A 230,686-nucleotide genomic window follows, 5' to 3' on the forward strand; every position below is an offset into this window, starting at 1 on the left:
CTGCTCCTATTACTGATATAGTGGCAAAGATTACGAGGGATGAAGATACTAAATCGACGATTTACAGCTTAAAAATTCCGTTTAATACTGTTCTTAATAATCCTGCATCGGAGCTCGCGAACGGAAGAATCGGAATAGCGATCATGCTTAATGAATCTGACGGCTCGCGTGAATCTGATGGCAGTAGATCCACTTTTGAAGTTGAAAGTGGGCAATTAAAGAATTCAAGTTTATTCACAGATCTATATCTGTTAAGCCCGGGCAAATACAATGAAATACTTGAAGCATCGGCAAGGGCTGCCGTTTCAAAGGCTCTGGAGTCTGGATCAGCTGCCGATATCGCTATAGCTCGCAACTTTGTCATTATTATGGCAGACGGCGAAGTTAAGACGGATCTTCTTAACCAAATCAAGCCTATCGAACAGGATAGCGTAATTAGCCCAACTGCTGCTGAATTCGATTTGAACCCTAACAAGCAGCAAGCAGCTACGATAAAGCTGGAGCTTAAAGGGAATGCACTGACAGCCATAAAGAACGGGAGTGTACTGCTGCAGGCTGGAACAGACTATGTTGTGAATGGCGATCAGATAACGATTACGAAGGCCTACTTGTCGAAATTACAAAAAGGTACTGCGAAGCTAACGTTTGAGTTTAGTGCAGGCCAGCCGCAGGTGCTGAGCATTACAGTAGTTGATACAACGCCTAGCAGCGGTGGTTACATCGGCGGTTACATCGGAGGAAGCACCGGTGGTAACACTGGCGGAAATAACGGAGGCAACGCTGGTGGAAATCAAGAGAACCAGATTGAATTGAAGGATATTGCTGGCCACTGGGCAGAAGCTGCAATTCTTAAGGCAGTTGCAAAAGGTTTTGTTGTTGGTTATAAGGATCACACCTTCAAGCCAAATGCGGCGGTAACCCGTGCGGAATTTGCAGTGATGTTAACCCGCGCATTGACTGTACAAGGTGATGAAAAGCAGCATGACTTTAAGGATGAAGCTGACGTTGCCTCATGGGCAAAAGAAGCACTTGAGAAGGCAGTAGGAGCGGGAATTTTAAGCGGCTATACGGATGGGACGCTGCGTCCAAATGGCAGTTTGACGCGCGCTGAGCTTGCGGTAATGATTGCACGTGCTTTGAAGCTGGAAGATCAAAAGGACAAAGCAGCAATCTTTACTGACCATGCTAAACTGCCAGCGTGGGCAAAGGGTGCAATTGGCGCATTATCTGCAAAAGGGATTATGCAGGGCAAGGAAGGCGGTAAGTTCGACTTCAATGCAGTGGCAACCAGAGCGGAAGTAATGACAATTCTGCTCCGTGTTCTCGAGCTGGAAGAGAAATAAGAAGGACTCTATCGGGCAGCAGATTGTAGCCAGCGGGTCGTAGAATTTTAATCAGTGAGGATGTCAGCGGCGATTAGCCAAGGCTGGCATCCTTTTTATTTGCTTTTCGTAAGCCATATGGCACGCAATTTGAAAAATAGTTGATATTTGGGAATATTACTCAAATATATTAGTTTTATGTGTTATAGTGATGTGAAAAGAAATGATGGGGGAAATAAGAATGAAAAGGTTTTTTACAATATTTTTAGTTATTGTTATGACAATAGTGTTTTCTGCTTGTTCAAACAACACAGGTACACCGAAATTACTCAGTAAGGAAGGTGTTGCGCCCTACGAGCTGTCGGAAAGCGATACATATCTTCTGAAGTCGTTAGGACTTGAAAAGGATGCAAAAATCATATCTTTCAAAGCACCTAAAACAGCAAAAAGCCTTAAAGTAAATGTTTATGTTTTGAATGATAACAACACTTGGAAGGTTATGGGAGGCGGACAGGTGTCACTAGGGAAAGAAGCCACCGCAAATAATAGATTAGAAGGTACGTTTACAATGATGCTTAAAGACAACTATGCAATAGATTTCAACATCAATACCAAGGGAAGGGCTTCATATAAAACCGATAAATTGGATGTTAATTATGAAATCGTATCATCTTCACAAGGTTTTCTAACAGATTTTCAAAGGATTGAAATCAATAAAGAAATACCTGTTGCTATTATGATTTATGACAGTGGTACGAGAATGAAAACCTATGCTATGGAAGATTTCTTTTCACCTTCAAAATTTGAAGAAATGGACTTAGTTCAAGCAGTCACACTGACTTTTACTGATGGAGCCAATTAGAATATACTAACCAACAGCTTCGCCAAATGAGCATAATCTGAATCTGTGTCCACGGAATAATAATAGTTGATAATAAATGGAGGCCCTTGTCAATTTGGCAGGGGTCTTTAAAATCTGCCTCACGTAAGAGAACGGCATCTAAATTTACAGCTAAAAACAACATCCGAATAATAGAGTGCATGTGCTGCAATATGCTGAAAATTAAAGATACTAGTATATAAGGTATCTTTTAGTATTTCACTCCGCTCCCCCCAAATGGGGGATATATTATTTGTAGATTTAGTGATAGCATGAAAAATCATGTCTTTTGGCTCTTTCGCTGTTATGCCGTCGAAGTTTGTCATTTTGCTGTCATTGAAGTTTGTTATGCTTGTCTTTGTTATGAATATGAAAATTTGAAGGAGGAAGTAGAGTGCGTATTGTATGTAAAAAAGGAATTTCAATAATCTTAGTGATGTTGATAGTACTAGGTGGATTGAATGGGTTGTTTATTGGAGGTGGCAAAGCGTTTGCTGATCCAGTAACTTTCGCTCGAGGAGATGGTTCATCAAGTAATCCTTATCAGATTGCAACCGCAGCTGAGCTTAATAAGGTCAGGGAATATTTAGGAAGAAGTGATTATTTCAAGCTGACAGCAGATATTGATTTAAGTACCTACACAAACTGGGTGCCAATAGGTAATTCTGATTCGAAATTTGCAGGAAAAATGGACGGCAATGGTTTTAAAATCACGGGGCTAACGATTAATGGTGTTAACGATTTAGGGCTATTCGGTTATACTGATTCGTCTAGTTTGATTACTAATATTAGACTTGAAGGTATTGCTGTAGTAGGTAACAATACCGATGGTCAGAATGCAGGTGGCTTGGTTGGTCACAATACTGGAAATATCAGTAACAGCTATGTCGCGACAGGAAGTGTGAGTAGTTATAATTATGTAGGCGGCTTGGTTGGTTTTAATGAAGGAGGAACAATCAGTAACAGCTACGCCTCAGTAAGTGTGACTGGTGTTTATAATATAGGCGGCTTGTGTGGTGTTAATATGAATGCATCAATCAACAACAGCTACGCCACAGGAAGCGTGCGTGGAACTACTGCAGCCGGCTTGCTTTATTATAACTACCCTGGCTCCCATGTAAACAGCAGCTACTTTGACAACCAATCAACAGGACAAATGGGTGGAGGTCTTGGAGGTGGCGGGTTAGGCAAAACAACGGAAGAGATGAAAACCAAAGCAACATTTATAGGTTGGGATTTTACTGGAACTTGGTATATGCTTCCGGGACAATACCCTCAATTATGGAGCAGCATTACTTTGTCAAAAGGAACCACAGTTGGAACAACCAAATTGATCGACGTTGCAAATGGTATGGAGTATTCGCTTGACGGTAACAATTATACACCGATCACGGGTACTTCTGTCGAAATTGCTGTGAATGTGGGCGATACGATCTTCGTCCGTATTGCTCCAAACGTAAAAACATTGACAGCCAATCAAACGAATATCAGAGGGATTACCCCGCCTGTTTTAACAGCGGACACGACAAATAACTATACTGTGAATAACATTGATATTACGTTCGCGAGTAATTTGGCATGGTCAGGAGCTATCACGGCGGTGAAGGACGGAAATACCCTGTTGGTTTTAAATGCGGATTACATCGTCGGAGATGGGCTGATCACGATAAATGCCAATGTGCTGGCAAGAGGCAATCATACGATTACGGTAAAAGCAACCGGTTATGAAGATTCCGTAATCGACCAGACGGTATTGTTATTGCCATCGCCTATCAATGCATTAGCATTGGATAGATTGGTAGAAGCCCCTGCAAAGAGTGCAGTACCTAGCATAACAGCGATTAATGAACCCCAATACACAGGAACAATCGCATGGTTTGAATCCGACGGCATAACACCAGCACCGGCAAACTTTGCAGCATCAACCGTATACAAAGCAAAAGTAACGCTAATAGCTAAAGCTGACTATACCTTAACAGGCGTTACAACAGACAGCTTTACGTATACTGGAGCAACAACAGTAGCGAACATAGCTGACTCAGGAGTAGTCACAATTACATTCCCAGCGACAGCAGCAGCAACAGTAGTCCATGCATTGGTATTAGATAGCTTGGTAGTGGTCCCTGTCAACGGTGCAGTACCTAGCACAACAGCGATTAATGAAACCCAATACACAGGAACAATCGCATGGTTTGAATCCGACGGTACAACATCAGCACCAGCAAAATTTGCAGCATCAACCGTATACAAAGCAAAAGTAACGTTAACAGCTAAAGCTGGTTATACCTTAACAGGCGTTACAGCAGATAGCTTTACGTATACTGGAGCAACAACGGTAACCAACACAGCTGATCTTGGAGAAGTTACAATTACATTCCCAGCGACAGCAGCAACAGTAGTCAATGCATTGGCATTGGATAGCATGGTTGTAGCCCCTGCAAAGAATGCAGCAACTAGCACAACAGCGATTGATGAAACTCAATACACGGGAACAATTACATGGTTTGAATCCGACGGCACAACATCAGCACCGGCAAAATTTGCAACATCAACCGTATACAAAGCAAAAGTAACGCTAATAGCCAAAGCTGGCTATACCTTAACAGGTGTTACAGCAGACAGCTTTACGTATACTGGTGCAACGACAGTAGCCAACACAGTTGACTCTGGAGAAGTCACAATTACATTCCCAGCGACAGCAGCAGCAACAGTAGTCAATGCATTGGCATTGGATAGCTTGGTAGTAGCTCCAGTAAATGGCGCAGCAACTAGCACAACAGCGATAGATGAACCCCAATACACAGGAACAATCGCATGGTTTGAGTCCAATGGCACAACATCAGCACCGGCAAAATTTGCAGCATCAACCGTATACAAAGCAAAAGTAACGCTAACAGCCAAAGCTGGTTATACCTTAACAGGCGTTACAACAGACAGCTTTACGTATACTGGAGCAACAACAGTAGCGAACACAGCTGATTCAGGAATAGTCACAATTACATTCTCAGCGACAGCAGCGACAGTAGTCCAAGCATTGGCATTGGATAGCTTGGTAGAAGCCCCTGCAAAGAGGGCAGCACCTAGCACAACAGCGATTGATACCACACAATATACAGGAACAATTGCATGGTTTGAGTCCGATGGCACAACATCAGCACCGGCAAAATTTGCAGCATCAACCGTATACAAAGCAAAAGTAACGCTAATAGCCAAAGCTGGCTATACCTTAACAGGTGTTACAGCAGACAGCTTTACGTACACTGGTGCAACAACGGTAACCAACACAGCTGACTCAGGAGTAGTCATAATTACATTCCCAGCGACAGCAGCAGTTACACCAACACCAACACCAACACCAACACCAACACCAACACCAACACCAACACCAACACCAACACCAACACCAACACCAACACCAGCACGAACACCAGCACCAGCACCAACACCAACACCAACACCAACACCAGCACCAACACCAGCACCAGCACCAAAACCGTTCTATAACGAAAAGGTTAATATCGATGTAATCAAGGCGCTAGTAGAAAAAGCAAATGCTGCACCAGCAGTAACATTTAAGGATGTATCTGCAAGTGCTCCAAATGCTAAAGCGATCGAGTTAGCAGCTAAGCTTGGGATCATTAAGGGAAATGAGGAAGGCTCGTTCCATGGCAATGCTACGATAACTAGGGCAGAATTTGCGACTATGTTAGTAAGAGCGCTTGGATTAACAGCTGAAAGTGATTCCAATTTTAAGGACACCAAGGGTCATTGGGCGGCAGATGCAATTGCAACGTTACAAGCTAGTGGTATTATCAACGGTTACGTGAATGGAACATTCAAACCGAATCAGACCATCACAAGAGCGGAAATAGTGGCTATGCTATCCAAAGCAATGAACATTACGCTAGTAAAAAATGATAAGTTCAAGGATGTTTCGGGTAATTGGGCAGAAGCTGAGATCAATACGTTACACGATATGGGAATCATAAAGGGTGCAAAGGATGGTTCATTCAAACCGAATGCGAATGCTACGAGATCCGAGTCGTTAATTATGATTTTACGGATATTGAACGAAAGTCTTGGCCATTCGCTAGACATAGAATAGAAGTTTAAAGTTACTTGAAAACGGCAGGTACTGGTAAAATAGTATCTGCCGTTTTTTGTGGCTTCTTTTTATAGGTGCTCACAACTTGATTCAATCATGTTAAATCAGAAATTCGTTTATACTTGGAAATTATATGTAATTATTAAGTGTATTAAATCTGTTTGGGCTCAGTTTAGGGAGAGTGTAATACCCCAAGGTGGTAGAGCGCATCGATGGCATCGATTAGGTCATATAGTGAACATAGTGTTTGTATAAACGAATATTGGGGATCTATTAGACCGAAGATGAAGTAGAAAAGCCGCATGTAACAGGCATACTGTTCATGTGGCTCTTCATCGTATGAAATTTAAGCTAGAAGAAGTATGGGGATTTAAGCTCAAATTCGCGAAAACTTTAATGGTCAGTTAGACTCGAAGTGCAATGCAGCGAAAAATGAACTCAGGCCGTCTAATAAGGTGGAGGTGATAATTCAGTGAAGCCGGCCGGCTCGAATAACAAGGAAAATTTCGCGAAAGATCCCTCTCAAGCTCTAGAGCAGCTGATGGAAAGCTTTGGCTCGACGGTCATGAAGACCGCTTATTTTTATACAGGAGATCGGCATCTTGCCGAGGATATTAGCCAGGAGGTATTCCTGCGCGCTTATCGTAACTGGAACTCGTTTCGGGGAGATAGCGCGGTCAAAACCTGGTTGACGACGATCGCCATCAACGTTTGTAGAGACAAGATGGGCGTGCGGATGTTTGCTGAACAGCCGACCGATCCCAGCCAGATGGAGCGGGGACGGACAATCAACGTGGAAGAAGAAGTGCTTAGAAGATTGCAGAAAAGTGTGATTTTGCGGCATTTGCTGCGTATACCTCTGCCGTATCAGGAGGCTTTGTATCTATATTACTATCTGGACCTGAACACACGGGAAATCGCGGAAGCGACTTCGTCGCCCGAGGGTACCGTGAGAAACAGGTTGCACCGAGCGCGCGAGGCGTTGGCTCGGGAAATGCGTAAGGAGGAGACAATTAATGAAGGACATGGAGAGTAAACTGAGTCAACATTTACGAAAGGAGTCGGATGATATGTTGTTTTCCGGAATGGAAATGAGCGATAGCGTTAAACAGAAAATTAGGAAGCAAGCAGCCGCGGAGCAGAAAAACCGCCGATTCGTTCTTCCGAAAGCCTGGCTTGCAGGAGCGGCTGCGGTAGTCGCGGCGGTCGTCATCGTGACGGGATTGCCGATGCTGAAAGAGCCCGCCGCGGTTCCGGCGCCAACGAATAATTCGACGGGAACCGTGCTACCCGGAAACGGAGGAGCCACAGGTTCGGAGCTGTCCCAATTGATCACGACACCGTTCGGAACGGCAGAGGCAGCGCAAACGGCTTTCGGTACCGGTGTGCTTGTTCCTCAAGTCGCCCCGGAAGGCTTCAAATTGGCTGAGGTTGTCGGCGTAGGAATGAAGGACCAACCGCTCAGAGATTTGAACTTCACATACGGCTCGGGTGATAAGACGGTGACGTTCAGCGCGAGCCACATGCCGGCGACATTCCCGACGGACCTGTTCACATCGACGAAAGTGGGCGGAGCGGATGGCTTTATTTTCGAGCAAGAAGGGTTCACGGAGCTGTTCTGGGTAGTTGACGGAATTCAGTATGGCGTGTCCGGCCCGATCTCTGGCATTGAGGCCATGAAGGTCGCCGAATCGGTCGAGTCTTAACAAGTTGATGCGTGAATTTCGTTAATAGAATGATACAGCCCACCCGTTGAGGTGGGTTTTTTCGTTAACTTATTAAACGACAGCTCAAGCTGGAAATTTTCGTTTTGCGTTTAATCGCGCAGCATCGCATGCTATAATAGTTCAAGTCATCAGAGAAGAGGGAAAAATGCATAGAGAGACATCCGAAAAAAAGCTATTCTATTTGGATGGCATTAGGGGACTTGCGGCATTAGCCGTCGTTATTGCGCACTATATTCAAGTATTTTATCCAGCTGCGTTAAATGGAAGACCGCAACAAGCACATTCTGAATGGGATATTTGGTACGGGCATTCTCCTATTAATTTATTTTATAATGGACAATTTGCCGTTTGCTTGTTTTTTGTGCTGAGTGGTTATGTGCTAAGTGTCAAAATGTTTGAAAAAGAGATTGATAGTGAAAACTTTCAAAAATTGTTGCGTTCCAGCGCCATACGAAGGTACATTCGTCTTGCTGTGCCGGCAGCAGTATCCGTATTGTTGGCGTATCTAGCCATAATTACGAATGCCTTTCATCTCCATGAAATATGGGGAACAACTTGGACGGATATGAAAAAGGACTACTACGCTTTAGATACAAATGTATATACCGTTATCAAGGCAGCTATTTTTGATCCGTTTTTCCGCTTTAACGCACATCCTTACAATCCAGTCCTTTGGACAATGGGCTATGAGCTATTAGGTTCTTTTTTAATTTTCGGTTTTATTGCTTTATTCGGACGAGTGAATAAAAGATGGATTGTGTATGTAGTCTTATCCATTGCGTTTATTCAAACCTATTTTGTCGCTTTTTTGTGGGGAATGCTGCTTGCCGACTTGCTCAAGCACAAATGGGTTCAAAGTAAAATAACGGCAGTACTTGTGCTTTTAATGGGGATTTACTTAGGTTCGGCGCCTTATACTGCATTAATGGGGACTATGTACGAACCGATAGAAGTCTGGACAAAAAATATTAATGAATGGTTTCAATTTAACATTGATCCACGATTGCTTGCACGAAATTTAGGCTCTGCTATGATATTGTTTGCTTTGCTTCGTTTAAGAGTGCTGCAGCATGTGTTTGGATGGAAACCGTTTGCTTATTTAGGGCAGATTTCATTTTCCATTTACCTCATTCATTTCACTTTCCTAAATACGTTCTCCGCGTTTCTGTTTAGTAAAGTGATTCATCATTTTAGCTATAATCTTGCCTATGCCATTACGTTTATGGTTTCCATGGTGCCCTTATTTATTTTGTCGCATTATTACATGAAATATATCGATCAAGGTGCTTTAAAACTAGCTCGTAAAGTTGAAAAAAAGATGACTGCATAACCCCAAAAGCTCAGAGTTGAAACTAACAGCTCTGAGCTTTTTTGTGCAAATTACCTACTTTTGTTTGGAAATAGCATTATTTTTATGAAAATGTTCTAAGCGGTCTAAAGAACGCACGAATGTCATCGACTATCAGCTCTGGTTCTTCCATAGCGGTAAAATGTCCGCCACGAGGCATTAAAGTCCAACGCGTAACGTTAAGGTTGCGTTCAACCCATTCTCGGGGAGGTAATACGATATCTGCTGGAAATATAGCAATACCTGTAGGCACTTCGATGCGGCCTAATGGTGGTAAAGAATGCGAGTTTTCATAATATATATTTGCTGAAGAACCGATGGTGTTGGTAACCCAATAGATCATAATATGAGTCAGTAACTCATCCTCGCTAAATTTTCGACTGAGATCACCATTACAATCACTCCATGAACGAAATTTCTCAATAATCCAACTGGCGAGGCCTACCGGCGAATCGGAAAGTCCATAAGCTAGTGTCTGAGGCTTTGTGGATTGTAGGGACATATAGCCGCCCTCTTGAGAGATCCATTTTGCAGCATTTCTTTTATACTGTCGCTCTTCTTCAGAACTGACTTCAGCATCATTTGAATTCAAAAGATCTCTAATAATACCGACATCCGTTAGATGGATTCCAACCAAAAGCTCGGGATGGTTAGCCGCTAGATATCTTGTGACACCTGAGCCAACATCCCCACCTGCAGCAGCGAATTTTTTGTATCCTAATTCTGTTGTCAAGAGTTTAGCCCATATCTCGGAGACACGAAAGTTGTTGACGCCAGAAAGGGTAGGACGACTAGAGAATCCAAATCCGGGCAATGAAGGGACAATGACGTCAAAAGAGTCCTCAGGATCACCGCCGTAGCTGACTGGATCAGTGAGAAGAGGAATAATCTTTTCGTAACGAAGGTAACTGTCAGGCCATCCGTGGGTAAGGATGATGGGCAATGGGTTAGGTCCTTTGCCTCGTTCATGTACGAAGTGCACATCTATTCCATCAATGCTGCAAGAGAACTGGGCGAAGCTATTCAACCTAGATTCTTGTGCGCGCCAATCATAATGGTCTCTCCAGTACGAAACGAGCGACTGTAAAAAATTTAATTCTGTTCCTCGATCCCAATCCGAGCTCTCTAACTGTGTGGGCCACCGGATATGTTGTAGTTTATATTTGAGATCATCAAGGAGCTCATCGGAGGCATGAATGTGAAAACGTTCTACGACCATATAAAATCCTCCATATTTGTCGTTTGCACGATTATTATATCCTTTGAAAGGGTATGGTACACTGTTATAAATGAAGCAATAAACTATACTATTTGATAGGTGACTACTATGCCGCAAGTAGATCGATACAAGCAGCGTACCGTAAATGTTGAATTTTCCGCGGTTGAGGATTGTAGTGCACTTCCTTATTCTGGTCGGTTTTCGCTGATTTTTATTAAATCAGGAAGTATTAAAGGGACATTAAACGAACGTCCTATATCTATTAGCGCTCCTGGTGTTTTTTGTCTGGCTGAAGATGACGAATTGCAAGTCAATGAGAAGGATAAGTTAGCAGCACAATCCTTTAGCTTTCATCCTGAATTTCTTAATACTACAACTCTTGCAGAAACACAGGACTACTTCCCAACGACTCCTAGCATACAAACAGGTCGTTCTCTTTTTCAAAGAGAGCATCAGAATACCGCCATTCCTCGCATAACCGAAAAAGCATATCCGCTTTTGTTCGAGTGGTTTTTTGTTCTGGGTACAGAAGTACTGGCGCAAAGTGATGAGCTCTGGGTGTGCAGAATAAAAAAGTATCTCATTCAGATACTGGGTTTGTTAGAGGATTTAAATCGAGTTAGCGCACACTCGCCTGTTGATGTAGTGCTAGACTATATTCATACAAATTATTTCAAGAAGATTTCGTTGGAGGACTTGACGAATCGCGCTCATGTGAACCGTGTGACGCTTAATAAATTGTTTCAGGAGAGATGCGGATATACTGCGATCGGCTACTTGCTCTCACATCGTTTTAAGATTGCTTGCGAGCTATTGACGCATACAGGTATGAGTCTTAATGATATTGCCGGTGCAACGGGATTTGAGTATGATACCTACTTTATCAAGCAATTTACAGTCAAGAAAGGTATGTCTCCGACATCTTACCGGACGACCTCTCGTAGGTTCGCGACCTATCAATAATTTTAAGACATCTGTAAACGGGGCAAGGGATTACGTTGATGTGATGAAAGCACCAAAAAAGAGTTCGTTATTTTTGAAAAGTCCCCGCGGAGCTCAAGGTTGGGTGCTGCGCAGAACGTCCGAAATTTAATAGATGGATGTTCGAATCCACTCCCCATCAAGCAATGAGTTTCGCATTTGTGGTAATTTCAATTGTTCGACGGCACTTTTTAGAAAGCTATCATTAATAAACTGATCCGAATTATTCGTCATTAGGAACGGGATGGGATGGTAATTATTTGCTATTTCCCGCAGGGTTTGAATATCTCGTTCATATATTGCGGCATCCCAACGGATCGTAGACAGTACGCGTACGACTACTTCTAAGGGGAAATCTGTAACCGATGCAATTAATTTGCCTGCATACAGAGGCTGATTCCGAATTAATTGATGGGCTTTCAGATGTGCACGCAAATAGGCATGTACAATGTTTTCATTTCTTCTAGTCCAGCTTTCTTCTGCAACAACTCCTGAAAGATAGTCCTCATGCTCTCCCTCCATAGGAAGGGCTTTTCCTGTCTGATTGTATTTAATCAGTGTCGGGAAGGGCTCGCATACGACCCCCGCATCGATTTGTCGATACGCAATATCTATTAGCGTCTCATTTAGATTTTGATCAATGATTTTCAAATGGTCGATCTGTGATCCTAAAGACTTATACAGGCGATACCAAGGACTGGAGTGTTTGAGCACAGCGATGGAGTGGGAAGTAAGCTTAGAAAAATCATAATGGGAGGCATGGTTTCCGACCATAAGGGAAATGCCTTGATTATTCCTGCTTTTCCCATCAAAGGCGAGTAATTTTGCTTTGAAGTTTGGAAGAAATAAATTGATTTTATACAGGTTTGTTAAAGGATAATCTCCTATGGATGCGATCTGAATGTTGCCGCCAATCAATTCCTCAATAAGCTTTGGGCCACTGGACGCTTCAAACCAGCTGACGCTGGTCGGGATTGCGGAATTGGCGAGTTCTGCTTCTAACCACTTCAATTCCTTAATAATAAGGGAGCTCCACAAATGAGCATTATACTTTTGATAACCGATAGTTACTGTATGAGATAAATTCGTTGTTTGCTGTTGTCTATGCAAGGTTATGGAGTGATTTTGAACCCAGAAAGACAGTTGATCGCGATCGATGAAGACATCTTTCCCAATTTTTATGAAGGGAAGTCCTTTGTCTTTGCGCCATCTATTGATGGTCGCGCGGCTTATTTGCAAGAAGTCGACAGCTTCTTGCAAAGTAAGTAAGTTCAAATGTCTATTCATGCAAGTTCCTCCCGATACTACAATTTCAATATTTTTACTTTTTTTAATAAAAAAGGACGTTCGGCTCATTGAATGTCACTCGTATAGCAATACGTCTCATTGTGTTGATTAATCAAACTGGCTTTGCTACTGTATTAATTATAGTAATTCCATAGGAATAATTAGTCAATCGATTAGGAGACGGAACCATATGAAGAATGAAGCATTCATGTTGGATGCCGATGTGCTTGTTTTGGGGGGAGGTCCTGCGGGGACATGGGCTGCCTATACAGCTGCTACGATGGGCGCCCGTGTCATATTGGCAGATAAAGGTTATTGCGGAAGCAGTGGAGCAACGGCTCCCGCAGGCACTACTCTATTGGGCACTTTCAATGATAGCATTCGAAGAGAGCAAGAGATTAACGCATGCTTAGAAAAGGGAGACGGTCTGGCGGATCGAAGCTGGATTGAAAAGCTTCATGATAATAATGATGCTGGAACCGCAAAATTAGTAGAGTTGGGCTACCCCTTCCCGAAAGACCAGAACGGTTTACCAATACGCAGAAGCTTGCAAGGTCCCGAATATATGCGCCTGATGCGCAAATCAATTTCCAAAATAGGCGTAAAGATTCTCGATCGTAGCCCTGCGCTAAAGCTTCTGACCGAGAATGAAGCCGTAACTGGAGCGATGGGGGTAAACACGCAGACAGGAAAGGAATGGACGGTACATGCAGGGGCGGTCATTATTGCAACAGGTGGCTGTGCATTTTTGAGCAGAGCGCTAGGCTGCAATGTTCTCACGGGCGATGGAAATCTAATGGCGGCTGAGGTTGGCGCTGAACTATCAGGGATGGAATATTCCAATGAGTATGGGATGGCAGCTGGCTTTTCTTCCGTTACCAAGAACTACTTGTTTAATTGGGCCAAATACTACCGCTCGGATGATTCCGAGATTGAGAACCCTAATAAAAGAATTTTAGCCAGGGTGATGATGAATGAACCGGTTCGCGCCCGTCTTGAGAATGGCGCCGATCAGATAGAATCTGAGATGCGCAGGACGCAGCCCAACTTTTTCGTACCTTTCGATAGACAAGGAATTAATCCCTTTAAGGACAAGTTTCCTATCGCATTGCGTTTGGAAGCCACGGTGAGAGGAACCGGAGGAATCAATTTAACGGATCAGTCATGTGCGACTTCTGTTAAAGGGCTGTTTGCAGCTGGAGACGCCGCGACACGCGAACTGGTCTCTGGCGGAACGACAGGCGGCGGGAGAATCAATGCTTCTTGGGCTATTGCTTCGGGATGTTTGTCGGGCGAAGGAGCTGCCCGCTATGCCTTGTCGCACCGGAAGGGAGTGCGAACCGGATTCAAGCTCAGAAATGCACATAGTGCCGCCAAGTTTCTGGGGCATGACGGAACGAAGGAAGTCATTCGTCTAGTGCAAAATGAAGTGACGCCTTTTAGTAAAAATCTGTTCAGAACTGGGGACGGACTTACAAATTCATTACGGACGCTTGATGAGCTTTGGAATCATACAGGCAATGGACTTATTTCGCATGAGGACGTGAGAGAAGTGGTCCGTGCGCGAGAAACGGCTGCCATGGTTGCAACTGCACGCATGATGTATGCGAGTGCATTAGAACGCAAAGAATCCCGCGGCATGCATATCCGTGACGACTATCCCGAGCAGGACCCTACTATGCAATATCGTTTAATACTCAAGGGGGTTCATCAATTCAGCTTTCGGCCACAACATTGATACTTTTAAAGGGGGCTGCCGGATGATTCAAATTATTAGCCAAGAACGCTGTGTAGGTTGTGATTGGTGCATCAAAGTATGTCCTACAGATGTTTTTGACAAAAAGGACGGCTTTCCAGTTATTGCACGGGTATCTGATTGTCAAACTTGTTATATGTGTGAGCTCTATTGTCCAACGAATGCCATGTATGTATCGCCATTAATCGATGAAGAAGAGGAAATCGATGAGCAAGCATTAATAGAAAACAGTATAATCGGCAGTTATCGCAAGGAAATAGGTTGGGGCAAGGGACTTCAATCAACGGCTTCACGTGATCAATTTCACTTGCTTAATTTAATTAACTCTAATGATTGTAAACTATAGACTAAATTCAGGAGGAATCACGTATATGCTAGATTCACACGTTAACCACAAAAAGCAAATCAACAAATGGACAGTATCCACCTTGTTAGTCGCTTTATCTATGCTGCTTCTGTTGGCGGGATGCGGGTCGGATCGAAAGGATACTACCGATTCTCAAGGCAAGGCTAGAAAAAAGGTTGTTATTGGCTATTTGGCAATGTCCGACCCGCAAGCAGCGGCAGCGCAGCTAGGCTTTTTCCACAAGCACATGGATGCCGACATTACGTTCCAGCGCTTTGATTCCGGACCAGCCTCGCTGGCTGCATTAGCGGCGGGCTCTATTCAATTCATGACGGAGCTAGGCAATCCGCCCACGGCAAATGCAATTTCTAAAGGAATTCCGATCGAAGTCATCTGGTTATTAGAACAATATACGACAGGTGTCGGGCTAGTGGTAAAGGAAAATTCCTCTATACATTCGCTCGCTGATCTTAAAGGCAAAAAACTTGCCGTTGTAAAAGGCTCCACCGGAGATCTTGTTCTTTCGACGGCACTACAATCGGCAGGTATTAACGCCTCCAGTATAGACATTATTAATATGAGTCCTCCCAATATGGTATCCGCTTGGAAATCAGGAAATATTGAAGCTGCCATCACTTGGGACCCTGCAAAGTCAGAAATGCTTAACGATGGCGGCAGAGTCATCTTGTATGCTAAGGATCAAGAAGCGCCTGTGGTCAATCTTGTAGTCGTTAACAAAAAGTGGGCGGCTTCCCATAAGCATTTGGTTGAAGGGTTTGTTAAAGCGGAAGTAGAGGGCATCGAATTTTTTGAAAAATCGCCGGATGAAGCCCATGCTGCGATAGCGCAATGGAATTCAATCGCCGTTGATGATGTCAAAGAGCGACTGAAAGGAATTAATTACGTTTCATTAAAGGATCAGTTAACACCTATTGGCATGGGGGATGACGATGCTGCACAATCCATTGTGCAAAAGGCGTTAGAGATGGCTCTTCAGGATGGATACAAGCAAGGACAAATCGAAACAATCCCTGATAATATCGATGCATTTATTAATCGATCTTATGTGAAATCTATTTTAGATCTTAAGCCTTAGTACTAGAGAGGTAACAATATGATTCGAATCGAGCACGTTTCAAAGACATATGACGGATCGGATGATACCGTTGCTCTAATTGATATACATGCTGAAATCAATAGAGGAGAGTTTGTAACGATCGTAGGTCCAAGCGGGTGCGGAAAAACCACCTTGCTTAACTTGTTGGCTGGTTTCGAGACACCCTCTGAGGGAAAGATTTATGTAGAAGATACCCTCATTACCGGTCCTAGTCCGGAACGCGCCATGGTATTTCAGCAGCCCACGCTTCTACCGTGGATGAATGTGCTGGATAATATCACTTATGGGCTGCGTCTGAAGCACGGCAAAAGAAACATTGATCAACAGCTAGTCCGCGAATTAATAGGTATTATGGGGCTGACTGGATTTGAGAAACATAAGGTTTTTCATCTCTCGGGAGGTATGCAACAGCGCGTAGCCATCGCTCGCGCATTGCTCGTATCTCCATCCGTGCTTCTGATGGATGAGCCATTTGGTGCTTTGGATGCAATGACGCGACAGGAAATGCAGCAATTTTTACTGCGTACATGGTCGCAATTTAAGCCTAATGTTATTTTTATTACCCATGACATTGAAGAAGCGATTTTACTAGGTACGAGGATCTGGGTCATATCGCCAAGGCCAGGCAAGATCGTTAAACAATTTGTGTTGGAAAAAGAGCAAAAAGCTACGTTTCATGTATCTCTTGAATTTTTGGAGTTAAAAAAGGAAATTATCAATTTGCTGCATCCTAACAAGGAAATGGAAGATTAACTGAATTAAGCAGCAAAGGCAGGTGCAGATTAGCGATGGAGCAGCAGTCACTGCGAATGAAAATCTCCTCTTTCATCAAGTATCATCTCTATTTTCGTATAGATGCAAATAGCATAGCAAAGAACCAAGCAGGCCGCTCTTGGAAAATGAAGCTGGCGGTGTTCCTGTTTATCATTATGGCTTGGTCGTTCATCACGATTGGAGGAAACATATCGCCTGTCATTCTTCCGTCTCCCGCCAAAGTGGCGCATACCTTTTGGAATCTATTAACGGTAGGCTATCAAAATAACACATTGGGTCAGCATGTGCTCATCAGCGTAATGCGTATTTTAGTTGGGTTCCTTGCTGCTGCAGTAACTGGTATTCTACTTGGATTTGCAATGAGTGCGAACCGTTTTCTCATGAATATCTTTGATCCGATAATTCAATTATTAACCCCAATCCCTCCGCTGATTTATATTCCATTGCTTCAGGTATGGTTCGGGATTGGCGAACTGCCGAAAATACTATTGATCTATATCTGTACTCTTCCATTTGTAGTGATTGGCTCCATATCAGGCGTACAGAGCTCGAAAGAATCGATGATTCGCATGTCGCAAAGTTTCGGTGCCAACCCTATACAGATCTTTCGTTATGTTGTGGTGCCGTCTGCTCTACCAGAAATAATAACAAGCCTTAGGCTTTCGCTCGGTCGATCTTGGACCTGCGTGGTCGCTGCGGAAATGATAGCCGCTTCATCCGGTTTGGGATGGATTGGAAACATGGCTGGTCTGCAGCTTCAAACCGATGTCGTTTTTGTCGCTGTTCTTTGCATCGCCATGCTAGGATTGATAATGGACACATTCCTTCGATGGCTGCAAAGGCGTTGGGTTTATTGGGAGGGGAAATAACTCCGATTTAACTTCTTGAGTTTACTTCCGTCTAAATATCTTCATCTCAAATTTCATCAATCCTTTGTCAAACCGCTTTCTCTTGCCAGTACGATCGCTTGTGACCGCCCGGCTACTTGTAGCTTGCTGAATATGATAGAAACGTGATTTCTTACGGTCTTGGGACTAAGCACGAGGCGCTCGGCAATTGCTGGATTCGTATATCCCTGGGCAATCAGAGTTAGAATTTCACGCTCGCGAGCTGTCAACTCAGGAAATGGGCGGGCAGGGCTTTCAGGCAGACGTCGCCCCGGACGCTCGAAATAGCCGAACAAGCGGTTCGCAATGGCAGGGCTGAAAATGGCTTCCCCCTTGCTAGCTGACACAATTGCGCGAATGGCCTCGTCTCCTTCCGCACCTTTGAGCAGATAGCCGCGCGCCCCCGCGCGCATAGCTGCAAAGATCGACTCATCGTCGTCGAACATCGTAAGCACCAATATACCTATTTTCGGTGTTGAAGCTAATATGCGGCTCGTCGCCTCAATTCCATTCAGCCCAGGCATGTTTAAGTCCATCAAAATAACGTCTGGCAAGCAGCGTGCCGCCATGGAGACTGCTTCCTCACCCGTGGTGGCTTCTCCGACTACCTCAACCGTTGACGCTTCCGCCAGCAACAGAGCGCGCAAACCATATCGAAACACCGGATGATCGTCAGCGATAAGGACACGTATACGATTCACTACACGATCTCTCCTCTCTTAACTCGCTCGATATCTTCACTCTTTACGTACAAAAAAGGCAATTTGGCGTACACCCTCGTTCCTGAATGCGGCAAATTCCCGATGATGCATATACCGCCCAATTCTTCTGCTCGTTCATGCATCGAACGGAAGCCGACACCCGCGCGTGTCGCCGGCGGCAATCCTTGTCCATTGTCGATTAATTCGACAATCAGAGCGTCATGTACACGTAATTTAACTGAAGCCGCAGTGGCATGAGCATGACGGACTATATTGGTCAACGCTTCCTGAACAATCCGGTAACAAGCAATTTCTATCGCCGCTGGCAGCGGTGGGAGTGAATCCGGTGCGTCAAGCTCCATGTCGATACCGCTTGTTTGATATTGTGCAATCTGCTCCTGCAAGGCAGCCAACAGTCCCAAATCATCAAGTGCAGGTGGACGAAGCGCATAAACCAAACGGCGAATATCGGAAATTGCTTCTTGGGTATGAGCTATCGCATCGGTTAAAAGAGTCTCTGCAACGTCCGGTTTATCCCGTAACTGTTTCTTGATCGCTGATAACGTAAACGTTTGGCTTGAAAGCATGGGACCCAGACCGTCGTGCAAGTCTCGGCGAAGACGGCGCCGCTCCTCCTCGCGTGTAGTTACGAGCCGCTCACGTGAACGCTGTAAATCGTCCGTCAGACGTCGTAGGTCATCGGTTAACCGGGCAGAATGGACCGCGATGCCGATCTGCGGAACCAAGTCGCGAACCAAACGAAGATCAGCCGATGATAGTTCTTCTCCCCGCTGGCGTGGTGAAAGAATAAGCTCGCCAACCTGTTCCCCCTGGTGAACCAAGGGAATTCGCAAATCAGATTCGCTGTCCTTGAAGGCACCATAAGATACGGCCCTCCGGATAGGATCTACAGCAACTGCTTTTTGAGTTCGATTCCAAACGATGGCCACATGCGGGAGTCTAAGTGCATACGCCACACTTTCGACTATTTTGGGAAGGAGGGCATCGGCGGGGAGCGACTCTTCAAGCTTTTTCCCAAGGTTAGAAAGCGCGCGGTACGGATCGACACGGTCGCCGAACATCAACCGATTCACAGCCTGTTGTAATCGTGTACGCATCGGTTGCATGATCACTGCGATCAAGGCAGTAGCCAGCGCGGAAAATATTAGATTGTTATGCACTTGTAGAAGGGAGCTGGCGCCAAAAACAACAAGAACGTACAAACAGAGGATGCAAGCCGAAAATACCACATAGACCAAAGTCCGATTGATAACGACATCGATATCCCATAGCCGGTAACGCAGCAAGGCAATACCGATGCCGACTGGTAAAGGAAGATAAACGAGCATCGTCGTAAGCGGGCCTTCAAGCTGATAGAGCGACTCCGGTTGATGGAGAGTGGTAAAGATTGTGGGGAGGAGGTTCATGATAACCATCAAAAGCACAGATGTTCCGAATCCGAATGCCAGCCATTTAATTTGCTGTTTCTGCTGAGGAGAAGCGACGGCAAAAAAACGATAAACTTGCGTGGAAGCCACGCTTCCGTAAACCAGTAGCACCTCCAAGCTACTTAGCAATGGGGGCCAATTTTCGATGTTATAAGGATACGGCAATAAAATGAAGAAACCCAATTGCATCACAAAAAGAAACAGTAGCATCCAAGACCAGCGTGGAACGAAGCGCCCATCCGGGAATGTGCAGAAAAACAGACCGAGCGCAGGCCATTTTAGAATGATAAACAACATGCTAATCAACATGATCGCGAAAGGCGGGTCCTGCATGATATGAATTTCATTCATACCAAATGAGCCGAAGGTGATCAATACCAGTGAAACAAACAGGCTCATACGTTCCGCCGGTTTTCGCCAGAAGATTAACAATCCCGTCCCAATCATACAAAGAGAAGCAATCATATCGCAAAACAGAGCATAAATCGCATACCCTTGGAGCGAGATCCCGTACTTTACGAGTGCGGGCAATTGTGAATCTTGTATTTGAAACCTGTTACAGCTTATACCGGTTACGTCTGAACAAGAAGTAAAAAGCGAGGCGGCAAACTTCGGGTAATTGAATATCAGAATATAGAGGTCAAAGAGAACCGCAAGCAGCCAAAGGAAACGTAATACATTTGAAGCTCTTCTCGTTATCCCTTGTGCTGATTCAGTCACATCTGTTCGCCTCCTATAATAGCGATTCAAACATTATTTTACCATATATATCCACAAAATTGACGACCAAAGCTTTTATTTGGATATGGGCACACCTGTATGGATTCCGTGTTGACCCGAAACCAGGTTTGAGCCAATCGCAATGAGCGCAACTGCTAAAGAAACGACGGAAAGCAGGTCAAGAACAGCAAAACTAGTATCGTTGGTAACGAACATTTCTGACGTATGAAGGAGAGGTGAAATAGCAAACATCACACCGATATAGGCGGGGAATACTTTGGCTCGAATTATGGCGATACCAAACAGGATGGCACCGATTATGCAGAGGAAGAAGCTGCCGAACGGGTAGATAAAAAAGTTTGAATCAATAATTTTATCGATAAGGTGTGGCGCCCCTTCATCTACCATAGGAAAAACCGAAGTAAAGGATGCGGTAACCGCTATGTTCAAAAATACACCAAATACATAGAGCAATAAGCCAATCAACCCCGTCTTTCCAAACTGTGCGGACTGACGTAAATAAATAGCAGGAAGACCAATCAAAATGAATGAAAATGCAATGAAGCTTAGCACAAAATACATCACAAACACTGAGCTTTGCAGATTAATATGTTGCGTGGTAACCTCTGAAATATTGATCTTCAAGCTAATGAAAAACGGAATGATACCTGTAATAAGAAGAAGCACGGACCCAAGCCATAAAAATATGCCGCTCAAACGATTCAGACTTGCAGTAGACATTCGTTTTTCCTCCTTCGTTTATCCTCGCGATTTAGCGCATGATGCGCTATGGCACAAGTATACAAGTAGGAAAATCTGTTGTGATGTGACTGGTGTCCTTTTTATCCCTGACGAAATATCTCAAATAAATGTGTGATGCCGGGACATTGTGTCCCGACATCCGAGCTAGACCGGCAGTATTTACCGTATATCGTGGTGCACCTTATGCTGCAGAGAATGAGAAAAATTAGGAATCGGAATGGAGTGGGTTAAAAACGGAGGACATAGCTGTGCAAAATAGTCGCTGCCCTCAAAGAGAGCGGATGGAGTAGTCGGGCAGCAACATATGATTAAGAAGGCAAAGAATCAAAATATTTTATAAGTTTATCGAGTGACTGATTCATCCCCATAATTGCGAATTTACGCATCTGACTCTCCGACCACCCAAATTCCGTAATCTTCAACTCCGTTTGATTACCCTTGGCAATAAACTCAATAATGAATTCGATGTTCTTCGGGAAATCGGTGAGGCCTAGTTGAGACGGGTCAATCTCGTTGCCGTCCTCGTCAGATAGATACTGGTTGAATTCAAGCCGTTCCATCGGCACGATTTTTTTGTAGACGCCGGCCGAGAACGACTCTAGGCCACCTTGTTCTGCCGGTGCAAGCATGCTGAACACAAATTTCCCACCTTCACGAAAATCGATTTTACACCGAGGAGATGTATAATACGAAGGGCCCCACCATTGCATGACCAGAGAAGGGTCTGTCCATGCTTTCCACACCAATTCCACCGGGTAGTTAAATTCACGCGTAATGACAATGTCTTGCATATTAGATTTTGAACTCATTTAAATTCTCCTTTTTGTTGTGATCTTTTTTGATTTTTTCCATTTCAGCTTGCAATACAGCATCTAAGGCATCCAGGCGGCTGCTCCAACGAAGCCTCATGCTCTTCGACCATTCCTCAAATTCAATCATTGCATGGGTATTAATCCGATAGATGCGTTGCTGTGCCTTCTTCTCCACATGTACCAAATCTTAATAAAGTAAATGCTTAAATAATGTCTGCAATAATATACTATAGCGCCTTTTATCTAAGATGTAGAATATGAGAACAACCAGAAAGAGGGGTTCTCATGGATATTACATCTTTTTTGCTTTACTGTATTATTGCTACGTTTACACCTGGGCCTACGAATATTGTCATATTATCTACCGTACATAATCATGGTACGAATAGGGCGATAACCTATACGTATGGAGCAACCATTGGTTTTGGTTTATTACTTGCTACGTCTGCTATACTGAATACAATTCTCATTACGTTTATACCGAAAATAACTTTTTTCATGCAGATCATCGGAAGCGGCTTTATGCTCTACCTCGCTTATCTGATTTCCAGAATAGATACATCTAACCCAGTCGCAAGCCAATCGGGCTCTTTTTTATCAGGAATACTTATGCAGTTTCTTAATCCGAAGGTAGTGCTTTTTACATTGACTGTAATTCCAACTTTTATTATGCCCAACTATAGCTCAAGCGCTGCTATGACAATAAGCGTCATGGTTATCACGATAATCGGTTTTTCTGCATTTATGACATGGGTGCTTTTCGGTTCGATTTTCAAGAAGTTTTTACAGAAGCATTTCAAGATTGTAAATGTATTAATGGCGATATCTCTCGTGTATGCTTCGATCATGATTTGGCTTTAGGCAAGCTTATCAAGAGGTGAATAGAATGAACAAATTTATATATAAAAAGTCTGCTAGCATAACAGCGTTGTCGGCAAGTATGACGGATTTCAGCTATAAAAAGCATGCTCATCAGGAGTATGCCATCGGTGTGACGTTACGTGGAATTCAAGAGTACAACTTAGATGGTAGCTTACAATTATCGCATCAGAATGGTATCATGCTTTTTAATCCGGAGCAGGCCCATGATGGAATGGCACACGATAGATCAGGCTTGGATTACGTCATGCTATATTTTGAGCCCCAATTACTTTTGGAGGTAATAGAAAAAAAAGATATTGTACGGTTTTCAACTCCGATTGTATACGATGCTCGGCTTGAGCAAAGAATATTACGTCTTTCCGATGCCATCCTAAGGGGAAAAGACGATGATTTGTGTACCGAATTATTCTTATCCCTGACAGATAGCCTCGTTCAATCAGAGCTTTCGACTGACGATAAGAAAGAAAGCGCGATGATCCGCAAGGCTAAGGATATGCTCCGGTCTAACCTGGAACATGTTCTTAAGCTTGATGAGATTAGTAGCGAGCTTCAGTTATCCAAGTTTCAGTTTATCCGATTGTTTAAGGCACATACTGGAATTTCACCCTACCAATACTTTCTTAATAGTAAAATCGAACGCGCCAAGCAGTTAATTGAACAAAGTAGAGATATATATTTTGCAGTAGCTGCATGTGGTTTTGTGGATTTAACTCATCTAAATAAACACTTCAAATACGTGTATGGAACTACAGCGTTTGAATATTTGTCACTAATAAAATGAGGATTTGATAAATTCCCATCCTGTCAAACCGGTTGTTACAATAAACTTCTTTTAACTTCAATGTTTACTGATATAATCAATACTAATGTGTTTTTTTTGGATGGGAATAAATGCCTCATTATGGGAAATGAGGCATTGTGAGCAAAGCCATTAGTATTTTATATTAAGGAGCTTGAAGGAATGAAGCAACGTCTTGACTATCTAGATAATTTAAGAACTGCATTAACAATACTGCTCATATGTTTTCACACGGCAATAGCTTATGGAGCGGCAGGATCTTGGATTTTAGTGGATGTTGACACAAACGAGATAAATATTACTAGTATAGTGCTTACTATTTTTACAGCAGTATGCCAAGCCTTTTTTATGGGGCTATTTTTCTTCATCTCTGCCTATTTCATTCCTGCCTCGTTCGATCGTAAAGGGGGCAAACAGTTTATTAGAGATAGACTCATTCGTCTTGGTATTCCATTGCTTGTCTATTATTTTTTTATCGGCCCGATGACAGTTTGGTTCGCTCAATTCCATGGTAAAGAAACAATTGTTGAGTTTTATAGAAGCTATGTTTGGAGCTTTAAATACACGTTTTTTGGTCCTGCTTGGTTTCTGGAGGCGTCCATATATTTTGCGCTATTATATGCTTTGTATCGTATCGTTTTTAGAAAATCTATCGGGAATGCCATTCGAATTAGATTCCCGAGTAGCAGGATTATTTTGTTTGCTACTATTGCTCTTGGCCTCGTAGCTTTTGTAATTCGTCTCGTTTATCCAACGGGTAAGGGACCTCTAGAATTACAGCTCGGCTATTTTCCCTCGTACATATTTTTGTTTGTGATAGGGATTATTGCCTACCGCAATGGTTGGTTAGATCAGATTCCTGAAAAACTGAGGAGAACATGGAAATGGATTGGCATTGGTGCCATTCCCGTACTTCCGATCGCATTGATTGCCACAGGAGGGCTTGAAGGGGATCTTAAGTTTGAAGGGGGGCTCAACATGCAAGCGTTGTCCTATGCAATGTGGGAGCCATTTGTTTGTATGGGGATTGTTATTACGCTACTTACGTGGTTTAAGAGACAATATAATAAAGCAGGCAAGTTCCTTAAATGGTTGTCCAACAATGCTTATACTGTCTATCTTATCCACCCTCCAATTATTGTAGGGTGGACGATGGCTTTTCAGACAGTCGCATTACCGCCTTTTGTTAAATGGATTCTTGTATCGGTTCTAAGTATTGTAGCTTGTTTTGGAATGGGAAGTGTTATTCGCTTTATTCCAGGGATTAAACGTATTTTATGATTGAGCGAGATATCAAGGTTCAATCATTCACCCCCAGATCAAAGTTAAATCCATGGCATTTAAAGATTATTTTTCATAATCATAGCGGTAATCGGCTTAGAGACTAGAGTTGTTATTTGATCACACATATATTCCGCAGAATATTTAAAGTCCCCGCGTATCCAATATTTTATAACGCCCGCTATCGCATGTGATTGAAGCTGATCATAATCTCATAATCGGTATTTAGAGCGTTTGAATGCTCGACTTGTATTTCTTTCGTAAAAAGATCCCAGTGCATTTGCTCTAAGCGGTCAAATAGATTTGGCGAGGTATGCACCATGTTCAGAGCCTTAAAGAGGCGCTTATGTAGCTCAATATGCTTACATAGCAATATAGTAGATGGCACGACAGAGCTTAATTCAACTCGATTTACATTTTTATAGGGAGAGGTTAGAGCTAGTTTAATCCCTTCAATAGCATCATTAAATAGAGCATCTAGTAGCTCCGTTTTATCCTTGAAATGTGTGTAAAAGGTTCCTCTATTCAAATCTGCCCTAGCAGATATTTCGCTAACTGTTATTTTATCGGATGTCCCATTTTCTATAATAAGGTCAACTAATGCCTGTTTAAGAAGACTAATCGACTGTAATTGATGTTTTTGGTGTCGTGTACCACTCAACGATGTCACCTCATTTTGTTTAAAATAAAGCTAATATTGAACATATGAAATCATTTTGTTGAAGCATCAACATATTTGATTTCTTTGTTGATTGAATGAGCAATTTATTAAAACTAATATAGATGTGTAATGTTGAAACCAATAACATCTGTTATTAATCAATGTGTGAAGGAAGGTTTTAATATGAAAATTAGATCAGCTGTAGTTAATGAAATTAATGATCCCTATGTTCTTGAAGATCTAACAATTAGTGAAATGCGTGAAGATGAAATTTTAGTTAAGATTGTTGCCTCTGGTATGTGTCACTCAGATGATTTCGTCCGCAGCAAGCAAACGATGTATAAATTCCCTATTGTTCTTGGACATGAAGGTTCAGGAATCGTAGAGAAAATAGGCTCCGCTGTGCACGGCTTCGAGCCTGGCGATCATGTTGTTCTTTCATTTGAATATTGTGGACATTGCGATAGCTGTTTAACAGGTGTTCCAGCGTCATGTGATGATTGGGGAACATTAAATGAAAGAGGACGTCGAGCTGATGAAACGTATTATTTCCATCGTGAGGACGGTTCTCCTGTTTCCAACTATTTTAGTCAATCATCATTTAGCACATACACACTAGCACGCGAGCGTAATCTTACAAAGGTAACAAAAGATGTAGACCTACGGTTAGTTGGACCACTTGGCTGTGGATTTATGACAGGTAGCGGTACTGTACTCAATGGCTTGAAGCCTGCTCCTGGCTCAAGTATCGCTGTATTTGGAACGGGTGCGGTTGGTCTTGCGGCTATGATGGCAGCAAAAATTTCTGGATGTACAAAAATTATCGGAATCGATATTCATGATAATCGTTTGGAAACAGCAAAAGAACTAGGCGCAACGCATGTTATTAATAGTAAGACGGCTGACGTTCATGAAGAAATCAAAAAGCTTACAAATGGTAAAGGCGTGAATTACACTGTTGATACCACTGGTGTTCCACCAGTAATTCGTACAGCGATTGAAGTATTAGCAAAGGGTGGCGTTGCTGCACCTGTTGGTGGCACAATTAAGCCTATCGAGCTTAATACTTTTATGGATTTGGCTGCACAAAACAAAGCCATTCAAGGTGTTCTAATGGGAAACAGTATTCCACAGCTGTCTATTCCACAGCTAATTGAGTTTTTTGAAGCAGGTAACTTTGCCTTTGATAAGCTAGTTAATTTCTACAAGTTCGAAGACATTAACCAAGCTGCGGCCGATTCTTTATCAGGTAAAGTGGTTAAGCCTGTATTAATTATGGATGAGGACTATGTTCCGGGTCAATGAGAACAAGTAAACAATAATTCGATCAAGGCTTCTGCGATTTCCGGCAGAAGCCTTTTTTCATATTCACGCGCTAAGCAAGTTTGCCAGCACAACTTAAGAAGAAGCTTATGGTATTAGAACATCTAGTGTCAAAGTTAGAAAAGGGGCGGAAGTATAACGAGAAAGAAATTAATGATTTCATAAAGGACTTCCATGAAGATTTTGCAACGATTAGAAGGGAATTTATTATGCACCAATTCATGTTTAGGGAAAACCAAATATACGAATTAAACCCACAGGAGATGTGGGCAAGGTGATGCTCATACCCCGATCTCTATGATAAAACTCAGTAAAAATGGAAAGAACCCGAGAGATGGCACTTCAATGAGTCCATCTTTCGGGTTGCAGTTCACCTGATTCCTCTAAGGGCAAATCTTATCCTTTTTATGCTTCGGCAAGTGCAGAGATGATTTCCTCCGTTGTGCGAGTCCGCCCGATTCGAGGGAAAATAAAATTTTTAACGTGATCATGCTCCGCTTGGGAAAATCCCGTCATCGCATCAATCGCCAAAATGAGCTGATACCCGTGCATGAACGCTTCGCGCGCAGTTGTATCCACGCCTAACCCGGTAGAAATGCCGCATAAGACGATGGTATCGATCCCCCGGCGGCGAAGCTGCAGGTCCAGTTCCGTTCCGTAAAATGCTCCCCATTGCTTCTTAGTGATGATATGGTCAGTCTCGGCGACCTGCATTTCCGGAACTATTTGATCCCATCCCTCTGTCAGATTCAGTGGAGGTACAGTCGAATCGAGCTTAGGCTTCGGGATATCTTTTAAATCCTTGCTCGATACTCGGACCAGCGCGACCATGGAGCCGTGCTTGCGGAAAACATCGGCCAAGGAGGCTGCGTTGGACACAACCAGCTCGGCGGAATAAGGGGCGTATTGATTGCCAAGCCACTTCTGTAAATCTATGACGACTAGCGCTGTTTTTTGCGGATCCAGCAATTTTTCCAATTCATTTCCCTCCTTGTCTATGATCTTGACCATTAGTTAAATATATTATACTCAAATACTTAGATTCTCCCCTTCGCCTAGCTGTAAACGTATATTCTTATCTAGAGAAAGCAGCTGTAGCAGACAATCCTCTGCTATGGCTGTTTTTTTATATGGCTTCGATCTTGGTTCATATAATTGTTCTCTTTACATTAGTACTACATGTGGAAAATGTTGTGAAAATAATGTGTTGCTATATTTAATAATGTGACTATTCTTTTACAAGCATCTAGAGGAGTGTGAAGGTTTGTGAGTTTTTATCAACCATTTTTTAAGAGAGTTTTGAGCGGAATATTGGCAATGGCGGTTCTAATCTCGTTCATTCCAGCATCCCTATCATCCTCGTCTACCGTTAATGCCGCTCCTATGGATCCTCCGAGTCCTTACGGTGCCATCATGGTGCAAGATTTCGAAAATGTCAGCTTGGATGATTTATATCTGGACAAGGCACGACTTTATAGCGCCGATATGGCGCTTGAAACAAACCCCAAATACGTTCGTAACGGGTCAACATCCTTACGAATTGATTATGATTTCATTGGAATTACAGATAATCCCTCTCAATTTGCTGTGGGGCCGGCTACTCAATTGCCCTTGACAGGTAGAGTACCTAAGAAAATCGGCATGTGGGTATACGCCAATAATGAAGGACATGGTGTAACCAGTAAGTTTTACATTCCAAGTGGCAGTTCTAGAACGTATGATATAAGGAATGAAGTTGTAGGAATTGACTGGAGTGGCTGGAAATATGTAGAGGCTGAAATCGGGTCTGATATGAGTGTCCCGGGTACTCTTGCATTTTACTTCCAGGTGAAGCAACGGCAAATGAGTAAAAAGAATAAAGGCTCGCTTTGGATTGACGACGTCAGGCTCATTTATGATGATCTGGTTGGAGAAGATACGACCGTGCCTGTGATCACTCCGATTTCACCGACACCAAATCAGACGTTGAACGCACCGCTTTCCAATATCACTTTGTCTGCGAAAGACAATGACAATGGATCGGGTATTGATCCAAACTCGGTTCAAATGACCGTGAATGGACAGTCTGTTACATCGGCTACCTACGCCTACAATCCAGAAAATAAAATAATAACATATGTTCCAAATGAGCCGCTTAGTGGTGGCTATTATGAAGTACATGCAAAAATTAGAGATAATTCCGGTAATCCCGCAGCAGCAGATTATTCTTTCAACATAGAGCATGGGGCACGCTTTACTATGGAGGGACCAGAAGAATTACTTGGCAATGATATTTACCAGCTGCAGCTCGGATCGAAGGATGTAGGCTTGGCCAAGAGCGTGCATGCCAAGCTCAAGTTCGACCCAGCGACTTTGCAAGCGAAGGTAATAAACGGGCGTTCCGACCTGAGCAACGTGCATACCACTATCGATAATGAAGGTGGTTATGTTGAGTTTAACGCAGATGGTTTGCAAGCAGGTAATGCGAATCCTTTGGCAAGTATTGATTTCGAATTCACAAGAACGGCCAGGATGGAACGCGGTGAGTTGTTTAAGCAAGTATGGATGGTGGAGGGCAGCTTTGGTTATACGGATGGGACTACGGTACAATCCATTGCTGCTCCGAAAAACTATAAGATCGGGTTCCCCTACAAATTGGTAATCAAGGGAAGGGGCTTGCAAACTCAGAGCCTAGTCACTGTTACGAATCACGCTGGAGCGCCGGTTGCAGGGGCGGAGATCGAGTTCAACGATGAAAACGGTCCTCAGGCATATGTGACCGTGACAGCTGCGAAATCTAAGATCTATAAGAACGCTGACAGCACGTCCTCCTTGGTACTGGCTGTAAATAAAGATGAGCAATTTTTCGCAACGAAAGGAAACACTTCCGGATTTGTAAATGTGTTTACACCTGACGGATCCAAGAAAGGTTATATACCTTTAGCTGATGTTCAGCAAGATGATCTTAAACAAGGCGTGGGCTTTACGGATTCCAAAGGAGAGATTCGTACGTCGCTCTTGACCCTTGCATTAGGAACTTGGAGGGTACAAGCAGTTATTAACGGTGGAACCAGCGAGAGTATGAACATGGAAATTGTTATTCAGTTTGGTGATGAAAACCCGCAATATGTACAAACCTTTGTTACCGAAGATATGAGTACAAAGATGAGTGTAGGATGGCAGACAGCACCTAGAGTTAAAAAAGCTTTTATTCAGTACATGAAGGAAAGTGATGGCTCCTTAAGTAATAAAGGCATTTGGACACCAACGCTTGAGAATTCAATCGAGCAGGTAGCGGAATACGAAGTACAGGTCATTCAGATGTTTGATAAAGATTCAAAGAATAATAAAGGTCCAGTGGGTGAAATGAAGTTCCATAAGGCGCTCGTTTCTGGACTCGAACCAGGTACGAAATATCATTATAGGGTTGGCTACGAAGGATATTGGAGTGAATGGAATGCCTACAAGACAGTGGAACCCGCACTGAATAACCCCGTTTCTTTCGTATACGTAACGGATTCGCATACCAAAGGCGATAATGGGCTTGAAGCTTATCAAAAGCTACTCAAAAACGCCTTCACAAAGTATCCGGATACCCAGTTCATTATGCATGGCGGCGACATTGTTGACGACGGAAAATATTTAGAAGAATGGAACCAGTACTGGAAAGCTTCGTCGTTCTACTCCTCCTCAATTCCTTCCGCTTACACGATGGGTAACCATGATGTTAAAGGCGAAGGCAAAGAGATTTTCGTTACGGGACTTGATCTTCCGAAAAACGGACCGGATTTCCAGAAGGGATATGTCTATTCCTTTGATTCAGGCGAAGTACATTTTATCGTAATGAATTCCGAATCTGACGCAGTAACGATGAGCAAGCAAGCGGAATGGATGCGCGAGGATATTAAGAAGAGTAACAAGAAATGGAAAATCGTTATGTTCCATAAGCCTCCTTACCATACGGAGGCGGGACGCAGCGATCTAATTGAAGATTCACGGACCTATTTCGCTCCTATACTAGAGGAATTGCAAGTAGACTTGGTGCTGGTAGGCCACGACCACGTTTACTCGCGCACGTATCCGATGAAACAAGGTAAGCCATTGTTAAATGGAGAACGTGGAACTGTCTATCTGGACGGAGGTGCATCTGGCTGGAAGTTCTACAATGGAACAAAGTATAATTATCTTGATTTCATGTTCGACGACGACGTTCCGGTATATACTTCCATTCAAGTTAGCCATGATAAGATCTCGATTCAAGGCCTTACATTAGACGGACAATTATTTGACGACTACTCGATCGAGAAAAAGGATGCAGCACCGCCATCACCTTCAACAGGTTCACCAACGCCAACGCCTGCACCAACACCAAAGCCGACACCTGCACCAACGCCAGCGCCTAAATCATTTTACAATGAAAAGGTTAATATGGATGCAGTCAAGGCACTAGTAGAAAAAGCAAATTCTGCGCCTGCAGTATCATTCAAAGATGTACCTGCTAATGCCCCGAATTCTAAAGCAATCACTTTAGGGACTAAGCTCGGAATTATTACTGGGTATGCAGATGGTTCATTCCATGGCAATGCTACGATAACGAGAGCAGAATTTGCGGCTATGCTAGTAAAGGCACTTGGTTTAAAGGCAGAAGGTAATACTAGCTTTAAGGACACCAAAAATCACTGGGCAGCAGAAGCAATTGCTATATTGAAAGCAAGCGGTATTAGCAATGGTTACTTGGACGGAACATTCAAACCGAATCAGACGATATCCAGAGCGGAAATAGTGGCTATGCTTTCAAAAGTAATGAACACTATTTTAGTAAAAGACAATAAGTTCAAGGATGCTTCGGGTCACTGGGCAGAGGCTGAGATTGATACGTTATCCGAAATGGGTATCGTAAAAGGTTCTGCGAATGGTTCATTTAAGCCAAATGCTAATGCTACGAGATCCGAGTCATTACTCATGATCTTGCGTATGCTAAATGTAAGTCTTGGTCATTCACTGGACATAGAATAGTAGATTAAGGCAAATTGGAAGCGGTAGGTACTGGTAAAACAGTACCTGCCGTTTTCTATATGTTTTCTGGTTTACATCTTCTAATTTGAGCTTGGTGAACCAACCGACTCTTCCACCTGTCCTGATTCTCGGCGTCTCCGACTCATGATAACCAGGGACAATGCAATTGCCGTGAGGATAATTCCAAGTATTCGAAATCCTTCGAAGCTGAAGGTACCTCCCATTACGATACCAATTAACAAGGAAGAGAGAATGGTTCCCAAATATCTTGATGTATTAAATATTCCGGAAGCCACGCCTATCATTTCTTTGGGAGAGCTTTGGAACAAGGCAGCTTGCATGCCGACATTGTTCAACCCGTTGCTAATACCGAATGCAGCTAAAGCCAAGCATACACTGATTACCGGCGAAGTTTGATTCAATGTTACTATCCATACTGACCCAAGTGTCATCAGTATTCCAGATAACAGTAATGCGGGGCGAGGTCCTGATTTATCTATCCATCGGCCTGCTATTGGTGAAGTAACAAGCGAGCACAAGCCTAGGCTTAGTATGAGAATTCCTGTGTCGAATTCGCTAACATGACGTACCATTTGCAAGTAGGATGGAAGACCGAAAAAGAGCGAGTAAAAAAGTACGTTAACGAGCATGAATTCAATATTGATCCAAGTCATTGCAGGATATTTGGCGAATGTGCGTAATGGAATAAAGGGTGACTTTGCTCTGAGCTCATGTCGTATGAAAGCCCCCAACGCAACGAGGCCTATCAACCCGACAATAACATTAGTTAATGAGAAATGCCCAGATGATTTTACTGATAGTAATCCAACAAGCAAGGCAACCAGTCCGACTGTGAATAGCAGGATCCCTGACGCATCAATTAAATCAGACCATTTGCGAAAGGACATTCCCAGTGCAACGGATCTTGATGGTTCATCCTTAGGGATATTCCTCCAAGACAATACAAAGCTCACCACAACGAATGGAATATTGACCAAAAAGATAGCAGGCCAGCCCCACCAGTGAATGATGACCCCGCCAATAAAGGGCCCAATAGCTGCCGCTCCGGATAGGAATATGGACAAAACAGACAGCGCGGTCCCTTGTTTCTCCGTTATATGAATTCGCACAATTGCCATTCCAACCGCAACCATCATACTTGTTCCGATGGATTGTACAATGCGGAACACGATGAGCCACCCGAAGCTTGGAGATAGTGGAGCTAACAATGATGCGACGAAGGCTACAACAAGTCCAGTAAGGAATATTTTCCTGCGACCGAATAAATCACTGGCCTTTCCCATGACAGGTTGAGCGATAGCACTCGCAATATAGAAAGAGAAAATAATCCAGGAAACAACTGTAAAGTCAAGCTGAAACACATTTTGTAGCCGTGGAATTGCAACTGCAACCATTGAAGAATTTAATGGGTTCAGAAGTATCCCAAGGCCAACGGAAATCATTAACCACCTGCTGCGAGCACTCATTTTTGGTCCCCCTAAAGTGTATTAAAGTCATCGTAATTGAAATCGATTATTCATTCCAACGCATTTGATGTTATAATCTCATTGACTCAAGGGAATGAATGAGGTGCGAAATGGAACTTCTTCAACTGCAATATTTTCTATCGGTAGCTCGTTTGGAGCATGTGACTGAAGCTGCACGAAACCTTCACGTTACTCAATCGTCACTAAGCAAAACGATTCAACGCTTGGAGGAGGATCTAGGTGTCCCTTTATTCGATCGGATAGGGAGAAATCTGCGATTGAATGAGTTCGGTTGCAGATTTCTTCGCCGTGCGGAAAGGGCATTGTTTGAATTGGAACAGGGAAAGCAAGAAATTAACGATTTGTCCAGCCCGGAGCAGGGTACACTCGAATTGGCGGTGACTACCGCAAGTAGGTTACCCAATATCCTTCGAGAGTTTCGGAAAAAACAGCCCAATATTCAATTTCATGTACAAATGCTGACCACACAAGAAATGGTCACGCTTCTTTATAGAGGAGAGGTCGATTATTGCTTGTCCTCGCCACCGGTACAAGGGGATGACATTGAATGCCAAATCGTATTCGTTGATCCAATCCTTGTAGCTGTTCCAAAAGACCATCGGCTTGCAGACCGAAGCAGTGTATCCTTAACAGAGCTAAAGGATGAATGGTTTGTCGGCGTAAAGAAAGGCTACGGTACTCGCGATCTAGTGGACTCTATATGCAAATCGGCTGGATTTGCACCTAAATATGTGTATGAGGGAGATGAACCTGCAAGGCTAAGCTCTCTGGTTGAAGCAGAAATTGGCATAGCCTTCATACCAAGCACGGCAAGGAATTCGCGGGAAAATATCAAATATCTCCAAGTAGAGAATCACGAATTGGTACGGGAGATCGCGTTATTATGGCACAGAAGTAGGTACATTTCGCGTGCTGCTCTGGAATTCCGTGAGGTTGTCATACAATATTTCGAGTCAATATCCCAAAAGACCACTCAAACATGCTGTACAACTAATTCTGAATCTATCTGCGGCCCCAAACAGGCGTAACCAGTATGAATAATTGTAAAAGAGCCAAAAAAACCTTCAGCAAATACTGAAGTTTTTTTTGGCGCTCTCTAAGTATTGACAAACGAGATGGACACGAGAAATCCTAACTGGAATTATGCTGGGATAAAACATCGCCACGAAAAGGTGATGTTTTTCTTTGGGTGGGTGTCGTTGGGAATGACATAAAGTTTTTTCATCTGATATCAAAATGATTTAAGAGCGGTTTGTTATATTTTCAATGCAGTAAGATTGGGTCATAATTTAGTTGGCAGTCCGTGACTGGTTATTTAACAATCCCTAAAGAATTGAATACAAAGCTACTCTAAAATAAAACTGTTCAAGTCCACGAATAAATCGTGAACTTTTTGTGGATAGTCTATGGAGATGAACTTTTTAGGTTTGCTCGTGGACGAAGTAAATGGGGAATTTCCTTTTTTATCCTCACGGAGGAGCATGTCGTCTGAATCTGCCTCTAAGAGTCCTCCGCAAATAAGCTTAGTTAGACATTAGATTTAAATACCCAAGCTGAATAAATAACTAGATGAACAGTACCTCTCTAGATGACTCGCCAAATGGATAAGTATTGCAGATTAAAATAATTCTTAATTTAGTATCAACATACATTATTACAAGTAATTTATATTTAATGATACAATATAGGAAATAAAATACATACATCTATAGTCAAAAGGTGGCATGAAATGAGTAGCATATTATATTCTCCTGATGAGATTCCATTACACTATTATTATTTTGGTTGGAAAAAGGCTAGAAGTTTTGTCAAGCAGCAGGGGTTCTATGACCCTATTGAAATAAAAGAATTTGAACTTGAACTAGAAAAGAATTTATCGGACATTCAAGAAGAAGTTAGTTCTTTGTTCTACGGAATAACACCACCCATTATCTATGGGTTTCCAAAAGGGGCTAATGGTGACGAATTAAAGCTCCGACCTATGGCAAAGATATCATTTCGCGATCAAGTGGTATGGGCTACTATTGTATTGACAATTGGTGAATATTTTGACACAAATGATTACAGTTTAATGGCAGATGATTACGTTACAGATAATTTTGACTTGAAATGGATGGTCGATTGGAGCTGTAATAATCGTTTACGACGAAAATATTATCCATCTCTTGAAGAAAATACATACGTTTTTCAAAGATTTATGATTAACTACACACATAACGAGCTTTATGAAAGTTTTCAAAGAAGTCTTCGTTTGCAAAGAAAGAAACAGGAAGAATATTTTGAACGAGTACTAAAGGAATCTCCAATTGCATTTTATGGACAAGCTGATATTACAAAATTTTATCCTAGTCTAAAAATGAATGTAGTTGAGGATGTATTAAAGGAACGCTTAAATGAATTGAGTAATCTAGGTGTCATAAACAATGAAAAGTGTAATAAATGGTTGAAATTATTTGGTAGTTTATGTAAAATACGTTCTGATTTAAGTTGTTTACTAGATGAAGAGATTAAAAGTATTGGAATTGATGAAATTAGAAAAAATTCAACTTATGAAACGTTACCGACAGGTTTAATTGCTTCAGGATTCCTGGCAAACTGTGTGTTAACAAAATGGTTAGATCATCCGATGGATAATTATTTAAAAGAGAAAACAGATGAAGGTTTCACCACATTTTTGACACGCTATACTGACGATATAATGATCATATCTAACAACGAATCAGTTATCTTTGAAGGCATGAAAAAAATTAAAGATTTGCTAGATTCTATTGGGTTAAAACTATCAGAAGATAAAACGAAGCCAAAATTGAAAGAAGATTTAGTAAAGAGTTTGCTAGGTGAAATGGAGAGTTTGACCATAATACAAGCTAATGAATTGGTCGGACAATTCTTTAAGGAAGATACTCAATGCCCAAAAATAGGGAGGTATGATGCCCTTCCAAGTTCTACTGCATTAATTGATAAACTTTCACAACTTGGTGAACAACAAGTTCGTGCAATGCGAGGTGATGAACTTGAAAAATATCTCTCAGAGTTGATGGATCTTGTGAATACCGAATTTGCAGATGCTGAAATCCGAGGAGATACAAAGTCATCATTTGCTGCTTGGCGGATTCGAAAAGCTGCTAAGGATGCTCAGGATCGCGGGTTGAGTGTGAGTCAAAACATTACAGAGACATTAAAGAGATCATTCATGAAGTATCCATTCAAAATGTCTCTTGTTAACTGTTATATACTTCACCTAATGGAGTTACCATTTGATGATACTACTGAAAAATATATTATAGAAATGTTTAAATCGGCAAAGAAAACGGATAAAGTTGAGTTACCAGGATTTTATGGTGGTTATATACGCACACATATTTTATTTGCTATTTCAGACATTTGGATGAATTTGACTGAAGAGAATCGCATTAGAATGAGAACGATTATATTTGAACAGGTTTCCAATTGGTATGAGGACAATGAAGTTCCAACATGGCATGAACAATACGCAATTTATTGGCTTTTTACAAATAGTGAGATTCAAACTGACTTAAATTTATTTAAGATAAACAAAATGCAAAGTGTTAATCGTGCATATAATTTGTTTAAACTCATGAATCAAGATACAGAGTGTGGTAAAGATTCTGTTCTAGTAGCTATTATGAGTCAAATATGGAAGCGTAACCGGTTGAGAGGACAAAATGATGCCTATTTATCCGGTGAAGAAAATTGGATCAAATGGGTTTGGAGAAATTTATCTAATACCCAAAAAGCTTGGAAGTGGAAGTTGAATGGTCACGAACGTGTCTGGATTGAGATTTCGGAAGGACGAGAAAGTGAGATTACTATATTTGGTTACCGTAGATTGTTAGAAATATCAGAACTGCAAATTAGTTGTTTTTTTGAAGATAATGAACTACATCAAGACGATGAGGAATCAGTAAGAATTGTACCTATCTTCAATGGTGTTATTGAAATTCTTAACCAAGCTATCACTCTATGGGCTAGTCAATCAGATCTGAAGTTCTCAGATCGTTTTCTAAAAGCGCTACGCTCTATTCCTGAAGATTATCGCATTCGAAAGTATTTAACTAGCCGCATAGCAAATTTAAAAGAAATTGAAAGAGAATTAATACTTGAAAACGGTATTATTGGAAAAAATCCAACATTTGCAAAAAAAGAAAACTCTTCTTATATACCTCTCCAAGATTGGTTAGAGATAATTAATATTGTCCCTCAACGGGTAGAGACAAAAAAAATGCAGATTGAGCTACTGCCACTTACCGAAGCTGAAATAACTTCTATGCTCATTCAAATTGGAAAATCATTTTTAATAAATATAAAAGAAAAAAAGGATGATAAAAGCAATTTTGATATTTTTTCCTTTAATATGCCGGAGTTATTGACAAAAGTGAGTTTGAACCGTATTGCAATTAAGATTGAGGACTGGAAAAATTGGCGGCATGAAAACGGAGAATTTAAATTTGAATTCACTGAAAATTATGTTATCTATTCAGAGTATTATCTAAGTGCATGGGCTTATACAAAAACATTTTTTATAGACGATGAATACCTTCTCAATTATGCTTTATCAATGTTAATGTTGAGACTAATTTCAAATAGAAAATTCAGATCACGTTTAACTGGAATTTCTAGATTAAGAGGTTGGAATAAAATATCTGATGTAGTAGCTCAAGCTGAATTTCCTTCAACTGCACTAGCTGAAATAATCACTGGCTCGATGAATTATCAAAACCCCTTTTACAATAATCTTAATTCAAAAAAGGGGGTCGAACTTCCACTACTTCCACTAGAAAAAGAACCAATTATGAAAGTGACAGAGTATCTTACACGTTTAGAAGAGCATCTTGCTGTTTTAAAGAAGAGATTTTTCATTGGTGAGACTGGTTTGCGAGAAATTCGTTTTATTGATATAGATAAGTTAGTAAAGGAGTAGTGGTATGGAGGAAGAGCTAATTGAAAAAATTACTGTGACAATAGGGCAATCAATGCACGAACGTCATTTGATGAAAAATCTTGATAATTTGAATGGATTTAAATTTAAAAAACCAGAGTTACAACTAGATCTTCTTGATACTATTTTGCAGATTTCGGATCAAGATGGAGCTCACTTTGTAATGTTGCCTGAATTCTTTCTTCCACGTAGATATTTATTCAGTCATATCAAGGAAAGAGCAGTTCGTTATGGGAGAATAATAATGGGAGGTCTAGAATACGGAGTAGACAAACATCTTTCTCCAACGGGAACTCAGCGATTACGTAATGAAGCGTTTGTCGTCATACCGGATAATCTTTATCAAAATAACAAGAGTTTAGGTGGAAATGCGACAGTAATTACCGTTCCCAAGCTGAATCCTGCTCCAGAGGAAGAAAAAAATCTTGAAGATCATGGATATGATTTTGTTAATGGAAATCGTATATATATGTTTAAGAGTAATAAATTGGGTAATTTCGCGGTACTCATCTGCTATGATTTTCTAAACCTACCTGTACAAGCTATTTTACAAAGCCAAATACAAACACTTTTTGTTCTTACTTATAATAAGGATGTTAGTGGTTTCATTTCAATAGCAGATACAATGCAACGAATGCTTCTTTGTAACGTAATAATCTGCAACACAGGCTATTATGGTGGGTCTGCTGCTTTTACACCGTTACGTGATCGCAATAAACGACAAGTATTGCAAATTAGTGGAAATGAAATACAAGCAGCAGTTTCTGTACATTTACCAATAAATGAGGTTTGGAAAGTTCAAACAACTGGTGAAAATGAATTTGGAAATTCAAAATACATGCACCGTCCTCCTGATTTCGGACGATTGGTAAGAACGTCTATCTGATAAATTAGGTAGTGAAACTGAGCAATGTGGGAGACAGCACACTAGTAGCGTTGAGCTCAGAGATTCGATCCCCCTTGGCTCTACCAAATCATAAACTCAAACAACTTCATAGGAAGTGGTTATCAAATTGTAGAGGAACCCAAGTCTTTCTCAAAGACATCGGGTTTCTCTTTTGTTTTACAGCGAACTCGACGATATTATACCTACTAGTGAACCATTTACAAGGTTATTACAATATATAGGTGAATGGCCATTCGGAGAGGAGTAGCTACTTGGATATCGAAGAGTTGAGTGATCTTGTAAAGCAGCATGGTAAAGCGATATACGGATTCTGCTATAGGCTTGCGGGCAATAAGGCGGATACGGATGATCTCTATCAGGAAACCTTCCTTAAAGCGATGGAAGTTCGTCATAAGATGGATATGAATCAAAATCCAAAGGCGTTTCTCATTTCTATTGCTATCCAGTTGCGCAAAAACAAACGCCGGAAATTTGCCTGGAGGCAGAGGATTGCGCCCACAGTAGTGCTTAATGAGGCTGCAGACAAGATCTGCTGTACGAATGAAGAAATAACGCCTGAGGAAGCTGTGTTATCCAATGAGCTACATAGCATGATTCGAGCTGCTACAGACAAGTTGAATGATAAGCTAAAAATTCCACTATTAATGTACTATACCGCAGAAATGTCTATCGATGAGGTTTCGGTAGCACTGAGGATTCCACCGGGCACAGTCAAAAGCAGGCTTTTCAAGGCACGAAAGGCTATGAAAGAGATATTGGAGGTTGAATCCCCATGAATGATTCCGAAAAGTGGGACCGGATACTCAAACAAGCCCTCGCTTCGGCCGTGGAACCCGAGGAGGAGTTGAATCAAAGTATTATTAATCGTTTTAAGGAGAGAACTCGAATGAAACGTGGTCATAGGAAGCGGATTTCCGTAGGGTTGTTGGTTGTCGTATTCACAATTGTCATGTCCATAACGGCTTACGCGGCGACGCAGCTTTTCAGCTCCAAGGAGATTGCTGAGCATCTAGGAGATCGTAGTCTGGCCGAGGCCTTTGAAAGCAAAGACGCCATCGAAATTAATCAAACGATCGCTTCAGGCGATTATAACATTACATTACACGGTATCGTCTCCGGGTCAGGGCTGAGCGAATTCAGCAGTTCTGCTCAGGATGTTTATCCCGACAGAACATATGCTGTTGTATCCATCTCCAGGCAGGATAGCAGCCCAATGCCGGATACAAGTAGCCCAGAATACGGTAAGGAGTCGTTCTTAATTTCGCCTCTCATTAAAGGTCAGAAGCCGTGGCAGGTAAACATCATGTCTATGAATGGCGGTTACCAGGAGATTGTACGTGACGGAATTATGTATAGATTGATTGAATGCGATGGAGTGGAGATGTTTGCCGATAGAGGAGTATATATGGCTGTCAGCAGCGACGCATTCTATAACAACCAATCGTTTGTTTATGACGAAGACACAGGTGTAATAAGCCCTAAAGTGGATGCTAAAGGAATATCGGTTGTATTCGATCTTCCGCTGGACAAATCCAAAGCAGACCCAGCCAAGGCCGACGCTTATTTGCAGGAGCTGTTGAAGGAACCGTCAGTCGACACTGCAAATGAGGGGGGCGCTCTTGAGGCTGAGGAAGCGGAATTGGCAAACAAATTTGCACAATTAAAGAAAAGAATACCCGACGGAAAGGTCATCCCCGAATCTGTTAAAGAAGTGACCTATGATGATAAAGGTCTAATTAATTATGAGTATAATGATCGGATCGTTAAGATATCCCCTGATATGTTGTTTGCGGAAGGTCAAACGGGTTTATCCGATGCCGTTAACATCAGTGGGGGCGAAGGGAATTACATGGCACTTCAATTTTACAGGGATGAACATGATGTTATTACAGGCAAAGTAATTGATTTGAATTAGGATACTCCGGCAAGAGCAAATCTGCTTTTGCCGGAGGTTCATAACGAAAGCTTTCAATAAACCTTCTTCAAAAGCTCAACAACTTCTTCTATGGTGAGACCGAAGGATTTGTAATAGGAAATGTCGGTAACCATTTTACTTAAGATCATCTCATTACGTTTTTGGAGCATGTCCTCGCGGGAAAGCTCGGCAACAAAGCACCCTTTACCCGTTATTGTATAAATCAAACCACTTCGTTCCAGCTCTTCCCATGCTTTTTTTACAGTGATGATACTTATACGAAGTTCCTTGGCTGCTTGTCGTATTGGTGGTAAACAATAACCATTTTCTAATTCACCCTTGAAAATTTGAGCGCTGATTTGTTCAAAAAGCTGCTGATAGATTGGTTTTTCAGATGTGTTTGAAATAGCTATGTTCATTATATTTCCACATTCTTAAATCGCTTAATGGCAATATGATAAGCGGTAATGGTGAATGCTGCGAATATTGCGATTCCTGCGATCAGAATTGATATTTGACTTACCATATTATCAGCACCAGTTCCTTTGAAAAGTTCAAACACAAAAGAATTACTTATTCCCATCCATTCTGCGCCACCGGCAAACAGCATAGCACCTGTAATCGCTGCAATCGTTGGGGCACCATACTTATATGCTGTCTTGTAATACATGGATATAAAAATAATGTTGAAGATAGCAACCATGACAAAACAGAGACCCCAAAAACCTATGGTCGGTCCAAAGAATAAGTACTTCAAATTCGGATACAAGAGAGTACTAATCATGCCATAGATGACTGCGGTAACAATATGCAATAATTCTAAAATCACAATAACTGCCACTCTGGCTTTTATAATGTCTTTTCTAGTTACGGGCATCATAATTGAGAAAATTAAATCATTCTGGGTTTTATAACCTCCAAACATATTCGGTACAGTAATGCTGAAAAAATATAAGAATACGATAAAGTATAACCATCCTGGAATGAGCATTAAGGCTCCTGTCAGAAAGGGCAGTACATAAAAAAATGGACTTACTCCCAGCTTTAATTCTTTCAGCAGTAAGTTATACATACATTTCCTCCTTTTTCGAGAAATAGATCATGATCTCTTCAAGATTGGGCAGGGTCGCCTTAATATCTGAAGCTGGATCAAAGTCTTTAGAATGGATTAATCCTGTAAATCCAAATGAATTAACCTTGAAAGAAATTAATTGGTTTTTCACCAGGCTAAGTTGACTTTCTGTACCACTTAGCAATCGATACGTGTTGATAAATTCTTCCTTTTCAGAGCTATTGATAATTTGTCCGTTGTTGATAAACGTAATATAATCTGCGCATTTTTCTAAGTCGGATGTAATATGAGTTGAAAAGAGAATGCTAATTTCGCCTTCTACAACTAGCTCCTGAAAAATATCTATTAGATCGTCTCTGGCAACGGGGTCAAGTCCACTTGTTGGTTCATCAAGGATAAGAAGTTTTGCTCCATGGGATAAAGCGAGGGCCAGGTTGTATTTAACTTTCATCCCGGTTGACAATTCAATTACTTTTTTATTTTCATCCAATTTAAATCTTCTCAGATAATTGTAATAGGTCTCTTCATTCCAATTGTTGTAGAACCTCTTGACTACATTGGTTAATGTTTTGATTTTGCTTCGAGTATAAAAATTGATGTCACCAAATGCATAACCAATTTCTTGTTTCAATTCAATTTCGTTTTCGATAAAGTTCTTTCCCAAAATACTTATCTCACCGCTACTAACATGAGTCAAGTTCATTATTGATTTTATTGTAGTTGTTTTTCCTGCCCCATTAGTACCGATGAAGCCCATAATGTAACCTTGCTCTAGTTGAAAAGTAACATCTTTTAATTCGAAATTTTTATACTTTTTATTTAGATTTTTTATTTCTAATGCCAGCATATAGCAACTCCTTTTCGAATTGTGTCTATTGTATATGCACAATATACCAGCAGGGAATTATGATGTCAATGATTTGATTTTGGGCTCCGTCTTAGAGTAACTAAGATGAAAAACATCTCTAATGAGAGACTAAGCCAGATCCAACAACCCGATAACGATGTAAAACATTCTATATGGGGATATAATGGGTAGGTCCAACATGAAAAGGGCAGCAATAGCGATGATAATCATCTTACTTTCGTATTTCAAGCCGGGACTTGAAGCCAATAACGTTGAAAAACATTGTACTTCATTTGTGAGATAGTGGGTGGTTTGGATCATTGCCTCAATGGCGAGCGAGACCATGGGAGGTTTTGAGCTTTTCCTCAGCTATTTCTAATGCGTTAGCCTGTCTGAATGCTAACCTGATTGGTTTCTAAGGTTAGTATTTTTTTGTTTCTCTGGAGTATATTGCCTTACACAAAGGTTCTCGTGCTAATCGATGTATGTTTATAAACATTACGTGCACGATATTATGATGAGCAATCGCAGCACTTATATGTTATATTATATAACTTATAAGTAACATTAATATAACTCATTATTTAAGAGGTAAAAATGTAAACGAAACCAATCGAGAAAAATATGTTCAAAAATCTCCGGAAACAAATTTTAACCAATAAAAACAAAAGTAAACCATTTTAACGTTATGTAATTTAACATAATATTGGTTTAGGCAACTAAGCCAAACTCATATGGGGAGGAAATAAAGAGATGAAGAAAACAGTAACGATTGCCCTTGTTTTATCCATGTGTATGATTGTGTTAGCCGCATGCGGCGGTAAGGGGAATAATTCTAACGCCTCACCATCGGCGTCTCCATCGGTTGAGTCTGGCGCAAGTGAAACCGCTTCCGCAGGTGCTGAAAATCCAGAATTGAAAGGTACGATCACTTGGGCTACCCATCGTACTGAGCTAGTTGACACGGATCTGAAAAGATACGTAGAGAAGTTTGAAGCGAAATATCCAGGAACTAAAGTGAAGATTGAGGGTCTGAAGGATTACGAGCAAACGATTCGTGTGCGGATGGCAGGTAACGAATTGCCTGACGTGCTGTCTCTAGTTGAGACAACTAAGGCGGATTTGCCTACATTTTACGAGCCGCTAGATGATTTGGGTCTAAACGACAATATCTACTTCAAGGACTACAACACTTATGAAGGCAAGCTTTACGGAATTACGCAACAAACGGCGATCAATGGCCTTGTATACAACAAGAAAGCTTTCGAGAAAGCCGGAGTTACAGCACCTCCGAAAACATTGGACGAGCTATTCTCCATTTCTGAGAAGCTTAAGACAGCAGGAATCGTCCCAATGGCAACTTCCTTCAAGGATGGATGGACACTGCAATACTGGACTGATCCGGCTGAGTTTATCTACGGAAGCACGAGCTTACGCAACGATAAGATCAACACAGACACACCGTTCACAGTAGACGGACCTTATGGACAAGGCTTAGGTATTCTTAAACAGCTTTATGATAAGGGCTACTTGGAGAAGGACATCTATTCCGCGAACTGGGATCAGACTCAGAAGGATATCGCAAATGGCAAAACAGCTATGATGTACATCGGTAACTGGTTCTTCTCTAACCTTATTGCAGCGGGATTGCCGTCTGAGGATATCGGATTCGCTCCGCTCCCTTATGACAACAGTGGAACTGTTAAAGGCATGATGCGTAATGACTGGGCTTATGCTGTCAGCGCTAAGAGCAAGAACAAGCCGCTAGCCAAAGCGTTCGTTAAATTTATGCTGGAAGAGTCCGGCGACGAAGCGGATCACATGATTATTTCTCCACTTAAAGATAAGAAGCAGGATCTTCCGCAGCTGACAGAGTTCATGAGCTACAATCCTACGATGTTAGAAGCTCAATCTGTAGATACGAAAGTGACAACTGCAGAGAACAAAATGCAATTCAACCTGTTTAAGTTCATTCAAGAATCAACAGTAGGAAACCTTCAGGATGTTTTCGATGGCTACAATAAGAAGTGGAAAACAGCTAAAGCAGCGGGCAAATAAAGCTACAATTATATATCAAAAGATTTGCTAAGACCGACAAAGTGGATGGCTGGTCACCCCGGACCATCCATTTTGTCGTCCTTATTTTTATCGGCAGGAGAGGAGAGAGACGATGGTCAACAATCTAACCTACGTTCAGCAGAAGCGCATTCTGATCATTTTGTTTCTGTTTGTTCCGTTACTATTACTTTGCCTGTTTTCTCTATACCCGGCAGTCTATCTTGTCTATTTGAGCTTAATGAATTGGGATGGATATAGCCCGGTCAAAACCTGGGCAGGTTTTGCTAACTACAAAGATGTGTTCGCCAACAAGGAGATATGGCAAGCCTTTTCCCACAATTTCGTCTATTTAGGCTGGGGTCTTCTACAGAACATGCTTGGTTTATTATTCGCGCTAATGCTCAACTCCCGACTACGTGGTCGTAACGCATATCGGGTATTTCTGTTTATGCCTTATATTATGAACGGCGTTGCCGTGGCTTATATGTTTAATTATGTGTTCAATTCGGAATATGGCTCGCTGAATACGTTGCTGCATAGTGTAGGACTCGATTCACTGGCGATTAGCTGGTTTGGATCTCCGAAAATCGTCAACCATGTTCTAGGCTTCATCACTCTCTGGAAGTTCCTAGGGCTTAATATGGTCATTTATTTAGCGGCTCTGCAATCGGTACCTGCTGACATAATTGAAGCAGCCCGAATTGATGGTGCTTCTCGGACACAAACCGTTTTCCGTGTCGTTCTGCCTAATATGGTCAGAGTCATTGAACTAAATTTGTTCCTAACGATTATCGGTACGCTAGAAATCTTCGATCTGCCGTTCTTGTTAACTAAAGGCGGACCTCTGGGGGCAAGTGATACTTTCCTTACGAAGACGGTCGAAATGGCGTTCAAATTCAATAACTTCGGAATGGCTTCCGCGATGAGCCTTACCTTGATTGCCGCCGTTATTGTTATTCTAAGCGTGCAGAGAATGGTTACTCGGAGGTGGTCAGATTGAATACGATGCGATTCCAACCGTTATCTTTCCTTAAGCATATTATGATGTGGATCGCCGTCGCTGTGATCGTTTTTCCACCCTATGTTCTAGTAATGAACGCATTCAAGGACAAGAAGGAATTTACGCAGACGAGCGTCTTTAAGCTGCCAGCCAGCTTCCTGAATTTTGATAACTTCATAGATGTACTGCAACGGGCTCATCTGGACAAGGCTTATAAGAATACGATAACGATTATCGTAATTGCAGTAATCGGTAATATTTTGCTCGGAACAATGGTTGCCTTCGTTCTCGGTCGCTTCGATTTTAAATTGAAAAAGGCTGTAATGGGAGCATATATCGCTGTATCCTTTGTTCCGACGATTACAACTCAAGTTGCAACATTTACAGTCATTAATAATCTGCATCTCTACAACACAATATGGGCGTCAATCGTCTTGCACTTCGGGACGAATGTTCTGCAGATTTTCATCTACTTGCAATTCATCCGTAATATTCCGAGGGAATTGGACGAGGCTGCAATGATGGAAGGCGCATCTTTGTTCAGAATTTACCGTACGATTATTTTCCCATTGCTGGCACCAGCAACGGCAACTATCGCGATTATTAAGACGATCGATATTTACAATGATATGTTCATTCCCTACTTGTACATGCCGTCCCGAAGCTTGGTTGTCGTCTCTACGAGCCTGATGAACTTCTCGTCGGAACGCAGTACGGAATGGGAATTAATGTCGGCGGCTATTCTAATGATTATGGTCCCAATCGTCGTTCTATATTTGTTCTTCCAGAAGTACGTGTTTGCCGGAATCGTTAGTGGTGCAGTAAAATAGCTGTACTTGCAATCTCGGACAACTAGGGGGGGACGGACATGGGGAAAGGGACTAAAGGAAGCGTATTCCGAAGGGCGGCTGAGAGGTCATGGATCATCTTCGCCAATCTGAATATGCAGCAGAAGCTACTTATTGTATTCCTTTCTCTTGTCTGCCTTCCTGTTGTAATGGTTAGCTATGCTTCGTCTTATTATTATACGCGGTCCATTAAGGACAACACGATTGCTTACGCGACTGAGACAACCTCCAAGATGCTGTTGAAGCTAGACGATTATGTCACGGATCTCTACAATATGTCAGCGATGCCGCTCTACAATAAAGAGTTTCTCGGAATGCTGGCAGACCCCAATATCGAATTGCAAAAAAGTAAATCGATTGATATGTATATCGAGAATTTAAACAAAATTAAGCCGGAAACGATGTCGGTATATGTTTTTGATAATTATGGCAGAGTCTATTACAACATTAAATCCTTGTCTAAACGTAATAACCTAGATGAAGTAAAGGGTGTTTGGGAGCAGATTGCTCAGCTAGGCAGCGGTCGACCGCAGCTTGTCAGCACGAAAGAAATATCGACGTACAAAGACTCTTATTACGCTTTCTCCGTGATCAGGCAGCTTAAGCAGACCTCTGATATGAGCCCTATCGGCTATATCGTCTTCGATACGAACATTACTGCGATTAATCGGCAGATTCAGGATTTCGATGAGGTGACCAAGGGGAAAACGATCCTCGTTGATGAGAGTAATATGGTCGTTTTTGATAGTGAAGGTAAGCTAACAACTGCTAATTGGGCGAACAATGAATCCCTTCTGTTAGCCAAGGCAGATAGAGGCTCCTTTCCGATTGAAGTGGAAGGTAAATCATACATTTGTACGTATGCGAAGTCCTCTCTGACCAATTGGAAAATGTTCGTCTATATTCCCATAGAAGAGGCGACGCGTCAGGCGGCAGTAACGCGCAACATAACCCTACTAACAACGGGTGTTTTTGTAACCATCGCTTTACTATTTGCTATCGCCATTTCGTACGCGCTTACTCGGCCGCTTATCAAGATCAAGATGCTCATGCAGGAAGTGCAAACGGGCAATCTGGATGTCAGCTTTAACCAAAGATATCGAGATGAGGTCGGGATGCTTGGAAGGCATTTTAATGTGATGGTCACTCGGGTTAAAGAACTGCTAGATGAGGTTAAATGGACGCAAAATCGTAAGAAGGAAGCCGAGTACGCGGCGCTTCAGAGTCAGATCAATCCGCATTTTATATACAACACGCTGGAAACGATACGCATGAAAGCGGAGATGAATGACGATGAGGAAGTCGCCGATATGACGTTTACTTTAGGAAAGTTGCTTCGATATGGAGTCAATCATGAGGAGCAACGCGTAACCGTCGGCCAAGAGCTTGAGCATCTGAACAATTACATGCTGCTGCAGAATACTCGATTTTCGAATAAATTTCAGATGACTATCGACATTCCTCCTAAGGACTACGACATTCCTTGTATTAAGCTGATGTTTCAACCTATCGTCGAGAACGCTATTCATTACGCCTTCAAGAACAAGCTTGGAGAAGGAACGATCCGTATCTCGATCCTCCATGAGGGAGAGGATATTGTTTTTACCGTTGCGGATAACGGAATTGGAATGGATGCTCAGAGACTCAAGGCGATTAAAGAGCATATGGCGGGAACGCGTGAGCTTCCTCCGGGGAAGGGCATTGGGCTTCGAAATGTGAATGATCGCATCAAGCTCCAGTATGGAGAATTGTACGGTCTGCATGTAGAGAGTAGTGAGAGTAAGGGCACCCGAGTTACGATCAGGCTGCCTGACAAGCGATTGCGGGAGGAGGGTTAGCTATGCTTAAGGTGATGGTTGTTGATGACGAGGAACATATCCGTCAAGGCATCGTGAAGATTCTAACCCGATACCCGGGAGAGCTGGAAATAGCGGGTCAGCATGCGAATGGTCTTGAGGCGCTGCTGCAAATATCGAGCATGGATGCCGGGGATCTGGATCTTATTCTAACGGATATCGAGATGCCAATGATGAACGGGCTTGATTTTATTGCTCAGGCTAAAAGCAAGCTGCCCGATCTCTGTATCATTATGCTAAGCGGTTACAATGACTTCGAATACGCCCGCCGGGCGATGAGAGCGGGAGCAACGGATTACTTACTGAAGCCGATGGATAAGGTTGAAGTATTCCGGCTGCTCGCACAATGCGAGGAGAAGAAGCTTGCCGCACTCCAGCATGACCGGACGCAAGAGGCTACTTCGACGGTTGAAGTGCCGGCGGCAGAGAAAACGACAGTAGAACGAATTCGCAAGCTACTAGTGAAAGAGTATTGCAGGGAAATAGATTTGAAATTTATTTCTGGTGAAATCGGTCTGAATGCGAGCTATATAAGCAAGGTATTTAGCCGGGAGACGGGTGAAACAATTACAGATTGCTTGAACGGGATTCGGATAGCGAAGGCCAAGCAGTTTCTGCGTGATCATCCGGGGCTGAAGGTTTACGAGATTGCCCACAGCGTCGGTTACGGCGATAAAATTTATTTTCAGAAGCTATTTAAGAGAATGGTAGGCGTCACTCCACTTGAGTATCGTGCGGGTGCGCTGGATAGTTAGGGGAGAGAACAATGGCTTCTTTTGAAATCGAAGGAAACGGGTTTGTATATGACGGCAAGCCTTTGCGTATTATTAGCGGTGCGATGCATTATTTTCGGATTGTGCCTGAATATTGGGAGGATCGTCTAAGAAAGCTGAGGGCTTGCGGCTTTAACACGGTGGAAACCTACGTTGCGTGGAATTTACACGAGCCAAAGGAAGGACAGTTTTGTTTTGAAGGGATTGCTGATATCGAACGGTTCATCCGATTGGCTGAGGAGTTAGGGTTGTTCGTCATTGTTCGCCCGAGCCCTTATATATGTGCCGAATGGGAATTTGGAGGTTTGCCATCATGGCTGCTTGCAGATTCGGACATGAGATTACGTTGTAGCCATCAGCCTTTCCTGGATAAGGTTGACGCCTACTATGATGTTCTGCTACCGAAGCTTAAGCCGCTATTGTGCACATCTGGCGGTCCAATTATAGCCATGCAGGTAGAGAACGAATATGGAAGCTACGGAAATGACAAGCACTATTTGGAGTACTTGAGACAAGGAATGTTAGACAGAGGAATGGATGTCCTGCTGTTCACCTCTGATGGCCCGGAGGATTATATGCTCCAAGGAGGTACGCTTCCAAGTACGCTGGCTACGCTTAATTTTGGCTCCAAGCCGGAGCAAGCCTTCGAGAAGCTACTCGCAGTTCAACCTGACAAGCCACTATTCTGTATGGAGTACTGGAACGGTTGGTTTGATCATTGGGGTGATCAGCATCATGTCCGTGGATACGATGATGTAAAGGATGTATTGGACCGAATACTGCGTATGGGCGCTTCAGTTAACTTCTATATGTTCCATGGGGGAACGAACTTTGGCTTCTACAACGGGGCTAATCATATCGATTTCTATGAGCCGACGGTAACGAGCTACGATTACAACGCGCTATTGTCCGAAGCGGGAGATATTACCGACAAGTACATGGCGATTAGGGAAGTTATCGCGTTATACGCTGATGTACCTAACGAGCCTTTGCCACCACCTTCGGTGAAAAAAGCTTACGGAGACGTGCAGCTGACGGAACGTGCCCTGTTGTTTTTTTCCTTCGATGATTTGAGCGTGTCCATTCAAAGCGTCTTTCCGGAAACGATGGAGCGGCTTGGACAGGACTACGGTTTCATCTGGTATGAGACGGAGCTGTCTGGTCCTCAAACGAACTGCGAGATCATGCTTCAGGATGTTCATGACCGCGCGCTTATTTATGTCGATGGAATTTATCGCGGAGTAGTCGAGCGTTGGCGCGAGGGAGATGCGATTACGGTCGATGTTCCTCCTTCAGGAGCTAAGCTGGGCATTCTTGTTGAAAATATGGGTCGGATTAATTACGGCGCTCGGATGAGGGACGTTAAAGGGATAACCGAGGGTGTAAAGGCAGGAGCTCGCCAATATAATCAATTTCTATTTAACTGGACGATTCGTTGCTTACCCTTGGACGATCTTTCGGGTATTCGATATGAGCCGATAATGGCAGACACGGACGCAAATAAAAATGCAAATGCCTCTAAGCTAGACGCTGCTCCAGCATTTTATAGAGGGACTTTTCAAGTGAATGGAGCTGCGGATACTTTCCTGAAGCTTGATGGCTGGGTTAAGGGTGTGGTTTACGTAAATGGATTTAACCTGGGACGTTATTGGGAGAAGGGACCGCAACGGACACTTTATGTACCCGGCCCGCTGCTGCGCGAAGGTCTTAATGAGATTGTGGTCTTTGAATTGGAAGGGACGAATAAGCCTGTCGTCGTCCTGCAGGATTATCCAGAATTAGGTTAACCGTCTGAGATAAGCTGCTCAGTCTGATAGCTATCGAACTACAGATTTGACATAATGAAGGGGACATGCCAGGTGAGTGAACGACAAAGACAGCATTCGCTTGTGACACATGATGAGCACGACGATAGGCATTACGGTGCCGTTCATGTTCCTGTATATGATAGTAGTCTCTTTACGTTCCCTTCCGTTGCAAAGATGGATCGAGCGGATATAGAAGGCAGCTACATTTATTCGCGCGGTAATAACCCTACTGTCAACGAGTTGGAGCGCAAGCTAGCCTTATTAGAAGGTGGGGAACGAGCGAGATGCTTCGCTACAGGCATGGGGGCCATATCGGCGGCAGTTCTTTCGGTCGTGCGTGCGGGGGACCACATCGTTTGCGTGAACCAGGTTTACAGGCCTGCTAGGAAGCTGATGGGAAACTATATGCGACGGTTCGGGGTTGAAGCCGACTTCGTGGACGGTTCGGATCTATCAGCCATTGAGGCAGCTATTGGCATGAAGACGAAGCTGCTCTATTTGGAAAGTCCTTCAAGCCTGCTGTTCGAGCTGCAAAACCTTAAGGCTTGTGTGGAGCTCGCTCGTAGGCACGGTATTCGAACCATTATCGACAATACGTGGGCAACCCCATGCTATCAGAATCCGTTAAAATATGGCGTCGATATTGTCGTCCATTCGCTTACCAAGTATATAGGTGGTCATAGTGATGCGATGGGTGGGGTTGTCATTGGAAGCGAGCAATTGATTGGTGAGCTAGATCGCAACGAGCTGATTTTGCTTGGGTCGGTTATGCAACCACAGATTGCAGCTTTGATCGTGAGGGGGCTAAGAACTTTGCCGCTGAGGATGGAGCGGCATCAGAGTGGGGCTATCGCTGTAGCGACGTATTTGGAGACTTTGCCATTCATAGCTCGAGTTCGTTACCCAGGCCTTTCTTCTCATCCTCAGCATCAATTGGCAGAGGAACAAATGTCCGGTTACGGCGGCTTGCTCTCTTTCGAGGCGGGCTTGGATAGAGAAAAGCTTATTAAGTTTATTGATCGGCTGACTTATTTCAGAATCGGCTTTAGCTGGGGAGGATATGAGAGCCTCGTATCCTTACAAGAAAGAATCGTCGATCCTCCTGCGAGTAATGTTCCTATAGTGAGGTTATATATCGGGTTAGAAGAGCCTGAGGATCTAATTAGAGATTTGAAGGCTGCCTTTCAAAGCACCGGATTTAATGATGAAAGGGAGCGAAGCGAATGACTTATGAACATGGTTTGTTCGAATTCCAATGCTTGAGCTCGCTAGCGAAGGTGTTTCCGGATGAAAAGCTGCAGGAGCCACGCTGCAGGGAAGGATCTGCATTGCTGGGAGAGGTTTATTCTTTTCAAATTGCTTATCGCTGTGTGAAGCAGACAAGACCGTTCTCATTAGAGGTCAGGGTAGCTTCGCCTGAGCTTAACGGGCTTATAACAGTTCGTAGAGTTGGTTTGGTACCATCGGAGCTTCCTGGATATGCAGATGCGGACGAGCATGTGCTTCGAATGAGTCCGGGGTTATATCCGGATCCCTTGTATCCGCTAGAGCCGAACAATAGGTTCAAGCTGTTTCCGAATCAATGGCGTTCGCTTTGGGTTGAAATTTCATTGGATACTCAGGTTAAACCGGGAGTGCATACCGTAGAGATACAATTCGTCGCCGAAGAAGGCGAGGTTGTGGGACGCGATAGCTTTAGCTTGAATGTTATTCCTGTTGTCTTGCCCGAGCAGGAGCTTATTCACACGGAATGGTTCCATGCCGATTGCCTTGCGACTCATTACCAGACGGAGGTTTTCAGCGAGCTGCACTGGCAATTAATTGAGGCCTATGTAGCGACGGCTTCCCGTCATGGAGTGAACATGCTGTTGACTCCATTATTTACTCCGCCTCTCGATACTAAGATCGGGGGAGAGCGTCCGACTGTGCAACTGGTCGATGTGAGTCGAGTGAACGGAATCTATTCGTTCGGGTTCGAACGACTGAAGAGATGGATTGACATGTGCGACAGGAATGGCATTTATTATATTGAGTTTTCCCACTTGTTTACGCAATGGGGAGCCAAGCACGCTCCGAAAATTGTGGTGCTCGAAGAAGGTGTTAAAGCTCCTTTATTTGGCTGGCACACGGATGCTACGGGTGAAGAATATGGACAGTTTTTGGATGCGTTCTTACCCGCATTGATTGAGTTTATTCATTCCCACGGACTGGATAAGCGCTGCTTCTTTCATGTATCAGATGAGCCCCATGAGGAGCATCTGGAATCATACAGATCGGCAAGCGAGAAAGTACGAAAGCATACGAAGGGCTTTCCAGTAATTGATGCCTTGTCGAATTACGAATTTTACGAGAAGGGGATGGTTAGCCACCCCATACCCTCCAACGATCACGTCGAGGTTTTCCTGAATGCTGGAGTTTCTGAATTGTGGACTTATTATTGCTGTGCGCAATACAAGGATGTAGCTAACCGCTTCTTCCATATGCCTTCCGCTAGAAACCGGATACTAGGCACCCAATTGTATAAGTTCGATATGAAGGGCTTTCTTCACTGGGGTTATAATTTCTGGAATTCGCAATATTCTATCAGACCGATTAATCCTTATGAGGTGACTGATGCAGACGGGGCTTTCCCTTCAGGGGATGCGTTCCTGGTGTACCCAGGAGAGAGTGGGCCAATCGAATCGATCCGGCTTAAAGTGCTGTTCGAAGCCTTGCAGGATTTGCGTGCGTTAAAGCTACTTGAAGGGCTAATTGGTAGAGAAGAAACGCTGCGAATTCTAGAAGAGGGACTGGGTGAAGCATTAACCTTCCGGACTTATCCTCGGCAGGCGCAATGGCTGCTTTCCAAGCGCGAGCAAATTAACAAGGCGATCTATGAAAAAACGAGCGAGAGTTGGGAGTTAGGCTAGCAAGTCGGAAGGTGCTTTTGAGATCTCAATTAATAGATTAGTGCCACAAAAAAGTTATTCTTCTATCCAATGGAGGATAACTTTTTTGTGCGATCGTACAACCCCAACCAATCGTGCCACATCCAGAGCTCGTTGTTCGAAATAATTGTACAACAGGCACCAACCGTGCCACATCCAGACCTCGTTTCTCGAAATATTCGTACAACACGAACCAACCGTGCCTCATTCAGACCCCGTTGTTCGAAATAATCGTACAACCCCAACCAACCATGCCACTTCCAGATTGCGTTGCTCGAAATATTCGAACAAAACGAACCAACCGTGCCTCATTAAGACCCCGTTGTTCGAAATAATCGTACAACAGGCACCAATCGAGCCTCATTCCGACCTCGTTTCTCGAAAAATTCGAACAACACGAACCAATCGAGCCTCATCCAGACCTCGTTGTTCGAAATAATCGTACAACAGGCACCAACCATGCCTCATTTAGACCCTGTTGCTCGAAATATTCGAACAACCCCAACCAATCGTGCCACATCCAGAACCTGTTGTTCGAAATAATCGTACAACAGGCACCAACCGTGCCACATCCAGACCTCGTTTCTCGAAATATTCGAACAAAACGAACCAATCGAGCCTCATTCAGACCCCGTTGTTCGAAATAATCGTACAACAGGCACCAATCGAGCCTCATTCCGACCTCGTTTCTCGAAAAATTCGAACAACACGAACCAATCGAGCCTCATCCAGACCTCGTTGTTCGAAATAATCGTACAACAGGCACCAACCATGCCTTATTTAGACCCTGTTGCTCGAAATATTCTAACAACCCCAACCAATCGTGCCACATCCAGAACCTGTTGTTCGAAATAATCGTACAACAGGCACCAACCGTGCCACATCCAGACCCCGTTGTTCGAAATATTCGAACAACCCCAACCAACCATGCCACATCCAGATTGCGTTGCTCGAAATATTCGAACAACACGAACCAACCGTGCCTCATTAAGACCCCGTTGTTCGAACTAATCGTACAACCCCGACCAATCGAACCCCAACCAATCGTGCCTGATCCAAACAAGGTATTTGGACTGAGCCAGACCTTCTACTCATAGTACCGGAAGCATTAGTAGAATCATGAACCATAATCCTATATTAATCTTGCAGAATCCTCTCACCCAAGTTAACATCAACTTGATTGGAAGGGTTTTTGGTGATTACTGGAAGAGAGAAGCTAGAAAGAGGGATAACTGATGACAAACTCTCAAAGCAAAATGGAGTATTTACGTCGCATTCATAAAGTGCAGGATTACATAGAAGCAAATGTGTACGATTCTCTTTCATTAGATGAGCTTGCTACCATTGCAGGTTTCTCAAAGTATCATTTTCATCGGATTTTTAAGGGTGTCGTGAATGAATCTTTGTTGCAGTATGTAAATCGTGTGAAGCTGGAGAAAGCTTTGAATTTCCTTATTTATAGATCAGACATGACAGTTACGGACATAGCGTATCAATTTGGCTTTGCGGATACGGCCATTTTTTCCCGAGCTTTCAAAAATTATTATCAAGTAAGCCCCAGCTATTATAGAAATCAATACCGCAAGAATTGCAAAGACTTGACTAAAAATTCTCCCTATCATGAAGATATGATGAAAACAACACGAAGGGATAACGAAAACAAAGTACAAGGGAAGGTTGCCATTAAAACAATTGATGAAATGCACGTTGCCTATGTGAGACACCTGGGTACGTATGAAGATCTAAAGATTGTTTTTGGATCTCTTATGCAACAGCTGTTTCATTATTTAAACGAACGAAATCTCATTGATCCCAGAACAATAAAAGTGTTAACGATTTATCATGATAATCCAGAAATTACAGAGGATCACCATAGAAGGACCAGCCTCTGTATAACGATTCCAAGTAACGCTGTTGAGGTCGTAGACAATGGGGAAAGTGATATAGGAATTATGGTGATACCTTCTGGGAGGTATGCTGTAGGTCACTTTGAAATTTTCCCCAATGAGTATAGTGCAGCTTGGGATTACTTGTGTGGTGAATGGCTGCCCCAAAGTGGTTATCTTCCTCGCGACACCTCAAGCTTTGAAGTGTACCTTACCGAACCAAACTCAGATCCACGAAAAAAGCAATTGGTTGATATCTACTTACCGATAGGACCTCTTGCATAGCAAATATAGTAAGGGGCGATTTAATGAAAAACATAACCATAAAAGGCGCGCGGGTGCATAATCTCAAAAATATAGACATCTCCATCCCTAAAAACAAGCTGGTAGTCGCAACAGGTGTCAGCGGGTCGGGCAAATCCAGCCTTATGTTCGATATTATTTTCGAGGAAGGTCGCAAACAATATCTGCAGTCTTTAGGTATACTTGCAGGTCTTGATGATGAAGACAAATTCGATAGTATACAAGGCCTGAGCCCTGCCATAGCCGTGCAGCAAAATATTATACGCCAAAGCAACGCACGTTCAACCGTCGGCTCAAGGACCAATATCATTAATATGCTGGCACTCCTCTATGCCGGAGAGGGTGAAATCAGTTGTTCCTCTTGCGGAGAACCTGTGAGTGACAGTCTTTCTTGCTTAACATGCGGGAATATTGAGGAACGGCTGCCACCCAGTTATTTTTCCAATAACTCTCCGAATGGTATGTGTATCAAGTGTTCCGGGCGTGGTGCGTATTTTGAAGTTAATATGGAAAGCTTTGTGACGGATAGCCGTACGACCTTTGAGCAGGTTCTTGATGGAGTGGGGCTGACCCCTGGTTATAAACGGTTATTTCAAAGAAGGTTCAATGAATATTTAGCGATGCCTTACTTACAATTACCCGAAGAAGTGAAGGAAGAAATCATCTATGGACATTATTCAAACGGCAATTCTGATAAGCTCAGCGCTTGTTTAACAAAAATTTTTCAGGGTCGCCGTCAAAGAGGAGAAGATTTAAATGGTGTGTATGCCAATGTTCTATGTTCCGAATGCCACGGGTTTAGGACTGGAGAAGAAGCACGAAGAGTGCTGTTAAATGGCAAGCATATTGGCGAGCTTGGATTAATGACAATCTCAGAAATGCATAAATTCCTTGAAGATATACTCCAGCAAAATTCGCTCACTCCATTTGGTAAGAACCTGCTTCAAGATATATGTCGTAAAACGAATAGCTTGATTAGAGCACGGCTCGGCCACCTTTCCCTGTACAGAGAAATGCCAACCTTGAGTGGTGGAGAAATACAGCGGCTATTCCTTCAGTCCCATTTGGATTCGAAAATGGATTCGCTGATTTATGTTCTCGACGAACCAACAGCAGGACTTCATGAGTCTGAAAAAGCTGAGCTTCTAAAATCTATTCGGGAGCTAACGGACTTGGGCAACACGGTTATTGTTGTAGAGCATGATAAGAATGCAATTAGAATGGCGGAGCATATCATTGATATAGGGCCCAAAGCTGGTATAGAAGGTGGGCAGGTTGTTTATCAGGGTGATTTAGAAGGATTGCTCAAGTGCAAAGAATCTATAACAGGTCAGTATCTTTCGGGCAAAACGACCATGCCTACTAGAGCTATTCATCAGAGTGTTGCATTGGTACGATGTCTGACAATCAGACATGCCAAAACCAACAACCTCAAGGATGTGACAGTTGAATTCCCTTTACAAGCTATGGTCGGGATAGCGGGACTGTCGGGAAGCGGGAAAAGCTCGCTGATTGCAGATACAATGCTTCCTCTTCTGAAAAGCCATTTTCGTGACACGTCGGCAGACAACGAAGAAAACGAAATGGACGGCGAAGAAGAAGTAACGGTGGCGCCAACTGTTGCGGACAGGCTGGAGGGTATGGAACATATTTGTGGATACGCAGAAATATCACAGGCTCAGATTGGTAGGAACTCGAACTCCAACCCGGCAACCTATATCGGTATTTGGGATAAAATACGTAGCCTGTTTGCCAATCAACAGGAAGCCAACGAGCAAAAATTATCGGCAGGTCATTTCTCATTCAACTCAAAAGGCGCGTGTTCGGTATGTGGTGGCAGCGGTAATGAGACAATCCGACTGGGCGGCAATCTTAAAATAGAAAAAACATGCGCAGAATGCCAGGGGAAAAGGTTTAATGATGTAGCCTTATCGGTCAAATACAACGGTAAAAATATTTATGAAGTTCTTGAAATGAGCGTGTCGGAAGCCGTTACTTTCTTTGAAGATAACAAGGGGATTGTTGGGATTTTGAAAGTGTTGGAGCGAATTGGCATGGGCTACATTAAAATTGGTCAGTCTACCCCAACATTAAGCGGCGGCGAAGCACAAAGGATAAAACTCGCAAAAGAGATTGGCCGAAGACGGAAAGGTAATATCCTTTATATACTTGATGAGCCTACTACTGGTCTTAGTCTGTATGATACCGCAATGCTCATCGAACTGTTAGACGAGCTTATAGCCAATGGTAATTCGGTAATCGTTATTGAGCATAACACGACTGTTCTTACTTCCTGCGACTGGATTATTGAGCTTGGGCCGGGCGGCGGCCCAGACGGAGGGTATATCATTGCGGAGGGATCGCCCGGAGCACTGAAAGAAAATCCAAAGTCAATAACCGGGAGGTATCTATAATGCGAAGAGATTACTGGCCAGCAACAGAGTGGCGGACGCAGGACCCAGCAGCTTTAGGAATGGACACGGAAAAGCTTTCAGAGCTTGAATCTATACTAAAAGCCCAATATAGCAATCTAACTGGTATTGTTGTCGTGCATAAGGGGTATATTGCCTATGAAAAATACGATAGCAGCTGCGACCCGAATGACACTTACCATGTCGCTTCAGTGACGAAAAGTATCATATCTGCCCTTATTGGCATTGCTATAGATACAGGATATATCAAAAGTGTTGACGAAAAAGTCATGGATTTCTTCCCCGAATATGATTCCGGAGCTATCGATATACAGAAGCGGGCGATAACCCTACGACATCTTCTCACTATGACGGCGCCGTTTCCCTTTACATGGAAACCAGGGGGTGGAGTACAGGAGCCGCTGGACAGACTGCGGAGGCAGAAGGATTGGATTAAGTATACCCTTGACCTGTTGGGCCAGAAAGGGAGACCCGGCACATTCCAATATTGCACTGCGGGGACGCACCTGCTTTCGGCTATTATTACACGTACCACTGGTAAAAGTGCCCGAGAGTTTGCGAATGAGCGTTTATTTGGACCTGTTGGCATGAAAGTGATTCCTGATTTCATTATGAAATCGTTCGGTCTCGAGGATGTGTTTGGGAAAAATCTAAAGGGATGGATACAGGACCCAAACGGCAATTCCACAGGAGGATGGGGGCTTACGCTAACTCCCAGAGATATGGCACGTTTTGGATTTCTTTATTTGAATGGCGGTATTTGGGACGATAAACAAATTATTTCTAAAGCGTGGATTGATGAGTCGACAGCGATGAACGCCAACAAATACGGTTATTTGTGGTGGTTAGATGAAGAGGACGGGATTTTTGCATACTTTGCCATGGGTGATGGCGGCAACGCTATTTGTTGGATTCCGGATAAAGACCTGGTGGTAGCAATCGCGTCCAAAATCGTGAGCAAGCCTCGTGATATTTGGCCACTAATCAAAAAGATAATAATCCCCTCTGTAATAAATTGAATCTTGATACTTTTTCGTGTTGGCTACGTTATTGTTTATGGAAAGGGGAGGGGAGCTCTCGTGAATGGGCAGTTTATGACAATGTATGAGGAGTATTTTGACGATGTATACCGATTTGTACTGTATAAAACGGGGAATAGGTGGGATACGGACGACCTCGTCAGTGAAATTTTTCGTAAAGCATTTCAGCATTTTAATCAAAACCGAGTCGAGCTGGAACGTATGAAGCCATGGCTTTTTACTATAGCCCGCAATACAGTTATTGATCATTATCGCAAAAGAAAAGAATGGGCATATGGACACGATCCAGAGGTGTTCGGTTATACGCATACCACTGAGCTTCTGGAAACGATAGATCTACAAAATGATTGTTTGAAGCAATCCTTGCTATCGCTTACTACGGAAGAAAGAGAAATGATTAACCTCAAGTATATCGCTGAAATGAAATATTCGGAAATCAGCGGCATAGTTGGCAAAGCGGAAATGTGGATGAAAACGAAAGTTCATCGTATTAAGCAAAAGATGGCATTGTTAATAAACAAATGTATGGAGGCGCAGAAATGAACGACATACAATGGGAAAGTCTCATGAAGGACCTAAAAACAAAGCTTCCTGTCAATGAGGAATTAAAGGATAATCTGCGTCAATCTTTTGTGAACAAGCGCTCTAAACAACAACACCATTACCGTAAGAGCTTAATAAGCATTGCAGCGCTTATACTCTGTCTTGTTCTATTGAGTACATTATGGCCAAACGATAAAGCTGTTCCTAAGGCTCAAGCAGCATCACTGCACTTTTTTAATTCATTTTCGCTGATGGAGCAGCTAGGGAAAGAGAATAGCTCAGGTATGGCGGAGTATAAAGGGACCATCTATCTTCCAATGAAGAACAGAGGACTATATGCCTACGACAAGAAAGGTTTATACAAATTAGAAGCAGGTAATATCAATTTTGTTCGTGTATCTCCAAGTGGTGACGAGCTGGTTTATGTTAAGGATGGAAGCCTGTATATATATGAAATTAGCAGCAAGACAAGTCGGACTCTTCTCAAGTCGGCAGCTTCTCAGGAAATGCTCGAGACTCCTTCATGGTCAGAAGACGGCTCCCGGATTCTCTATGTAATTAAGAAGACTTCTGATGGTGTTAGCAGTAAAACAGAGGACGGCAGTGATAACAGCACTGGACAAATTTCAGAGATTAATGTTAAGAAGGGCACCATTAAGGAAATGACAACGGGTTCTTACCCTTCCTATATAAGTGGTCACAATGCGATAATTTTTGAAAATAATAATAAAATTATAAGAAGAAGTTTAGTGGATGGGAAAGAAAGTGTACTCGATTCAGGCCAATATCCTTCGGTCTCCAATGACGGTGCATATATTGCCTATATCAAAATGCAGGGCGAACCGGCGCTTCAAGATATTTGGGTTGCAGATTCAGACTTCAAGACGAGTAAACAAGTCAGTCATAACATGCTAGTCGATGCTTGGGATTCCGATACAGGTGAGCCTATTGAAGGTAAACAGCAGCCTCGATATACCTTTGAAGAGCCAGTGTGGAGCAGCGATAGTCGTCAGCTATTTGTCTATAAAGTGTTTCACACGAATGTAGTGTGGAAAAAACTTATGCAATTCGAGGTTTCAGAAACGATTGCACCTCCCGAAGCGATTGTAGCTGGCTCGATTCAAGCGCTTATTTATAGGGATGAAGATTATGCTCACAGCTTCTTCAGCTATGATCCGGGATATCTTAAAGGTACGAGTCCTCGTCAGGTTGGATACAAGATTATAAAGAGTGGACAGCAGAATGGAAAAGAGTTTGTTGATGCTGATACTTACTTATCCTACGCCAATCCTTTTTATCAAATCGTTACTACCCGTTACTGGGTTTCAAAAGGTGAATCAGGATATCTTATTGACGGGATGGAGGAACTAAACAATCAGGTCGTATCAGCTTCAAGTGAAAGTGTGAATATGAGTACTAATGATGAAGCTCCTCAGCCGATTTTTGCGCTCAAAGATATCCCACAGGAAACAAATTGGGTTAACGATAAAATTTTCAACATTGTATATCAAGAGTCAAAAGGAACCGTGTTTTTCACATTAAATCGGCAAAAGGGTAATCAGATGCGATTGGTGCTGTTGAAATATGAGGTTGGCAGCAAGCAGTTTTCAGAAATAGCTACGCTCGGCGAAGTTGAAGATTCAGGCTTAATGATAATGGATTCGGAACAAAAATACGTTGCTGTTGAAGTGCAGATTAAGGGAAAAGAAGATACCATTGTGTATGATCTTGATCGCCATAAGATGAGCATGCTTTCCGAAGAAATATTAGGTGAAAAGGCTATGGCCGTTCACACTCGATTCTGGAATGATGGAAAATTAACATTTTATGCGGAAATGGAAGGCAGGGATGGCTTCTTTCAATTTAATCCAGAATCTAAGAAATAAAGTATTGTTTTTATTCTAGAACAGCAAAATGACCGCCTTTTAGACAAAGGCGGTCATTTGCGTTAGTTGATATTCAGTTATTACAAACAAATGATAATGGCATTACCTTCCGGATCAGCAGCAAAGAAATGATGCTCATGTTGAATATCCATTAGGATCCGTGCCTTCTTGTCCTGCATGAAACGATAAGCTTCATTAATATTGGAGGCATTCAACATAAAAGAAGGAAACTTACCCCAATCGCGATGATTTCTATTATCGTCAAGCAAAACGCCAGTCCCATTGTCCATATCAAACCAATAAATCGGTCCTCCATCTTGGCGCTCGGGCTTTATGGAGTGTCCAAGCAGGCGGGCGTACCATTCCGTTGCTCTTTTTAAGTCGATTACAGGTACTACAATACATTGAATGCGGTTTGTAATAGGGTGATTCGCAGCGTTGGGTACGATAGGGCTCGGATTTACCCAATCCGATTCAATGATCATGAGTACATTTCCTTCCGGGTCAAATATGTTGAAGTAGGTTAATCCCTCATGAACCTTTTGTATATCTAGTACGATCGGGATGTCGTTCTGCTTGACCCAGGCGTAGGTTTTATCGATGTCGAGCGTCTTTAACATAAATTGCGGGTGTTGTAGCTCGTCCTGCATAAATCGATGATCATCCAGCATCAAGTTGACACCATTATTCATATCAAACTCGTAATAAGGCTTTTCCGAAGCGATCTCTTTAACTGTAACCCCTAGAATCTCCCCATACCAAGCGGCCATTGCGGACAAGTCTTGTACGTGTAGCATGGTGCCGCTTACCGACCGAACTCCCGATCCTTGAATTGCCGATGCTTTCATATGAATCTCTCCTTCAAATCTTGTGAGTTTCATTTATAAGACGTTCGTGACAGCCAAGATCTATCAAGAGTATATAGATATTTTTGAAAAAATTTGTTCTAACCGTTCAATTCCTTTTTCCTCTGCATCTTTTGCTTGTCTTAATTGAAGAATGGATTGTTCATGGATATCGATTTGCAAGCCGGGCATTCCGTATGGAAATGATGGGTACAGTCGCGTGAAAGCTTGATAAGTCTCATTATAGTCATTGATCGCATCCTGCCATAAGATAGCGGTGCCCGGATCGCTACGAATAGTCGGATGCTCTTTCCATTTGTTCAGAAAGAATATGGCATGCTGTCGGGCTTCAGTCAATAGAGCAACATTATAAGCATGTCCTACTGGCAGCACCCGGTTCTCTTCGAAGGCTTTGATCCAAGCTGCATAAGCGGCAATCCCTGTAACATAGCCTGGAACCGTAGCTTCCTTGCCTCGAGCGTGACGGATGATCGTATTGAGTGCATGAGCGATTGAAGGTTGTGTAGACATTCCCACTGCTTCAATTACTCCGACGAATAACTCCGGATTATCCAACGTACGTCCCAGCTTGTCATAAGGCACCTCTAATGAATGCTGCACAGCGTTTCGATAAGTAAAATGTCCCGATGCATCGTTATAGCCATAGATGATCCCAAACTCAGCTTTGATTAAATTCCATACGATAGCTGGCATCCCTTTATTGATAGATTCACGTATCATGTCCAGAGCTTGTATTAAAGTGTCAGGGGTTAACACTCGTTCAGGACGACCGATCCATTTCGCACGGTGTCCGTACGTTATCGCAATTCTTTCCATGACCGAACCCCAGTCGTAGATTAAGCTGCTGCTCAAGCCACAATCGGTTGTCATTTGGATACGAAAAGCTTGTCCAGTGAATCCCATTATGTCGCTTAAGGTATGGTTGTTATTGTTCGTGTAATTAAGCACCTCATGAAGGATATGACCTAGAGAAGTGTACGCGGATTGATATTGGGGGATAGGTAACAGATGAAAGGAAGCAAGACCCATAGCCTTGTACTGCTCAATATTTTTTATCGTTTCCCGTTTAAAACGTTCCTCTTGCAGCTTCATTTTGGATCTTGAAATGATGTTATATACGTTGCCTGTTGTGATAGAAAAGGCGTCTGCAAGTTCCTCGGGAGAATGCTGATGAAAGAAGTAGGCCTCGACAATACTACGGTTTCTTTCAGACAACGATTCTATCATTGCAGAAATGGATTCCATCCATTCGTTTGTTAGCGATATGATTTCCGGAGTGTTCGTTATTACGGTGGAAACCTCTTCAGTATGCTGTGCGAATAAGGAATTTCTCTTGTTTTTACGCAGAGTGTCAACAGCTTTATTACGTACGATTTGTCGCAGCCAAGGGATAAATCGCTCAGGCTGTGCGAGAGATTCCAGCTGCAAATACGAATTTATTAAAGCATCTTGCACGATATCCTCTGCCCAGTATGCATCATGAATGATGGAGTATGCCCAATTTACGGCTTTAGCCCGATGCTTGATGACGAGCTCGTTGAATGCATCCCGATCCCCACTTTTAGAGCGTTCTACAAGCTCCAGGTCATCCGTCTGAAAATCCAAGAGAAATCTTCCTCTCATAGTAGGATTCGTATAGGCAGCACATACTAGCAATTAGTAACGCTCAGCAGTCATATTTAGCCATGAGCTCGGTAAGGTTTATTTTAATACATTCCAGTAGTTCTGGTGGATGTGTGACTGTCGCTTCATTACCTAAGCCAATGAAAAACTTAGCGAAGAACAGAATGTCACGCTTCGAAATGCTCCCTTCAAGCCAACCGGTTCCATCCTGACGAATATGAAGCTTGGGTACTGGCCAAGGCTCAGCCTCACACAATTGGACACCCTCTTTCGTTAGTTCCGCATAAAGTGTGACATCCTCTTGCCCCGTGGGGCTATCCGATCCTCTATTTTCAAGGTGAATATGTCGAAGATCCATTGGTTTTAAGGCTGAATGAACGACAGAATGGATTCTGTCACATCGGAACACACGAACCTCATCGCTCTGGAAGCAATAGGCGGGACAGTACCATAAACCGTTCCTTGTATATATTCCAATGGGTTGTATTTCCCGATTTGATCGCTTTTCTCGAGATTCATACTCTATGAGTAACACTTTTTGCTGAATGGCTGCATCTAGCAGGATAGATAAATACGGAGAATTGATTTGCCTAATAGGAGTTACAAAATCGACACGGTTTTTCATTTGGTCAATCCGATCCTGGATGTCCTGTGGCATATAATAATAAAATTTGCTCAATGCCGAAGAAGATTCCGTTTCAAAAGGAAGGGAAGAATAGTGACGAAGGGCATGAACCGCAAAAAAGATAGCGATGGCTTCTTCCTCGGAGAAGGCTATAGGAGGCAGAATCCTTTCCTTTAATACCCGGTAACCACCATGAGGTCCCACTTCAGAGTATAGGGGCACACCTAATTCACTCAATTCCTGTAAATCCCTTAAAATCGTCCTCGACGATACGCTAAACTCACGGGCAAGCTCTTTTACCGTAAACTTACGTTTTCGGTTCACTGTCATCATTAAATCCATAAGTCTTTTTGCTTTGGACATGGCGATACTCCTTTTACTAACTACGACAATCATTGTCACTATTATCTGTTATGGTTGATATGAAAGCAAGTTGAAGATGATCTAGAACACAAGGAGGAAATGGCATGCTTCATTCACAAGATAATCAATTTGTGACAAGAAAATACTTCAGGTCCGGCAATATGAAACTCTCTTACCTTGACTTTGGTGGGGAGAGCTCACAAGTGTTACTCCTATTACACGGACATATGAATGATGCACGAACCTTTTCACAATTAGCGTTAAAATGGAAAGAAGATTGGCGAGTGATTGGTCTAGATCAGCGTGGTCATGGTTGGAGTGAACACTCTTCTGAAGCAGATTACTCAAGAGAAAGCTACTTGGAAGATATCCTTAACCTTATTCGCACTGAGCTGGGCGGACAAGCTGTAACGATACTGGGTCATTCTTTAGGCGGAATAAACGCATATCAGTTTGCTTCCCGTCACCCTGAATTTGTAAAGGCAGTTATTGTGGAAGACATCGGCGTAGAAATTCATTCTGACCTCTCTTTTGCGGAGAAGCTTCCCAACCGTTCTGATTCATTAGAAGAGCTGAGAGCATCACTTGAACGTATAGGAATTAAAGCCATCGATTATTTTGCGGAAAGTGTGTTTGAGGATGAAAAGGGCTGGGGGTTTCGTTCTGATCTCAAAGGGATGAAAATTTCTGCACAAAACATAAGTGGGATTTGGTGGGAAGATTGGCTAACCTCGTCATGTCCTATTCTTCTTATTCAGGGTAAAAAAAGCTTCGTATTAGACTCAAGCCAAGCTGAGCTCATGGCATCACGAAGACCAAATACAAAGCTTGTAGCTTTTGAACAATGTGGTCATGGTGTCCATTCCGATGACCCGAGTGGCTATTATCAGGTTGTAACGAATTTTCTTGATGAGCTGCAATTGAGATGAGTAAGGGGGTCAAATGAAAATGCACTGTGAGCAGCACTCCACACATGTGGAGTGCTTAATATTGATGGTACTGAAAGAATATTTGAGATGTGACAGTTTCGCTCAAGTGCTGTTTGAACCCTTTTTGTATGTATCTCTCATTTGATCAGTTCTCCTTATTATTCACTTGTTTAATTACCTAAGCAACCTCCTATAGGTCCTTTCTAGTAAACAGATTTACAGTTAAGTAATAGGAAGCAATGAAAAACAGTAAGATACCGATCGGGATAAGAAATAGCGTTTGGTCACTACTAAAGCCTTGGTCGTTCATCATATTCATAAAAATAGCTGTAGGTTGCGCCAGAGCAATTAGGATTATTAAAAATATGACATTTATAATGCCGGTTCCTTTTTTACTAAGTGTGTAAAAAAGCGGCATATAGATGGAAGTTAGAATAAGCAATATTCCTACTGGAACTAGTATGTCCATGACCGAATAGTCTGGCTTGTTTAGCTGTGGGACTGCTAATTTAACGAGCGAGTGAATCCCATAAGAAGCAAGAACTCCAAAAAGTGTATAAATGATGGCTGTTACGTATTTGGCTTGAACAATATTCTTGCGGCTAATCGGCAGCGTAACCAGAAAATTATGATTATTTTTTTTGATATCTATCATTGTACCGAGACTTAGTGTAGCAAAGGCTGTATAGATACCCACAAGTTGAATAGACGAATCTATTTTCATAAAAGCGATGCTGAATACAGCAAGATAAAGGAAAACCACTCCTAGTGAGCTTTTTAGAGCGATGAAGTCTTTACGAAGCAAGTTAAGCATGAATTCGTCCTCCCTTGGCGGTGAAATATATAATGTCTTCTAAGGATGGTTTGTCGAAAACAGCATAATTTCCAAACAACTGTAAGGCATCCTGCCTATTATCTACTAAGCCCTCAAAACCGACAGCAGTCTCACGAATCCCGATAAATTTACTTCGAATATCCGAATCAAGCAGTTGTAAGTCACCTTTGACGATTGCGTATCTCTCCAATACTTCATCTTTTGATTCATTAAATACGAGTTTTCCACGATTGATGAAAGTAATGTAGTCGGCAATACGATCCAAATCTGTTGTAATATGGGTCGAGAAAATAATGGAATTTCTCTCGTCCTGCATCATATCCGCAAGTAGATCGAGCAATTCCCTTCGAAATACAGGATCAAGTCCAGAGGTAGGCTCATCCATGATTAAGATTTCTGCCTCATGCGATAAGGCAATTGCAAGAGAAAACTTGATTTTCATCCCCTTGGATAATTCTTCGATCTTCTTCTTAGGGGACAACTCGAATTGTTCAAGATAGCGGTTAAACTTCTTTTCGTTCCACTTCTTATAGAACGGTGCGATCATCTTCTCCGTGTCACGAATCTTAAGATGTTCATAATAGTAGCATTCATCCGACACAATTCCGATGCGTTGTTTAATGTCAACTTCTTGTTTAGGCATATCGCAGCCTAGTATTTTCACGCTCCCTGAGTCTGGACGGACCATGCCGAGCATCATCTTGATCAAGGTACTTTTACCAACACCGTTCGGACCAATGAGTCCGGTAATGTAGCCTTGTTTTACATCCAAAGATATATTATCGACTGTAAATTGGGAGTATGTTTTCGTTAGATTACGTAATTCGATTACATTCATGTGTTCTGTTCCTCCTCGAAAAATAGTGTTATATGATCAATTAGATCTTGTTGATTCATGCTTAATTCCTTGCTTTCTCGAATGATTTCTATCATTTTCTCTTCTAATAGTTTCATGCGCTGCTCCCGTATAAAGTCTTTATTTGCTCCAGATACGAAACAACCCTTACCTACAACAGAGTCGATTAGTTTCTCTTTCTCCAATTCTTCATATACACGCTTAGTTGTAATTACACTAACTTGTAAATCCTTGGCAAGCTGCCTGATGGAAGGAAGGATTTCACCTGCTTTCAATTCACCGCTCAAGATGCACTGTCTAATCTGGTTTATAATCTGCATGTATATCGGATCGCTCGATGCGTTGGATATAATAATTTTCATGTTCCATCACCTCGCCCCCGTCAATAGAGTGTCTATCGTATATATATAATATACACACTATTACTTTGTTCGTCAATTTTATAATTTTTTTATTGTTTGAAAAGACGATACATGTGGAGTGCATAATACTTATGGTACGAAATTGAAAGAATAAGAAGTGAACATATATGTTAGTTAAACAATCTATACATCAAGGTACTTCAAGAACTAACATTGATATAGTAATAAAAAAACGGAGGAATAGTGGCCCAAAGCAAAGGAATATCTGATTGGTATCTCACCTATAAAACAAGAGTATGTAAGGTTGAAAGGGATTATGGATTTGAAAAGGTCTAGATTAATCGGTATTCGTCAACATATGTCTAATGTCACAAAACGCCCCCTTATCTCGTTTTATTAGCAAAACAAAATAAGGAGTGGTTGCAATGAAAGAATTGATATGTATCATCGTTGGCGGAGGATATGCGGGCATTAATACGGTTAATGCGATTCGAAAAACGTTTAAGGGTGATGCAAGCCAGCGTCCGCTTCGACTTATTCTAATCGACAAGAATCCCTATCACTTTCGCAAAGTTTTGCTTTTTAAGCCTGCGGCTGGAAACGAAGATATAATTGTCCCACTGACAAGGTTGTTTCCCGAGGGGGTTGAAATCGTTCAGGCTACCGTAACCAAAATCGAATCAGAGAAGAGAAGGCTGCTTTATCAGGATGCCGAAGGAAATGAGAATTCGATGAAATATGACATTCTCGTTTTGACGGTAGGCAGCGTCGTACGGCAACCCGACCTTGATCAGGGGGGAGTGGCATTGGCGAGCTTGGATGCCGCGTGGAAGATCAGAGAGGCGTGGCGCACGAATATGCAAAAAGCCGTTAAGGAAACAAACGCGAAAGAGCGTCAGAGATTAATGACCATTGCCGTTGCGGGAGCAGGCATAAGCGGCATCGAGACATCTGCCGAACTGGCTCATTTCGTTCGAGAAGATGCACAGCAATTGGGACTTGACCCGAGTGCTGTAAGGATAAAATTATTTAACGCGAATAATAGGCTGTTCCCGGATGGCCCGGCCAAGGTAGGGCTTAAACTGGAACGTTCACTTGAAGCTTGCGGAGTAACCGTCTTACAAGGGAGCAGAGTATTACAGGAGAAAGAGGGAACGCTTACCTTATCTAGCGGAGAAACGATGTCCGTCGGTCTATGTGTTTGGACGCTGGGGCTGTTACCCAATCCAATGCTGAGAAACATCGGGTTACCGGTCACTCCGGAAGGATACGTGATCGTAGATGCAAGTTATCGTGTTCAGGGTGCTCAGGGTGTATACAGTATCGGCGACTGCGCCCGAATCGTAGACCCTGCTAGCGGACGGGCGGACGGGAAGACGTGTAAGGAAGCGACTGCTCAAGCGGCAAGGCTTGGAAAGATTTTGTCGGCGGATATTGAAGGGCGCTCTGCCCCTTCGCATAAGGGGTTTATAGACTTTTTCTGCTTTGGCTTAGGTCCGGGGCATGGAATGGCATGGACACGTATATGGGGGGTAGATATTATTTTTACGGGAAAGCTGGGTTGGCGACTGAGAAAATTCACATGGGATTCGGCAAGCCTGTTAAAATAATGTAAATAGAGGATTAGAGGATAAGGATGGAAGTGTAAGATGCAAGAGTTATATGAGCAATATAAAGGGCTGCTGTTTACGCTTGCCTACCAGCTGACCGGGTCGGCCTCCGATGCGGAGGATGTTGTCCAGGACGTATTCCTGAAGATAAATGACGTAGATCTGGCGCGTTTGGTTGAACCGAAAGCATATTTGTGCAAAATGGTGACTAATCGCTGTCGGGATTTATTCAAATCGGCTCGTAAACGGCGTGAACTGTATTTCGGACAATGGCTTCCTGAGCCCATTCTTACTCCCAATGATGAAACGTTTGAAGCGGTTGTTCGTGACGAGCTGTTGTCTTATGCTATGCTCGTGTTGCTTGAAAGGTTATCCCATACGGAACGGGCGGTGTTCGTGCTACGTGAAGCGCTCGGCTTTGAATATTCAGATATTGCTGAGCTTGTTGACAAAAGTGAAGCAAATTGCCGCAAACTGTTCAGTCGTGCGAGAGGAAAGATGGGGATAACCCTCGATGAGCAGGTTCACTCAGAAGCGGCGAGCGAAGAGTGGGTCCGTCGATTCCTGAAGGCTCTCGAACTGGGAAACGTGGACACGGTTGTATCCATACTCGCCGAAGATGTCGTGTTGGTCTCTGATGGAGGGGGCAAAGCGTTCGCCGCCGTCCATCCTATTGAATCGCGCGATCTCGTCGCACGGTTCCTTCTAGGTCTAATACGTAAGGCCCCTCATTACGAAGGTGGTATGCATGTCGAGATGACGGATATAAATGGTCAAACAGGGCTTATTGTCCGTTCAGGCGAGCACATCGAAGTTGTTGTACTGATACACGTTGAGAAAAATGCGATTTGCAATCTGTACTTTGTTAGGAATCCGGATAAGCTGAGGCTCTTATTGAAATGAAAAAGAGAATTCGAAAAAGATATACCAAAATAGACCGCCTTATATATGGCGGTTCTTTTGGGTTAGATATAAGGAGTTATCGAGAAACGAAAGCTTTAGCAAAAAACATGTCGTGAAACATACGCTTGACATAGCAAATATGTCCTATTTTGAAAATATCGCGTTCGAGTGATTTGTGCATTATCTTTTATGACCAAAGCCGAGTGAAATGATTTAGCGTATAACTGCTTGTCCAAGCGTCGTCTGAATTCCAATGGGAACTAAGAAAATGTACGCTTCCGTTTTTTACAGCAGGCAGAGTGCTCCAACCAGGCAAGCTTTGCAAAGCCTTTTTGGCAGACCGCATGTTATTAGATGGTCGGACTAAAATAAATAATCGATCCCCTAAAGCGTATTGATCGATAATATTCGGATCAATGTGGATATAATAGTCTCCGTGATTTGGCCGAATGTGCTGTATGCGCTCATCCCTTTTAAAGCCCATCGGATGATAAATAATTCGTAGTAATCCTCTATTGCGATGCATTAGATACAGCTCTCTATTAGAGTCATAGAAGAGGACAACCGCTGTTTCCTTTTCGGACTTTCTAGTCTGAAGCTCTCTCCATATCAGCTCGCATCTTATGTCATATTCTTCTATCCATTTCTTGGTTGTATCGTATACGCCAAGAATTTCACCGAGCTTTCTTAGCCGATTATGCATCGAAGCATACTCATTCAAGCCAACGGTTGGTGCAATTTCACTGACCTGAGGGGATTGCTCACAGGCATAACGACTCAGTAGCACGAGATCCGGGTTAAGTTCACGTACTTTCTCCAAATTGACTGGAAAACCAATATCCTGTGTTCGCTCCAACTGATGGATGACAGGTTCATAGTTGTAGAACCGCAAGCTTGCTCCGATAGGAGCAATCCCCAATGCAAGCAAGTCGCCTAACGTGCTTGCATCGTCATACACGATACGTTTGGCTGACGAAGGGACGAGCTGGGTTATTCCACGCCAGTCCTTAACCTGCTGCTGATGATTTTGTATGCGTGTATATTGCCCAGGAGACATGCCCATTAATTGCTTGAATCGACGGTTAAAATATTGCTCGTCATCATAACCGACTTTTTGGGCAACCTCCCATATCCGTTCATTCGTACTGCTTAAAAGTCTCTTTGCTTCTTCCATTCGCAAATGAGTAATATAGCTGCTTGGGTTGCAGCCAGTCAATTGTTTGAAGCTACGTAGATATTGCCATCGTGGAAGCTGTGCCCTATCAGCTAACTGCTGTACACTGACATTCATGGAATAGCTATTGTGCAAAAAATGCAGGGTTTCTTCTACTGCATGGTTTGGGTCAAAGCATACTTGCTGTTCCTCAAGTGTTCGTTGTTCTACTAAAAGAGTAAGCAGGTATAAAAAATGCTGCTGCTTATGCAACTGAAGCAACACATCCTGCTCATCTGGCTTATGAGCAATGCTTTCTGTGCATTTAATAAGATTTGACAGCGGTAAATAAGTTTTTCCTGTAATTGACTTTATGAGCTGATCAGTTGCCCCCAAACTTTTCTGCTGCTCTATCGAAATAAAGGTTAACAAATAAAGCCTGCTGGATATATGCACCTTCAAGCTACAGAGGTGATTCGGTAGAAGAAGTGTACAAGTTCCAGCCTCAGCTATACTATTATGCTGCTGGAATTGCATGCTCAGCCTTCCTTGAATGACAATAAGCAAACGATAATTGTCTGAACTACTCAGCTCAAGCGAATCCTCACCGCTGTAGGTTTGGGTAAGCACATCGGTTAACACAAGCGAGAACATGTTGCCACCTGCCATGTAATTGTGATTTTATTACTATAGTGAAAGAGGCTTCAACTTCTAATAGCCACCTCCAAGAAAATGAAAGTGGCTTACAATAGTGTTGTAATTTTTTATTTATTTGAACATTTCAGTTTCTAATATTTTGGGGAAAGTCTCAATCAGCTTTCGAGTAGTAACTACGTCACTATCATTGTATTCAAGAGGAATATAATGGACTTTTCCATTTTTGACAGGCTCCAGGTTTTGAAACAAACTGCTTTCCCGTAACTGCTTAAAGCCTTCCTTGGCTTCAACGTTGTTGTCGTAAAGAATAAACAGGTTGTCTGCAATCAAGGAACTATGCATCTCTTCCTCAGTTATTTGAATATACGGAAGGCTGGTTGTCGGATTTAGTGAAGCTACTTTCTCAGACATTTTGTAGCCAAGAGGGTGATTAATAAGATCGAACAAAGCAAAATTTTTCATAAGATACATTTCTTTGTTCCAGTAGTACACGACGACAGCGGCAGTCTCATTATCTGCAATTTTTCCCTGCTCTCGCAACGATTTAAACATCTTCTCCGTTTTTTCCTCAAGATCATTAATGATGCTTTGGGCCTCTTTTTCCTTGCCGACCACTTTACTAATCGCCGTAAGGCGATCCTTGAGGGGCAAGTACTCATCAAAGTTAGCGACATGTGCGATTTTGCTCAACATATTGTATTCGTCAGCTTGCGTCTCATAACCCAGAATTATCAAATCAGGGGATAAGCTCAGAACCGTTTCAAGGTTGGTGGGCATTCCGATATCTGGCGCCTGCTTGCTTAAATGATCATGGATTGGCTTTAAGATTGAGGACTTTTGAAAATAGCGATGAGGATAACCTACTGGTTCAAAGCCTAATTCCTGCAAATCAATGATAGCCCCTGAGCCTGCAGCAACAACAACTCTTTGTGGATTTGCAGGGATTGTAACCTCGCGACCTGTAAAATCAGTGTACTTTTTCGTCACTGTTTCAGTTTCATTGGCAGAGTTTGAACCTTTCTCAGTAGATGCTATTGTATTGCTCTGTGCCTGAGACCCACAAGCACAAAGCAGGACGATGCATAGTAATAAAACAAAGGACGATAAATAGTTTTTCATTCCTAGCCTCCTATTTCAAATGTTAAAATTGATAACGATATTCATTATCAATTGATAGTTTGAGAATAGCACATATCAAAATTAGCAACAATGGATTTTTGATAGGATTTTTGTACAGGCGTACCCTCGTCGCACATGGGTTCTTGTAAACACCATACATAAATAATAGTATAGGATTTAGGCGGTACATTCGAGCTTGTACATCTTGAACATAAGAACGGCAAGGAAATAAATATTGTATTACATAAAGCCACTAATAATGGGGAATATAAATATGTAGTATCTGAAAATGGTGTAGACCGCCCATTAATCCAAGGTGCAAAAAACTATTTTAATAAAACGGACGAGTACATTACGATCACGAGAGAAAAGGTTTTACATGATAAAATTAAACAAGCTCTAAAGGCGAAATAAACCCAATGTATATTCGGGAGTCATTAAAGAGAGTGAGAGTGCAAATGATTATTAAAGTAGCAAGTGAATCAGACTACGCTGATTTAAGACATATCTATCTAGAATCTCGCCGTAAAAGTTTTCATTGGGCCAATAAAGAAGAGATGGCTTTAGAAGACTTTGATAAGCATACTGTAGATGAGCATATCCTTTTAGCAGAGGAAGATTCTCGTATCCTTGGATTTGCTTCTGTATATTTGCCTGAGGATTTTATTCATCATTTATTCGTTCATCCTGATTTCGCAGGTAAGGGTGTTGGTGGTCAATTGCTTAAAGCCTCCATAGAAAAAATGAATAAGCCAATTAAATTGAAATGTGTATCCGAAAATCATAAAGCAATGAAGTTTTACGAGAATAATGGTTGGAAGAAAGTTGTTGAAGAAGGTAAGTCAGAGGAAAGATATTGGGTTATGGTATATGAATAAGGAAGGCACTGGGGCTTCATCATGAGGCTCCAGCTCGTCTTGTAGTCATTGCAAAAGCAAGAGACTATATCAATATTTAGAATTCCATATACATAGAGTCAGACTGTCGAGAAGCCTCGACGGTCTTTCTTATGCTCTGTTATTATAACGCGACACCGCGTTATCTTGGTGTTATGGGTGTTTTAATCAGGAGCGGAATCGAAGACCATCAAGGAAAAAATACGCCATTTCAGTCGTTTGGCTAGACTGTAGTTTTGTTCTTTGCTAGGCTTCGGACTGGGATGAAAACGGGACTTGAGCTTGTTCTGATCATGGTGGAGCAATTGCTATACTTCTAAATGGAAATACATACTTCGAAAAAGGAGCTCCATCATCATGAAGACAAACTTTAGCAACACACCTGTCACAAGCTCAGACGGGGAGAAGGAGCGTATTCGTTTCGCTAGGCGGGGACTTTTCGTTTTCTTCGCAATGCTCATTCCTCTTTCTATACTCGGGTACGTGCTGGCATTGAAATCCGAAATCTTTGTTCTACTCCTAATGTGGGCACCTGGCCTGTCCTCCATCTTCAGCCGCCTGCTGCTGCGTGAAGGCAAAGCGGATTTATCCCTGAAGGTGGGGGGAAGGCAAACACTGAAGAAATTGCCTTTTATATTGCTGTTTCCTGTATTCATTGGCCTTATTGCCTACGGAACTGCCTGGGTTACGGGGCTTGTACAATACGTCACACCGGATTCGTTCATTAAGGGATCACCTGCGGTTGTATTTATGGGACTTTTACTCATGCAAATGGTTGTCGGCACAATTGTAGGTCTGATCGGCGGTATTGGTGAGGAACTCGGATGGCGAGGCTATATGCTTACTCGGCTTATCGATGCCCGTGTTCCTTACCCGATTCTAACTAGCGGGGTCATCTGGGGGGTATGGCATCTTCCCGTAATGATTGCCGGGGCTTATTATTCAGGTCCTTACCCTGTTCTCTCTATTATTTTATTTATGATTTCGATTACCTCCTTCGGCTTCATTATAGGGCGTCTACGGCTAACAACTGGCAGTGTATGGCCAGCGGTTTTCTTGCATGCGTCATGGAATGCAATCATTCAGGACGTTTTCGATGCATCCTCCGGTGGTAAGAATGTGCTGCTGTGGACGGGAGAGTCCGGAATTATAGTAGCTCTTACCTTACTGGCTGCGGCATGGTTTTTTTCGAAGAGCAGGGCAGGATAATACAACTTTTCTGTTGACGACATCTTAATTAAGTAGTATTATTCTTCCAATTTATCTTGTTTGAAAGGAGAGTACAGATGTCAAATATTCAGGCAATCGTACTGGACTTGGACGGAACATTGCTCAGTAGTGATAAATCGATCTCTCCTAGAAATTATCAGGCTGTTAAAAGATGTTTTGATTCTGGAATGCATATTATTATTGCCACGGCGCGGCCACCTAGAGCGGCTAATCAATTTTTGAAGAAGTTCCCTTTTGTAGACTACATGGTTTACTACAACGGTGCTTTAGTTACATGCAAATCTACACAAACTGAGCGACACATTAGTATCCCTATGGAGATTAGTCAACGGATTAACAAATTCATCGAGTTACGAGTACCCCAGTCGATAATTTCATATGAGGTTAATGATTTATGGTATACGTGTAGACCAGTTCCCGACTCCCAATGCGCTCAATTAGGTATTCGCTCGAATGACCCGAAACCCCAGGTTGTTGATAAAGATTATATTAGTTCACTGTCCCCGATCAAAATATTGGTTCTAGGTTGCACCACATGGAGGGATATTTGCGAGCAATTCGGTGACCATGTGAACGTCATCGCAACTGATGAAGGAGTATTGGTCCAAATCATGCATAAACTAGCCTCAAAGGAAAAAGCCGTACAATGGGTGTTAAGCGAAATCGGAGTGAAATCAGAAAATGTAATGGTATTCGGGGATGATTTTAACGATTTAGGCCTATTCCATATATCCGGATTTTCGGTCGCAATGGACAATGCGATAATTGAACTAAAGAACTGTGCAGCCCACATAACCGATTCTAATGATAATGATGGTGTCGCTGTTGCAATTGAGAAATTTGTGGTGTAATCATTTTGCAGATATTGATTCAACTAACGGATTAAGATCGTTCAATATTTTGTGAAAATTAGTTACTCCACACATTCTATCACTTGGTTTGCCGCTACTGCCATTGCTTTGGCATTCGGGGCTGTACATTTATCACGACGAATAAACAGTCAATGACCGCTCTCGGAGTGTTGAAAAAGCTCTCGCATCCCGATCAAAACTATAAGCTGCCGAAAGCCATAAGCGGAGATGGAGGCGAAAAAATGTGTTGACACAAAAATGATTAGGCGCCATACTATGTACATGGCGAACAATAAAAACGTAATAACGGATAGTCATGCTGTCCCTTCACTTGTCCAAACGAAGCGTCAAATTGAACGCTACGGGTTGAACGTCGATGCGCAAGCCGTACTCGTCGCGTCTAGGCTAATGACCGCCGGAGCCAAGCTTGAACATGCCGCGGAGATTCATTTTTCCAGATTCGGCTTGTCAACAGGCCGGTATCGTTTATTGGCGGATCTTGAAGATCATCAGGGTGAAGAGCTGCCCTCGCAATTGGCGGAGCATCTTGGCGTAACGCGTGCTACCGTGACGGGGCTTATCGACAATCTCGAACGGGACGGTTACGTATCGCGCCGAGCCAGTTCGGCGGACGGCCGTCAGAAATCAGTCATCTTAACGGAAAATGGAGCGAGCAAGCTTCGCGACATGGCTTCGGAGCACTTCGAGAGACTGGAAGCGATGGTCCGATTGCTTACGGTCGAGGAGCGCAGTGTGTTTCTCGATCTGCTAGGCCGGGTGACGCAAGGTATGTCGGCATTGACTGACGATCCGGGCGCATCTAAGGCAAAAGGAAGCATACAGAAAGGGTAAAAAGGGCTAGTCATGCTAGCCCTTATTTACCGCCATATAGTTAGGTGGCTAATTATATGGCGATATAAACAGTTACAGAACATTATCGAAAAAAGGGGTGACAACATGAGTAATGTGAAGCATTCGCACAAAAAGGATTCTGCTTATGTCCTTGCATCAGAGGGTTCCGAAGAGAAAGGTTTTGTACTATGGCGCGAAGTGCTGATGGCCTATGTTTCGCCCGCCGTCATGGCAGGCATCGGGGGACTGATCACGGGCGACAGGAGCCTTCAGATTGCCGCATTGACCACAATTGGGGGAACGTCCGCGTTGATCGCATGGCTGTTAGGGCTTTGGCTGCGCAAACGGGGGAGGAGCAAACGATGGGTTGTCGGGCAACCTCGTTTGCTAGTCGTTGTCATGTTCGCGATAATCTGCGCTTCGCTCGGCTTTTTCGCCGCATGGTTGACGAACAGAGTGCCGGATATGGTTGGTTTGAGCGACTATTCGATTTGGTTTGATCGCGTCTGGATCGATTTTCCGTTATCCGGCACGATCGCAAGTACGATCATGACATGGCGTTGGCACAAGGCATTCAAAAAAATCACGCATTAAACGGAGGAGATAGAAGATGATAGCGATTATTGGAGCAACAGGTACGATAGGGAGCGAACTTTTGAAACGTGTGGTCGATCTTGGGGTGCCCGCTCGGGCGCTAAGCAGGGAACCGGAGAAGCTGCGCAACCGGCTCGGAGATGTAAGTAAGGCCACGATCGAGGTGGCAGCTGCCGATGCTGCAGATCCAGAATCTCTGCGCCGCGCGTTTGCCGGAGCGAAGCAGCTCTTCTTGGCGATGTCCAACAGCCCAAGACAGGTAGAAATAGAAACGTCAATCATTCGCTTCGCCGCCGAAGCCGGCATCGAGCATGTCGTCAAAATATCCAGTCCAGCCTTCGAGGAACGTTCGCCCGTGGCAGTCGCCGGCTGGCATCGCGATATCGAATCGGTCTTGGACGAGTCCGGTATGACTCGAACCGTATTGCGTCCCTATGCGTTCATGCAAAACTTGCTGCACCATGTACCGACGATTACATCTCAAGGTGCTTTCTTCGGCGTCATGGGTGATGCGCCTTGCAATTTCATCGATTGCCGGGATATCGCGGACGTTGCCGCAGAGGTTCTGACCAACCGGGAGGCGGCCGGACGTATTTATACGCTTACCGGATCGGAGATCAACAGTTATCCGCAGATCGCGGATAAGCTATCCACTTTGCTAGGCAAAACGATTCGCTATATAAACGTGGAGCCTCAAGCGATGCTTCGCAATCTGATAGAGCAAGGGCGCATGCCCCCATGGCTCGCAAACCATGTAGTGGAAATTCAGACGATGTCTACGGTGGTGCCGGAAAGGCCGACGAACGACGTCACGCGTTTGCTCGGCAGACAGCCCCGAACGCTGGATGGGTTTCTGCAAGAGAATGCAGAAATATTTCGGTAGCATCTGTAATTACCGTGTTCTCCAAACCAAACCGTCTGAATCGGCTGACGCAGCCTTCAGGCGGTTTTTGCGATTAAAGCTATTCCGGTTCTCTAGGCCAACCAGATGAAGCCATATCGGTCATGCACTTAAGGAACGTGGAATTACCCAGAGAATGTCTCGTAAAGGTAATTGTTGCGATAATTCTGTGATGGAGAATTTCTTTGGTTGAAATGCTTGCAGAATCCTTCCACGAAGCTAGAGTTGGTATGTCACTTAACTCGAAAGACGATTGATGATGAAACCTTCAAACTTAGCATCTCAGGAACAGGAAACCGTGGAGTTTATGAAGCAGTTCCAAGAGGGTTTGTAAATTAAACAACGTCTATCTAACTCAGCGTGTTTTAGTTTTCTTCTTCAAGAGAAGGAATAAGAAATTTATGGTCGATAGGTGATGACATCACGATTAGAATCGTGTAGGTCCCGTATTTATCACATTGATTTCCGAACTCCTCGAGGGCACGTGTGGAGTCGGTTATTACTTTTAATAAATAGTTATGTTCTCCACTGATACGGTTACATTCTACGACCTCGGCAGAAGAACGGCAGAAATCAAGGAATGCATGACAATCCCTTGAATGAAACAGCATGTAGGCAGCAGCATGTTTTCCAATTTTTTCAGGGGAAATTATGGTGCGATACTCGCTGATGATCCCTTTTTCCTCCATACGCCTAACTCTTTCTGTTACTGCGGGTTGTGATAAACCGACACATTTTCCTAGTTCCGTCATTGAAATTCTCGCTTGGCTTTGAAGGTGGAAAAGGATTTGCTTATCAACGTGGTCCATTAAAATCGACTCCTTTAAATTTAAGGTATTCTCTATAAACAAGCTTGTAATTAATCGTTACAAGGCTAATTTAACTTGGGTGCCTTATGTAAACAAGTTAACTTATTTTATATAATATACTTACAATAGTAAAGTGTTGGATGCTTTAACTATTTCGAAAGGATGAAGAATGTTGAGTATGTTGTATTCAAACAAAATTAATCCAGATTGTTTACCAGGTCGCATTGATCAAGTAATCGATCGAACGCTTGCCGACAAGCGATTGGTCGGTGCTGTCATTAAAGTGGCAATAGATGGGGTTATGGTTTATAGCCGTGCTGCTGGTCTTGCCGACCGCGAGATGAACCGGACCATGCGTGAAGATGCCTTATTCCGGCTTGCCTCGGTTACCAAACCTATCGTTTCAACTGCAGCCCTAGTGCTGGTTGCGCAAGGTCGCCTACAGCTGGACGATCGCGTTGATCGTTGGCTTCCTGAGTTTAGGCCACGTTTGCAGAACGGTGAGTTCGCTACGTTGACGATTCGTCATTTGATGACGCACACCGCGGGTCTGACTTACCGCTTCTTTCAAGAAGAGAATGGTTCCTATCAGCAAGTCGGGGTATCGGATGGCATGGATCAGTCTAGTATCACGTTAGAAGAGAACCTGCGTCGTATAGCCTCTGTTCCGCTCCTTTATACGCCAGGCACCGAGTGGAAATATTCCATCGCGACAGATGTGCTAGGAGCAGTAATTGCAAAGGTTACAGAAACACCTCTCAGCGAGGCCATACATTCGCTGGTGACAAAGCCGCTTGGCATGAGTGACACGGGTTTTATTGCAATCGACCCCGAACGCCTGGCCAATGCCTATGCGAATGATGCAGCTGAACCAAGGCTTATACAAGATCACGATAGCCTTGCTTTTATGGAAGGCACAGCGGGCTTCCGCCTAGCACCTGGCCGGGCTCTTGACACTACTGCCTATCACTCAGGGGGAGCCGGCATGGTCGGTAGCGCCGGGGACTTTTTGCAGCTACTGGAAACATTACGCAAGGGCGGAGCGCCCCTGCTGCCGGAGTCTATGGTTCGCGAAATGACTTCCAACCAGATAGGTGATCTGCCAATGGCTTTTTGGCCAGGGCGAGGCTTCGGCCTAGGCATTACGTTGCTTAAGGATCCTGTCGCAGCAGACACTCCGGAATCACCGGGTACATGGCGCATGGGTGGCACCTATGGTCATTCGTGGTTCGTCGATCCAATGCAGCGGCTCAGCGTCGTGGCGTTCACTAATACTGCACTTGAAGGCATGTCGGGTCAGTTTACTGTTGACCTGTGTGAAGCCGTTTATGACAGGGTGAAAAAATAGAGAACGAACACAAGAGTCTTGGTCCGGTATGAACGGCCAAGGCTCTCTGTGTAGTAGAGACTAAAGAAGTAATTATTTTATTGCAAATTAGGCGATTAATCGCTTAGAAGTAGATCATATTATCAACAATTTATTAAGAGAGGTGCTTCGAAATGAGCCAAAACACAGCTTCTGCCACACAGAGTGCCTCCAGCACTCCCTCTTCTGAACGTCTCCCATGGGCTGGATTACTCTCTCTTGCTATGACGGGGTTTATCTGTATTCTTACTGAAACGATTCCGGCCGGCTTGTTGTTCCAAATAGGTGATGGGCTTGGAGTCTCGGAGGCTCTTGCGGGTCAACTTGTCACCTTGTACGCCCTTGGTTCACTGTTGGCCGCGATCCCCTTAACGACCGCGACGCGCGGATGGCGGAGGCGACCACTGCTACTAATGTGCATCCTTGGTTTTCTCGTATTCAACACCGTCACTACTCTTTCTTCCAATTATACTCTGACCCTGGCAGCTCGGTTCTTCGCGGGCGTATCGGCTGGTGTCTTATGGGGTATGTTAGCAGGGTATGCCCGACGCATGGTGCCGGAGTCACTAAAGGGACGAGCTATGGCGGTGGCAATGGTCGGTACGCCTCTTGCTCTGGCACTTGGTGTCCCAGCTGGAACATTCCTCGGTACCCTTGTGGGCTGGCGCTCTGTCTTCGGAATCATGTCGCTTCTGGCTCTGATGCTGGTCATCTGGGTGGTTTGGAAGCTACCGGACTATCCAGGAGAGGCTGCAGACAAGCGGCTCTCTCTCCAAAAGGTCTTCGTCATTCCGGGGGTGCGGCCGATACTGTTCGTCGTTCTGGCTTGGGTGCTAGCACATAACATCTTGTATACCTATATTGCACCGTATCTTGCCCAGGCTGGGCTTACCCAGCGCGTGGACTTGGTACTGCTTATATTCGGCATTACAGCGCTTGTTGGAATCTGGGTTATCGGTGTTTTGATCGACCGCAAACTGCGGCCATTGGTTCTGATCAGCCTTACTGCTTTCGCCTTGGCGTCCGTCGCACTAGGCATAAGTAGCAGCCAGCCCGTTGTGATCTACCTAGTGGTTGCTGTGTGGGGGTTGACGTTCGGGGGCGCGGCGACTTTGCTACAGACAGCAGTTGCTGATGCTGCTGGCGAGAGTGCAGATGTTGCCCAGTCGATGCTGGTGACAGCATGGAACCTAGCCATTGGGGGCGGCGGTTTGTTGGGTGGTATTCTTATTGAAACACTAGGTGTCGGTTCTTTCCCGTGGGCATTATCTATTCTATTGATCCTTGCGCTACTAGTAGCATGGCGCGCTAGAGAACACGGATTTCCTTCAAAGTTGAAATCGAGATAGACGATGGAACTATTGTTGCAGAATCCTCTTATGACCGCTATTAGCGCCCAACGGGACCTTTTCAGGAATACTTATCTATCATTTCAGTTAAATATTTCCGAAAGTCTTCAATATATGTTTTGGGTTCTACGACATGTAGATTTGTGCCGAAGCTTGCTAGAAATTGAAATCCCGTACTGCCTTGAGGAACATAAATAGTTGCTAATAAAAATTCAGCACTATAGTTTTCAATACTTTTTCGACCGTACCTTTCAATAAACTGATCTTTTATACTAGGAGAAATCAATGCCTTAATAGCGACTAGTTGTGGTTGATAACTTGCTTCGGGTTCTTGTTCTAATAAATATTCTCTAGGGATAAATGTTTTCTCATCCATATTAAGCTTATCGATCCGAGATAATTTAAACGTTCTATTACTCATCCGATGTAAACAGAATCCTTTCAAGTACCAACTCATTTCGCTAAAATGAAGCTGATAGGGCTCGACAATTCTATTCGACGTGGTGCCATTTTTATCTATATAATCAAATGAAACTAACCTTCTCTTTAAGATTGATTCTTGGCACGTCTTCAAGGTTTGATTAACCTCAGACCGACCTTCCCAATTATAAAATGACAGTTGAATTGAACTTTTCAGAGATAATGGGCTGACCATCGCTTCTATTTTTTTTATAGTAATTTCGACTTCTTCGCTAATGAGAATTTGTTCCAATCCGCCGAGCGCAGTTAATATATTCTCTAAGTCAGAGCTGCTTAAAAGACGTTTATCAACCTTGTATTCATCCATAATACCGTAGCCACCATTAACTCCATGGATAGAATAGATCGGGATGCTTGATAAGCTCAGTGTTTCCATATCGCGAAGAATCGTTCTTTTGGAAACATTAAATAATTGCGCGAATTCGTTAGTTGAAACGATATTTTTTTTCAGCAATATCATTATTATAGAAATAAGTCTCTCAACCTTGTCCATATTTCCTCCTCTTTTTTCTCCACATCATCTAAGAATGGTGACATACAGTTGTCACCTTTTGTAGATTATACTACATTTATCACAAGAAGGAGGTAATACATTATGTCAGCTATTGCATACTTAAATTTTGATGGAATTGCAGAACAAGTAATTGAATTTTATTCGGAGGCTTTTAGTGCAAGTGAAGTGAAAAAAGTTAAATTTAGCGATATCCCACAAGATCCAAACTATCCTCTGCCAGACAATGAGTTAAATATGATTATGGAGTCTTCGATAGAATTCGCAGGCGGGAAAATAATGCTGTCGGATATTTTGCCTTCAATGAAGGTGGTAACAGGTGAACTGGTGATAGGCAACAATGTACTGATTAGTCTAGTCATTGATGATAAACAACAACTGGGAGAATACTTTAATCATTTATCAGTTGGTGGCCATGTTATTATGCCGTTATCCAATACTCCTTGGTCTTCGTGCTTTGGATTGCTGGTTGATAAGTTTGGGATTTCATGGAAATTTAATAGTGATGCAGATAAGTTTCTTGACCAAGTCATTTCCAACAAATAGTAACTAATGATTAAAAAATGGTCTTGCAATTGAAGACCATTTTTTAATGCCTATTTTTTCTTGAATTTAGAAAGGATAATGTATCTTGTCTATGGAAATTGAAAACCTGATTCCGGCAAACTCGAGAGAAGATGTGAGGATTTGGCTACAGGAAAATGGAAAGATAAAAAAGTCTTGCTGGGTCTTGGTTAGTATGACACCTACTCCTAATATGTTGTTATATTTGGACGCGGTCGAGGAAGCTTTGTGCTTTGGATGGATCGATGGAGTCAAGAAGAAAGCTTCTGAAACGGAGCTGGCTCAGAGGCTATCTCCTAGAAGTAAACAAAGTTCATGGACTGAATTAAATAAAGAACGTGTCCGCCGCCTTGAAAAGTTAGGGTTGATGAGAGACGAAGGAAGAAGAGTTCTTCCTGACATGGATCACAATTCTTTTAGAATAGATGAAGATATAGAGCAAAGGTTAAAAGATGAAAAGCAAGTATACGATAATTTTATGGCATTTCCAGACCTTTATAAAAGAGTTCGGATCGACACGATACAATGCAATAAGAATCAGCCAGAATTGTTTAAGAGCAGATTAGACAAATTCATAACAAATACTAGAGAAAACAAAATGTACGGTCAATGGAATGATAATGGACGTCTACTTGATTATTAAGATGCTCTGCAAATGGACAAACCATTTGCATTGCAAGTTTAATCACCATTTGATAAAGTGTCCATAGACTGATGGAATGTATCGTTTTTCTGTGTAAATAATAACTCATGACAATAAATATAGGAAGTTTTAAGATGGAGGATGATTGTGGTGACCATTAGGATTTATTCAGTTGATAAACAAGCCTCAGGACAATTCAATGAAGGTAATATTACGGAACAAAAACCAATCGGTTTTCCTGGCGAAGGGTCAGCCGTTGATCGCGTTGGAACGTTGTTTTACTGGGCATGGTTTCAAACCAAGGAAGAAGGCAGTCTACCACTGCACCCGCATCGTGGATTTGAGATCTTGTCTTATCTGTTGGCAGGCTCCGTTCAACATCGGGATACGCTTGGGAATGAGCGGTCGATCGGAGCGGGTGGCTTGCAAATCATGCAAACAGGCACAGGGGTTCAGCATGCCGAAAAGTTTGGGAAAGATACCTCTGGGTTTCAAATCTGGTTCGAACCCTTTATGGGGGAGGCGTACTATGTAACTCCAACTTATGCGGATTATGAAGACGGAGACTTTCCAGTAGAAATCAGAAACCAGGCAAAAATTAAAACGATTTTAGGTACAGGCTCCCCGGTTCAAATAGTAGCTGACGCCCAAATGTGGGATTTGATACTTCCTGCGGGTCAGTCGTTTGAGCAAGTTATTCCTGAAGGATATTCGATTGCGGGGCTTATTGTTGAGGGTGAGTCTACTTGGCAATCCGGAATCGATACGCATCAAGTAAGTGTCAACGAGTTCGCTGTCTGCGAAGCAGAACAGGCGCAAAGCCTACATATACAATCCAATGAACAGGCAGATTCCCGGATCATCCTTATTCAAGTCCCTAGCATTCTACCGTATCCATCCTATAAAGAAGTCAAAATTCGATTACAGTCGAATTCGTAAGTTTATCATGTGTCTGAGACAAGGGGCAGAATGGTGCCCTTTCGGACATGAAAAGCTGCAGTTTACTCTCTGTACTACACAAGAGACGAATTGCAGCTTTTTTATGTAAAATACCAATATACAGATGACACAAAGATTCTATATCCAAATGGCTTGACAGAGTTGCTTATTGACAATCATTTTTCATAAAGGCTGTTTTCGTATTAAATGTTGTTTTCATGTAATAAACTATAATGCTGCAACTTTAGAAGGATTTGAGTAGTATAATTAGTATGATATAAACAATGCTTTCTAAATTAAATATAAAGGAGGTAATATTTTATGAAAAAAATAACTACAATGTTGGGTATATTGATACTATTAGCTATACTTACGGCGTGTAATATCAAGAACAACGATTATACGGACCCTAACGGAAACGAATATAAATACAAATTAGAATTAACAGGCACTTTACCTAATGCTTCAAAAGAATCAAAATATATCATATTAGCAAATGATAATACATTAACCTTCGAAAAAGTCGCAAAGAGTATTTATAGTAGCAATAGCAAAGACCAGGATGGAATTGATTTTTATATATTATCAAGTGAATAATATATCCCCGCATCCTTAATTTATATGAATCGAATAAATCTCACTTTAACTAAGACCTCGTATCATACGGGGTTTTTTTATACACTTTTTAACAATTGAACAGTTAAAAAATTTGATTTTTGACAAGCTGAAATAAGCATTTGTTCAACCCGATTTTCAAATGATAAATTTTTGCCAATATCAAGCCATCGGAACCAATAGAGGTAGTTATCGAGATATTTTGTCGCAACACCTTGAAACCGTTCCATCCAAGTTTTCAAACGATTATGAAAATTGTTAACGTGCTGAATATGATAAATCCCGTTCTTAACACGCTGTTTTTGTCGCTCATTAACTGTTTCATGTTGTAATCCTTTTATCTTGGCAAACTTTTTGTAATTCGTTGCTGTATCTGTACATAACAAAGCAGACGGGTGAATATACTTACCAATCGCACCGTCAATTTCTTCGGCTTTCACACGTCCAGTTCCAGCCTTTCGAGCAATGATATTTCCGTTACGGTCTTGTGCCACGACAACGGCAATTTTAAGATTAGAAATCCCTCTTTTTACGTCTTTCTCTCCACGCTTCTTAGATTTTCTATGAGTAATTTCACGCTTCCCTTTTAAAGACTCACGGAAGAAGGTTTCGTCACTTTCAACGATGCCTTGCAATTGATTAAAACCAAGACTACCTAATGCGTTCAAAATTTTATGCCTCCAGTAGAAGGTGGTGGAGATGTGTAATTGTAGTTTTTCAGCAATTTTCGGCAGAGTAAAACCTTCGACCATCAATTCAATGTATTTCATCCATTTTTCAGGATAACGAGAACCCGAAAATGGCGTGTTGGTCATATCATTGAACGACTTTCCACAATCATGACATAGGTAGCGTTGTCTTGAACGATACTTACCGTTCCTCTTTACAGACGTACTCCCACAATGAAGACAACCTAAACCAGATGCAAATCGTGATTCACGAATGGTTTTAAGTAATTTCGTAATTTTATCTGGTTCATCTGGAAATAAATCTTGTTTCATAGCTTCAAACAATGCTAATTGCTCTGGTTTTGTAAGTTCGCTGAAATCTTCATATACATCTTTCCATATCTATAAACGCCTCCTAAAATCCTATTATATCAACCTATTAATAGTGTGTTCAAGAAAGCCACAATCTATACGAAAACAGCCTTCATAAAAGAAAGGAGTTCCTTATGATTTGGATTAATCCACCTTACACTAGTGAAGGTGGAGAGTGAGCATTTTAATCTCGTTGGTTGCGAAAATAATGTGATGGAATTATCTTTGATTAGATAACATAAACACGAAGAGAGGGGTACAAAAGGATGGGAAATACAGAATACAAATTGCAATTCGAGGAATTGTGTAATACTTTGCAACTTGGTGAGCTAACCTGTGTACCTAAAGCTATAACGGGTGGGCTTTTACATAAAATGTATGTTGTCCAAACTACGAAAGGGAAATATGCAATAAAAGCATTAAATCCCCAAATAATGCTCAGACCCACGGCGATGCAGAATTTTATTAACTCTGAACGAATTGCCGATATTGCAAGAAATAATGTTCCTGCTCTTTCAGCTAAAGAAGTTAATGGCACTTTCATGCACAAAATAGCCAATCAATTCTATCTTATATTTGATTGGATTGATAGTAAAAGTCTAATATCCAATGAAATAGATGTAGTTCATTGTGAGAGAATGGGTGCTATTCTTGCGGAGATACATATGACAGATTTTTCAGAGTTAGGCATAGATAAGGGTTATTCAAATAATACATTGTTAACTGATTGGAATTACTATTTGCAAAAAGGGCAACAAAATAATTCCGTTTGGCTAAGTCTACTTCGTGAATATCTTGATAAACTTTATGAGTGGAATAGAATGGCGAACGAATCAACGAAACTACTGGAATCTGATATGGTTATAAGTCATAGAGATTTAGAACCGAAAAATGTAATGTGGGAACAAGGTAGCCCTATTCTAATTGATTGGGAATCAGCAGGATATATAAATCCTATGCAAGACTTGACAGAAACAGCCATTTACTGGTCTGCTAATGAAAACGGAAGTATTGACAAGGAAAGGTTCTTAGCTTTCATAGTGGGATATAAAACAAAATACGGAATACCTCAGGCAAATTGGGGAATGGTGTTAGTAAATGGGTTATTAGGTAAATTGGATTGGCTTGAATATAGCTTAAAACGTTCTTTGTGGATTGAATGTACTGACGAAGAGGAGCAGCAGGTAGGGACTTCTCAGGTGACAGGGACAATAAACTCTATTATATGTTATGCGGATATGATTTCAGAATTAGAAAAATGGTTAGATGAGGTCGAGAACATCCAATAGAAGAGAAGTTCTATCCAAAGAAACCACTCCATTGTCAGGAGTGGCTTTGTCTATATATACTGATGAATTTTTTGTGGTCAAACTGTACTTTGTGCTTAGATACATTACGGTGAACCGTATCATCACTAGTGATAAAGCAGAAAATTGAATTGAAGGTACCCGAGCGGACTCAACGCTCGGGTTTTTTATTTCTGGAAAGCGTCGATCCTTCTTCAGCTTGACAATAAATAAAAACCGCTATATATTTAACTTATTAGTTAAATAACCAAATGGTTAAATAACGATTTGGTTAAATTAATGATTGTGTTCTTGATTGTTAAGCTATCGTTTAATGGGAAGTTGGTGGGATGAAGGAGACGATTTGGAGAAAATGAATGAGACGTGTCACAAAAGTTTATGGCTTTATTTTTAACGATTATTCCCTAAAAAAACTTGAAGGTAGGTAATTTAATTATGGCAGTCGTATTATATATCACAGCAAATCCGAATGATCATGAATCATCATATAGCATGGCAGTAGGAAAAGAATTCGTGCAGGCTTACCGATCCGCAAATCCGAATGATGAAGTTAACCATCTTGATTTATATAAAATGGATATTCCTGAAATTGATGCCGATGTTTTTAGCGGTTGGGGCAAGCTTGGGGCGGGCACTGCTTTTAATGAATTGACCGATGCAGAAAAAACGAAAGTAGGTCGTCTGGTTGGACTGGTTGACCAATTCGTTGCTGCAGATAAGTATATATTTGTAAATCCGATATGGAATTATTCATTTCCGCCTGTTATGAAAGCATATATTGACTCTATTTGCGTTGCAGGTAAAACTTTCAAATATGTTGAGGGTATAGGTCGGGTTGGCTTGCTGAGAGATAAAAAGGCGGTTCACATTCAAGCAAGTGGAAGTGTATTATCACCTGGCTCAGCTCTTGCTGACTTTGAAATGGGGCATCGCCACTTGAATGCCATTATGGATTTTTTTGAGGTTCCTAGCTTTGAGAGCATCTTCGTTGAAGGTATGGCTGTAAATCCAGATCATGCTTCAGAAATTAAAGAAAATGCAGTTCAACAAGCGCGCGAAATTGCTCGGAGCTTCTAAATGCTGCACACAAGAGCCAACGAGATCGAGGTATCTAATTCTGATCCGTTTGGCTCTTTTTTCGCGCATCGAGCTGTCAATCTAATTGGAAATTGAGGGTAGATCTGCTTGACATTAGATAAAAATCTGCATAAACTTAAACGTATGGTTAAATATAACGATGAGATATTAAATGATGTATTCCAAGTGCTTTCTGATCCGACGAGAAGAGAAATCATAAGACGTTTAGCCGTTGGAGAGATGACAGTCATGAATTTGGCTAAGCCTTTTGAGATGTCACTGCCAGCCGTTTCTAAACACCTGAGGGTGTTGGAAAAGGCTGGTTTAGTTTCAGTTCGAAAGGAAGGAACGTATCGATATTATTATCTAAATCCAAATGTAGTGGAAAATGCTCACGAGTGGTTAACGGACTTGAGGAAGTTTTGGACTGCGCAAGTGTTTAACCTTGAGCATTTTTTGGATAATCAATCTAAAGAAGACTAACGGAGGCACTATTAATGATAGCAATGCAGGATGGGAAGTTTTTCCTTGAGCTTCATCACATATACAACGCGAGCAAGGAAAGAGTGTTCTTAGCTTGGACGAAGGAAGAACAGTTAAAGCAATGGTGGGGTCTGGTAGGCTTTACGACGACAATCGGACAAATGGAAGTTTCAGTTGGAGGGAAATACCTTTTTCATATGAAAGCTCCGAATGGCAAGATTCATACTCTAGAAGGCCGATATGTTGAGATTGTTCCGTATGATAAGCTATCGTTTACTTGGAAGTGGGTAAATGAAGGAGACGATTCGGAGGAAACGCTTGTCACGCTTGACTTTGTCGGTAAGGACAATAAGACGGAGCTTGTGATTACGCATACGGAGTTCTCTACGATGAAAGAAGCGAAAAAACACAATAATAGTTGGACAAATTCTCTAGAAGGCGGCTTGTGCAACTATTTTAATTGACGGTAGAGATGCCGTTTTTTTGTTTTTAAATGGTGTATGTCTTCCTTCATTTTATTGAATACCAATTAAGGAGCCGTCAATTGAAAAGAAAATACATAAAGATAACAAAAATAAGCATTGTTATTATTGTTTTTCTTCTTGTAATCGGATTGGTTTTTCCAACATGGACACCTCGAATTAAAGGAGAAAATAGCATAAGTTCTTTAAAACAGATCGAGATTAATGGCACTGATCATGAAGTTATGATTAGGGGAGTGGACCGACGCAATCCGATAGTAATCTTTGTGCATGGCGGTCCTGGCTGTTCTGAAATTCCTTATGTGCGGAAATATCAAGATTTGCTTGAAAAAAACTTTACAATCGTACATTATGATCAACGCGGAAGCGGGAAATCTTATCACTTTTTTGAGGATTACTCTACATTATCGGCAGACTTGCTCGTAGATGATTTGTTGGCATTAACAGATTATGTTGAAAAGGAATTTGGACAAGAAAAAGTGCTGCTGATAGGCCATTCTTTTGGCACATACATTGGGATGAAGGCTGTCGCAAAGTCACCTGAAAAATTTGTTGCTTATGTTGGAATCGGGCAGGTTGGCGATAATAGGAAAAGCGAATTGGATAGCTTGAATTATTCTATTGAACAAGCAAAATTAGCCGGTAATCTAAAGGATGTAGAAAGATTAGAACAGTTTCGAGGTCCAATAGAAAAAGGGGAGCAGCTTACTCCAAGAAGTATGGTTCGAAAATATGGCGGAGCAGCTAGATTAATTGATGATAATAGGGATTATTACACAGGGTTTCTCTTTAATCCGGAGTATAATTTGCTTGACGTCATTCGCTATTTAAAAGGAGTTTCATTATCGCAAGGAATTTTGTTGGAGGAAGAGTCGAAACATGATATTACAAGCATTGTCGATAAAGTAGATATACCCGTTTATTTTGTAATGGGACAATATGATTATATGACATCTGTAAACGCGGCAAAAGAATACTTTGAAGTACTGGAAGCGCCGAAGAAGGAATTTGTTATTTTCGAAAAATCCGCTCATTATCCTCAGTTTGAGGAGAAAGAGTTATTTGCTGAATGGTTGAACAAAACATGGAGTCAGCTTAAATTCTGAGGAGTAGTCAGATCAACAGGTTAAAGAGGAGCACCCGAGTGGTGCTTTTTTCTTATGACATAAATAATTTCACAACTGTATTGACAACTGCGACAACTTGTCGTACTTTAAACGTACGACAAGTTGTCGCAGTAATGATCAGAGGGGCGCGCCCAATGAAAAATTTAGGAAGATTATCTGAAACAGAAATGGAAGTTATGGAGGTGATATGGGAAGTAGCAGCACCCGTAACGGTTGCGCAGCTTCTGGACATTTTTGAAAGCAAAGGTTGGAAAACGTCAACGTTATCGACCATACTGCAACGGCTTATTGAAAAAGGGTTTTTGACAAAATCAATGAGCGGCAAGGTGAATTTTTACGATCCTACTTTGACATTGCGTGAGTACAAGAAGCACGAAACACAAACATTTCTAAGCCGCTTATACAATGGGAAAGCAAAAAATCTGATTGCTTCTCTGGTTGATGATGCTGAACTCAGTCATGATGACATAGCGGAGTTAAAAGAGTGGTTTGCAAGTAAGGAAGGTAAAAAGTGATGGCATTATTACTGTCTCTCATCATTGCGTCATTCGTTGGGAAGATCATTTGGATTGTGCAAAACAGTATAAAGCCTGTCACGCAAAAAGTGTTTTCACAGACGTGGCATTATTATACTGGCTTTATTCCGGTATTTTTTCTTCTTGGCGGTTCAGAGATCATTAACAGGCTTATTCCGTTTATACGTTCTGTCTTACCTGACACAGGCACAAGTCCGAAATCAGGAACGATTGCTGAACAATATGTACAAGTCCCTACAATGGAACAAACGGCAACTAGCAGCGCATCGTTTATGAATCAACTATTTGACTATCTGTTGCGGATTGAAAACATAAAAGAAATTGTTTTATCCGCCATTGTCATTTGGGCTGTTGGAACCACTGTTTTTCTTGCTGTGAATGTCAGAAAATATCGGGCATTTAAACGTTCGATCTTACAAGAAAGCCGAATATGTGATACAGTGCTATGCCCTGTAAAGGTAATCGTAAGTGCTAATGCAACAACGCCAATGGTTATGGGTTTGTGGAAGCCAATGGTTGTACTGCCTGACACCCAATTTCGGGAAAAAGAGCTTACCATGATACTATCCCACGAACTCATTCATTTAAAGCGCGGCGATTTGTTTGTGAAGCTGTTGGTGCTTATTGCAAATGCAATTCACTGGTTTAATCCGGCAGCTTATTCACTCAATAAACAGATAAATACGCTTTGTGAACTGTCTTGCGATGAAAAAGTCGTTCAGGAAATGGATATGGAAAACCGAAGATTTTACGGTGAAACGCTTTTATCCATGCTGGAGTATGGGGTTATGCAGAGAAATGTGGCTTGTACGAGCAGTTTATGCAATCCCAAAAAATATATGAAAAGGAGACTCTTAAACCTTATGAATGTAAAGAAAACAAAAAAGTCTATTATTATGCTGTCTCTTGTTGCAACAATTGCAATGGTTGGAAGTGGCGGACTTGTTACATATGCTGCCGGTTCGGTTGTGCCCTCTAAGGCAACTCCTTCCAAGGCAACTCCATCTAAGCAAATGGAAGGCCGCAATGTTTACGTCCAATCTCCTGACGGAACAGTCGAACACTTTGATAAGGATGGGAATCGGATGCTGGCTCCTCACATGAAAAAAAATATTCACCCACCAGTCGACGAGAAGACGCAAAAAAAGATCGATGAGTTGAATAAGAAAATTGATTCGTATATCCAAAGAGGGCTCCCTGCACCACAAAAATATCTAGATGCTATTAATGAGCTTTATGGAATAAAACCTTTTGGTGACAAATAAGGATTAACGATTTAGATGCAATTGGAGCTGATAGAATTGATAAAAACAAAGTTGAAATACATTACGCTCAGTTTACTTTTACTTCTATTGATCGGAAATACGGCGTATGCCGCTGAGAGAGCCTTCTTTTGGTCGGATGTTGAACCTATCCCTTCCTGTTACACAAGCCGAGACGGGGACTCTACAGAAATGGGCGTGGTGATAGACGGCAAGAAAGTAAAGCTAGATATTCCCACATGTAAGGAAGCGATGAAAAACCGTGTCTTAGTCCTTGTGAATGGGAAATATCTGCAAACAGTATTTGGAAGCGGAGCAGAGCCATTTATTGAGAATAGTCGGACTATGATTCCGTTAAGAGCACTTGGGGACGGATTCGGGTTTGAAGTGAGCTGGGAACAAAGCGAACAAAAAATCACACTGAAAAAAGACGACAAAAGTATCATTTTGCATATTGGAAAATCGGAGATGTTGGTTGACGACAAAAAGGTGAATTTGGAAGATGCTGTTCCTAGGATTAAAAATAGTGTGACCTTCTTACCCGTCAGACAGCTTGCCGAAATACTTGGTGTTAAAGTTGACTGGAATGGAAAAACAAGAACCGCAACGTTTACGGATAAAGATGATATAGAATAGATTTTACGAAGGCTCTTGCGGTTAATGCCTGACCAATCATAAATCTACAAGCTGGATAGGACTCTTGCTAAAGCAGGGGTCCTATCTTTTTAATTATACAGGACTCTATCGACAAATACATTCTACTCTAGTAGAATGTGAATATGTGATTCTACAGCAGTAGAATAAATATGAACGAGGTGTTTTAATTTGGTTATGAAGCTATTCGACAGCGAGCTTAATATTATGGAAATCTTGTGGAGAGATGGCGATACCGCCGCAAAGAGGATTGCAGAAATTACAAAAGAAAAAATAGGTTGGAGCAAGACAACGACCTATACCATCATCAAGAGATGCCTTGATAAAGGGGCGATCGAGCGACGGGAACCTAATTTCGTTTGCCATGCGCTTGTTACACGAGAGCAGGCGCAAGAACACGAAACAACAGAATTAATAAATAAAATGTATGATGGCGCCCCCGACAGACTGATTGCTTCATTGTTGGGACAGAAACGACTGTCGACTGAAGAAATCAGCCGCTTGAAACGTCTTATCGATAGCATGGAATGAGGTGAGGGAATGTCGTTACTTCAAATGAGTATCTCGGCTTCTGTCTATATTCTTGCAGTTATTTTCTTACGTTCCTTGCTTATTCACAAGCTGCCCAAAATGACCTTTACGTTTCTTTGGGGTGTTGCATTAATTCAATTGCTTGTACCTGTTTCAATTCAATCGCAATTTAGTATTTTTACGGCAGCGGAACATTTAAGCAGAATATTTACAGCGCCAAAATTGATTTCCACGCCAGAAATTTCAACATTTATTAATGGAACTACGGTAATCATGCCACCAATTACAGAACATTTGACCGCGCCGATTGTGCCATTGAAGACGGCTTCACAAATATCGCCTATTGTATGGGTTTCGTTAGTTGGGTTTACGTTATGTGCTTTATTTTTTATCATTCCGCATTTAAGGTATCGCAAAATCTATAAAATGGCTGTGCCTATTAGAAACGATTTTATAAGAAAATGGCAGCATTCAAATTTGTTATGGCGAGATGTTCAAATTAGGCAACTAGATCATATTTCAACTCCGCTTACATACGGTATTTTTCAGCCTGTTGTACTCTTGCCGAAAAATTTAGATTATGACGATGAGAAACAACTTGCGCTTATCCTGACCCACGAATTTACACACATCAAGCGATTCGACACATTAAAAAAATGGATTCTTGCCGCTAGCGTATGCGTCCATTGGTTCAACCCTTTAGTATGGGTCATGTATATCCTTGCCAACCGTGATATCGAGCTATTCTGTGATGAAACGGTCGTACGGAAATTTGGAGAAAACACGAGACCTACTTACGCTAGAGCACTTGTACGTTTGGAAGAAAAGAAAATCGGCTTGTCGCCGATGATTAGTAGCTTTTCCAAAAACTCAACCGAAGAAAGGATTATATCGATTATGAAAACCAAGAAAATCACAATCGCCACGATGCTGCTCGCTATTGGGCTTGTAGCCGGTGTCGTTATCATCTTCGCGACTTCTGCATTGGACAAAACGGAAGCTGTTACGGATGTCGACAATCCTACAGCCGAACCTTCAGCCGAAGTAATGCCCGCATTATATCAAGGTGCCATCACTACAGAAATAGTGCCCGCATTATCTAAAGGTTCGACCACTACAAATTTAATGCCGCACGATTTAACATTCAACAAGAAATATGATGTACCGAAGTTGATAGATAGCCTTATGGCTTCAAAGTATCGTGCATTTTATATGGACAACGAAATAAATCTTCGTGTCATGATGGATAACACAATACAGATAAGCAAAGATAATGGCGCGGTTTGGAAAAAATATGATACAGATGAAGTCGATGCAAAAGATTTTGCAAAATGGCTGCTGATAAATGATCCGATTCCGGGCTATTCAATGAAGGAAGTTCAGAGTCGTTTGGCAAACGGGGCAGAAGTAAAACATTTATTGTTTGAAAATGTAAAGGAGATGTATTTCATAATCGACAGGAACGGCGTACAGATTGAGCTTGTACAGCCTGAAAAAATATCTTCTGTTCTGATCGACGGTCAAAGAATGATGATTACTTCCGCTATATCAGCCCAGATGCTGAAATCATTTTATGATTTGTTAGTGTCGAACAATATACTTTCGGAAACTCATGCAGAACAAGATTATTCGGAAAGACTTAAGTATCTTGAAAAAAATTTACCTAACTTTATCGTGACGAAATAAAGGTCAAGAATCATGTAAATTTGGTTGTTATCGTAGGTTCTGAAGACGGTTTTTTTGAGCGGATTATTACCACTCAACAAAAAGGGGGCGTCCATTAGTCAGTTTTCACTGACTTTCTGGACAGCCCCTTGATTCCATTACGCAATAATACATAAGAGACTAGAAGTAATAAGACAGCCTAGGCATCCGTATCATGCGAGGATAGATTAATCCCGGATTTCTACGATAATTTCAATTTCAACTGGAGTGTTGAATGGCAATTCATTAGTTCCGATAGCTGAACGGGCATGCTTGCCGTTTTCTCCAAATACCTCAACGAGGAAGTCCGATGCTCCGTTTATTACATACGGCTGGTCAGAAAATCCTGGAGCGCTGTTGACTAGCCCGAGCATTTTGACGATTTTCACAACACGATCCAAATCGCCTAGGTAATTTTTTAGTTCGGCTAAGCAATTGATAATGGTTTGCTTGGCTGCGGCTTGGCCTTGCTCAATCGTGATTTCTTGTCCAAGCTTGCCTTCATACATCAATACGCCATTAATACGGCAGTCCTGCCCCGATAGATAGAGCAAGTTTCCAGTGCGGTTGCAAGGAAGGTAGGTAAACTTAGGAGCTGGGGCTGCGGGTAATTGTATTCCTAATTGTTCTAAGCGTTTTTCGATCTGCGACATTTGTGTTTCCTCCGTTTATCTTCTCTGATTTATTCAAGCATTCCTCGGCCAAGCACTTTTACTTTCTCAATTCGTTCGCCATCGACCCAATACACATCATTATGCAAATTTACAGTACTGCAAATATGGTTGGGAATGATCTGAATTTGATCGCCCACTTTCCAAGGCTGATCCCCGTTTACTCGAATGACACCGTGCTCTTCCGACAATCTCTCCAGTACAGCATCCGGAGCACCAACAATATGGCCAAAGCCTTGCAAGTTAAGAGGCTGGGTATTGGGCTGCACATCGGTTGCGAACGTTTTGCTTCCTCCGTCGATAACAACGTAATCGGGGGAAGGTCTGCTTACTACGGTCGCTAGGATGGTGCCTGCGCACTGATCCAAGGTGGTAGCATCTAGCTTCGCCTGCATCCGATCTTGGAACACATACGTCCCTGGGCGAATTTCCGTCACTCCTTCGACTTCCGCAGCGTATTCGGCTGTTGGTGTTGAACCTACGCTAACATCTGAGATCGGTATCCCTTGCGCTCTTATTTGTCCAGCTAGATCAGCCATTAAGGTTCCCTCTTCAATGCCAGCTGCGCGTAAATCTAGGGAGGGAGCGTTGTTCATCCATGCACCGCGAAAGGTGAAAATTCCTGAAAGATTGAGATGGTTAAGCGCATGGATTCGGGCAGCCAGTTCAAGGGCATTCTTATAAAGAACACCCGTTCTTTGCAGTCCTGTATCAATTTCTAGACGTACCTCTATAACCGTGTTCGCTTTGGACGCCATTTGAGATAAATGCACGGCTCCTTCAATGCTGTCTACACCAACGATGAGGCGGTTAACCTTGCTTGCCAAAGTGAGGACTCTTTCAATCTTGGTTGCTGTAACAATGGGATAAGCAATGAAAATATCATCAATTCCGTTGGCAGCCATGATTTCCGCCTCGGAAACCTTCGCAACAGTAATGCCAACCGCGCCAGCTTGCAGCTGTTTAAGGGCAACTGAGGGTGATTTATGCGTTTTGGCATGAGGGCGCAGCTTCTTATGGTGGAGGTGGGCGATGGTGGCCATTCTACTAATATTGGCTTCCATCTTGTTGACATCGATCAATAAGGCAGGTGTTTCAATCATCATGCTTCTCCTCCTTGATCAACGCTTTTCAACTCGTCCATATAGCTGTAAAGCGAGAATTTAGAAATGTTCAAGTAGGCGCAAACCTTCTCACCCGATTTTTTTATGAGGAAGGCTCCTTTTTCATCCAGAAGGGAAATGAATTTCAGCTTATCTTCCTTAGACATTAAAGCAACGGGTTTGCCGATGGTTTCTTGTATTTGCTGGATTAAGGTATCTAGCAAATCGTTAACATTGCTGACGAACGTTTCCTTCACGTCATCTTCGGTCCCAAAGCTGATTAAGGATTGCAAGGATTGCTCTGCCATCTTCAGATCGGTAATGTCAAAATTCATGCACAGAGAACCAATAGGAGTGCCGCTTGCATCATGAATGTATAGTGACGTGGACCGGAGAACCCTGCCATCCTTCGTCTGGGTCATGTAGTTGAAGCGGTTTCCATCCTTGACGGTTCCCTTGAGCAGCTCGAGTCCGAGGTTAGTTCCTGGATCACCAGGCTTTCGGCCCGTAACGTGTCCGTTCTCGATAGCCACGATTGTACTCTCGTAAGGACGTGTCAAATCATGAAGCACAACCTCACAGTTTTCTCCGAACTGAGCGGCAATGCCCTTCACGAGAGATTGCAGAAAAACCATCTCTTGCTGGATTGACTCCATACCATCTTCCCTTCGCAATAGCATTCTGAATCAATCGTATCGTATCATAAGCCATAGTGAAAATAAAACAAAAAGTTTTTTTGGCTAACAAAAAGTATGGTATTATTGACCTTTAATTGAATCTGAACCAAGGAGGAACGAAGGTGAGGCATTGGTTAGCGCGGTCATTAAAAAGAAAACTTTCCTTCCTGCTGCTTACTTCAATTCTGGTGCCGTTATTATCACTAGGATTTTTTGTTTATGAGACTGCCGCAATGCTTACGGAGGAAAAATCCAAGCAGACCGGGATGAACCTGTTACGGCAGATTGATACCAATTTAGAATTTGTTTTGCAAGATGTCGAGGGGATGTCGGTATTTCTCATCGGGCAAAAAGATATTCAATCGTATTTGGACAAAGATGGGATTTACGGAAACAAACAGACGGAGATTATCGGATTCCTAACTAACCTACTTTTTTCTAAAGAGTATATATCGGACATTACGATTTACCCGCAGAATGGATTATCGTTGTTATCGACCTCGACCATTTTACATTCAGGCTACTATGACAAAAATGGGCAGAATCGGCATCAGTTTCCCGCGAAGAGCACGAAAGCATGGACGTCCCTATACGAGAACAAAACAACATTGGGTCTCAAAAAGGTCATTTCCTTCATTAGACCGATTCGTGATACTAACACGTTCCAGGAAAAGGGGACGTTAATGATTTCTATCGATGAGGAGGCCATCTCCAAGTACCTGAAACGCTCCAACATTGAGAGCAGCGGGTTCGTGGTGTTGCTTGATAACGAGAACCGAGTCATCTCTGGAAGCCAGCGAACATGGCTAAATCGTTACATTACGGAATTCTATCCGGGCATTGAATTTAACGATGGGGAAAGCGGCTTTGGAAATTATGGGGCCGGAACAGATAAGCAAACGGTCCTCTACTACACAGTACCGAAGGTCGGCTGGAAGCTCGTCGGATTCATTCCTTTTCGCGAATATACTGCACAGAACCGCTATGTGCTATTAGTTACGGCCGCTGCTGTCGGTGTTGCGATTGTGCTAATCGCTGCACTAATTCTTTTCTTCGTGCAGCGTGTGACGCGTCCATTGCTATCCTTAACGAATTACTTACGGCAAGTGAACCCGGACGAGCCTTTTCCAACCTATACCGTGACATCGTACGATGAGGTCGGACAATTGATGCACAGCTACAATAAGTTGAGTGATCGGATTGAACGACTAACCGAGCAGGTAAAAATCAATGAGTCGCGGAAAAAAGAAGTGGATATTCTGGCGCTTCAGTCGCAAATAAATCCTCATTTTCTATATAACACTTTATCCTCGATCCATTGGATGTCCCTAATGAACAAGGACCAGAAGACAGCGGAGATGGTCAGCTCACTAGGTGATTTTCTACGATTCAGCTTGAATCAAGGACTGGACTATACTCCGGTGAAGCAGGAGGTCGATCATGCTCGTAATTATGTCCGCATTCAGTCGATTCGTTACCCGGATAAGTTCGATGTCCATTTTCTCATCGATCCCGCCATGCTAGATCATAAGATGCTCAAGCTCCTGCTCCAGCCACTTATCGAGAATGCGTTGATCCATGGTCTTCAGAAGCAAGAGGGGAAAGGCAAAATGTATGTTCATGCCGGTATTCAAGGAGATCGGTTGATCTTTGCCGTTCAGGATGAGGGCATTGGAATGGATCAGGACACTTTGAGGAAAATTGAGGCTGGTTTGAATGATACGGTAGAACCCCATTCTGGGGAACGTGGAAGCTATGGGTTGAGTAACGTTCATCAGCGGCTGCTTCTGCATTATGACAGCGAATCCGGTTTACACATTCAGAGCATTGCTGGGAAGGGAACGAAGGTAACCTTCTCCATTCCGATCAGGGAGGAACATTCATGAAGGTAATGATCGTAGACGATGAGGTTATTATTCGCACGGGTCTCAGTACAGTTATCGACTGGCAAGAGCAAGGGTTTACGTTGCTGGAACCAGCCGCTTCCGCTGAGGAGGCATGGGCAAGAATTCCATTGGAAAAGCCTGATATTATCATTACAGACATCCAAATGACGGGTATGAATGGACTTGAATTGGCGAGCAAGGTATATGAGCATTATTCGGGTACAGAAATTATCATTCTTACGGGTTACGATGATTTTCATTATGCGCAGCAGGCTGTTCGTGAAGGTGTGAGCGATTATTTACTTAAAATCAGCGGTCCCGAGGAAATTATGAAAGCAGTTATGTATGCGAAGCAGAGGAAGCTGAAGAAGCTTGAAACGACGCAGCAGGATCAAATTCTAAAAATCGCCTACCGCAACCGCATGTTCGAAAGGCTTGTTATGGAAGGCATAGAGAACGAGCAGATGTTAGCCGCACTAAAGCAAGTGTTTCCGAGCTTGTTCCCGGCTGCTGGAACACAATCGCTTCAAGTTTTAATCTTAGTTTCAAGTGGATGGGAACGGCGAGCGGGAAACGATGGTCTGTTACATTTTGCTACGGATAATATGCTCAAAGAGTTAATTCAATGTGAAACGTTAATTCGTCAGGATCATATTCTCGCCATAGTCAGGCATGAGGCTGATTATGCGGATACTTATAAGCTGGAATCCACCTTGGCCGTTATTCGGAATAAGCTGAAATGCTCTGTATTCACGGCAGTGGGCTCATTGGTGAAATCTGCTCTTGAAATAAAGTCTTCGTTCACAGAAGCTGGAGTGGCATTCTCTTACAGAACCTTGATTGGGAAAAATACGACTATTTTTTACGATGAGATTAAAAGTCGTAGAGGAGGAAGAAACGTCTGCTCGCAAGAAGAGGAGTCGGCTTTGACTTCCATTCTAAAGAGTGGCAATCCCAATGATCTAAGGCACTGGTGTCATCGCATAGTGAAAGAGCAAGCACAGGACGGCCAAGCTACTCCCGACTCGCTGTACGCCTTTACAAACTCGATTGTCGTTGCAGCCCATCGATGGCTGGAACGTGTGCTTGCTTCCCCGGTGAATGCTCCCATTCGATTAGAAATTCTTTTTTCTAATATGACGGTTGGACATGCGGAGCCCGAAGAAGTTTTGTTCGGGAGCTTGAATCATCTTCTGGATGTGTACACGCTGTCGAACTCTAAAACGAAAGGCTCTTATGTAAGGCACGCGATTGCGTTTATTAAAGAGCATCTGGACAAGAACATCACGTTACAGCAAGTGGCTAAGTCTGTTCACGTGAATCCGAATCACCTTAGCGAAGTATTCAAGCGGGAAACGGGACTGAATTATTTGGAATTCGTAACGCGCCAGAGAATGGAGCGAGCGGAGGAAATATTAAACGAATCCAATGCGAAGATTAGTGAGGTAGCCAATCGAGTGGGGTACGAGGATATTAAATATTTTAGCCGCTTATTCAAGAAACATACAGGTAGAACTCCTTCGGAATATCGCAATAAAGACTGAGTAATGTCTACCCTGAGGCAGAAGTTTGTCTCCTTATCAGAGAATAGACCACCCTCTATACTTAGAACAACTCGTCATAAGTACGAGCGTATGGGAAAAAACCAGGGAGGGTATAAAGATGAAAAAATGGTTAGCAAGTAGTCTTATGGTCGTCATGATTGTGATGTTGTTGGCAGCCTGTGGAGGAAACTCAGAAAAATCATCCAATGGAAACACAGAGAACGGCAATGCGAAGGTCAAGCTTTCGTTATGGCACAAATTTTCCGGAGACGACGCCCGCGCCAAAGCCATGCGGGGAATTATCGAGCAATTCAAGCAAGATAATCCGAATATCGACCTAGAGGTTCAACCTATTCCCCCTGATGGTTACGCGACGCGGATTAAAACAGCTGCGGCCGCTAATGAGCTTCCGAACATATTCATTCTTCCTCCAGGTACGATGACGAAAGAGCTAGTTAACGGCAAGCTAATCCAACCGATAGATGACTTGCTGAGTGCGAATGAAGAGTGGGAAAAGGGATTTCTTGAAGGTTCATTTACTGACTTCACGGTCAATGGAGGCATCTACAGCGCTCCACTTGGTATCTCTCCAACCTCATTCCTTTTCTATAATAAATCAATTTTTGATAAATACAGCTTAACGGTGCCTAAAACTTGGGACGAATTATTAAATGCGATAAAGATCTTCAACGACAATAAGATCACTCCTATTGCATTAGGGAACAAAGCAGCATGGCCGGCACAATCCAGCATGTTCAGCTCGCTTGCAGATCGGGTTACAGGTACAGAGTGGTTGTTGAATGCGGCTGCACAAAAGGATGCTAAATTCACGGACCCTCAATTCGTACAAGCTTTGACCTATGTTCAGGATTTAGGCAATGCTGGTGCATTTCAGAAAGGCTTCAATAGCATAGATGTCACGCAAATGGAGCAAATGTTCGCTCAAGGGCAAGCTGCAATGATGATTGACGGAAGCTGGGCGTTGCCGTACTTGGCGGAAACAGCTACCAAAGAGGTACTGGATTCGATGGAAGTGACTGTTCTTCCAACCGTTCCAGGCGGCGAGGGATCTGCTGAAGCGCTTGCGGGTGTCGTCGGTGACGGCCTTGCAGTAAACATTAATGCGTCAGGAGCTGTTAAAGAAGCTGCCTATAAGCTTATTCTAGCTTTGAGTGGTCCTGAGGCTCAGAAAACAACGCTTAACGCAAGTCAGCTAGTCAGCTATAACATCAATCCAGACGAGAGCAAAGTATCCTCACTGTTCATTAAAGCTCATCAACTGTTGAAAGAGGTCAAGCTGACACCTGTCTACGATATTGCACTGACTTCTTCAGCAGCGGATGTCGTTAATAATGGCTTGCAGGAAGTTCTGCTTGGTGGAAAACCAGCAGATATAGCCAAGAAAATTCAAGATGCTCAAGCTAGAGCCTTGCTCAATCAATAGAAAATAGATGAGATTCTCGATATCAGCTCTTTCTTCTACAAAAGAGCTGATATCGTTACTTATTCGGATAGGAGGAATGCAACGTGCTATCATTTGGGGCTCGTACAAGAGGCTTTGTCGTTGCAGCGCTTCTCCCCGCAACGCTGTTGTATTTGGTTTTCGTCATTGTTCCTCTACTATGGTCTGCGTATTATGGCTTTTATGATTGGAAGGGCATGGGCGCAGCGAAGTATATCGGCTTTGATAATTATTTGGAAGTGTTTAAGGATCCATTGTTTTGGCGTGCTTTCAAGAACAATATGATTATCGTCGCTGCCTCTATCTTAGGTCAGGTACCTATTGCGCTTGGACTGGCACTCGTTCTACGCAAAGCGACTTGGTTTCGAAGATTCGTTCGAACAGCCGTATTTATGCCGATGGTGCTTTCTTCCGTCGTTGTTGGGATGATCTGGGGGTACGTCTATCATCCGCAGATTGGTATTTTGAACTCCCTGCTAGAAACATTAGGTTTGAATTCTTGGGAGAGAGAATGGCTATCGGATCCGTCGATTGCGATGTATTCCTTGTCTGTCCCTATCATATGGAACTATATCGGACCTTTCTTGATTATGTTTATTGCTGCATTACAGAACATTCCTGAAGAAATCAATGAGGCGGCCAAGATGGATGGAGTGCGTCCGTTTCGCAAATTATTCACGATTACCTTCCCGATGATTTGGGATACGTTCAAGGTCATTATCGTGTTATGCATATCCGGAAGCTTGAAGGAATTCGATTTTATCTACGTCATGACAGGCGGAGGCCCTGCGCATTCCACTGAATTGATGGCCACTTACATGTATAACAACACGTTCTCTGTTTATCGTTTCGGTTATGGTAGTGCGGTTTCAACGATGATAATTGTGCTGAGCTTAGCGCTCGTTCTAGTTAGCCAAATTCTGATGAAGAAGAAAAATCCATAAGGGAGAGTGAGTTCATGAATGTTGCGGCGAATGGTCTATCGACAACCTCTCCTAAAGGAAAATCCTTTATAGTGAAATCTAAGAACGGCATTGTAACAGCTGTATTAGCCGTCTATGCCGTAGTTACTTTATATCCGCTTATCTGGCTTATGCTTAGCGCCTTTAAGACGAATGCTGATTTTGCGCATCCGTTTGCTATACCGAAGGTGTGGCATTGGGAAAATCTGCAAAAGGCTTGGACGGTCTCTCATATGGGGACGGCAATGGTGAATTCCATTATCGTGACAACGGTAGCCTTGGCGCTCACCCTCGTTCTAGGTGCATTAGCAGCTTATGTGTTATCCCGGTTCCAATTCAAATTCAAGGTTCTGATCATGGGCTTCTTTTTGCTGGGTATGCTCATACCGATTCACAGCACGCTGGTTCCTTTGTTTATTCTCATGAATAAAATTCACATGCTGAACACGTATCCGGCGTTGATTTTACCTTATGTTGCTTTCCAACTACCGATTGCTATCTTTATCGCGACGGCTTATATGAGTACCTTTCCGAAGGACATTGAGGAAGCGGCCTTCGTCGATGGGATGGGTTACTGGGGGATTTTCTGGAAAATCATATTGCCATTGGCCTCTCCGGCACTAGCGACAGTTGCGATCCTATCTGTGCTTCGCTTCTGGAATGAATTCTCCTTTGCGCTTGTCTTCATTAGTAAGGCTTCGTTGAAGACAGTTCCGCTTAGCCTATCCGTGTTCGCGAACGGGTATGGCACGGATTATAAGCTGACCATGGCCGCTATGGCGATATCCGTCATTCCTACCATTGCGGTATATCTTTTATTTTCAGAGAAAATTATGAAGGGCATGACGGCTGGAGCGGTCAAAGGCTGATTCGCTGTAAGCTTGCCTATGGAGGGAACACTAATGACTCAATTAAAGGTAGGAATGATTGGAGCGGGCTCAATCTCGGATGCTCACTTAGATGCTTATTCCAAAAATAAAGAAGTCACACTCTATGCGATCTTCGATTATAACCGACAACGCGCGGAAGAGAAGGCTGCCAAATATAAGATTTCCCATGTTTATTCCGATTTGGGTGAGTTTCTAGCTGATCCAGATGTAGAGGCCGTTAGCATATGTACTTGGAACAACTCTCATGCTGATATTAGCATAGCTGCCTTGGATGCAGGTAAGCATGTGCTATGTGAAAAGCCGTTAAGCCAAACGTTAGATCAGGCTTTAAAGGTGGAAGAAGCTGTTCATCGCAGCGGGAAAATGCTCCAGGTTGGATTTGTCCGACGGTACGCATCGAATACGGAAATCCTTCGAAAGTTTATCGATAATGGTGAACTCGGAAGCATTTATTATGCAAAGGCGTCGTATTTGCGCCGTTTAGGTAACCCAGGAGGATGGTTTGCGGACAAAGAAAGATCCGGTGGAGGTCCACTCATTGATCTGGGTGTTCATGTCATTGATTTATGCTGGTATTTAATGGGTAAGCCAAAGGTTAAATCGGTTTCCGGCAACACTTATCGTAAGCTGGGGAATCGCTCCAATATTCAAAACTTATCTTTCTATAAAGCCGCCGATTACGATCCATCTAAGAATGACGTTGAGGATATGGCCAATGCGCTCATCCGATTCGAGAACGGGGCTTCTCTTATGGTGGATGCCAGCTTTACGCTTCATGGAAATGACGAAACATCTGTTAAGCTGTACGGCGACAAGGGCGGCGCGGAAATCGAGCCGGCATTCGCTATCATTACGGAAAAGCACAATACGATTCTGAACATCGCTCCACAGGTCGACAACTCTTCATTCGATTTCGAGCAAAGCTTCCAGAATGAGATCAATCATTTTGTCAGCAGCTGTTTGGGCAGAACGGAAACCTTGAGTCCGGTGCAGGATGGCGTGGAAATTATGAAAATACTAAGTGCAATCTACGAATCCAGCGAAAAAGGAATCGAGATCACCTTTAACTAAATCGGAGGTAACGCCTATGAAAATTTGTTTAAGTGCCTGGAGCTGCCATCAGCTTTATAACCGAGGAGCTTGGAGCAATGTGGACTTTATCGATTTCGTGGGACGGGATACGAAAGCCCAAGGAGTCGAATTGCTGACGAAATATTTGAGCTCCGATACCGATTTGATATCTATTGAGGAAGCTTTAAGTCGTAATAACTTGAGTGTAGCTTGTATCGGGGCAAGCAATAATTTTGTGTTGCCGAACGAAGGAGAGCGCCTGGAGCAAGTAGAGGAAATTGCGAAAGCCGTTCATCTGGCCAAGCATTTCGGAGCTGCCGTCGTTCGCGTGTTTGCGGGTGACGAGTTAGAGGGGATTTCTTATGAGCAAGGTAGGCAATGGATTGTTGAGGGCTTGAAGAGTGCAGCGGCAATGGCTGAGACTCAAGGAATTAAGCTTTGCTTGGAAAACCACGGCACCTTCGCCGGCAAAGCCTCTCAAGTGAAGGAGATCATCACGAGTGTTAATTCCCCAGCTTTGCGAAGCACGTTCGATACGGGGAACTTTCTGCTGGTAGAGGAAAATCCAAGTGATGCGATAGACCAGTTACAAAAATTAGCTGATCATGTTCATTTCAAGGATTTTGTTAAAGTCGAGGAGCAGCAAGAAGGGACCGTATATTGCTCGCTTGCTGGCGATTATTATATCGGTAAAATCGCAGGCGAGGGTAGCGTTGATCTGCTCTACATTCTAGGTCGTCTCAAGGATGCAGCCTATGAAGGCTGGTTAACGGTGGAGTACGAAGGCGATGACGATGAGCAGACGGCTTCCATACAATCGATTGCGAACTTGAATAAGATTCTTCAGACTTTATAATCTCTATCATCTTAATATCGAAGGAGATTAGCGATATGCCGGATATGCTAGTTAAATTATATGAGCTTCCAGAACCGGATTCTCACAAGGAAAAGCTGGACGGTTTAGACATCCGCAGAGCGCTTGCGCCAGAAAAACATCTCATTGTAGAGTTTGTCAGAAAACACTTCAATCCCCGTTGGGCGGATGAATGTGAAGTGGCGATATCAAGGCTCCCGGCAACCTGTTATATAGTAGTGGATAATGGAAAAATGGTTGGCTTTGCCTGCTATGATGCGATTTGCAAAAACTTCTTTGGGCCTACTGGTGTTGATGAGAATTATAGGGGCAAAGGAATTGGCAAAGCCTTATTATTTGCATGCTTGCGTGCGATGGCTGCCGATGGATATGGTTATGCCATTATTGGCGGCGCTGGACCTGTGGATTTTTATGCGAGCACGGTGGGAGCTGTCGAGATTCCAGGCTCGGCTCCTGGAATCTATCGAGGAATGCTGAAAGAAAGCTCATTGGATGCGGTAGGAGGCACAAAATGAAATTATTAAATAAAATCGGAGTTATGTCAGATAGCTTCAGGGCTGGCGTCCGAGGAGGAATTGTACAAGCGCGCAACAATGGTGCCGACGGTGTACAAATCTACGCGGTAGATGGAGAGATGGACCCGGCTAATCTGTCCACTTCAGCTAGGAAAGAACTGAAAGACTTTATCGCCTCGAATGGGTTGGAAATATCCGCCTTATGCGGTGACTTGGGCGGGCATGGGTTTCAGGATGCTACGGTGAACAGGGAAAAGATCGACAAATCGAAACGGATTCTTGATCTTGCCGTAGAGCTGGGCACGAATATTGTTACAACCCATATCGGTATTGTTCCGCATGACCACAGCGGCCAAGTCTTTTCTGAGATGCAGAAGGCATGTGAGGAGCTTGGAGTATATGCGACAAGCATGAATGCCTATTTTGCGATTGAAACGGGTCCTGAGCCGGCTGCGCATCTGAGAAGCTTTCTTGATACCTTAAGCACCAAAGGAGTTTCGGTTAACTATGACCCGGCTAACTTCGTTATGGTAACCGGAGATGATCCGGTGCAGGGCGTGTATACGTTGCGTGATTATATCGTTCATACGCATGTGAAGGATGGAATTCGTTACAAGGAAATCGATCCACGCGAAGTATATGGCGCTCTTGGTTTCGAGCCGATGGATCATGGCAAAATCGCGGAAATGGTCACTAAAGGGGAAATCTTTAAGGAAGTGCCATTAGGCGAAGGTAAGGTTGATTTTCCTGCCTATTTCAAGGCTCTGCAGGAAATTGGATATGAAGGTTACTTGACGATAGAGCGTGAAGTGGGCGTTCAGCCTGAAGAAGATATTCGCAAAGCTGTGGCGTTTATTAAGCAGTACAAATGATATATCGTTATGAGGTAGCTCGTTATATCGGGGTAAAATAAACCGCCAGATCAATCTGGCGGTTCTTGTAGTTATAAGATTAATTAACAAGTACCTCTGTGGACGCAAGGATATGCTCCACATACTTACGGGCCTCCAAATTCAATTGCTCATCTGAAGCTTCCATTGAATCATACGTAACGAAAGCAGGTAGGTAGACAGCGTTCGACGCGTGTATTTGGAGGTTCCACCCAAAGTTGAATACTACATCTCCGAGCACGGAAAAACACTCAGTAAGGTTCTTGATGATATGTGTGGATGGGGATTCGAGCACATCGAGTACAAGAAGAACGCGAAGGAACAAGATAGGATATCAAATCCGTAACCTATTTAACCTGTGAAATAGACCTTGGTAGCGTTGCCCGTCGAAGTCACCCGAATCCGATAAGCCTTAGCCAAATTGCTTTCAAACTAGCGAGCAAGCAGCAGCTTCATCTGCACGTCCATTTGGCTGTTCATGGAGATGGGGTCGCTGACAGCAAAAAGCTCGGGGTCTATGGAATAGATACGATTATTTTGAACTGCCTTTAACTGCTTCCAGATAAAAGTTTTCTCCAGCGCTCTGAATCGAACCGGATCAATAATGCTCACGAATAATCGGTCGCCTGCGTATAGCGAAAGCTGCTCCTCCGTAATCAGGCGATAAGCCTCACGGTTAAGCATCTCTTGCTCAATAATGGGAGGGGCGCTCATGCGCAGGCCATCATATAAATTATAAGCTCCACGGCACCAGAAGTTGCCGAACACATAAATGGAATCGGTGCGTATTTCGATAACAGAAACCGTTTCTTCCTTAGATATGAATCCCCGTAATTCTGTTCTGTGACGCTCAGCTTTGTTTTCATATTGCAAAATAAGCTGCTGCGCAATCCTCTGTTTGTTAAAAGCTTCTCCGAGCATTGCCAGTAACGTCATTGGTTTATGGTCGTTTTGTGAGAAAATCATCGTAGATGCAACGGTTGACAGCTCTTCACATTCCTGTTCGTTCGATACCAGTATATATTCAGGATGCAACTCGGCGATCTCTTCCAGCTGATAAGGAATGTTGTTCACCCGGTGAATATCCAGACTAAGGTTTCGCAAGTAGGGTCTATTGGTTAAATTCTTTGCAGCTGCTATGGGCCGGATGCCAAGTGCGAGTAAATGCCCGAGGCAGGTTAATGCACAAATATGAGCTGGTTTGCTCTCATAGTTGCGGACAAATTGTCCGGGCGTTAGGCCCTCCGTCTGCTTAAAACGGCGGTTGAAATAAAATTCATCTCGATAGCCGACCTTAACAGCGATCTCTTGCAGGCGCTCTCCTTTTAATAGAAGCTGTTTTGCAGATTCCATCCGCAAGGCCGTAATATACTCCAAAGCATGCTTGCCAGTAATTTGCTTAAACCAGTGGGTGAATCTGCGTTTGCTGATTTGTGCTTGTGCAGCAAGCTCCTCTACGGATATCTCTTCCGTAAAATGCTCTTTGAGCTGTTCAATAATGGCTAGCACAGATTGACGTGTTGTCTCGACAGCAGGTTGATTTTCCACGCTCTCTATTATGATTCGCATCAGCTTTTGAAATCTCGCGTGATTGTCCATTTGCCGTGCAGTAGATTTATCATTCTGGTATTTGCTAATTTCCCTGACAATGCGCAGCGGAGCTTTTGATGAGGAAATACGGCATTCTCCGGCTTGCAAGTAAGCTGCGACAGGTCTAGCAGTGTTGCCTAGGATGGAAAAGTGGAGCAGCCAAAACGAGCCGCCCTGACCGTGAAAAAGGCTCATATCGATAATCGATCCAGGATTAAACATCCAGCAGCTTCCGGCCTTGAGCGTATATTCATCATCGTCCCACCGTAGCGCACCCTCACCTTCCTCCATGACTAATAAGGTATAGGAGGTCAGCGGATGCGGGAGAATTCCACTTGATGGGGAAGTAACGACATGCTGTAGATGGTGTAATTCGAAATAAAGGGTATGTACCGGCATTGTGACCTCCAAACCGTTCCTGTCCAAGCGAAAACCTCCAAATATAGATGAGAATTATTATCAATTAGAGAAATCATACAGCAAAGTTACCTAGATTTCAATTGATTCCTACTATATTAATAAGCAGCCCAAAAGTATAAAATAACATCCCATTCTATCCTTGTCGGGGTTAAGGGCAAAAGCTATACTGGCTATAGTTGATAATGATAATGATTATCAATAAAAAATAGAGATGGGCGGAGACAACAAATGGCAATTCAAGGCAAGAATATACGGAAAGGCATAGCTGTGCTTTGTATCGCAATGGCACTAAGTGCATGTAGCAGTAACAACGGGAGTAACGAAGCAAAACCGACAAATACAGCACCAGCAACAGCACCAGCAGAAACAGCTACAGCAAGCCAAGGAAGCGAACAAGGAAATGTATCAGCAACCAAGTTTGTGACGGATGCTTACGATAAACAGGTGGAGATTCCAGTTTCGCCTAAACGTATTGTTTATACGGATAACACGGTCGGGGATATTTTACTATTTGGCGTAAAACCTATTGGATTGATTCAGGACGGGCTTGAATATGCCGTGTACAGAGATGAAGTGAAAGACGTTGCCGATGTGGGTTGGCCGCCGAACATTGAGAAGCTGATTGAGCTGGAGCCTGATCTGATTATCACTTCGATGACGGATGCGCAGCAGCTTGATGTTATGGGGAAAATTGCGCCGGTTATTCAGACGAATGAGTGGGACCCAATGCCTGTGCGCGTTAAGAGAATTGGCGATTGGTTAGGCTTTGAGAATAAGGCAGATGAATTTCTAGCGAAGCATGAGGCAGACATTAATAAAATGTGGGATTCACTGCTGCAGAATGGAACCATTAAGAGTGGTGAGACGGCTTCCGTCTTTCAATATATGCTAACTCAGAAGAGACTTAGCGTGTATACGACCAGCTATTTGCCAACGTTTGTCTATCATGATAAAGGATTTAAGCCGACGGCAGGTATCCAGAAGCTGATTGATGATCCTGAGAACTACGGATACTCGAACATATCGACCGAATTGCTTCCTAATATAGCAGGAGACCGGATCTTTATTGTTTATTTTGACGGTCCTGAGCTTGATGCAGTTAAGCAAATGATCAAAGAGCCGATCTGGAAATATTTACCGGCCGTGAAAGCGGGTAAAGTTTATTTTGTAAACGGTGGCCTGGGAATTACGACAGATCCGCTCGCGAGAGAAGAGCTAATTAAGCAGCTTCCAGTTATTTTGGGTGAGAAGTCATGAGTCATTCTTTAGAATTATTCGATGTTACGATTTTGGCGGCGGCCCTACAGGATTGTACACGGCCTTTTACAGTGGTATGAGAGAATTAAAAACTAAGCTCATAGAATCTCAAGAAGAATTGGGCGGGCGCATACTGACCTATCCGGAGAAAATGATTTGGGATGTTGGAGGGATCACCCCTATACGCGGGGAAAAGCTGATCGAGCAGTTGGTTCAGCAAGCCAAAATCTTTGAGCCGACGATTGTGCTCGGTCAACGTATTCAGAAATGTGAGCGGCAGGAGGATGGAAATTTTCTGTTGACTACAGATGATGGCGAGCAGCATCTTACACGGACGGTTATTCTGGCAATCGGTTATGGCGCTCGCAAGCCGGCAAAGCTGGAGATCGAGGGAGCAGATCGGTTCGAAGTGACCAATCTGCATTATACGGTACAGCAGCTGGACGGCTTTCGCGGCAAGCGGGTATTGATCTCTGGCGGCGGTGATGCCGCGGTGGATTGGGCTGTTGAGCTGGAACCGATTGCGGAAAGTGTGACAATAGTCCATCGACGCGGCGAATTCGGAGGACATGAACGGACAGTAAGCCAAATGAGACAGTCTTCCGTGAAGATTCTTACCCCGTACAAGGTAGAAGCACTTCATAGCCAGGATGGCACAGCTATTGACACTGTCACTCATACTGTTACAGGTGAGCAGAAGAAGCTTGAGGTCGACGCCGTGGTCGTCAGTCACGGGATGAGGTGCGATTACGGTTCGATCCGCTATTGGGGACTTAATATGAATGAGTGGAACATGCAGGTAGACGACCAAATGATTACCAACATTCCGGGTATTTATGCGGCGGGTGATTTCGTTACCTATCCTAGTAAGGTGGAGCTGATTGCGGGTACCTTCACCAGTGGTATTTTAGCGTTAAACAGTGCAAAGAAGTACATGGAGCCGGAAGCCCCTTACATGGCCTACGTCTCGTCCCATAACGACCGTTTCAAAGAGAAGAACCGCGCTCTGGGCGTTGTGGAAGAAGAGGAAGAGGCAGAGGCAGAGGAATAAAATAGCTGTAACATTTACACGCAAACTGGGCTGCCCGAATGGGGCGGTCCTTTTTGTTCTGTTAATATCCTTCAGGCTCAAGAAGAAGAATAAATGTACAAATCGGTAATTCAACAGTAAAAACGTAAGAACTCAAATAAGTCCATTGTATATGAACGATTCTTACCTTATGATAATCAACGTGTGATAATGATAATTAATATCAACAGAGAGAGGGTAAGATGAAAGTGATGAAAAAAGGCTTGTTATTGTTGTGTGTCACGCTTTTAACGTCCGTGATCTTGACGGCGTGTGGAGGGGTTAATGAAAATGAGGAGTCAAACCAGATAAAAGAATCGCCTGCTGCGGAGACTGGTAAGGTCCGTACGTTTGAGCATATATTGGGGAAAATTGAAGTGCCAGAGCGTCCACAGCGGGTGATCGGCTTGTTTGTGGAGGATGAGATGAGTGCGTTAGGTGTCAAACCGATTATGCAATATTCATCCGGGAGTTACTACCAGACTTACCTGGAGCCTTATCTGAAGGATGTGCCAAAGCTGGATACAGCTGCGATGAATTTCGAAGCTATTATGGCGGCTAAGCCTGATCTTATTATTCTAGGGTTTCAAGGTTGGGCTGATGAGGGCTCTTACGAGAAATTATCCAAAATCGCGCCTACATATGTATTCACCGGCAGTGAAATCCAAACTCCAGAAAATTGGCGGAAAAATTTACGTACGGTTGCGGATTTGCTTGGGAAATCCGATGTTGCGGAGGAGATCATCAAGAAGCGTGAAGAGGAAACGAAAAATGCCAAGCAGTTATTGGCGGATTCGTCCGGACGTGGAACGGCTGCGCTGTTAAGAATACATGCGAGCAAGGAGCTTCGTCTATACGGCGGACCTGGAGGACAGGTTGGTACAGCATTGTATGGAGATTTCGGGCTGGAGCCGTCAGGGATCGTACGTAAACTCGCATGGGGCGAGGATATGGATATTCAAACGATATCGATGGAAGTCATCCCTCAGATTGATGCCGATTATTTATTCCTGGCCGTTGACGAAGGTCGAAGAGAACAGGCTAAGGAATTGATGGAGAGCCCAATATGGAAGAACGTTCCGGCAGTTAAAAAAGGACATGTCTATGAAGTGCGAGGAGATGTATGGATTACGAACGGACCGATTGCATATGAGAAGAAGCTGGAGGACGTTGTCAACGCGATGACGAAGCAGTAGAAAGGATGAGACGGATGGAAGTAGGCTATAAGGGCATCGCAACGACAGTTCGCGAGCGCAGAACGATTAATGATTTTAATGGTCAACCCGTATCGAAAGAAGTGCTGATCGAGCTGTTAAACGATGCGGTATGGGCTCCCTTTCATTCCAAAACAGAACCTTGGCGCTTTATCTTGTTCCATGGAGACGGGCGACGTCAGTTTTCGGATGCGGTTCTGCGCACCTATTCCCAGGAAAAAAGAGAGCAATATGCGGATAGAGTGTCCGATACTTATTGTAATGTCGTTCCTGTGCATTTGCTCGTATTGATTCGTGAGGAACTTAGGCAGAAGGAATGGGAAGAGGCGTTCGCTGCAGCTAGTGCACTTATTCAGAACTTGCAGCTGCTTGCTTGGGAGCGGAAGATTGGTGTCGTCTGGAAGACAAATGATTACAATGAGAACTCTGAGTTTCGCGAAGGTACGGGGGTTAAGCCCGGAGAGAAGGTAGTGGGTACGCTGCATATGGGGTATTTTGACCCCAAAAAGGTTCGCAGAGCGAAGCCACGAACTCCAGCCGAGACGCTCATCACATGGGTGGACAGCTAATTAATGAAGGAAGTTCCTCAACTAAGGTTGACGAGCTTCCTTTTTTTCATTTAAACTAACTTTACTGATAATGTTTCTCAATCAAGGAGGCTCTCATGACGAAGCTGAAAACAAACGGGCTCCCCTTTCGTTCTATTTTTTTCGCACTAGACAAAATTCAGAGTAAAACACACAAGAGCAGAGAGCATCTACTGGAACAAGCTTCTTCCATATATACAATTCTTGCGGTGACAGCTGGGCAAGGTTTTTTTAATATAGCTGGGATAGATTTTCGGGTAGCAAGGGGGCAGTGTTACCTGCTTCCGCCTGAAGTGAAGATGGAAGTGACCAATGATGGGGAAGAGGATTTGAACTATTATCGGTTGAGCTTTGAAATCATCTCCAAGGAACAGCTAGGGCAGGATAGTCAATTTCTTGAACAAGGCGAGCTGAAGGTCGAACCTTTTGACCGTTATGCGGATATTTTCAAGAAGATCTGTGATAACCAACGCCATAAAAGTGATAAGGAGCAGTTCAGAAATCAATATCGTTTTCAGAAGCTCATGTATTGGATCATCGAACAGAATTTACCTTTTGATCAACCTAAGGATTCAAGAAAAACAGTGGAGGAAACACTCTCCTATCTGCAGGAACATTATCATGAAGACGTGACTACAGAGCAGCTGGCAGCGCAAGCACATCTCGGAACTAAGCAGTACGCGCATCTGTTCAAGAAAATGACTGGCAAAACTCCGATCGACTATGTAACGGAGATGCGGATTCGTAAAGCCAAAGAATTGCTCATTATCTCCAGTGGTCATCAATTACGAGATATCGCCGAGCAGGTTGGATATAGTGATCCGTATTATTTTAATCGCAGATTTAAGCAGGTAGTTGGCATTCCTCCTCGGCAGTTTATCAGAAAACGGCAGTTCAGAATTATCTCCACAGAATATGCGTGCTCGATGCTGGCACTGGGGTTGAAGCCTATCGGAGCTCCTGCTTATCAGCTTGGCTTCTACGCCAAGAACCACTCGGGAGGAATAGATAATATCGGCGATAAAGGCACTTTTTACTTTGACAAAATGAAATCGCTCAAACCTGATTTATTTGTATTAGGGGATGAAATAGAGCCGGAGGTATCTGCTCAATTGCTGCGAATTGCCCCTGTTGTGCATATTCCCTGGATGGGGCTGGATGCTACGGGACATTTGCGAGCAGTTGCTGATCTGCTAGGCATGACGAAAGAAGCCGAGGCATGGATTCAGATGTACGAAACGAAAAGGGATGAGACCAAATTTCAATTGAAGTCCTTTATCAATATCCATGAGACGGTTGGCATACTTGTAGTGGAAGGTCAGGACTTGTATGTGTTGGGTGATAGGAATGCGGGAGAGATTGTTTATCGCACTTTGGGAATGACGCCTCCACAGATGGTTCGTCGCCAGCTTGAAGCCCACCCTAACCAATATGGCAGGAAGGTGTCACTGGATAAACTTCCGGATTACGAGGCGGATCGATTGCTGATTATCGTATACGGTAATGAAGCGCAGACAACATTCAATGGTATTCAACACGATGAAATTTGGAGAAATCTCCGTGCTGTTCGGAACAACAACGTGCAGGTCATCGATGCTGAAAAATGGATCTACTATGACGTTTTGTCGCTGCAAGGCCAGCTTGATGAAGCGGTGAGCTTGTTCTCGAATAATGGGAGGTAGAGTTACGGTAGACGAGTGAACGCCCATTGTCGCTGGCTAATGAACCGTATTGTGCTTATTACTAGGAAAATGGTCTCTTTTTGAGTTTAACAAACTCCAATGGTGTTATTGTGTGATTTATGGGTGGAATGGAGCTATTTTTGTGTAAATAGAGTGCACGGAGTTTGTTACAAATCTAAACCAGCACATTTTGACGATATAAGAGTTACTGAGTTCGTAAGCCGAATGTGCGATAGCGCTGATTACCACTAACCACAGTCAAAAGTTGGACATCAACTAACTTGTGAAGGATCCGTCTCGCATGTTGGTTTGTAACTCTCAGATGGCTCCCCAATTCAAAAGGTGAAAATGGTCGAAATTGTCGCCTTGCATAACGGATAGTTTCTGCTTCGAGCCAGGTTAATTCACTAGGCACATCTGTAGCGATGAACTTTCCTATAAAGGAGAGAACAAGCTGTTGGCAACGTTTGGGCTCATCTGTAATGGAAAGATAGGCAATGGGCAGAAAAACCCAATCGTCTAGTGCTAATAAACATTGCCGCCAGCATAAATCTTTGAAGCGTTTTACGTCGAGGTCTCTTGCGTGAGGTCCGTAGCCTTGAATTTCGATTCCACCCTTAACATCTCCGCTAGGCATATAAGCTAGATCCAGATAGCGATATCCATTGCTGGAATCACGTACTTCCCATTCAGCATAAAGATGGTTGAAGTTTTTTACTACAGGGAACCAAACGGTGCGTAAAAATTCAATAGTGCCATGGCCGAGTCCGTTCTCCAGTAATTCTCGTCTTCTATGATTTTGTTCTTGAGCAATAGCTAATTCCATCCATTCATCGTAGGCTTGGTCAAATCTGGACATAGCAATCTTCATCCTTTCTTTATGGGGAGTAGTTACGAAAAAAGCCGCTTCGACACAAAGCACCAATAAGGTGCAGAATGTGCCGAAGCGGCGTGTGCTTCACGACCGTCGTTATAATGTTAGTATAGCAATTATTGGAATGATTTCAACGACTTTTTTGTTTTTCAATTGAAACAGTGGGAGAAAGCAAGGGGTCTGATCTTACGCTGTCTGATGAAGATGGGCAAATCATTATTAAATTGTAATAAGTGGACTAGACTGTTCAAACGGCCGAATGATATGATTATAGCGGGTGAAGCAAACTATGAATAATGAGACAACAAACGTAGAAAACAATCAAGATAATGAATCTGCTGAGAAATGGGCAGAGCTAGTTAAGGCAGTGCATCATAATGGCCTCGTTGCTTTGAAAACGTACTTTGACGATGTCGATGCTCAGGTGTTGAATCAAGAATTTTACGGTCCAGTTTTTGTTTTTCAAGTGAAAGATGAATCAAATGATGAATATGCGTGTGGTTTTTTTCTCCGCGAGTTGGTCACGAATTTCCAATCGGGAAGTGACCCGGCCCAGTGGATGGCTTCATTTTTCATCGAGATGATGAAAGCTCCAGGGGGAAGAGCGCTCCCTAAACCACCTGCTAGTGAAGATGAAGCAAAGGCGATCATCGACAAATTGCTGGTTCCGCAATGTATTGCGGCAGTTCAAGAAGAATTTGCACCAGAGCAGGTGCATGCGGGACTTGATTGGAACGAAGAGCACGGCCCAGTCTTCGAAGCTGGTTTTCCAGTAATACGAGACGGCAACAACGTTTGCGCTTTTCCTCTTCATCTATTGTATACGCATTTGCTACTAAATCGGGATCCTGCTGACTTGCTTATTCAAGGCTTGTACAAAATCCGTGAAGAACATGGCATGGATTGAGTTGAGACCTAACGAACACAAAAACACGCCCATAGCTGGCGTGTTTTTGTGTTTAAGCGCTACTTTGGTGGATAAAACGTGTCTGGGGTTCGTAAAAACAAAAAACGTATGATTTTGAGTATATAAGAGTTACGGGGTTAGCGTTAACGAATGTTAGATATGGAGCTTTTTATACCTTCATGTCTAACTTTTAATTCCGTGGAATCTCCCAAAACACCAGTGATAATTACTGTAATAGCAAGAGTAATGACAGAAATTATTTTCATGTGTAAATCTCACCTCCTTCCGAAGTTATACTCGAAAACTGGAAATAAGTTGCAATACGACAAAAACCCCCGATTCTGAGTTGGGGAACCTAACGCGGTGTCTTGTTAAATTAAATGAACATAAAAAAATAGCTGTCGAGAATTTCTCGACAGCCTGAAGGGGGCTGGTACCAGGCTGATACCCCTTCTTTTCTATATAAAGGAAACCTTATTTAATAGAAGCTTCATAAATATCTAGTATGGATTTGGACAGCAAAGTGTTGAATTCATCGTCTGTTTGATCGGCGGTTAATCCCTGAGAAAGGGCGCGCGAGAAGCTGGCGATCAATCCATGGTTATGTGCGAGCTTTTCATTAGCTTCTGCTTGAGAGTAGCCGCCCGATAAAGCAACAATCCGAACAACATGAGGATCATTCAACAGATCGCTGTAGAAATTGTTTGTTGTCGGGATGGAGAGCTTGAGCATGACTTTGACATCTTGTCCAAGCGCGGACAAATGCTGGGCAATCTCATCCTTCAATATTTTCTCCGATTGTTCCTTGTCTGCGCTGTTGATATCCACTTCCGGTTCGATAATCGGAACAAGTCCCAACTGAGCAATTTGGTTACCGATGGCGAACTGCTGCTCAACGACTTGTTTGATCCCCGCAGGATTGGCTTCTTTAATAAGGGAGCGCATTTTAGTCCCGAAAATATTACGTTCAACTGCTCGCTTCAGAAGGTCGTTTAATCCCGGAATGGGCTTCATGAGCTGAACACCATTTTCAAGATCGGCTAGCCCTTGATCGACTTTTAGAAAAGGTACAACGTTCTTCTTCTCCCAAAGATAATCAGCGGTAAATTGCCCATCAATGAGACGATCCATGGTGTTCTCAAATAAGATAGCACCCAAGATGTGCTCAGAGTCAAACCCCGGGCTTTTGATAATACGTGTCCTCATTTCGTGCACTAACCCATACATCTCATCTTCGTTGGAATAGCTGTCTTCTTTAATGCCATACTGCAGTAGAGCCTTAGGAGTACTACCCCCGCTTTGGTCCAAGGCGGCTATAAAGCCCTTTCCCGTGTGGATTCGATCCAATTGCTTTGTGTTCATGGATGTTTCTCCTTCCTTTTGTGGACTGAATGGCAATTTAATTATAGCACTTCTTATGTTAAGGTTCATTTAGGGAAAATTAAGAGATGATTAACAATTAATTAATTATTGTTCTCTAAAATATAAACTATACTCAAAGTAGCAACGGTTCAAAAATTAATTGGACGTACATCTGCTGTATTACAGAAAAGAAAGGATGTAATTATGTATCAAGGAAAGCTACGAAAAATTACCATAATACTGTTAGCATTATATACCGTTTTGACCTTCTATTTTTTGTTTATAGGTTTCAACAGATCTGCTTTTCTTCAAGATTCTAGCCTACGATATAGTCTAATACCTGAAGGGATTCCTTTACACTATCCAAGGGGAGGGAACTTTCAGCTTTGGTTTTTTGAGCTGGGCAACTTTGTAGCATTTATACCTTTTGGAATTGTCATCCCACTTCTGTTTCGTTGTAATTTCCTTCGATTTATAACCTTATTTATTCTGTCTATTACGATTCTTGAAATCTTACAAATGCTTTCTCGTTTAGGATCCTTTGATATTGACGATATCATAATTAATACATTAGGAGCGGCAGTAGGATTTTGGGCACAGCGTCTAGTGCACCGTGATCGAGATAAATTTAAAGGGATCTTTCGAATCACCTTAACAGCTGTTGTACTTTCGATTGGAGTCACTGCAATTGTTGGTGGCATCAATAATTATTTAGAAAAGGGAGGCGGCGAAGTCGTAGCCCTAAATGAACTTACATTAAAAGATGGGTCTGTACTGTGGGATGAAGCCCTGTTAAGTTTTACTTCAGGCCAGAAAAAGGTTGAGCCTCAAATCAATGTTTACAGTAGAAAAAATACAAGAACTAACGAGTTTACGTATCTACTAAATGGAAAATATACAAGAATGGCAGGCTATGCTACTATACCTGATGATGTAATCAACACTGCAAGCACTGGGAGAAGTGACATCATTTTTATTGCAGATGGCACAGAAATTTATTCATTGAGTTTATCAGCAACTAGAGGATCGAATCAGCTTACCTTTCAAATCCCTTTAAACGGAGCAAATGAACTGACTATTAAATTAACTAATGATGACCCAAATCCGACTACAAATGCTGTGATGTGGGACATTACACTTACTGAAGTAAACAAAGGACAAATGATAATAAATCGTATTAAAGAAAAATTAAGATCGTTATTCTAATTGACATTGATCGATCGTTCGATTATATTTTGTGTATGAAAAATAAATCCGAAAGCAAAGTGAACCTTATTTATCAGGCTACGATCGAACTTCTCAATGAAGGCGGTCTTTCTGAGATATCCATCTCAAAAATTGCTAAAAGGGCGAATATCTCCTCTTCGATCATTTATTTTTATTTTGAAAGCAAAGAGGATATGCTGATCAAATTGTATTTTATGCTCAAGGATCAAATGCACCAGCTCATGTTTCAAGGTATAACAGAGAGTACACCCGTAAAAGTGGGGTTTGAGAATATTCTGCGAAATTATTCAAGCTATATCTCAAATCATAAGGACAGCTTTTTGTTAATGGAACAGTTTATCGGTTCACCCTTTATACGTAAAAACTGTAAGGACCAAAATGGTGGTGTGTTTAAGCCAATGTATCCCTTGTTTAAGAGGGGAATTAAAGAAGGTTTTTTCAAGGATTTGGAAACGAATCTATTGGTCACATACTCCTGTATACCTTTTGTCGAAATGGGAAAAGAGTATTTAAATGGGGCGTATGAGTTCAGTTCAATAAATATTGAGAAAATGATTCAAATGAGCTGGGATGCCATTAAAGCATAATCAGCTCATTTTTTATAATATATTTTGATCGATCGTTCGATATATTTTTTTAAAATATTTTGATCGATCGTTCGATAAAATTAAGGAGGAACAATTCTTACATGAAGAACTACAAATGGATTATTTACTTGCTTGCATTAGGTGCTACCGTGGTCGGAACGGCCGAATCAATTATTACAGGTATTCTGGACATGGTTGCCAATGATATCAATGTCTCTATTGGCTTGGCTGGACAATTGGTTGCCATGTATTCTATAGCCTACGCGGTAGGAACGCCAATTCTGATCGCGCTCACTTCAAAAACAGATCGGAAAAAGCTGCTGTTCTTATCACTTCTTATCTTCATCATCGGTAATGCCATCTCTGTCCTGAGCCCTAACTTTATTATATTGATGATATCCCGTGCTATTTTGGGTGTGAGCGCGGGGGTATTCGCGGTAGTGGCTTTAGGGATTGCCGCACAAATTGCTCCTCCAGAGAAAAGAGGAAGTGCGATTGGCACGATCTTAATGGGTACGAGTCTTGCGCTCGTCGTCGGCCTTCCTCTAGGAACCTTAATCGGTGAGTATATGGGGTGGCGTTGGATCTTCGCAATTCTTGGAATTATCACCATCATTCCTATTATTGCGATTGTAAAAGCGGTACCTAAAATGTCTGGACGAGAAACGATTCCTTTATCCAAGCAATTGGCTATTCTCAAAGATTTCAAAGTAATCAGCGGTTTATTAGCTTCCTTGTTCTTTATCACCGGTTACTCGGTTGTTTCCACATACATTGCGCCATTACTACGCGAAAATGCTGGTCTCAATACCAATACGATTAGTCTCGTCTTGCTTGGCATGGGTTTAATGGCTGTTGTTGGAGCACGTGTTGGAGGCTACGGCGCTGATAAATGGGGAATTGCCCCTACACTGATTGTCAGTCTGTTGATTCATGTTATTGCCTTGTTCTTCCTCCCGTTAGCTGCGGTAACTTTTGTAGGTGCCATGTTTATTTTAGCACTCTGGATGCTAGGAGCTTGGACAACTGCTCCTGCACAACAGTTCTATCTAGTAACTATGGCTCCTAAATCAACTGAAATTATACTGAGCTTGAACTCATCCGCCTTTCATCTTGGTGTTGCCCTAGGTGCAGCTTTGGGCGGAGTGGTTGTAGAGCGGTTAACCTTGTCGTCGATCGGCTGGGTTGGTGGATTAGTCGTTATACTTGCTACTTTATTTGCAGTGATTTCTATTTTAATGGGAAAGAGAAAAGAGAATTAAGATCAAGAGGGTTGGAAGTATCTAATCGTGTTATTTGGATGCTTTTGGAATTTTGAAGAATGCGGAACCCACATTAAAGCATTGATTGTTAATCATATTCGACAAAAGTATTCAAAAAACGACATTGATAACCGATTAAGTAAGAACAGAACACTCTCGAGAAGTGTTCTGTTCTTTATTACGATCATAGAAGGAGATGTCAAATGAAAAACATCAAAGTGAAGCTAGCCGTATTTTTGTTTATTCTGCTAGGTTCAACCTCATTTCAATTCATCCAAGCAGCTCCTACAGTTGTTGAGAAGTTTGAGGTCGTAGATTATTGGTATCCTGATGTGCGAATGTACCCTATCATTGTTTTAGCTGAATATAATAATGGAGTTTATGAAACAAGGCCGAACGGAGCAGGTTTACCTGATGGTATTTTAGCTTATTGCTTTGATAGGGCTAGAAAATATCCACTTACGAAATATCTTTCCGGTTATCGTACCGGTGAAGAGTTCTTTTCTCCACTTAAAGAAATTAACAACTACTCCATTAATGGAAGGGCGATTAATGGGGATATGATAAGAGCGATCCTGCTCAATGGTTTTCCCACGAAAAGTGTTGCAGACATACAGTTGGCCACTGGTATTACTGGTTTGGACGACAAGATGTCACTTTGGGCTACGCAATTTGCCATTTGGCATTACACTAATGGAGCGACTTTGGCTAACTGGCGTATTCAGCATTATCCGCCAACACCAGCGGGAGAGGATTTGTTTAATTACTACATCAGTTTAAATCCTATAGGGTCAACGTATACAGAAACGGATGTAGATGTATTTGATCAGCAATTATCAATTGATGCGAATGACAACCTTGTTGTATCAGTATCCTATAGAGCAACAGAAAAGAACTATGATGGAACTGTCATTTTACCATTAGTCCAGCTTGATAGTCCTACAGCGGCTAGATATCCAAATGCGACTGTAGTTGATTCAACATACAATAATGTAAGTCTTGACAGTAGGACGATCACGATTACAATCGCTAACGGCGATTATGATGATACGGCTTCGGATGTAGATATTGGACTCCAATATAAGCTGCGTCAATCTGTCAAAGATGTGTTCTTCGCTTCGTCAGCGACATATGTTGCTGACATTCAAGATTTAGGTGCGGTCGCAGTCAATGTATTGGATGTGCAAAGAAACGTACAATTGAAATTTAATATTCCCGTGACGCCGCCGCCAACACCAACGCCAACGCCGACACCAACGCCGACACCAACACCAACACCGACACCGACACCAACACCGACGCCGACGCCGACGCCATCAGAAGAACCAGAACTGGTAGAAGAGCCAACACCAACGCCAACACCAACAGAAGAACCAGAACTCGTAGAAGAGCCAACGCCAACATCAACAGACGAACCAGAACTGGTAGAAGAGCCAACGCCAGCACCACTTGAACTGAAAATCGAACAGAAAGGAATAAACGTGCTTCCTAAAACAGGTGAGGCTAGTAAAGCTTTATTTTATGTTGCAGGAGCGGTATTTATTGTCGCAGCTTTGTGGCTATTAAGAAGAAGAGATAGAGTGGGTAGAGGTTGAATAAATGATGCGCTTTGAAAAAATGGCCGAAAGCTACTCGAAAGAGGGCTGACAATCCAGAGGCACTCATTCTGGATGATCCGCTCTCCTATGACGAAACCGATTATTACGAGGACGGCTTCTCTCTCAAGGGTCATCACGACCTTGCTCTTCTGCTGGCAAGTATCAAAGACAAGGCGATGGTGCTATACAGCAAGGGAGAATGGCGTTCATCCGGCATGATATGTTGAAAGAGTCTGCTCTATCGGACTTGCCTCAATTGTCGGAAAATGCGCTTGATCAGGATTCTTTGGTGGAGAAGGCGTTCAAAAAAGGGAATGAAAAATAGAATGCCCGGGCTTCGAGATTTCTCGAAGTTAAATCAAGTACATCCATCGCACCCGAACTCGCTCGCCTATCTGCAGTTGTACTCTCCCTTACCGACTATAAGCTGTCGTTTGGGCGTATGACCTACCCACACCAGCTGATGCGGGTGCTTCTTGTGCAGGTTTACCGAGCTTTTAAGATTAATAGGGGGGAACAATATCATAAGTGACGGCGGAAAATTTGGGTGTGAGCAAGATGGAGGAAAGTTTAGAAGTACGTGATATGAAGAAATTTACAGCCTCTGGGACCTTCAGTTTCAGGGGTTTTAGTTCATTTTACTAGAGAAAAGACCACTATCTTCCAATTTATGGTATGCTGGGATTGGTAATTGGTTTCAGATACAAGACTATAGTATTGGTACTCATGAAGTCCGGGAATAGAACGTTAACTGCAATTCGGCAAGGGGGAAATTTCATGGATGATCTCATTAACAAAATCATTGAGGATATCAATAAAACGGGATATCCAACTGAAATGAAAGTAGTAAATATCTTCCAAAAAAGAAAGTGGAGTTGTAGTGAAAATCAATATTTCATTGACCAAGATGAACATAAGGGACGGGAAATTGATTTAAAGGTTCATACTAATAAATATTACGAGGAATCAGGCCCAATATGTTGTTGGTCTATGTTATCTGTAGAAATAAAAAAATCTGAAAAACCATGGGTTATATTTACTACCAACAGACGGAGGACTGATACTGGTGGATATGGATTACTAAATCATCGCAATAATATTAACAGCTCCATCTTGAGTTACAACAAAATAATGAATAAATATCCTGGTAAATCTACTAAGATAGGTTGAAATGAATATGTAGCTTTAGCAAAGGATGGCCATCCCCAAATATACAATGCTATTCTTTCAGCAGTTAAGTCAGCCATTGAAGAGCATAGATTAGCTGAAGATCATAAAGAAGCTTATAACAATAGTTCATTTGATATTGCCTTCTATACACCTGTTGTTATTTTGAGTGGAAAGCTATTTGAAGCTTACTTAAATTCTGACAACGAAATTGAAATCAATCCTTCTAATCATATTGTATATAATTTAAATTATGCTTCTCCAAGCTATAATAGAAAATCTTACTTAGTTGACATTGTTACAGTCGAAGGTCTGGAAGAGTATATAAATTCTCATGAAAGATGGCTCCAATATATGAATAATAAGATTAGGAATTCAGTAACTCAAGAAGGCTGAATAGCAGATAATACCGTATTCACGCTGTGGAGCTGACGCTCCTTGTCCCGGTTTCAACTTCAGATATGAGGATGCCATAGTTCATGCGGCTGGTGCTGGCGGAGCAGGTTTATCGGGCGATTAGTTTAATCGGAGTAATAGTGCCATAGGTGACTGTGAAATTAGGATGTTGAGGGAGGGAGGGTGAAGAGGTACCTAGATATATTTAACCCCTTAGAGATGTATTCTAAGGGGTTATTGCACAATAGGCTTGATATTGTTTTTTTATATCCGTGGTATAATATGGTATAAAAAAAGGCTATATGTTCGTAAACTTGCGTATAGCTGCCCCAGTCGGAGGTATAAAGGATCTCGGATACATTATAATGCGGGAACGTTATAGAAGATAGATGAAGATGTCTCGAATTTAGTGTAGGAGGGGTATTAGTGGGGAATAGAATGGATGAGGCATTTCAAACTTGGAAAAAAAGAGTAAGAAATGATCGCATAAATGCGATATGTAAGCCTTGTTGGGAGTTAAACTACTGTCCTTACGGGTCGCTTGTCGAAAGCTTTCCTATAACTGAAAACGAGGAATATCGTTGTAGAGTTTTTGGACATGTATGCCCAGTGTTTATCGTTGCTGAACCATTTACAGAAACCAAAAAAATTCGGAATATTACGAGAAATATACCCCAACCAGTTAAATTCAAAGTCTTCAGGAGGGATAATCAAGTTTGTCAAGAGTGTGGAAAAAATGTGGGGTTTGAAGAAATAAACTTTGATCACATAATTCCTTGGTCTAAGGGTGGTTCGTCTGATGAACGCAATATTCGATTACTTTGCGAAACATGTAATAAAAAGCGAGGAAGTGATTATGAAGAAGAATATCTAACACCAGTATTCCAAGAAATATTCTACGAGCCAACCCCAATAGATCTTTCAATGCTCGAAGATTTATTAAGGTTAGTAGCGTTATGGTTCTATATGCATAACAAAATGGGGTTCCCTCCGAAGGAAACGGAGTACTGTAAGATAATTCAAACCGATGATATTGAAACTGATAAGTTTATGTTTTTTCTGGTTTCACAAGTTGTGGAATTACTAACAAGTCAAGAATCGTTTATAAATGTAAAAAAGAAAATGAAGGCTCTCCAGTTTCGATGGGGATTCAAAGATGGACAAAACCATATAATTATTGAAACGTGCAAGAAATTTAAAATTGATATGAAATACTATGTTGATTCGGAAATGCTTGTGCTAAGAAGATTAGGATTTATTCTAAAAAAAGATCTTCAAGACTTAAATACATATTACGAATTGGATGTAAAAATAGATCAATTCCTTGAAGAAAATCAGATACTTTTATAGGTTATGAAGCTTGTTTCTCCTCATTCTGTGAATGCTTCGTTCATTGACAATATCGCTATGATCGGAGAGGGGAATTTCCTCATTGATAATACAACATTAGGTGGGGATAACATTGAGTGATGTTGCTAAAAACCAGCATTATATACCACAGAGTGTATTAAATTGGAGGAATTTATCATTATGTGTCGAAAAGTTCCTTATAGAAACAAGCAATTAAGATACAAATTCTTGTTGGAATGGGCAACAAGTGCGAAGTGGATTCTGATCTTTTAGTATCCTATAGCCCAACACAGAAACTATAAATGAAAGTGGAGGCGCACTATGGATTTAAGCACGTGGCTAAGTATTATCGGAATTATTATCACTTGTGTAGGATTGTTTGTGACAGTTAACAAGACGAAAACAATACACAAAAATAGTCACAACAGCAATATCACCGACAGCTTTAATACAACAAAAAACGTTGATAAACGAAAAACCACATACGAGCTTCACGAACACCATGAGCATCATCATCACACCACGAATCACCCTTCGACCGCTAACAGCGAGAATTATGAAATGGGGAAGGCTATAGCATTAGGTTTCGGTGCGCTCGCTGTGTTTGGGGTAGCAATATTCTTTTACATCAAATATAAATCGATGATTATTGAGATTGCCACTGGAGTAATGATTGTGGGCGTACTAACTGCGGTTCTTGTCGCTTATTTCAAAGAATCGATCTCCAATGGATATAAATATTATTTGCTGATCTTTTGGCTGTTTGTCTTTGGGATGGTTATTTTAATCAACCATCCGATTTACTCACCTGATAAGTTGGATATTGCAGTAAACAAATTTACAAGTATTGAAGTTAAGGATGCTCCCAAGACATTATGGCAATTACATAAGGACAATCAATCAGCGGCACTCTTTTTAACATTTCAAATCGTCGGGCTGGTCATGATGATATGCTACCAGTTGTTTTACTTCTTTCTAATCTTTAAGATCATTGCAAACAAACGAATTCAGTCGATAAACTCATTGATTAAAACGGACATAGTCTTTGTACTAATCATCATGCTTTTTATAAGTGGCGAGCTAAATCGGTTAATTCAACTGCTACCTGCTGCAACAAATTGAAGAGGAAATCCGGCGGCTATACTACGACTACGTTAAAACCAAGAACCTAATTTGAGGAGGAGTTCCAATGGCTAAACGAGATTCGAAACCAAAGATAAATAAACTCGAGGATAAATACGTCATATCCCCTTCCCAATACGAAGAAGGCCGAACGGAGCTTACGGATGATCAACGTGTAAAAGTTGATCAATTATCCCAATTGATTACTGGTTACTACGATAATTTTTTCACCCTGGCCGGTTCCTATACACCAAGAAGTTATTTAGACATCATTCGTTCTCAACTTGATCTTAGGGTAAAAGACAATATGATGGAACCACACGAACGACTGGAAGCACTCAGAATACTGGAAGAGTTGAGACGAGCGTTAGGCATTGAATAGTTGTTCAAAGACAAGAACATCCTTAATGATATTCAACTAATGGAGAATGATAGTTTAACCAAGTTCGTTCGGGCCACCGATTTTCTTCGGCGGCTTTCGTGCATTATTATGGGTTTGATAATGCCCCCTTGGAAGGTTGGGCAATACGCACCGCGGCAGCTATTTTCACAATTTTCGCCGATAGCCCCGTTAAGCTGAGCCTTATCACAAATAGGGCGAAATGGTAAGGTTAGTGGCTTAAGGTATTTAAAGCACTATTAAAGATAATATAGGTGTGGATAGCCTCAAGAATGTTCCTCAGTAGTTACCTTCTTTGTGAGAACGTATAAATTAGCTCTAACGAATAGTTAGTTTAATAAGGTACCTGATATGCACCCTCTTGTTATAGTTTTAGATCGAATGCTGAATGATGAGATATATCATAAATAAGATAGACTATAAATAAAATTGGACGTGAGATTATGTCGGTTGTAATTGGAATAGCAGAGAAAATAATTTCACAAGGATATTTTCCCAAAGAAATACCAAAAGAATTTACTTCTCTTGATATAGGTGGGCATGTTAACACGTTTGACTTATCAAAAGAAAAACTAACAAAAAAGGGGCTTAATAAATGGAGTAAGTTAATAGACTTTTCATACCCTAAAACTGATAATTTTCGAAGAACAATCTCAGTTGCACATCCGCTACATTATATATTATTAGCTAGGCTGCTGGAAGAAAATTGGGACAAACTAAATGATCATTTTAATAAATCACAGTATTCATTGACTACTCCCAGTGTATATGATAGTGAACCTATAAAACCAAAATTTAAAATGGAAGAAAAAATTAATAGAAGACTAACTAATCTTGTGACAAGAAAATATATCTTGAAGGCTGATATCACAAGATACTACCCAAGTATTTATACTCATTCGATTCCGTGGGCATTACATACTAAAGAAGTAGCTAAATCAAATACAAAAGATGATAATTTAATTGGCAATAAAATAGATACATTAGTTAGAAATATGCAGGATGGACAAACTATCGGCATACCTATTGGTCCTGTAACCTCATTGATAATTCAAGAGATAGTTGGTACCGCTATTGATAATGAATTTATGAGGGAAATCGGTGACAGTTTAAGAGGTTTTAGATATACGGATGATATGGAATACTATTTTAGTTCTTCTGAAGAAGCAGAGAAAGCACTTAATGTGTTACATAAAGTTTTACAAAGGTATGAATTAGTTTTGAATAAGGAGAAGACGGTAATTATAAAAATTCCCCAGGGGCTAGAACCAGAATGGCTATATTATTTCAGAAAATTTAAATTTAGATATACAAAAGATAACAAGCAAATTGCTACAGTTGTTCAGAGAGATGACTTGAAAGAATATTTTGGGAAAGCATTTAAGTTTAAGATTGAAACTAGTGAAAAAGGAATATTAAATTATGCAATAAAAAATCTCAGGAAAATTATAATTAATAGGGAAAATTGGGATTTATTTGAATCTTTAGTTTTGCAATCAATTCTTGTAGATTCATCAATAATTCCAACCGTTTTTGAAATTATTGAAGGTTATAAGTATAGAGGATACCCTATTAATATGGATAAACTCACAGACTTTATAAATGCACTTATTAAAGATAATATAGAACTAAAAAATGAGTTTGAGGTGTCATGGGCTCTTAGCTTCGCTAGTAAACTTAATATACGTATTGTTGAAGATGCAAGTAATCTCTTGTTGAAAAATGATAATGCACTGATAAATATACTTGTGATGATTTTACATTCTAAGGAGCTTTTAGATGGGTCTTTAGATTTTTCGTTCTATGAGAGTCTATTAACTCAGGAGAGTCTTTATGAGAGTAGTTGGCTCTTTACATATGAGTGTTGCATCCAAGGTTGGATAGGTAGAGATAAGAATACAGATTTTATAAAAGATGATAAATTTTTCGAGCAACTCTCAAGGTATAATATTTCTTTTATTAATCCAAATTATTCAATAGTTTTGGAGTATCTAAAGAAATCCATGATTTCAATATGTATGGACCAATATAAATCAAAAGTTACAGTTTTATCTGCAAAAGAGATTTTATTAGAGGTTATCGAAGAGTATGCGTTCTCATTTGACAACGGATTATTTGAAGAAATATTGAATCTATTAGAGTTAAATATAAAGGAAGAGATAGAAGAGAATCAAGAAGCAGAGGAAGAGATAGAAGAGAATCAAGAAGCAGAGGAAGAGATAGAAGAGAATCAAGAAGCAGAGGAAGAGATAGAAGAGAATCAAGAAGCAGAGGAAGAGATAGAAGAGAATCAAGAAGCGGATGAAGAGATAGAAGAGGATCAAGAAGCAGGGGAAGGGGTAGAAGAGAGTTGGATATCAAACTTCCTGACAACAAATATTAATAAGACACTTAGAATTAGAACATTCAAAAGTGAGCGAGATTATTAGAAGAATTATGTACTCTGGGACGTCAGAGCAGCCATTCACAAAAAAATCAAACAGGGTAAGCAGACTTGGTTGCTATCAAGAGAGGACATTTTTATTAGGGGCTACGACTTGTATTTCTTGACAAATTTTTTAAGTTTGCAAAAGGAGCAAGCAAGGATAAATTCATTTGTGGGGTCGATACTATGGCAATTCCAGCACATGAAATTGATGAGTATTTACGTGTACTAGCCCGCAAGATCAACGCTCAGTTTTCAAATATGAAAGATGCATCTGCCCTCTTCGACGATTACTACGAGGGTATTGAAAGCGAGAATCTCAAGCAAATATTCCCTCTGTTTCATGCCATATTTAATAACTCATTTGCTTTCATAAATCAAAAGCTTTCACCTGGATACGGTGGACATTTCAATGCGGATCCTAGCAGAGAACTGATTGATGTTATTGAGGCTTGTCAGAAGCTTCAAGCAAATTTGAAAAAGTCATTAGCTGCCTTTGAATTGGATCAAAACTACATGGACTTGATAGTTAGATGCAGCTCTTTCTTGAGTAAGAGTGGAGGCAGTACTATCCCTGCGGATTTTCCGATGATTGAACTGATTGAGCATCGAGCTATATTTAATATTATGAACGTCGTGGAGGTGAAGAGTTCACCAGGTAAAGAAGCGTTTCAAACGAGGTTAACTGGTGGTGGATCTTACGCCCAGGTATTCAAATATAAAGACCCCCATTATAATCGGTGGTTTGCTTTGAAACGTGCAAAAGCTGATTTATCTACAAAGGAATTACAACGCTTTAAGAACGAGTACGAGATCACGCGCAAGCTGAATTCGCCCTATATTATTGAAGCCTATAATTACAATAACGAAAAAAATGAATATACCCTCGAGTATGCTAACGGAGGGACGTTGGCTGATTATATACGTGACAATAACACTAAGTTGGTTATGAAAGATAGACTTAAGCTTATAGGCCAACTTTTTAGTGCTTTTATTTATATCCACGAAAAGGAAATATTGCATCGGGACATTAGTTACCATAATATTTTGATTCACCACTTCGATAAAACGTGGATTGTTCTTAAAATTTCTGATTTCGGTCTTGTAAAAATTCCTGAAAGCTCTTTAACGAGTATGGATTCGAGCGTAAAGGGCTCTCTTAACGACCCAGACTTGACAAAAGTGGGATTTGCAAACTACGAAGTTCGACATGAGATTTACGCGCTTGCTCAGGTTGTAAATTTTATACTTTGTGGTAGAAAACATGGGAATGGAATCTATAGTAAGAATCAGAATGTGAAAAAATTCCTGTTGAAGGGTTTAGCCGCAGACATTGATGAACGTTTTGTTTCTGTACAAGAAATGGCACGTGCCTTTCAATACGTGAAAAACGGAATTTTAATGGACCGGGGGGAAGATAGTGAGGAACGGCCTACTACTGGGACCACTGTAACTGTTTCCCCATTTCTAAAAAGTAAAGGCGCAATCGTAGAGTGGAACGCATCTATGCAAGATAAAAATGCTGAGCTGCCTTTAGTTCTTAGTGGTCAGAAGGCAATGCTATATATGGGACGAAATAACCCTAATGGAATGAAGTTTTTAGTTGTTTTTGATGGAGAAGAGGCTGCTGTTTCGTTACCAATAAATGAGACATCAGATTACGGTCTGTTAGAAGATGTAGAGATCGGAAAAATAAGCATTCAAGCTATGACAACCGATTTAAATGGAGATGGAAATTCGGAAATCGTCATCGTTGCATCGGACGGAATAATCAAAGGGGGTGTTTGGGTTTTTTCTTATACGAAAATTAGAAACAAAGAGAAAGTAAACCCTTTCCGACAAGAATTATTTGAACAAACTCAAGGAAAGGTATCGATTGTAAATAATAAAATTACGATACCTTACGGCAGTCAGGGATTATATAATGAATACCTGTATACCGCAAATGGTGTATATATTCGTCATAATTAGACGGGGGGTAACTTCATATTTAGGTGCCTTTTGATTTCGCTCTACAGATGTTACGGAGAACCGTATCACAAATAGTGGTAAAGCGGAGAGTAGAAGTTTCGGTTAGTCTTCAATTATGCAGCACAATAGTAAGGACTGTGTAGTCTCAAACCAAGGGAGCGATTAGATATACTTGATCGCTCCTTTGGTTTTACTCGGAGCCCTATCTGGTGATCAACTTGAACTCTCATAAATATCCAATATGTTGAAACATCACGAAAACTTGCATATCTTTATCAGAGAGGCACCGATTTAGCAGGGGACTTCAATCATTTTGTCGAAATACCGTAGGTAAAGCAAATTTATAAAGTTTACTAAAGTTTGCGAAAAAGATGTTAGACCAAAAATTGTAGATAAATGAAAAGACAACGATGATTGGAGGTAATATTATGATACTCAATGAGGATATATCAAGTCTTTCATTATATAAAGATGTGGTTGAAATAGCTGAACAAAAGGGGATTGAAATAATATTCTCAACTTTAGAAGAAGAAAAATCTTCAAGTGAATTAGGTGTTTCAAGTTTTAATCCTGAAAAAAAGATTATACAAATTGAAATTCGACCTTCTGTAATCAATAGAGTAGAAGTATTTATTCATGAATTGCTTCATGCGAAATCATATTTGTTGGGAAATCCGTATATTCAAAGCTATAGTATGATACAGATTAATCCTTACTTTCACAATATTATTGGATCGATCAACAATAGCTTCCATCATCATATTATGGTTTATCCAGAAATGAAACGTTTGGGTTACAATCAAGATGATATAGATAAGCAATTCATAGATAATATTCTAGAGAACTGTGACAAGGTATTTGAAGGTACTGAGAAATTAGCTCATGCCGTAAATCTATTAGAATTATATTTGAGAAGCCCCGAATCAATCTTAAACGTAGAACATAAAATTAAAAAAACTCAATCAGATGAGTATCAGCTATTTATCGATTTGAAAAATAGTATTTTGCCTATAACCTCTCCATTAGAAATGAGAGCGGCGTATGCAAAAGTGCTCAAAAAACTTAATGAGTTTGTATATCAAATCGCTAATGAATCTTTGTACCTAAATATTATTATTTTAGTGAGTCCCATTTTTCCTGATTCATATTTGGAGAAGTCAGCAGCATTTTCACTATATACATTAAAGCTCAAAGGGTATCCTCATGTATTTGTGCTTGATAAGGACCATAATCAATGTTGTTACTTTTTAAGCAATAATGGTAAGGATTTGGATAAAAACTATGTAAATAACATTCTAAAAGAAAGTAAATTAAGCGACCTCATTAAAATGTTAAGTTAGTTAATTAGTGTGGATATATTCAATGAAGCGAAGTCCTTCTTCTAACATAATATTTACGCTTCGGGTATTTGCACCCGGTTCGGCATAGGGGGTTGGGGGAAGTTGAACCTTATCATAAGTGACGGCGATAAAAATGGTAACAAGAAGTGATTAGAGGTCTGAGGAGTGATAGAGGTAATCCATTTTGATTATGTTTCAAGAAGAAGGTACTTGCTAGGCAGAACTTCTTTCAGGTTTAGATCAACGAAAGCAAGCACCAAATCATGGATTAAGCCATATATGATGCTGATCACGGATGAGAATGGAACCGATTTCCCAAGCGGGTACTATACTGCTAGATACAGAAGGACATGCGAGAAGTGGAAGAAGCACCAATCCCATTCGGGGCTCAACTTGCATTAGATTGCTGAGCCCCATCTAAGATAGAACGCTTTTGGATAGATATTTTATTTTGAAAGCTGAATTATTGAGCCGATCAGTTCATTCAATTCGGATTGTAATTGCAAATGGAGTTTCTCAACGACCGAATAATCTGTGGCCGCAACATAGTAGGCCTTGATTTGAGAATCGATGGATTCGGCTTCCGCCAGATGGGAGGTGGCCTCTTTCATTTTTGCGGAATAGCGTGCTTTGATACCGGCTATTTCGGCAGCATGAGCTTCATCTGTTCCAGGAGCTATAGCCCGTGCATACATATCTAGGATCTCATCCCCGTCCCGATCTGGAAAGTATTCATGTGGGGCGGTACTGTCGAAGATAGCTGTTCCAAGCTTCGGGAATATCAACATATCAAGACTGTTCGGATCAAACCCGCAATGAAACACTTGAACTTCGATCCCGTTCTTTTCGGCAGCGGCGGCAAGCTTTTTCAGCAGAGTCGATTTGCCAGATCCCGCCCTTCCTTTGATGAAAATCCGTCTTTCCAGCTGAACGGTTAAGCTTTGAATAAAATCGAATGCTCCCTTGGGAGTTGCAGCTCCGAAAAACAAGTGACGCGGAGCGGTTGGCGTATCGCTTTCGTGATCGGGGTATAATTCTTGAATCAGCTCCTGCGCAATTTGGTCGGCCTTCGAGAAATCCATGTTCTCGATATAATATTTTTCCCACTCGTCATGAATTTTCAATGCAGTTGCGAAAGTCTCATACGTTTTTGAATAGGCGCTCTCGAGCTTACCTCTAAGATCTTCTATCGTTATGAAATGTTCCGGTAAAAGAAGACTGTTATCAAACGCTTCCTTGAAATCGATATAGACGATTTCACCGGCCCCGCTATCCGAAATCCCCTTGCAGACTCGCCCGTCGACAATACCAACCTTCAATTCCGTTAAAATGATGCCATCCAGTTCATCGGGACGGAGAGGGGAGTGGAAGTATTGCACATGAAAGCCTTTATCCAGCAGGCTATCCGCCAAGCTTTGAATGACCGTCGATTTCCCTGTACCTTGGGGCCCCGTAAGGACCAATATCTTGTTCAACCCTTCAAATGCGGATTTAAACAAGAAATGAGCTCCGTGCGCAGTGTTGCCGTGAGCAAAATAGTGAGATGATTTTAATGCCAACCCGATACACCCCTTTGTGCCTATTCCGATTTCAACAGAATAAGTCTGATTGGTATAGATGCCTATTTATTTGTATATTCCGCATTGTAAAAAGTGGTGTTCGTCCTCTCCCATGTTTTTTTCTATTTGTTGGCGGGGCTTAATTGGCGACTCAAAATCAAAAAACTCCTAGTAGGAGTTTTTTTGATAAGCAAAGTTAATGTATGAATGACTAATGTAAATTTAGAAACGCCCCCCGGCAGCGAAGCCTTTTGGAGAGATACGTTCAATTTCTTCAAAATCCGCTGGAGTAAGTTGAACCTGCAGAGCGCCAAGATTCTCCTTCACCCGGTCTATTCGCTTTGTACCAGGGATTGGCACAATGAAGTCTCCTTGGGCGAGAAGCCACGCCAATGCAAGTTGAGCAGATGTACACATTTTTTTTGAAGCCATCTCTTCAATCAGCGCTGCGACCTCCACATTTTTAATGAAGTTATCGCCTTGAAAGCGTTCATAATGCCGCCTATAATCATCCTCTGCCAAATCCTCGAACTTTTTAATTTGTCCAGTCAGGAATCCCCGTCCTAGCGGGCTATAAGGTACAAAACCAATTCCCAATTCTTTGAGAACCGGAAGTACTTCATCTTCCACTTCTCTACTCCATAAAGAATACTCCGTTTCCACTGCAGTTATGGGATGAATGGTGTGCGCACGACGGATGATATCAGCAGGTGCTTCGGATAGACCGATATAACGTATTTTCCCATCTTTGACCAAGTCGGCCATCGTTCCAATGGTTTCTTCAATAGGGGTGTTCGGATCATAGCGGTGTTGATAATAGAGATCAATGTAATCTAATCCGAGATGGTATAAGCTAGCATCCACGGATTTTTTGATATACGCCCGATCACCTTTGGGCCCCTGGGTATGCGTTACTCCAAATTTCGTGGCAATCACCGCTTTATCCCGTCTATACTTAAGTGCCCGCCCTACCAGCTCTTCGTTTTCTCCAAACCGCTGCTGCGAAAATTCACCATAAATATCCGCAGTGTCAAACATAGTGACGCCGATATCCAGCGCCTCATGAATCACGCGAACCGATTCCTCGTTATTCGGCATCATCATGGTTCCAAGACCTAATGCTGAAACCTCTAATCCCTCACGTCCAAGCGTCCTTTTTTGTATAGGTTCTGACCTCATCTATTTTATCTCCTAGAATTAATATTTTGTTAATCAAATGAAATCTGTAGATGTACCAAGAGTTTCCCATTCAGTCAAATCTTTTTGAACATTTACGATTTTATTGTTAGCTACATCATAGGCATCCTGTCCAAGGAAAAGATGTAAGGGTGGATGCTCTGATTCTGTTACTTTGATCAATAGATCCATTGCTTTTTCTGGATCACCTGGTTGGTTCTTATCAAAATCTTTCAGAAAAGCTTCCTGTCCATCCCGCATGGTTTTATAATCGTCAATTAGGTTTGTAGTAGTTCCACTAATTGAGCCCTCGGATAGGAAATTTGTGCGAAAATACCCTGGTTTAATGGCAGTTACATGGATTCCGAATGGCTGAAGCTCTTGAGACAGTGCCTCACTAATCCCATCTACGGCAAATTTAGTTGCTCCATAAATACCGCCTCCCGCAAAACCATAAAAACCACCTACGGAAGAGAAGTTAATAATATGCCCAGACTTTTGCTTTCGTAATTGAGGGAGTGCTTGCCGCAAAACGTTAAGTGTACCAAACACATTAATCTCAAAGTTTTTACGGACTAATTCATCCGATACCTCCTCAATAAATCCAATTTGACCATAACCGGCATTATTGACGACGACATCAAGCCCGCCAAAATGTTCAATTGTTGCAGAAATAGCTTTTTGGACGTCTTTCTCATCTGATAAGTCGAGGTTTATAGCAAGAAATCGATCATGGCTTCCGACTGCTTTTTCCAAGTCAGCTTTGGTTCTTGAGGTTGCAGCTACTTTATATCCTTGCTCTAATAGCTTTCTGACTAGTGTCAATCCCATTCCCTTGGAAGCACCGGTTACAAACCAAATCTTATTACTGCTCATAGTTCTTCACCTCCCTTTCCTGATCCTTGTTTTGGATTCTTTATAATCATATCTGTTAAAGTATTGTCTAAGTCAAATAGGCCATTATTGTTAAATAAACAGATAAAAAGTGTACAATATGTTAGAGTAACTATAACTATTAAGGAGTGTGATAAATAAATGGCCTATACCGTTAAGGATATTTCAACAAGAACAGGGATAACAGCTCATACACTACGTTTCTATGAAAAACAGGGAGTCCTGCCTTATGCAGAACGAACTGAACAAGGAATCCGAATGTATGACGAGTCAAGTATTGAGTGGATAGAAACAATTTTAGCGCTGCGTTCGACTGGAATACCTTTAGCCGAACTAAAACTATACGTAGATTTATATAAAGAAGGGGATAGTACTCTACAAAGGCGAAAAGAGATAATGAACAATCACAAAGTAAAAGTCGAGGAACAAATGCTTCAGTTAATTAAAACCTTAGGAAGAATCAACTACAAAATGGCATTGTATGACGTACAATTGGAACAATTAGAAAGGTCGTCTTGCACTTTGTGATGTTAAGAAAAAAATTGTATCTATGTAGTGAGGGTCGAACTCATATATGAGCGTTTGGAAGAAAAACTAAAAACGACCTCCGCTCTAAAATGGTTTCCTGGCCATGGTGCAGAAGAAAGCTGGAAACCCCATAGACTGGACTAGGAGGGTTTTCAAATGCGCAAAAAGTGGAAAAGTAGGGTTTTGATCGACAATCCCGTTGTGCTGAATCGAGATCAGATCGAGCAGGATTTGAACAACGGTAACCAAGTGATTATCCAGTTCTCTCATCCAGACTTTTATGGCTCCTCCATTTTGGAGGAAGTGGATGAGCTTTGCACTCGTTTGGATGAAAATTTCGGAGTTCGTTTCTACGGGCACTACTCTCTCTCGTTCGATGGGCATACGCTTTTGCGGATTCCTCATGTCAAAACGCTGCATCTCAACAGTCTTACCCAGGCACATCATATAGAAGCATTGGCCACGCTGAAAAATTTGCACAGTTTGCACCTAGGCATATACGAGCTGGAGAATTCAAATATTTTAGGAATAGACTCGCTGTACTCTTTAAGAGATTTAACTATTTTCTCGGAAAAAAAGGTCCTTAACCTGCAAAATTTTAAAGAGTTCTCTCATCTGCAACACTTGCATGTCGGGGGTAAGGTAAAAAATATGGATGCTATAGGTGATCTGGAGGACTTGAATTATCTCTCGCTGCATTCGATTAGTAAATTACCGCTAACTTTTATTAATCGACTGAAGAGGTTGAAGCATCTTCGCATTCTGCTAGGAGGTCGGGAACATCTTCAAGAAATCGAAGAGAATGAAATCGACCATCTGGAGATTTGTAGAGTTCGAGGTTTTCATGACCTGACCAATATTACGAGCTTCCGAGCGCTAACGAGTCTTGTGATCGAGGATCAAATCCAACTGAATGAAATCGGTATTGATCGGGAAATGAAAACTCTGGAGGAGCTAACCATTTCGAATTGCAAAGGCTTAACTCGTTTGACTGGATTGGAGCAATTGCCTTCGCTGCGCAAGCTTCGCATATATAAAACGGCAATCGATTATGATTCCTTTATCCATCAAGTACTTCCAAGTTCATTATCTATAGTCGAATTTGCGACTGCCAATAGTAAAGTAGACCAAGAAATTCAAAATTCATTATTACAGTTAGGTTTTCAAAAATGGAGCAGCTCCTATTAAGTCACATTAGTAGAGGAGCAAATATACAAAGGAGATTAACTTATGAAGGATGCGTTAATGGAGAGATTAAAGATATTCCTTCATCGGGAGGATAATAGTACATTAGTAGGCATTCCGGCGAGCGAAGAGGAAATTGCTAAGGCACAGCAACAGCTGAATGTAAACTTTCATGAGTATTACTTACATTTTATAAGGACGTTTGGCGGAGCATATGCAGGTCTTGCGGTATATGCATTCTCTAATGGCTCTAGTCTCGGAAATGAAACGGTTGTTGATTTGACGTTGGGGTTCCGAGAGCAATTCAAGGAACTTCCCTTCGCAGAGGTTTTACGGACCAGTTATGTCATTTCTATGGATGGGTCCGGCGATCCGATTATCATCAATCAGTCAGGGAAGGTTTTCATCTGTTATCACGATACCGGGGAAATCAAGTTAGTAGCCGATTCATTCGAGGTGCTGATCGAGGATAATTTTTATGAATGGTGATTAGTTTAACCCGGTAGACCATCTACTCGCGGCGGTTCTGGTAATAAGCTAGTAAGGCTGGGGGCAAAGCGCCGCGGCAGACTTTTCGCCGGTAGACACGTTAAGCTGAATCTTACCATAAGTGAAGGCGAAAAATTTTGTTATTAGAAGTTTGGGAGAGTTGTTGGGTGTGAATATAGTGATATGACCTCTAAGACCTTTGGTTTTAGGGGTTATTCGTACTAGAGCTAGTCGATATTTTCACCAATAATTTTCCATAAAATGATATTATAGATGAAGGTGTTTTTTGGGATCATGAATAATACCAAGTCTAGAAAGTTTCAGAGGTTCGTAAATAATACGTTATGTGTAATTCCCTAAGTACTTTAATGACGTCAAATAAGTGGGTGTATGATGAATAGACATATCATCTATAAAGAAATAGAAAGCATCGCAAAGAATCATAATATTAGATTTGATGAGCAATATCTACGTTGTGGTCGAGGTTTAGACTGCGGTGAACTTTGTGTTGATTACTCAGTTCTTGAAGGCTATATCTTATTTTCTTATGACAGGGCTTCAAGAACATATTATTACTCAAGTAAAGATAAAGAAGAATTTTTGTACATTGTATTTGAACGTCTTTGTATTCATAACGGTTTTGAGTATGAGTTAAAGAACAGAAAGAGCTTAAATATTTTCTCCTATGAATTAAATGATGATACAAGAAAAGTAGCATTTGAATACTCATTAAAACAATTGAGAGAAATTTCAGTTGGTTGGATGGAAAGAACATTTTCTGAATACGAACGATTACTGAATATAAGGAGAACAAATAAGAATGTATATTTTGATAAACAAGAAATGATATTTAAGTCAAAATGAACGGTTACCATTATTTTACTCAATTTAGGGGCTGAGATGATGGACGAGAATAGGAAAGATGCGTTAGTAACACTGTGTATGTTAAAACTTCGTTTCCAGAATAAATTGCAAGTAAGCTTAAAGAACATACAAGATAAAATAAAAGGGTTAATTAATGAGGAAATAGATGAGCAATCTATTGTAGCTTCTGTTCAACGATTACGTGATAGGGGTCATGTTAGAGACAATGGTGAAAATTTACTATTGGGGTCAGGGATCGTGCATCATTATATAGAGGTTCTTCAATATGATGATGGAGTTAATATCGATGAAACCTTAGACATATTAGAGAATCGTATTCGCCATCATACAGAGCATAGGAGATACGACTTGTAAAACAGATATTTCAATCAGCGATTTATTTATAAAGATAAAGTGGAATCCAACTCCCTAACCGCATCGCTGCCGGCCCTTCGGACCTTAAGGGGGTTGTACGTCGTGAATACATGAACGTTATGCGAAAGATTAATATTCAGTATCAAAGTATAAGGGGACTATTATATGCAAATCAAACAGATAATTGTTTTAATTTTTTTGTTTTTTGTGGTAGCGTGCAGTAGTAAAAATACTCCTGACAACCAACCGTTAACACCCACCGGTGTAAATAACACAATAAATTCTGAACAGACTGCTATATCAGACGTAATTAAAAGCATGTTTGTAGAAGATAGTTATCCAGCTGAAATAATGACGATAGGGTTGCCTGGTAATATAAACGAAAGAGCTAATCAAATAACGTTAAAAATGCAAGATAGTATTAAAAACAATGAAGAATGGTATTTGACCACGCTGCAGAGTTTAAAAAAAGGCGCAGAATTTTCATATGATTCAAGGCTCGGAATAACAGAAGAAGAATATTCTTTCATTCTGAATCTGAATGACCATATGAAGTTAATTAAAATCGGGGAAACTACCATAGACATTCAATCAGAAAATAAGAATCTTAATTTTATGATTTCCAATTCTAGCGTGCTGAAAAATTTTGCTATTAATTTAGCCAAGAACTCTATTAACGCTGATCTAGGAGAATTTTCGTATAGTGGGAAAATAGTAGCTTCAGATCACCAAAAAATAACTGGAAGATGGAATGGTTATAGTTGGAGGTTAGAAGAAGGATATTCAAAAGCATTTCAAATATCCTTGGGGCAATTTAAGAATAATAATAAGAGAATCATTTACATAAAATTATTAGAGTTTGGTAAAGAATCTAAAGAAGAATTCTTGATATTTTAAATTCTAATCCTTCGCACAACACCTAAATTCAGGCTTCGGGACAAGCTAAGTTCCCTAACATCTCTAACTTATATTTATATTCTTGGGCTTGGTTGTGGCATCTGGAGCAAGAAAGAAGTAATTGATTGGTGTGACAAGGTAATTGAGTTAAAGCAAAAAAAGAACACAAAAAGAGCGCCCATTAAAAAGCCCATGAAAACAGGTTTTTTAACTGGCGCTCATCATCGAAATGATTCGCTTTTATCGTGGCTTGTATAAACCTAGGAAGCACCAGGCTCCCATTGTCGGTTTGTTTCATGGCCCCGGCCAAAGAAGTATAGAATTGTAAAATTTACAATCTCAGATTCATAGAATGATGTCAATGAGAATTATTGGGCAAAATTCCTATAGAGAAATGTCACGATTTGTCCACGTGTACAAGTCATATTTGGGGAAAATGTATTGCTGTCCGTGCCGCTGGTGATCCCTTTGCTAACTGCCCAGGTCACAGCTTGAGCATACTCCGCACTACTGGGTACATCGGCAAATTCGCTTGTCCCAGCGTCGGGCTTACCCGTAAGCTTCCATAAGTAGGTCACAGTCATGCTTCGGGTAGAGGGAGCATTTGCCCTAAACGTGGAACCAGAGACAAGACCCTTTTCATAGGCCCACAATGCAGCCTTATAATAGTAATTACTTTCCCTAACATCAGAAAAAGGATTGCTGATTGTAGGCTCAGGAGAGTTCTGGGCTTTCCAGAGCATCGTCAGTATTTCCCCCGTAGTGCTTACCTGGTTCGGGGAAAATGTGGTTGCGCTGGTGCCGGTGGTAATGCCTTCTTTGATTGCCCATATTATGGAGGTGGTATAGTAAGCGTTGGCGGCAACGTCATAAAAAGCGGTGGGAGGTTTCAACCTTGCCGTCAACTTGGAAAGCTTCACAGGGATGGTCTGCATGGAAAAGTTATATATATCCACACCGTTGCCTGTCACTGTTCCCAAGTTGCCGTAGCTGCTACGACCACCCAACCAGACGGAGCCATCCGTTTTGACGATAATGGTATGGAGGCTGCCACTGCTAATGGATGCCACGCCATCCATCAATTTGATAGGAATGGTCTGCACTGGAAAATCCCCATAACCCTGATTTCTTGTCCGGTCTCCGGTGTAACCGTTGCCTAACTGTCCGCTTTGATTGTCTCCGAACAACCACAGGGAGCCGTCTGTCTTGACGGCGGCGGTGTGACTTCCGCCCAAGCTAACGGTGGCCACATTGTCCATTACCTTAATAGGGACTGAGGATTCCTTTATCTCTAAGGAGCCGTTACCTAACTCCCCTACTCTGTTATCTCCCCACGTCCACAGAGTGCCATCTGTCTTAACTACGGCGGTGTGAATTGAGCCTAAGCTAACAGTGGTCACATTGTCCATCACCTTAATAGGGACTGAGGAATCCTTTAAGGAGCCGTTACCCAACTGTCCTTGTCCGTTACGTCCCCACATCCACAGAGTGCCATCGGTCTTGATGGCGGCAACGTGGCGGAATCCGCTGAGACTAACGGAAGCCACATTGTCCATCACCTTGATTGGAACTGCAGAATCTCCAGGTTTCCCCTTGCCTAACTGTCCGTAGTCATTAGCTCCCCACATCCAGAGGGAACCATCCGTTTTGATAGCGGCAGTATAGCCAGAAGTGAGAGAACTTCCTCCGAGACTAACAGCAGCGACTTTGTCCATCACCTTAACAGGGACTAAAGAATCCTTTTTGGAGCCGTTACCCAGCTGCCCGTTGTAGTTCTCCCCCCACATCCAGAGGGAGCCATCAGTCTTGATCGCAGCAGTGTTTTTCCCACCAGAACTGACAGAAACCACATTATCTAACACTTTTATCGGAACGGTTTGATAGACGAAATCACCTTTTGTTTGAGCGTTACCGCGACCCCCGTTGCCCAATTGTCCAAAAGTGTTAGCTCCCCACATCCAAAGGGAACCGTTCGCATCGATTACGCCGCTATGATCACTACCTGCGCTCACGGCGGTCGGGCTGTTCACCGTACCTGTGCCGCTCGCCATTACCGGAACGGTTAAGCCAAGGCATAATACCAAGACCAGTGTAAGGGAAAGCCATTTTCTCTTCATGTCGTTCTCTCCTAATCATTCTCTAAGTTTTATAATCTACCATCATTTAGCGGCATTCTATCACGCTGAGGAGTAAAGAACAAGAACATTATGTGAGTTATTACCTAACATCCATGTGCGCCGCCTTTCGGTACAATTTTTATCATGGGAAGGGTCGTTTATATGGAAACGATCGCTCAGTGAGAATATGTCCATGGGAGCAGTGGATTTGATATTTAAGTGGTCAGATCAGATATCACAGTCCGGTAACAGAGCAGATTGGATGTTAGCTTATAATAATAAGCTATGTTTGCAGCGATAAACAGGAATTTATTCCGATGTTATCCTGCGTTGCTTTCCGCAACGAATGGTTATAAGCTATCGTGAGGGTAAGAAAGGAGGCAAAAACATGTTTGGTGAAAATCTTAAAAATCTTCGCAAGCAAAAAGGACTTTCTCAAGAAGAATTGGCAGAACGGTTGCATATCGTGCGGCAGACGGTATCCAAATGGGAAAAGGGTCTGTCAGTGCCTGATGCATACCTTCTTATACGAATCGCCGAAATTTTTGAAACATCCGTAAGCATACTTCTTGGCGATAGAGTAGAGGCCTCTGGCGACAAGAATATCGTAGCAGAAAAGTTGGAACAGCTTAATGCACTTTTAGCTGAGAAAAATAGACGGAGCCGCCGCATTTGGAAAACAATTGTGATTATTTTAGTTTCCCTTGCAGTGATAGTAGTATTATTGCTTATATTAAGTATCGCAGTTTTCCAAAATTATGGGGATGTACCTACCTTAACCACTAAACAAAAAGCATATATTAATGAGACTTTGCGACCTTGAAAGAATAAATTTTAATGGGTAGAGTATTCATGAAAAATGTTAACCCTGATATTTTAAGAGTGGGGCGCGAATTCCGGTAGTAGAGGTCACATTAGATTAATTTCTGATGTGATTTTTTGTGTAGAAAACAATTCTTAATTGTTTGTTGCATATAATTAGACTTTTTGAATTGTTAGAATGTTTTCATCAGCATCGTTCATTTACATAACTAGAGCAGGTTTAAATCGCGACCTCGGCTTTTCAAATCATGACCGTAAGGAAAATTTGCGACGGGCAGCAGAAGTGGCAGCTATGTTCTTAGAGGTTGGTTTTGTAGTTATGCTTCCAATGATTTCACCTTTAAGAGCAGCTAGAGATGAAGTAAGGATTCGTTTTGATTCAACGGATTTAGCAGAAATCTATGTAAGGTGTTCCATAGACGTCTGTGAAAGGCTTGATCCTAAAGGGCTTTATCATATAGCTAGGAATGGAGGATTACTTAATTTCACAGGAGTCGATGCAATTTATGAAGAACCAATAAAACCGGAGTTGACTTTAGACACAGAACATACATCTGTAGAGTTATGCACGCAAGAACTTGTTGAATTCATCACCAGAAAGTTCGAGATAAATTCAGAAGGAGAGGAAGCATTATGACACAACCCTTACAAAGCTTCACGATATGGTTCTCACAGCAGACAGGAAGCACGTTACTCCATTATGCATTGGGCTCGACAGGGGTAGCAGGTAATCCGAGTGAGTGGCTACATTTTGAATACAAAAACCCCGCCACATTGAAACGAGAGGATCTTGAACAGATATGGAAAAATGGAACTACGCCTAATGGTGTATTCGGGTTGAAAATTGGTTTTGAAGAGAAATGGATTGATGCATTTCGCACTTTGTTTGAGCTCCCGCAGAATGCTTCACGTGCTGAGGTGTGGAGTACAGCCTTTCCGAATTGCTCCAAACATGTCTATATTACGCGCAGAAACAAGGTTAGATTGGCTGTGTCGTGGTGGCGTGCGATCGTATCTGGAGAATGGCATCGAAATTATGGGGAAAAGCCCTTCCGCTTTAGAAATCACAATAGCTCACTTTCTCAAATACGTACACTCTTTAGGAGCAACCTTTCGATTTCTCCTAAAGAGTGTACGTATTTTATTACATTTCTTTATAGTACTTGATTCGGTAGTAAGTGCAGTATCCAATGATAAACAAATAGGCAAATACCAAAAGCGATACAACTGTTAAATCGATATCCATCAAGGCAACTGTTATATTTAAGGCTCCAAACACAAAAACCATCAAGTCAAAGGCTTTCGCTTTTGCCCGGTTTGCGTTTGCTAAATTACGCTCATCTTTATGGACAATCTCTAGCTTCTTTGCAACGGCGGGATTATTCTTCGTAGCAAGTCGGACGATTATTTCTCCCATACCGTGACCGAAAATACCGCACCCAAGCCCAACGCATATATAAAGCAACGCTCGCAGTATACCTTGTGGATCTTCGATTGTCTTGATGAAGTACACACCACTTGCCAGTAGTCCTGCGCCTATAACGGTAAAAAAATAAGACGAAATCGGTTTTTTCATATCTGATCCTCCTCGTAAATAAATATTTCTTCAATACTCATACCGAAATAGCGAGCAATCTTGAACGCTAAAAGGATCGATGGGTTATATCGTCCGTTTTCCAGCGAACCGATCGTTTGCCTAGTCACTTCAAGAGCCGTTGCTAATTCCTCTTGCTTAATTCCGCGTAGCTTGCGGATTTCTTCTAAACGGTTATTCAATGCGTTCACCGCCTTGGTGGAAAGTTAGCTTTACATGAAAAATATATCGTTCACCGCAAGGAATGTCAAGCGTGCTTTCCATTTTATGATGCTTTAACTTGCCATTATAGATAGCCTGGAGAACCTTACAATTAGAACCGCGAAAAAAATTGAGTGAAAAAGTTCATCTCGCTATATATTCGCCCTGTTGCTATCTCTTGTGATGGAAGATAATTAACATAAACATATGGTCTATAGCTTCGGCGGGAAAGGATATTGCAACAGTGACTATTATCTAAAAGCGTAAGTCTAAAAGAGAGCATGAATGAGGGATTCTTTTGCAAAAGGTGATAATTCCAGAAGAGGTTTCTATAAGTTTGAGGAAAGATATGGAGCGAATATGGGATATAAGACAACCGTACTGGTATCCATTATTTGATTGCAGTAGAGAAGACCTAATTGCTTTTAATTCCGAATATATCGAAAGTGAAGAGAAGTTGAAAGAGATTATTACGTTGCTTAAGCACCATGGAGTTGAGCAGGTGATTGAATTTCTAGAAACAGGTGGGACGTATAATTTACAGGTTTCAAATTTGTATCCTTATTATTACTACAATGGCGATTTCACAGGCAGTGAGGGGTTTTGGACTTCGCAGAATATGGATTGGATTATTTATGCTTCTCATGAAGGAACAATAACGTTTGGTGGCGAGTGGTTAATTAATAAGATAAAGCCATTGTGGTCTGACTGGAAAAGCAATCTTGAGTGGGATACAAAGAATCAATAAGGGGACTGTTTAGGATGACAATGCAGAATGTATTGTAGCAAGTCGTAAAAGAAACCATTGCTCCCTTGTTTAAGGGGCCAAAATGGAGGTGCTCTCGTACTATGACGATCCAATCCGAACATACATTGGCTACACCAGCGGACGGTAGCATCAAGGAATTGCTTGCTGTAGAAACGGGTCGTTTGGCAGATCTGATTAGTGGACTAGCTCCATATGATGGTAGCTTTAGACAGTGCATCCCTGGTTTGTCCGTGGGTCGTTATTCTCAAGTAAATAAGGACGATGTGAAATCTTTCGACTTGCCCTCAATGTTAATTGTTGCACAAGGGGCGAAGTCATTGACAGTAGGGCAAGAGGTCTATCAATTCAGTCAATCGCAGATACTTATGCTTCCTGTAGCTCTGCCGATTGCGTTGAAGGTCACACAAGCTAGTCACTCCGAGCCTTATCTAAGTGTGAAACTTGTTCTTGACCCGCATAAAATTGCTGAATTAGCTCTCAAGGTATATCCACAGGGTGTGCCTGCCGTTACGAAATGGAGCGCGGGTTATATTCTTAACGCCGATATAGGAATGATTAACGCTGCATCAAGACTTGTAAAATGCTTGAACAATACCAGCGATGCTGAATTGCTCGGTCCCCTAGTAATGGATGAGTTTTTGATACGCGTCCTGCGCAGCCCTATTGGATCTCGGATCGCTGAACTTGGCTTTACAGGCTCGGAAACGCATCTAGTTTCGAAAGCTGTTGATTGGCTTCGCAATCATTTCTCCATTCAAATAAAGGTTGCGGAATTGGCTGAAATGGTACATATGAGTGAGTCTACTTTTCGTGTGCACTTTAAGTCCATTACTTCAATGAGTCCATTACAATACCAGAAAGCACTTCGCCTACATGAAGCGAGACGACTAATGATATCCGAATCAATAGACGCTACAACAGCTTGCAATCTAGTAGGCTATGCTAGCCCCTCGCAATTTAATCGAGATTACAGCCGATTTTTTGGAAGTCCGCCAAAAAGAGATGTTGTAGCATTACGTCAACAAGTGACTACTGATTCGGATCTTCCGTTGGAATAGGCAATAAGTGAAGCGGAACGGGCAATCATCGGGATAAGATGAGTATTAAAATAAACTTAGCCTTGTAACTACGATTTCCGATTATGCGTTAATCATTTCGTAGGCTCAAGTAAATTTAATATTCAGGGGTGGAGCTCTTCATGCGTGTTTTTGTAACTGGAGCAACAGGTTTTATCGGTTCTGCCGTTGTAAGTGAATTGTTAAGAGCAGGGCACGAAGTCATTGGTCTGGCTCGCTCGGATGAAGCTGCTAGTACTCTCCTTAAAGACGGGGCATCTGTACATCGTGGTTCTTTGGATGATCTCGAAAGCCTTAGAAGAGGCGCAGAAGTGTCGGATGGTGTCATTCATACTGCCTTCAACCACGACTTTTCTAACATGGCAGCTGCGGGACTCACGGACCGACGTGCAGTTCAGACTCTCGGTGCAGCACTTGCTGGTTCAGGCCGCCCTTTAGTTGTCACTTCCGTGATTGGTCATCTTACACCTAGTCGAATTGGCAGAGAGGAAGATGCTCCTGATGTCAACACTGCAGGTAAGCACCGCATCGCTTCTGAAGAGGAGGCTCTTTCCTTGGCATCTAAAGGAGTGCGAGTATCCGTGCTGAGGCTACCACCTTCGGTACACGGCGATGGTGACCGTGGCGGTTTTGTGCCGGCATTGATTAATGTCGCTCGGCGAACAGGTGCCTCAGCATATGTAGCTGAAGGTTCAAACCGCTGGTCCGCTGTACACCGACTAGATGCTGCACGACTATTCCAATTGGCACTTGAAGCTGCTCCTGCAGGCTCCAATCTCCATGCAATAGGAGAGGAAGGTGTGTCCATTCACGAGATTGCAGAAGTTATCGGTCGCCGCCTCGATTTACCTGTGATCAGCAAGTTGAATGAAGCTGCTCCTGATCATTTTGGTTGGCTGGCGCATTTTGCTTCGCAAAACATTCAGGCTTCGAGTAAGCTGACTCAAGAACTTCTCGGGTGGAAGCCTGAGCATGCAAATCTTCTGCGTGATCTGGCGGGGGATTATTATTTTAGCTAACAAAGCGTTTCGGCACACTGACGATATTGCGTGGAGGATTAATGTTAGCCATACGTCAACTTGCCGTTACTGACAGCGTGGAGAATCATGACATAAATAATGGCAATTTTGGATTATGCTTGAAGATTTATCTTCTTGGATTTATACTTTTACATGAAGCGAAAAAACACAGTCTGGTTGGTAGTCCAGGCGCATGAGCTTTTGCAAGATAGCTATGTCAGTAACCTTCCCCCCTCGGGATGTCCATCGTTTCGTTTTATGAAGAGGGGGAGTCAGTATGAAGTTAACAGTATTTCATGATGGTCAGTATTGGGTTGGAGTCGTTGAAGAGCAGGATCAAGGGAAATTAAAAGCTGCAAGATTTATTTTTGGCACAGAACCGAATCATGAAGAAGTTCTAGAATTTATAAGATGTGAAATGTTAGAACTTCTAAGTGGACTCACTCAAGAGGTGGAGATCAAGCATTCAGGCAATAGGAAGGTTAGTCCGAAACGACTGGCCAGGCAAGCAGCATTTGAATTGAGTGCGAAAGGAATTTCTTCTCACGCACAGGACGCCCTTAAGCTGGAGTATGAAAAACACAAGTTACAGAAGCGTGCATATTCAAAGCAACAAGTAGAAGAAAAAAAGTCCTATATTAGGCAACTAAAGATTAATAAGTTAAAAGAAAAGCGTCGAGGGCATTAACACTCCAATTAAATCGCTTGGTCATGACTTAAGGGCATCCATTGAAATGGGTGCCCTTAAACTTGCCATTAAAGGCAGCGAAGAGAAACGTATTGACAAGGAGTGGTACTAGACCTCGACTCGACTGTGGGAACACAGTAAAGTTTGAAATTTATATTTGAACAGGAGGAAATTCAATCGTGCTGTTTCGAAAAGCAATTACAACCGATATACCGCAGTTAATTAAATTTCGTAAGATATTGCTATGTCATGAGGACAACAATAGTATGGATGCAACATTTAGAAACTACTTTGACTCCTCATTATCAGACAAGTCACTCGTTGTATGGGTAGCTGATGATGATGGAGTAGTTGTATCAACAGTATGTTTTTGCATATGTCGATTTGCACCACGATTTGAAAATCCTTCTGGATTGGTTGCATACATGACTAATGTTTACACAATCCCAAATTACCGTCGTAAAGGTATAGTATCCAAACTTATTAGTAAAGCAATAGACGATTTGAAGACACAGGGAATTAGAAAAATCCTGCTACATTCGCCTGATATGGCTAAACCGATGTATGAAAGATTTGGTTTTATTGAAGGAAAGAACTATTTGTCAAAAAGTATTTGATGCTAGAACGGAAGCCTGAGCATACAGATCTTTTGCGTGATCTGGAGGAGAATTGGACAGCATTCCACCAACGGAAGGAATCGAATTACGGAAGTTGATGAAAGGGACCCCCAATCCCAATAGCTATTTTATCTTAGTTGATCCCTCAGTCATAGAAATTATATCAATTATTGAAGAGGGGCAAAAACAAGGCATCGTTCGTGAAATGAATAAGGTGTTATTATGCCAGCTCCTTTATGGAATGATAACGACTGTGATAAAGGGCTATCTGGCAGAAGAATATCCCCTTGATGAATATGAAATCCAACAAACCATTGATGCCTGCTGGAAATCAATTAAGGTTTAAGGTAGTCGCTTGACATGGAGTGAACTCCATCGGATAAGGTGTAGAAGAATTGAATTAGCGGTGAGGTCAGCCGCACAGTTGGAAAGGAGCTAGAGATGGAGTCTGTCTACAGTATCGCAGACATTGCCCAGGAGACAGGGCTAACATATGATACGATACGTTATTATGAAAAAATCGGTCTGATGCCGCCTTCTAAACGTACAGAGAATGGCCAGCGTCAGTACGATAAAACGGATCTGGAACGGTTCGTATTTATAACGCGTCTTCGGCGAACCAATATGCCGATAAAATCGATTGAACGCTATATGCATCTGGCGATGAATCAGCAGTATGAAAACTGTTATCATGTGCTGTTTGAGCACAAGCAACAGATTGCCCAGCAACTGATAGAATTACAGTCCACGTTGGAGATTATGAATTTCAAGCTGCAGCATTATCAGGAACTGATGAGACTGTCAGAACTCGGAGGAGAAAACTTTATGAACCAATTTTCTTATTATACGGCTACACCTCAAGCACCGCTTCCGTCTGGATTCGGAGCAGCGTCTACTGCGAAAGAAGCACTTGGAGGCCGTGATCTGAGTGGGAAAATAGCTATTGTAACTGGAGGCTATTCCGGTATCGGATTGGAGACGACCCGTGTGCTGGCGGAAGCTGGTGCTACAGTAATCGTTCCTGCAAGAACACCCGAGAAAGCCAGGGAAGCACTCGCGCATATTCCGCGCACAGAGCTAGAAGAGCTTGATCTGATTAACCCTGAATCCATTGATGCCTTCGCGCATCGTTTTCTGGATTCTGGACGTCCCTTAGATATCCTCATCAACAATGCAGGAATTATGGGACCCAAGGTGACTCACGATGCGAGAGGGTATGAAACCCAGTTTGCAACTAATCACTTAGGTCACTTTCAATTGACGTCTCGCTTATGGCCAGCGCTAAAGCAATCGGGAAACGCCCGGGTGGTCTCATTGTCTTCTATCGGGATCCATATAGCAGGTATCGACTTCGAAGATCTGAACTTCAAACAACGGCCGTATGACAAATACTTGGCCTACGGTCAATCCAAGACTGCGAACTCGCTGTTCGCTGTTGCGCTGGACCGCCGTGGACAGCCGCATGGTATCCGTGCATTTGCCGTTCATCCCGGCTCTATTATGACGGATTTAGCAAGGGATATGTCGGAAGAAGAACTTACTGCGACTAATAGCCAATATTCCTTCATAACTACAGAGCAGGGGGCTGCGACCAGTGTATGGTGTGCTACCAACCTGCAGCTTGAAGGCAAAGGCGGAGTCTACTGTGAGAGTGTGGATATCTCAACCCTTGTTCCAGACGATGCTCCCTTCGGGCCTGGAGTGCTTCAGCGGGCGATTGATCCCGGCTTGGCAGAGCGGCTGTGGCTACTAAGCCAGGAAATGACCGGCGTGACGCTTAGCGTCTGAGGCTTAAAAATCTAACAAGGATTAGGAATAAAGCAGGTCGGAAGGAGAAATCCACTGGCCTGCTTTATTTTGCATGGCTGCGGAACGGTTGTGATACTATAGATGGAACTATGGTGCGATTCTAAAGGAGATAACAATGAACAACGGGAAAATATTGATTATTGAGGGCCGATAAAACATTTTAATTGACAAGAAATTTGTTTTAATGCTATTTAATACGGAAATTGTTCTCTCTTTTTTAACTATTATTGAGAATGATTATCTTTATCATATTAATGGCTCGTTCCGGGAGGAGATGTGAACAGTAAGGTTTAGGTTTGACAGCTACATATTGATTTATTACTTCAAAGAATGACGAAAAGGAAAGTGACACTAATGAAGAAGAGAAGTTCTATATTATTAAAAAGTGTTTTGTCAGCTACTGTGATGGCGTCCGCGCTGTTCGTTGGATATGGAGAGAGGGCTTTCGCTGCTCCTGTGTTTAGCCAATGGGGAGAAGATGGCGAAGAGGATGGACAACTTAGCTTTCCTCAAGGGATGGCAATTGATCAAGCAGGAAATCTTTATGTAGCGGATACAATGAACAGCCGTGTGCAGAAATTCTCATCAGATGGACAGTTTCTACAAAAATGGGACATTGATGGAATGGTCTACGGAATGCCACGGGCCATTGCAGTTGATCATAGTGGGCTTGTCTATGTGAATAGTGGCCAAGGCAATATTCGGGTATTTAATTCGGACGGCACTGAGCTGAGGCGTTGGATTGATAGTAAATTTCTGAATTCTGGCGTATTGGGAATGGCAGTTGACCAAGAGGGTAACGTGTATGTATCGAATGCCGGATTACATCAGATACGAAAATATGATCCGACGGGACAAGTTTTGCTCACATGGGGTGCGCGTGGAACCGATCAAGGGAAGTTCAATGCGCCATCTGGCATCGCGATTAATCGCGATGGTACCATTTTTGTCGCTGATCCGGGCAACTTCCGCATCCAGCAATTCGATGCCATGGGCAGCTATCTTGGACAATGGGGAGAGGGAGAAAGCGACGAAGCGGGGAAATTTAGTTTTCCACAAGCGCTCACCTTTGATCAGTATGGAAATCTTCATGTAATGGAGACGAAAATTTTCGAATTCAAGTACTTGATCCTCATGGGAAATCAATTAGGATGTGGGGGAGGGAAGGCTCTGGTTCTGGAGAATTTGAGGTTACATTCGGTGTGGCCACCGATAATTTCGGAAATATCTTTGTAGATGATTCCATGCTGCGCCGTGTACAAAAATTCTCACTCACCTTAGCCAGCCCGCAAATCGTGACAACTTCAAATCAGGCGACCGTTACATGGACTGAAGTGGAGGGGGCAACCGACCTAGAGCTTGAATGGTCTATAGACGGAAAAAGCTGGAGTAAGAAACCCTTGACCGCCAATGAAACTCACACAACCATTTATCCACTAATAGAAAGTACAACCTATCAGTTCCGCTTGAGCGGTAATTTTGGTCCAGGCCAAAGAATGGCTTCGGATCTAGTGGAAGCCAAAACCGCAAATATACCATTGCCTTCTTACTATCCTGATACGGTTGCTTCTTCAGAACCATTAAAGTCAACAAATGGTCTAATAACGCTTCCCGCTGGCAAAACGGGTGAGGTTAGTCTTGAAGATAAAATTGGGATCTCAATTCCGGCTCATGCATCAGATAAAGAACTGAAATTAACGATAGAGAAAGTTCTAAATCCGCAAAAATTTGTTAATAATCATGAAGTTCTGAGTAGCTCGATATTTGAAATTGTGAAAAGCTTCCCGGAAAACCTAAGTAAACCGGTGAAGATCACGCTACTGTTTGATTCGACCATTTTGAAGAACGATCAATCGGTTGGTGTCTTCTATTATGACGATGAGAAGAAAGAATGGATAGGTGTCTCCGAGGGTAAGATTAACGGCAACCATATTAGTGTGGAAGTTAATCATTTTGGAAAATTCTCGGTATTCGTTGTAGATCAAGCTACAGGGAAGCCTATAACGAACAACGTAACGGAAACGATTAGTAGTGATACCGCCGGGCACTGGGCAGAGGCGAGCATCAAGCAAGCAATAAGTAGCGGAATCGTTAAGGGTTATCCTGATGGTACATTTAAGCCGAATCATACCGTGACACGTGCAGAATTTGCTGAAATGCTGATGAATACGCTCAAGCCGCAAGGAGAAGGAGTGACACCGACCTTCACAGATACTGCAGAGATTGGAGCATGGGCGAATAAGGCGATTGCACAAGCGGTACAAGCTGGCATCATTAAAGGCAATCCTAACGGTGCATTCCGTCCGAATGTAGAGATTACACGTGCGGAGATGGCCGAAATGATAGCTCGTGCTATGAGCTTGTCTATCGACGCAAATGCGATAACTGATTTTGCAGACGACAAAGATATTCCTACGTGGGCGAAAGCCAGTGTTGCTAAAGTGAAGAGTGCAGGTATTTTACAAGGTAGAGGCTCGAACAAATTCGCTGCACAAGACCATGCAACGAGGGCTGAAGCCATAACGGTTTTGCTAAAAATACTGGTTCAAGAGAGCAAGTAAAGTAAAAAACAAGCTTAGGCGGACCTAATGGTCTTTCTAAGTTTGTTTTGCATTTGGTCAAAGGTTGCGGGTCAGTCAGTTCCAAATTGGAACTTATCACTTCCTTACTTGGAAAGAGACGAGGTAGATAGCGTATTGCTATTTAATGGCGCCCCAAGAGGCAAAGATGATTTTCTTAATCATAACCAATTAAGCTAAGGAGCGCGAATTTTACAACCCCCAAATTCATACTCATCCCCTTCAAGTCTTAAAAACGGATATTGAACTTAATAGCAGGATTTGGTAGCGTTATATGAAAGAGAATTCATATATAGGCTGAATTAGGCGGGGGAGTATGAACAAGGTTCTTATCATTGGAATTGTGGCAAGTGGTAAAACAACATTGGCAAAGCGATTGTCGAAAAAAATTAATGTTCCTTGGTATGAGCTGGACTCCATTGTTCATCATCAATCGGCTACGGGACGAAATAAACGTACAGAAGATGAACAGGTTGAAGCTATTATGGATATTGATAAAGACGGAAATTGGATATTCGAAGGAACGGATCGTGAATCTTATCAATGTTTATATGAAATGGCAGATACAATTATATTTCTTGATACACCGCTATGGAAGCGTAAAATCAGAATATTCGTTCGGTTCCTCAAGCAAAAACTTGGCGTCGAAAGTTGTCAGTATAAACCTGATATTACTATGTTAAAAATGATGTATAAATGGACACTTGATTTTGAAAGCAATAGAGACAAATTTGAAGCAAAGCTGCAATTATATCAAAATAAAGTTATCAGATTATACGATAATAGAGACTTGAGCTTAATAGTTAAATAAATATCCCAATATTGAGTTGTGACACCAGGAAACTCTTCCATTAATGCACCTGTTCAATCATTTGAAGTAATCTAGACAACGCACTAGAGAAAACCGAGTTCCGGCGATGCACAAACCATACCTGCAAATCTCGGTACCCTTCAGGTAGGCGGTGGGAAGCGATGACTCCCGCCTCTTTCGCCTTGGCAATTGACGATTGTGGCAGCATAGACACACCAAGTCCAGCGGATACCCCACTTAGAATTACTTCTAACGTTCCAAACTCCATAATTTGATAAGAACTCATCCCACTCTCGCGTAGGAAGCTCTCAGCTTTTGCCCGATGCGTACATCCAACGTCGAAGAACAACATCGGCTTCATAAGCAATTCTCGCAAGTCACTCTTACCCGGTTGCGATATCAGTACCAACTCCTCGTCGAAAACAGCAACATGCTCAATATCAGGCTGGTCAATGGGTCCATATACAAAGGCTCCATCAATTTCGTAATCAAGCACCTTTTGTAAGAGTCCATGCGTTTCGCCAGTTACGAGCGATAGATTGACGTCGGGATAACGTAAGTGATACTCGGATAGAAGAGGAGTCAGATGAATAACTGCTGTCGTTTCGATGGAACCTATGCGGAGAAGACCCGCAGGGTGTTCCGAGTATTGTGTGGATTTCACAGCCTCGTCCATCAGAGTCAGTATTTTATCCGCATACTCTAGTAAGTTCTCACCAGCCGGCGTTAAAGTCATCCCCCGATTGGATCGACGAAAAAGAGGGAGCTTCAACTCAGCTTCAAGGTACTGAATCCGGTTCGTTACATTGGACTGGACATAGTTTAAGACTTGTGCGGCCTTCGTTATAGTGCCCTCGCGAGCAACGGCTTGGAATATTTTCAAATCTCCACTTTCCATCTCAATTTCACCTGCTTGGTATGATTCTTTATGATAGTCGCCTTCAGTTTTGATCATTTTACTGGATTATATCCTCTATGTACAATTCAATATAGATTCACAAATAACGGATTAAAGGAGTAATCAAGATGAAAGCAATTGTACATGCTGGGCAAAGTGGCCTGAATGGCTTGAAATATAATGATATTATGGACAAACAGCCGGGGTTAGGCGAAGTGAAAGTAAGGTTAGAGGCAGCAGGACTCAACCATAGGGATTTGTTCATCATGGCAGCTAGAACAGAGCAGGATGTTCCTCTCATTATTGGTTCTGATGGCGCGGGCAGGATTGAAGCAGTAGGTGAAGGTGTGTCCAACCATACAGTAGGTGCCGAGGTCATCATTAATCCGTGTATCGGATGGGAATCCGCAGAAAATGTTCCGAACGTTCCAGACATTGTGGGCGGTCCTTCAGAAGGTACTTTCGCCGAGTCTATCATCATTCCTGCGCAAAATGCCATCAGCAAACCAGCTTACTTGACTTGGGAAGAAGCGGGCGTGTTACCTCTGTCCGCCTTGACGGCCTATCGAGCTCTGTTCACGAGAGGCCGCTTACAGAAAGGTGAACATGTCCTTATTCCTGGCATTGGCGGTGGTGTTGCGACTTATGCCATGATGATGGCTTTAGCGGTAGGTGCACGTGTCAGTGTCACATCACGTAGTGAAACTAAGATGCAAGCTGCGCTCGCACACGGGGCTAACCATGCATTTGACAGTAAAAATAGTGATTGGTGGAGGGGAAGTTTGAACGGAGACACAGTGGATCTCATCCTCGACAGCATCGGACCTGCTACGTTCCCACATTACTTCGACATTATTAAACCGAATGGCCGTATTGTCATGTTTGGAGCAAGCTCGGGAGATCGTATGGAGATCCCGATGCGGTCCATATTTTTCCCCCAAATCAGTATCATCGGAACCTCTATGGGAAGCAGCGAAGAGTTTGCTGATATGCTTCAATTTATGGAGCGCCATTCGCTTCGTCCCATCATTGATCGAGTATATTCTTTACCAGATACAGCTGAGGCATTTCACAGAATGCAGCTGGGTGAGCAGTTCGGTAATATTGGAATAAAAATAAATTGAGCTGGACGGCGATGGGAACGATCCCATCTATAGAGAGATTGAGAAGGAGTGTGGCATTAGCTGCAAGCTTTCACATCACCCATCTCCGTATGGGTCAATCGTTTGAATCGTGCCGTCGGCATTGTATTTCAGCTCAGTAAATTTCAAGCAACGTTTGTTGTCGCTGCCGCCCGACAAGGAGCTATCGTGGTAGAACAAATACCATTTGTCCTGGAATTCGACAATCGAATGGTGAGTCGTCCAGCCTATCACCGGCGTCATAATCGTTCCTTGGAAGGTGAACGGTCCGTAAGGATTGTCGCCAATGGCGTAGACGAGCTTGTGTGTGCTGCCGGTCGAATAAGAGAGATAGTATTTGCCATTGTGCTTGTGCATCCACGGACCTTCAAAATACCGTCTATCCTCGTCCCCGGCCAAGAGCGTTCGACCGGATGGGTCGACAATTGAAATTTCGCGCGGCGTTTCCTTGAATGTCAGCATGTCGTCGCTCAGCTCGGCCACTCGCGGACCCAAAGCAGGTGCATCGGGAGCCGGCCCTGCAGCATCCGTGACAAACTCACCAGTTTGCCACTTTTCGAGCTGCCCACCCCATAATCCACCGAAATACATATAGGCCTGATCTCCTTCTACGAGAACGGCAGGGTCGATGCTGAAGCTGCCTTGAATGTAGCTCGGTTCAGGTATGAACGGACCGACCGGCGACGAGCTGGTCGCTACGCCGATACGGAAGATATGATCGTAATCGCGCGCCGGGAAGAAAAGGTAGTAGGTATTGTTCTTGTAAGCTACATCCGGAGCCCACAATTGCTGCTTCGCCCATGGAATATCGCGCAAATGAAGCACCTCGCCATGGTCGATGCAAGGGGAGCTCTCGTCTTCCATCGACAGAACATGGTAATCCTCCATGTCGTATTGATCGCCGTTGTCATTCGACACTTGCTCATGATCAAGGTCGTGTGACGGATAAATGTACAGCTTGCCCTCGAATACGTGGGCAGAAGGATCGGCGGTATATATATGGCTTACAAGTGGTTTATTGTGTTTATCCGATTTCATCAAAGTCATAGCATCCCCTAGGAAAAGAATCGTGTTCACACCTAGTCTAGCAGACTCCCCATGGGGTTCGTCAGCCCTAATATGGTTGTGTATAATACCAAAATATTTGGTTGCTGACTCCGCGACAATAGATTGACACTCCAATTTGAATTTTGTACACGGGGGCTTTAATGGACAACCTTCACAACTCGCACTTCGGTAATGGCGATACTCAATTGTATAGCCACTTTCAGTTTTTTCTTTACTGCTTCGATATAATACTAACTTTTGTTCACCTTTGCAGGTCCAAGTATCTTCATCTGCATTGTAATCCCATTTCTCTATAATTTTTTAAAACGCATTATTATAGCAGGAGGAATCTCATACCAATCGAACTTGTCATTTTCTGCTCCGTCTAGAGTGAAGCAAGGTTCTTCTAACCCGTCAAGGACAAAGTTTGAAGTTAAAAATATATTTATATAATACGATAAAGGTCGATGAAATATTAAATGCGGAACAGGTTGACCTTTTATGCCAATAACTTCAGTAGGTTCTGGAGTTAAATATTTGGCAATCTGAATACTATTCCTAGCAACAATCTCACCGTTAATATCTTCTGTTTCATGTATTTTTCTCATACTAGGTGTTTGGAAGCAGGGGTGAGGGATAGAAAAGACAAAAGTCCCCTTTTCCTTTAATAATTCATTGAGTGCTTTAGCTAAAATGGTTATGTCGGCAATATCCATTAATGCCATATTGGATACAGCGCTATCATACTTTTCTTTTCCAAGGTTAATTAAGGACTCATAGTGTGTGGCATCAATTACATGATAATCAATACAATTTAGATAATCTGTAGACCTTAATTTAGCTCGTTCAATCATTTTTGGACTGTAGTCAAAAGCAACAACATTTGCACCTAACTCAGCCAATCTTCTAGAAAAATTACCATTACCGCATGCAATATCTAATATCGTTTTTCCTTCGGTTACTGCTAGAAGTCTTTCTGTCTGCGGTTTAATAATTTCCCGGTGAAAACGATTACTTTTTTCTCCCATATAATCATCCCAGTATTCCGCAATTTCATCCCATCTTGTCTGTGATTCCACGGTTAAACCTTTCCATTCACTCAAATGGATTTCCCCTTCCATGACAAGTATTTATCAATTCTAGATCTAATTGTAAATGAAGAAGGTACAGAAAAGCTAACGTTGGAGGCTGTTGCCCAAAAGGCGGGAATCAGTAAGGGGGGATTGCTTTATCATTTCCCTACTAAAGATGCTTTGATTCTAGGTGTGATTGAGCAGCTATCCCATCATTTTGTTGAAGGGTTTAATAAGAGGGCAAATGAAGATCATCACTCCAAAGGAAAGTGGACGAGATCCTATATCGAAACATCTTATTTCGATGAGAGCGATGTGAACGATCTTTATACGGCGCTTTCAACTGCTCATTTTACTAATCCTGATATGCTGCAACAGCTGCGGCTTGTTTACTCTGAGATTCAGAATAAAATCGAGAATGATGAAATAGACCCTGTTCGTGCAACGCTTGTTCGATTAGCAATAGATGGTCTTTGGTTTGCTGAAATGTTTGGTCTTGCTCCGCCAAGTGCAGACCTCAAACAAAAGGTGATTGAAGAATTAAAGGCAAGCATACTGGAGGCAAAATAATGGCATATTTATTTTTGGCAATTTCCATCATTGGAGAGCTGTTCGGTACATCGATGCTGAAGGCTTCACAAGGATTTACTAAACTATATCCTTCAATATTCACGCTTGTTGCATTTGTAACCTCGCTCTTTTTTCTCTCAATTGCTCTCAAAACACTTCCCTTAAACATGACCTACGCCATCTGGTCAGGGATAGGGGCTGTAGCTACGGCCCTTATTTCTGTATTGATTTGGAAAGAAAAAATAAACATAGGAAGCATCATCGGCATAGCATTGATTGTTATTGGAGTAGTGGTCTTAAACTTATTCGGTGCTGGACACGGCGAAGAAGGCGACGCAAAGGGTGCATCAGATCAACAAGCTCAATTGTTCTTGAGTAAATGAATAATGGTATTCACCAATACTGCAATGGAAGGCATGTCGGGCCAGAGAAAGAATACAAGAGCCTTGGTCCGGTATTATCGGCCAAGGCTCTCTGTACAGCAAGATATCAAAGGAAATATAGAGGACTTTTTGTAGCTGCATTTGCTCATCAACTTTGATGTTGGACACTAACACTCACTTCTAATTAATAAGAAGAGAATCAAAATCAATTTCTTCCGTGAGAAAGCCTTCTTGCTTGGACAATTGTGCAAAGCTTTGCAGAGAGGCGCGATCAACCTTTGGATTCCAGAGAATTCGAGCAAAAGCCTTTTCGATAGAGGCTACAGATAAGGATTGACCCGTTAGCTTTTCTAATTCTCTGGATATAATCTCATAGGTTTGAGGTTGGCCCTCTTGCAGACTAAGTAGAGAATCGTGGTGGGACTTTAAAAACTTCTCGATTAAAAGGGGGTGGTTTTTAGAGAAATCCTCATTAACCGCGATAACGGTATTCGGATAGCCTCCATTGCTGTAAATGTCCCTCCAATCTACCAAAACTTCAGCAGCTTGTGAGTTCTCTAATGCAGTAACCCAAGGCTCGGGAACTAAAGCTGCATCAATCAGGTTTTTATTAAACAAATGAATCAGATCAGATGATTTAGCTTGGATAATTCGAATATGGCCACCGCGAAATATATCTTTAAGATGATAGCGTCTTAACAACTGACGGAGTAAAATGTGCTGTCCATTTCCATATTGAGGGATGGCAATAGTCTTCCCTTGCAGCTGCTCAATATTTTTTATTTTCGAAGCATGTTTAACAACAAGCGATACTCCACCTTGACTAACACCGGCAATAATCTGGATCTTATGCTTCTTCGTATGAGCTTCATATACAGGGCCTGGACCCGTATAACCAACATCAATCTGGTTATTAATTAATGCATTTACTAAGGCTGGACCTGCTGTGAAAGTACGAATTTCGAATTTCCCATCAAATTGCTGTTCAAATAACTGATTATGAATAGCTAATAATGCAGGGGAGTGAGACAAATTATGCATAAAACCAATTCGAATCTGTTGAGTACGCTCTTTTTTTATGGAGGGATTGTCAATCCATTTTAGTAAGGTCGCTTTTATATCGCTGGAAACGTTTTGAAGGTCTTGCGAAGCACCAGCAACGGATAGCACAGAGGAAGCCTGATTTTCCGACAAATGAGCTAGCTCATAAGCGGAAGCTGAAGATTCTTGCGCTAAAGAAGAAACCCGATGAATATTTTGAATTAGATTTTCCTTTCCTTCATTCGCTTTTACCAATAATTCGTTCACTGAAACACTGTATTCTGTTACCGTTGTTAATCCTTTGTTAATGTTTTCGAAGTTTTCCTGTGTTTCGCTTACAATTTGGGAAACAATGCCGGAGGAGATTCTTGTTTCTTTAACAATCTCGCTGCAGCCCTTAATCTGCTGTTGGATATAATTAAGTAGTTTATCGATTTGTTTGCCATTCGCTGCACTTTCTTCGGCAAGTCTCCTTACTTCCTTAGCCACTACTGCAAATCCTTTTCCATGTTCACCGGCATGAGCAGCCTCAATTGAAGCGTTAAGAGCAAGCAATTGAATGTTTTTAGAAACAGCAAAAATGAGTTCAAGAGCGTTCGAGATATCAACTGACTTTTGATTTAGATCCTGCATAGTTGTGTTTAGTTTTATTGCAATAGAGGCATTTTTATCCGCTTCCTCAGTAAGCTTCTGAATGGTCTTTTGTCCAGCATTGGAAGCTTGCAACGTATCCGATACCAACGTTTCCATTTGTTTTATTCTACTATGAGATTCATCCAAAATATCGCCAAGATCGCCAGAATCGATTAAGCTTTTTTCGGCTTCTGAAGATTGAAGCGTTGCTGAATTGACAATTTGATGAATAGATTGCGATACATTTTCAACATTTTCAATAGCGTTTATTACAAAATTCGTTAAAGAATCAGTAGAGTCCGTGAGAGAACGGCTAGTGTTGAATAAAAGCTGGAGTTCGGTTGCTTTATCATCCTGCTTTGGCTGAGGAATATTACTCTCGGATTTCGATTTTCGAAAAAAAGTAAAAGGTTTAGTGCCAGCGCTCATTTTCTCCACCACCTGTTCTCAAAATACTAATCTCTCTAAAGTTAAACCGAGTAAATTCATTGGAATAGTTTAGAATAAATTATCATAGGTTTAGAAGGAATGTCAATATTTATATAATCTTGATCAAGCCCTTTCTTAACCGAGAGGGTATTTTGTTTTCCAAGAAATAAATAACCCCCGAAAACCCACGTCAGCCCGTCAGTTTACTCTTCATTGACATCTTCCAGAGGTATGGCATTAACATTGCGATGATAAACCATTCTTATAATGAACTTGTCTTGACAGTCCTTAAATACAGACAGACAAGGAGATTACCGAAATGAGCAATTGGAGGAATGGCATCACTTCATTATTTTCCAGCTGGAAGCTGCTTTTGTTTATTCTGATCTCGCTCCTTATGCTGTTCCTGATCTCTTTTCAGGGTTACATCATCAGCAAGCAATCCACAAAGAAAATAGAAGATCAATATTATCGCACCATTGTGGAGAACATGGATTCGATTTCAGTGAACTTATCGAATTATTTGAACTACATGGATGACTTTGCCCGTGCCCTGTCTAACAATCCGGATTTAATCCAAATACTCCAGACGAAGGATGAGGGGGACCGCAGAAATAAGGTAGAAGAGCAATTGCAAAGCTTCTCAGAATATTATCATTTAAGGCTGCCCGTCAATATTCAGGTATTCGACAGCGGGGAAAATGTCTTTGCGTATCCTGCCATTAACGATGCAGAAGGTAGCAGGCTGGTAAACACCATATCGGGTTTCCCGTGGTTCTCGCATCGAATTGCTTTGGACAATAATTTTCTCCATTGGAACGTGACATCGGATTTTCATGATTCTTCTTCGTCGAATGTTCTGTACGTTAGCAAAAATATTATTTGGAACAATGAATCCTTGGGCTTGCTTGTCATTGAACTGAACGGTGCCCAGATCGAGCGTATGCTTACTCGTGTCCAAATCAATCGAGCAAATCCTATTTTCATCTTTTCCGGAGACATGCAAACGTTGTTTCATAACGAGGAAATCCCGCAGATAATCGATAAGAGCGACGATTCCATTCGAAGTGTCTATAAGAAGGTGAAAGATCAGAATCGAGACGAGGGGGAGGCCGACATTCGGTTGGCAGTAGGTGACTATCGCCTTGTGTACAAGCGAATTGCTGCTACACCGTGGACGATGGTGTCGTTAATTCCGCCCTACTTGCTGCACGCGGACAGCGTAAGCATCTGGCGAATGACCGCGGTTATGGCCGGCATTTCCTTTTTGTTTATTATTGTTTTTTTCGCTATCCTCCATGCAAAAGTGACGACACCTGTTCAGCGGCTATCTCGGATTATAAGTGAATCGGGGAATGGAGCGATGTCGTCTGACAGCTATTCTTACCAAGGTTTTAAGGAAATCGAGACCTTGAACGTTGGGATTCATCAATTTCTCGGCAAAATTCAAGAGCAGGTGCAGACGATTAAGCATGGAGAGAGCGAGAAGAGGCAGTTAGAGCTCCGTGTTCTGCAGGAGCAGATGAGACCGCATTTTTGGCATAATTCTTTGAACTCACTACGGTTTCTAGCTGTGCTGCACGGAGATCCGACGATGGCTGAAGCGATTCTTTCCCTTACTCGAATGCTGGATTACACTTTGCGGAATACGCATGTTCTGTACAGTACCTTGGAAGATGAAAAAGATTACGCGATGAGCTTCATTAAATTTCAGGAGATTCGGTCCATGCAGAAGATTCGCGTCGAGCTAGACATGGACAAGTATTCACTTTCGGCGCATGTCCCCAAGTTTACAATCCAGCCTTTGGTGGAAAATGCTATCGTACACGGATTCGCATCACCAAGCGAGCGTGAGTCGCTCATACAGATCAAGTCTCGGATAATAGGATCGGATTTGGTCATCACGATTACGGATAATGGGAAAGGAATTGACCCATCTGAGGTTCCGAAGCTATTTGAAATCGGGCCGCGCAGAAGTCGGAGCACGCCCGGAGGCCTCAGCCTAGTTAATCTTCGGCAGCGATTTCGGCTGGAATACGGCGAGCCATACGGTGTTGAGATTGACGGCTGCTTAGGGGAATTCACTAAAGTAACGGTTACCATACCTTATAGTACGACTGAACAACAAGGGGAAGAGGGGATCATTTCATGAAGGTCATGATTGTGGAAGATGAAATTCTAGTTCGGCTCGGTTTGAGAAAAGCAATTCCTTGGTCTTCACTGGCTATGGAGCTGATCTGTGAGGCCCAAGACGGTGAGGAAGCGTACGAGTTGTTTAAGGAGCATCAGCCGGATATCGTGCTGGTGGATATTGAAATGCCGAAGATTGACGGTCTGAAGTTCATCCGTTTCGCCAAAGCCAACAAATCCGATTCAAGGTTTGTTCTATTGACGTGCCATCAGGATCTGAAATACATGCGCGAAGCGATTCAACTTCAGGTCAGTGACTTCTTGCTGAAGTCGACGCTAGACATGGAGGAGCTGTGCTCGATTCTGCGAAGCCTATCTCTGGATATGTTTCGTGAACGGGAAACGGCGGAAAGAGCGAAATCGTTAAGTACATCGTTAGTTGAAGTGGCTAAGATGGACATAACAGAACGTACAGAATCGGATTACTATAGCGATGACATAGATGGCAGGCCGCAGATCGATGTGATCTCAGAAATGCTGCAGAAGAGGAAGAAGGAAGTGTTCGATTGTATCGAATCGCTTCGTTTTGCGGAAGCGGCTCGTCAAATTACGAATATGCACGCGGAACTTAAGCGTCCGCCCAACATACATCCCCATATTGTCAAAAACATGCTGACGGAATTTCTATTTCGCGCCTGGTCTGCTTGCGAAGAACTGGAAGCTGGACGGCAGGCTGCCGACCATCGGCTCGTTGACCGACTTTACGCGACCCGCAAGCTGGAAGATACAATCGAGCTTCTAAACAAGGAGCTGGAGAGGCTCGAAAGTCAATTCACGCTCACAAATTCTCCGGAAGATAAAACGAAGATCATCTTGCTTATCAAGCAATATATCAAAACTCATATGCAGCAAGAGATTTCTTTGCAAGAAATTGCGAATGCCTTTTATCTCAACAGCAATTATTTGAGCCGGCTATTTAAGGAAGTCAGCCATATGGGCTTCACCGAGTACGTGCTCCATGAAAAGACGGAGCTGGCTATCGTCATGATGAAGAATGGCAAGACGTTGACCGAAATTTCTGAGAAGTTGGGTTATTTGAACCTCAGCTCCTTCACCCGAATGTTTAAGAAGGTTCGCGGTGCTTCCCCGTCTCGATATCTTCAATGATAAATGTCGGCGCATGAACGGATAACTTTTTCCTCACTTTTTAACACAGCGATAATAAAAACCAAGATCGGGATTCATACACCGCTTGTCTGCTCCCAGTAAGATAAACAAGTGGTAAGTTGCTGTAATACCCAGCGAATCTTCCTCCCTCTATCATTAAAGGTAGTTAAGCCATTCTTTTTTCTCGGAAGCGGGAGGGAATGAATAGGCCACTTTAGCCGGTATTACAAAATGCTAAAGGAAGAAAAAAATCGAATAGTGAAAGGGAGAGAAACGATTCATGAATTGGAAACTTAAGGGGATTTCATTGCTGCTTCTAAGCAGTATGGCTGTATTGTCTGCTTGCGGAGATGGCAACAACGGGGGTAACAGCAAAAGTTCAGCCGGAATCTCCTCGCCCGAGGCATCTCCTTCTGCAGGAGAGAGTGGTCAGCAGAAGAAGGTCAAGCTTGTTTTCTGGAACACTTCATACCCGACGATCGATCAGAATAACAAAACGAAGAAAAAAGAAGAGTTCTACATTTATAAGGCGATCAAGCGGTACGAGGAAGCTCATCCAGGAGTAACGGTTGATATTCAAGATGTTCCAGACGGGACGAACGCGATAACTAAGTTTCAAACAGCGGGAATCGCAGGTAATGGGCCTGATGTAACGAACCTGTGGTCAGGCAACTACACGATGGACCTGAAAGCTTTTATCCAGCCGCTTAATTCTTACTTGCAGAAGTCGGATATCGACTCTATGACCGGCTGGAATGCGGTCACTGAGAATTTCGCAGACGAAGGAACGATTTACGGCATTCCTGACGGAAGCGACGGCACAATTGGCATTCTGTATAACAAGAAAATGTTTGCAGATGCTGGTGTTGATCCTGAGCAGAACTATCCGAAGAACGCGAACGAATTTCTAGAAATGCTCAAGAAGCTGAAGGCAAGCGGCGTCACGCCGGTTGGAACAGGCGAGGATGGAGATTTCGTATACTTCCTGGACTATTGGTTCGCGCAGATGGTCGGTACTCCCGGCATCAATGACATCGTGAATGGCAAAATGGACTTCCATAACGACAAACTAGTCGAGGTTATGAAAAGCTATTTGCAGCTTTATACGGATGGAAACGTTAAGACGGATCAGCATGAGACACAATTTTTTAACGGTAAAGTGGCGATGATTTTTGGCGGCTTTAACCTCGTCAATGATGCACGTAAGGCGCTAGGGGACAACCTAGGCATGTTTAAAATTCCTAACTACAGCGAAGACGCTCTCGTTAAGAACGGTGGAATCGGAGGAACAGGTGCCGACTTCGTCGTCTCCAAGTCGTCCGAGCATCCGGAGGAAGCGGTCAAGTTCATTCTTTTCCTACTGAGTAAAGAAGAGCAAGTTGAGAGATTTAAGGACGGATACGGCAAGCTGCTTAACATCCAGAACGTAGATGCCACCGAATTTACTCAAGACCCACTTATCATTCGTCAACAGCAGTGGGCGAGCGAGGATTCTACGATTTTCTGGCCGGACAACATCTATCCTTCAGAGTTATCCGATTATATTAGCTCATTGAATGCTCTAGTTATCAAAAGCCAGCTCGACACTTCTGATTTCCTATCTAAGCTAGATCAGAAGCGGAATGAAATTCTCGCGCAAAAGTAAGGTTTAAGGATCTTCATAGGCGAAGTCGCTATGAAGATCCTATCTTTTCCGATTAAGTGAGGCTGACCGACATGAACATTCGTACAAGGGAATCTCTGGCAGGGTATTTATCGCTGCTGCCGACGTTTCTCGCACTGGCCGCAATCGTATTTTATCCGATGGTTAACACCTTCATCCACAGCTTCACGAAATGGAACGGTGCTACCTCTGAGTGGATTGGCCTAAGAAATTATAGCTTTATTTTTAACAACGGTGAGCTTTGGACTCTACTTCGCAATAACATCATATTCGTATTGTCGATTCCGGGCATTCTTCTCTTGTCCATGATCGTCTCCGTCCTGTTGTTTGAAGAAGTTCGCGGATGGAAATTCTTCCGGTCGCTTTACTATATTCCAACGATTCTTTCTTCCGTCGTGGTTGGAATGCTGATGAAAATGATGTTCGCCCAGTCCGGTGTCGTCAATCAGTTTCTCCATGCGATCGGATTATCTGACGGTACATTGGAATGGCTCGCTCGCGTTCCCACCGCTTTCCTCGTGTTGATCTTCTGCTTTTATTGGCAAACCCTTGGACAGGGCGTACTTATTTTCTTGTCCGGCTTATCGTCTATTTCGAATGAAATCTTTGAATCGGCTAACATAGATGGAGCAGGATGGTGGCAACGTCTTATGCGCATCACCCTACCTTCGCTTGTACCAACCATTATTTATTTTACCGTTACGAATGCGATCTACTGCTTTATAGGTTTGTTTCCCCTCGTTTACTCGGTCACTCAAGGAGGACCTGGGAGGGAGACGACGCCCATCGATTATATGATTTATATTAAGGCGTTCCAATCGCCGGGTCAGCTCGGTTATTCCAGCGCTTTATCCATTGTTCTGTTCGTTATCGTGCTGCTCGTGTCCTGGGCACAAATCCGATTAGCCAACCGTTTCGAAGAGTAGGGGGCTGCAAGCTATGACCAATCGAAGATCTTGGCCAGCTGGCCTCTTCATTTATATCGTTCTGATTACTATTGCGATCATCGACTTTTATCCCGTCGTCTACATGGCTATTAATAGCTCCCGGACCGCCGTCGATTTCTTCAAAAATCCTGGAGGCCTTCCTCTGGAGTGGAATTTCGATAATTTCAAGGCACTTTATTACCGCTTTGACGTCCTTCGCTTGTTCGGGAATACGTTTTTTAGCGCCGCCGCCGCTTTCGTGCTTACGATGCTGTTAGCTATTCCGGCTTCCTTTGCTTTCGCGAAGCTCCGATTTAAGTTTCGTCAAGGGTTGTACATGACGATTATCGCGACGATGACCATTCCTAGCATTACTTTCGCTGTTCCGAATTTCCTGCTCATGTCTCGCATTGGGCTCGTGGATCATCTGGAATCCGTTATCTTGATTTGGGGAATTACGAGCGTTCCTTCTAATATCTTTCTATTAGCTGCACTTATGCGCGGCATTCCTAACGAGATACTAGAAGCAGGCAAGATAGATGGAATGAGGTATTTCCAGACGCTGACGCGTTTTGTTATTCCTTTATCGGCTCCCGGCATTATAACGCTGGCGATCTTTAACACGACCGGCTGGTGGAACGATTTGTTTACCCCGCTCATTTTCCTACAGTCTGATGATTTGAAAACAATGACGGTGGCTGTAGCAACGATTCTGAAAAGGTTCGACACGGACTACCCACTGCTGCTGGCGGGGCTGTTCATGACGTCGATTCCACCCATTGCGATTTATATTGCATTACAGAAGTATATCAAAAAAGGACTTGTTATCGGGTCCGTCAAATAAATGAAGAGGTGTAAAAAATGACTGATCATCCTATACGATTGGCGATCGTCGGAGGCAACCGGGGCGGTCGGTTCAAAAAGACTTTGTCTACTCTGTCCAAGCTTGTTCGCTTAGTCGCGATTTGCGACCTTCGCCAAGAGGTTATCGTGCAGTGGCAAACTGATTTTCCAGGGCTCGTCGGTTATTCGGACTACGATCAAATGCTGAACGATCAGGGAATAGATGCAGTTCTTCTAGCTAGTCCAATGCTGATGCACGCCCGTCAATCTATTCAGGCTTTGAACGCTGGCAAACATGTGCTGAGTGAGGTTATCGCCTCCCATACGATAGAAGAAGCATGGGAATTAGTGGAGACCGTGGAGAAAACCGGGCTGACCTATATGCTCGCTGAAAATTACTGTTATGAGCGTGAGAGTCTGACGGTGCAAAATATGGCCGATAAGGGACTATTCGGTGAGCTTGTTTATTTGGAAGGGGGATACATTCACGATCTACGCCACGCGGTTCATACCCCTGATGGTTCATTGACATGGAGGGGAGAACTGCATCGCGACTATGATGGGATAAACTACCCTACCCATTCTATCGGTCCAATTGCCAAGTGGCTCGGACTTGGTCGGAGCGGCGGAGATCGTCTAGCGGAGCTGTCCGCTTTTTCATCGAATTCCCGTTCACTTCGTCATTACTTTGAGAATAAATTTGGTCCCGGGCATCCTGCTGCTCAAGAGAGTTATTGGAGGCAGGGAGATTCGGCTGTTGCGAATATCGTCACAGAGAACGGGGTGCTCATTACATTGCGCGTGGATTGGACATCCGTCCGGCCACACAATATGCATCACTATTCCGTTCAAGGAACGGAAGGAGCCTATCTGTCCCGGCGTTATGATGGAGAGGATGATCTAATTTGGATTCAGGACCAATCGCCGTTAATAGCTCCGCCCTGGGGAGGAGAACTGGAAGGGAGATGGGAACCGTTCGATTCGTATCGGGCCAAGTACGACTCCACTTCTTGGATACAGTTAGACAAGGATGCGGGCGGGGCTGAGCACGGAGGCTCGAATCACCTCGTGCTGGAAGAGTTTGCTTTGGCTATATTGGGTAATCGGAGACCTGCAATTGACGTTTATGACGCGGTCGAGTGGAGCAGTATTTTTCCATTGTCGGTTGAGTCTCGTGCTAGCGGAGGTGCTTCAGTTGCGTTTCCTAATTTTCGAAAAAATGATAGGGGGAATGAGAGATGATGGAAGAGAGGCAATTGCCCCAGCTGATCATGCGCAGAACTCTGGAAAATCTCCCGGAGGTTCAGCTGCCGGAAGGTTACGTATTAAGAAGCTTTCAGCCGGGGGATGAGAAGCATTGGGAACGTATCGTTGAGAAGGCGTTCAGAAGGATCCGAAGCTTCCAGGAGGAAATTCGTTCCCACTTTTACTTTCAGCCGGATCGGGTGCTCTTCGTGTGTGCAGGAGAGCTGCCGGTGGCCACGGCCTGTGCTTGGCAAGAGCCCGCGTGGGAGGACGACAGTGGGTATTTGCACATGGTTGGGGTGGACCCCGAGCACTCCGGACGAGGACTTGGCTACCAGATCAGCTTAGCCGCCTTGCGGCAGATGATAGTAGACGGCAGATTTCATGCATTGCTGGAGACTGATGATTTTCGCCTTCCGGCCGTTCGGACGTATGTGAAATTAGGCTTTACCCCCGATGCTCCGACGGAAAGCCTTCGCTCCAGGTGGGGCATTGTTTATCGCAAGCTGAATCTGCCTTGCGGGGTAGAGGTTAAGCAAGCGACGCGCCCAGGCAGCGCTACTACTGCAAACGAGGATGCAGTTGTCATCAATGCAGAGGCAGATATTTACGGCGTGATCGATGGAGTGTCGGCGATGCTTCCTTATCGCGATGATGAAGGCCGAACGGGGGGCTTTATCGCATCTCGTTTGCTTGCGGAAGAGCTTGGAAGCGGTGAGTCGGGTTTGGATTTACGGGCAGCTGTTCTAAGGGCGAACGCAACGCTAATGGATCGTATGTTGGCGGCGGGAGTAGACGTGGCTGGAAAATGGAAGAGATGGGGAGCCGTGTTCGCGGTTGTGAAACTGAGTCGAAATCGTGTTGAATACGTGCAGAGCGGAGATTGCATGCTGTTGGCCCGTTACAAGGATGGGAGTGTAAGGGTTCTTACCCGCAATCAGGTAGCGGAATTTGATCTGAAGGCGCTAAATGCGAAGCGGCAGCTGTCTGTAAAGGGAAATCTGACAGAAGAGGTTATCGCAAGCCGCCTTAAAGCGCTGTTCAAGTGCAACAGGGACAAGGCAAATGCGCCGGACGGCTACTCAGTTATGAACGGAGACCCTGCTCTGGAATATACAATGGAATACGGCAGCCTTTCCTCAGCCAATCTGCAGCGAATTTACGCGGTAACGGACGGTCTATTTCATTTTATTGAGAACGACGAAGATCCGCTTAAGTGGCAGAAGCTAGCTACCCGGTTGGACGAGCAGGGAATTGAGTCGTATATGGACGAGTTGGTCAAGGAAGAAGAGCTCGATTCGTCATGCGAACGTTATCCGAGACATAAGAAATCCGACGACAAGTCAGCGGTGATTATTGACCTGCTGTGGGCTGGTCTTTGATTGGATAAGAATGGGTAGAGTGCAGAGACGTAACTTCTCTAATATATAAGTGGTAGATATTCATGAAACTCGTATCACGAAATGTCACCAAATCAGCAACGAGCCCCTCACTGCGTAAAAAGCAGTAAGAGGCTCGTTGAATATGACTCTTCGTCATTATCTCAACCCCACTTCGGTCGCATTAGTGAACCATCAGTTTCTTGTTTGGCCAACTAACCCGATTTTGCCGCAGTAGAGATCCCTCCTCAGTTCCTTGTTCCGCCAACACTAACCCGAACCGGGGCATTAACTATAATAAGTATGTCTAATGCTCCGTCAGTCGCCCGAATCGGTATATATACTAGATTGACACTCCAATTTGAATAAGGTACGTTGAACCTAAGACCTACTAAAGCGAGGAATGGGGAAATGTGAGAAAGTGGGCGGATCGGCTCGTCAATCTACGAGAGATCAACACCTTGAGAAATCAAATTTTCGTCGGCTTTACGCTAACGATGATCCTCGTGCTTACCTTTGCGGGTGTATTTGTCTATGGTGAAGTATCCGTGCTCCTTAAGCAAAGCGCGGAAAAGCATATTCAACAGACAGCGATTCAGGCCAACGGCAGGTTGGACGCTCTGCTGAAGCAAATCGATTCGTTAACGACCCAGGTAGCAACAGATTCCTACGTGCAGAAGCTGCTTTTGAAAGAAGTACAAGGGATATCGTCCAACTTTAACGAGCGCCAGTCGCTACTGCAACTCGCCAACAATTATATGGCATACTCCTCCGGAATAAGCTCGCTTGAGCTATACACAATTGATAATAGACGGTTGTTCCCACTTGATGATTCTAGTATAAATCGTATATCCGGAGATGCGCTTGCTGCAGCTGATGACAAAAAAGGACGTATTGCCTGGATCGGAATTGATCCGCGTTCGCCGGATTTGGTGCTTGCCATCCGCCGCATCAATTTGCTGAACAATTCTTACTTGCCTGGCGGCTACCTGGTCGTCCATTTAAACCGTGAATATTTCGATATGTATGAGCTGGAGGCAAAGGACGACCCTTCCAAAAGCGGGGAATTCATGCTATTGAGCGATAGCGACGGCAACCCGATTATATCGAATATGGACAAAGAGGCGGCGAAGTCGGTGCTCTCGCAATCAGGAAGCACCGTTACTATCGGGCAGGAGCGGATGCTCGCCGTCAGACAGCATTCTGAGGTGGCAGGTTGGAAGCTCGTGCTGCTAATGCCGGTTGAAGCAGCGACAGAAGGGATTTCTGTGTTACGAACGGCCATTTACGTATCCATCGGCATCGCCGCCGTTGCTTTTCTGCTATTAACGCTGATGCTGTCTACGATGATAACCCGACCCATTCAGCGGCTGATGAGAAGCATGCGCCGCGCCAGGTTTGGCGGGCTTAGGCTTATTCCTGCCGGTCGCAACCGTTTTCGAACACTGGAGATCAACGAGCTGAATAACACTTACAACCAGATGGTTACTCATATGAACGAGCTGATTCAAGTCGTCTATGAGAAGGAAATTACGCAGAGCCGCACTGAGCTCAAGGCGCTGCAAGCACAGATCAATCCTCATTTTCTGTTCAACACGCTGGAGGCCTTCTATTGGTCGTTGGAGGAAAAAGAGGAAAGCGAGCTTGCCCAAACGATCGTCGCCATGTCTGGACTGTTCCGATATGTCATTGGCAGCGCGTCGGGCAACGACGAGTGGGTAACTATTCGCGATGAGCTTGAGCACGCGCAGCGATATTTGCAAATTATGAAAATGCGTCTGGTCGATCGGCTGCATTGGCAAATCGATGCAGATGAAGAGCTATTGCAGGTGCCTATTCCTAAACTGATCATTCAGCCGCTAGTGGAGAACGCAATTTTGCATGGTGTGGAGAGTCGCATTAGTCCGGGTTCGGTTACGATCCGCGTATCTTCAACGAAGCTAGGCTTTGCGACCATTGCCGTCATTGACGACGGGCTCGGCATGGACGGAGATACGCTGGCCAAGCTGATACAAAGAATTGAGGGTGTAACCTCGCAAGACTCCAAGAAGGGAGCGGGGGTTGCCATGTCCAATGTTCAACGGCGCCTCAAGCTATATTATCCAAACACGGCAGAACGCGGCAGCGGTTTGCAAATTGAAAGCAAGGCCGATGTCGGTACGGTTGTACGCTTTGATATAACGATCCCACCAGAAGGAGACGAACTGTCTTGAAAACGATATTGATCGTTGACGATGAACCGCGCACTCGCCTCGGAATACAGAAGACGCTCGTCGCCTGGTCAGCAGGCAGACATCGAATCGAGAGTGCTGCGAGCGGGGTTGAGGCTCTCGAATGGTTGAAAGCGAATACAATTCATATCATCATCACGGATGTACGAATGCCGGAAATCGATGGTTTGCAGATGTTAGAGATGCTGGCGATGCGCGGGCAACTGCCCGTTGTCATTGTCATCTCCGGCTATGCTGAATTCGAATATGCGAAGAAATCGTTGCAGCTCGGGGCGTTCGAATATCTTCTTAAGCCTCTGGATAAATCGATATTAATTGATGCAGTGCAAAAAGCACTAAAGCTCGACAGCAGCAGGGAGCGCCTTGATGCAATGGAGAAGCTTGTCGATCCGAAGCTGCTTGAAGCTGGCCGCGATGAAGCGCGGTACGGCACCGTAATCAAGGAAGCTATTAGCTATGTCAATAACCATCTGCAGGAAACGATCAGCATGAAGCAGGTGGCGGAGCTGATGCACATGAACGCGAGCTATTTTAGCGTGCTGTTCAAGGAGCAGACAGGTGTTACTTTTAGTGACTATTTGACACGCAGAAGATTGCAAAGAGCGAAGGAGCTGCTTGTCACTACCAGAATGCCGATCTGGGAAATCGCCGAGAAGGTCGGTTATCAAACGGCTAAATATTTTATTAAGGTATTTAAAGACAATGAGGGCGTAAGCCCTAGCCAGTATCGACATCAGGTTATGGACACCGAGCAATCTATCCAATAAAAGTGGAATTTCCCCCAATGAATAGTCCCTTATGCGCTTAATTTACTGCCCCTATAATTATGGTAGCGGTTACAAATTAACCGTAACCGTATAAAGGGGAGGATAAAAATATGAATCGTTTTTTAACAGCGTCCACTGCAATTCTCTTGTTGACCTCAGTTCTTGCCGCATGCGGCGGAAACACAAACTCATCCAGCAACGCAGGTGCAAGTACAAGTCCATCGAGTAGCAGCTCCGAGCCTTCGGCGAGCAACAAACCCAAGGAGAAAGTCACCATCAATCTATGGAGCTTCACGGATGAAATCCCGAACATGACGACCAAGTATATTGCAACACATCCTGATGCGAATGTGGAGTTCAAAACCACAGTCGTCGCAACCACAGATGGCGCTTATCAGCCTGCACTTGACCAGGCGCTTTCTGCTGGTGGCAAGGATGCCCCGGATATTTATGCTGCCGAAGCGGCTTTTGTACTCAAGTACACACAAGGTGACGCATCCAGCTTTGCTGCCAATTATGCCGATCTGGGTCTCGACAACACAATGGTGCAGGATGCTGGTATTGCTCAGTATTCGATCGACATAGGTAGTAAGGGTGGCGAACTGAAAGCTCTCGCTTACCAAGCGACTGGAGGCGCCTTTATCTATCGTCGCTCGATTGCCAAAGACGTTTTTGGAACTGACGATCCTGCAACCGTCAAGAACGAGGTCGGTCCTGGTTGGGATAAGTTTTTCGGTGCGGCTGCCAAGCTGAAGGCCAAAGGCTACGGTATCGTTTCTGGCGACGGCGACATCTGGCACGCTATTGAGAACAGCTCCGATAAGGGCTGGATTGTCGATGGCAAGCTTCACATTGATCCCAAGCGTGAACAGTTTCTTGATCTTTCCAAGAAGCTGAAGGACAACGGTTACCACAACGATACAAAAGATTGGGAAGAGGGTTGGTTTGCGGATATGTCGGGCACTGGTTCTCAACCGATCTTCGGGTTCTTCGGTCCAGCCTGGCTTATTAACTACGTCATGAACGGTCAAGTTAAAGACACGAACGGTGACTGGGCTGTTACGGAACCGCCAACTGGATTTTTCTGGGGTGGCACTTGGCTGATAGGGAACAAAGACGTTGTCAAGAACGATGCCAAGAGAGCAGCCGTTGCCGATTTCATCAAGTGGGTAACGCTTGATACTTCCGAAACGGGTCTCCAGTATTATTGGGCTAACGGCACAATGAAGGATGGAGAGAAGGGCACGAAGGACACCGTTGCATCCTCTGTCGTAATGTCAAAGTCCAATGGCGAAGTCGAATTACTAGGCGGACAGAATATGTTCGACGTATTCGTTCCAGCGAATGCTAACGCAACAGGCAAAAATCTTTCTCAATTTGACGAAACGATTAACAGCTTATGGCGCGGGCAAGTACGTGAGTACACCGCAGGCACCAAAAACCGTGACAAGGCGATCGCGGACTTCAAGCAACAAGTCAAGGATCAACTCCAAATCGATAGCGAATAATACGACGCCAAAGGGGTGGGTAAGCTTTCCTGCCCCTTTGTATTACTGGATGGGGTGATGGCCATGCGCCGCAAGGGCGTCAATTATTCTAAATACGGCTATATATTCAGCTTGCCTTTTCTGCTTGCGTTCTTGGTTTTCTCTTTATATCCAACCTTGTATACTGCTTTTATTGGTTTTACTGATCTGAAAGGATTAATCCCGAAGCCGATTCATATTTTGGATAATCCGCTGCAAAATTTCAAAGATCTCATCTATCACAACGTCTCTTTCAAGAAGTCGCTTATCAATACAGCGATTATATGGATTATGAACTTCATACCCCAGATCTTACTGTCGCTTTTACTCGCTGTCTGGTTCACAAACCAGCGTCTGAAAATACGGGGACAAGGCGCGTTCAAGATCATGCTCTATATGCCGAACATCATCACGGCGGGTACAATCGCTGTGCTATTTAGCTCTTTATTTTCCTATCCGATGGGTCCTGTGAATAGTTTACTTGAGATGCTGGGTATCAGTGATTCTCCGATCTTTTTCCTACAGGACAAGTGGACCGCGAGAGGTATCGTATCGTTCATCCAGTTCTGGATGTGGTATGGAAGCACGATGATTATTCTTATCGCAGGCATTATGGGCATTAGTCCCACAATTTTCGAGGCTGCGGCCATAGACGGTGCTAACGGGTTCCAAACATTTTTCCGCATTACGCTTCCAAGCCTGAGAACGATCCTGCTCTACACTCTAATTATCTCGACGGTTGGCGGCTTGCAAATGTTCGATATCCCGCAGTTATTTTTGGCAGGTGGACCGGATGATGCCACGCTTACAACATCCGTATTCATATACGGACAGGCGTTCAAGGGTAGTTATTTGTACAATAGCGCTGCAGCTGCGAGCATGATCATTTTTGCGATTGCGGCAGCACTTTCGGCACTCATGTTCTTCCTTTTGCGCGACCGCGACGCGGGAAGGCTCAAGAAAGCACAGAAAATGCTTATTAAAGCTGCTCAAGCGGAGACAAGGAGTATGTGATTCATGGCAAAGGTTCAGAAAAGCGCAGAAGTCTCCCTTAATATCAATAAGACGATAATCTATGTTGTCTGCATCTTTCTGTCGCTGCTTAGTATCATGCCGTTCTGGATTATGATCGTCAACGCTACGCGCTCGACACCTGAAATTCAAAGTGGTCTTTCTCTATTACCGTCGATACACGCAATGGGTAACTTGGATGTGCTGCTGAGCAAGAGCTTCGATCCGATTAAGGGATTCATCAATTCCTTCATTATTGCAGGCGGCTCTACAATTCTAGCAGTCTATTTCTCGTCTCTTACCGCCTATGGGCTTGTCGCATACAACTGGAAATTGCGTCAGTCTTTCTTTACGGTTATCATGTGCGTCATGTTGATTCCGTCACAGGCAAGTGCTATCGGATTCTATAAGTTCATGTATCAGTTGCATTGGACGAATAACTTCCTACCGTTGATTCTTCCTGCAATTGCGGCTCCGTCTATCGTGTTCTTCATGCGCCAATATATGCTTGGAACGCTTTCGATTGAAATGGTTGAGGCATCACGAGTCGACGGAGCGGGTGAATTCTATGCCTTCAACCGTATTGTTATGCCGATCATGATTCCGGCAATTGCGACACAAGCAATCTTTGCTTTTGTGGCCAGCTGGAACAACCTGTTCATGCCGTTGATCCTGCTTACACAGAAGGATAAATACACATTGCCAATCATGGTGAGCTTACTTAAAGGTGATATTTACAGGACTGAGTATGGCTCGATTTATATGGGGCTGTCCCTAACTGTGTTGCCGCTCTTTGTGATATACTTCCTGTTATCGAGGTATATTGTTGCAGGCGTGGCGCTTGGTAGCGTGAAAGATTAAGTCGCCATTCTATCCAATACACATTTTGCTAGATTGGCATGATGGTTGATGGAGGATATGAACGTGCACATAAAAATTAGAGCGTTATTGGCACTAGTGACTAGCTTAGCTCTTATTGTTTCAGGCTGCGGAAGCAGTTCAAACGGCAATAAACATAGTTCAGACATCGTATTGAGTGATAAGGTGACGATCAACATGATGCATCTGTGGCCGGTAGCAGGTGCATCAGGTCAACACCAACTTGTGAACAAAATTATTGACGAATATCAAGCTGAAAATCCTAACGTCATCATTAAGCAAGAAGTGCTTGATAATGAACGATACAAAGCTAAGATTAAAGTGCTCTCCGCTGTCAACGAGCTGCCGGATGTTGGCTTGACATGGGCAGCCGGATATCTACAGCCATTCGTGGAAGGCAAGCTGTTCACGTCACTCGATGAGCTGTTGCATAGCGAGCTGCAAGACTCGTTCGTTGCGGGAACTACAGAAGCATATACCGTTGAAGGCAAAACCTACGCGCTACCGCTCGAATTCAACATCGCTCCGGTTTACTACAACAAGAAAATTTTTGAGCGATACGGTTTGCAGGTTCCCACGAATTACGATGATTTTTTGCATGTTGTGAAAACGCTTGCAGATAATGGTGTAGTACCCATTGTGCTTGGCAACAAGGATCGCTGGACGGGTTCTCTCTGGTACATGTATATAGCTGACCGTATCGCCGGTACGGAGACGCTTGCGAATGCGATTAAAGGCTCAGCTTCCTTCACCGATCCGGGTCTTGTTGAAGCTGCGAAACGAGTTCAAGATCTTGTCGATATGAATGCCTTCAACAAAGGCTTCAACGGTCTGTCGAATGATGAAGTTAAAGCGGAATTTATGGACAGCGAGGCTGCCATGTATTTGATGGGGACGTGGGAGCTTCCTAACTACACGACAAACCAGGTTATTCCACAACCATTCCGCGATAGCATTGGGTTCTTCAAATTCCCGACCGTTGATGGCGGCAAGAGCAATATTGACAGCTGGGTAGGTGGTCCGGGTGTTGGCTTGTTCGTCGCTGAGAATTCCCCGGTAAAATCAGAAGCGAAAAAATTCGTGAAGTATTTCGTGAAGCGTTGGGGCGAAGAATCTGTAACTGGGGCCGGTGTTATCCCAGCTACGAAGGTGAACACGTCGAAGATCCAGCTTCCGCAACTGTACATTGATCTACTGAACGAAGTGAATAAGGCTACGAACATTACGCTGTTTGCCGACGTGCAAATGACATCGGGCGCTGCTGAAGTTCATCTCAACCAAATCCAGGCGCTGTTCGGCAAAGAAATTACACCCGATAAATTCGCCAAAGCACATGATGCGGCAATCAAGACGGGCAAATAAGCAAGGGAAAATTGTTTATTACTGTACTAAACTATCCAGATCCGGCTGCAATCTGTTCCGCAGAACATATAGCATAACGGCACCAACAAGGAACGCGACGGCATCCGCAATGACGATTGACCAGATTACACCGTGGAAGCCGTTCATGCGATTGGCGATATAGAGCACAGGGATCAACGTAATTCCTTGAATGACGGACATAATAGTCGCGGCGGTTCCTTGTGCCGTTGCTTGAAAGATCCCCGTGAACAACGTGGTCATTCCCGTAATGAATAAGGATAAGAACGTCACATGCAGAATATAGCTACCCTTTTCTATTAATTGAGGGTCATTCGTAAATAAACCGATCAAGTGGTCTGAAATCAGATATACGATGAAGCCGAACACGACAGCTAACGCCGCAATCGTTTTGATCGTGAATCCGATGGTATGCTTCATACGCAATTTATTTGCTGTAAAAGAGTAAGCGATCAGCGGTACGACTCCCTCGCATAAGCCCATCAGAACAACCTCGGGCAATTGCAATAAACGCGATGAAATGCCGAACCCCGCTATAGCCTGATCCCCATATTCAACGAGAAAGTGGTTCATGACGAGCGACATTACTCCCATGAAGACACTCATAACGAAGACCGGAACTCCGATTTTGAATACATTGCTCAGAATATCCTTGGTAATCTTGAACCATTTTATGGAGATAGTTAAGAAGGAGCTCTTATAACCTAAATGGAAGGCGTAGTAAGCAGCCGCAACCAAATTAGAGATAACAGTAGCTGACGCGACGCCGATCACATCCCAATGGAAGACGAAGATGACGAGCGCATCGAGAATAATATTTACTACTACGCTGAGAATCATACCGATCATCGAAATGATTGCTGAGCCCTCCGAGCGCACGATATTTTCCAGCGTGAAGAATAAGAGGATAATTGGCGAACCGATAAGCATAACCGTGACATAGTCCTTCGTAAATCCAAAGGAGTCGGTCGTTGCTCCTAAGCCATGAACGATCGAATCAATTAACGGGTAGCCTACGGCTAATACGATAAGACCGAGAGCCAAGCTGCTGTAAACGGCGAATGAAGAAACATTTTTGACATCCTCATATTTTTTCTCACCGAGCAATCGGGAAATAAATGTACCGCTACCGATACCGATCAAGTTGCCTAGTGCCATAATGACTGCGAATAACGGCAAGGTTAAAGCGAGCGCGGTTAACATGGCAGTATTGTGGAGCGTACCTAGGAAAAAGGCATTTAAGATAGAATAGATGACGGTCATTGACATGCCTAGCATCATAGGTACGGCGAAGTGAGCTACAGCTTTGGCAATCGGAGCCTTCTCAAAGTAATGGAGGTTTTCTGTATTCATGCGGATCACTTCTTTCTTTGTTGTGTTATCTAACAGTGTTAGATTGAACCTTACAGTGTTAGATGATATCATGAACGTATGGACCTGTAAAGAACAAACTTACACTGTTAGATAAAAGGGTGGATACCGATGAAAAAGCAGCAGCCTCAGATCTCGGAGGATAAGATTTTGGAGGCCTCGTGGGAGCTTCTCGGGGAGGATGGTATCGAGAAATTCAGCATGAGACGATTGGCTGACCGGCTGGGGATTCAGGCTCCCTCACTGTATTGGTATTTCAAGAGCAAGCAGAACCTCTATCGGCGTCTGGCGGGCCAGGTTTCGAAAAAGATTCTGGAGGAATTCCGCTCCGAAGGGGACTGGAAGGAGCAACTGTCGGAGTTTGCGGTAACGGTACGACGAGTGCTTTGCCGGTATCCCTGCTCCACGCAGCTCATGATGCTGACGCTGCCTCTTGATCCGGACATCATCCGGTTCACGAACCGTATGCTGCTCTGCGTGGAATCGACTCCGCTTGCGCAAGAGCAGAAAATACAAGCGGTTACTACGCTTTTGAACTATATCTTTTTCTTTGTTTTGGACGATTATCAGCATCAGCGAAGTGTTGCCGCTAGCCTTAAAGACCAAGGAGCGCCTCCGGAGGGGGAGATGGAACGCCTTCTGGACGCCATGAGCGAGACGGATGCGGGACTGTTCCGGAGGATGTTCAAGAGCGGGCTTTTTGAGCTAATGGGAACCGACGGTGCTTTTGAGTTCGGATTGAATTTGATTCTGTTGGGAATTGAGCAGGTGATAAAGGCGGAGGAGGAGAAGTAAATGTAAAAACCGCTCATTCGGTTATTGGATGGGCGGTTTTTACATTAAAAATACAAATATATCTAGTTTAATTTTGTTATGCTATATTGAGATATATTGTTAGAATTTGACGAAGGAGATAGTAAAATGAGAAATAGTCGCACAAGAATTATGGTACTAGTATTAGCAATCATCATGGCGATAGGAGGCATTGGTCCTCGAGCGGGCAATGTGTATGCGGATGTAGGCGTTCTAACAGTTGGAAACGGTTCGGAACTGAACCCTTTTGAGATTGCGACTGCCGAGCAATTGAATTCGGTTAGGAACTATTTGGGCACTTATTATTATTACATCCTCACGGCAAATATTGATTTAGCGGGATATAATGACGGGGAAGGTTGGTTGCCAATAGGCTCCGAGTCAGCTAAATTTATCGGTAATTTTGATGGGAATGGGTTTGCTATTAGTAATCTTACAATTAATAGACCTGGCACTGATAGTATAGGATTATTTGGCGTTGTTAACAGAGGTGCTGAAGTCAAAAATATGAAACTGGAGAATGTGAAAGTCTCTGGACGTGAAACAGTAGGCGGCTTGGTTGGTGAGAATAATGGAACGATCAGTCACAGTTACACAACAGGTAGCGTAGAGGCCGTTAAATTCAATGGCGGAGGCTTGATTGGTTACAATTATGGACAGATCAGTCATAGTTACGCTACTTCTAGTATAGAAGTCGGGGACAGTTATGGCGGAGGCTTAATTGGTAAAAATAACGGAACGATCAGTGACAGTTACGCTACGGGTAGTGTAACAGTTATGAAGGGTTATGGGGGAGGCTTGGCTGGTGACAATAGTGGAACGATCAGTGACAGTCACGCTACGGGAACTGTAGATGTTAGGGAAAATCAAGGCGGGGGCTTGATTGGTGTGAATAATAAAACCATCAATGACAGTTACGCTACGGGTACTGTAAAAGTTGGAAAAGATTATGGCGGAGGCTTGGTTGGTTATAATTATGGACCAATCAGTAACAGTTACGCATCGGGAAATGTATCAGTTCAAAATACGGCCGGCGGCTTGGTTGGTTCTAGTGTTAGTGAGGGTAGGATCAGTAACAGTTACGCATCGGGCAATGTAAATGTTAGGGGAAATCAAGGCGGGGGTTTGATTGGTCAGAATAAGGGACCGATTAGTGCCAGTTACGCTACTGGTAGTGTAGTTGTTGGGGGAACTCAAGGTGGAGGTTTCGTTGGTTTGAATATGGGAACGATCAGTGACAGTTATACAATGGGTAGTGTATTAGTTAAGGATATTGGCGGAGGCTTTGTAGGTTATCATTTTTCGGGAGCCATCACCAACAGTTATTCCATCGGAAAAGTAACAGGTGACTCAGTCTTAGGTGGCTTTTCAGGTTTTGGTAGCGGAACGATCACTCACAGTTACTACGATATAGATACAGTAGGTATAACAGAGTCAGCAGGCGGCAACGGTAAAACAACAGCAGTTATGAAAGACCAAAGCACATATGCAGTAGATAATATTTGGAAATTTGATGACATTTGGGGAATGGATTCAAAACGTAATCAGGGATATCCCTACTTGCGGGACATTCAAGTTTTTTTAATTTATGATGCGAATAAAAGTGTCGGGGGGACAGTTCCTTCAGCGAGCTATTCATTCATGCCTAGTAACTCAGGAACATCAGTAAACGTACTAGACATTACCGAAAGCTTGAGGATTCCAGGTCACACATTCGCAGGCTGGAATACCAAAGCAAACGGCGAAGGTACGAACTACCCTGTCGGAGCTCCCATTACGATCAACAAGGAAGATTTAACACTGTTCGCAAAATGGACGCTTAATACACCAACACCAACACCAACGCCAACGCCAACACCAACGCCAACGCCAACGCCAACACCAACGCCAACACCAACACCAACACCAACACCAACACCAACACCAACACCAACACCGACACCAACGCCAACACCTTTTTTCAACGAAAAGGTTAATATTGATGTAGTCAGGGCTCTAGTAGATAATGAAAATTCTGCAACTGATGTAACATTCAAAGATGTACCGGCAAGTGCTCCAAACGCTAAAGCAATCGAAGTAGCAACTAAGCTTGGGATTGTAAAGGGGTATGAGGATGGATCATTCAATCCGAATGCTACTGTTACTAGAGCCGAATTTGCAACGATGTTAGTCAAAGCACTTGGTTTAACGTCTAAAGGTGATCCCAGCTTTAAGGACACCAAAGAGCACTGGGCGGCAGATGCAATTGCTACATTAAAAGCAAGTGGTATTATCAACGGTTACTTGGATGGAACATTCAAACCGAACCAAACGATCTCCAGAGCGGAAATAGTGGCTATGCTTTCAAAAGTAATTAACACTACATTTGTAAAAGATTCTAAGTTCGAGGATACTTCTGGCAACTGGGCTGAGGCTGAGATTGATACATTATCCAAAATGGGTATCGTAAAAGGTACTACCAATGGTTCATTTAAGCCAAATGCTAATGCTACAAGGTCTGAGTCAGTACTCATGATCTTACGCATGTTGAACGCCAGTCTTGGTCTTTCTCTAGACATAGAATAGAGGTTTAAAGTTACATAAAAACGGTAGATACTAGTAAAACAGTATCTACCGTTTTTATGCTTTGAGTCTGTGATGTTCATTACATCTTCTTCTCAAAGCCTTCCATTGGTGCGAGCGAATGTCGGTAGTTATCCTCTTCGAGCTCATCAGTGGTAAAGTGCATAATCTTCCTAAACGATCCTTCGAGGTAGGCTTGCATCGCTAGGGGAATACGCAACTCATCCATCTCAGATGCAGAAAGGCGGTAGCGAATGCTGTTCAGATCGCCCGTTTCCACTTTCTGCACCCATTTCGGCTCGCGGATCAGTTCCCGTCCGATCGCTACTAAAGCCGCGCCGCCATGAATAACGGCTTCCGCATCTTCCGGCTGTTCAACTGAACCTATACCTATAAGTGGCTTCTTATTTGACATAACCTGAACAAACTTGCCAAGAACCGGCTCTTGATCGGAAGGTTGATGAAGGGATGTACGTTTATAGCTGGCTAATGAAAGATGAAGGTAATCTATCGGGGTATCCCCCAGCTTTTCAGCAAAGGCCAAAGAATCTTCTAACCGAATGCCCGGTGTGTCGATCTCCTCTGGAGAAAGACGGTAGCCAAGCAAAAACGGCTTCTTTGCGTGAGCAGCGATGACAGACGCAACCTCATGAATAACCGCCAATGGGAACCGCGTCCGGTTTTCAAAGCTACCACCCCAGTCATCCGAACGTCGATTGGAATGCGGAGAAACAAACTGCTGCAGAAGGTAGGTGTTAGCCCCGTGCAGTTCCACACCGTCAAATCCGGCTCGGATCGCCCGTAACGTAGCCTTGCCAAAATCTTGAATGATACTTTCTATCTCCTCAGGAGCCAACTCACGCGGCGTAACCGAATCCACTGGATGCGTGGCTGCGATAGGGCTAACGCTTACCGGTTGAACGCCTCTGAGAATCTTTGAATTGGTTTTGCGACCGGCATGAAAGATTTGGATAATCGCTTTTGTACCGTCTTTATGAATAGCGTCGGCAATCCTAGAGAGTCCTTTGATATCGGCATCCTTAGCAATGGACAATTCGCCTTCAAAGCCTTTTCCGCTCTCGGCAACATAAGCGACACCAGTGATGATCATTCCTGGGCCACCCGCTCTTTCCGCGTAATAATCTACCTCGTCGCTCGTTATCGAACCGTCGAAGAAGCTGGACATGGTTGTCATCGGCGCCATGACGACTCTATTCTTTAGTGTAACCCCTTTTGCAAACGTGAAGGGTAGTAGGAAATTCCAATTGTCGTTTTTCATCTTTTATCTCTCCCAGCATTTTGAGTTCGTATTTTATTGTAGAAAGGATTAAACTATCTGTATAGTATGCACTTAAAAGATAGATACTACCTAAAAGGAGAGTGTGGAATTGAACAAGCAGGAAGGGAATCTAGAAGAAGTGAATGTTGCACCATTTTCTTATGCAATCTCTTTAATTGATGGCAAATGGAAGATGCATATTTTGTTCTGGATATGGAAAAAAGAAATTCTTCGCTACAGCGAGCTGAAGCGAGCGTTGGGAAACGTCACCCATAAGATGCTAAGTACTCAGTTGAAAGAACTAGAAGCTGATAACCTCCTTATTCGCAGGGAATATCCGCAAGTTCCGCCGAAGGTTGAATATTCATTGTCGCCTAAAGGCTTCACGTTGATGCCTGTGCTGGAAATGTTGTGTACATGGGGGAAGGAGAATAGCGTGGACCTTGATGAGTGACAACAAAATTTGAGAAGGAGACGAATAGAAAGTTTAGCAAACTTAGGCGTGGTTTCTTTTTTTCGCCGATAGATCGTTAAACTGAACCTTATCAGATGTGATGGCAAGTTTTTTTGGTGAACTGCATTAAGTTTCAAGAGGGGGCAGCCAATGAACAAAACAGACCGTTTATTAGCCATCGTTTTGGAGCTGCAAAGCAGAGAAGTGTTACGGGGCGAAGACTTGGCGGACCTATTCGAAACCAGCGTGCGGACCATCTATCGTGACATTCAGGCACTTAGTGAAGCGGGCGTGCCGATTATAGGTGCCCCAGGCACAGGATATTCTTTGATGAAAGGCTATTTCCTGCCGCCAATCAGTTTCACGGTAGAAGAAGCCGTGACCTTGCTTATAGGAACGGACTTTATCGAGCAAAGATTTGATGATGAGTATCGTGTCAGGGCTCAAGCCGCTCGGCGGAAAATCGAGGCCATTCTATCGGAGAGCGTTCGCAATGAGACCTCTCGTGTGCGCAAGGCGCTGCGCTTGCTTACTCCTGGTAATCGGGTCGCGCTGTCAAAAGAAAGGGAATATTTTGAAAAGATCCGTCGAGCGATATTAGATGAACGAAAGATCAGATTTCATTATTCGAAAGGGATTGGGGATGCTAAGGGAAAGAACCATAGTGATCGTACTGTCGCTCCCTATGGCCTGGTACTCGTTGAAGGATCTTGGATGCTCGTGGCCCGTTGCGATCTACGCCAAGACATTCGCCATTTCCGTTTGTCCCGGATGACCGAACTTATCGATTTGGAAGAACAATTCGAACTACCGGCGCATTTTAACTTAAGGGAGTATACTCCTCCGGATGATCGCCACTTGCGAGTTCGCCTTCGATTTAACCATGACATCGCAGATAAGGTAAAGGAATCGAACTATCATTACATAGAGGATATGGAAGAGCATCAAGATGGATTGCATGTGTTCATACGCGTTCGTCAACTGGATGAATTGCTGCAATGGGTGCTTGGCTGGGGAGCGGGCGTGATCGTATTGGAACCTGAATCATTCCGAAATTGTATTCGTGAAGAAGCCCAAAAAATATTACAACGCTACTGACATAACGGTGTCAGTAGCATTGTTTTATAATCGGGTATGTAAACGTATCTTTTATTTTAGGAAGGATGATATCTTGTGAATTTCGCTTCTGTGCGCATCATTACCGACGATGTGGATCGTCTCGTCGATTTCTATGAGAAAGTCATGGGTGTTTCGGCGGAGCGCCCCGCGCCCGTTTTTGCCGAACTGGTTATGCCATCATGCACTCTGGCAATCGGCCACTCCCAGACGGCGCAACTATTCGGCGCTGGTTCCGTAGTGGCGGCCAACAATCGCACTGTCATCATTGAGTTTCGCGTCGACGATGTCGAAGCTGAATACGCACGTTTGAAGCTATTTGTCGATGATTGGGTAAAGGAACCGACCACAATGCCGTGGGGGAACCGATCTGTGCTTTTCCGCGATCCCGACGGTAACCTCATTAACCTCTTCGAGCCGGTGACCGAGGAAGCGATCAAACGTTTCAGCGGTAGGCGTTGACGAACAGTTAAGGTGAGTGAGGCCTCAATTTAGGGAGTGGCAAATGGGAAGCAGGGAAGCTTCTATACGAGGTAGCTTTACGAGCAGTGTGATATCTATTTGTTTCCAAGTGGACATAACAGAGCCTTTTTTTCTTAAAAGGCTCTGTTATGTTCTTTGCTGATGTTTTGCTAAATAGATTTAAGATCAACTGCGGGGATGCTTACCATACCAAACCAAACCCTGTACAAATAAATATAAATGGTATGTCGTTTCGTTTTTTATATGAAATAACCCAAGAGAACTATAGATCTCAGTAAATAATTTCTCTATAATGTCTAGTATTGCTTGTAATAACTTACCATAAGGAGAGTGAAGAAAATGAAGAAAAAAGCATTTGTAGCTATTATTAGCGCATCCATGCTGGCCAGCATGGGGACTGGCGCTTTAGCAGCAACTAAGCTGAAAGAAATTAAAGCTTACCTTAACCCTGAGGTAAGAGTGCAGGTCGATGGAACTTATGTTGATTTGCGTGATGTTAAGGGCAATGCTATTGCACCAATCACCTATAATGGAGCAAATTATTTTCCTATTCGCTCCATCTCAGACGCACTTGATATAGCAGTCGATTATAATGAGACTACCAAAACTATTATTTTAGGCGAGAAAGTCGACGGCGTTTCTATTGTAGATGGCTTCAAAGATATGTATTATACGAAAGACTCAGCTAAAACAACCTATAAAGGCAAGGATTATAAAGAAGCATATTTCAACGATGGATCTGGCAACCGCAGTAGCAACTTTATGCTCTATCCAAATAAAGAGCATCAAACACTATACCTTCAGATAGCAGCTGTTAACGGTGATATAACGGAACTTACTATACAAGACAGCGATACCAATACTATTTTGAAAAAGATAGATGTGATTAAAGCAGAGGAAGGCTTAGTCACTGTCCAAGTGGATATCGCTGGTGTTAAATCATTGTATATTCACGGAAATGTAAAAGGTGATACTGCTGTCTTTGTACCATTGACGACTTCGTATTATAAATAGGTCTTATCTAACAAAAGGTATCCCTTCACGAAGGAGATACCTTTTGATTCTATTTCAGCATCTTAAAGCCGCATTATGTCACACGTGAGTGTCTACAGGGGATAATACCAATGTATCAGGATTTTTCCTATTTCATCATACTCAATCCACCTAGCCTGTTCCCGCATACTAGTCATGTGGAGTGCTTAATATTGATGATTCTGAAACAATAAATGAGATGTGACGGTGCGGCTCAAAGGCATTGATTGTAATGATATGATCGTATACGCTTAGGCACTGGTATTAAGCGAACGGGCAGTTTTTCTATTTTTGCGAAGGATGCGATAAAAGGATATGGAAAGTTCGAATCAATGGGATGCAGAATGGGAAGTATCAGAAGAATTGGCATATAAATTAATAAGCAGTCAGTTTCCGCAGTTAGCTACAAAAAGCGTGAAAAAACTAGGACATGGCTGGGATAACACTGTTTTTCTTGTCGGGGCCGAATATGCATTTCGTTTTCCAAGAAGAGAAGTTGCAATTAATTCTTTAAGGATGGAAGGAAAGATACTGCCTAAGCTTAAAGATTATTTTTCCATTGCATATTCGATACCGCTGTTTTTTGGGGAAGGGGATTATAATTATCCTGCACCCTTCCTAGGCTACCCCTATTTATTCGGAGAGTTTCCAATCGGATTAACTGACAAGCAACGAGCGCTATCAGCAACAACGCTCGCGCAATTTTTAAAAGGCTTACATGCATTCCCTGTGCAAATTGCCCAAGAAAATGGAGTTCAACATGACCATAGAAATCTGACTGATATTGCGATGCGTAAGGAGAAGATACATAAATTCATTTCCGATCTTGCCCTTCATTTCAGTGAAGAAGAGTATCATGCAATATCAAATTATTTGGAACAGCTCAGAACTGAAAGAGTGAATCAAAAGTATGTATTCCTTCATGGTGACCTTCATTTTAAAAATATACTGGTAGATGAGAATGGAAGAGTTTCAGGGATTATCGACTGGGGAGATATCAATATAGGACATCCTGCTTGTGATTTGAATGTTGTGTATAGCTTTTTACCTCCGGATGCGCGTTCTGACTTTTTCAAAGAATATGGGGATGTAGATGAAGAAACGAAGATCTTATCTCGATTAATTGCCATATATATTCCCATTTTGATAATGATGCAGGCAATTGATGATAAAGATGAAAGGTTGGTTGATGAAGCAAAAGCGAACATAAAACGTGCTCTTTCAGATTAAGAAATTACGTACTCCAGTCATGTGGAGTGCTGCTCACTGTTAGTTTGGAGCGGGATATAATTCGGAGATGTATTGGCGGAAAATAGAGCATAACCAGTGAAAGCCTGTGGTCTAATTCCCCACGGGCTTTTTCGGAGTCTTTATGGAAGAATATTATATTAAGAGAATGTTTAGGAAGGGGCTTGCCATTGAGAAACGAGGGGATATTAGAGGACGCCAACCCCAGAGAAAGCGTACAAAATCTTCATGGTATTAACGCTGTGATACGGGCGGGTGCATACCACGATAATCAAAAGCTAAGTTCAATGAAGGAAAGGCTTGAAAAAAGATAGAATCTAAGGCCAAAATTATCCGCATGATGACAGAGAATTCTGCAAATGTTTATGATATGGAATTTTCAATAGCTTTGTGTTGTTCATTGTTTTCAATTACCTCAGTAAGACGTGGTAAAGGTATACCTAACTTTTTTGCTTCTCTCACAACTTCAAGTACCGCAAAACCTGCTTTACTATTGTTGTATTCGATGAAAAGTCGTGGTAAGCTGCCCTTTGCAAATATAACCTTGTTAAAAAGCATACCGAGAAGTGCTGGTGGAATCTTAGTTAACAGTAGAGAAATCGTATCAATCTTTGTACCTCTAGCTTTAAGTACAGGGATAATTCCCCTCATATTCTTACCAACATTTGCGAATGAGTCACTATGATTCATGAGTGCTGGAAAACTTCCCAGTTTTAACACCTCGGTCTCTATAGCCGCATTCATGGCAAAGTGATTCCATAGCCAGTTTTGCATATCCTTTATCCAACTAATTTTAAAATGGGCACTTTCAAATAGTTCTTTGACCTTGTTGTTAATATGTTCAGTGCCTACCCGTGGTTTTTCCAGAAATAGCATTTTCAAAAAGCCACCTCTAAGCCTATTGTCCGCGATGCCGCCGCCTCCTCCTGGGAACCCAAAGACAACATTGTTCATAGACAATGGTGAGATCGATGATTTCAAATCTTGCCAAACATTATTGAATATTAGGACAGGGGTGTTTCCAGCAGCAGTCGATAGTAATTGTGCTGCTTCTGGAAGTTGTTCCGTGTTGACACTCACAATAATGAGATCATAATTTGGGCTCATCTCCTCATGCAGTTTGACGTTCCAGCTTTCTTTTATTAGCTGTTTCCCTCTTCGTGCGTCCCACATTTCAAGCTCTATGTTGCTTCCGAAGGTTTCTTTTCTCCCTTTTCTAACGTAAAACTCAACTGTATGCCCTGCCTTTTCAAAAGCCCAAGCATATTGGGTCGATATTACACCTCTACCAAAGAATAATATTCTCATATTGCCTCCTAAAAATATATATTAATCCTTGTTAATGACCAAACAACGTGTTGTATAATGATATTGTATAGATTCACTATACGGTCATCAACCATCAGATTTTTAATATCTGTCGTATAATCGATTGAACAGAAAAATGGAGGCAAATAATGAATAAGCAACCTGAAATTACGGACAAAACAAGGCAAACATTTATAAATGTATTCTGTGATTTATATAGCCAAAAACCAATTGAAAAAATATCCATTCAAGAGATTGCTAACCAATCAGGATATAATCGCAGTACATTTTATCAATACTTTACGGATATCTATGAGTTGTTGGACTGCGTTGAAGAGCATGTCTTGAAATCCATTAACGAGGAAATGGCAGGCAGAGAGTTTTCTACACATACTTTCCAAGATGCACTTCAATGCTTGGAAAATGCAGAGGAAATTTCAGTTCTTAAAGCCCTCTTGGGCGACTATGGTTCTGTTCATTTTGTTGAACGCCTGAAAAGAGAAATTCCCTTTGAGAGATTGATTGTGGACTTTCCAACAAATGATGCCTTAGCACCATACATAATTGAGTTTTACATATCAACATTAATATCTATGTTTCGCCTTTGGATACGCAACGGCAAAGATCTATCGTCGGAAGAATTGGTCAAGTTGATAGATAGCCTATTTGCAAATGGGATAACACCGTATCATATCTTTGGCACGGTCAATCCGCGGCGCTCTGATTCGAATTAAAAGTAAGGGGACGAGGAGAAGTTGATTTTATCAATCAAACGGCAAAATAAATAAATTACGAAACCCGCCCATGTAGAGTGCCTAATATCATCCGAGCTTCTTTACAGTTATATAGCTAGTGAAATACGAAAGGGCAAGTTAAATAACGTTCTAGAGAGGAAGTGTAAGTATGACGCTAGCTCCGGATAAAAAAAAGCTATATCCAAATGAAAATATTAGAACAGTTTGTTACATTAAAAATTTACCAAGTAGACCAAACGTTGAGATTGGCGATTATACATATTATAGCGACAATACAAGCTCACCAGAGAATTTCTATGACAATATTCAGCATCATTATGACTTTTTGGGTGATAAGCTGATTATAGGTAAGTTCTGCGCCATGGCTGAAGGGGTTACTTTTATTATGAATGGTGCTAATCATCGGATGGATGGTTTTACAACATATCCCTTTAATATTTTTGCTGGAGGCTGGGAAAAGGTCACTCCAACGATAGATCAGTTGCCCTTCAAAGGTGATACTTTGATTGGTAATGATGTATGGCTGGGACAACATGTCACGATTATGCCAGGGGTAAAAGTTGGCGACGGTGCAATTGTTGCTGCGAACTCAACGGTTGTGAAAAACGTTGAACCATATACGATTGTTGGCGGCAATCCAGCAAATGCTATTAAGAAGCGTTTCAGTGATGAGACGATTAAATTATTGTTGGAGCTTCAATGGTGGAATTGGGATGAGAAAAAGATATTTGAAAATCTCGAGCAATTAGTTTCGAGTAACGATATTGCAGCATTAAAGAAGCTATTAAATGAGGGATAATATAATGTTGCTTATCAGGTAATAGCTTATTGGAGCCACATTTGCCTATTGGGAGAAGCTCAGGCGCTGCTGCGCTTGGGCTTTTATTGTGCGCCCAGCATGGGCGTTATCTATAGGGTGAGAGTCCCGAGTGACGAAGGCAGTAGTAGTCATTAGCGTAAGACAAGGGTGCCCTCCGCGAGGTGGAATCTGAAGGAAGTCGGCGGCAAACCTCCGGTTCGAGGAACACGAATCTCATATAAGGCTAACGTTCGTTGGATGAGGCTGCAGAACAAGTCGAAGTCCTTACTGCCGAAGGCGAACGGGAGTAAATGAGGCGAAATTGAGGTTACTCAAATTTCAACTAGATTATATAAAACATGAATTTTATTATAGCCAAGGGTGGATTCTAATTGACAATTCACTTGTATGAATTATTAAAAGATTGCGTACAGTTGGACATGGCTTCTTTGCGTGATTTGGGATGAATAACTTATAGTGAGGAAATTTAATAAGTTCTACGAATTGGAAATGACACCTTTTAGGAAATTCCCTAGTCAGAATTAAGGAGACGTTGGGTTAGAGAGTTGAACCTACAGAAGCTCCATCCAAAGAGACCACTCCATTGGCAGGAGTGGCTTTGTCTTTACATGCTGATATAGATACTGTGGTCAAAATTAACTTTGTGCATAGTTAAATTAGGGTGACCTGTATCATAAGTGACGGCGAAAACTTTGTTGTGAAAAGTAATCAGTCGTCGAGAATACAAGAACGTTTATGAAAAATCGGCTTGAAATGCGTCTGCAATGTCAGGAAGATTTTCAAATTTGAAATTGTCCCAGTTTATTTTTTTTAATGTTTCCTTCGAAATTAATGCGATAACAGCATTACTATCATCGGTATTTCCGAACTTATCCTCAGTATTTATTTTCACATTGAAATGAACTGTTTCAATTGCAGGAATATCCTTTATTTCTTTCAAAGTATTTGTGATATCCATAAGTATTTCTTTTTTTATGTCACTGTTTGTCATTACACCGGACTCAATTGCATCAATATACAATTTCCCACTTTCTCTATCAAACAATACCGATTGAACAGAACCAAAATTCTTCTCCACAACAATCTTAGTATATTCTGCTGGAGAGGACTTCTTAATATTTTCATTTTTCATTGAAGATTCGGCACTCGATTCAATTTCAGAATTACTTTTCTTACTTTTCTCGAATTGACTATATTTGTAGATTGATCCTCCGATTATTATCAATAATACAAGTGAAATGAATATTGACCACTTTTTTCTCATAAACACAGCTCCTTTATCAAGTGCACATACTTTTAGATTAATATTGATTCTACCATATTTCAACATTTGTTTAATATAGATTACTAATTGCGAGACGGATATGGTGACAGGCAACCATAGTAAGATTTTTCGCCGATAGACCTGTTAAGCTGTATCATAAGTGACGGCGAAAAATTTGGTGTATGTGCGGGAGAGTTGTAAGCAAGTGAGATAGTTTAATTATGGGCCTCTAAGTCATTTGGTTTAGAGGTTTTAGTATAAGAGTTACTCGACAAACTCACCCATATTTTCCTGTTTTGTGATTCTCAATTAATCAAGTGAATAATATAAATTATGAAATAAAGTGAATATTTAGGGCAACACTAGAAGACACGACTTCTGATAACACAACGCCCGAATTCCTTGCTGCGCAAGGCTTTCCCCACTTCGCTTTTGTCGCTTTGTCTTCGCATAACTTGAATTTTCTCTACTAAGATATACGGAATAGGCACAAAAAGGATATATGCTAAACGAGGGCTAGTTTGAATTCAAAAATGAAACGGATGGTAGAGGGAATGTACTTTCGACAGCGAGCAACCTAGTCACCAATACAGATGTCTTCATAATCTCATTAACAGTGATATCGTCCATGTCATCGACAGCGTGATAATGCTGTTTCGAAGATTTAATTCCGCAATTTGATCATATGAATGCTCTGGCTAATAATCATTGAGATTTTCTAGTTGTCTTTCGCTTCTACAAGTTGTATTATAAAAAATGTGATGTAGAAGCGAAGGGGGGTCATATAAAAATGCAAATAACCAAAGCTGAAATGGAGATTATGCAAGTCATATGGGAAAGTGAAAGAAGAATGACGACTAAGGAGATTATGGAATTACTGCCGGACAAAAAAACGACGACAATTATCACGCTAGCCGGCAGGCTGATAGACAAAGGAGCATTACAATCTGTTAAGCTAGGACGTTCTCATGCTCACGAATATTGGGCAGTCATAAGTGAAGAGGACTATCGAAAAATGCAAACGCAGAGCTTCGTGCGCTCCATACATAATGGCTCTGCCAAAAGTCTGATAAGTGCCTTGTTTCAGGACGAGAATTTGACAAAGAAGGACATTGAAGAGCTCCGGAGCTTTATTAATAATGAGGCGGACGATCATGATTAAGTGGTTGTTAATGACCACCATTACGGGGAGTGTCGCAAGTCTGTTGCTCATTTTGTTAAGAACGAAATTAGCTGCCAAATTCGGTGGTCGCTGGTATTATTGCGTCTGTTTGATAACACTGTTGCTATTTATTATCCCGCTTTCCGTCAATGTGCCCGCTATTCAACCGGGATTCTCCTTGTTTGAGGAACGGATAAATTCAGAGCCAGTCACGGTTGGGGTGTCAAAAGATACGGCAGGGATGTCGATGTCCAACCAACCTGCAAAAGCCAGTACTTCAAGTGAAAGCTTTGTTTACCCTATTCCAACCTTAAGCCAGTGGATCATTGGTATATGGCTTTTCGGTTGCTGCTTTATGATGTACCGTTATTTTTCCGGTTATATTCGATTTAAAAGGCAAATTATTCAGTCTAATCCAATCGACAGTGTGGAACATCTTAGAGTGGTAGTAAGTGATTATGTAGACTCGCCTATGATCATAGGATTTTTTAAGCCGTTTATCGTCATTCCCAATGCGAAAATGAACACTGAGGATTATAAACTGGCATTACAGCATGAATGGATTCATTACAAGCAAAGAGACGTTTGGGTGAAGCTATTCGCGGTGTTAGTCAACTGCCTGCATTGGTTCAATCCGGTATCTTACCTAGCTTTGGCTAATATAGGTGAGGCGTGTGAATATTCCGTGGATGAGCAAATAACAAAAGGATTGAAGACAGCGGAAAAGAAGCGATATAGTGAGATGATTTTACATTTTGCTTCATCAATGTCCCCCGTACTAAACAGTAATTTGGCTCTACATAAAAAACAATTATATAGGAGGTTTGCACTCATTATGAAACGGAATACTCGAAGCAGGCAAATGTCCTTGGGCATCATAATTGTAGTTTTAATAGTTGCGGTGTCAGTGTTCTCTTCATCAATCGCCTTTGCAAAAACGTCCAAACCGCTCACAGAATTTGGTGGGGGCATCAGAACCTATTACAATACATCCCTTAACCTAGAAGGAAATGTGCAAAGCACGTTCGGAATTAATTCCTCCACAGCGAAAATTGGGGTGCGTGTTACTTCGGGAGATTTGTATATCGATGCTGACGGAAGAAAGGTCGATTATTTCAACCGTACAGAACCTTACTATAAATTGGTTCACCAATGGCAGGAAAAAGAAACCGCTGTTGCTAACATGACCAACAAAACCTTATCCATAGAAGGACATACGGTAACCGTTGCTGTAAGCGACCAAGCAAAGGCTTACTTGGACGATAAGGTCATTAAACAAATGATCGTCAACCAAATTACTTTTGAATTGGCCTACAAGAACAAATATAGTAATTACGATCATCAGGCGTTTATTAACGAGCTTATCAAGCGTGGAGCCTATGTTATCGAGGAGGTAGTGACTCCGGAACAATTCACATTTAATCTATCCAAAACGCCAAATGGGGGTGTTATTGGTACGAAACCGCTAACCCCATACGACACAAAGGTTAAGATCAAGGACATTTTCAAAGAAAAAGCTAAGCTTCCGAAAACGATGGATAACGGTCAAGGCAATCAAGGGCTACAGCTTGGAAAAACCTTTATTATAACGAACGGCGAAACTCTAGCGATCGATATAAAGGAAACGACGGACAAAATGCCGACAATAAGCCTGGCTATCGTGAATGAAACAACCGGTCAATTGGTGTACTGGAATCCAGCTGCGATAAGTGGTGAAAGGATTATTTTTACACCTGGTGAAAAAGAAGACTTCCACTCCTTTAAGGTTGTGGCAAGCGGAGAAGAAAAAGATAATGCGAGTGTAGAAATTTTCACTTTTTAGACTGGAGAGGCAGAAATATTGTGAATCTCCGGCAGTCAGCGCTCATCCCGTGTTGAGTGCTGCTTATCAGAAAATAGCTTATCGGAACCATATTTACCTATTTATCGAAGCTCAGACGTAGTTATGTCTGAGCTTCATGGCAGTCCTAGTCCAAGAATGAAAGGGCCACGTTACAGATGCTTTGAAGCACCTGGCGATCGGTTGTTGTTTTGGCCGTGATATATAGACCATGTCTGGTATTAACGAGAAATCTCGCGAGTTCACTTACAGTATACTTGCTGGCGAGATTGCCGTTATGTTGTAACTGCTGCAGCAAATTGTGAAAAATGGATTCTAGCTTCGAATTGAAGGCTTCTACGTGACTGGCAACATTCGGATCGAGAACTGTCATATCCATTGCAATGTTGGTCATGAAGCATCCCTTTAGACCCTTATCGTTTTCGTTTAAAGCCCTGTCGATTGTTTTCTCGAAAAATAATCTCAAAATTTTCTTCGGATCGTCGGGACCGCTCAGTATGTTAAACACAAATTCATAATTGATCTGTTGAACGCGACCCAAACAGGCCAAAAACAATTGATATTTATCGCCAAACGTGTCGTAAAGGCTGCCCCGATGGACTTTTGTATGAGATACCAGATCTGCGATGGAAGTGCGCTCATAGCCTTTGACCCAGAATAGTTCCGTAGCTTTCTCTAACACTTCATTCTGATCAAATTCTCTTGGTCGTGCCATCTGCGCCTCCTGTTTTTCCTTTTATCATACCCGTTTAAGAACGATCAGTAAACAATCTGAATTAAAAAAAAATATCGTGGAAGTAGCATTAAAAAAAATACTTGACTGATCGTTCTTAAATTAGCTATAGTTTTCCTATCAAGCCGGAAACAGCTTCACGCCTTAATTTTAGAATGATCATTCTTAAATTTTAGTTTGAATCATCTATTTAGGCCACTACAATCTCAGGAGGAATTCCAATGACTAGCAATTCTAATGTTAAAGCCGTTCGTTCCCTGTTTGAGCCATTCACAAGCGAGAAAATCAGTTTGAAAAATCGAATTGTAATGCCAGCGATGACGAGGTACTTTTCCCCAGGCGGAGTGCCTGGAGCTGACGTGGCAGCGTATTATCGTCGCCGTGCCGCCAACGGTACAGGCTTAATCATTACGGAGGGAACGACCATTAACCATCCGGCTGCATCCAACCACGTGAATATTCCGAACCTTCATAGCGAGGCTGCCTTGAACGGCTGGGCTCAGGTTGTTAAAGAGGTTCACGAAGCAGGTGGTAAGATTATTACTCAGCTTTGGCATGTAGGGACAGATAGAAAGAAGGAAGATCCGATACCTAATCCGGAGTCGCCTTCTGTAGGTCCGTCCGGACTGGATGTAAATGGAGTCAAAAAATTTGATGCTCTGACAGAAGCGGAGATTACGGAAATTGTACAGGCTTATGCCCATGCTGCAGCAGATGCGAAGCGAATTGGCTTCGATGGGGTAGAACTACACGGCGCTCACGGCTATCTAATTGACCAATTTTTCTGGGAGGTTACCAACAAGCGGACGGACCGTTATGGCGGCAATATAGCAGGCCGTACACAGTTTGCAGTTGAAGTCATTGAGGCTGTCCGCAAGGCGGTCGGACCAGACTTCCCGATTGTTCTGCGCATTTCACAATTCAAAATAAATGCTTATACAGCCAAGAATGTCAAAACAGCTGAAGAACTGGAGCAATTGTTGGCGCCGCTGGTCAAAGCCGGTGTAGATATTTTCCACTGCTCGACACGCCACTTTTGGGAACCGGAATTTGAGGGCTCAACATTAAACTTTGCCGGTTGGGTGAAGAAGCTAAGCGGCAAACCGGTAATTACTGTAGGCTCCGTTGGGCTTAATGTTGAAGGGAATGGGCAGCAAGCAGAGGACTCCAAGATAGATACTTTAATTGAAAAGCTGGATAACCAGGAATTCGATCTTGTGGCTGTGGGCCGCTCTTTGATGGCTGATCCAGAATGGACAGAGAAAATTCGTACCGGCCGGGACGAGGAAATTACTCCTTTTACCGCTGATACAGTAGCCAAGCTTTATTAATTGGCACCTGACCAGAATTACAAGGCACACAACCTTTTTTTGAGAATATGGGAATGATCATTCTAAATAAAATGAAAATAAAGGAGTTATGAATATGAGCGAATTAAAACAATTTTCAGTAGCTTTCCCGTCGAAGGGGTATTGGCACGTTACGTTTAACAACCCACCGATGAATTTGTTCGACCCTGATACTATATATGAATTACTGCTACTTATGGATCAAATGGAGGCTGACCCCGAGCTTAAAGTGGTAGTCTTCGACAGTGCGGATCCGGATTATTTTATGGCCCATTATGACATGTCACGAGCCGCTGAGAGACACAGACACCCAGGTTTCAGCGTTGTGCCTGCATTGATCGATTTCACGACGCGTTTAGAAAAGTTGCCGGCTGCCAGCATCGCGCTCATCCGTGGTCGGGCCCGTGGGATTGGTAGCGAGTTCGTACTAAGTTGCGATATGCGATTCGGAAGCCTAGAGAAGGCTATATTGGGTCAACCTGAAGTGGCTTCTGGCGTTGTCCCTGGTGGTGGAGGTAACGAACGGTTGCCGCTGCTGGTAGGCCGAGGCCGAGCTCTTGAAATCATTTTGGGTAGCGACGATTTTGATGCCGAGACAGCTGAGCGTTACGGCTGGATTAACCGCGCACTTCCTGACGCGGAGCTGGACGGCTTCGTACGCAATTTGGCCCTCCGGATTGCTTCTTTTGACAAGGAGGCGCTGACTGAGGCGAAGGCGCTGGTGAATAATACCGAATTGCCACAACTGTCTGATTTACTGGCATCCTCTAAAGTATTCGTAGCTAGAGCTTCCTCACCATCAACACTGTCCAAGCTGCCAGATCTCTTTGCACGTGGACTCGGTCGTCGAGGCGATTTTGAACTTAACTTGGGTCGAAATCTCGGTCCGTCTTAATGGTGGGAAGCAGGTTTTATTGATGTGTTGCTTAGTATTATGGATAATAGAATGAATGCCTCGATAGGTAGTCATAATATTGACCATAGGAGGAGTACATGTCCTGGAGTAAATTGAAGCAGCAGCTAGAGAGCTTTCTCTGTCCTGCCTTATATGGAAGGGTGGAATACCGTGCAACTAGTTACCGTTATTCACCTGACAAGGCAGGGAATTGTTATATTACGGTAGATAAAAAAAACGTACTCAATATGAGTGATATAACTACGTTAATTAGATGGTATCAGACGGAGCTGGAAATTAAGAACGATCCAGATATTCAAATTCCAATCAACAATGAAGATATTGAAGCGGTTAGAAAAGATACGAAGGGGACAGTTCCGGAGGATCGTCTAAAAGTAATAGCAAGAAGCAGAAAAATATCAAATTATGCTAAGGAAACGATGTCAGCACAGTCCTCGTTAAGCAAATCTAACTTTACTGTTGTGGCTAATAAGTTCCTATCCCTTTCTATTGAGGAAAGCATAGAGTGCAATGATATTTTATTGAATATTCTAGCTTTGGTGGACAGACGAGTTGGAAAAAAGCGAATAATAAACATGGCCGAAAAGATGAAGTTAAAGCATCCAGCTGTGCAGTATTTTTATGAGCTAAGGGTTAGTACGCTATGAAAATAAAGGCGAATTCTCATTCAGGATTGAATGGGAATTCGCTTTTAACTATTTAAGGTGTATTTTTGGGCCAACGAGGAACGAACCCGAAGAAATACGTAATATTACTTTCAATATCCAAAGAATACACCATCGTGAAATATAATCTTCAGCTCTACAATGGGGTAAATATGTAATTTTATTACATCTCTTCATAAGTAGGTAAAATGAAGTGTGGTTTAACGGGGAAATATTCTTGTTTGGGAGGTTATTATATTGAAACGGCGGCTTATTTACGTTCTTCCTATTGTAGTGATTTTAGTAGGAGTTTGGTTGTTAATCAACCGACAGGAAAATAAGGATGTCATCCAAAACACGGAGCAAAAAATCGTCTCCGCGAATACGACTGTAAACAAAGTGACGCCCACCCATGCTGTCGTTAACAATGAACAGAGCGACGTTAAGTATTTAGCTCCGATATACGATGTGAATGTGCAAAGAGATATTGTTTATGCAAGTAAAAAGAATGAGACTGAAATCGAAGAATCATTGAAATTTGATTTATACGAGCCAGTGAGTGACAACAATAAGCAGCGTCCGGTATTTATTTTTATTCACGGAGGTGGTTACAGAGAAGGAGGCAAGTATGATGCCGCCGACATCTCCACGAAGCTCGCCAAGCGAGGGTACGCTGTTCTGTCCATGGATTATCGACTGAAAAACGATCCTTTCGCAAACTTTCCTCGTACACTTTCTGATGCTTACGAAGATATTTCCGATGTGATTGGCTGGATTAACACCAACGCAACCGCTTTTGGGCTGGATGCAGGGCGCATAGCTATAGGTGGGGATTCTGCAGGAGGCCATTTATCGATGAATTTTGCCAACGAATATTTGCAAAACAAGCCTTCCATCGTGAAACCGATATTTGCTATTGTGGATATATACGGCGGGCTGCTGGACAGCGCTGTTCAAGAAAAATTGCCTCCCGTATTGATCATTCATGGTACGATCGACCAATTAATACCGTATCAACAGAGCCTGGATTTGAACGATGCATTAGCGAAGCGGGGAATATATCATAATTTGTTCACGATGGAAGGTGTCGGGCATGATTATAAAAATGCGAAATATACAGACGAGATCGTTGAAAGGACATTACACTTCCTATGGAATGTCATGAATCGTCCAGAGGCCGAGTGGCTTCCGGAGAATGTGGGTATCGTGGCCGCTGCCGGTGATTCTTTCGACATTAACTTGCCTAAGGGCTATATTAGCAATCCTGCTGCTGATCAGCTCCAAGTCACTTTACCAAAAGGATGGGTACTGGCTCAGAATGATGGTGGTCAGTCCCTTCGCGTGCAAGCTCCTGCAAGTTTGGAACGAGGGAATTATTCGATCTTCGTCTCTCTGGATCAAAGCCAAAAGATTGCTCAAAGCTTTGCGATCAACGTCAAAGTTGTCGATCCTCTGATAGGAAGCTTCGAATCTTATTTTGATACAGCAGACAATAAAATAAAAACACATTTGCAAATTACCAATCAGTCGAATAGTCATTTCAACGGGTCCCTTGAAGTCGTTTATGATAAGGAACAAGCGTCTCAAGGAACATTCACAACCCGCGTGGATCAATTGGGTCCTGGGAAGAGCACAATCTTCAATATCCCCGAATTGGCAAGAGGGAAGCGAATAATAAAAGGGATTGATGCTTCGGGCACATTGCTACAGATGACGGAGGACTTGTCTCAAACGCTTCTCCTTCATAAGCTCCCCAAGCCGATCAATATCGACGGGAGCTTGGAGGAATGGAAGGAGCAAGTGCGTTTTGATGTAAACGATGTTAAGGTTAGCGGTTGGAAAGGGAAGGAAGATGTCAGTGCGGCCGGCTATTTAGCTTGGGATGCCAATAACTTGTATCTCGCGGTGGAAGTTACTGACGATATACATGCTCAGAATGCGGATGACAGCGGTATCTGGAACGGGGATGGCGTACAGTTCGCGATAGGTATAGCCAATACTGATGGTAGCGTTCCACTTGAGTATCACGAATTGGGTGCTGCCATGAATGATAATGGGCATCTGTCCAAGTGGCGTTGGATTGCGCCGAAGGGCTTTCGTGCCGATGGATATGTTGCCATTGACCAAGCGATCAGCCGTAAAAATCAAAAAACTATCTATGAAATGGCCATTCCCTGGAGCGAGTTGACGAAAGACATAAAGCTTGTGAAACAGGGGATGAAAATAAAATTTTCATTGCTGGTTAACGATAACGATGGCGATGGGCGTAAAGGATGGCTGGAATTCAATAGCGGAATAGGCTCGGCTAAGGATATTAATGGGTTTGGAGATTTGTACCTGGCTGATTAACAGGAATGGTATGGAGAACAACGTATAGAAGGAAGAAGCTCAGACGGCAATTTCGTCTGGGCTTCTGTTCATAGTAGGGTAAAGTCCCCCAATAAGATCCATCATCAATTCACTTTAGGTCAGGTGGTAATTTACCATCCTTTAACCACGCTTTCATTGCATCATCAAATGGAACATTTTCTTTTTTTAATCGAGGATACCACTCCATTTGAGCGTTGAGCAGGTCGATGTGAGACTTCAATGTGTTCACTTGTTCTTCTATCTTTTCTTTTTGTCTCTCAAGAATTTCCAAACGTTTTTCACCGGTACGGTCGCCTTGTAAAATGAGATCACCGTAGTCTTTGAGCTGCGCAATTGGCATACCTGTACTGCGAAGACAGTTAAGAAGATTGATCCACTGGATATCCTCATATTCAAAAATGCGTATTCCACTTTCGTTTCTTTTGATGATTGGCAGAATACCTTCTTTTTCATAATATCTTATGGTATGGATGGACAACCCCGTCTTTTCTGCCACCTGACCGATAGTAAATTCATCGTTCATGCTGATTGTGAACCACCTAACTTTAATTAATTAATCGAAATATGTTGTTTTTTATTAATTAGAATATACTCCATCGTAAACGATAAACCAACCTAAACAGAATATAGAATTAACCATTTGACCTAGAGTGAACTCTAGGGTGTAGGATTTGAAATGTACGGAAGACATACCGTATGGAAACGATAATTTGATTTATAAATTTCATAAGGGGTGAAGTCAAATGGAATACAAATTGCTTGGCAAAAGTGGATTGAGGGTCTCAGACATCGCTTTGGGTACGATGACATTCGGGGATCGCTGGGGATTTGGAGCAGATAAAATGGAAAGCCGCAAAATTTTTGACGCTTATGTTGAGGCAGGGGGAAATCTAATTGATACAGCCAACCAATACACGGGAGGTGATAGCGAACAATTCCTTGGTGAATTTATCGCAGCAGAGCGAGAGAAGCTTGTCATAGCCACGAAATATTCACTGACTATGAATCCGATGGACCCGAACGGCGGAGGAAATCACCGTAAAAGCCTAGTTCAGTCCCTAGACGCAAGCTTGAAACGGTTGCAAACCGATTATATCGATATGTATTGGCTGCACGCATGGGATTTTATGACCCCGGTTGAGGAGGTAATGCGAGCATTGGACGATCAGGTCCGAGCTGGGAAAATCCTATACATCGGTATCTCCGACACTCCGGCGTGGATTGTCTCAAAAGCCAATACGTTGGCGGAGCTGCGGGGCTGGACCCCGTTTACTGGATTGCAGGTGTCATACAGCTTGGTTCAAAGGGAGGCGGAGCGCGAGTTAATTCCTATGGCTAATGCGTTGGATATTGGGGTAACTGCCTGGGCTCCGCTGGGTGGCGGGATTTTGTCTGGCAAATATAAAGCAGGCCGACCCGAGGACTCGAAACGGGCTGATTTTATAGGGGAAAGTCTTTCGGAAACAAACCGCTCCATACTGGAAACGGTTGAAAGTATTGCTCAAGAGATCGGCAAGACTCCTGCCCAAGTAGCCCTTAACTGGATCAGGCAGCAGGAAGGGACGATGATCCCGATTATTGGAGCAAGAACAGAAAAGCAGATCAAAGATAATTTAGATTGCCTAACCTTCGAGTTGACACCTGAACAGATGGATTTGTTAACCAAAGCCAGTAGCATCCATCTGGGATTCCCGCATGATTTTCTAGAAATGGAGCAGCTTCAACAATCTCTTAATGGTCAATTCGCTGGCAAAATCGCTAAGCGCAACTAATCGTGACAGCCCGAAGAACCTTCGGGTTCTTTTTTTGGCAAAAATACAAAGAAAGGCAGACTGGTGATTCGACAAAGCCAATAATTTAATGAGATACTTGAGAAGATGAAAGTTATTAAATATTTAGGTTTAATAAAAGTTGAGGGATCGTGCTATGCCAAAAAACGATAATATGCTGGCAATTCTGTGGATGCTGAATTCAGGCGTGAAGATGACTGCAAAACAAATATCCGAGAAGCTAGAAATAAATATAAGAACAGTTTATCGATATATTGATGCGCTAAGTGCCAGTGGAGTGCCCATAATTTCTGACACAGGTCATAATGGCGGGTACAGCTTACTCAATAACTTTATCAGATCACCTCTGCTATTTGATATTGAAGAAAAAAAAGCACTCCTTCAAGCTGCTGTTTTTGCCAAAGAAGCGGGATACCCTTTAAGTGAGGCACTAGACAATGCGACATCCAAGTTGAAAATGTACTCGAATCCCGAGCAGGAAAGTATACTTGACCGTCATTTATCCGGATTTGATGTTATCAACCGCATGGGAGATCCTTCTGTACAGCTGGTATTGGCAGAATTGGAGCAGGCTGTAGCCAACGATTTGTCTGTAGAAATTGACTATCGCACAAGCCGTGATGATCAACCCAAGAATAGGGTAATAGATCCTTATGGAATGATTTACTGGAACAATAAATGGTATACTGTTGCATTTTGCCACCTAAGGAATGAGATTCGCAGCTTCCGGGCGGATCGGATTTTACAAATCAAGCATACTCAAACCATATTTAAGCGTCTGGAAGCTTTTTCGGCTCGTGAATTTTTTATGCAAAATCTGTTGCCTGATTTAGTGGGGAAGGACGGGTTAATCTCTTTAATTATCGAAGGCAGGCAAGAGGCATTAGATGACATATGCTTACACTGGTATTTGGGGCATCATCTGCAAGAGCGAACATCAGATCAAGCAATCTTTTTACTTGAGGAGAATTCAACGCATAAATATGTCCCTTATTTTCTGCTAACCTACGGGAAATCAATTCAAGTAATCGAACCACAGAGCATCAATGAACGACTTGCTGCTATTGCGTCAGAGTTAATGGAATATTATCAACTTTAATAGCTTCACTGACAGTAGATGTCAGTGAAGCTATTTTATAATCATAATGATCATTGATAACCGATGGATGGAAAGTCGGAAGTACTTGATGAATCTTATAATAAGGGGACCTTACGAATGAATAATACGGTATATCTTTATGTTTTTGACACAATGGCAGACTGGGAAATAGGTTACTTAACTGCCGAGCTGAACTCGGGAAGATATTACAAAAAGGGGCTTGCCCCAATAAAAATAGTTACCGTGGGAATTGAAAAGACTACTATCACTACAATGGGCGGATTAAAAATATTACCTGACATCAAATGGGACGAATGTAACATTGGAAGCGCAGATACGCTTATTTTACCTGGTGGAGATACATGGACAGAAACAATTCACCAACCTATCTTAAACATCGCTGAGAGGTGTTTGAAGGAGGGGATATTGGTTGCAGCGATTTGTGGCGCTACCATAGGGCTTGCTCAGACAGGAATGCTGAATTCACGGTGGCACACTAGTAATGATCTGGAATTCCTTAAAATGATCTGTCCCACTTATGCGGGTGAAAAGTATTACAAAATGGAGTCAGCGGTAACGGATGGAAAACTGATCACTGCATCTGGAGTTGCTCCATTGGAATTTACTGTGCACGTTCTGAAGGCTCTGGGTGTATTTTCTCCAAAAACATTAGAAGCCTGGTATGGTCTATACAAGACTCAGGAATCCAAGTATTTCTATGAGCTGATGAATTCAATTCAATGAAGGCAGAAGGTGTCTTGGTAGTAGGTCGCGAATACAAGTGGTGGAAGCAAAAGCTGTAAGAGGAGAGATAAGCGATGAGCGAAGATGCGGGAGGTAAGAAAGAAATGCAGTCATATTGGAATCACAATACTGCATTTCATGAGGAGTTAATCACTGACGCGAAGGTGCGTGGTGGACGTGTGCTTGACATCGGGTCTGGTGACGGATTATTCCTTCAACGCCTCGCGCCTTTCGTTGATCAGGTTGTCGGTATCGACCCTGATGAGAAAGCTGTTGTGCGTGCACAAACGCGACTGGCTGCCACATCAAATGTGTCGGTCGTAAACGGTGACTTCCTCGCCTTGCCAGTACCTACTCAGGAGCAACGTTATTCTACGGTCACCTGCATAGCAACTTTGCACCATATGGAATTGAAAGCTGCACTTTCGAAAATGCGTCAAGTTCTCGCACCAGGCGGACGGCTCCTCATAGTTGGTCTAGCAGAGGACAATTCAATTCTGGATTTTGTCATTTCCGGACTTCTTGTTCTTCCAATCCGTTTCATGGATCGACTTCACGGTGGGATGCAAGACATAGGTGTTCGGATTGCCGATCCTAAAGAGTCTTTGAGCGAGATTCGCCAAGTCGCACAAGAGATACTACCAGGGGCAATCGTCCGCCGCCGCTTCTATTACCGTTATCGACTTTCATGGGATAAACCGATGGGGGAGCAGTAAAGAGTTTCAAACAGGTTTTATAATCAATGAAGACGGCGGGTAAACAACCAAAATAGAAGAGCCAAAGCACTAACTAGTGCACCTAACAAGCACACTCCATTCCAGCCTGAGTATTCATACATACTGGTGGATGCGATTGACCCGATGGCGCTACCGATGGAATAAAAAATCATGTAACCGGCAGTAAGCCTACTCCGTGCCTCAGGGCGCACAGTAAAGATCATGCTCTGGTTCGTGACATGTACGGCTTGTACCGCAAGATCAAGGAGGACTATGCCAACAATCAGTGCGAGTAGCGAATGCTGGGTATAACTAATGGGGAGCCATGATACAAGTAACAGAACCAGCGCTACTCCTGTCGTTCTCTGCCCTAAACCTCGATCAGCAAGCTGACCAGCTCGGGCTGCTGCTAACGCACCAGTAACTCCGGCGAGACCAAACGCTCCAATCAAGCTATGCGAAAGAGAAAGTGGCGGGGAGCTGAGCGGCAGCACTAGGGAAGTCCATAATATGCTGAAGGCGGTAAAAATCAACATGGCTAGCACAGCACGGATTCGCAGGATTCGTTCTTGTACAAACAACGTGAGTACTGAACGAATCAGCTGTGGATAGGATAATGATTCACTTTTATGCTCATTATTCGGTAGAACTCGAAATAATATGCATGCCATGACTAACGTCAATAATGCAGATACAAGATATACAGAACGCCAACCGGCTAAATCCGTCAATACGCCAGCAAAAGTACGCGCAAGCAGAATACCAATTACGATTCCACTGGTCACGATTCCGACGACACGTCCACGCTCGGCTGAGGCAGACAATGTCGCCGCAAACGCAACGAGAGACTGTGTCACTACAGCAAGTAGCCCAACTGCAGCTATGCCTATGAATAACACCGTGCTCGTGGGAGCAGTACCAACGCCAATAAGAGCCAACACAGATAAAAGCATTTGCCCAGCGATCAGCCGACGTCGATTAAACAAATCACCGAGGGGCACTAGTAGTAGCAGACCTAGCGCGTAACAAACTTGAGTGAGAGTAATAACAATGCCAACGGATGAATGAGTGATCCCGAACTCTAACGAAAGAGCGTCCAATAAGGGTTGCGCGTAATAGATATTGGCGACAGCCAGTCCGCAGGAGATTGCAAACAAGAGGGCCACATTTCGCGACATCGATGGGCCGGGAATTGATTCTGGTGCTGTAGTTACTTCTGATTTTTCAATAAACTTCTCCATATTACAAACCTCCTTAAATCCTCTATTATCCATTCAATAACATACCGATCAGTACACAATAATTTTCATTAATATATCCGAAAAAATATTAACTGTCAATAACTATCGGCTTACTTGTCGCAGTGATAGGCTGCTTTATTGACGGAATAATCTTTGAGTATTAGAATAATAACATACCATTCGATATGAAATGTGGAGGTTATTATGGCTCGGCTACGCGAATTTGATGAGGAAAAGGCATTGGATGCTGCTATGGAAGTGTTTTGGGAAAAGGGGTTCGAAGCTACCTCTTTAAGCGATTTAACATCGAGAATGGGCATTCAGCGACCAAGCATATACTCAGCCTTCGGGGACAAAAAGGAACTATTTGAAGCTGCATTAAGGAAATATACGCGTTCTCATTCTGCTAATGTTCGTGCCAGTCTTCAAAACAGTACTTCTGTTAAGGAAGGATTCCGTGCCTTTTTTGAAAATATAGTAGCAAAAGAATATGAAAAAAGTCCAAATCGGGGATGCTTTTGTATCAATACGATGGTGGAGCTTGCGCCTCATGATGAGAAATTTGAAATCCTAACAAGGGAGCATCAGATGTATCTTTCGGTAATATTTCAAGAAGCGATTGAACGAGGTTTGCGTTCAGGAGAGCTTGATATTAGTATAAACGCGAAGGGCTTAGCTCAGACACTAGTCGTATCGTTAATAGGACTTACCGTGATCATGAAATCTCGTCCTGAACGATCATTTGTTGATAATTCTGTTGAAGGAATACTTACATTGCTTATTTAGAATAATGAGGGCAGACGCGTGCAACCATTTGCTCAGCTAATAGTAAGAAAAATTTTATCAAAAAAGCCAATCCATAGTCCGGAGTGGCTTTTTCGTATGCGCCTTGGCGGCTTTTCCTATATAAAATGTGATACACTGGGAGTACATAGATGTAACGGATTTCAACGGGGGATTAATTACATAGATCGATAGAGGAGTGTATAATCGATGATTAACAGAAACGAGCTGCTCGTTTCATATTCAAAGAAATTTATGATTCATAAGCGTATGTGGGAATCTGAGTGGAATCGTAAGAACACATCGGATCTATCCTATGCACAGTTTATGGTTCTTTATACATTGGATTCAGAAGGTCCTAAGCAATCTAAGCAATTAGTCGAAGAGTTATCAATTACCTCGGGAGGGATAACGGCGATTTCTGATAAATTAGTTTCGTTAGGATTGATCCGCAGAACCCGAGATGTACAACAGGATCGAAGGGCCATTATTCTAGATATTAGCGAAGAAGGTCAAATAACCTTACAAACCTTGAAAGACGTTCGCGATCAAACATTAAATGCGATATTCTCTGTTCTTAATGATGGAGAAGTTGCATTTCTGGAGCAGATTTACGATAAATTGATCAGTATTAGGAATGAGTAAGAGAATGGATTTCAATTTCTAAAAGGGATCGCCAACTTTCCAATCGGATAGTTGACGATCCCTTTACTTATTTAAAGAAGAGTTATTCTACAATAATATTTCCTGTCATGTTGTCATGACCTTGGCCACACATGATGTTGCAGTTAAATTCAAAAGTTCCTGCTTTGTCGAGTTTGATTTCTACAGTTTCGCCTTTTTTAATTTTTAGGCCCAAATCATCGATAGAAACTCCGTGATTGCCTTCGGAGCTATTCAGTGTCAGCTTAAGCGTGTCGCCTACTTTTGCTTTAATTTCTGTAACATCAAATTTCCAATTTGTAGCATCAATCGTTGCTTCTATTGTTTGTCCGCCAGCTGCAGGCTGGGACTCAGAAGCTGAAGGTGCGCTTGCTGATGGTGAGCTACTGTTATTCTTTGAATTATTACTTCCGCATGCGCTTAGAGCAAGCATAGCAGCCAAAGCAACGATAGTGAGAAGTAGACTAGTTTTAATTTTCATGATTTTGTTATTCCCCCTGTTGGTTAATATCTTAGTAGTAAGAATGTTTAGGCGCCCGATGAAACATTTTACTCCTGTTATACATCATTGTCAAAGCAAAAATAAGTGTTGTTGACGCATACATATATTAGGAGTATATTACTCAACGAGAACAATCTTAGTAGTAAGATATAAGGCCTCCATCACAAAAAAAGCGGGATTAATTTATTAGTTAAACGGATTTAAATTTTTATTATTAGGGGGAATCATCATTGAGTAACAAAACGCTTACCGTTGCAAGTGCAATCCTGGCAGCTAGTCTTGCCTTAAGTGCATGTACCAAATCGAACAACAATGAAGCATCTCCATCGGCTTCTACCTCACCGTCTGCAACAGCATCTGCGTCTGCTTCTGATTCAGTAAGCCATACGTATGGAAACTTCCCGTCAGTCAACTTTGATCTGGGAAGTACTAGACACGTACCTTACACACAAATTACTAAAGAAAACGTTAATGACTTGGGAATCGTCTGGACAGCAGATTTCAAAGCAATTGATTCGACCATTGCGAACGGAAACCAATCTTTCCCAATCGTACAGGACGGCGTCATGTATGTTTCGACGTCCAAGAATAATGTTTTTGCTTTCGACGCAGTATCAGGTAAGGTAATCTGGCAATGGAAGCCAGATGAAGCATTCAAAGAGAATACCAAAAACCTATACATCGTTTCCAATCGTGGCGTAGTTGTTGCGGAAGGAAAAGTATACATGCTCTTATTGGATAATCGTGTAGTATCTATCGATGCTAAGACTGGTAAAACCGTCAACACAACAGTTATAGCTGATGCTGTTGATGGAGTAACAGTGGACAACGGATATTATGAAACGGCTGCTCCTGTGTACTACAACGGCAATATCTATATCGGCAGCAGCGGTGGAGATAATGGCGTTCGTGGTTTCGTTATGGCTTACAAAGCAAGCGATCTATCACCGGCTTGGGACGCTCCATTCTGGACTGTACCTCCTAAAGGTCAAGATTGGCTGAAAAACAATAAGTTTAACGGTGGGGGTACAGTGTGGTGCCCAGTAACAATTGATGAAGAAACAGGAATGATGTATTTCGGCACTGGTAATCCGGCACCGGATATGTATGGTGAAGACCGCCCTGGTGCTAACCCTTACACAGACTCAGTAGTTGCTTTAGACAGCAAAACAGGTAAGCTGATTTGGGCAAATCAAGAAGTTAGCCATGATCTGTGGGATTATGACGCTGCATCTACTCCAATGCTGATTAAAGCACAGGTAAATGGAGCAGAACGTAAGCTTGTCGTTCACGGTGGGAAATCAGGTGAATGGTTTGCATGGGATGCAGTAACTGGTGAAACGTTTTATAATGCAGTGGCTTTCTCAAAAATTGATCATCCAGAACCGACTAAAGAAGGTGTCCTGATTTATCCGGGCGTCTGGGGCGGTCAGAACTATGCTCCAGAAACATATGATCCTGAATCAAACTATGTGCTTATTCCGGGTATTGAATCCCCATCATTTGTAACGGGATATGATGGCAAGCCAGAAGAAGTTACTGCGTTCGGTACAACTGTAGGAGAAACTCCAGCGGGTATTGTTCCTTACGGTACCGTTACAGCTATTGACATGAATACTGGTAAAATTGCTTATCAAAACAAGACCGATCACGAAATGCGCGGTGGCTTCGTAAGTACGGCTACAGGACTTGCCTTCTACGGTGAATTGAATGGTAAAATACGCGCTATTGAAATCAAAACGGGTAAGATCGTTTGGGAATTCCAGGCAGATGGCGATAACATCATGGCTCCACCAGCAATCTTCACTCAAGACGATAAAGCATATATGGCCATTACGACGGGCGGAAAAAAACCTAAGGTGTTAGTATTCGCTCTGGGCGGGGACAAAACTCAAGGTACATCTTCAGAGGAAATCCAGCACGGAATTGAAAATGGTGGACACTAAGCGCACATAAGAATTGACGCTAGTAAAAGCTTTCATAACAAAAAGGCGGGTGTAACAACCCGCTTTTTCGTACGAGGAGAAGGATGAAGGTAAGCAAGAAATCAACTTTGCCAAAGAGGAGATAACTATATGCGCCGAAGATTGACACTATTGCTGTTAACAAGCATCGTAGCAGCAAGTATGCTACTAGCTGGCTGTACAGACAACAATAATAATGCTGAGCAAGCACCGACAACAACAACGACAGAACAAACTTCTACTCAGGCATCCATTGAATTGGAGCAAACTGCTTTCCCCCTCATAGCATGGAAAATGGACAACTCCCATCTTATACCTGTCAAAGGGAAAGTGCTATCAGACGGCAAACCAGTTGTGGGAGTCGAGGTTGGAATAACAGGCAAACGTATGATGACGACTGATGAGAACGGTTCGTTCGAATTGTTAGTTGATCAAAGTATTCCGCAAAGTATTCCTTTGCAAATCTCCAGCACGGAGCAGGCGACAATTGATGGTAAAGCGCTTGGAAGCTCTGCTCAAGAAAAGTTAAAGGTAGCAGTTAGCCATATTGACGTTTACTATCCCATTCAAATAACGGAAGTTAAAGCTGATTCAAGTAATCCCGAGAAGGTAGAAGTCCACGCACGGGCTAAAGTTGAAGAGGGCCAAACCTTTCCTAAAATATCTCTGGACAAATATGCGATCCAAGGAACAGTGAAGGATGCGAATGGAAATCCAGTTGAAGGCGCAATGGTTAGCATTATACGTGATAATGGAGAAGGGTTTTCTCGTTCTCAGCCTTCTAATGCAAAGGGAGAGTACAGATTGTTTTATTCTCCAGAAGAAGATGAGGATTTGATATTGAATGTCCATGTTGGAGAAACGAGATATACGCTGCCGGAAAATAAAGTATATAGGTTTCCTGACGAAACAAGTGTAAATACCGACATCACTCTTCCAGAAACAGGAACAGTTATTACTGATAAACCGCCGACTTTAGTGAGCAAGGCAGCTAAGGGTGCTCAATATTGGGCTCAGGTAATAGGCTTGTCCGTAGATCCGTCTGTCGAGTATACAATCAGCCTGCCTCAAGAAGATGGTTCATTCGTTCTTAAGATCGATAAAGCAGAATGGGATAAATCACCAAAATTTTACCAAACGCAAATGAGACATTTCTCTGAAACAGAGATGAAAGAAGGGGACTTTATCCCATCAACCTGGATTCCAGCTCCTAGTAAAGGTGATCCAGCCGGAATCGCTCCTCAATCACTTTAATGAGTGTGATCCTATAGTGGGTTAAGTCATAATTGAGGCGAGAGTGTGGGGCACTACGACGAGTGCCCCAACATTTTGAGATTAGAACTGTTTACTTCAGGAAATCAAATTTCTGTTTGCAATTCTACTTCCTGCTTTGGCTTGGCGGAAAGCTTGAGGGAAGATGCTAACAATACGATAAGGCTAATTAGGCCGATTCCGACTAGGGCAGTTGTGGCATGGTTCATGCTTAGACCGTTTCCAAAGAAGAAGATTTCACGTAACCCCTTCACCATGAATCCCATTGGTAACCAGGATAAGATCCAATTCTGATAGAATGACGACAAAAACTCCGGAGGCATTGACAATAGCGGAGCCCCAAAGAACAAGAAAAGCATAAAAATGCCACTCCCACTTAAACCAATCCAAGAAAAAACAGCAGATATCATAAGGAAAAAGGATAAAAAGCTTATAGACAAAAACAAAGCGGTATTGTTGAATTGTGGAATATTTAGCCCCCAAATATCGGCAAACCATGTGAGTGAATAGCCTGCAAACAGTGCGATAACAATGCCCCATATAAATTGAAGCATATTAGCCCTTAGCTTTTCCTTGCGAGTAGCAAATATCAGTTTATTCCTTGTTAATAGGAATACCATGCCGCCAACTATGCTTCCAATCCATATAGGCTGGAACATAGAAACGGGAGCATTCCCACTAGCGCTATTCGCACCAGTTACATTAACATTGGTAACTTCCTTCACTATTGGGCTTGCTAATGCGGCAGCTTGTTTAGTTGTTACCGTTCCTCCGAGTTGATCATAGGACGCTAATAGGTCCGTACGCAGTTTAGTATTGATGCCGTCGACAACTTGATTTAATATTTGCCCCGCCATATTCGAAGCCAAAGTATTCATGCCTTGATTGATATAAATATGGATTTGTGGCGAAGAGGGTTCAGGCGTACGAAGCGATACTTGGTTGGTACTAAAATTCTTTGGGATAACTAGTGCGGCGTAGTACTCTTGATTGTCTAGTCCCGCTTTTACTTCGTCGCTGCTTCCAACGGAAATCCATTTAATGGCTTGCCCTTGAGCTGGATTTGCAGATGTAATCGCCTGTAGATTTTGTGCAATAAGATCACCCCTATTTACTTGTCCCTGATTTGGTACCTCTGCGCCTTGGTCCTCGTTAACTATGGCAATGGGGAGGTTTTTAGGCGATGGGTTTATTGAAGGTATCATGGTAAGGCTAAACACAAAAATAACAGCAATAACAATGATAGGTAAAGTAATAACTAACTTTTGTTTTAATATGGACATTGTAAACTACCCCTTAACATTTAGTTGATTGAACGTTTGGTGAATTAAACGACCTAAAAAAACCTTGAACTACTATGGAAGTTCAAGGTTTTTTCCATAAATCTAATGAGAAATCGATGATATCCTCAGTGTACTTATTGATATCTCCATCATCATCAATAAGATTAATACCGACGGCTTGACCAATTCTGCCTTGCATACCCATTGACAGGAATTGTCTAGCTGCTAATTTAAAATTTAAGTTTTTGATTTCTCCTTTTTCATGACTTCTTCTTAAGAAACCGGCTAATAAATGGATTTGCCCTTGAACGAAGTCAGAAAGCTGTTTGGTTTCATCAGATTCGAGAAGATGGTTTTCTCGGAACATAATTCTTATTAATTCCAAATCGCTTATAAACAACTCATTCATTCTGTTGAGAATGGCAGCCAGAGCATCTCTAATTGTCATAGCTCCTATATTTTCGTGAATGAGCTTAATTTCATTTCTTTTGTATTCAAAACTCTCATGTAATAATACGGACAGAATCTCACGCTTACCGCCAGGAAAGTAATGATAAAGTATCCCATCCCCCTTATCAATTTTACGGTTTATTGCACGAACAGGAGTAGCGTGGTAACCTTTTTCAGCAAACAGAGTCTTCGCAGCTTCTAAAAGCTTTTCCCGAGTTTCAGCTGCCTGCTCCTTTCGCAGATTACGCACCAATTAAGCACACGCCCTTTCGTTATACGATCGTTTAATGAATTATAGTCCAGGATAGTTTTGTTGTCAATTTGAGCGATGTGATTTTAGTGGAAGCGAAATCCGCCAGAGTAATCTTTCAAATGTAAATATTCATCAATGCGAGATATTAGGTATGAAAATTAATGGTATTCCTATAGATGAACTATTGAGTGCATATTATAAAGCGGCAAGAAATTAGGATAAGCTTAAATCCAATGGACGCCTCTGCCAGGTAGAAAAGCTGTCGAGAAAGCTTCGACAGCTTTTTTGGAACGTAGTTTTTGGGTGTACCGCCGTCCAAAGGACGGTAAAGCCGTTGTACATGGTCCTCCAATTTAAACTTCCTGAGTGAACTACACATATGTGTTGGCAGAGAGGTATGTGTAGTTCACTCAGGAAGTCCGGGGAGCAGAGGGACCAATCATCAGAGCCCAAATAGGTGAATCGACCTATAATTTTCCATTTCGTGATATTATAAGTGAAGCGGCACAAGTGCACAATATTACTCAATAAGGCGGGATATAGTTTGAAACAACAGGTTGTTTTGGAAAGCGTGGTTGCCCTTTTGAAAGAAGAATTGTCGCAATCGCTTACTGGCATCTATTTGCATGGTTCGATGGCCATGGGCTGTTTTAATCCCACTCAAAGCGATATAGATATATTGGTTATTGTTAAGGGAAAACAATCCATAGCCACCTATAAGAAAATTGCTAACCAACTTATTAATATTGAAGATGAACAGAAAGTCATTAAGGGATTTGAATTGAGCATAGTATTAGAGGAATATGCTGTTGATTTTGTATATCCAACACCGTTTGAATTTCATTATTCTTCTTTCCATAGAGAAAAATATAAAACAGATGAGAACTATTTCTGTGGAGGAGATAATGATCCTGATTTAGCAGCACATTTTGTTGTGACCTATCATCGTGGAATTGTATTATTCGGAAATCCAATTAAAGAAGTATTCAAGCCTATAGAGAATCGATTTTATATTGATTCAATAAAGTCTGATGTGGATGGGGCAATAGAAGGGATAACGGGTAATCCTGTTTATTTTATTTTAAATTTACCGAGAGTTCTGTTGTATTTGAGAGAGTCGGTCATTTCTTCAAAGAGAGAAGCGGGGGAATGGGCGTTAAACGAAGTACCCACTGAATATATTCAATTAATCACTAATTGCCTCGCCAAGTATAATAATGAACCGGAGAGCATGAGTGTAAGTGAGGAAACACTGTTAAGCTACGCCAATTATATGTTAAAAGAAATCGAAAACGTCATGGGGGAAAATGACTATGTCTAATATGTTATCGAGCTATGAACGAACAAAAAATCTATCCATTATTTTCTTTGTAAGTGGGGGGCTCTTCTTACTTCTAACAGTTATTTTTTTCAATTCAAGCAGCTTCAAAGAAGTGTTCTATTATAACTTTACTAATGATTTGAGGGGAAGTTTTTTTACACTTTTTTCATTTATAATCTCAATTGTCAGTTTTTTATTAGGTATTGTTTTGAGGAGGATTGCAAAAGAGGGGGAGGAAGAGATCATTTTAATTGAAGCTCGAATAAAGAGAGAAATTCTAATTGAAATTAATAAGCAGATGAAGGGCTGAACATTGCCATGATAGAACTGCATTCAGAATATTATAATATTGCGGAACCCTTTTTTAGTAATAAAAAGAGCTATATGCCGGCTTTAGCAGTAATTAACGGAAATTATCCTGGTAGAGTATTCGTTGATAACGATCAGGCACCCAATCTTGCCATTGTTTGGGCTATTGGCAGATGGATGTATTTCGAGGGAAGCCTATCATCGCCAAATAACAAAATAGAAGTGAGCGATTTCCTACAGAATGTTGTTATTCCGGACTGTAGAGAACGCAATACAAATTGGTTTGAAATTTATACCTCGGATGATGAGCAGTGGGTTGACCTCTTTTTAGATTATACACACTTCTTGGAAGTGAATAAGCATAATGAATCCGTGTATACACTCAACTTGCAAAAGTTTAATCAAGTAAAAGATGCTATTACTTCATTAGAAGATGATGTCGAAATAAACAGAATAGATTTTGATATATTGCCGGAATCTTTTCATCATTTTCCATACATCCTCAATGAATTTAAGACTAAAAAAAGCGCTGGAATAGAATTAAAGAAAGCTAATCAAGTCATCACAATTTGTAAAAGTAATGGATTTAGTTATGGAAATGAATATTTTATTGATGTTGATACTTTTACGATAGAAGAGCGTAGGAAGGGATATGCAACAATTGCTGCAATCCAGTTAATTGACCAATTGCTTGCAAGTGAAATGTACCCTTTGTGGGAAACAACGCATGAAAATATTCCATCTCACAAGCTAGCTTTAAGGTTAGGTTTTGAAGTGCATGATAACTATCCCGTTTATTCGTTTATAATGAAGACATAAAAGTATTGTGGAGGTTAGCATGGTAAGCTTTAGAATTGCAACAGCGGAGGACTTACCTATAATTGTGCAAATGCTTGCGGATGATGAAATAGGTAGGACAAGAGAACGTGATGAGACTCCCCTTCCAGAAAGCTATCTTAGAGCATTTGCATCAATTGAGGCAGATCCGAATAATGAGTTGATTGTTGCATGCCTTGGTGAAAAAATTGTAGGTGTTCAACAGATTACTTTTACTCCGTATATTACATATCAGGGTGGTTGGCGGGCTACTATTGAAGGGGTTCGTACGGCAGCTTCAGATAGGGGAGAAGGTATAGGTACTAAGTTAATTCAATGGGCAATTAAGCGTGCCAAAGAACGTGGCTGTCACATAATTCAGCTAACGACTGATAAAAAGAGAGAAGATGCTTTACGTTTCTATGAGCGTCTAGGGTTTAAAGTGACACATGAGGGTTTAAAAATGAATCTATAGAGCTTACAAAACGAAAGCTGGAACCCATTTCTAATAAGAAGTGGGTCTTTTTGTGTAGGATTAGAGTTTTTTGCTTTGACTAATAGATCCTTTGGATTTACGGAAGAGGCAGCAATTTCATTTAGTGATGTTTCAACAGGTACTTGGGTACATCCCAAGGTGGCAAAAGCAGTAAAGGCAGACTACGTTACTGGATATGCTAACGGAACGATTGGCGTGGGTAAGCCCATTACACGGCAAGAGGTTGCGGCAATCGTGGACCGTCTTTTAGGTCTTTCTAAAACAGAAAGGGCAGCTACTGCTTTTACCGATTCAAGTGCTATCGCTTTTTTCATTACAAACAAACATTGAGAACGACGGATTCAGCAAGGTGGACGGAAAAATGTTTACGAACAACAAGGGAGAATTGTTCTTGTCGAACATTTCAGCGAAGTAAGCTGAAACAGATCGTTTCATGGACATAACATCAAGTTCATACAAAAAACCAGCCGATCGGGCGAATTGGAACAAACACTCGGGAGTATCGTTTGTCGTTGATCGAATCAATGCTTCGTAACCGGCAAGTTCTCCAGTGTTCAACTGTAAGAGAGGCTGGAAAACGGAATAGAGAGTTGAGTTGCGTTTGCGAGCTGCAGTAGCAAGTTCTAATCCTAACATGATGATTGCCTCCAAATTCGAAGATCCATGATCTGTAGATGATACACCAAAAAGTTTCTCTTCAATAAAAGTTTTTCCTATAGGCAAAACTTAAGATTGCTGCTATTTTACATCATACCGGCAGGTTTTTGCAATCACTTTTCTTTGCGGTAAAAGCGTATTGGACTTCAATATTGACGTATTAGAATTATAGGGGTTATTATAGATGTATTAAGTCTCTAATTTAAAGAGGTTCTTTTTTTAGGGTAATTAAAGATATAAATAATCTCTAATGTCTACTAAATGAGCGTAAATATGAAGGAGGAAGTTTATTATGAGTAATCGGTTTGCAATTTATTTATTAGCTTTAGGTGCATTTGTGATAGGAACAGCAGAATTTGTTGTTTCAGGTGTTTTGGAAATTATTTCACAAGATTTGAAGGTTTCTATTTCAGTGGCTGGACAACTAGTAACCTTATATGCCTTATCGTATGCATTTGGTGCACTCGTACTGGTAATGTTAACAGCAAGGTTTGATAGGAAAAAAGTGTTGTTGTATTCTATGCTCGTTTTTGTCGCGGGGAATATCATTGCATTCTTCAGCATTAATTTTAGTATGCTAATGCTTTCGAGAATTGTATTGGCAATGAGTGGGGGCTTGTTTTTTTTTGTCGCAACTCATTATGATGCTCAACTTGCTCACCCTGCTAAACGAGGCAGTGCTATCGCGACAGTCATTACTGGATTTACAGTTTCTTTAGTACTGGGTGTACCGATAGGAACACTAACTGCTGCATATATGGATTGGCGATATATCTATCTTATTATTGCTGTTGTTACACTTATCAATGTAATGCTACTTAATAAATTTATTCCGAAACTAGCGGGAAGTAAACCAATTTCCTTAAAGCATCAGTTGCTATTAATTAAAGATAAGAAAGTAATTAGTGGTTTATTAACAACAGTATTTTGGATACTTGGTTACACAATGATCTTTGCCTATATTGCTCCGCTATTAAGCAATATAGCTGGCTTTTCTATAGAAGAGATTAGTACAGCTCTATTAATATTAGGCGTATTTGCTTTCATAGGCTCACGTGTTGGTGGATATGCAGTAGATAAGTGGGGACCTGTTCGTACCATTTCCATTAGTTTAATTGTTCACTCAACCGCCCTATTCGTATTAACGGTAACAGCTGCTTCACCAATTGGCGTTCTTCTTACCATTATGGTTTGGGGAATTGCTGCATGGGCAACAACTCCAGCTAATCAATTTTATTTGATGTCCTTAAAGCCACAATCTTCAGAAGTAGTCTTAAGCTATAATACTGCACTAATGAATATAGGTATGACATTAGGCGCAGGTTTAGGCGGAGTGTTCATTAAGTATATATCTGTTCAGAATTTAGGCTGGATTGGTGGATCCATGGTGTTACTGGCGCTAGTTATTGCATCTTTTTCGTTTAAGCTGACCCCAAAAAGACGAATCACTTAAGAAATATAGATAAAATCACTTCATCCGAAGTGATTTTATTTTTCCCTTTAAACCCTTATATTTGAAAAAGAGACTGAAGAATTGTTAATCAAAATGTAGGGGAGATCGTTATCGTGACGAGAATCAAACCAATTTGCTTAGTAGACTCGGTTATTAAATTATCAAGCTACGATAGGGATCAACTTGAGGGGCTTTTTGATGTTCATTTTTTTGGATCCCAATTGCCCGATAAGACCCAGCTGCGAAAGTGTGATGTATTACTTGTACATAGTCGAATCTCAGACGAATTAATTAAGTGCCTAGATAATTGCAAGTATATCGGAGTACGTGCACATAATACTGATTATATTAATTCAGAATTAGCTAGGGATATGAACATCATTGTTAAGGGTATCCCTCAAGTAGGCCAGACTTCAGTTGCTGAGCATACCTTTGCTTTAATATTTGCAATAACGAAACAATTGAAAATGTCACATGCAAACATCATGAATGGGAAATGGAAAGGTCAACAAAAGCCGAATTATGAATTACAAGGAAAGAAATTAGGGATAATCGGTTACGGAGAAATTGGCAAACAAGTAGGAATGATAGGTCGCGCACTGGGGATGGAAATCTTAGTAGCTAATAAACCAGGTAAGCATGAAGATAGTGCACTTCCACTAGAAGATGTCGTAAAAGAATCTGATATTATTACGTTACATTTGTCTAACAAAGATAATAAAGTGTTTTTTGATCAAGCCAAAATCGACATGATGAAGACGAGCGCGATTCTAATTAATACTTCAAGAGGAAGCTTGCTAGATTATGCTGCTTTACAAAACTCCTTAAGTAATGGAAGACTCTTTGGAGCGGGCCTAGATGTGTTTCCGGAAGAACCCTTACAAGAAACAACCATTTGCAGCCTAGATAATGTTTTTTGCACACCGCACCAGGCTTATTTTACAGAAGAAACCTTATCATTAATGAATAAGCATCTAATTGATAATGTAAGGAGTTTTCATCTCAATAACGATGCATAACAGGTTAGGAAAAGGCACGTACGGAGGCAGGTGTACGAATTTTTCGAGTAACGAGGTTAGGGATAGGTACGTTCGGAGGTAGATGTACGATATTTTCGAGTAACGAGGTCTGGAATAGGCACGTACGAAGGTAGATGTTCGAAATTTTCGAATAACGAGGTCTGGAGGAGGCACGTACGAAGGTAGGTGTACGAATTTTTCGAGTAACGAGGTTAGGGAGAGGTACGTTCGGAGGTAGATGTACGATATTTTCGAGTAACGAGGACTGGAAGAGGCACGATTGGGGGCAGGTGTACGTAATTTTCGAGTAACGAGGTCTGGAAGAGGCACGTTTGGGGGTAGGTGTACGAATTTTTCGAGTAACGAGGTTTGGAAGAGGCACGTTAGGATGTAGATGTTAGAAATTTTCGAGTAACGAGGGCTGGATGAGGCGCGTTTGGAGGTAGATGTTCGATATTTTCGAGTAACGAGGTTGGGAAGAGGCACGTACGGAGGTAGATGTACGATATTTTCGAGTAACGAGGTTGGGAAGAGGCACGTACGGAGGTAGATGTACGATATTTTCGAGTAACGAGGTTGGGAAGAGGCACGTACGGAGGTAGATGTTCGAAATTATCGAATAACGGGGTCAGGAAGAGGCACCTACAGATGTACTTGTACGATATATTCGAGTAACGAGCGGCAATGTTAACTATTAAGCTCACATAGGGACTGCCCAAATGTTCATTTGTGGGACAGCCCCAAGCAATCTGAGCTAATGTAGCGATTAGGGAATAAAAAGCTTTAATTAGTGTTTCCCCGAGCTTTTGTAAGCTGTGCTATGACGGCGATTATGCATGAAGCGATGACGAGAATCATTGCTGCAGCCGCAAGGACAACGGAAAATGATTTGTTAAAAGCGGTTTTTGCTATTTCTACGAGAGTGGAGCCAGTGGCAGCGGGCAGATCTCTGGCAATTCTAAGTGCTTCATCGAGGCTGTCCCGAACTACTGGCGAGACGGCTAGTCCTTCAGGAAGAACAAAAGAAGCGGTATAGACGAAAGAAGACAGACTGCCAAGAAGCGCAACTCCTAAAGCCCCACCGAGCTCGAATGAAACTTCCTCAATAGACGCGGCCATGCCTGCCTTTTCCACTGGGGCATTAATCATAATGGAATGAGAGGCGGCAGTCATTGCTCCCCCAAGACCTGCTCCCATAATCATTAAAGCTGTGACCTGTGGCAGCATATTTCCGTTATGAACCAGCAATAGCATACCCATCCCCGAGCCGGCCACCAATAAACAGATCCACTGTACCTTCATCTTATTCGCACGATGAGATAGCAGACCGATAAGTATGCCTGAGATAAAGGAGGCTATCGGAGCGAAAATAATAAATAGTCCCGCCTCTAGGGGAGAATAGCCAAGTACAAGCTGAAGCCGCTGTGTGACGATTAATTCCATCCCAATTAGAGCGAAGCAAGACAGTAGAGCCGTTACTACCCCTGTAGTAAATCTTGGATCTCTAAATAGGGCAAAATCAATCAAAGGAGTAGCGCTTTTGCGCTGGCGGCGCACGAATAAGATTAGAGCTATGATTCCAATTACGGCAGAAATCAAACCCACTTCATAAGAGCCTTGACGTCTGCTGATTTCCTTAATCGCATACACGATACCAACCAATCCCGTCATAATTTGGACAGAACCGATTAAATCCCATGGTTTGCTCCCATTCATTTTCCTGTTAGGGATAAGAAAGATAGCTAAGATCAGCGCGATAATAACGATTGGAATGTTAATGAGGAATACCGACCCCCACCAATAATGCTCCAGCAATAAGCCACCAATGAGTGGACCGATCCCAGCTCCGCCAGATGAGACAGAAGCCCAAATACCAAAGGCTAGTGAACGCTCCCGCTCATCCACAAAAGTAGTTCGAATAATGGAAAGTGTTGCTGGCATCATCATGGCACCGCCGACAGCAAGCAGGGCGCGGGCAGCAATAAGTACAAGTGGTATCGGCGCGTACGCGGCAACCAGTGAAGCAATCCCAAAGATGGCTAGTCCGATAACGAAAAGCCTTTTATGCCCAACACGATCTCCTAGTGTACCTAAGCCCGGCAGAAGACCAGCGATTACTAGTGGGTAAATGTTAACTATCCAAAGCTTCTCCGAAGCAGTAGCAGCAAGATCATAGGTTAGAGTCGGAAGGGCCGTATACAGGACTGTCATGTCAATAACGATTAGAAACAGTGCGCTGGACACAATTGCAAGCACTAACCAGCGTTGAAATTTGGAAAGATGATGAAGTGTAGACATAGTAATCCTCCGTAAAACTGATGATTTGTTGACAGGGCAGCGTGATCACGTTATTGTACTCTAAAGTATAGGGCAACCCTACAGTCAAGGTGGTCGGATAAAATGTCTAAGGATTATGATCAATATTTTACGACTAGTGAATTTGCTAAGGTTTGCGGTGTTACGAAGCATACGTTGTTCCACTACGATGACATTGGAATATTGAAGCCTGAGATTGTTAAAGAAAACGGCTATCGCTATTATTCTTACCTACAGTTTTTTACTTTCGACATTATTGCGGTTTTGAAGGAGACTGGAACATCGTTACAAGAGATTAAGGAATATATAAATAATCAAAATACATCGCATTTTTTATCCATACTCAAGCAAAAGCAGCAACAGCTCGTTGAAGAGCAAAGAAAGCTCGAGCGAATGAACAGTCTTTTGTTAGGTGCTATTCATAATACAGATCTTGCGCTTCATGCTACATACGGAGAGCCTTGGGTTGAAGAGTGTGAGGAACAATATTTTATTGCGACTCGGCTTTCTAAGGAGAGCGGGGAAAAGGATTATGCACGTAAAATAGCTGCGATCTTTGATTATTGCAAGGAGCACCATATTGATTATGATTTTCCTATTGGATCGATTATCTCCAAAAGTCATGTAGAGGAAGGGGTCTATGATCCCGATTATTTCTGCAATAGGATTAGCGTTAAGCATGAAGGAGAGCTACTTTATATTAAGCCAAAGGGAAAATATATGGTGATGAATCACAAGGGATCGCACGAAAGCTTGCCTGCATCTTATGAGAAGCTGAAGACTTATATTGCCGATAGCGATTTTGTTATTACGGGCGACGCATACGAATATGAGCTACTTAGTTATTTGGCTGTTGGTGATCCAGACAAGTATGTTATTCAAATTGCTATCCAAATCTGATGAAAACAGAAAAACCGCCCATTGAAGGGCGGTCACTCATAAAAAGCTTATGCATATACAGGCTTACCTATAAGAGTAGGTTTTAGGCAAGCTTTGATCCGAGTCGCTTTACCTTGTCTAGCCACTTAACGCGGAGCACATCTGATAAAGACTTAACAGGACCAATCTCTGTGATTCGTACAGGACTGATCCCGCAAAATTGCAAAATATTTCGTTTCATCACGCTATGTCCAGCACGTCTGTATATTAATCGGTAATACCATGACGGGGTGTCCATTGTGACGATTAAATGCGCTGATTTACCGGTAAGAAGCTTATCCCATAGGGGAGAATTTTTACGGTATTTGAAAGCAAAGCCAGGAAGGAAGACACGATCTATAAAGCCCTTCAAAATGGCAGGCATTGCCCCCCACCATGTGGGATATACAAAGACAAGGTGATTAGCCCAGCTAATGAGCTCCTGCGCTTCTTTCAAGGAATCCTCTAGCTCAGTTCGTTGATGGTATCCGAATTTCAGGTTCGGATTAAATTCTATTTTACTTAGATCGATGGTCCGCACCTGTGCTTTGCTGCTTAAGGCTCCTTCCATATAAGCGTCAGACAAGGCTGAGCAGAAGCTTTGAGGAGTCGGATGCCCAGTTATTATGAGTATTTTTGCTTCCATATTCATGTTCCTCCTCTAATAGTAGGCGTTATAATAGGATGTAAGGTACAACCAGCATATAATTATTTTCAAAATGATGTAATGATATTTCGCACACTAAACATGTTGATTCGCGCAAGGAGGAGCAGAGCTTGAATAGTAGAGGGGTTGCCATCTCAATGGTATATCCGATCATGAAGATAATCGTTAATAAAGGCTTCGACACTGAGCTGTACTGCAAATTTGCTTCGTTCGATCCCCAACTGCTGCAAGATGTGGATGCTCGTATCTCTGCTGAGGAATTGGAACGGTTAATGATCGTGGCAGCTAATTATACTCAGGATCATTACTTTGGCTTGCATCAGGGACAGCTCATGGAATTCGTAGATATGGGCATTCTGGGGTATGTGATGCTGCATTCGAAAACAATCGTGGATGCTCTAACCGCTTATCAAAGGTACAATGCGATTTTGTATAGTGGATTCAATCTAGAGTGGGAAATAAATGGGGAAGATGTCCTTATTCGGTTATTCTTAATACATTCCAAGCAGATGTCCCGTCATTGTGTGGAGGATATGGCCAGCTCCTTGTATCAAATGATTGGCAAACTAAGTAATCGGCCAATTTCCTTACATGAGATTGAGTTTACACATGATGCACCTGAGGATACTGGTCCCTATATGTCGGCATTCGGGATTATCCCCAAATTCGGCAGTAAGGAAAATAGCTTGCGGTTGAGCAAGGACGTTTTGAATTTTCCAGTTATGTATTCTGATATAAAGCTGCTAGGGGTATTCGAGACTATTGCACAGGAAACAATGAGAGAATTGAACCAAAATAACGTATGGTCAAATCAGGTCGTTCGTTGGATCAAGCAAAGCATGCCTTCTTTCTTTCCAACTCTACAGCAAACGGCTGAATCGTTCGGTATGAGTACGAGAGCGCTCCAGTACAAATTAAAGGAAGAAAACACCACATATGTTGAGTTATCAACTCAAGTTCGTAAGGAGCTAGCAATGGGGCTATTAAGGAAACGGGAGTATTCAGTAGGGGATATCGCTTATGTGCTACATTTTTCAGAGCCAAGTGCCTTTCAGAGTGCTTTTAAGAAGTGGACAGGGCTAACGCCAGGGCAATATCGTTCAAATGTAAAAGGGAAATAAAAGTAAGGATTATGAAGCGAAAAGGAGTGAAATCCATGAGTGAAGCAACATTGTGTTTTATTGGCGCCGGATTTCACGCATCGACCAATATTTATCCCTCAGCTATTGAAGCGGGAGCAGAAATCATCGCCATCGCAACGAGGGAGTTAGTCAGATCCCAAGCAGCGCTTCAGCGCTTCGGAAGCAAAGGCAATGCTTATGACGATTACAGGTTGATGCTACAGCAGGAGCGCTGTGACGGAGTTATTGTCGTAGCTCAGCCCCAAGATCAGCCATCTCTTGTATTGGATTGTATTAAAGCTGGAAAAAATGTATTCGTGGACAAGCCTCTCGGCTGGAATGCTGAGGAAGCGGCTCAAATAGCACATGCAGCCGAGCAAGCCGGCGTAGTGCTTATGGTCGGATTTATGAAGCGTTTTGCTCCAGTTTATGAGAAGCTTAAGGAACTGATCTCCGGTCAAACATTGGGCTCAGCACGTTCCTTCGAAGTAAAATTCGCAGTAGACACGACCCCATTTTGCAAAGATGAAGAACAATTCATTAAGCTGGCCGCGATTCATATTGTTGATCTTGTTCGTCATTTATTTGGCGAAGTTTCACAAGTGGCTGGATTTTCAAACAGTCAAGATGAGTTGATCTCTCAATGTATTTCTTTGAAATTTGACAATGGTATCGTTGGTAGCCTGTATTTTTCCGGCATGAGCGCATGGTCCCGCGAAAGTGAAGGACTGCTCGTCACCTTTGATCATGGCTTTGCACACGCAGAAGATATCAATAAACTGACGATACATCACTCCTTACAATCCAACGCATTGCCATGGCAATCACTTGCAGAGAATGACACTGTTCTTGTTCCTTCTGCCTCGGCTATGTCAGGCGGATTGAGGGATCTATATTTGCGAGGCTTCGTTGGGGAAATATCACATTTTATGACCTGCTGCACGAAAGGGGTTACCCCACGTTCAGGAGGTCGCGACAATATTGCCACGATGGAATTGTGTGACAGCATCCTGTCAGCGCTGAATTAAAAGCTCAAGTACAAATAAGTAGGCCACACCCGTTAATTCAGGTGCGGCCTACTTTTTATACCTATTGTTATATTCTGGTCCGACAGCGATGGAGAT

Annotated in this window: 211 protein-coding genes and 4 pseudogenes (1 of these 215 running past the window's edge); 159 read left to right on the forward strand and 56 right to left on the reverse strand. The window is 42.6% G+C overall.

Annotated features, from left to right (window positions below):
* From KCTCHS21_RS13475 to KCTCHS21_RS13500, 6 genes are all read left to right on the forward strand, one after another.
* On the forward strand, window positions 1–1,343 hold the 3' portion of the coding sequence (locus KCTCHS21_RS13475; RefSeq protein ID WP_130608884.1) for an immunoglobulin-like domain-containing protein. The gene continues 6,832 nt to the left of window position 1, outside the view; 1,343 of the gene's 8,175 nt are visible here — the last part of the coding sequence; the start codon falls outside the window, past its left edge; its stop codon occupies window positions 1,341–1,343.
* Between the two features lie 220 nt (window positions 1,344–1,563).
* A complete protein-coding gene (locus tag KCTCHS21_RS13480; RefSeq protein WP_130608888.1) occupies window positions 1,564–2,184 on the forward strand; it encodes a hypothetical protein in 621 nt (206 codons plus the stop codon).
* Window positions 2,185–2,638: 454 nt separating this feature from the next.
* On the forward strand, window positions 2,639–6,307 hold the full coding sequence (locus tag KCTCHS21_RS13485) for an S-layer homology domain-containing protein (protein WP_130608891.1): 3,669 nt from the start codon (window positions 2,639–2,641) through the stop codon (window positions 6,305–6,307).
* A 472-nt stretch (window positions 6,308–6,779) separates the two neighbouring features.
* Complete coding sequence (locus KCTCHS21_RS13490) at window positions 6,780–7,343, forward strand: RNA polymerase sigma factor (RefSeq protein WP_232058185.1); 564 nt, start codon at window positions 6,780–6,782, stop codon at window positions 7,341–7,343.
* Complete coding sequence (locus tag KCTCHS21_RS13495) at window positions 7,324–8,013, forward strand: DUF4367 domain-containing protein (protein WP_130608894.1); 690 nt, start codon at window positions 7,324–7,326, stop codon at window positions 8,011–8,013. Before KCTCHS21_RS13490 ends, KCTCHS21_RS13495 begins: the two co-directional genes overlap by 20 nt.
* A 166-nt stretch (window positions 8,014–8,179) precedes the next feature.
* Complete coding sequence (locus tag KCTCHS21_RS13500) at window positions 8,180–9,364, forward strand: acyltransferase family protein (protein WP_130608897.1); 1,185 nt, start codon at window positions 8,180–8,182, stop codon at window positions 9,362–9,364.
* A gap of 82 nt (window positions 9,365–9,446) precedes the next feature.
* Here the strand turns inward: KCTCHS21_RS13500 and KCTCHS21_RS13505 are convergent, their stop codons facing one another.
* Window positions 9,447–10,601 (reverse strand): epoxide hydrolase family protein, encoded by a 1,155-nt coding sequence (locus KCTCHS21_RS13505; protein WP_130608900.1) that lies wholly within the window; start codon window positions 10,599–10,601, stop codon window positions 9,447–9,449.
* Window positions 10,602–10,709: 108 nt separating this feature from the next.
* Between KCTCHS21_RS13505 and KCTCHS21_RS13510 the strand changes: the two genes are divergently transcribed.
* The gene (locus KCTCHS21_RS13510; RefSeq protein WP_130608903.1) at window positions 10,710–11,564 is read left to right on the forward strand and encodes a helix-turn-helix domain-containing protein; all 855 of its coding nucleotides are present in this window, start codon (window positions 10,710–10,712) and stop codon (window positions 11,562–11,564) included.
* Window positions 11,565–11,690: 126 nt separating this feature from the next.
* Here KCTCHS21_RS13510 and KCTCHS21_RS13515 read toward each other — a convergent pair whose 3' ends face one another.
* Window positions 11,691–12,869, reverse strand: a complete 1,179-nt coding sequence (locus tag KCTCHS21_RS13515; protein WP_157994037.1) for a helix-turn-helix domain-containing protein — start codon at window positions 12,867–12,869, stop codon at window positions 11,691–11,693.
* A gap of 190 nt (window positions 12,870–13,059) precedes the next feature.
* On the opposite strand from KCTCHS21_RS13515, the gene KCTCHS21_RS13520 reads away from it, so the two are divergent.
* From KCTCHS21_RS13520 to KCTCHS21_RS13540, 5 genes are read left to right on the forward strand one after another with little or no spacing between them, the layout of a single operon-like run.
* Window positions 13,060–14,607 (forward strand): FAD-dependent oxidoreductase, encoded by a 1,548-nt coding sequence (locus KCTCHS21_RS13520; RefSeq protein WP_130608908.1) that lies wholly within the window; start codon window positions 13,060–13,062, stop codon window positions 14,605–14,607.
* A 22-nt stretch (window positions 14,608–14,629) separates the two neighbouring features.
* Window positions 14,630–14,971 (forward strand): 4Fe-4S dicluster domain-containing protein, encoded by a 342-nt coding sequence (locus KCTCHS21_RS13525; RefSeq protein ID WP_130608911.1) that lies wholly within the window; start codon window positions 14,630–14,632, stop codon window positions 14,969–14,971.
* A 25-nt stretch (window positions 14,972–14,996) separates the two neighbouring features.
* Complete coding sequence (locus tag KCTCHS21_RS13530; RefSeq protein WP_157994038.1) at window positions 14,997–16,067, forward strand: taurine ABC transporter substrate-binding protein; 1,071 nt, start codon at window positions 14,997–14,999, stop codon at window positions 16,065–16,067.
* A gap of 18 nt (window positions 16,068–16,085) precedes the next feature.
* Complete coding sequence (locus tag KCTCHS21_RS13535) at window positions 16,086–16,841, forward strand: ABC transporter ATP-binding protein (protein ID WP_130608917.1); 756 nt, start codon at window positions 16,086–16,088, stop codon at window positions 16,839–16,841.
* Window positions 16,842–16,876: 35 nt separating this feature from the next.
* Window positions 16,877–17,731, forward strand: a complete 855-nt coding sequence (locus KCTCHS21_RS13540; RefSeq protein ID WP_130608920.1) for an ABC transporter permease — start codon at window positions 16,877–16,879, stop codon at window positions 17,729–17,731.
* Window positions 17,732–17,787: 56 nt separating this feature from the next.
* Here the strand turns inward: KCTCHS21_RS13540 and KCTCHS21_RS13545 are convergent, their stop codons facing one another.
* The 5 genes from KCTCHS21_RS13545 to KCTCHS21_RS13565 all read right to left on the reverse strand — a co-directional run bounded on the left by KCTCHS21_RS13545 (window position 17,788) and on the right by KCTCHS21_RS13565 (window position 22,367).
* Window positions 17,788–18,450 (reverse strand): response regulator, encoded by a 663-nt coding sequence (locus KCTCHS21_RS13545; RefSeq protein WP_130608923.1) that lies wholly within the window; start codon window positions 18,448–18,450, stop codon window positions 17,788–17,790.
* Entirely contained in the window at window positions 18,450–20,618 is a 2,169-nt protein-coding gene (locus KCTCHS21_RS13550) for a sensor histidine kinase (protein ID WP_130608926.1), read from the reverse strand. Before KCTCHS21_RS13550 ends, KCTCHS21_RS13545 begins: the two co-directional genes overlap by 1 nt.
* Before the next feature lie 75 nt (window positions 20,619–20,693).
* Window positions 20,694–21,359 carry a hypothetical protein gene (locus tag KCTCHS21_RS13555; protein WP_130608929.1) on the reverse strand — a complete coding sequence of 222 codons (666 nt, stop codon included), beginning with the start codon at window positions 21,357–21,359 and terminating at the stop codon, window positions 20,694–20,696.
* A 329-nt stretch (window positions 21,360–21,688) separates the two neighbouring features.
* A complete protein-coding gene (locus tag KCTCHS21_RS13560; RefSeq protein ID WP_130608932.1) occupies window positions 21,689–22,189 on the reverse strand; it encodes an SRPBCC family protein in 501 nt (166 codons plus the stop codon).
* Window positions 22,173–22,367 carry a hypothetical protein gene (locus KCTCHS21_RS13565; protein WP_130608935.1) on the reverse strand — a complete coding sequence of 65 codons (195 nt, stop codon included), beginning with the start codon at window positions 22,365–22,367 and terminating at the stop codon, window positions 22,173–22,175. The genes KCTCHS21_RS13560 and KCTCHS21_RS13565 overlap by 17 nt, the downstream gene beginning before the upstream one ends.
* 110 nt (window positions 22,368–22,477) lie before the next feature.
* On the opposite strand from KCTCHS21_RS13565, the gene KCTCHS21_RS13570 reads away from it, so the two are divergent.
* The 3 genes from KCTCHS21_RS13570 to KCTCHS21_RS13580 all read left to right on the forward strand — a co-directional run bounded on the left by KCTCHS21_RS13570 (window position 22,478) and on the right by KCTCHS21_RS13580 (window position 25,154).
* Window positions 22,478–23,053: a LysE family translocator gene (locus KCTCHS21_RS13570; RefSeq protein WP_130608938.1), complete on the forward strand. Its 576-nt coding sequence runs from the start codon at window positions 22,478–22,480 to the stop codon at window positions 23,051–23,053.
* A 25-nt stretch (window positions 23,054–23,078) separates the two neighbouring features.
* The gene (locus KCTCHS21_RS13575) at window positions 23,079–23,855 is read left to right on the forward strand and encodes an AraC family transcriptional regulator (RefSeq protein ID WP_130608941.1); all 777 of its coding nucleotides are present in this window, start codon (window positions 23,079–23,081) and stop codon (window positions 23,853–23,855) included.
* 180 nt (window positions 23,856–24,035) lie between these two features.
* Window positions 24,036–25,154: an acyltransferase family protein gene (locus tag KCTCHS21_RS13580; RefSeq protein WP_130608944.1), complete on the forward strand. Its 1,119-nt coding sequence runs from the start codon at window positions 24,036–24,038 to the stop codon at window positions 25,152–25,154.
* Window positions 25,155–25,213: 59 nt separating this feature from the next.
* Here the strand turns inward: KCTCHS21_RS13580 and KCTCHS21_RS32105 are convergent, their stop codons facing one another.
* On the reverse strand, window positions 25,214–25,339 hold the full coding sequence (locus tag KCTCHS21_RS32105) for a TetR-like C-terminal domain-containing protein (RefSeq protein WP_157994164.1): 126 nt from the start codon (window positions 25,337–25,339) through the stop codon (window positions 25,214–25,216).
* A complete protein-coding gene (locus KCTCHS21_RS13585; protein WP_157994039.1) occupies window positions 25,336–25,815 on the reverse strand; it encodes a TetR/AcrR family transcriptional regulator in 480 nt (159 codons plus the stop codon). The genes KCTCHS21_RS32105 and KCTCHS21_RS13585 overlap by 4 nt, the downstream gene beginning before the upstream one ends.
* A 183-nt stretch (window positions 25,816–25,998) precedes the next feature.
* On the opposite strand from KCTCHS21_RS13585, the gene KCTCHS21_RS13590 reads away from it, so the two are divergent.
* Complete coding sequence (locus KCTCHS21_RS13590) at window positions 25,999–27,120, forward strand: NAD(P)-dependent alcohol dehydrogenase (RefSeq protein ID WP_130608951.1); 1,122 nt, start codon at window positions 25,999–26,001, stop codon at window positions 27,118–27,120.
* Between the two features lie 77 nt (window positions 27,121–27,197).
* Window positions 27,198–27,416 (forward strand): annotated as a pseudogene (locus tag KCTCHS21_RS13595) (DUF2087 domain-containing protein); the annotation flags it as partial.
* 127 nt (window positions 27,417–27,543) lie between these two features.
* Here KCTCHS21_RS13595 and KCTCHS21_RS13600 read toward each other — a convergent pair.
* The gene (locus KCTCHS21_RS13600; RefSeq protein ID WP_130608954.1) at window positions 27,544–28,149 is read right to left on the reverse strand and encodes a hydrolase; all 606 of its coding nucleotides are present in this window, start codon (window positions 28,147–28,149) and stop codon (window positions 27,544–27,546) included.
* 255 nt (window positions 28,150–28,404) lie between these two features.
* On the opposite strand from KCTCHS21_RS13600, the gene KCTCHS21_RS13605 reads away from it, so the two are divergent.
* Window positions 28,405–32,133 carry an S-layer homology domain-containing protein gene (locus KCTCHS21_RS13605; protein ID WP_130608957.1) on the forward strand — a complete coding sequence of 1,243 codons (3,729 nt, stop codon included), beginning with the start codon at window positions 28,405–28,407 and terminating at the stop codon, window positions 32,131–32,133.
* An 80-nt stretch (window positions 32,134–32,213) separates the two neighbouring features.
* On the opposite strand, the gene KCTCHS21_RS13610 is transcribed toward KCTCHS21_RS13605, so the two are convergent.
* Window positions 32,214–33,620, reverse strand: coding sequence for an MFS transporter (locus tag KCTCHS21_RS13610; protein WP_130608960.1), 1,407 nt, complete (start codon window positions 33,618–33,620; stop codon window positions 32,214–32,216).
* 110 nt (window positions 33,621–33,730) lie between these two features.
* Here KCTCHS21_RS13610 and KCTCHS21_RS13615 point away from each other — a divergent pair, with 110 nt between their 5' ends.
* The 5 genes from KCTCHS21_RS13615 to KCTCHS21_RS13635 all read left to right on the forward strand — a co-directional run bounded on the left by KCTCHS21_RS13615 (window position 33,731) and on the right by KCTCHS21_RS13635 (window position 41,423).
* Complete coding sequence (locus tag KCTCHS21_RS13615) at window positions 33,731–34,669, forward strand: LysR family transcriptional regulator (RefSeq protein ID WP_130608963.1); 939 nt, start codon at window positions 33,731–33,733, stop codon at window positions 34,667–34,669.
* 701 nt (window positions 34,670–35,370) lie between these two features.
* Window positions 35,371–38,583: an RNA-directed DNA polymerase gene (locus KCTCHS21_RS13620; protein ID WP_130608966.1), complete on the forward strand. Its 3,213-nt coding sequence runs from the start codon at window positions 35,371–35,373 to the stop codon at window positions 38,581–38,583.
* Window positions 38,584–38,587: 4 nt separating this feature from the next.
* Entirely contained in the window at window positions 38,588–39,487 is a 900-nt protein-coding gene (locus KCTCHS21_RS13625) for a carbon-nitrogen hydrolase family protein (RefSeq protein WP_130608969.1), read from the forward strand.
* A 272-nt stretch (window positions 39,488–39,759) separates the two neighbouring features.
* Window positions 39,760–40,284 carry an RNA polymerase sigma factor gene (locus KCTCHS21_RS13630; RefSeq protein WP_130608972.1) on the forward strand — a complete coding sequence of 175 codons (525 nt, stop codon included), beginning with the start codon at window positions 39,760–39,762 and terminating at the stop codon, window positions 40,282–40,284.
* The gene (locus KCTCHS21_RS13635) at window positions 40,281–41,423 is read left to right on the forward strand and encodes a hypothetical protein (RefSeq protein WP_130608975.1); all 1,143 of its coding nucleotides are present in this window, start codon (window positions 40,281–40,283) and stop codon (window positions 41,421–41,423) included. Before KCTCHS21_RS13630 ends, KCTCHS21_RS13635 begins: the two co-directional genes overlap by 4 nt.
* A 53-nt stretch (window positions 41,424–41,476) precedes the next feature.
* Here the strand turns inward: KCTCHS21_RS13635 and KCTCHS21_RS13640 are convergent, their stop codons facing one another.
* The 3 genes from KCTCHS21_RS13640 to KCTCHS21_RS13650 are packed head-to-tail and all read right to left on the reverse strand — an operon-like array spanning window position 41,477 to window position 43,342.
* The gene (locus KCTCHS21_RS13640) at window positions 41,477–41,842 is read right to left on the reverse strand and encodes a GntR family transcriptional regulator (RefSeq protein ID WP_130608979.1); all 366 of its coding nucleotides are present in this window, start codon (window positions 41,840–41,842) and stop codon (window positions 41,477–41,479) included.
* Window positions 41,842–42,495 (reverse strand): ABC-2 transporter permease, encoded by a 654-nt coding sequence (locus KCTCHS21_RS13645; RefSeq protein ID WP_130608982.1) that lies wholly within the window; start codon window positions 42,493–42,495, stop codon window positions 41,842–41,844. The genes KCTCHS21_RS13640 and KCTCHS21_RS13645 overlap by 1 nt, the downstream gene beginning before the upstream one ends.
* Window positions 42,488–43,342, reverse strand: a complete 855-nt coding sequence (locus KCTCHS21_RS13650; protein ID WP_130608985.1) for an ABC transporter ATP-binding protein — start codon at window positions 43,340–43,342, stop codon at window positions 42,488–42,490. Before KCTCHS21_RS13650 ends, KCTCHS21_RS13645 begins: the two co-directional genes overlap by 8 nt.
* A gap of 753 nt (window positions 43,343–44,095) precedes the next feature.
* Here KCTCHS21_RS13650 and KCTCHS21_RS13655 point away from each other — a divergent pair.
* The 8 genes from KCTCHS21_RS13655 (at window position 44,096) to KCTCHS21_RS13690 (ending at window position 54,594) form a co-directional block, all read left to right on the forward strand.
* On the forward strand, window positions 44,096–45,400 hold the full coding sequence (locus KCTCHS21_RS13655) for an ABC transporter substrate-binding protein (RefSeq protein ID WP_130608988.1): 1,305 nt from the start codon (window positions 44,096–44,098) through the stop codon (window positions 45,398–45,400).
* A 112-nt stretch (window positions 45,401–45,512) separates the two neighbouring features.
* The gene (locus KCTCHS21_RS13660; protein WP_130608991.1) at window positions 45,513–46,400 is read left to right on the forward strand and encodes a carbohydrate ABC transporter permease; all 888 of its coding nucleotides are present in this window, start codon (window positions 45,513–45,515) and stop codon (window positions 46,398–46,400) included.
* A 5-nt stretch (window positions 46,401–46,405) separates the two neighbouring features.
* Window positions 46,406–47,230: a carbohydrate ABC transporter permease gene (locus KCTCHS21_RS13665; protein ID WP_130616503.1), complete on the forward strand. Its 825-nt coding sequence runs from the start codon at window positions 46,406–46,408 to the stop codon at window positions 47,228–47,230.
* Between the two features lie 38 nt (window positions 47,231–47,268).
* Window positions 47,269–49,086 carry a sensor histidine kinase gene (locus tag KCTCHS21_RS13670; protein WP_130608994.1) on the forward strand — a complete coding sequence of 606 codons (1,818 nt, stop codon included), beginning with the start codon at window positions 47,269–47,271 and terminating at the stop codon, window positions 49,084–49,086.
* Window positions 49,087–49,088: 2 nt separating this feature from the next.
* A complete protein-coding gene (locus tag KCTCHS21_RS13675; RefSeq protein WP_130608997.1) occupies window positions 49,089–49,859 on the forward strand; it encodes a response regulator transcription factor in 771 nt (256 codons plus the stop codon).
* A gap of 11 nt (window positions 49,860–49,870) precedes the next feature.
* Window positions 49,871–51,664, forward strand: coding sequence for a glycoside hydrolase family 35 protein (locus tag KCTCHS21_RS13680; RefSeq protein WP_130609000.1), 1,794 nt, complete (start codon window positions 49,871–49,873; stop codon window positions 51,662–51,664).
* Window positions 51,665–51,736: 72 nt separating this feature from the next.
* Window positions 51,737–52,912: a trans-sulfuration enzyme family protein gene (locus KCTCHS21_RS13685; protein WP_232058187.1), complete on the forward strand. Its 1,176-nt coding sequence runs from the start codon at window positions 51,737–51,739 to the stop codon at window positions 52,910–52,912.
* On the forward strand, window positions 52,909–54,594 hold the full coding sequence (locus KCTCHS21_RS13690; RefSeq protein WP_130609006.1) for a DUF4091 domain-containing protein: 1,686 nt from the start codon (window positions 52,909–52,911) through the stop codon (window positions 54,592–54,594). The genes KCTCHS21_RS13685 and KCTCHS21_RS13690 overlap by 4 nt, the downstream gene beginning before the upstream one ends.
* Before the next feature lie 430 nt (window positions 54,595–55,024).
* Here KCTCHS21_RS13690 and KCTCHS21_RS31140 read toward each other — a convergent pair whose 3' ends face one another.
* Both KCTCHS21_RS31140 and KCTCHS21_RS13700 read right to left on the reverse strand, forming a co-directional pair.
* A complete protein-coding gene (locus KCTCHS21_RS31140) occupies window positions 55,025–55,288 on the reverse strand; it encodes a hypothetical protein (protein WP_130609009.1) in 264 nt (87 codons plus the stop codon).
* 48 nt (window positions 55,289–55,336) lie between these two features.
* The gene (locus KCTCHS21_RS13700; RefSeq protein ID WP_130609012.1) at window positions 55,337–55,600 is read right to left on the reverse strand and encodes a hypothetical protein; all 264 of its coding nucleotides are present in this window, start codon (window positions 55,598–55,600) and stop codon (window positions 55,337–55,339) included.
* Window positions 55,601–55,847: 247 nt separating this feature from the next.
* Here KCTCHS21_RS13700 and KCTCHS21_RS13705 point away from each other — a divergent pair, with 247 nt between their 5' ends.
* Genes KCTCHS21_RS13705 through KCTCHS21_RS13725 form a run of 5 tightly spaced genes read left to right on the forward strand, consistent with a single transcriptional unit; the run spans window position 55,848 to window position 62,702 of the window.
* On the forward strand, window positions 55,848–56,783 hold the full coding sequence (locus KCTCHS21_RS13705; RefSeq protein ID WP_130609015.1) for an AraC family transcriptional regulator: 936 nt from the start codon (window positions 55,848–55,850) through the stop codon (window positions 56,781–56,783).
* A gap of 23 nt (window positions 56,784–56,806) precedes the next feature.
* Window positions 56,807–59,215 (forward strand): excinuclease ABC subunit UvrA, encoded by a 2,409-nt coding sequence (locus KCTCHS21_RS13710; RefSeq protein WP_130609018.1) that lies wholly within the window; start codon window positions 56,807–56,809, stop codon window positions 59,213–59,215.
* A complete protein-coding gene (locus KCTCHS21_RS13715) occupies window positions 59,215–60,252 on the forward strand; it encodes a serine hydrolase domain-containing protein (protein ID WP_130609021.1) in 1,038 nt (345 codons plus the stop codon). Before KCTCHS21_RS13710 ends, KCTCHS21_RS13715 begins: the two co-directional genes overlap by 1 nt.
* Window positions 60,253–60,312: 60 nt before the next feature.
* On the forward strand, window positions 60,313–60,816 hold the full coding sequence (locus tag KCTCHS21_RS13720) for an RNA polymerase sigma factor (RefSeq protein WP_145988946.1): 504 nt from the start codon (window positions 60,313–60,315) through the stop codon (window positions 60,814–60,816).
* A complete protein-coding gene (locus KCTCHS21_RS13725; protein WP_157994040.1) occupies window positions 60,813–62,702 on the forward strand; it encodes a TolB family protein in 1,890 nt (629 codons plus the stop codon). Before KCTCHS21_RS13720 ends, KCTCHS21_RS13725 begins: the two co-directional genes overlap by 4 nt.
* 80 nt (window positions 62,703–62,782) lie before the next feature.
* Here KCTCHS21_RS13725 and KCTCHS21_RS13730 read toward each other — a convergent pair whose 3' ends face one another.
* The 3 genes from KCTCHS21_RS13730 to KCTCHS21_RS13740 all read right to left on the reverse strand — a co-directional run bounded on the left by KCTCHS21_RS13730 (window position 62,783) and on the right by KCTCHS21_RS13740 (window position 66,179).
* Window positions 62,783–63,550 (reverse strand): VOC family protein, encoded by a 768-nt coding sequence (locus tag KCTCHS21_RS13730; protein ID WP_157994041.1) that lies wholly within the window; start codon window positions 63,548–63,550, stop codon window positions 62,783–62,785.
* A 63-nt stretch (window positions 63,551–63,613) separates the two neighbouring features.
* Window positions 63,614–65,173, reverse strand: coding sequence for an RNA polymerase sigma factor (locus tag KCTCHS21_RS13735; RefSeq protein WP_157994042.1), 1,560 nt, complete (start codon window positions 65,171–65,173; stop codon window positions 63,614–63,616).
* Between the two features lie 61 nt (window positions 65,174–65,234).
* Window positions 65,235–66,179: a helix-turn-helix transcriptional regulator gene (locus KCTCHS21_RS13740; protein ID WP_130609038.1), complete on the reverse strand. Its 945-nt coding sequence runs from the start codon at window positions 66,177–66,179 to the stop codon at window positions 65,235–65,237.
* A 104-nt stretch (window positions 66,180–66,283) separates the two neighbouring features.
* Here KCTCHS21_RS13740 and KCTCHS21_RS13745 point away from each other — a divergent pair, with 104 nt between their 5' ends.
* The gene (locus KCTCHS21_RS13745) at window positions 66,284–67,108 is read left to right on the forward strand and encodes an alpha/beta fold hydrolase (protein WP_130609041.1); all 825 of its coding nucleotides are present in this window, start codon (window positions 66,284–66,286) and stop codon (window positions 67,106–67,108) included.
* 190 nt (window positions 67,109–67,298) lie between these two features.
* On the opposite strand, the gene KCTCHS21_RS13750 is transcribed toward KCTCHS21_RS13745, so the two are convergent.
* The 3 genes from KCTCHS21_RS13750 to KCTCHS21_RS13760 are packed head-to-tail and all read right to left on the reverse strand — an operon-like array spanning window position 67,299 to window position 69,161.
* A complete protein-coding gene (locus KCTCHS21_RS13750; protein ID WP_130609044.1) occupies window positions 67,299–67,922 on the reverse strand; it encodes an ABC-2 transporter permease in 624 nt (207 codons plus the stop codon).
* Window positions 67,915–68,781, reverse strand: a complete 867-nt coding sequence (locus KCTCHS21_RS13755) for an ABC transporter ATP-binding protein (protein WP_130609047.1) — start codon at window positions 68,779–68,781, stop codon at window positions 67,915–67,917. The genes KCTCHS21_RS13750 and KCTCHS21_RS13755 overlap by 8 nt, the downstream gene beginning before the upstream one ends.
* Window positions 68,778–69,161: a GntR family transcriptional regulator gene (locus KCTCHS21_RS13760; RefSeq protein ID WP_130609050.1), complete on the reverse strand. Its 384-nt coding sequence runs from the start codon at window positions 69,159–69,161 to the stop codon at window positions 68,778–68,780. Before KCTCHS21_RS13760 ends, KCTCHS21_RS13755 begins: the two co-directional genes overlap by 4 nt.
* A gap of 425 nt (window positions 69,162–69,586) precedes the next feature.
* Between KCTCHS21_RS13760 and KCTCHS21_RS13770 the strand changes: the two genes are divergently transcribed.
* Both KCTCHS21_RS13770 and KCTCHS21_RS13775 read left to right on the forward strand, forming a co-directional pair.
* Window positions 69,587–70,771, forward strand: coding sequence for an NAD(P)/FAD-dependent oxidoreductase (locus KCTCHS21_RS13770; RefSeq protein WP_130609053.1), 1,185 nt, complete (start codon window positions 69,587–69,589; stop codon window positions 70,769–70,771).
* A gap of 39 nt (window positions 70,772–70,810) precedes the next feature.
* Window positions 70,811–71,674, forward strand: a complete 864-nt coding sequence (locus KCTCHS21_RS13775) for an RNA polymerase sigma-70 factor (RefSeq protein WP_130609056.1) — start codon at window positions 70,811–70,813, stop codon at window positions 71,672–71,674.
* A 187-nt stretch (window positions 71,675–71,861) separates the two neighbouring features.
* On the opposite strand, the gene KCTCHS21_RS13780 is transcribed toward KCTCHS21_RS13775, so the two are convergent.
* Window positions 71,862–73,496, reverse strand: a complete 1,635-nt coding sequence (locus tag KCTCHS21_RS13780) for a helix-turn-helix domain-containing protein (RefSeq protein WP_130609059.1) — start codon at window positions 73,494–73,496, stop codon at window positions 71,862–71,864.
* A gap of 99 nt (window positions 73,497–73,595) precedes the next feature.
* A complete protein-coding gene (locus KCTCHS21_RS13785; RefSeq protein ID WP_130609062.1) occupies window positions 73,596–74,603 on the reverse strand; it encodes an ABC transporter substrate-binding protein in 1,008 nt (335 codons plus the stop codon).
* 458 nt (window positions 74,604–75,061) lie between these two features.
* Here KCTCHS21_RS13785 and KCTCHS21_RS13790 point away from each other — a divergent pair, with 458 nt between their 5' ends.
* The 6 genes from KCTCHS21_RS13790 to KCTCHS21_RS13815 all read left to right on the forward strand — a co-directional run bounded on the left by KCTCHS21_RS13790 (window position 75,062) and on the right by KCTCHS21_RS13815 (window position 79,909).
* Window positions 75,062–75,481 (forward strand): GNAT family N-acetyltransferase, encoded by a 420-nt coding sequence (locus KCTCHS21_RS13790; RefSeq protein WP_130609065.1) that lies wholly within the window; start codon window positions 75,062–75,064, stop codon window positions 75,479–75,481.
* 375 nt (window positions 75,482–75,856) lie between these two features.
* Window positions 75,857–76,708, forward strand: a complete 852-nt coding sequence (locus tag KCTCHS21_RS13795; RefSeq protein ID WP_130609068.1) for a type II CAAX endopeptidase family protein — start codon at window positions 75,857–75,859, stop codon at window positions 76,706–76,708.
* 77 nt (window positions 76,709–76,785) lie between these two features.
* On the forward strand, window positions 76,786–77,580 hold the full coding sequence (locus KCTCHS21_RS13800) for a Cof-type HAD-IIB family hydrolase (protein WP_130609071.1): 795 nt from the start codon (window positions 76,786–76,788) through the stop codon (window positions 77,578–77,580).
* 282 nt (window positions 77,581–77,862) lie between these two features.
* Entirely contained in the window at window positions 77,863–78,432 is a 570-nt protein-coding gene (locus tag KCTCHS21_RS13805) for a MarR family winged helix-turn-helix transcriptional regulator (RefSeq protein WP_130609074.1), read from the forward strand.
* 105 nt (window positions 78,433–78,537) lie between these two features.
* Window positions 78,538–79,026 carry a hypothetical protein gene (locus KCTCHS21_RS13810; RefSeq protein ID WP_179952676.1) on the forward strand — a complete coding sequence of 163 codons (489 nt, stop codon included), beginning with the start codon at window positions 78,538–78,540 and terminating at the stop codon, window positions 79,024–79,026.
* A 16-nt stretch (window positions 79,027–79,042) separates the two neighbouring features.
* A complete protein-coding gene (locus KCTCHS21_RS13815) occupies window positions 79,043–79,909 on the forward strand; it encodes an SDR family oxidoreductase (protein ID WP_130609077.1) in 867 nt (288 codons plus the stop codon).
* Window positions 79,910–80,292: 383 nt separating this feature from the next.
* On the opposite strand, the gene KCTCHS21_RS13820 is transcribed toward KCTCHS21_RS13815, so the two are convergent.
* Window positions 80,293–80,736 carry an Lrp/AsnC family transcriptional regulator gene (locus KCTCHS21_RS13820; RefSeq protein ID WP_130609080.1) on the reverse strand — a complete coding sequence of 148 codons (444 nt, stop codon included), beginning with the start codon at window positions 80,734–80,736 and terminating at the stop codon, window positions 80,293–80,295.
* A gap of 178 nt (window positions 80,737–80,914) precedes the next feature.
* Between KCTCHS21_RS13820 and KCTCHS21_RS13825 the strand changes: the two genes are divergently transcribed.
* Together KCTCHS21_RS13825 and KCTCHS21_RS13830 are read left to right on the forward strand one after the other, a co-directional pair.
* Complete coding sequence (locus KCTCHS21_RS13825) at window positions 80,915–82,084, forward strand: serine hydrolase domain-containing protein (protein ID WP_130616505.1); 1,170 nt, start codon at window positions 80,915–80,917, stop codon at window positions 82,082–82,084.
* 152 nt (window positions 82,085–82,236) lie between these two features.
* Window positions 82,237–83,451: an MFS transporter gene (locus tag KCTCHS21_RS13830; RefSeq protein WP_130609083.1), complete on the forward strand. Its 1,215-nt coding sequence runs from the start codon at window positions 82,237–82,239 to the stop codon at window positions 83,449–83,451.
* Window positions 83,452–83,512: 61 nt separating this feature from the next.
* Here the strand turns inward: KCTCHS21_RS13830 and KCTCHS21_RS13835 are convergent, their stop codons facing one another.
* Window positions 83,513–84,424 (reverse strand): helix-turn-helix transcriptional regulator, encoded by a 912-nt coding sequence (locus tag KCTCHS21_RS13835; protein ID WP_130609087.1) that lies wholly within the window; start codon window positions 84,422–84,424, stop codon window positions 83,513–83,515.
* 102 nt (window positions 84,425–84,526) lie between these two features.
* On the opposite strand from KCTCHS21_RS13835, the gene KCTCHS21_RS13840 reads away from it, so the two are divergent.
* The 4 genes from KCTCHS21_RS13840 (at window position 84,527) to KCTCHS21_RS13855 (ending at window position 87,185) form a co-directional block, all read left to right on the forward strand.
* A complete protein-coding gene (locus KCTCHS21_RS13840; RefSeq protein WP_130609090.1) occupies window positions 84,527–84,988 on the forward strand; it encodes a VOC family protein in 462 nt (153 codons plus the stop codon).
* Between the two features lie 91 nt (window positions 84,989–85,079).
* The gene (locus KCTCHS21_RS13845) at window positions 85,080–85,649 is read left to right on the forward strand and encodes a YdeI/OmpD-associated family protein (protein ID WP_130616506.1); all 570 of its coding nucleotides are present in this window, start codon (window positions 85,080–85,082) and stop codon (window positions 85,647–85,649) included.
* A 150-nt stretch (window positions 85,650–85,799) separates the two neighbouring features.
* Window positions 85,800–86,588, forward strand: a complete 789-nt coding sequence (locus KCTCHS21_RS13850; protein WP_157994043.1) for a pirin family protein — start codon at window positions 85,800–85,802, stop codon at window positions 86,586–86,588.
* Between the two features lie 321 nt (window positions 86,589–86,909).
* Window positions 86,910–87,185 (forward strand): hypothetical protein, encoded by a 276-nt coding sequence (locus KCTCHS21_RS13855; protein ID WP_130609097.1) that lies wholly within the window; start codon window positions 86,910–86,912, stop codon window positions 87,183–87,185.
* 77 nt (window positions 87,186–87,262) lie between these two features.
* On the opposite strand, the gene KCTCHS21_RS13860 is transcribed toward KCTCHS21_RS13855, so the two are convergent.
* Entirely contained in the window at window positions 87,263–88,273 is a 1,011-nt protein-coding gene (locus KCTCHS21_RS13860; RefSeq protein ID WP_130609101.1) for an IS1595 family transposase, read from the reverse strand.
* A gap of 236 nt (window positions 88,274–88,509) precedes the next feature.
* Between KCTCHS21_RS13860 and KCTCHS21_RS13865 the strand changes: the two genes are divergently transcribed.
* From KCTCHS21_RS13865 to KCTCHS21_RS13910, 10 genes are all read left to right on the forward strand, one after another.
* Complete coding sequence (locus KCTCHS21_RS13865) at window positions 88,510–89,532, forward strand: phosphotransferase (RefSeq protein ID WP_130609104.1); 1,023 nt, start codon at window positions 88,510–88,512, stop codon at window positions 89,530–89,532.
* Window positions 89,533–89,985: 453 nt separating this feature from the next.
* On the forward strand, window positions 89,986–90,627 hold the full coding sequence (locus KCTCHS21_RS13870) for an NAD(P)H-dependent oxidoreductase (RefSeq protein ID WP_130616507.1): 642 nt from the start codon (window positions 89,986–89,988) through the stop codon (window positions 90,625–90,627).
* A 108-nt stretch (window positions 90,628–90,735) separates the two neighbouring features.
* Window positions 90,736–91,110 (forward strand): ArsR/SmtB family transcription factor, encoded by a 375-nt coding sequence (locus tag KCTCHS21_RS13875; protein WP_232058188.1) that lies wholly within the window; start codon window positions 90,736–90,738, stop codon window positions 91,108–91,110.
* A 14-nt stretch (window positions 91,111–91,124) separates the two neighbouring features.
* The gene (locus KCTCHS21_RS13880) at window positions 91,125–91,574 is read left to right on the forward strand and encodes an SRPBCC family protein (protein WP_130609107.1); all 450 of its coding nucleotides are present in this window, start codon (window positions 91,125–91,127) and stop codon (window positions 91,572–91,574) included.
* 29 nt (window positions 91,575–91,603) lie between these two features.
* Window positions 91,604–92,698 carry an alpha/beta fold hydrolase gene (locus KCTCHS21_RS13885; protein WP_130609110.1) on the forward strand — a complete coding sequence of 365 codons (1,095 nt, stop codon included), beginning with the start codon at window positions 91,604–91,606 and terminating at the stop codon, window positions 92,696–92,698.
* 155 nt (window positions 92,699–92,853) lie between these two features.
* Entirely contained in the window at window positions 92,854–93,234 is a 381-nt protein-coding gene (locus KCTCHS21_RS13890) for a BlaI/MecI/CopY family transcriptional regulator (RefSeq protein WP_130609113.1), read from the forward strand.
* Window positions 93,234–94,520: a M56 family metallopeptidase gene (locus KCTCHS21_RS13895; protein WP_130609116.1), complete on the forward strand. Its 1,287-nt coding sequence runs from the start codon at window positions 93,234–93,236 to the stop codon at window positions 94,518–94,520. Before KCTCHS21_RS13890 ends, KCTCHS21_RS13895 begins: the two co-directional genes overlap by 1 nt.
* Window positions 94,521–94,556: 36 nt before the next feature.
* Window positions 94,557–95,153 (forward strand): stalk domain-containing protein, encoded by a 597-nt coding sequence (locus KCTCHS21_RS13900; RefSeq protein ID WP_157994044.1) that lies wholly within the window; start codon window positions 94,557–94,559, stop codon window positions 95,151–95,153.
* A gap of 195 nt (window positions 95,154–95,348) precedes the next feature.
* On the forward strand, window positions 95,349–95,702 hold the full coding sequence (locus tag KCTCHS21_RS13905) for a BlaI/MecI/CopY family transcriptional regulator (protein ID WP_229263959.1): 354 nt from the start codon (window positions 95,349–95,351) through the stop codon (window positions 95,700–95,702).
* Window positions 95,703–95,711: 9 nt separating this feature from the next.
* The gene (locus KCTCHS21_RS13910) at window positions 95,712–97,388 is read left to right on the forward strand and encodes a M56 family metallopeptidase (protein WP_130609125.1); all 1,677 of its coding nucleotides are present in this window, start codon (window positions 95,712–95,714) and stop codon (window positions 97,386–97,388) included.
* A gap of 206 nt (window positions 97,389–97,594) precedes the next feature.
* Here KCTCHS21_RS13910 and KCTCHS21_RS13915 read toward each other — a convergent pair whose 3' ends face one another.
* From KCTCHS21_RS13915 to KCTCHS21_RS13925, 3 genes are read right to left on the reverse strand one after another with little or no spacing between them, the layout of a single operon-like run.
* Entirely contained in the window at window positions 97,595–98,059 is a 465-nt protein-coding gene (locus tag KCTCHS21_RS13915) for a RidA family protein (protein WP_130609128.1), read from the reverse strand.
* A 29-nt stretch (window positions 98,060–98,088) separates the two neighbouring features.
* The gene (locus KCTCHS21_RS13920) at window positions 98,089–99,183 is read right to left on the reverse strand and encodes an alanine racemase (RefSeq protein ID WP_232058190.1); all 1,095 of its coding nucleotides are present in this window, start codon (window positions 99,181–99,183) and stop codon (window positions 98,089–98,091) included.
* Window positions 99,180–99,836 carry a helix-turn-helix transcriptional regulator gene (locus KCTCHS21_RS13925; RefSeq protein WP_130609131.1) on the reverse strand — a complete coding sequence of 219 codons (657 nt, stop codon included), beginning with the start codon at window positions 99,834–99,836 and terminating at the stop codon, window positions 99,180–99,182. The genes KCTCHS21_RS13920 and KCTCHS21_RS13925 overlap by 4 nt, the downstream gene beginning before the upstream one ends.
* Window positions 99,837–99,979: 143 nt before the next feature.
* On the opposite strand from KCTCHS21_RS13925, the gene KCTCHS21_RS13930 reads away from it, so the two are divergent.
* From KCTCHS21_RS13930 to KCTCHS21_RS13975, 10 genes are all read left to right on the forward strand, one after another.
* A complete protein-coding gene (locus KCTCHS21_RS13930) occupies window positions 99,980–101,743 on the forward strand; it encodes a cache domain-containing sensor histidine kinase (RefSeq protein WP_130609136.1) in 1,764 nt (587 codons plus the stop codon).
* A complete protein-coding gene (locus KCTCHS21_RS13935) occupies window positions 101,740–103,287 on the forward strand; it encodes a response regulator transcription factor (protein WP_130609140.1) in 1,548 nt (515 codons plus the stop codon). The genes KCTCHS21_RS13930 and KCTCHS21_RS13935 overlap by 4 nt, the downstream gene beginning before the upstream one ends.
* A gap of 118 nt (window positions 103,288–103,405) precedes the next feature.
* Window positions 103,406–104,731: an extracellular solute-binding protein gene (locus KCTCHS21_RS13940; protein WP_130609143.1), complete on the forward strand. Its 1,326-nt coding sequence runs from the start codon at window positions 103,406–103,408 to the stop codon at window positions 104,729–104,731.
* An 83-nt stretch (window positions 104,732–104,814) separates the two neighbouring features.
* The gene (locus tag KCTCHS21_RS13945; protein ID WP_130609146.1) at window positions 104,815–105,693 is read left to right on the forward strand and encodes a carbohydrate ABC transporter permease; all 879 of its coding nucleotides are present in this window, start codon (window positions 104,815–104,817) and stop codon (window positions 105,691–105,693) included.
* Between the two features lie 14 nt (window positions 105,694–105,707).
* Window positions 105,708–106,580 (forward strand): carbohydrate ABC transporter permease, encoded by an 873-nt coding sequence (locus KCTCHS21_RS13950; RefSeq protein ID WP_130609150.1) that lies wholly within the window; start codon window positions 105,708–105,710, stop codon window positions 106,578–106,580.
* Window positions 106,581–106,613: 33 nt separating this feature from the next.
* Window positions 106,614–107,672 (forward strand): Gfo/Idh/MocA family protein, encoded by a 1,059-nt coding sequence (locus KCTCHS21_RS13955; protein WP_130609153.1) that lies wholly within the window; start codon window positions 106,614–106,616, stop codon window positions 107,670–107,672.
* A 16-nt stretch (window positions 107,673–107,688) separates the two neighbouring features.
* Window positions 107,689–108,528, forward strand: a complete 840-nt coding sequence (locus KCTCHS21_RS13960) for a sugar phosphate isomerase/epimerase family protein (protein WP_130609155.1) — start codon at window positions 107,689–107,691, stop codon at window positions 108,526–108,528.
* A 35-nt stretch (window positions 108,529–108,563) separates the two neighbouring features.
* Complete coding sequence (locus KCTCHS21_RS13965) at window positions 108,564–109,061, forward strand: GNAT family N-acetyltransferase (protein ID WP_130609158.1); 498 nt, start codon at window positions 108,564–108,566, stop codon at window positions 109,059–109,061.
* The gene (locus tag KCTCHS21_RS13970; RefSeq protein WP_130609162.1) at window positions 109,058–109,933 is read left to right on the forward strand and encodes a sugar phosphate isomerase/epimerase family protein; all 876 of its coding nucleotides are present in this window, start codon (window positions 109,058–109,060) and stop codon (window positions 109,931–109,933) included. The genes KCTCHS21_RS13965 and KCTCHS21_RS13970 overlap by 4 nt, the downstream gene beginning before the upstream one ends.
* A gap of 211 nt (window positions 109,934–110,144) precedes the next feature.
* Window positions 110,145–110,297 carry a winged helix-turn-helix transcriptional regulator gene (locus KCTCHS21_RS13975; RefSeq protein ID WP_130609165.1) on the forward strand — a complete coding sequence of 51 codons (153 nt, stop codon included), beginning with the start codon at window positions 110,145–110,147 and terminating at the stop codon, window positions 110,295–110,297.
* A gap of 86 nt (window positions 110,298–110,383) precedes the next feature.
* Here the strand turns inward: KCTCHS21_RS13975 and KCTCHS21_RS13980 are convergent, their stop codons facing one another.
* Complete coding sequence (locus KCTCHS21_RS13980) at window positions 110,384–111,967, reverse strand: helix-turn-helix domain-containing protein (RefSeq protein ID WP_130609168.1); 1,584 nt, start codon at window positions 111,965–111,967, stop codon at window positions 110,384–110,386.
* Between the two features lie 222 nt (window positions 111,968–112,189).
* On the opposite strand from KCTCHS21_RS13980, the gene KCTCHS21_RS13985 reads away from it, so the two are divergent.
* The 5 genes and pseudogenes from KCTCHS21_RS13985 to KCTCHS21_RS14005 all read left to right on the forward strand — a co-directional run bounded on the left by KCTCHS21_RS13985 (window position 112,190) and on the right by KCTCHS21_RS14005 (window position 117,770).
* Window positions 112,190–113,218, forward strand: coding sequence for an ABC transporter substrate-binding protein (locus tag KCTCHS21_RS13985; protein WP_130609171.1), 1,029 nt, complete (start codon window positions 112,190–112,192; stop codon window positions 113,216–113,218).
* A pseudogene (locus KCTCHS21_RS13990) lies at window positions 113,215–114,269 on the forward strand (NAD(P)/FAD-dependent oxidoreductase). Before KCTCHS21_RS13985 ends, KCTCHS21_RS13990 begins: the two are co-directional and overlap by 4 nt.
* Before the next feature lie 221 nt (window positions 114,270–114,490).
* A complete protein-coding gene (locus KCTCHS21_RS13995) occupies window positions 114,491–115,483 on the forward strand; it encodes an ABC transporter substrate-binding protein (protein ID WP_130609174.1) in 993 nt (330 codons plus the stop codon).
* A 5-nt stretch (window positions 115,484–115,488) separates the two neighbouring features.
* Entirely contained in the window at window positions 115,489–116,070 is a 582-nt protein-coding gene (locus KCTCHS21_RS14000) for a nitroreductase family protein (protein ID WP_232058191.1), read from the forward strand.
* A 95-nt stretch (window positions 116,071–116,165) separates the two neighbouring features.
* Window positions 116,166–117,770 (forward strand): helix-turn-helix domain-containing protein, encoded by a 1,605-nt coding sequence (locus KCTCHS21_RS14005; RefSeq protein ID WP_130609177.1) that lies wholly within the window; start codon window positions 116,166–116,168, stop codon window positions 117,768–117,770.
* A 205-nt stretch (window positions 117,771–117,975) separates the two neighbouring features.
* On the opposite strand, the gene KCTCHS21_RS14010 is transcribed toward KCTCHS21_RS14005, so the two are convergent.
* Window positions 117,976–118,629, reverse strand: a complete 654-nt coding sequence (locus KCTCHS21_RS14010) for a transcriptional regulator (RefSeq protein WP_130616511.1) — start codon at window positions 118,627–118,629, stop codon at window positions 117,976–117,978.
* 304 nt (window positions 118,630–118,933) lie between these two features.
* Between KCTCHS21_RS14010 and KCTCHS21_RS14015 the strand changes: the two genes are divergently transcribed.
* The gene (locus tag KCTCHS21_RS14015; RefSeq protein ID WP_130609180.1) at window positions 118,934–119,551 is read left to right on the forward strand and encodes a hypothetical protein; all 618 of its coding nucleotides are present in this window, start codon (window positions 118,934–118,936) and stop codon (window positions 119,549–119,551) included.
* A 474-nt stretch (window positions 119,552–120,025) separates the two neighbouring features.
* Here KCTCHS21_RS14015 and KCTCHS21_RS14020 read toward each other — a convergent pair whose 3' ends face one another.
* Window positions 120,026–120,913, reverse strand: a complete 888-nt coding sequence (locus KCTCHS21_RS14020) for a fructose bisphosphate aldolase (protein ID WP_130609183.1) — start codon at window positions 120,911–120,913, stop codon at window positions 120,026–120,028.
* A gap of 204 nt (window positions 120,914–121,117) precedes the next feature.
* On the opposite strand from KCTCHS21_RS14020, the gene KCTCHS21_RS14025 reads away from it, so the two are divergent.
* From KCTCHS21_RS14025 to KCTCHS21_RS14085, 13 genes and pseudogenes are all read left to right on the forward strand, one after another.
* Complete coding sequence (locus KCTCHS21_RS14025) at window positions 121,118–122,119, forward strand: VanZ family protein (protein WP_130609186.1); 1,002 nt, start codon at window positions 121,118–121,120, stop codon at window positions 122,117–122,119.
* A 35-nt stretch (window positions 122,120–122,154) separates the two neighbouring features.
* Window positions 122,155–122,727, forward strand: a complete 573-nt coding sequence (locus tag KCTCHS21_RS14030; protein WP_130609189.1) for a TetR/AcrR family transcriptional regulator — start codon at window positions 122,155–122,157, stop codon at window positions 122,725–122,727.
* A 101-nt stretch (window positions 122,728–122,828) separates the two neighbouring features.
* Window positions 122,829–123,989 carry an MFS transporter gene (locus tag KCTCHS21_RS14035; protein ID WP_130609192.1) on the forward strand — a complete coding sequence of 387 codons (1,161 nt, stop codon included), beginning with the start codon at window positions 122,829–122,831 and terminating at the stop codon, window positions 123,987–123,989.
* Between the two features lie 203 nt (window positions 123,990–124,192).
* Window positions 124,193–125,584, forward strand: a complete 1,392-nt coding sequence (locus tag KCTCHS21_RS14040; RefSeq protein WP_130609195.1) for a TQXA domain-containing protein — start codon at window positions 124,193–124,195, stop codon at window positions 125,582–125,584.
* Between the two features lie 14 nt (window positions 125,585–125,598).
* The gene (locus KCTCHS21_RS14045) at window positions 125,599–125,814 is read left to right on the forward strand and encodes a hypothetical protein (protein WP_130609198.1); all 216 of its coding nucleotides are present in this window, start codon (window positions 125,599–125,601) and stop codon (window positions 125,812–125,814) included.
* Between the two features lie 164 nt (window positions 125,815–125,978).
* Window positions 125,979–126,119 (forward strand): annotated as a pseudogene (locus tag KCTCHS21_RS14050) (23S rRNA (pseudouridine(1915)-N(3))-methyltransferase RlmH); the annotation flags it as partial.
* A gap of 245 nt (window positions 126,120–126,364) precedes the next feature.
* A complete protein-coding gene (locus tag KCTCHS21_RS14055; RefSeq protein ID WP_130609200.1) occupies window positions 126,365–126,757 on the forward strand; it encodes a hypothetical protein in 393 nt (130 codons plus the stop codon).
* Between the two features lie 819 nt (window positions 126,758–127,576).
* Window positions 127,577–128,500: an HNH endonuclease gene (locus KCTCHS21_RS14060; RefSeq protein ID WP_197726523.1), complete on the forward strand. Its 924-nt coding sequence runs from the start codon at window positions 127,577–127,579 to the stop codon at window positions 128,498–128,500.
* A gap of 321 nt (window positions 128,501–128,821) precedes the next feature.
* Window positions 128,822–129,622: a hypothetical protein gene (locus KCTCHS21_RS14065; protein WP_130609204.1), complete on the forward strand. Its 801-nt coding sequence runs from the start codon at window positions 128,822–128,824 to the stop codon at window positions 129,620–129,622.
* 67 nt (window positions 129,623–129,689) lie between these two features.
* Window positions 129,690–130,004, forward strand: a complete 315-nt coding sequence (locus tag KCTCHS21_RS14070; protein WP_130609207.1) for a hypothetical protein — start codon at window positions 129,690–129,692, stop codon at window positions 130,002–130,004.
* A gap of 461 nt (window positions 130,005–130,465) precedes the next feature.
* On the forward strand, window positions 130,466–132,451 hold the full coding sequence (locus KCTCHS21_RS14075) for an RNA-directed DNA polymerase (RefSeq protein WP_130609210.1): 1,986 nt from the start codon (window positions 130,466–130,468) through the stop codon (window positions 132,449–132,451).
* Window positions 132,452–132,633: 182 nt separating this feature from the next.
* Window positions 132,634–134,418, forward strand: coding sequence for a protein kinase family protein (locus KCTCHS21_RS14080; RefSeq protein WP_130609213.1), 1,785 nt, complete (start codon window positions 132,634–132,636; stop codon window positions 134,416–134,418).
* 428 nt (window positions 134,419–134,846) lie between these two features.
* Window positions 134,847–135,758, forward strand: coding sequence for a hypothetical protein (locus KCTCHS21_RS14085; protein WP_130609216.1), 912 nt, complete (start codon window positions 134,847–134,849; stop codon window positions 135,756–135,758).
* A 446-nt stretch (window positions 135,759–136,204) separates the two neighbouring features.
* Here the strand turns inward: KCTCHS21_RS14085 and KCTCHS21_RS14090 are convergent, their stop codons facing one another.
* The 3 genes from KCTCHS21_RS14090 to KCTCHS21_RS14100 form a co-directional block, all read right to left on the reverse strand.
* Window positions 136,205–137,317, reverse strand: a complete 1,113-nt coding sequence (locus KCTCHS21_RS14090) for a PRK06851 family protein (protein WP_130609219.1) — start codon at window positions 137,315–137,317, stop codon at window positions 136,205–136,207.
* 222 nt (window positions 137,318–137,539) lie between these two features.
* The gene (locus KCTCHS21_RS14095) at window positions 137,540–138,481 is read right to left on the reverse strand and encodes an aldo/keto reductase (protein WP_130616513.1); all 942 of its coding nucleotides are present in this window, start codon (window positions 138,479–138,481) and stop codon (window positions 137,540–137,542) included.
* A 48-nt stretch (window positions 138,482–138,529) separates the two neighbouring features.
* Window positions 138,530–139,369, reverse strand: coding sequence for an oxidoreductase (locus tag KCTCHS21_RS14100; protein ID WP_130609222.1), 840 nt, complete (start codon window positions 139,367–139,369; stop codon window positions 138,530–138,532).
* A 159-nt stretch (window positions 139,370–139,528) separates the two neighbouring features.
* On the opposite strand from KCTCHS21_RS14100, the gene KCTCHS21_RS14105 reads away from it, so the two are divergent.
* The 6 genes from KCTCHS21_RS14105 to KCTCHS21_RS14135 all read left to right on the forward strand — a co-directional run bounded on the left by KCTCHS21_RS14105 (window position 139,529) and on the right by KCTCHS21_RS14135 (window position 143,725).
* Entirely contained in the window at window positions 139,529–139,915 is a 387-nt protein-coding gene (locus tag KCTCHS21_RS14105; protein WP_130609225.1) for a MerR family transcriptional regulator, read from the forward strand.
* 156 nt (window positions 139,916–140,071) lie between these two features.
* Complete coding sequence (locus tag KCTCHS21_RS14115; RefSeq protein ID WP_130609227.1) at window positions 140,072–141,103, forward strand: leucine-rich repeat domain-containing protein; 1,032 nt, start codon at window positions 140,072–140,074, stop codon at window positions 141,101–141,103.
* Between the two features lie 42 nt (window positions 141,104–141,145).
* Window positions 141,146–141,589 carry an SMI1/KNR4 family protein gene (locus KCTCHS21_RS14120; RefSeq protein ID WP_130609230.1) on the forward strand — a complete coding sequence of 148 codons (444 nt, stop codon included), beginning with the start codon at window positions 141,146–141,148 and terminating at the stop codon, window positions 141,587–141,589.
* Between the two features lie 390 nt (window positions 141,590–141,979).
* Window positions 141,980–142,453, forward strand: coding sequence for an Imm63 family immunity protein (locus KCTCHS21_RS14125; RefSeq protein ID WP_130609233.1), 474 nt, complete (start codon window positions 141,980–141,982; stop codon window positions 142,451–142,453).
* A gap of 78 nt (window positions 142,454–142,531) precedes the next feature.
* Window positions 142,532–142,828 carry a hypothetical protein gene (locus KCTCHS21_RS14130; RefSeq protein WP_130609236.1) on the forward strand — a complete coding sequence of 99 codons (297 nt, stop codon included), beginning with the start codon at window positions 142,532–142,534 and terminating at the stop codon, window positions 142,826–142,828.
* A gap of 165 nt (window positions 142,829–142,993) precedes the next feature.
* Window positions 142,994–143,725, forward strand: coding sequence for a hypothetical protein (locus tag KCTCHS21_RS14135; RefSeq protein ID WP_130609239.1), 732 nt, complete (start codon window positions 142,994–142,996; stop codon window positions 143,723–143,725).
* A 368-nt stretch (window positions 143,726–144,093) separates the two neighbouring features.
* Here KCTCHS21_RS14135 and KCTCHS21_RS14140 read toward each other — a convergent pair whose 3' ends face one another.
* Window positions 144,094–145,842, reverse strand: a complete 1,749-nt coding sequence (locus tag KCTCHS21_RS14140) for an RCC1 domain-containing protein (RefSeq protein ID WP_130609241.1) — start codon at window positions 145,840–145,842, stop codon at window positions 144,094–144,096.
* A gap of 388 nt (window positions 145,843–146,230) precedes the next feature.
* On the opposite strand from KCTCHS21_RS14140, the gene KCTCHS21_RS14145 reads away from it, so the two are divergent.
* From KCTCHS21_RS14145 to KCTCHS21_RS14155, 3 genes are all read left to right on the forward strand, one after another.
* A complete protein-coding gene (locus tag KCTCHS21_RS14145; protein WP_130609244.1) occupies window positions 146,231–146,665 on the forward strand; it encodes a helix-turn-helix domain-containing protein in 435 nt (144 codons plus the stop codon).
* Between the two features lie 177 nt (window positions 146,666–146,842).
* Window positions 146,843–147,301 (forward strand): adenylyl-sulfate kinase, encoded by a 459-nt coding sequence (gene cysC, locus KCTCHS21_RS14150; protein ID WP_130609247.1) that lies wholly within the window; start codon window positions 146,843–146,845, stop codon window positions 147,299–147,301.
* Complete coding sequence (locus KCTCHS21_RS14155; protein WP_130609250.1) at window positions 147,298–147,831, forward strand: Stf0 family sulfotransferase; 534 nt, start codon at window positions 147,298–147,300, stop codon at window positions 147,829–147,831. The genes cysC and KCTCHS21_RS14155 overlap by 4 nt, the downstream gene beginning before the upstream one ends.
* On the opposite strand, the gene KCTCHS21_RS14160 is transcribed toward KCTCHS21_RS14155, so the two are convergent.
* Both KCTCHS21_RS14160 and KCTCHS21_RS14165 read right to left on the reverse strand, forming a co-directional pair.
* Window positions 147,809–148,240 carry a hypothetical protein gene (locus tag KCTCHS21_RS14160; RefSeq protein WP_130609253.1) on the reverse strand — a complete coding sequence of 144 codons (432 nt, stop codon included), beginning with the start codon at window positions 148,238–148,240 and terminating at the stop codon, window positions 147,809–147,811. The two genes, KCTCHS21_RS14155 and KCTCHS21_RS14160, sit on opposite strands and share 23 nt — an antisense overlap.
* Window positions 148,237–148,440 carry a helix-turn-helix transcriptional regulator gene (locus tag KCTCHS21_RS14165; protein WP_130609256.1) on the reverse strand — a complete coding sequence of 68 codons (204 nt, stop codon included), beginning with the start codon at window positions 148,438–148,440 and terminating at the stop codon, window positions 148,237–148,239. Before KCTCHS21_RS14165 ends, KCTCHS21_RS14160 begins: the two co-directional genes overlap by 4 nt.
* 368 nt (window positions 148,441–148,808) lie before the next feature.
* On the opposite strand from KCTCHS21_RS14165, the gene KCTCHS21_RS14170 reads away from it, so the two are divergent.
* The 10 genes from KCTCHS21_RS14170 (at window position 148,809) to KCTCHS21_RS14215 (ending at window position 157,827) form a co-directional block, all read left to right on the forward strand.
* Complete coding sequence (locus tag KCTCHS21_RS14170) at window positions 148,809–149,207, forward strand: hypothetical protein (protein ID WP_162309328.1); 399 nt, start codon at window positions 148,809–148,811, stop codon at window positions 149,205–149,207.
* 101 nt (window positions 149,208–149,308) lie between these two features.
* Window positions 149,309–150,286: an AraC family transcriptional regulator gene (locus KCTCHS21_RS14175; protein WP_130609262.1), complete on the forward strand. Its 978-nt coding sequence runs from the start codon at window positions 149,309–149,311 to the stop codon at window positions 150,284–150,286.
* A 140-nt stretch (window positions 150,287–150,426) separates the two neighbouring features.
* Window positions 150,427–151,323, forward strand: a complete 897-nt coding sequence (locus KCTCHS21_RS14180; RefSeq protein ID WP_130609265.1) for an SDR family oxidoreductase — start codon at window positions 150,427–150,429, stop codon at window positions 151,321–151,323.
* 277 nt (window positions 151,324–151,600) lie between these two features.
* Window positions 151,601–152,011, forward strand: a complete 411-nt coding sequence (locus tag KCTCHS21_RS14185; RefSeq protein ID WP_130609268.1) for a YjdF family protein — start codon at window positions 151,601–151,603, stop codon at window positions 152,009–152,011.
* A gap of 179 nt (window positions 152,012–152,190) precedes the next feature.
* Window positions 152,191–152,628 carry a GNAT family N-acetyltransferase gene (locus KCTCHS21_RS14190; protein ID WP_157994045.1) on the forward strand — a complete coding sequence of 146 codons (438 nt, stop codon included), beginning with the start codon at window positions 152,191–152,193 and terminating at the stop codon, window positions 152,626–152,628.
* Window positions 152,629–152,680: 52 nt separating this feature from the next.
* Window positions 152,681–152,974 (forward strand): TetR family transcriptional regulator C-terminal domain-containing protein, encoded by a 294-nt coding sequence (locus tag KCTCHS21_RS14195; RefSeq protein ID WP_130609274.1) that lies wholly within the window; start codon window positions 152,681–152,683, stop codon window positions 152,972–152,974.
* 95 nt (window positions 152,975–153,069) lie between these two features.
* On the forward strand, window positions 153,070–154,416 hold the full coding sequence (locus tag KCTCHS21_RS14200; RefSeq protein ID WP_130609277.1) for an SDR family NAD(P)-dependent oxidoreductase: 1,347 nt from the start codon (window positions 153,070–153,072) through the stop codon (window positions 154,414–154,416).
* 375 nt (window positions 154,417–154,791) lie between these two features.
* Entirely contained in the window at window positions 154,792–155,673 is an 882-nt protein-coding gene (locus KCTCHS21_RS14205; RefSeq protein WP_162309329.1) for an NHL repeat-containing protein, read from the forward strand.
* Window positions 155,640–156,998 carry an S-layer homology domain-containing protein gene (locus KCTCHS21_RS14210; RefSeq protein ID WP_162309330.1) on the forward strand — a complete coding sequence of 453 codons (1,359 nt, stop codon included), beginning with the start codon at window positions 155,640–155,642 and terminating at the stop codon, window positions 156,996–156,998. The genes KCTCHS21_RS14205 and KCTCHS21_RS14210 overlap by 34 nt, the downstream gene beginning before the upstream one ends.
* Before the next feature lie 334 nt (window positions 156,999–157,332).
* Window positions 157,333–157,827: a P-loop NTPase family protein gene (locus KCTCHS21_RS14215; protein WP_130609286.1), complete on the forward strand. Its 495-nt coding sequence runs from the start codon at window positions 157,333–157,335 to the stop codon at window positions 157,825–157,827.
* 40 nt (window positions 157,828–157,867) lie between these two features.
* Here KCTCHS21_RS14215 and KCTCHS21_RS14220 read toward each other — a convergent pair whose 3' ends face one another.
* A complete protein-coding gene (locus tag KCTCHS21_RS14220; RefSeq protein ID WP_130616514.1) occupies window positions 157,868–158,725 on the reverse strand; it encodes a LysR family transcriptional regulator in 858 nt (285 codons plus the stop codon).
* Window positions 158,726–158,853: 128 nt separating this feature from the next.
* Here KCTCHS21_RS14220 and KCTCHS21_RS14225 point away from each other — a divergent pair, with 128 nt between their 5' ends.
* A complete protein-coding gene (locus KCTCHS21_RS14225) occupies window positions 158,854–159,849 on the forward strand; it encodes a zinc-binding dehydrogenase (protein WP_130609289.1) in 996 nt (331 codons plus the stop codon).
* Window positions 159,850–159,924: 75 nt separating this feature from the next.
* Here KCTCHS21_RS14225 and KCTCHS21_RS14230 read toward each other — a convergent pair whose 3' ends face one another.
* Complete coding sequence (locus tag KCTCHS21_RS14230; RefSeq protein ID WP_130616515.1) at window positions 159,925–160,905, reverse strand: glycoside hydrolase family 43 protein; 981 nt, start codon at window positions 160,903–160,905, stop codon at window positions 159,925–159,927.
* Between the two features lie 320 nt (window positions 160,906–161,225).
* Window positions 161,226–162,017: a class I SAM-dependent methyltransferase gene (locus KCTCHS21_RS14235; protein ID WP_157994046.1), complete on the reverse strand. Its 792-nt coding sequence runs from the start codon at window positions 162,015–162,017 to the stop codon at window positions 161,226–161,228.
* Here KCTCHS21_RS14235 and KCTCHS21_RS14240 point away from each other — a divergent pair, their 5' ends adjacent.
* Entirely contained in the window at window positions 162,018–162,557 is a 540-nt protein-coding gene (locus tag KCTCHS21_RS14240; RefSeq protein WP_130609294.1) for a TetR/AcrR family transcriptional regulator, read from the forward strand.
* Window positions 162,557–162,940, forward strand: coding sequence for a DMT family transporter (locus tag KCTCHS21_RS14245; RefSeq protein WP_130609297.1), 384 nt, complete (start codon window positions 162,557–162,559; stop codon window positions 162,938–162,940). The genes KCTCHS21_RS14240 and KCTCHS21_RS14245 overlap by 1 nt, the downstream gene beginning before the upstream one ends.
* A 180-nt stretch (window positions 162,941–163,120) precedes the next feature.
* Here the strand turns inward: KCTCHS21_RS14245 and KCTCHS21_RS14250 are convergent, their stop codons facing one another.
* Entirely contained in the window at window positions 163,121–165,043 is a 1,923-nt protein-coding gene (locus tag KCTCHS21_RS14250) for an aliphatic sulfonate ABC transporter substrate-binding protein (RefSeq protein WP_130609300.1), read from the reverse strand.
* Between the two features lie 319 nt (window positions 165,044–165,362).
* On the opposite strand from KCTCHS21_RS14250, the gene KCTCHS21_RS14255 reads away from it, so the two are divergent.
* From KCTCHS21_RS14255 to KCTCHS21_RS14315, 13 genes are all read left to right on the forward strand, one after another.
* On the forward strand, window positions 165,363–167,195 hold the full coding sequence (locus KCTCHS21_RS14255) for a cache domain-containing sensor histidine kinase (RefSeq protein ID WP_130609303.1): 1,833 nt from the start codon (window positions 165,363–165,365) through the stop codon (window positions 167,193–167,195).
* On the forward strand, window positions 167,192–168,340 hold the full coding sequence (locus KCTCHS21_RS14260) for a response regulator (protein WP_130609307.1): 1,149 nt from the start codon (window positions 167,192–167,194) through the stop codon (window positions 168,338–168,340). The genes KCTCHS21_RS14255 and KCTCHS21_RS14260 overlap by 4 nt, the downstream gene beginning before the upstream one ends.
* Window positions 168,341–168,620: 280 nt before the next feature.
* On the forward strand, window positions 168,621–169,985 hold the full coding sequence (locus KCTCHS21_RS14265) for an ABC transporter substrate-binding protein (protein WP_130609310.1): 1,365 nt from the start codon (window positions 168,621–168,623) through the stop codon (window positions 169,983–169,985).
* 71 nt (window positions 169,986–170,056) lie between these two features.
* The gene (locus KCTCHS21_RS14270; RefSeq protein WP_130609313.1) at window positions 170,057–170,929 is read left to right on the forward strand and encodes a carbohydrate ABC transporter permease; all 873 of its coding nucleotides are present in this window, start codon (window positions 170,057–170,059) and stop codon (window positions 170,927–170,929) included.
* A gap of 13 nt (window positions 170,930–170,942) precedes the next feature.
* Window positions 170,943–171,773: a carbohydrate ABC transporter permease gene (locus KCTCHS21_RS14275; RefSeq protein WP_130609316.1), complete on the forward strand. Its 831-nt coding sequence runs from the start codon at window positions 170,943–170,945 to the stop codon at window positions 171,771–171,773.
* Between the two features lie 17 nt (window positions 171,774–171,790).
* Complete coding sequence (locus KCTCHS21_RS14280; RefSeq protein WP_130609318.1) at window positions 171,791–173,014, forward strand: Gfo/Idh/MocA family oxidoreductase; 1,224 nt, start codon at window positions 171,791–171,793, stop codon at window positions 173,012–173,014.
* The gene (locus KCTCHS21_RS14285; protein WP_130609321.1) at window positions 173,011–174,399 is read left to right on the forward strand and encodes a GNAT family N-acetyltransferase; all 1,389 of its coding nucleotides are present in this window, start codon (window positions 173,011–173,013) and stop codon (window positions 174,397–174,399) included. The genes KCTCHS21_RS14280 and KCTCHS21_RS14285 overlap by 4 nt, the downstream gene beginning before the upstream one ends.
* Window positions 174,400–174,809: 410 nt before the next feature.
* Window positions 174,810–176,609: a cache domain-containing sensor histidine kinase gene (locus KCTCHS21_RS14290; protein ID WP_232058192.1), complete on the forward strand. Its 1,800-nt coding sequence runs from the start codon at window positions 174,810–174,812 to the stop codon at window positions 176,607–176,609.
* The gene (locus tag KCTCHS21_RS14295; RefSeq protein WP_130609324.1) at window positions 176,606–177,394 is read left to right on the forward strand and encodes a response regulator transcription factor; all 789 of its coding nucleotides are present in this window, start codon (window positions 176,606–176,608) and stop codon (window positions 177,392–177,394) included. Before KCTCHS21_RS14290 ends, KCTCHS21_RS14295 begins: the two co-directional genes overlap by 4 nt.
* Before the next feature lie 110 nt (window positions 177,395–177,504).
* Complete coding sequence (locus KCTCHS21_RS14300) at window positions 177,505–178,902, forward strand: ABC transporter substrate-binding protein (RefSeq protein WP_130609327.1); 1,398 nt, start codon at window positions 177,505–177,507, stop codon at window positions 178,900–178,902.
* A 63-nt stretch (window positions 178,903–178,965) separates the two neighbouring features.
* Complete coding sequence (locus KCTCHS21_RS14305; protein ID WP_130616517.1) at window positions 178,966–179,934, forward strand: carbohydrate ABC transporter permease; 969 nt, start codon at window positions 178,966–178,968, stop codon at window positions 179,932–179,934.
* Window positions 179,935–179,937: 3 nt separating this feature from the next.
* Entirely contained in the window at window positions 179,938–180,792 is an 855-nt protein-coding gene (locus tag KCTCHS21_RS14310) for a carbohydrate ABC transporter permease (protein ID WP_130609330.1), read from the forward strand.
* A 57-nt stretch (window positions 180,793–180,849) separates the two neighbouring features.
* Window positions 180,850–182,172, forward strand: coding sequence for an extracellular solute-binding protein (locus KCTCHS21_RS14315; protein ID WP_130609333.1), 1,323 nt, complete (start codon window positions 180,850–180,852; stop codon window positions 182,170–182,172).
* An 18-nt stretch (window positions 182,173–182,190) separates the two neighbouring features.
* Here KCTCHS21_RS14315 and KCTCHS21_RS14320 read toward each other — a convergent pair whose 3' ends face one another.
* Complete coding sequence (locus KCTCHS21_RS14320) at window positions 182,191–183,543, reverse strand: MATE family efflux transporter (protein ID WP_130609336.1); 1,353 nt, start codon at window positions 183,541–183,543, stop codon at window positions 182,191–182,193.
* Window positions 183,544–183,672: 129 nt separating this feature from the next.
* Between KCTCHS21_RS14320 and KCTCHS21_RS14325 the strand changes: the two genes are divergently transcribed.
* Window positions 183,673–184,356, forward strand: a complete 684-nt coding sequence (locus KCTCHS21_RS14325; protein WP_130609339.1) for a TetR/AcrR family transcriptional regulator C-terminal domain-containing protein — start codon at window positions 183,673–183,675, stop codon at window positions 184,354–184,356.
* A gap of 126 nt (window positions 184,357–184,482) precedes the next feature.
* On the forward strand, window positions 184,483–186,939 hold the full coding sequence (locus KCTCHS21_RS14330; RefSeq protein WP_130609342.1) for an S-layer homology domain-containing protein: 2,457 nt from the start codon (window positions 184,483–184,485) through the stop codon (window positions 186,937–186,939).
* 79 nt (window positions 186,940–187,018) lie between these two features.
* Here KCTCHS21_RS14330 and KCTCHS21_RS14335 read toward each other — a convergent pair whose 3' ends face one another.
* On the reverse strand, window positions 187,019–188,215 hold the full coding sequence (locus KCTCHS21_RS14335; protein ID WP_130609345.1) for an NADH-dependent flavin oxidoreductase: 1,197 nt from the start codon (window positions 188,213–188,215) through the stop codon (window positions 187,019–187,021).
* Window positions 188,216–188,318: 103 nt separating this feature from the next.
* Here KCTCHS21_RS14335 and KCTCHS21_RS14340 point away from each other — a divergent pair, with 103 nt between their 5' ends.
* From KCTCHS21_RS14340 to KCTCHS21_RS14360, 5 genes are all read left to right on the forward strand, one after another.
* Window positions 188,319–188,669, forward strand: a complete 351-nt coding sequence (locus KCTCHS21_RS14340; protein ID WP_197726524.1) for a winged helix-turn-helix transcriptional regulator — start codon at window positions 188,319–188,321, stop codon at window positions 188,667–188,669.
* Window positions 188,670–188,819: 150 nt separating this feature from the next.
* On the forward strand, window positions 188,820–189,767 hold the full coding sequence (locus KCTCHS21_RS14345; protein ID WP_130609351.1) for a helix-turn-helix transcriptional regulator: 948 nt from the start codon (window positions 188,820–188,822) through the stop codon (window positions 189,765–189,767).
* A gap of 75 nt (window positions 189,768–189,842) precedes the next feature.
* Window positions 189,843–190,247, forward strand: a complete 405-nt coding sequence (locus KCTCHS21_RS14350; RefSeq protein ID WP_130609354.1) for a VOC family protein — start codon at window positions 189,843–189,845, stop codon at window positions 190,245–190,247.
* Window positions 190,248–190,607: 360 nt separating this feature from the next.
* Entirely contained in the window at window positions 190,608–191,282 is a 675-nt protein-coding gene (locus KCTCHS21_RS14355) for a prefoldin domain-containing protein (RefSeq protein ID WP_130609358.1), read from the forward strand.
* Between the two features lie 333 nt (window positions 191,283–191,615).
* On the forward strand, window positions 191,616–192,530 hold the full coding sequence (locus KCTCHS21_RS14360) for a phosphotransferase (protein WP_130609361.1): 915 nt from the start codon (window positions 191,616–191,618) through the stop codon (window positions 192,528–192,530).
* 381 nt (window positions 192,531–192,911) lie between these two features.
* On the opposite strand, the gene KCTCHS21_RS14365 is transcribed toward KCTCHS21_RS14360, so the two are convergent.
* A complete protein-coding gene (locus KCTCHS21_RS14365; RefSeq protein ID WP_130609364.1) occupies window positions 192,912–193,856 on the reverse strand; it encodes a ketopantoate reductase family protein in 945 nt (314 codons plus the stop codon).
* Between the two features lie 149 nt (window positions 193,857–194,005).
* On the opposite strand from KCTCHS21_RS14365, the gene KCTCHS21_RS14370 reads away from it, so the two are divergent.
* Both KCTCHS21_RS14370 and KCTCHS21_RS14375 read left to right on the forward strand, forming a co-directional pair.
* Entirely contained in the window at window positions 194,006–194,590 is a 585-nt protein-coding gene (locus tag KCTCHS21_RS14370; protein ID WP_130609367.1) for a TetR/AcrR family transcriptional regulator, read from the forward strand.
* Window positions 194,591–194,759: 169 nt separating this feature from the next.
* On the forward strand, window positions 194,760–195,410 hold the full coding sequence (locus KCTCHS21_RS14375) for a Vat family streptogramin A O-acetyltransferase (protein ID WP_130609370.1): 651 nt from the start codon (window positions 194,760–194,762) through the stop codon (window positions 195,408–195,410).
* A 754-nt stretch (window positions 195,411–196,164) separates the two neighbouring features.
* Here KCTCHS21_RS14375 and KCTCHS21_RS14380 read toward each other — a convergent pair.
* Window positions 196,165–196,695 carry a hypothetical protein gene (locus tag KCTCHS21_RS14380; protein WP_130609373.1) on the reverse strand — a complete coding sequence of 177 codons (531 nt, stop codon included), beginning with the start codon at window positions 196,693–196,695 and terminating at the stop codon, window positions 196,165–196,167.
* A gap of 790 nt (window positions 196,696–197,485) precedes the next feature.
* Here KCTCHS21_RS14380 and KCTCHS21_RS14385 point away from each other — a divergent pair.
* Together KCTCHS21_RS14385 and KCTCHS21_RS14390 are read left to right on the forward strand one after the other, a co-directional pair.
* A complete protein-coding gene (locus KCTCHS21_RS14385; RefSeq protein ID WP_130609376.1) occupies window positions 197,486–197,857 on the forward strand; it encodes a BlaI/MecI/CopY family transcriptional regulator in 372 nt (123 codons plus the stop codon).
* The gene (locus tag KCTCHS21_RS14390; protein WP_157994047.1) at window positions 197,850–199,679 is read left to right on the forward strand and encodes a M56 family metallopeptidase; all 1,830 of its coding nucleotides are present in this window, start codon (window positions 197,850–197,852) and stop codon (window positions 199,677–199,679) included. The genes KCTCHS21_RS14385 and KCTCHS21_RS14390 overlap by 8 nt, the downstream gene beginning before the upstream one ends.
* Before the next feature lie 145 nt (window positions 199,680–199,824).
* Here the strand turns inward: KCTCHS21_RS14390 and KCTCHS21_RS14395 are convergent, their stop codons facing one another.
* Complete coding sequence (locus tag KCTCHS21_RS14395; RefSeq protein WP_130609381.1) at window positions 199,825–200,412, reverse strand: TetR/AcrR family transcriptional regulator; 588 nt, start codon at window positions 200,410–200,412, stop codon at window positions 199,825–199,827.
* A gap of 239 nt (window positions 200,413–200,651) precedes the next feature.
* On the opposite strand from KCTCHS21_RS14395, the gene KCTCHS21_RS14400 reads away from it, so the two are divergent.
* From KCTCHS21_RS14400 to KCTCHS21_RS14415, 4 genes are all read left to right on the forward strand, one after another.
* Window positions 200,652–201,761 (forward strand): NADH:flavin oxidoreductase, encoded by a 1,110-nt coding sequence (locus KCTCHS21_RS14400; protein ID WP_130609384.1) that lies wholly within the window; start codon window positions 200,652–200,654, stop codon window positions 201,759–201,761.
* Window positions 201,762–201,855: 94 nt separating this feature from the next.
* Window positions 201,856–202,674: an enoyl-CoA hydratase/isomerase family protein gene (locus KCTCHS21_RS14405; RefSeq protein ID WP_130609387.1), complete on the forward strand. Its 819-nt coding sequence runs from the start codon at window positions 201,856–201,858 to the stop codon at window positions 202,672–202,674.
* 98 nt (window positions 202,675–202,772) lie between these two features.
* Window positions 202,773–203,342 carry an SF0329 family protein gene (locus tag KCTCHS21_RS14410; protein WP_130609390.1) on the forward strand — a complete coding sequence of 190 codons (570 nt, stop codon included), beginning with the start codon at window positions 202,773–202,775 and terminating at the stop codon, window positions 203,340–203,342.
* A gap of 255 nt (window positions 203,343–203,597) precedes the next feature.
* Entirely contained in the window at window positions 203,598–205,688 is a 2,091-nt protein-coding gene (locus tag KCTCHS21_RS14415; RefSeq protein ID WP_130609393.1) for an alpha/beta hydrolase fold domain-containing protein, read from the forward strand.
* 109 nt (window positions 205,689–205,797) lie between these two features.
* Here the strand turns inward: KCTCHS21_RS14415 and KCTCHS21_RS14420 are convergent, their stop codons facing one another.
* Entirely contained in the window at window positions 205,798–206,232 is a 435-nt protein-coding gene (locus KCTCHS21_RS14420; RefSeq protein WP_130609396.1) for a MerR family transcriptional regulator, read from the reverse strand.
* A 220-nt stretch (window positions 206,233–206,452) separates the two neighbouring features.
* Between KCTCHS21_RS14420 and KCTCHS21_RS14425 the strand changes: the two genes are divergently transcribed.
* The 4 genes from KCTCHS21_RS14425 (at window position 206,453) to KCTCHS21_RS14440 (ending at window position 210,058) form a co-directional block, all read left to right on the forward strand.
* On the forward strand, window positions 206,453–207,481 hold the full coding sequence (locus KCTCHS21_RS14425; protein WP_130609400.1) for an aldo/keto reductase: 1,029 nt from the start codon (window positions 206,453–206,455) through the stop codon (window positions 207,479–207,481).
* 154 nt (window positions 207,482–207,635) lie between these two features.
* Entirely contained in the window at window positions 207,636–208,598 is a 963-nt protein-coding gene (locus tag KCTCHS21_RS14430) for a helix-turn-helix transcriptional regulator (RefSeq protein WP_130609403.1), read from the forward strand.
* 117 nt (window positions 208,599–208,715) lie between these two features.
* Window positions 208,716–209,342, forward strand: a complete 627-nt coding sequence (locus KCTCHS21_RS14435; RefSeq protein WP_130609406.1) for a type 1 glutamine amidotransferase family protein — start codon at window positions 208,716–208,718, stop codon at window positions 209,340–209,342.
* A 74-nt stretch (window positions 209,343–209,416) separates the two neighbouring features.
* Window positions 209,417–210,058 (forward strand): class I SAM-dependent methyltransferase, encoded by a 642-nt coding sequence (locus KCTCHS21_RS14440; RefSeq protein WP_197726526.1) that lies wholly within the window; start codon window positions 209,417–209,419, stop codon window positions 210,056–210,058.
* Window positions 210,059–210,081: 23 nt separating this feature from the next.
* Here KCTCHS21_RS14440 and KCTCHS21_RS14445 read toward each other — a convergent pair whose 3' ends face one another.
* Complete coding sequence (locus KCTCHS21_RS14445; RefSeq protein WP_130609408.1) at window positions 210,082–211,299, reverse strand: MFS transporter; 1,218 nt, start codon at window positions 211,297–211,299, stop codon at window positions 210,082–210,084.
* Between the two features lie 204 nt (window positions 211,300–211,503).
* Between KCTCHS21_RS14445 and KCTCHS21_RS14450 the strand changes: the two genes are divergently transcribed.
* Entirely contained in the window at window positions 211,504–212,085 is a 582-nt protein-coding gene (locus tag KCTCHS21_RS14450; RefSeq protein WP_130609411.1) for a TetR/AcrR family transcriptional regulator, read from the forward strand.
* A gap of 207 nt (window positions 212,086–212,292) precedes the next feature.
* The gene (locus KCTCHS21_RS14455) at window positions 212,293–212,727 is read left to right on the forward strand and encodes a MarR family winged helix-turn-helix transcriptional regulator (RefSeq protein ID WP_130609415.1); all 435 of its coding nucleotides are present in this window, start codon (window positions 212,293–212,295) and stop codon (window positions 212,725–212,727) included.
* Between the two features lie 82 nt (window positions 212,728–212,809).
* On the opposite strand, the gene KCTCHS21_RS14460 is transcribed toward KCTCHS21_RS14455, so the two are convergent.
* Window positions 212,810–213,226, reverse strand: a complete 417-nt coding sequence (locus KCTCHS21_RS14460; protein ID WP_232058195.1) for a cupredoxin domain-containing protein — start codon at window positions 213,224–213,226, stop codon at window positions 212,810–212,812.
* A 251-nt stretch (window positions 213,227–213,477) separates the two neighbouring features.
* Between KCTCHS21_RS14460 and KCTCHS21_RS14465 the strand changes: the two genes are divergently transcribed.
* Window positions 213,478–215,193 carry a pyrroloquinoline quinone-dependent dehydrogenase gene (locus tag KCTCHS21_RS14465; protein WP_130609418.1) on the forward strand — a complete coding sequence of 572 codons (1,716 nt, stop codon included), beginning with the start codon at window positions 213,478–213,480 and terminating at the stop codon, window positions 215,191–215,193.
* A 129-nt stretch (window positions 215,194–215,322) separates the two neighbouring features.
* Entirely contained in the window at window positions 215,323–216,465 is a 1,143-nt protein-coding gene (locus KCTCHS21_RS14470) for a carboxypeptidase-like regulatory domain-containing protein (RefSeq protein ID WP_130609421.1), read from the forward strand.
* 104 nt (window positions 216,466–216,569) lie between these two features.
* On the opposite strand, the gene KCTCHS21_RS14475 is transcribed toward KCTCHS21_RS14470, so the two are convergent.
* Window positions 216,570–217,760, reverse strand: a complete 1,191-nt coding sequence (locus KCTCHS21_RS14475) for a YhgE/Pip domain-containing protein (protein WP_130616520.1) — start codon at window positions 217,758–217,760, stop codon at window positions 216,570–216,572.
* An 88-nt stretch (window positions 217,761–217,848) separates the two neighbouring features.
* The gene (locus KCTCHS21_RS14480; RefSeq protein WP_232058245.1) at window positions 217,849–218,466 is read right to left on the reverse strand and encodes a TetR/AcrR family transcriptional regulator; all 618 of its coding nucleotides are present in this window, start codon (window positions 218,464–218,466) and stop codon (window positions 217,849–217,851) included.
* A gap of 76 nt (window positions 218,467–218,542) precedes the next feature.
* On the opposite strand from KCTCHS21_RS14480, the pseudogene KCTCHS21_RS14485 reads away from it, so the two are divergent.
* The 6 genes and pseudogenes from KCTCHS21_RS14485 to KCTCHS21_RS14510 all read left to right on the forward strand — a co-directional run.
* Window positions 218,543–218,686: pseudogene (locus tag KCTCHS21_RS14485) on the forward strand (GNAT family N-acetyltransferase); the annotation flags it as partial.
* Between the two features lie 327 nt (window positions 218,687–219,013).
* Window positions 219,014–219,790 (forward strand): aminoglycoside adenylyltransferase domain-containing protein, encoded by a 777-nt coding sequence (locus KCTCHS21_RS14490; protein WP_130609427.1) that lies wholly within the window; start codon window positions 219,014–219,016, stop codon window positions 219,788–219,790.
* Window positions 219,783–220,100 (forward strand): hypothetical protein, encoded by a 318-nt coding sequence (locus KCTCHS21_RS14495; RefSeq protein ID WP_130609430.1) that lies wholly within the window; start codon window positions 219,783–219,785, stop codon window positions 220,098–220,100. The genes KCTCHS21_RS14490 and KCTCHS21_RS14495 overlap by 8 nt, the downstream gene beginning before the upstream one ends.
* Window positions 220,101–220,108: 8 nt before the next feature.
* Window positions 220,109–220,918 carry a GNAT family N-acetyltransferase gene (locus tag KCTCHS21_RS14500; protein WP_130609433.1) on the forward strand — a complete coding sequence of 270 codons (810 nt, stop codon included), beginning with the start codon at window positions 220,109–220,111 and terminating at the stop codon, window positions 220,916–220,918.
* 19 nt (window positions 220,919–220,937) lie between these two features.
* Window positions 220,938–221,390: a GNAT family N-acetyltransferase gene (locus KCTCHS21_RS14505; protein WP_130609436.1), complete on the forward strand. Its 453-nt coding sequence runs from the start codon at window positions 220,938–220,940 to the stop codon at window positions 221,388–221,390.
* Window positions 221,391–221,465: 75 nt separating this feature from the next.
* Window positions 221,466–221,741 carry an S-layer homology domain-containing protein gene (locus KCTCHS21_RS14510; protein ID WP_157994048.1) on the forward strand — a complete coding sequence of 92 codons (276 nt, stop codon included), beginning with the start codon at window positions 221,466–221,468 and terminating at the stop codon, window positions 221,739–221,741.
* On the opposite strand, the gene KCTCHS21_RS14515 is transcribed toward KCTCHS21_RS14510, so the two are convergent.
* The gene (locus KCTCHS21_RS14515; RefSeq protein WP_130609442.1) at window positions 221,703–222,047 is read right to left on the reverse strand and encodes an EAL domain-containing protein; all 345 of its coding nucleotides are present in this window, start codon (window positions 222,045–222,047) and stop codon (window positions 221,703–221,705) included. The two genes, KCTCHS21_RS14510 and KCTCHS21_RS14515, sit on opposite strands and share 39 nt — an antisense overlap.
* Window positions 222,048–222,360: 313 nt before the next feature.
* Between KCTCHS21_RS14515 and KCTCHS21_RS14520 the strand changes: the two genes are divergently transcribed.
* Both KCTCHS21_RS14520 and KCTCHS21_RS14525 read left to right on the forward strand, forming a co-directional pair.
* Window positions 222,361–223,521, forward strand: a complete 1,161-nt coding sequence (locus tag KCTCHS21_RS14520; RefSeq protein ID WP_130609445.1) for an MFS transporter — start codon at window positions 222,361–222,363, stop codon at window positions 223,519–223,521.
* A 113-nt stretch (window positions 223,522–223,634) separates the two neighbouring features.
* Window positions 223,635–224,540 (forward strand): 2-hydroxyacid dehydrogenase, encoded by a 906-nt coding sequence (locus tag KCTCHS21_RS14525; RefSeq protein ID WP_157994049.1) that lies wholly within the window; start codon window positions 223,635–223,637, stop codon window positions 224,538–224,540.
* A gap of 783 nt (window positions 224,541–225,323) precedes the next feature.
* Here KCTCHS21_RS14525 and KCTCHS21_RS14530 read toward each other — a convergent pair.
* Complete coding sequence (locus tag KCTCHS21_RS14530; RefSeq protein ID WP_130609452.1) at window positions 225,324–226,838, reverse strand: MFS transporter; 1,515 nt, start codon at window positions 226,836–226,838, stop codon at window positions 225,324–225,326.
* 102 nt (window positions 226,839–226,940) lie between these two features.
* Between KCTCHS21_RS14530 and KCTCHS21_RS14535 the strand changes: the two genes are divergently transcribed.
* Window positions 226,941–227,756, forward strand: coding sequence for a MerR family transcriptional regulator (locus tag KCTCHS21_RS14535; protein ID WP_130609455.1), 816 nt, complete (start codon window positions 226,941–226,943; stop codon window positions 227,754–227,756).
* Window positions 227,757–227,838: 82 nt separating this feature from the next.
* On the opposite strand, the gene KCTCHS21_RS14540 is transcribed toward KCTCHS21_RS14535, so the two are convergent.
* Window positions 227,839–228,420: an NAD(P)H-dependent oxidoreductase gene (locus tag KCTCHS21_RS14540; protein ID WP_130609458.1), complete on the reverse strand. Its 582-nt coding sequence runs from the start codon at window positions 228,418–228,420 to the stop codon at window positions 227,839–227,841.
* Between the two features lie 131 nt (window positions 228,421–228,551).
* On the opposite strand from KCTCHS21_RS14540, the gene KCTCHS21_RS14545 reads away from it, so the two are divergent.
* Complete coding sequence (locus KCTCHS21_RS14545) at window positions 228,552–229,562, forward strand: AraC family transcriptional regulator (protein WP_130609461.1); 1,011 nt, start codon at window positions 228,552–228,554, stop codon at window positions 229,560–229,562.
* Between the two features lie 35 nt (window positions 229,563–229,597).
* Window positions 229,598–230,590 (forward strand): Gfo/Idh/MocA family protein, encoded by a 993-nt coding sequence (locus tag KCTCHS21_RS14550; RefSeq protein WP_130609464.1) that lies wholly within the window; start codon window positions 229,598–229,600, stop codon window positions 230,588–230,590.
* The last annotated feature ends 96 nt before the right edge of the window (window positions 230,591–230,686 follow it).

The sequence above is a fragment of the Cohnella abietis genome (assembly GCF_004295585.1).
Classification (GTDB): domain Bacteria; phylum Bacillota; class Bacilli; order Paenibacillales; family Paenibacillaceae; genus Cohnella; species Cohnella abietis.

Coding starts and splice junctions, on each gene's coding strand:
- KCTCHS21_RS13480 (WP_130608888.1), top strand. CDS start 1,564: ATGAAAAGGTTTTTTACAATATTTTTAGTTATTGTTATGACAATAGTG.
- KCTCHS21_RS13485 (WP_130608891.1), top strand. CDS start 2,639: ATGTTGATAGTACTAGGTGGATTGAATGGGTTGTTTATTGGAGGTGGC.
- KCTCHS21_RS13495 (WP_130608894.1), top strand. CDS start 7,324: ATGAAGGACATGGAGAGTAAACTGAGTCAACATTTACGAAAGGAGTCG.
- KCTCHS21_RS13500 (WP_130608897.1), top strand. CDS start 8,180: ATGCATAGAGAGACATCCGAAAAAAAGCTATTCTATTTGGATGGCATT.
- KCTCHS21_RS13505 (WP_130608900.1), bottom strand. CDS start 10,601: ATGGTCGTAGAACGTTTTCACATTCATGCCTCCGATGAGCTCCTTGAT.
- KCTCHS21_RS13510 (WP_130608903.1), top strand. CDS start 10,710: ATGCCGCAAGTAGATCGATACAAGCAGCGTACCGTAAATGTTGAATTT.
- KCTCHS21_RS13515 (WP_157994037.1), bottom strand. CDS start 12,869: ATGAATAGACATTTGAACTTACTTACTTTGCAAGAAGCTGTCGACTTC.
- KCTCHS21_RS13520 (WP_130608908.1), top strand. CDS start 13,060: ATGAAGAATGAAGCATTCATGTTGGATGCCGATGTGCTTGTTTTGGGG.
- KCTCHS21_RS13525 (WP_130608911.1), top strand. CDS start 14,630: ATGATTCAAATTATTAGCCAAGAACGCTGTGTAGGTTGTGATTGGTGC.
- KCTCHS21_RS13530 (WP_157994038.1), top strand. CDS start 14,997: ATGCTAGATTCACACGTTAACCACAAAAAGCAAATCAACAAATGGACA.
- KCTCHS21_RS13535 (WP_130608917.1), top strand. CDS start 16,086: ATGATTCGAATCGAGCACGTTTCAAAGACATATGACGGATCGGATGAT.
- KCTCHS21_RS13540 (WP_130608920.1), top strand. CDS start 16,877: ATGGAGCAGCAGTCACTGCGAATGAAAATCTCCTCTTTCATCAAGTAT.
- KCTCHS21_RS13555 (WP_130608929.1), bottom strand. CDS start 21,359: ATGTCTACTGCAAGTCTGAATCGTTTGAGCGGCATATTTTTATGGCTT.
- KCTCHS21_RS13560 (WP_130608932.1), bottom strand. CDS start 22,189: ATGAGTTCAAAATCTAATATGCAAGACATTGTCATTACGCGTGAATTT.
- KCTCHS21_RS13570 (WP_130608938.1), top strand. CDS start 22,478: ATGGATATTACATCTTTTTTGCTTTACTGTATTATTGCTACGTTTACA.
- KCTCHS21_RS13575 (WP_130608941.1), top strand. CDS start 23,079: ATGAACAAATTTATATATAAAAAGTCTGCTAGCATAACAGCGTTGTCG.
- KCTCHS21_RS13580 (WP_130608944.1), top strand. CDS start 24,036: ATGAAGCAACGTCTTGACTATCTAGATAATTTAAGAACTGCATTAACA.
- KCTCHS21_RS13590 (WP_130608951.1), top strand. CDS start 25,999: ATGAAAATTAGATCAGCTGTAGTTAATGAAATTAATGATCCCTATGTT.
- KCTCHS21_RS13600 (WP_130608954.1), bottom strand. CDS start 28,149: ATGGTCAAGATCATAGACAAGGAGGGAAATGAATTGGAAAAATTGCTG.
- KCTCHS21_RS13610 (WP_130608960.1), bottom strand. CDS start 33,620: ATGAGTGCTCGCAGCAGGTGGTTAATGATTTCCGTTGGCCTTGGGATA.
- KCTCHS21_RS13615 (WP_130608963.1), top strand. CDS start 33,731: ATGGAACTTCTTCAACTGCAATATTTTCTATCGGTAGCTCGTTTGGAG.
- KCTCHS21_RS13620 (WP_130608966.1), top strand. CDS start 35,371: ATGAGTAGCATATTATATTCTCCTGATGAGATTCCATTACACTATTAT.
- KCTCHS21_RS13625 (WP_130608969.1), top strand. CDS start 38,588: ATGGAGGAAGAGCTAATTGAAAAAATTACTGTGACAATAGGGCAATCA.
- KCTCHS21_RS13635 (WP_130608975.1), top strand. CDS start 40,281: ATGAATGATTCCGAAAAGTGGGACCGGATACTCAAACAAGCCCTCGCT.
- KCTCHS21_RS13640 (WP_130608979.1), bottom strand. CDS start 41,842: ATGAACATAGCTATTTCAAACACATCTGAAAAACCAATCTATCAGCAG.
- KCTCHS21_RS13645 (WP_130608982.1), bottom strand. CDS start 42,495: ATGTATAACTTACTGCTGAAAGAATTAAAGCTGGGAGTAAGTCCATTT.
- KCTCHS21_RS13650 (WP_130608985.1), bottom strand. CDS start 43,342: ATGCTGGCATTAGAAATAAAAAATCTAAATAAAAAGTATAAAAATTTC.
- KCTCHS21_RS13655 (WP_130608988.1), top strand. CDS start 44,096: ATGAAGAAAACAGTAACGATTGCCCTTGTTTTATCCATGTGTATGATT.
- KCTCHS21_RS13660 (WP_130608991.1), top strand. CDS start 45,513: ATGGTCAACAATCTAACCTACGTTCAGCAGAAGCGCATTCTGATCATT.
- KCTCHS21_RS13665 (WP_130616503.1), top strand. CDS start 46,406: ATGCGATTCCAACCGTTATCTTTCCTTAAGCATATTATGATGTGGATC.
- KCTCHS21_RS13670 (WP_130608994.1), top strand. CDS start 47,269: ATGGGGAAAGGGACTAAAGGAAGCGTATTCCGAAGGGCGGCTGAGAGG.
- KCTCHS21_RS13675 (WP_130608997.1), top strand. CDS start 49,089: ATGCTTAAGGTGATGGTTGTTGATGACGAGGAACATATCCGTCAAGGC.
- KCTCHS21_RS13680 (WP_130609000.1), top strand. CDS start 49,871: ATGGCTTCTTTTGAAATCGAAGGAAACGGGTTTGTATATGACGGCAAG.
- KCTCHS21_RS13690 (WP_130609006.1), top strand. CDS start 52,909: ATGACTTATGAACATGGTTTGTTCGAATTCCAATGCTTGAGCTCGCTA.
- KCTCHS21_RS31140 (WP_130609009.1), bottom strand. CDS start 55,288: ATGAGGCTCGATTGGTGCCTGTTGTACGATTATTTCGAACAACGGGGT.
- KCTCHS21_RS13700 (WP_130609012.1), bottom strand. CDS start 55,600: ATGAGGCACGGTTGGTTCGTGTTGTTCGAATATTTCGAGCAACGCAAT.
- KCTCHS21_RS13705 (WP_130609015.1), top strand. CDS start 55,848: ATGACAAACTCTCAAAGCAAAATGGAGTATTTACGTCGCATTCATAAA.
- KCTCHS21_RS13710 (WP_130609018.1), top strand. CDS start 56,807: ATGAAAAACATAACCATAAAAGGCGCGCGGGTGCATAATCTCAAAAAT.
- KCTCHS21_RS13715 (WP_130609021.1), top strand. CDS start 59,215: ATGCGAAGAGATTACTGGCCAGCAACAGAGTGGCGGACGCAGGACCCA.
- KCTCHS21_RS13725 (WP_157994040.1), top strand. CDS start 60,813: ATGAACGACATACAATGGGAAAGTCTCATGAAGGACCTAAAAACAAAG.
- KCTCHS21_RS13730 (WP_157994041.1), bottom strand. CDS start 63,550: ATGAAAGCATCGGCAATTCAAGGATCGGGAGTTCGGTCGGTAAGCGGC.
- KCTCHS21_RS13740 (WP_130609038.1), bottom strand. CDS start 66,179: ATGTCCAAAGCAAAAAGACTTATGGATTTAATGATGACAGTGAACCGA.
- KCTCHS21_RS13745 (WP_130609041.1), top strand. CDS start 66,284: ATGCTTCATTCACAAGATAATCAATTTGTGACAAGAAAATACTTCAGG.
- KCTCHS21_RS13750 (WP_130609044.1), bottom strand. CDS start 67,922: ATGCTTAACTTGCTTCGTAAAGACTTCATCGCTCTAAAAAGCTCACTA.
- KCTCHS21_RS13755 (WP_130609047.1), bottom strand. CDS start 68,781: ATGAATGTAATCGAATTACGTAATCTAACGAAAACATACTCCCAATTT.
- KCTCHS21_RS13760 (WP_130609050.1), bottom strand. CDS start 69,161: ATGAAAATTATTATATCCAACGCATCGAGCGATCCGATATACATGCAG.
- KCTCHS21_RS13770 (WP_130609053.1), top strand. CDS start 69,587: ATGAAAGAATTGATATGTATCATCGTTGGCGGAGGATATGCGGGCATT.
- KCTCHS21_RS13775 (WP_130609056.1), top strand. CDS start 70,811: ATGCAAGAGTTATATGAGCAATATAAAGGGCTGCTGTTTACGCTTGCC.
- KCTCHS21_RS13780 (WP_130609059.1), bottom strand. CDS start 73,496: ATGGCAGGTGGCAACATGTTCTCGCTTGTGTTAACCGATGTGCTTACC.
- KCTCHS21_RS13785 (WP_130609062.1), bottom strand. CDS start 74,603: ATGAAAAACTATTTATCGTCCTTTGTTTTATTACTATGCATCGTCCTG.
- KCTCHS21_RS13790 (WP_130609065.1), top strand. CDS start 75,062: ATGATTATTAAAGTAGCAAGTGAATCAGACTACGCTGATTTAAGACAT.
- KCTCHS21_RS13795 (WP_130609068.1), top strand. CDS start 75,857: ATGAAGACAAACTTTAGCAACACACCTGTCACAAGCTCAGACGGGGAG.
- KCTCHS21_RS13800 (WP_130609071.1), top strand. CDS start 76,786: ATGTCAAATATTCAGGCAATCGTACTGGACTTGGACGGAACATTGCTC.
- KCTCHS21_RS13805 (WP_130609074.1), top strand. CDS start 77,863: ATGGCGAACAATAAAAACGTAATAACGGATAGTCATGCTGTCCCTTCA.
- KCTCHS21_RS13810 (WP_179952676.1), top strand. CDS start 78,538: ATGAGTAATGTGAAGCATTCGCACAAAAAGGATTCTGCTTATGTCCTT.
- KCTCHS21_RS13815 (WP_130609077.1), top strand. CDS start 79,043: ATGATAGCGATTATTGGAGCAACAGGTACGATAGGGAGCGAACTTTTG.
- KCTCHS21_RS13820 (WP_130609080.1), bottom strand. CDS start 80,736: ATGGACCACGTTGATAAGCAAATCCTTTTCCACCTTCAAAGCCAAGCG.
- KCTCHS21_RS13825 (WP_130616505.1), top strand. CDS start 80,915: ATGTTGTATTCAAACAAAATTAATCCAGATTGTTTACCAGGTCGCATT.
- KCTCHS21_RS13830 (WP_130609083.1), top strand. CDS start 82,237: ATGAGCCAAAACACAGCTTCTGCCACACAGAGTGCCTCCAGCACTCCC.
- KCTCHS21_RS13835 (WP_130609087.1), bottom strand. CDS start 84,424: ATGGACAAGGTTGAGAGACTTATTTCTATAATAATGATATTGCTGAAA.
- KCTCHS21_RS13840 (WP_130609090.1), top strand. CDS start 84,527: ATGTCAGCTATTGCATACTTAAATTTTGATGGAATTGCAGAACAAGTA.
- KCTCHS21_RS13845 (WP_130616506.1), top strand. CDS start 85,080: ATGGAAATTGAAAACCTGATTCCGGCAAACTCGAGAGAAGATGTGAGG.
- KCTCHS21_RS13855 (WP_130609097.1), top strand. CDS start 86,910: ATGAAAAAAATAACTACAATGTTGGGTATATTGATACTATTAGCTATA.
- KCTCHS21_RS13865 (WP_130609104.1), top strand. CDS start 88,510: ATGGGAAATACAGAATACAAATTGCAATTCGAGGAATTGTGTAATACT.
- KCTCHS21_RS13870 (WP_130616507.1), top strand. CDS start 89,986: ATGGCAGTCGTATTATATATCACAGCAAATCCGAATGATCATGAATCA.
- KCTCHS21_RS13880 (WP_130609107.1), top strand. CDS start 91,125: ATGATAGCAATGCAGGATGGGAAGTTTTTCCTTGAGCTTCATCACATA.
- KCTCHS21_RS13885 (WP_130609110.1), top strand. CDS start 91,604: ATGGTGTATGTCTTCCTTCATTTTATTGAATACCAATTAAGGAGCCGT.
- KCTCHS21_RS13890 (WP_130609113.1), top strand. CDS start 92,854: ATGAAAAATTTAGGAAGATTATCTGAAACAGAAATGGAAGTTATGGAG.
- KCTCHS21_RS13895 (WP_130609116.1), top strand. CDS start 93,234: ATGGCATTATTACTGTCTCTCATCATTGCGTCATTCGTTGGGAAGATC.
- KCTCHS21_RS13905 (WP_229263959.1), top strand. CDS start 95,349: ATGAAGCTATTCGACAGCGAGCTTAATATTATGGAAATCTTGTGGAGA.
- KCTCHS21_RS13910 (WP_130609125.1), top strand. CDS start 95,712: ATGTCGTTACTTCAAATGAGTATCTCGGCTTCTGTCTATATTCTTGCA.
- KCTCHS21_RS13915 (WP_130609128.1), bottom strand. CDS start 98,059: ATGTCGCAGATCGAAAAACGCTTAGAACAATTAGGAATACAATTACCC.
- KCTCHS21_RS13920 (WP_232058190.1), bottom strand. CDS start 99,183: ATGATGATTGAAACACCTGCCTTATTGATCGATGTCAACAAGATGGAA.
- KCTCHS21_RS13925 (WP_130609131.1), bottom strand. CDS start 99,836: ATGGAGTCAATCCAGCAAGAGATGGTTTTTCTGCAATCTCTCGTGAAG.
- KCTCHS21_RS13935 (WP_130609140.1), top strand. CDS start 101,740: ATGAAGGTAATGATCGTAGACGATGAGGTTATTATTCGCACGGGTCTC.
- KCTCHS21_RS13940 (WP_130609143.1), top strand. CDS start 103,406: ATGAAAAAATGGTTAGCAAGTAGTCTTATGGTCGTCATGATTGTGATG.
- KCTCHS21_RS13950 (WP_130609150.1), top strand. CDS start 105,708: ATGAATGTTGCGGCGAATGGTCTATCGACAACCTCTCCTAAAGGAAAA.
- KCTCHS21_RS13955 (WP_130609153.1), top strand. CDS start 106,614: ATGACTCAATTAAAGGTAGGAATGATTGGAGCGGGCTCAATCTCGGAT.
- KCTCHS21_RS13960 (WP_130609155.1), top strand. CDS start 107,689: ATGAAAATTTGTTTAAGTGCCTGGAGCTGCCATCAGCTTTATAACCGA.
- KCTCHS21_RS13965 (WP_130609158.1), top strand. CDS start 108,564: ATGCCGGATATGCTAGTTAAATTATATGAGCTTCCAGAACCGGATTCT.
- KCTCHS21_RS13970 (WP_130609162.1), top strand. CDS start 109,058: ATGAAATTATTAAATAAAATCGGAGTTATGTCAGATAGCTTCAGGGCT.
- KCTCHS21_RS13985 (WP_130609171.1), top strand. CDS start 112,190: ATGGCAATTCAAGGCAAGAATATACGGAAAGGCATAGCTGTGCTTTGT.
- KCTCHS21_RS13995 (WP_130609174.1), top strand. CDS start 114,491: ATGAAAGTGATGAAAAAAGGCTTGTTATTGTTGTGTGTCACGCTTTTA.
- KCTCHS21_RS14000 (WP_232058191.1), top strand. CDS start 115,489: ATGAGACGGATGGAAGTAGGCTATAAGGGCATCGCAACGACAGTTCGC.
- KCTCHS21_RS14005 (WP_130609177.1), top strand. CDS start 116,166: ATGACGAAGCTGAAAACAAACGGGCTCCCCTTTCGTTCTATTTTTTTC.
- KCTCHS21_RS14010 (WP_130616511.1), bottom strand. CDS start 118,629: ATGTCCAGATTTGACCAAGCCTACGATGAATGGATGGAATTAGCTATT.
- KCTCHS21_RS14015 (WP_130609180.1), top strand. CDS start 118,934: ATGAATAATGAGACAACAAACGTAGAAAACAATCAAGATAATGAATCT.
- KCTCHS21_RS14020 (WP_130609183.1), bottom strand. CDS start 120,913: ATGAACACAAAGCAATTGGATCGAATCCACACGGGAAAGGGCTTTATA.
- KCTCHS21_RS14025 (WP_130609186.1), top strand. CDS start 121,118: ATGTATCAAGGAAAGCTACGAAAAATTACCATAATACTGTTAGCATTA.
- KCTCHS21_RS14030 (WP_130609189.1), top strand. CDS start 122,155: ATGAAAAATAAATCCGAAAGCAAAGTGAACCTTATTTATCAGGCTACG.
- KCTCHS21_RS14035 (WP_130609192.1), top strand. CDS start 122,829: ATGAAGAACTACAAATGGATTATTTACTTGCTTGCATTAGGTGCTACC.
- KCTCHS21_RS14040 (WP_130609195.1), top strand. CDS start 124,193: ATGAAAAACATCAAAGTGAAGCTAGCCGTATTTTTGTTTATTCTGCTA.
- KCTCHS21_RS14055 (WP_130609200.1), top strand. CDS start 126,365: ATGGATGATCTCATTAACAAAATCATTGAGGATATCAATAAAACGGGA.
- KCTCHS21_RS14065 (WP_130609204.1), top strand. CDS start 128,822: ATGGATTTAAGCACGTGGCTAAGTATTATCGGAATTATTATCACTTGT.
- KCTCHS21_RS14070 (WP_130609207.1), top strand. CDS start 129,690: ATGGCTAAACGAGATTCGAAACCAAAGATAAATAAACTCGAGGATAAA.
- KCTCHS21_RS14075 (WP_130609210.1), top strand. CDS start 130,466: ATGTCGGTTGTAATTGGAATAGCAGAGAAAATAATTTCACAAGGATAT.
- KCTCHS21_RS14080 (WP_130609213.1), top strand. CDS start 132,634: ATGGCAATTCCAGCACATGAAATTGATGAGTATTTACGTGTACTAGCC.
- KCTCHS21_RS14085 (WP_130609216.1), top strand. CDS start 134,847: ATGATACTCAATGAGGATATATCAAGTCTTTCATTATATAAAGATGTG.
- KCTCHS21_RS14100 (WP_130609222.1), bottom strand. CDS start 139,369: ATGAGCAGTAATAAGATTTGGTTTGTAACCGGTGCTTCCAAGGGAATG.
- KCTCHS21_RS14105 (WP_130609225.1), top strand. CDS start 139,529: ATGGCCTATACCGTTAAGGATATTTCAACAAGAACAGGGATAACAGCT.
- KCTCHS21_RS14115 (WP_130609227.1), top strand. CDS start 140,072: ATGCGCAAAAAGTGGAAAAGTAGGGTTTTGATCGACAATCCCGTTGTG.
- KCTCHS21_RS14120 (WP_130609230.1), top strand. CDS start 141,146: ATGAAGGATGCGTTAATGGAGAGATTAAAGATATTCCTTCATCGGGAG.
- KCTCHS21_RS14125 (WP_130609233.1), top strand. CDS start 141,980: ATGATGAATAGACATATCATCTATAAAGAAATAGAAAGCATCGCAAAG.
- KCTCHS21_RS14130 (WP_130609236.1), top strand. CDS start 142,532: ATGTTAAAACTTCGTTTCCAGAATAAATTGCAAGTAAGCTTAAAGAAC.
- KCTCHS21_RS14135 (WP_130609239.1), top strand. CDS start 142,994: ATGCAAATCAAACAGATAATTGTTTTAATTTTTTTGTTTTTTGTGGTA.
- KCTCHS21_RS14140 (WP_130609241.1), bottom strand. CDS start 145,842: ATGAAGAGAAAATGGCTTTCCCTTACACTGGTCTTGGTATTATGCCTT.
- KCTCHS21_RS14145 (WP_130609244.1), top strand. CDS start 146,231: ATGTTTGGTGAAAATCTTAAAAATCTTCGCAAGCAAAAAGGACTTTCT.
- cysC (WP_130609247.1), top strand. CDS start 146,843: ATGTTTTCATCAGCATCGTTCATTTACATAACTAGAGCAGGTTTAAAT.
- KCTCHS21_RS14155 (WP_130609250.1), top strand. CDS start 147,298: ATGACACAACCCTTACAAAGCTTCACGATATGGTTCTCACAGCAGACA.
- KCTCHS21_RS14160 (WP_130609253.1), bottom strand. CDS start 148,240: ATGAAAAAACCGATTTCGTCTTATTTTTTTACCGTTATAGGCGCAGGA.
- KCTCHS21_RS14170 (WP_162309328.1), top strand. CDS start 148,809: ATGGAGCGAATATGGGATATAAGACAACCGTACTGGTATCCATTATTT.
- KCTCHS21_RS14175 (WP_130609262.1), top strand. CDS start 149,309: ATGACGATCCAATCCGAACATACATTGGCTACACCAGCGGACGGTAGC.
- KCTCHS21_RS14180 (WP_130609265.1), top strand. CDS start 150,427: ATGCGTGTTTTTGTAACTGGAGCAACAGGTTTTATCGGTTCTGCCGTT.
- KCTCHS21_RS14185 (WP_130609268.1), top strand. CDS start 151,601: ATGAAGTTAACAGTATTTCATGATGGTCAGTATTGGGTTGGAGTCGTT.
- KCTCHS21_RS14200 (WP_130609277.1), top strand. CDS start 153,070: ATGGAGTCTGTCTACAGTATCGCAGACATTGCCCAGGAGACAGGGCTA.
- KCTCHS21_RS14205 (WP_162309329.1), top strand. CDS start 154,792: ATGAAGAAGAGAAGTTCTATATTATTAAAAAGTGTTTTGTCAGCTACT.
- KCTCHS21_RS14215 (WP_130609286.1), top strand. CDS start 157,333: ATGAACAAGGTTCTTATCATTGGAATTGTGGCAAGTGGTAAAACAACA.
- KCTCHS21_RS14220 (WP_130616514.1), bottom strand. CDS start 158,725: ATGGAAAGTGGAGATTTGAAAATATTCCAAGCCGTTGCTCGCGAGGGC.
- KCTCHS21_RS14225 (WP_130609289.1), top strand. CDS start 158,854: ATGAAAGCAATTGTACATGCTGGGCAAAGTGGCCTGAATGGCTTGAAA.
- KCTCHS21_RS14230 (WP_130616515.1), bottom strand. CDS start 160,905: ATGAAATCGGATAAACACAATAAACCACTTGTAAGCCATATATATACC.
- KCTCHS21_RS14240 (WP_130609294.1), top strand. CDS start 162,018: ATGGATTTCCCCTTCCATGACAAGTATTTATCAATTCTAGATCTAATT.
- KCTCHS21_RS14245 (WP_130609297.1), top strand. CDS start 162,557: ATGGCATATTTATTTTTGGCAATTTCCATCATTGGAGAGCTGTTCGGT.
- KCTCHS21_RS14250 (WP_130609300.1), bottom strand. CDS start 165,043: ATGAGCGCTGGCACTAAACCTTTTACTTTTTTTCGAAAATCGAAATCC.
- KCTCHS21_RS14255 (WP_130609303.1), top strand. CDS start 165,363: ATGAGCAATTGGAGGAATGGCATCACTTCATTATTTTCCAGCTGGAAG.
- KCTCHS21_RS14260 (WP_130609307.1), top strand. CDS start 167,192: ATGAAGGTCATGATTGTGGAAGATGAAATTCTAGTTCGGCTCGGTTTG.
- KCTCHS21_RS14265 (WP_130609310.1), top strand. CDS start 168,621: ATGAATTGGAAACTTAAGGGGATTTCATTGCTGCTTCTAAGCAGTATG.
- KCTCHS21_RS14270 (WP_130609313.1), top strand. CDS start 170,057: ATGAACATTCGTACAAGGGAATCTCTGGCAGGGTATTTATCGCTGCTG.
- KCTCHS21_RS14275 (WP_130609316.1), top strand. CDS start 170,943: ATGACCAATCGAAGATCTTGGCCAGCTGGCCTCTTCATTTATATCGTT.
- KCTCHS21_RS14280 (WP_130609318.1), top strand. CDS start 171,791: ATGACTGATCATCCTATACGATTGGCGATCGTCGGAGGCAACCGGGGC.
- KCTCHS21_RS14285 (WP_130609321.1), top strand. CDS start 173,011: ATGATGGAAGAGAGGCAATTGCCCCAGCTGATCATGCGCAGAACTCTG.
- KCTCHS21_RS14300 (WP_130609327.1), top strand. CDS start 177,505: ATGAATCGTTTTTTAACAGCGTCCACTGCAATTCTCTTGTTGACCTCA.
- KCTCHS21_RS14305 (WP_130616517.1), top strand. CDS start 178,966: ATGCGCCGCAAGGGCGTCAATTATTCTAAATACGGCTATATATTCAGC.
- KCTCHS21_RS14310 (WP_130609330.1), top strand. CDS start 179,938: ATGGCAAAGGTTCAGAAAAGCGCAGAAGTCTCCCTTAATATCAATAAG.
- KCTCHS21_RS14315 (WP_130609333.1), top strand. CDS start 180,850: ATGAACGTGCACATAAAAATTAGAGCGTTATTGGCACTAGTGACTAGC.
- KCTCHS21_RS14320 (WP_130609336.1), bottom strand. CDS start 183,543: ATGAATACAGAAAACCTCCATTACTTTGAGAAGGCTCCGATTGCCAAA.
- KCTCHS21_RS14325 (WP_130609339.1), top strand. CDS start 183,673: ATGAAAAAGCAGCAGCCTCAGATCTCGGAGGATAAGATTTTGGAGGCC.
- KCTCHS21_RS14330 (WP_130609342.1), top strand. CDS start 184,483: ATGAGAAATAGTCGCACAAGAATTATGGTACTAGTATTAGCAATCATC.
- KCTCHS21_RS14335 (WP_130609345.1), bottom strand. CDS start 188,215: ATGAAAAACGACAATTGGAATTTCCTACTACCCTTCACGTTTGCAAAA.
- KCTCHS21_RS14345 (WP_130609351.1), top strand. CDS start 188,820: ATGAACAAAACAGACCGTTTATTAGCCATCGTTTTGGAGCTGCAAAGC.
- KCTCHS21_RS14355 (WP_130609358.1), top strand. CDS start 190,608: ATGAAGAAAAAAGCATTTGTAGCTATTATTAGCGCATCCATGCTGGCC.
- KCTCHS21_RS14360 (WP_130609361.1), top strand. CDS start 191,616: ATGGAAAGTTCGAATCAATGGGATGCAGAATGGGAAGTATCAGAAGAA.
- KCTCHS21_RS14365 (WP_130609364.1), bottom strand. CDS start 193,856: ATGAGAATATTATTCTTTGGTAGAGGTGTAATATCGACCCAATATGCT.
- KCTCHS21_RS14370 (WP_130609367.1), top strand. CDS start 194,006: ATGAATAAGCAACCTGAAATTACGGACAAAACAAGGCAAACATTTATA.
- KCTCHS21_RS14375 (WP_130609370.1), top strand. CDS start 194,760: ATGACGCTAGCTCCGGATAAAAAAAAGCTATATCCAAATGAAAATATT.
- KCTCHS21_RS14380 (WP_130609373.1), bottom strand. CDS start 196,695: ATGAGAAAAAAGTGGTCAATATTCATTTCACTTGTATTATTGATAATA.
- KCTCHS21_RS14385 (WP_130609376.1), top strand. CDS start 197,486: ATGCAAATAACCAAAGCTGAAATGGAGATTATGCAAGTCATATGGGAA.
- KCTCHS21_RS14390 (WP_157994047.1), top strand. CDS start 197,850: ATGATTAAGTGGTTGTTAATGACCACCATTACGGGGAGTGTCGCAAGT.
- KCTCHS21_RS14395 (WP_130609381.1), bottom strand. CDS start 200,412: ATGGCACGACCAAGAGAATTTGATCAGAATGAAGTGTTAGAGAAAGCT.
- KCTCHS21_RS14400 (WP_130609384.1), top strand. CDS start 200,652: ATGACTAGCAATTCTAATGTTAAAGCCGTTCGTTCCCTGTTTGAGCCA.
- KCTCHS21_RS14405 (WP_130609387.1), top strand. CDS start 201,856: ATGAGCGAATTAAAACAATTTTCAGTAGCTTTCCCGTCGAAGGGGTAT.
- KCTCHS21_RS14410 (WP_130609390.1), top strand. CDS start 202,773: ATGTCCTGGAGTAAATTGAAGCAGCAGCTAGAGAGCTTTCTCTGTCCT.
- KCTCHS21_RS14420 (WP_130609396.1), bottom strand. CDS start 206,232: ATGAACGATGAATTTACTATCGGTCAGGTGGCAGAAAAGACGGGGTTG.
- KCTCHS21_RS14425 (WP_130609400.1), top strand. CDS start 206,453: ATGGAATACAAATTGCTTGGCAAAAGTGGATTGAGGGTCTCAGACATC.
- KCTCHS21_RS14430 (WP_130609403.1), top strand. CDS start 207,636: ATGCCAAAAAACGATAATATGCTGGCAATTCTGTGGATGCTGAATTCA.
- KCTCHS21_RS14435 (WP_130609406.1), top strand. CDS start 208,716: ATGAATAATACGGTATATCTTTATGTTTTTGACACAATGGCAGACTGG.
- KCTCHS21_RS14440 (WP_197726526.1), top strand. CDS start 209,417: ATGAGCGAAGATGCGGGAGGTAAGAAAGAAATGCAGTCATATTGGAAT.
- KCTCHS21_RS14445 (WP_130609408.1), bottom strand. CDS start 211,299: ATGGAGAAGTTTATTGAAAAATCAGAAGTAACTACAGCACCAGAATCA.
- KCTCHS21_RS14450 (WP_130609411.1), top strand. CDS start 211,504: ATGGCTCGGCTACGCGAATTTGATGAGGAAAAGGCATTGGATGCTGCT.
- KCTCHS21_RS14455 (WP_130609415.1), top strand. CDS start 212,293: ATGATTAACAGAAACGAGCTGCTCGTTTCATATTCAAAGAAATTTATG.
- KCTCHS21_RS14460 (WP_232058195.1), bottom strand. CDS start 213,226: ATGAAAATTAAAACTAGTCTACTTCTCACTATCGTTGCTTTGGCTGCT.
- KCTCHS21_RS14470 (WP_130609421.1), top strand. CDS start 215,323: ATGCGCCGAAGATTGACACTATTGCTGTTAACAAGCATCGTAGCAGCA.
- KCTCHS21_RS14495 (WP_130609430.1), top strand. CDS start 219,783: ATGTCTAATATGTTATCGAGCTATGAACGAACAAAAAATCTATCCATT.
- KCTCHS21_RS14500 (WP_130609433.1), top strand. CDS start 220,109: ATGATAGAACTGCATTCAGAATATTATAATATTGCGGAACCCTTTTTT.
- KCTCHS21_RS14505 (WP_130609436.1), top strand. CDS start 220,938: ATGGTAAGCTTTAGAATTGCAACAGCGGAGGACTTACCTATAATTGTG.
- KCTCHS21_RS14515 (WP_130609442.1), bottom strand. CDS start 222,047: ATGTTAGGATTAGAACTTGCTACTGCAGCTCGCAAACGCAACTCAACT.
- KCTCHS21_RS14520 (WP_130609445.1), top strand. CDS start 222,361: ATGAGTAATCGGTTTGCAATTTATTTATTAGCTTTAGGTGCATTTGTG.
- KCTCHS21_RS14530 (WP_130609452.1), bottom strand. CDS start 226,838: ATGTCTACACTTCATCATCTTTCCAAATTTCAACGCTGGTTAGTGCTT.
- KCTCHS21_RS14535 (WP_130609455.1), top strand. CDS start 226,941: ATGTCTAAGGATTATGATCAATATTTTACGACTAGTGAATTTGCTAAG.
- KCTCHS21_RS14540 (WP_130609458.1), bottom strand. CDS start 228,420: ATGGAAGCAAAAATACTCATAATAACTGGGCATCCGACTCCTCAAAGC.
- KCTCHS21_RS14550 (WP_130609464.1), top strand. CDS start 229,598: ATGAGTGAAGCAACATTGTGTTTTATTGGCGCCGGATTTCACGCATCG.